This is a genomic window from Geodermatophilus sp. SYSU D00700, from assembly GCF_054050255.1.
On record NZ_JBJGZA010000004.1, the window covers coordinates 1 to 224,245 of the forward strand.

Below are 224,245 nucleotides of genomic sequence, written 5' to 3' on the forward strand. Positions count from 1 at the left end.
GCGCAGCCGCACCCCCCCCCCCCCCCCCCCCCCCCCCCCCCCCCCCCCCCCCCCCCCCCCCCCCCGCCCCCCCCCCCCCCCCTACTCGTTCGTTCAGCGGGTGGGGCGGGCGGACTCGCCGCGCCGGGGCCGCAGCTCGTGCGGCAGCGCGAACACCAGCCGCTCCTCGGCGGCCTTGACCGTCTCGACGTCGGGGTAGCCGCGCTGGGCCAGCCAGTCGAGGACCTCGCCGACCAGCACCTCGGGCACCGACGCGCCGCTGGTGACGCCGACCGTGGACACGCCCTCGAGCCACGCCGGGTCGATCTCGCTGGCGTAGTCGACCAGGTGCGCGGCGCGGGCGCCGGCCTCCAGCGCCACCTCGACCAGGCGCACCGAGTTCGACGAGTTGGTGGAGCCGACGACGACCACCAGGTCGCAGGCAGGCGCCATCTGCTTGACCGCCTGCTGCCGGTTCTGCGTGGCGTAGCAGATGTCGTCGCTGGGCGGGGACTGCAGTCCCGGGAAGCGGGTCCGGAGCTGGTCGACCGTGGCGAGCGTCTCGTCGACCGAGAGGGTCGTCTGCGACAGCCACACGACCCTCTCCGGGTCGCGCACCTGCACGTCGGCCACGTCGTCGGGACCGTCGACGAGCTGGATGTGCGACGGGGCCTCGCCCGAGGTGCCCTCGACCTCCTCGTGGCCGCGGTGGCCGATCAGCAGGATGTCGTAGTCGTCGCGGGCGAAGCGCTTGGCCTCCTGGTGCACCTTGGTCACCAGCGGGCAGGTGGCGTCGATGGTGCGCAGCTGCCGGGCGGCGGCCTCCTCGTGGACGGCCGGGGAGACGCCGTGGGCGCTGAAGACGACGACCGAGCCCTCGGGCACCTCGTCGGTCTCGTCGACGAAGACCGCGCCGCGCCGCTCGAGCGTGGCCACCACGTGCTTGTTGTGGACGATCTGCTTGCGGACGTACACCGGGGCGCCGTGGATCTCCAGCGCCCGCTCGACGGCCACCACCGCCCGGTCGACACCGGCGCAGTAGCCCCGGGGATCGGCCAGCAGGACCCGTCCGCGCTGATCAGCCATGCCCCGATGGTATGCGGCTCCCGGCCGCCGCCCCGGCTCCCGCGGGGACCGCGGACGAGACCCCGGACACGCCCACCCGCCCGACCGGGTGGCAGCGGCCGGGGCCGTGGTGCCGACGCCGACCGGCTGGGGCAGGCTGGGGCGCATGTCCCGTGAGATCCCCGAGCCCGTCCGCGCCACCGTGGGGCTGGCCGCCACCGTCATCGACGACGTCCGCAGCCTCCCCCGGACGCTGCCGGGCCTGCCGGTGCGCCTCGTCGGCATCGCGCTGCAGGCGGCGATGAAGCTGCAGCAGCAGTGGTCGGGACTGGTGGCCCGCGGGGACGAGGTGCTCACCGGGCTGCGCGGCGAGCGGGAGCCGGGCCTGGCCACCTTCGACGACGACGAGGACGAGCAGCCGGCCGGCACCGGGCTGGTCGCGCAGCCGATCGACGTGCTGCGCGACTCCGCCTTCGACCGCGCCCCCGACGTCGACACCGTCGGGGACGGCATCTCCGACGACGAGGTCGCGACCCTCCCCGGCGACCCGGCCGCCGACGCCGTCGTGGCCGCCGTCGAGGACACCGCCGCCGCCCTGGCCGAGCCCGACTCGGTCACCGAGCTCACCGAGGTCGACGTGATGGAGGTCGACGTCGACACCGACGCGGCCGGCCTGGTCGACGACGAGCTCGCCGGCCTGCCGCAGGACCCGTCCCCGGCCGCCGTGGTCGCCGCGGTCGAGGACGTCACCGACCAGGTCCTGGGTGCCGAGGAGGCCGAGGCGGCGCTCGGCGCCGCCGACTCCGCGCTCACCGCCGAGGACGCGCTGGAGAGCGCGCTGCTCGAGGCCGAGGGCACCGGCGCGGCGCCGGCCACCGACGACGCACCGGCGGCCAGCGACCCGGGCGGCTCCCCGGTGGGCGAGCTGGCCGGCGCGCCCGACGTGGGCAGCGACGACACGGCGACGCCCGACGCGGCCGACTCCGGCACCGCGGACACCGACATCGGGCTGGCCGACTCCGCCCCCGACGCCGGCCGGGACACCGACGGGGCCGCCGAGGTCGACGTCGTCACCCCCGACGGCCAGGTCACCACGGTCGAGGGCACGGTGACCGACGAGGGCGTCGTCGCGCCCGAGGCCGGTCCCGGCGAGGACTCCGGTGCCGCCACCGAGGACACCGCCGTCGACGAGGGCGGCACCCCGGTCGCGGCCGCCACCGGCGTGCGCACCGACGTCGGCGAGACCGGCACCGCCGAGGAGGACGCGGCCCGCGCCGAGGGTGCCGCGGTCGACGCCGTGGGCGGCGAGTCCGACGCCCCCACCGACGACGCCCAGGGCGGCAGCGACGTCTCGGGGTCGCAGGCGGCCGGGACCGCGCCGGTCGAGGGATACGACTCCTTCACCATCGCCCAGCTGCGCGGGCGGCTGCGCGGCTACCAGCTCGCCACCGTGCAGGACCTGCTCGCCTACGAGGAGGCCACCCGCAACCGGTCGCAGTTCGTCACGATGCTGCGCAACCGGCTGGAGAAGCTGGAGCAGCAGGCGGTCGACGCCAGCCCGCTCCAGCCCCGCGGCTGACGAAGGACCCCCTGCCCCCACGCCTCGCCGGCTCGGCGCGGGACCCTGCAGGGTGGCCGTCCCAGCGCGTCACCAGCGCCTGGCACAGTCGCGGGCATGACCGCCCCCTCCACGCCCGAGGCGCCCTGGCCGGTCCGCACGGTGGCCCGCAAGGTCGCCGAGTGGATCGGCCGGCTCGGTGAGGTGTGGGTCGAGGGGCAGGTCGCCCAGCTGTCCCGGCGCGGTGCGGCCACGGTCTTCCTGACCCTGCGCGACCCCGCCGCCGACCTGTCGGTGCCGGTCACCTGCGCCCGCGACGTCGCCGACCGGCCCGGACTCGAACTCACCGAGGGCGCCCGCGTCGTCGTGCGGGCCCGGCCCGACTACTACATCGCCCGCGGCTCGTTCTCCCTCCGCGCCACCGAGATCCGCGCCGTCGGCCTGGGCGAGCTGCTGGCCCGCATCGAGCGGATCCGCCGGCTGCTGGCCGCCGAGGGCCTGTTCGACGCCGCCCGCAAGCGCCCGCTGCCCTTCGCGCCCGCCGTCGTCGGCCTGGTCACCGGCAAGGACTCCGCGGCCGAGCGCGACGTGCTGGTCACCGCCCGGCGGCGCTGGCCGGCGGTGCGCTTCGCCGTGCACCACAGCCTGGTGCAGGGGGTGAACGCCGCGGCGTCGGTGATCGACGGGCTGCAGCGGCTCGACCGCGACCCGGAGGTGGAGGTCATCGTCCTCGCCCGCGGCGGCGGGTCGGTCGAGGACCTGCTGCCCTTCTCCGACGAGGGCCTCGTCCGCGCCATCGCCGCCTGCCGCACCCCGGTGGTCACCGCCGTCGGCCACGAGACCGACACCACGCTGGTCGACCACGTCGCCGACGTCCGCGCGGCCACCCCCACCGACGCCGCCCACCGGGTGGTCCCCGAGATCGGCGAGCAGCGGCGGCTGGTCGACGGCCTGCGCGCCCGCGCCCGGCACCTGCTCACCGTCCGGATCGAGCAGTCCGAGCGGTGGCTCGACAGCGTCCGCAGCCGGCCGGTGCTGACCGATCCCGAGCGGCTGCTGCACGGCCGGGCCGACGACGTCGCCGCGCTGCGCGACCGGGCCCGCCGCACGCTCACCCACCGGGTCGAGACCGCCGAGCGCGACCTCGAGCACGCCCGGGCCCGGGTCGCCGCCCTCTCGCCGCAGGCGACGCTGCAGCGCGGCTACGCGCTGGTGCAGCGGGCCGACGGTGCGCTGGTCCGCGACCCCGGCGAGGTGGCCGACGGCGAGCGGCTGGCGGTGCGGGTCGCGGGTGGGCGGCTGGCCGTCCGGGTCGACGGGCAGGATGGGGAGCCGTGAGCGAGCCGACGACCGAGCAGCCGACGCAGACCTACGAGCAGGCCCGCGAGGAGCTTGCCGACGTGGTGCGCCGGCTGGAGGCCGGTGGGCTCACCCTCGAGGAGTCGCTGGCGCTGTGGGAGCGCGGGGAGCAGCTGGCCGAGCTGTGCCGGCACTGGCTCGACCGCGCCCGCGAGCGGCTGGCCGCCGCGAGCCCCGGCGACCGGGAGGAGTAGGGCTCAGCGCACCACGACGGGGGCGAGCGAGGCGGCCACGGTCTCCAGCTCCTCGTCGTCGGCCGAGCCGGTGACCAGCGTGGTCACCCCGTCCTCCTCCCGGGACAGCACCGTCTCGCCGCGCGTGCTGGTCGACCGGGTCCAGGTGCGGCCCGCGAGGTCGACGCTGCCGTCCTCCTCGGCGCCGTCGAGCACCGCGGTCAGCCGCTCGGCGCGGGGGTCGTCGGTGGTGAGGAACCCCGCGTACTCGTCCGACGGCGTCACGTAGCCCACCTCGAGGGTCACCGGTGCGCCCTGGCCGGCCTCCCCGGCGTCGGTGCGGGCGCTGGTGGGCCGGTAGCCGTCGGGCAGCCCGGTCGGCGCCTCCACGGTGTAGCCCGCGCGGGACGCGGCCAGCTGCACCGAGCTGCTGGGGTCGATCGGTCGGACCGGGTCCACCTCGCCCTGCCGGAAGGCGACCCAGCCCACGACGAGCAGGCAGATGACCACCAGCGGCAGCAGCGACCGGACCATGTTCGCCGCGCTCATCCGGTTGGCCCGCTCGACGGCGGACGGCGCCGGCGGCGGCTGCTCCGGCGCGGACTGCTCCTCGGGGGCCTGTCGGCCCGACGGCCCGGTGGTGGTCATGCCCCTAGGATCGCAGCACCGATCCACACCCCCGCTGCCCTGCACCCCGGCGCACCCGCCCGCCCGACCGGCACCGGGGCCGGGTCGCCGGGACGGTGGGGCACCCGGCAACGACGCCGACGTTGGAGGTCCCGTGATCCTTCCCGTACCCGACGGCCCCGTGCCCCCGGCCCCCCGCCCGAGCACCTTCCGCACCGACCGCCCGGCGCCCGACCGGAACCTGGCCCTCGAGCTGGTCCGGGTCACCGAGGCCGCCGCGATGGCCGCCGGCCGCTGGGTGGGGCGCGGGGACAAGAACGGCGGCGACGGCGCGGCGGTCGACGCGATGCGCGCGCTCATCGGCACCGTGACCATGCGCGGCGTCGTCGTGATCGGCGAGGGCGAGAAGGACGAGGCGCCCATGCTCTACAACGGCGAGCAGGTCGGCGACGGCTACGGGCCCGAGTGCGACGTCGCCGTCGACCCCATCGACGGCACCACGCTGATGGCCAAGGGCATGCCCAACGCCATCGCGGTCATGGCGGTGGCCGACCGGGGCGCCATGTACGACCCGTCGGCCGTCTTCTACATGGAGAAGATCGCCACCGGTCCGGCCGCTGCCGACGCCGTCGACATCACCGCCCCGGTCGCGGAGAACGTCCGCCGGGTCGCGAGGGCCAAGCACAGCTCGGTCGCCGACGTCACCGTGTGCATCCTCGACCGGCCGCGCCACGAGCAGCTCGTGCACGAGGTCCGTGAGGCCGGCGCCCGGATCAAGTTCATCTCCGACGGCGACGTCGCCGGCGCCATCGCCGCGGCCCGGGAGGGCACCGGCGTCGACATGCTCATGGGCATCGGCGGCACGCCCGAGGGGATCATCGCCGCCTGCGCGCTCAAGTGCATGGGCGGCACGCTGCAGGGCCGGCTGTGGCCCAAGGACGACGAGGAGCGGCAGAAGGCGGTCGACGCCGGTCACGACCTCGACCGGGTGCTGCAGATCGACGACCTGGTGCGCGGCGACGTCTTCTTCGTGGCCACCGGCATCACCGACGGCGAGCTGCTCCGCGGCGTGCAGTACCGGGCGGGGGGCTGCACCACGCAGTCGCTGGTGATGCGCTCCCGCTCGGGCACCATCCGCTCCATCGACAGCCTGCACTCGCTGGAGAAGCTGCGCGCCTACTCGGCGGTGCCCTTCGACCGCTCCTCCGAGGAGGAGTGAGCACGGGCCCGGCACCCCGAGGGGTGCCGGGCCCGTGCCCGCCGGACGGTGGTTCAGCCCAGCCGGTCCTCGCAGGTGCCGAGGTCCTCGTAGGGAAGGCGGCCTGCGCAGGTGCCGGCGTACTGCTCGTAGGGCGAGCCCGACGGCGTGTCGCGCCACAGCTGGTCGCACGCCGTCCAGTCACCGGCGAAGCAGCCCTCGGCCAGCGGCTGGAACGTCGGGTCGTCGCCCAGGCCGGTCGGCGCGGTGGGGTCGGCCGGCGTCGTGCCGCCGGTCCCCCCGCCGTCGCCGAGGCGGGCCTGGCAGGTGCCGCCGCCCTCGTACTCGACCCGGCCGGCGCAGGTGCCGGCGTAGTCCTCGTAGGGCGAGTCGACGGGGGTCACGCGCCACAGTTCGTCGCAGGTGGCGAGGTCCCCGTCGAAGCACGACTGGGCCAGCGGCTGGAAGGTCGGGTCGTCGCCCAGGCCGGTGGGCGGCGCCGGCGCCGCGGGCGACCCGCCGCCGCCCGGGGACGACGGGGCCGACGGGCTGGAGGACGACGGGCTCGAGGAGCGGGACGACGAGGTCGCCGACGAGCTCGCCGAGGACGACGGGGACGACGACCTCGTGGCGCTGGTCGTGGTGGCCGGGTCGGCGACGGTCGAGCCCCCGTCGTCGCGGAGGAGGAAGAACAGCAGGGCGCCGACGCCGACGAGCACGAGCACCCCGACGACGCCCAGCACGACCGCGAGGTTCTTGCTCTTCTGCTGCGGGGGCGGGCCGCCGTAGCCGGGCTGCTGGCCGTACGGCTGCCCGTACTGCTGGGCGTACTGCTGGCCGTAGGGCTGGTTCGGGTCGTACCCCGGCTGCTGCCCGTACTGCTGGCCGTACTGCTGCCCGTAGGGCTGGTTCGGGTCGTACCCCGGCTGCTGCCCGTACTGCTGCCCGTACTGCTGGTTCGGGTCGGGCTGGGCGAAGGGTGCGGTCGGGTCGCGCTGCTCCCCGCCGGGCTGGCCGTACTGACCGGGCTGGAACTGGGTGGTGGGCGGGGCGGGCTGACCGAGCTGCTGCGTCGGGTCGTCGGACTGCCCCCACCCCTGCTGCCCGGGCTGCTGGCCCGAGGGGTCGTTGCCGCCCTGGGGCGGGTACGGCGGCTGGGACATGGCGGGAGCTCCTCGGGTCAGGTCACTGGCGCAGGTCAGGCTAGGTCCGGCGGGGAGGGGGGAGAAGCACGTTCGGGTCACGGGACGGCGGCGCGACGGCTCCTCCGTCCCAGGGCCCACGGCAGCCGCGGGCGGCGCCTCAGTCGAGGTCGGTGCAGTACGGAACCGCCCAGGCCTTGACCCGCCCGCCGCAGGAGAGGCCGTACTCCTCGTACTCCGACAGCGGCGGGGACTCGACGTACAGGTCGTCGCAGGACTGCAGGTCGCCCTCGAAGCACTGCTGGGCGTAGCCGTCGAGCACCGGGTCGGGCCCGAGCTCCCCGGGCGGCACGGGGGCGGACTGCTCGACCTCGCCGAGGCCGCCGCCGGCGGCGAGGGGGTCGGCGAAGCCGCCGGAGAGCCCCTCCGACACCGATTCGCCCACGGCCTCCCCGGCCTCCCGGCCGGCGTCCAGCACCGCACCGCGGACCAGCACCCCGCCGACGACGGCGGCCAGGACCAGGCCGAGCACCAGCCCGGCGGCGACGAGCGCGGCGCCGCCCAGACCGGACCGGGCCGGCGGCGGTGGCACGGGAGGCGCCGGAGCCGGGGACGGCGGCTGCCCGGCGGCCGGGTCCCACGTCCCCCAGGGCGTCCAGCCCCCCACGGGGACCGAGCCGGGTGCGGGGTCGTGCGGGTGGGTCACGGGGCCTCCTGGGACCGGGGTGTCCGGCGCACGCTAGGTCCGCGCCCGGCCCCGTCCCGGTTCCCACCCCGGGCCTGCTCCAACTGCTTCACCGGCGGCCCCCTCGCAGGGGCCCGCCGCGAGCATGCGAGCGGCGGGGGGCGAGGGGGTCCTCTTAGGGTCACGCGTGCAGCACCGATCCCACCGACACCACACGGGAGCCAGCGTGGCCACCGAGCAGGACCACCGCATCGAGCGCGACTCCATGGGGGAGGTCCGCGTCCCCGCCTGGGCCAAGTGGCGGGCCCAGACCCAGCGCGCCGTCGAGAACTTCCCCGTCTCCGGCACGCCCATCGAGCGCGAGCTGATCGCCGCCCTGGCCGCCATCAAGGGCGCCGCGGCGCGGGTCAACGCCGATCTCGGCGTCCTCGACGGCGGCGTCGCCTCCGCCATCGCCGACGCCGCCGCCGAGGTGGCCGCCGGGAGGTGGGACGAGCACTTCCCCATCGACGTCTTCCAGACCGGCTCCGGGACGTCGAGCAACATGAACACCAACGAGGTCATCGCGACGCTGGCCACCGAGGCCACGGGCACGTCGGTGCACCCCAACGACCACGTCAACGCGTCGCAGTCGTCCAACGACGTCTTCCCCTCGGCCATCCACGTGGCCGCCACCCGCGCGATCGTGCGCGACCTGGTCCCGGCGCTGCGGCACCTGGAGGCCTCGCTGTCGCGCAAGGCCACCGAGTTCGCCGAGGTGGTCAAGAGCGGCCGCACCCACCTCATGGACGCCACCCCGGTCACCCTGGGCCAGGAGTTCGGCGGGTACGCCGCGGCGATCCGGTACGGCGTCGAGCGGCTGGAGGCCTCGCTGCCGCGCATCGGCGAGCTGCCGCTGGGCGGCACCGCCGTCGGCACCGGGATCAACACCCCGCCCGGCTTCGCCGCCGCGATCATCGACACGCTCGCCGCGGAGCTGGACCTGCCGCTCCGCGAGGCGCGCGACCACTTCGAGGCGCAGAGCTCGCGCGACGGCCTGGTCGAGGCCTCCGGCCAGCTGAAGACGATCGCCGTCGGCCTGGTCAAGATCGCCAACGACCTGCGCTGGATGGGCTCGGGCCCGCGCACCGGCCTCGGCGAGATCCAGCTGCCGGACCTGCAGCCGGGCAGCTCGATCATGCCCGGCAAGGTCAACCCGGTGATCCCGGAGGCGGTCATCCAGGTGGCCGCCCAGGTGATCGGCAACGACGCCGCGGTCACCTACGCCGGCACCACCGGCGTCTTCGAGCTGAACGTGACGCTGCCGCTCATGGCGCGCAACGTGCTGGAGTCGATCCGGCTGCTGGCCAACGTCAGCCGGATCCTCGCCGACCGCTGCGTCGACGGGATCGTCGCGAACGTCGAGCAGTGCCGGACCTACGCCGAGTCCTCGCCGTCGATCGTGACCCCGCTGAACCGGTACATCGGCTACGAGGAGGCGGCCAAGGTCGCCAAGCAGTCGCTGGCCGAGCGCAAGACCATCCGCCAGGTGGTGCTCGAGCGCGGCTACGTCGACCAGGGCAAGCTCACCGAGGCCCAGCTCGACGAGGCCCTCGACGTCCTCTCGATGACCCACCCCTGAGGTCCCGCGGGGTGGGCCGGGACCGCCGGTCCACCCCGCGGCAGGACCGTCCGTGTCGTCTGACGGGCCCGACGCCAGTAGCGTCGGACCACCATGACCGAGACAGCCACCGCCGCCGCTGACAGCACGCCCGAGGTATCTCTCCGGCACCCGGGAGGTGAGCTGCCCATGCGCGTGGTGCCCGCGACGGAGGGGTCCGACGGGCTCGACGTCTCCAAGCTGCTGGCGACCACCGGGCAGGTCGCCCTCGACATCGGCTTCGTCAACACCGCCGCGTGCACCTCGGCGATCACCTACATCGACGGCGACGCCGGGATCCTGCGCTACCGCGGGTACCCGATCGACCAGCTCGCCGGGAAGGCGAGCTTCCTCGAGGTCACCTACCTGCTGATCTTCGGCGAGCTGCCCACGGCCGACCAGCTGGCCGAGTTCGACGCCCGGCTGCGCCGGCACACGCTGCTGCACGAGGACCTCAAGCAGTTCTTCCAGGGCTTCCCGCGCGACGCGCACCCCATGCCGGTGCTGTCCTCGGCGGTCAGCGCGCTGTCGACCTTCTACCAGGACTCGCTGGACCCCTTCGACCCGCGCCACGTGGAGATCTCCACGATCCGGCTGCTGGCCAAGCTCCCGACGATCGCCGCCTACGCGTACAAGAAGTCGGTCGGCCAGCCGTTCCTCTACCCGGACAACTCCCTCGGCCTGGTCGAGAACTTCCTGCGCATGACCTTCGGCTTCCCCGCCGAGCCCTACGAGGTCGACCCCGACCTGGCCGCGGCGCTGGACATGCTGTTCGTGCTGCACGCCGACCACGAGCAGAACTGCTCGACGTCGACGGTGCGGCTGGTCGGCTCCTCGCACGCCAACCTCTTCGCCTCGGTGTCGGCCGGCATCAACGCGCTGTTCGGCCCGCTGCACGGCGGGGCCAACCAGTCTGTGCTGGAGATGCTGGAGTCCATCCAGCGCGAGGGCGGCGACATCCCGGCGTTCGTCGAGCGGGTGAAGAAGAAGGAGCCCGGGGTCAAGCTCATGGGGTTCGGCCACCGGGTCTACAAGAACTACGACCCGCGCGCGGCGATCGTGAAGCGCACCGCCGACACCGTGCTCGACAAGCTCGGCGGGGACAACCAGCTGCTCGACCTGGCCCGCCAGCTCGAGGAGATCGCGCTGTCCGACGACTACTTCATCGAGCGCAAGCTCTATCCCAACGTCGACTTCTACACCGGGCTGATCTACCGGGCGATGGGCTTCCCGACGCGGATGTTCACCGTGCTGTTCGCCCTCGGCCGGCTGCCCGGCTGGATCGCGCAGTGGCGGGAGATGATCGAGGACCCGTCCACGAAGATCGGCCGGCCGCGGCAGGTGTACACCGGCGAGACCGAGCGGCCCTTCGTCCCGCTCGCCGAGCGCTGACGACGGCGTCGATGGGCAGCGAGCCGGCCGAGGACGTCCTGGTCCTCCCCCCGATCCCCCTGGCGACCGGCCGGCTCCTGCGCGACGACGACCGGGCGCTGGTGATCACCGCTGTCGAGCTGGTCGTCTCCACCGCGGACGGGGGCGAGCACCGCATCGCCCTCGTCCCGCGTCACGGCGCCTGGTGGCCCCCCGACCGCTGACCCCCGGGCACCTCCGCGGAAGTGCCCGGCGCCCCTCCCCCGGAGGGGTGAGACCGGCTCCCGCGTCCCTCCTCCGGGTCCCCCGGACGGTCGATCTGACGGCGAGCGCTCCGCACCGGAGCGCGGCCAGCCGACCGCGACCGTCCGGGGGACCCCGCCGTGCCTGCACCACGCACGCCCGCTCCCCGCCGTCCGCTCACCGCCCGCGAGGCCGAGGCGCTGCGCGCCCTGCTCGCCGCCCGCGCCGCCGCCGGCGGTGCCGGGTCCCCGCGCCCGGCTCACCGCCCGCCCGCGCGGTCGCGCAAGCCCGCCCGCCGCACAAGGCAGGCACCCGCCCGGCGCCGGGCCGCCGCTCGCCCACACCCGCGGAGCCCCTGGCGCACCCGGCTGCTCGTCGTCGGCCTGGCCACCCTGCTGGTGCCGGTGCTGACCGTGCTGCTGGCTCCCACCACGTCCGCCCCCGGCGCGGCGACCGTCGCCGGCGACCCGGCCGGCCTGGCGCTGGCCGCGCGGAGCACGCTGCTGCAGGACGCCGACGCCTACCGCCGCGTGCAGGCCGAGGTCAGCACGCGGCAGGCCGAGCTCGCCGCCGCCGTCGCCGACGAGCAGGCCGCCCGCACCGCCCTCGCCGCGGAGCAGGCCACCGTCGGCGCCGCCGCGGCCGACCTCTACCGGACGCCGGCCACCGGGCGGATGCCGGTGCTCGCGCTGGACGCCGGCACGCCCGGCACCACCTCCGACGTCCTGTACCGGCAGGCGCTGGCCGACCGCGCCGCCGGGGAACGCGAGACCGCCGTCGTCCGGGCCCAGCGCGCCGCGGCCGCCGCCGAGGCCGCAGCGGACCGGGTGGCCGCGGCACGGGCCGCCGTCGACACCGCGACCGCGCAGGCCCGCACGCTGCTGGCCGGGGTCCGGGAGAGCGCCGGCGGCCTCGGGCTCGACGTCGCCGCGCAGCTGGCCGCGCTCGGCACCGTGCCCGCCGCCGGCGCGGAGCAGCAGCGCAACGCCGCGGCGCTGCAGCGCTGGCAGGGGTACCTCGCCGAGCTCGCCTCGGCCGGGATCGAGCCGCCACCGGCGGCCGACCTGGCCGATCCGGGCCGGCTGCCCGAGGGTCTCTCCCCCGCGCTGGACGCCGCGGGCCAGGCCGTGCCCGGCGTGGCGTGGGCGGTCGCCGGCAACCGGCCGGTGACGGTGCTGCCCGCCGAGACGGTGACCGCGGTCAGCAGCGCGCTCGCGCAGGCCGGCCGCCCCTACGCCGCCGGCGCCACCGGACCCGACAGCTTCGACTGCGGCGGGCTCACCGCCGCGTCGTGGCTGCTGGCCGGGTACGACCTGCCGGTCACCGCGGCCGGGCAGTGGTCGGCCGCCGCGGTCGTGCCCGCCACCCAGCTGCAGGTCGGCGACCTGGTCGTCTCCGACGGCGGCTCGGACGTCGGGGTCTACGTGGGCGACGGCGAGGTGCTCGGCGCCTCCGCCGCCACCTACCGGGTCGGCGTCCGGTCGATGCCCGGGGACGCCCGCGCGGTGCGGGTCACCCTGCCGGCCCCGGCGCAGCCGAATGCCCCGCTGCCGGTGACCGCGTCGGGCCGGGGTGCTTGCGGCGCGCCCCCGCCGCCGGCCGGGCCGGTGAGCCCCGCGTGGGGCGGCTGGGGCAACGGCCGGATCCCCGCCGACGCGCTGTGCCCGGTCGCCCGCGGCCACGCGCTGCGCTGCGACGCCGCGGCCGGCTACACCGCTCTGGCGGTGGCGTACGAGGCGGCGTTCGGCAGCCCGCTGTGCATCACCGACTCCTACCGGTCGATCGCCGCGCAGGTCGACGCGTTCCGCCGCAAGCCCACCCTGGCCGCGGTGCCGGGCACGTCGAACCACGGCTGGGCGCTGGCGGTGGACCTGTGCGGCGGCGTCCACGTCGCCGGCACGCCGCAGTGGAGGTGGATGACCGAGCACGCGGGCCGGTTCGGCTTCGTCAACCCCGCCTGGGCCCGACCCGGCGGCGAGAAGCCCGAGCCGTGGCACTGGGAGTTCGGCGACCTGCTCTGAGGTGTCCCCACGGGCCGAGATCCCGTGATCTCGACGTGCGGAGGGCGCTGGAGCGTCGAGATCACGGGATCTCGACGGGGCGGGCGGGTCCTCCTACAGCCAGCGCAGGGTGGGGAGGCCGGCCCAGGGCAGGCGCACGCAGGCCTCCCCCGTCAGGCCGGCCAGGCGGTCGGCCACCCCGGGCACGGCACAGGCCAGCGGCCGCATCGGCGTGACCACGACGTGCGGGTCGCGCAGGGTCAGCCCCGCGTCGGCGATCCGCCCCAGCAGCCGGTCGGGGACGGCCAGCGCCGCGGTGGCCAGCATCGGCGCGCCGGGGTGCGACCACAGCGCCACCGGGCCCTCGACCCGCAGCACGCCGCCGGCGTCCGCGGCCCGGGCGGTGGCGCCGCTGCGGGTGCGGTCGACCACCGCGGCGTCGGCCCGGTCCGACGGCGTCCAGGCGACCGTGCGCTCCCCGCGGCGGACGACGACCCGCCAGCCGACGGCGGACCGCCCCGCGTCGGTCCAGTCGAGGACGGCGACCCCGGCGCGGGCCGCGGCGGCGTCGCTGACCGGGCGCCCGGCCACGACGGCGGTCAGCGCGGCGGCGACGGCGTCGGCGGTCGGCGGCACGCCGGCGTCGGTCATGTCCTCGGCGAGGTCGCGCAGCGGCAGCCGGGTACGGCGCTCGTCCTCGGCGAGGACCAGCACCGGACCGCGGGCGGGATCGGTGAGGACGGCGGCGCGCAGGCCCCCGGTGGCCACCGCCGGGAGCACCGCGGCCGCGGCGGCGCGGACGTCGTCGACGCCGACCGCCGCCGGCCGCAGCCGCGACAGCAGGCCGGCCGCCGCGCGCGGCGAGCGCTGGGGCATCACGGGCGGCGCCCGGACAGGGCGGTGCGCAACGGGGCCGGCAGCGCGGGCAGCCCGAGCACGCTGTCGAGCTCGGCGGCCGAGAGGCGGACCGGCAGGACGTCGTCGGACCAGCCGGTCACGCGGCGGACGCGGGCGGCGGGGGCGGGCCAGACGGCGTCGCGGGCGGCCGCCACGTGCAGCTCGGTGAGCACGTCGGCGAGGTGGACGGCGGTGACCGGGTGCACGCCCGGGGCGGCGAGGCCGGCCCGGACCGCGGTGGCCAGGGCCTCGCGGTCGGCCTCCGACAGCCAGTGCGGCAGCAGGACGACGGCGGGATCGCCCGCGGGCAGCACGCTCACCGCACACCTCCCCCCGTCGGTGCCTCCAGTCCCGGTCCCCCGGCGGCGGCGCTGCGGCGGGGACTCGCGGTCACGTCCTCGGTATCGGCAGGCCGGAGCCGCGATGGACCCGTCGGTAACGGACTCGTTCCGGCCGTTTACTCCCCCGTCACTCGGACAGCTCGGTCAACCGGTCCTTGAGCGCCCGCTCGACGCGGTCGGCGTGCACGTTCATGTTGCGGACCGAGGTGCCCAGGTCGGCCGACACCTGCGTCTTGGTCTGCCCGCCCCAGGTGGTCAGGTACCAGGTGGCCCAGCCCAGCACGTTGGGCTGGGCGGCCCGCTGGCCGCGGGCGGCGGTCGGGTCGGGCGCGCAGGCGGCGGTCAGCGCGTGCGACAGCAGCGTCTGCTCGGCCTCGTCCATGATCTGGTCGGGCGCCTCGGTGGAGTCGGGCACCAGCACCTCGGCCGCGTCCGGGCCGCCGTCGAGGGACTGCAGGTTGCGCAGCCCGTTGAGGGTGGCGACGGTCTGCGAGTTGCGGCGCAGCGTCGCGACGCTCTGGCCCATGTAGTCGGCGAGCTCGCGCTCGGTGGGCCGCCTCTGGTGCTCGGCCTGGAAGGCGGCCAGCGCCTTCTGCTGGCGGTTCTCCGTGTCGGCCGCCGTCCGGCCGTGGGCGCTGCGGCCCAGGTCGTGCACCCACTTGGACAGCTGGGTGGCGAGGAAGGCCCCGAACGGGACGCCCTTGGTCTCGTCGTACTGGCCGACGGCCTTGAGGATCCACTCGGCCACCTGCTGGTGCAGGTCGTCGGGGTCGGGCACGTGCAGGCGCAGCGTGCTCGAGTTGCGCTGCAGCCGCTTGAAGCTGACCGGGTGGTAGTGCCGGCACAGGTCCTCGAGGAAGGCCTTCGGCAGGTCCCGCGGCGCGCGGCGGCGGACGCCGGCCTCCGCGCGCAGGCCCACCGTGGCGCAGCCGCGGCCGGCGCACCAGGCGCGGATCCAGTCGGCGAGGACCTGCCCCTGGCCACACGGGCCGTCGACCCGGTAGAGCCCCTCGCCCTCGTCGTGGCTGACCGTGACGCCCGTGGGCAGGTCGGCGCGGAACTCGGCGAGCGGCAGGTCCCGGTCGACGCGGAAGTGCACCCGGTCCCGGGCGGTGATCGGGACCGCGGCGAAGCCCTCGGCCTCGGGGATGCCGCCGAAGACGAGCGGCGCGCGGCTGCCGGCGTCGACGGCCGGGTCGGCGGTCGGGGGGCTGGAGGTCACCGGTGCTCCTGGTCGATCACGGGGGAGGCGACGGCGCCTCAGGCGGGGACGGGCACGACCGGGGACTCCACGGCGCCGACGGCGACGTCGACACCGGAGCCCAGCAGCGCCTCGGCCGCGGCGCGCTCACCGGCGGCCGGCTCGGTGGCGTAGACCGGCATGTGGTCGTAGAGGACCGTGAACAGGTCGCTGACGAAGGCGTAGGCGGCCTGCGCCTGCGGCGAGAAGCGGGCGATGCCGGCGCGCGGGCCGAGCTCGACGCCGACGGTCACGCGGACGACGCGCTCGTCCTTGCCCAGCCCGGTGACCGAGAAGGCGACCGAGGGGTGCACGGCGGCCAGCGCGGCCAGCTCGGCCAGGCAGCGCCGGGTGGACCCGCGCCGCGGCCGCAGCTGGACGTGGACGACGACGGTCTCGTCGGCCTGCTGGGTCGCTGCCATCACGCTGTGCTGCATCTCCATCGCCCCCTGTGTCGTGCTCGGGGGCAACTCTGTCGCATGAGCGGACAGTGATGGGCACACAACTCGCCGTGCCCTCTGCAATCTGCGAGCCGACCTTCGTCAGGTCTTGCCCGTGCGGAGGAGCCGGCCGATCCGGCGGGCCCGCGCTCCGGCAGGAGTTGCCGAGGTGCGGGCCCGCCGTCCGTGCGAGTCGCTCAGCGGCTGCGGACCTCCGGTGGGGCGGGGCGCACGGGCCGGCCCGCGGCGGGGCCGGTCGGCGGCGCGGCGGGCGGCGTGGCGGGGCCGCCGGCGGGCGCGAAGGCGGCGAGGGCGCCGAGCGTGTCGGCGGTGACCTGGGCGGCGAGCAGGTTGGCCTCGGCGATCTGCCGGTAGACCTCCTCGCGGTGGATGGTCACCTCGCGGGGGGCCGTGAAGCCGAGCCGGACGGTGCCGCCGCGCACCTCGACGACGTGCACTTCGATGTCGTCGCCGATGCGGATGGTCTCGCCGACGCTGCGGGTCAGTGTGAGCACGGGTACCCCTCCATGGGTGTGTGGTGGCCGTCCTGGCACGGGCCCCGTCCCGACGATCGGGGCCCTCCTCTCCTATCGGCGCAGGGGACGCCGGATCGGATGACGGCCGTCGGGCAGCACCACCTGGGTGGCCCGCCAGTTCGCCGGGTTGAGCACGACCGGGGCCCGCAGGTTCGCCGTCGCAGCCGCGACCCCCTCGGCCGGCACGGTGACCAGGCAGAGCAGCTGGGCGTCGGCGGCGTCGGCGAGGTCGAGGTCGACGAGCACCTGGCGCGGCAGGGACGGGGCGTAGTCCGGGAAGTACCGGGCCGGGGGGATGGCCAGGAACCGCGGACCGTCGGCGTCCATCGACTGCAACCAGAAGAGCAGGCCGTCCCCGTCGGCCGTGACGAGCACGTAGTCACGGAAGTCGGGGAACCCGGGCAGCGGCGACACCATGCCGAGCAGCGGCAGGGTGACCACGGGGGCGAGGGTCACCGCAGGAAGTCCACGAGCGAGGGCTGGACCACCTGGGCGGTGGCCCGCAGGGCGGCCTGGTACCCGGTCTGCTGGAACTGCAGCTGCATGATCGTCTTCGGCAGGTCGACGTCCTCGACGTTGGCCAGGGCCTTCGACAGGGCCAGCGACCGGTCGGCGTTGACCTGTGCCGCGTTGTCCACGCGCGCGGCGCGGGCGCCCACGGTCGACGCCGCGGTGAGCAGCCGGTCGGTGGCGGCGTCGAGGGCGGCGAGGTCGTCCTGCACCGAGAGCCCGGCCGCCACGTCGGCGGCGATCCGGCCGACGACGGTGAACAGGTCGTCCCCCGGGGGGCCGAAGGCCTCCGGGCCGGTCACGTCGATGCGGACCTGCTCGTCGTTGGAGATCCGCCGCCGGATGGGGACGACGCCGGTGCCGTCGGCACTGCCGACGCCGACCCAGGTGCCGTCGGCCCGGTAGGCCTTCGTCCCGCTGGTGATGCCGCCGAAGACCGGCCGGCCGTCGACGTTCTCGTTGGCCAGGCCGAGCAGGCCGTCGCGCAGCGCCGAGACCTCGGCGGCGATCGCGGCCCGGCCGGCCGGGGTCAGGCTGCCGTCGTTGGCGGCCTGCACGGTGAGGTCCCGCACGCGGCGCACCTGCGCGACCATCGAGGTCAGCGCGGTGTCGGTGGTCTCCATCCAGCTCTGGGCGTCGGAGATGTTGCGCGCCTGCTGGGTGGTGGCGGCCTGGTCCTTGCGGATCTGCATGGACCGGTTGACGGCGGTCGGCGAGTCCGACGGCTTGCTGACGACCTTGCCCGAGGTGAGCTGCTCCTGGAGCTTGCCCAGCTCGGCCAGGTTGCGGTTGAGGCCCTGCAGGGCGGTCGTCGCGACGGCCCGCTGCGTGATGCGCACCCCCGTCACCGGCCCACGGTGCCGGTGCGGTTGATGAGGGTGTCCAGCGCCTGGTCGATGGCGCTCACCATGCGGGCGGCGGCGCTGTAGGCGTGCTGGAACGACAGCATGTTCGTCATCTCCTCGTCCAGGTTGACCCCGGACACCGACTCGCGGGCGGCGTCGACCTGGGCGGCGACGACCGACTGGACCTCGACCTTGCGGGTGGCGACCGAGGCCTGGACGCCGAGCTCGACGACGAGCCTGCGGTAGGTGGCGTCCACCCCGTCGGTGGCCAGGCTGAGCTGGAAGAAGGCGTCGGCGTTGTCGCCGTCGGCCGAGGGGGCGTTGCCGGCGTCGGCGGGCCTGGTGCGCGCGGCGGCGACCTGCTGCGGGGTCAGCGACCGCAGGGTGAGGTTGGCGGCGGTGACCGTGGTGCCGCCCGCGCCGTCGTCGAACAGCGGCTGACCGGGGTTGCCGTCGTTGTCGTAGCCGGCGGTGTGCGCGGTGTTGAAGGTCGTGGCGACCGACCGGGCGAACGCGTCGAGCTCCGCGCGGTAGGCCGGCACCGTCGCCGTCAGGGCGGTGAGCTGGCCGGCGGCCGTGCCGCCGGGCCGCAGCGTCGTCCCGCCGGGAGCGGTGACCAGGCGCGGCGCGTCGGTGCCGACGCCGTCCGGGTTGTCGGCACCGGCCAGCCGGACGGCGGTGCTGGTGCTGCCCGCGACCAGGCTGGTGCCGCCGACGGTCACGTCGACGACGCCGTCGGCCCGGGGCACGCCGGTGGCGCCGATGCTCGTCGCCAGCTGCAGGACCAGCGCGTCGCGCCGGTCGGAGAGCTCGTTGACCGGCAGGCCCGACAGGGTCGCCTGCCGGATGGCGCCGTTGAGCTCGGCGACCGAGGCCGCCGCGGTGTTGACGTCGGCCACCAGGGCCTGCACGCCGTCGCGGGTCTGGTCCCACTGCTGGTCCACCGCCGCCCGGGTGGTGCGGATGCCGTCGGCGAGCACGTCGAGGCGCTCGAGCACCGCACTGCGCGCGGCCTCGGTGCGCGGGCTGTCGGACAGCTCGGAGAACGCGCTCCAGACGTCGGACAGCATGGCCTGGATGCCGTTGTCGCCCGGCTCGCGGAAGGCGTCCTCCACCTGCGAGAGGGCCTCGCTCTCCGCGGCCAGCCGCGAGCCGGCCGAGGTCTCCAGCTGCGCGCGGGCCTCGAGCAGGGCGTCGCGGACGCGCCGGACCTTCTCGGCGTCGACGCCGCCGTCGACGGCGGTGCTGACCGAGTGGATCGCCGGGACGGCGGTGCCGCCCATGGCGGCGAGGTCCACGCGCTGGCGCGAGTAGCCGGCGGTGTTGACGTTGGCGATGTTCTGACCGGTGACGTCGAGGCCGCGCTGGGCGGCCCACAACGCCGTCGAGGCCGTGTTCAGGCCGGAGAAGGAGCTCACAGGGCACCGTCCAGGGTCACCGCGCGGGAGGAGCCGGCCTCGGAGCGGCCGGTGGCGCCGTAGGTGCCGGCGGAGGGCTGGCGGACCGACAGCAGCGCGTCGCCGATCGCGGACAGGCCACCCTCGATGAGCTCGCGGTTGGCGTCGGAGAGGCTGCGCAGGTCGGTGACCAGGACCAGCAGCGCCTCGTGGTGCCGGGCCAGCAGGTCGTTCCACGGCGCCGGCGCGGCCTCGGCGAGCTGGCGCAGCGACGGGTTGACCCCGGTGCCCAGCCGGACGGCGATCGCCTCGGTGGCCGCGGCGCGCTCCACCTCGAGGGTCCGCAGCTGGTCGAGCACGACCTCGATCTCGTGGGCGATGCGCGCCAGCCAGCGCGTCTTGCCCGACAGGATCAGGTACTGCTTCTCCTCCGCCTTGAACAGCAGCAGGTCGAGCAGCTCCTGCTCGCGCCACAGCAGCGTCGACAGGTGCTGGTAGTCCACGTCCGCCACCGCCTCCCTCGTCTCCCGGCGGGGGTCCCCGCCGTCCGCGCCATGCGCTCAGACGGTCGGCAGCGGGCAACGGCCCCTCAAGCCGAGATCGCAGGATTGGCAGGAGTTGTGCGTCCGGGCCGACCGGGTCCCTGCCGAGTAGGGGACCGTGCCCGCTGCCCGTCCCCCGGTGACCGAGCGACCCGTCGCCGCGCGCTCCGCTCCCCCGCTGCCCACCGCCGCACCGCGGCCCGAGGCCCTGCGACCGGAGACCGAGGTCGAGGCGCTCGTGACCGAGCACCTGCCGCTGTGCTCGTTCGCGGTCAACGCGGTGGCCTCGCGCATCTCGCTGCCCGGCCACGTCAGCCGCGAGGACCTGCTCTCCTGCGCGAAGGTGGCCCTGGTCGAGGTGGCCCGCCGGTTCGACCCGTCGGCCGGCGCCACCTTCGCCACCTACGCCCTCCCCCGGCTGCAGGGCGCCGTCCTGGACGAGCTGCGCTCCGGCGACTGGGCCAGCCGCTCGGTGCGGGCGGCCGCCCGGCGCACCGACGCCGCGGCCGACGCGCTCACCATCCGCCTGGGCCGCCCGCCCACGCGGGAGGAGCTCGCCGAGGAGATGGGCGTGCGCCGCGAGGAGCTCGAGGCGCTGCAGGTCGACGTGCACCGCGCCGTGATGGTGAGCATCGACGCCGAGACCGGCAGCGAGGGCGGCACGCTCGACCTGCCCGACCCCGGCGAGTCGCCCGAGCGGGCGGTCCTGCGCGGCGAGCGGGCCCGGTACCTGCAGGACGCCATCCGCGCGCTGCCCGACCGGCTCGACGAGGTCGTGGAGCGGAACTTCTTCGGCGGGGAGTCGCTCACCGACATCGCCGCCGACCTCGGGGTCACCCTCTCCCGGGTCTCGCAGATGCGCGCCCGCGCGCTGACCCTGCTGCACGCGGCGATGAGCGAGGTGTGGGAGGGCCGGTCGGTGCCGGCCGACGGCGGGGTCCGCGCGCGCAACCAGCAGCGGCTCTACGTCGACCGGGTGGCCGGTCGCGCCGTGCCGTCGCCGATCCCCGCGCCCCGTCCGGCGCCGGTGCACGCCGCGCTCCGCTACGGGATCGCCCGCCCCGCCTGAGCCGTCGCCACCCCGTCGGTCACGCGAGCGCCCGGGTCCCCAGGAGGACCCGGGCGCTGAGGCGTGCAGGCCGGACGACCGGCAGCCGGACGGCCGGGACGGGGCCGGCCAGCTCGGTCGTCCCCGCGCCCCCCCGGGGCGTCGGCGAGACCGCTCGGACAGCGGCCGGCAGCAGCCCTCAGGCTGACGGAGGGTGAGCCCTCACGAGCAGACCCCGGCGCGCGCGGACGCACGCAGCGCGAAGGAGCCGGGAGGAGGTGTGCGGCCCTTCAGGCACCGATGCGATCGGCGCGGCTGCGCTCCTCGCGCGCCCGCCGCCAGGCCGCGGCCCACTGCTCGGCGGTGTGCTCGGTGAGGTGCCGGGCGAGGACCCGGTCGCGCGCGGCGGCGGCGTGCTCGCGGCGCCAGTCGGCGTCCTCGACGGCCCGCGCGATCGCAGTGGCCCAGTCACGGGGCCGCTTGGCGCGGTAGCCCAGGCCCAGCCGCTCGTACTCCGTGCTGGGCGAGCGGACGGAGAAGACGCCGCGGGCGGAGTACTCGAGCACCTTCAGCCAGCTCTTGCAGCTGTTGAAGGTGTCCAGCCGCAGCGGCGCGATGCCGATGTCGAAGCGCTCGCCGAGCGCGGTCGCGTAGCCGTCGACGTCCATGACCCAGGGGTATTCGAGGGGCTCCTCGGCCAGGCGGAGCCGCTCGCCGGCGTTGCCGGCCTGACCCATGATCGCGAACCGGGCGCGACCCGGGTGCCGGTCGAGTGCCTGCTGCAGACCCGAGCCCATCTCCTGCAGGTCGTAGGGGTGACTGCCGACCGTGCCGGCCCAGCCGATGGTCAGCACCTCGGGCTCCCGCTCGTAGGCCGGCGGGAGCTCCGCGATCCGGCGCGGGATCGCGTTGGGCACGACCACGCCCCGCCCGCGGGGTGCGAACTGCAGCAGGTTCGGCGTCGAGACGGTGACCAGGTCGGCCTCGCGGGCGATCCCCTCGGCGAGGCGGCCGACGCCGCGGCGCACCAGCACCTCGTGTCCCTGGTGCCCGGGCGGGAGGGCGGTGAGGTGGGGGGGGGGGGGGGCCCCCCCCCCCCCCCCCCCCCGCCGCCCCCCGCCCCCGCCGCCCCCGCTCCCCCGGCGGACTGGGGCGGCGTGAGCGCCCCCCCCCCCCCCCCCCCCCCCCCCCCCCCCCCCCCCCCCCCCCCCCCCCCCCCCCCCCCCCCCCCCCCCCCCCCCCCCCCCCCCCCCCCCCCCCACGGCGACACCCTGGGCCTGCAGCAGGCGCAGGCAGGCGAGCATCTCGCGGGTCTTGGGCAGCTGGAGGACGACGACGTCGGCGCCCTGGGAGTCGACCTCGCGGACCACCAGCGGGCCGCCGGGATTGCCGGGATCCGGGGCCATGACGGTCTTCAGCCCGTGCTGGACGGTCACCGAGACGCCGAGCCCGGCCTCCTCGACGGCCCGGGCCGGCTCGGCCATGCGGTGGTACATGGAGCCGGTGAACACGGTCGTGGTCAGCAGCACGTTCATGGGGCACGTCCTCACCGCGCTCGGCAGGAGCGCTGGGTCGCGACGCCCGGCGGGAGGAGCGGCCGGGCAGGGGGATCCGACGGCGCGAGGGCGTCCGGGAACGGACGGGCACCTCGGCGGTGAGCCCACCATCCCGGCCGGGCCGCACCACGCCGTCCGCGGCCCTCGGGACACGCCGCCGTGCGTCTCGTCCGCCACACCCGCCCGTCGCGCCCCGGCGGCGCCCCGCCCCGGCGGGCGACCCGGTCGAGAAATGTGCCCGGTTCGCCTCAAGGTCGGCAGACGCCCGGCCGTAGACCCCTGTGCACGACCCGCAGCACGGATGCAGCGGGATCCCGAACAGCCCCGATTCCAAGGAGGAACACCATGGGTCTGCGCGTCAACAACAACATCGCCGCGTTCAACGCCTACCGGAACCTGAACGTGACCGATGGTGCGATGAGCAAGTCGCTGGAGAAGCTCTCCAGCGGTCTGCGCATCAACCGGGCCGCCGACGACGCGGCCGGCCTGGCGATCTCCGAGGGCCTGCGGTCGCAGATCGGCGGCCTCAAGGTCGCCGTCCGCAACGCGCAGGACGGCATCTCCGTCGTCCAGACCGCTGAGGGTGCGCTCACCGAGACGCACTCCATCCTGCAGCGCATGCGCGACCTCGCGGTGCAGGCCGCCAACGACGGCGCCCTCAGCGACAGCGACAAGGCGAAGGCGCACGCGGAGTTCGACGCACTGCGCTCTGAGCTGGATGACATCGCCACGAAGACCACCTTCAACGGCACGAAGCTGCTCGACGGCAGCTACTCGTCCAAGGTCTTCCAGGTCGGGTCGAACGCCGGCGAGACGCTGTCGGTGAGCGTGAGCAGCATGGCTCCGTCGGCTCTCGGCCTGTCGGCCGCCTCGATCGCCACCGCGAGCGGGGCCTCCGCGGCCATCTCGTCGGTCGGCGACGCTATCGCGGAGGTCTCCGACCAGCGCGCCGCCCTCGGTGCGGTGCAGAACCGGCTCGAGCACAAGATCAACAACCTGAACGCCACCGTCGAGAACCTGACCGCGTCGGAGAGCCGCATCCGCGACACCGACATGGCCCAGGAGATGGTGTCCTTCACCCGCTCGCAGATCCTGTCGCAGGCGGGCACGGCGATGCTGGCGCAGGCCAACCAGAGCTCGCAGGGCGTCCTGCAGCTCCTCCGCTGACCCCGGGCCCCCGGGGCCGACCAGCGAGCACAGCACCACCCGGTGAGGGGGGAGGCCCTGGCCTCCCCCCTCACTGCACACCCGGGCGAGGTCACACCCGCCCCACCCGACCCCGCACCCTGGAGGCGCAGCGATGGTGAGCCTGAGCGTCGACGGCCTGGTCTCCGGCCTGGACACCACGAGCCTGATCAACCAGCTCGTCGCCGCCGAGGGGGTCGCGCAGAAGCAGCTCGAGACCCGGCTGACCCAGACGCAGAAGGCCGCCGAGGCCTACCGCTCGGTCAACACCAAGGTCGACGCGCTGCGCTCGGCCGCCGAGGAGCTCACCCGAGGCGCCGTCTGGACCGCCGCCAAGGCGACCAGCTCGAGCCCCGCCGTCGCCGTGGCCGTCACCGGGACCCCGCAGCCGGGCTCGATCACCTTCACCGTGACCAGCGTGGCCGCCGTCCACGCCGTCGTCGGCACCACCCGGACAGCTCCCCCCACCACGGCCGGGGTCTACTCCGACCTCACCGTCCGTGACGCCAACGGGGTCGTGAAGGGCACCGTCTCCGTCGGCACCGGGTCGCTGGACGACACCGCGGCCGCCATCAACAAGCGGAGCGACCTCGGGCTCACCGCCACGGTCCTGCAGGTCAAGCCGGGCGAGTACCGGCTGCAGGTCAGCGCGAGGGCCACCGGCACGGCCGGGGAGTTCTCGGTCGACGGGTTCACTCTCCTGCGCGAGGGCACCGACGCGACGATCAAGCTGGGCGACGCCGGGTCGACGATCGACGTCACCTCGGCCACCAACACGTTCACCGGCGTGATCCCCGGCGGGACCCTGACCGTCAGTGCGAGGAGCGACACGCCGGTCACGGTCGACGTCACCTCCGACCCCGACGCCGTCGCCGCCAAGGTCCAGGCCTTCGTCGACGCCGCCAACGCCGCGTTGAGCGAGATCGCCAAGCACTCGGCCAACGGCAAGGACTCCACCGCGGTGCTGCGCGGCGACAGCAACCTGCGCCGGCTCACCGACCAGGTCCTCACCGCGGTGTCCGAGGTCGTCGCCGGCCGTGGCGCCCCCGGCTCGGCCGGGGTGCAGCTCACCCGCGACGGGCAGGTCTCGTTCACCAAGGCCACCTTCCTCACCCGGCTGCAGGCCGACCCCGCGAAGGTGCAGCAGATCTTCGCCGGCACGGCCGAGGCCGCCACCACCACCTCACCGGCGCTCGGCGACGGCCTGGCCACCCGCGTGCAGGCACTCGCCACGACGCTGACGAAGGCCGCCACCGGCACGCTCACCCTGCTGGCCAAGGGCCGCGACGAGCTCGCCGCCGACATCCAGGTCCGCATCGACGACTGGGACCTGCGCCTGGCCGCCCGCCGGGAGACGCTCACCCGGCAGTTCACCGCGATGGAGACCGCGCTGGGCTCGCTCAAGCAGCAGTCGTCCTGGCTGGCCGGCCAGCTCGCCTCGCTGCCCTGACCCCCTCCTCCTGGTCCCGCTTCCCCCCGTCTGATGCAGGAGATCGACCGATGACCGCCGCTTCCCTCCGCTCCCGCTACCTCGGCGACGCCGTCAGCACCGCCTCGCCGCAGCAGGTGCTGGTGATGCTCTACGACCGCCTCGCCCTCGACCTCGAGCGCGCCCAGGCCGCGCTCGCCCAGGGCCGGCGCGCCGACGCGCGGGAGCAGGTCCGCCACGCCCAGGAGATCGTCTTCGAGCTGCTCGGCAGCCTGCGGGTCGACGCCTGGGAGGGCGGTCCCCGCCTCGCCGCGCTCTACAACTGGCTGATCGCCGAGCTCAACCAGGCGATGGTCAAGCAGGACGCCGGCCGGGTCCGCTCGTGCCTGGAGGTCGTCGAGCCGCTGCGCGACGCCTGGCGGCAGGCCGCCGCGAGCCTGGCGGGCACCGCATGACCGGCGGCTCCTCCTCGGACCACCAGCGGCGCGCCGAGTGGACCGCCGTCCTCGAGGAGATGGAGGTGGAGGTCCTCGACGCCGAGCGCTCGATCCGCGGCGAACGCGCCGAGGAGATCGCCGCCTGGGGCCGGCGGATGGAGGACTGGACGCCGCCGACGATGCTCGGGCCGCTCCCGCCCGACCTCCGCGAGCGGGCCGCCCGGCTGCTGCAGCACCAGCTCGCCGTCGCCGAGGAGCTCGTCGAGCGGATCACCCAGTCGCAGCGGCAGCGCGACGTCGCCGCGCGCATGGCCTACCGCCCCCGCCCCGTCGCCGCCTTCGTCGACAGGGCGCTCTGACCGTCTTCGGCACACCTGCACAACACCGGACACGGCCGGGTCCGCCTCACGGCGGGCCCGGCCGTCGTCGTCGGACCCCTGGGAGCGTCGTTTGCGCGACGACGGCACCTCCTGGAGCGCGGAAGGCTCCCTCTGGAGTGCCGATATCGCGACAAGGGCACCTCCTCGGACACGGAGGGCCGCCCCCGGCTCGTCCTCCCCGATCGCGCCGCCCGTCACACCCGTCTCCTCCGCCCCGGACGGTGGTCAAGGTCTGACGAGGCGCTGCCGATGACGGCCCTGCACGGACAGCACCACTCTCGCCACGGATCGGCGGCCCTTCCCACGCGCTCGCGCGCGCGGGTCCCCGACGTACCCGGAGGCACCCCGTGTCCTGCCGTCCTGTCCACCGGCGGTCAGCCCCGTGATCGGCGACGTCACCACGGCGACGCTGCACGCGGCGCTGACCGGACTGGCCCAGCGCAGCCGCGTGACGGCGGACAACATCGCCAACGTCCAGACGCCGGGCTTCCTCGCCGGCCGGACCGACTTCGAGTCCTCCCTGCGCACGGAGCTGCGCCAGGGCCGGACGCCCACCGCCTCCGGCGGCGCGATCGCCCGCTCCCTGGAGCCCACCCGCACGGACGGGAACAACGTGAACCTCGACAGCGAGACCGTCATCGCCACCGAGACCGGCCTGCGCTACCAGCTCGCGCTCACCGCCCTGGACGGCAAGTACAGCGGTCTGCGCACGGCCCTGAGGACGGCGTGACCGTGTTCGACGGCATCGACATCTCCGGGTCCGGCCTGTCGGTCCACCGCCGGTGGATGGACGCGGTCTCGGACAACATCGCCAACATCAACACGGTCAGCGCGACCGACGGCGAGGCGTTCCGCGAGCGCATGGTCGTCGCGCAGGCCGTGGACTACGGCTCCGGCGAGGGCGGCGTGCGCATCGCCCGGGCCGAGTTCGGCAGCGGCGAGGGCCGGCTGGTGCACGAGCCCGACCACCCGCTGGCCGACGCCGAGGGCTACGTCCGCTACCCCGACATCGACCTCGGTGACCAGATGACCCAGCTGATCATGGCCCAGCGCGGCTACCAGGCGAACCTGGCGGCCCTGGAGCGGGCGACCAGCGCCTACCAGGCCGCCCTCCAGCTCGGGAAGGGCTGACCGTGACGTCCCCGATCGGCGGCATCTCGCTGCCTCCCGTCCCCACCGTCGGCGCCCTCGGCGGCCCGGCCGAGGCCGGCGGGGTGGTCCCGGCCCCCGCCCCCGACTCGGGTGCCGGCTTCGCCGCGGCGCTCACCGGCGCGCTCGAGCAGCTCGGCGGCCTGCAGGCGACCCGTGACCGGCTGGCCGTGCAGGCCGCCACCGGCGACCTGCGCGACGTGCACGACTACATGATCGCCGCCCAGGAGTCCTCGGTCGCCACCGAGATGGTCGTGACCATCAAGAACAAGGCCGTCGAGGCCTTCACCGAGATCATGAGGATGCCGGTCTGATGCCTGCCGCACTGGCGGGGCCGCTGGCGAAGGTGCGCGGCACCCTCGCCGCGATCAGCCTGGGCCAGAAGGTCGTCATCGGCCTGCTGGTCGCCGGGCTGGCGCTCGGCGGCTTCGTCTTCTACCGCTGGATCACGACGCCGACCATGGCGCCGCTGTTCTCCAACCTGGCCTCGACCGACGCCTCGGCGATCGTCGACGAGCTCAACGCCGGCGGCGTCGCCTACGAGCTCGCCGACGGCGGCCAGACGATCCTGGTGGCCAACGAGTCGGTGTACGACCTGCGGCTGCAGATGAGCGGCAAGGGCCTGCCGGCCGGGTCGGACACCGGCTACGCGCTGCTCGACGAGCAGGACATCACCACCAGCGAGTTCCAGCAGCAGGTGCAGTACCAGCGCGCCATCGAGGGGGAGCTGGCCAACACCCTCGAGGCGCTCGACGGCGTCTCGCAGGCGGTGGTGCACCTGGCGCTGCCCGAGGAGGAGGTGTTCGCCTCCGACGAGGGCGAGCCGACCGCCTCGGTGCTGCTCGACCTCGAGCCCGGGACCCAGCTCTCCGGCGAGCAGGTCCAGTCCATCACCAACCTGGTCTCCTCCAGCGTCGAGGGGATGGACTCCGAGCAGGTCACCGTCACCGACTCGACCGGCCAGCTGCTCTCGGCCGCCGGGTCGGGGCTCACCGCGGCCGCCGGCGACGCCCGCTCGCAGATGGAGTCCGACTACGAGCAGCGCCTGGCGGCCAACGCGCAGGCGATCCTCGACCGCGTCCTCGGCCCCGGCCACGCGCAGGTCTCGGTCCGCGCGGACCTGGACATGAGCCAGAGCGACAGCACCGCCACCACCTACGGCTACAACCAGGGCACCCCGCCGGTGTCCGAGCAGCGCTCGACCGAGAGCTACACCGGCGACGGGGCCGCGGTCGGCGGCGTCCTGGGCCCGGAGAACACCGCCGACGCCGCCGACGGCACCGGCGGCGGCCAGGCCACCTACGAGACCGAGTCGACGACGGCGAACAACGCCGTCGACGAGACGGTCACCACCACCGTCACCGCGCCCGGCGAGGTCAACCGGCTCACCGTCGCCGTCGTCATGGACGACACCGTGGCCGGCGACCTGAACCAGGCGCAGGTGCAGGAGCTGGTCAGCAACGCGGTGGGCCTCGACGAGGCCCGCGGCGACGACATCAGCGTCGCCTCACTGGCCTTCGACACCCGGGCCGCCGACGAGGCCGCCGCCGCGATGGCCGCCGCCCGCGAGGCCGAGCAGCAGGCGCAGATGTGGTCACTGGTCCGCACCGGCGGCATCGCCCTCGGCATCGCCCTCCTGGTGCTCGTCGTCTGGCTGCGCTCGCGCCGCCGCGGCGACGACGAGGAGGACGCCGACGACGAGCTGCTGGAGATCGACGACGGCCTCATGGCCGAGCTCGAGCGGCTGCGGGTGGCCAGCTCCCGGGACGACACCGCCGTCCTGGACAACCGGGCCCTGGAGCTGGAGGCCGCCGAGCGCCAGCGCGTGCGAGGGGAGATCGCCTCGATGGTCAGCGAACGTCCCGACGAGGTGGCGCAGATGCTGCGCGGTTGGCTGAGTGACGTGCGATGACCCTGGCATCGGTCGAGCAGCTGGTCGGCACGGGCGGGACGAACCTGCCCGCCCTGCCGCCGGCTCCCCCGCGCCCGGAGATGCCGGGCCTGCGCAAGGCCGCCGTCTTCCTCGCCCAGATGAGCAAGGAGGAGGCCGGGCTGCTGCTGTCCAAGCTCAGCGCCCGCGAGGTGGAGGCCCTCACTCGCGAGATCATGAAGCTGGGCACGGTGGAGCCCGAGGACGTCGACGGCGTCCTGTCGGAGTTCCACACGATGATGGCCGCGCAGCGCTACGTCGGCCGCGGCGGCGTCGACTTCGCCCGCGAGATCCTGGCCGCGGGCCTGGGCGAGGACAAGGCCGAGGGCATCCTCGCCCGGCTCAACGTCGTCTACACCGAGGTGCCCTTCGCCTCGCTGCGCAACGCCGACGTCCGCCAGCTGGTCACCTTCCTCAAGGACGAGCACCCGCAGGTCATCGCGCTGGTGCTCGCCCACCTGTCGGCGGGCCAGTCGGCCGAGGTGCTCTCCGGTTTCGGCCCCGAGCAGCAGGCCGAGGTCGCGCACCGGATCGCCACGATGGACCGCACCTCGCCGGAGATGGTCCGCCTGGTCGAGGAGGAGCTCAGCCGGCGCATGGGGTCGCTGCTGGCCCACCAGGACATGTCGACCGTCGGTGGCGTCGAGACCCTCGTCGAGATCATCAACCGCTCGCCGCGGCCCACCGAGCGCTCCATCCTCGAGTGGCTGGACTCCTCCGACCCGGAGCTGGCCGAGCAGGTGCGCGCGCAGATGTTCGTGTTCGAGGACATCGTGACCATCGACGACCGCTCCATGCAGCTGGTGCTGCGCGAGGTCCAGTCCAACGACCTGGCCACCGCGCTCAAGGGCGTGCGCCCCGACGTCCGCGACAAGGTCGTCCGGAACCTCTCCGAGCGCGCCGCCGAGAACCTCGCGGAGGAGATCGAGCTGCTCGGCCCGGTCCGCGCCCGCACCGTCGAGGAGTCGCAGGGCAAGATCGTCGCGGTCATCCGCACCCTCGAGGAGCAGGGCGTGCTGACCATCTCGCGCGGCGGGGACGATGAGTTCGTCTCCTGACGGACGGCGGGAGTCGGTGCTGCTGCGCGGGCCCTCGGCCAGCGCGGCGGCCCCCTACCGGCAGGTCGCGGGCACGACGGTGCCGCCGCGGCCGCGCCCCGAGCCGCGGCCGGCCGGCCCCTCCCCCGTGGTCGCCACCGCGCCCGAGGTCACCGTCGAGCGCCGCACGGCGACCCGCCGCGCCGCCGACGTCCCGGTGCCCAACGGCCGCGGCGTGCTGCGGCTCGGCGACGTCTACGCCGAGGAGCTGACCCGGCTGCGCGAGTTCGCCCGCCGGGAGGGCTTCGCCGCCGGGCACGCCGAGGGTGTGGCGTCCGCCGCGCAGGTCGTCGCCGAGGCCGAGGCCGCCGCGGCCGCCCGGCTGGCCGACGTCCAGGCCCGCTGGGAGCGCCGCATGGCCTCGGCCACCGCGGCGCTGGGTGCCGCCGTCGCCGCGCTGGAGGCCGCTGCCGTGCCCACGGCCGACGACGTCCGCGACACCCTCCTCGACGGCGCGCTGACCCTGGTGGAGGACCTGCTCGGCCGCGAGCTGTCGGCCTCGACCACCGCCGGCCTCGACGCGGTCCGCCGCGCGCTGACCCTCGTCCCCGCCGACGCCCCCGCCGTGGTGCGGCTGCACCCCGACGACCTCGCCGAGGTCCCCCCGCACGCTCTCGCCGCGTTGCCCTCGTCGGTCACCGTCGTCGCCGACGACACGGTCGAGCGGGCCGGCGCGGTCGCCGAGTGCGGCCCGCGCCGGGTCGACGCGCAGCTGTCGACGGCGCTGGCGCGGGTGCGGGCGGTCCTGGCCGGCGGGGGCCCGGCCTGATGTCCGCGGCCGCCGTCCTCTCCCGCGCCCGCCTGGCCGCCCGCCCGCAGCTCACCGGCTCCGTCGTCGGCGCCATGGGGCTCACGCTCACCGTCGAGGGCGTCGTCGCCGCCGTCGGCGACCTGGTCGAGGTCGGCTCCGGCCTGCTCGCCGAGGTCGTCGCCGTCTCCCGCGACCGGCTGACCTGCATGCCGCTGGGCGAGATCTCCGGCGTGCACGCCGGCGCGCCGGTGCGCGCCACCGGCATGCCGCTGCAGGTGCCCGTCGGGCCGGCGCTGCTCGGCCGGGTGCTCGACGGGCTGGGCCGGCCGGTCGACGGGCACGGCCCGCTCGGGCCCGGGGTCGACTGGGTCGACCTCGCCAGCGAGACGCCGCACGCGCTGTCCCGCCGCCGGGTGGAGGAGCCGCTGCCGGTCGGCGTCCGCGCGCTGGACACCCTCGTGCCGGTCGGCAAGGGCCAGCGGCTGGGCATCTTCGCCGGTTCCGGTGTCGGCAAGTCCACGCTGCTGGCGCAGATCACCCGCGGCACCGAGGCCGACGTCCGGGTCATCGGGCTGATCGGCGAGCGCGGCCGCGAGGTCAAGGAGTTCCTCGAGGAGAACCTCGGGGCCGACGGCATGGCCCGCACGGTCGTCGTCGTCGCCACCTCCGACGAGCCGCCGCTGGTGCGGCTCAAGGCCGCGTTCGTGGCCACCCGCATCGCGGAGGGCTTCCGCGACCAGGGCCGCGACGTGCTGCTGCTCATGGACTCCATCACCCGCACCGCGATGGCCCAGCGCGAGGTGGGGCTGTCGGCCGGGGAGCCGCCGGCCACCCGCGGGTACCCGCCGAGCGTCTTCGCGATGATGCCGCGGCTGCTTGAGAAGGCCGGCCCCGGCGCCACCGGGTCGATCACCGGCCTCTACACCGTGCTCGTCGAGGGCGACGACCACAACGAGCCGATCGCCGACACCGCCCGCTCCATCCTCGACGGGCACGTCGTGCTCACCCGGCGGCTGGCCACCGCCGGCCACTTCCCCGCCGTCGACGTCCTCGAGTCGATCTCCCGCGTCGCCGGCGCGGTCACCGCCCCCGCGCGGATGGCCGACGCCCGCGAGATGCGGCGGCTGATGGGCGCGCTGCGCGACGTCAGGGAGCTCGTGGAGATCGGCGCCTACCAGGCCGGCAGCGACCCGCTGGTCGACCGTGCCCGCATGCTGTCGCCCGCCATCGACGCCTTCCTCCGCCAGGCGCTGGAGGACACCACCTCGCCCGACGACGCCTGGGCGATGCTGCACCGGCTCGTGACCGCGGGCTGACGTGGGCACGCGCGCCGGCTTCCGGCTCGAGCCGGTGCTGCGGGTCCGCGCCGCCGCCGAGGAGGCCGCCTCCCGGGCGGCGGCCGAGGCCGACGCCGCCGCCCGCGCCGCCGCCCGCCGCGCGGAGGAGCTGGCCGGCGCCCTCGCCGACCGGGTGCCGCCCGCCTCCGCACCCGCTCCGGTCTTCCTCGCCGCGATGGTCGCGTCGGCCGCCGCGGCTGCCGATGTAGCAGCCGCACGGTCGACGGCGCAGGCCTCGGCCGAGCAGGCGGACCTCCTGCGGCAGCGGTGGACCGCCGCCGCCCAGGAGACCCGGGCGCTGGAGAAGCTGCGCGAGCGGCACCTCCTCGCGCTGCGGGCCGCCGAGCTGACCGCCGAGGAGCACGCGGTCGACGACCTGGTCACCCGCCGGCACGCCGTGCGGGCCGCCGCCGAGGACGGGGAGGAGGAGCCGTGGAGGGCCTGACCGCGGTGCACGGCCGCATCGCCGAGATCCAGAACCGGATCCTCACCCTGGCCTCGGCGACGTCGTCGTCGACGTCCGCGGCGTGGTCGAGCGCCGCCGCGGCCGCCGGGCTCACCGGCACGGCCCCGGCTCCGGCGACCGGCACGACCCCCGCCGCCGGCAGCGGTCCCGAGGCGCAGGTGGTGGCCGCCGCGCAGCGCTACCTCGGCGTCCCCTACGCCTGGGGCGGCACCGACCCGTCGGTGGGCCTGGACTGCTCGGGCCTGGTGCAGCGGGTCTACCGCGACCTCGGCATCGACCTGCCGCGCACCAGCTCCCAGCAGGCCACCGCCGGTACCGCGGTCGCTAGCCTCGCCGAGGCCCGCCCCGGCGACCTGGTGTTCTTCGACCACACCCCGTCGCGGCCGGGCATCGACCACGTCGGCATCTACGTCGGCGACGGGAAGATGATCGCCGCGCCGCAGGCGGGCGACGTCGTCCGCGTCCAGGACGTCGGCGACCCCGCGCTCATCCGCCGCGTGCTCCCCACCTCCGCCACGCCCGCGCCTGCCGCGACCGGCACCGGCCTGGCCGGTGTCCCCTACGCCGACCTGTTCGCCACCGCCGGCGCCCGTCACGGTGTCGACCCCGCGCTGTTGGCCGCGGTGGCGCAGGTCGAGTCAGGCTTCGACTCCGCCGCCGTCTCCCCCGCCGGCGCCACCGGGCTGATGCAGTTCATGCCGGCCACCGCGGCCGGCCTCGGCGTCGACGCGTCGGATCCCGCCTCCGCCGTCGACGGCGCGGCCCGCTACCTGCGCCGGCTCACCGACCGGTTCGGCTCCACCGAGCTCGCGCTCGCCGCGTACAACGCCGGGCCCGGCGCGGTGGCCCGCGCGGGCGGCGTCCCGCCGTACGCGGAGACCCAGTCCTACGTCCGCAAGGTCACCAGCGCCGCGGAGGCGTACTCATGACAGCTCCCGCCCTCCCCGCCGTCCTCCCGGGCGGCGCGCCGTCGGCCGCGCCGTCGGCGCCGTCGTCCGGCCGCCCGTCCGCGGAGTTCGCGTCCGCGCTCGACAGCGCGGTGGCCGGCCGTCCCGCCGACCGGGCGCCCGGCCGCGACGGCGGCCGTCCCGGCCGGGCCCTCGGCCGCGACGGCGAGCCCGGCCGTCCCGGGCAGACCGACGACGACGCCCCCGCGTCCGGCGAGGAGGCCCCGGCCGTCCCCGCCGCGGCCGGGGACCTGCCCGCGGGCTGGGCGCTGGCGCTCGCCCTGGGCACCGCGGTCCCCGCCGGCACGCCCGGCACCCCGGCCGCGCCCGGTGCCGCCGCCGCGCACGGCGCCGTCGCCGACGGCACCGTCGCGGTCCCCGGCCTCGCGACCGGGCTGCCCACCAGGGCGGCACCCGCCCTGCCCGAGGGCGCCGCGGTCCCGCCCGGCACCGCCCCCGCCCCGACGGCCCCGGTCGCCACGACCCCGGACGCCGCCGTCCCGGGCCCGGCTGCCGCTCCGCCGACGACGACGCCGACGGCGGCCCCGGCTCCGGCCGGACTGCCCGCCGGACTGGTGGTCCTGCCCGCCGCCGACCCCGCCGCGCCCGTTCCGGCGCCGCCCGTGGTGACGACCGTGCTCCCCGAGGCCGCACCGGCCCCCGCGCCGGCCGCGGCCGCACTGCCGGACCTCCCGTCCCCCGACCCCGCCGAGGCGACCGGCCCGGCTCCCGCCGCTACCGCGACCGTCGCGGCGCCGGCGCCCGCTGCGGCCCCGGCCCCCGCGGCCGGAGCCGCCGCGCCGCGGGCCGACGTGCCGCCGCCCCCGGTCGCCGGTCAGCTCGCCCCCGCCGTCGCCACGCTGGCCTCGGGCGCCGACGGCACGCACACGATGACGCTGGTGCTTACGCCCGAGACGCTCGGCGAGGTCGAGGTCCGGGTCACCGTCGCCGACGGCGCGCTGGACCTGCGGCTGCGCGGCGCCTCCGAGGCCGGCCGCGCCGCGCTGCTCGACGCGCTGCCCGACCTGCGCCGCGACCTGGAGTCCTCCGGCCTGACCTGCTCGCGGCTGCAGGTCGACCGCGAGCAGGCGGGCTCGGGACAGTCGCAGGCCCAGGCCGGCTGGGAGCAGGCCCGCGGGCAGGCCGACCAGCGCGGCCGCGGCTCCGGCCGGGGCGCCGACGAGGCGGGCGGCCCGTGGCCGCGCACCACCGACCCCGACGGGAGCCGACCGGCTGCCGCGACCCACCCCGCGTCGAGCGTCCTCGACGTGCGGGCCTGAGAGGAGCCGACGATGACCGCACCCGTGGGCGGCGTGGGCAGCACCACCCCCCCGACCGCCGCTACCAGCTCCGTGGACCGGTCCGACCAGATGGGCAAGGACACGTTCCTGCAGCTGCTGGTCGCACAGATGAGGTACCAGGACCCGAGCAGCCCGACGAGCACGACCGAGTTCATGTCGCAGACCGCGACCTTCACCCAGGTCGAGAAGCTCGAGGAGATCGCCTCGCAGAACGCCGCGCTGCTGTCGCTGCAGCGCTCGCTGTCGGCCGGCGCGCTGGTCGGCCACGCGGTCAGCTGGACCGCCGAGGACGGCACGACGCAGACCGGGACGGTGTCCTCGGTCCGCTTCGGCGACGACGAGCCCACCGCCGTCGTCGGGGGCCAGGAGGTCCCCCTCGGCCGCCTCACCGAGATCTCCCTGCCGGCCTGACCCGGCCCCGCCCCCGCTCCCCTCCCGAGAGGACCCTCCCCGTGCTGCGCTCGATGTTCTCGGCCATCTCCGGCCTGCGTGCCCACCAGACCAAGCTCGACGTGACCGGCAACAACATCGCCAACGTCAACACCGTCGGCTACAAGAGCTCCCAGACCGTGTTCGAGGACACCCTGTCCCAGGTCATCCGCAACGGCTCCGCCCCGACCGACCAGACCGGTGGCACCAACCCGGCGCAGGTCGGCCTCGGCGTCAAGGTCGCCGGCATCACCACCAACTTCGGCCAGGGCTCGACCCAGAACACCGGCCGCTCGACCGACTTCATGATCAGCGGCGACGGGTTCTTCGTGACCCGGGCCGGCAACGAGAACCTCTACACCCGCGCCGGGTCCTTCGACTACGACGGCGCCGGCAACCTGGTGACCCCCGACGGCGCCCAGCTGCAGGGCTGGATGGCCGACGGCGGGCGGGTCGACACCAACGGCGCCCTCGGCCCGCTGACCATCCCGTTCGGCCAGGTCATGCCCCCCACCCCGACCCGCACCGGCACGATCAGCGGCAACCTGTCGACGTCGTCGGTCGCCTACTCGGCCGGGCCGCCGGTGGTCGAGGCGACGGCGGTGCAGACCCAGGTCACCGCCTACGACTCGCTGGGCACCGCCCACCAGATCGCGCTGACCTTCACCAAGACCGGCGCCAACCAGTGGGACGTGGCCGCCAGCGAGGGCGGGACGCCCATCGGGGCGCCGCAGCGCATGACCTTCAGCCCGTCCACCGGGCAGCCCCTGACCGGCAGCACCTTCACGGTCCCGGTCGCCGGCGCCAACTGGCCCGGCGGCATCGCCGTCGACCTGTCCGGCATGACCGAGTTCGGCGGCAAGACCGCGCTCACCCCGAGCGGCGTCGACGGCAATGCCATGGGCACGCTGCAGTCGATCTCGCTGAGCGGCGACGGCACGATCATGGGCGTCTACTCCAACAGCCTGCGCGAGCCGATCGGCAAGCTCGCCCTGGCCACCTTCGCCAACCCCGGTGGCCTGTCGAAGGCCGGCAACACCAGCTACCGGGTGGGCGACAACTCCGGCCAGGCGGTCATCGGCGAGGCCGGCACCGGCGGCCGGGGCTCGCTGACGGCGGGCGCGCTGGAGATGAGCAACGTCGACCTGGCCGAGGAGTTCACCGGCCTGATCGTCGCCCAGCGCGGGTTCCAGGCCAACAGCCGCGTCATCACCAGCTCCGACGAGGTGCTGCAGGACCTGGTCAACCTCAAGCGCTGATCGGAGGACCCCCTCGCCCCCCACGCCGCGCTCCGCTCGGCGCGGCCCCTGCGAGAGGGCCGTTCCAGCCGGTCACCAGCCCGCGGCCCGGCACCCGTTCCCCGGGGTGCCGGGCCGCGCCCCATGTGCCTTTGTCGCGCTATTGGCACCTCTCCCGGGCCGCCCAGTGGTGCCTTTGTCGCGCTATTGGCACCTCTCCCGTTGCGCGTGGGACGCACGGGGAGGCGGTGCCGGGTCACCCGCCGGGGTGGCGCGGCGGCCCTGGTTCGGCTCAAGCACCTCCCGCGCAGGACCGATGGTCCCTACAGCCCCTCCCCGCACGAGCAGAAGGACCGACCCGTGATCCGTGTGACGCGCCTGAACGGGGAGCACTTCGCGCTCAACCCCGACCTCATCGAGCGGGTCGAAGGTCACCCCGACACCGTGGTGTTCCTCGTCGACGGCACGAAGTACGTCGTCAGCGAGGGCGTCGACGAGGTGCTCGACGAGATCCGCGAGTACCGGGCGAGCATCCTCGCCACCGCCTACGCGATGGACCGCGGCACCTACCGCACCACCAGCGGCCCCACCGCCGCCGACGACACCACGACGGCCTCCGTCGTCCCCTTCCCGGCCCGCGAGGAGCGCTGACCCGTGGACCCCGCCACCCTCATCGGGTTCGTCATCTCGATGGTCGCCCTGCTGGTCTTCATGGTCATGGAGGGCGCCGACCCGTCGTCGCTGCTCTTCCTGCCGGCGATCATCCTGGTCATCGTCGCCACCTTCGGCGCCGCCATGTCCGGCCAGACGATGGACGACCTCAAGAAGATGGGTGGCTGGTTCAAGCTGGCCCTCGTGCCGGCGAAGGTCCCGCCGGCGACAGAGCAGATCAAGATCCTGGTGAGCCTCGCGGAGAAGGCCCGCAAGGAGGGCCTGCTCGCGCTCGAGGCCCAGGTCAAGGCCATCGAGGACCCGTTCCTCAAGCGCGGCCTGCAGATGGGCATCGACGGCACCGACCCGGAGGAGCTGCGCGCGGTCCTGGAGAGCGAGATCGCCGCCAAGAAGGCGGAGGACAAGACCGCCGCCAAGTTCATGACCACGATGGGCGGCTACGCCCCGACCATCGGCATCGTCGGCTGCATCGTCGGCCTGATGAACGTCATGGGGAACCTCAGCAACCCCGAGTCGCTCGGGCCGATGATCGCCGCGGCGTTCGTCGCCACGCTCTGGGGCGTCATGGCCGCCAACTTCTGGTTCCTGCCGATGGGCGCCAAGATCATCCGGGTCAGCGAGCTGCAGGCCGCCCAGATGGAGCTGCTCGTCGAGGGCATCGCCGAGATCCAGGCCGGCACCAGCCCGCGTGCGGTCCGCCTGAAGCTCAACTCCCTCATCCCGCCCAGTGAGGTCGCCAAGGAGGCGGCGTGAGCGCCAGCGGCCACGGCGGCCGCCGGCGCGGCAAGAAGCACGAGGAGGAGGAGCACGAGAACCACGAGCGGTGGCTGGTGTCCTACGCGGACATGATGACGCTGCTCCTGGTGCTCTTCGTCGTGCTCTTCGCCATGAGCCAGGTCGACAAGGAGAAGTTCGCCGCCCTGGCCAGCGGGCTGTCGGAGGCCTTCGGCGCCCCGGTCACCGCGATGCAGGGGTCGGCGAGCAACCCCGAGCCCTCGGTGCTCGACTCCCTCGACGCCGCCGTCGACGTGCAGATCCCGCCGGCCCCTGCCGCGCAGGAGTCGGTGGACGCCGCGGCCGCCGAGGCCGCCCGGCAGGAGGCCCAGCGGATCGCCGCGGAGGCGCGCGCGGAGTACGACGAGCTCGCCGCCGTGCGCGCCGCGATCGATGCCGCGCTCGCCGCCGCCGGCCACGCCGGCACGGCGCGCTACGAGATCGACGAGCGCGGCCTGGTCGTGCACATCGTGTCCGACCCGGTGCTGTTCGGTCCCGAGGAGGCCGACCTGCGGCAGACCGGCCGCGGTGTCCTCGGCGCCGTCGCCCCCACGCTCGCCGGCCTGCCCAACCAGCTCGCCGTCGAGGGGCACGCCAACTCCCTCCCGGTCACCCCGGGCGGGCCGTGGCCGTCGAACTGGGAGCTCTCGGCCTACCGCGCCACCACGGTCGTCCGCTTTCTCGCCGCCGAGGGCGTCCCCCAGGAGCGCCTGCAGGGCACCGGCTACTCCGACACGCGGCCGATGGTGCCCGCGTCCGACCCCGCCGCCCTCTCCCTCAACCGCCGCGTCGACGTCGTCGTGCTGTCCGACGCCTCCGCCGAGGCCCGGGAACTGCTGCCCGGCCTCGACGCCCCCGCACAGGAAGGCACCCCCGAGTGAGCACCAAGTCCAAGGCCAAGGAGAAGGACGCCGCGACCGAGGGCGAGGAGGCGACCGGCGGCGGCAGGAAGAAGCTGCTGCTCGTGCTCGCCGTCCTGCTGGTCGCCGCCGGTGCCGCCGCCTACTTCTTCCTGTTCACCGGGGAGGCCGAGGCCGAGGAGCCGGTGGCCGGCGAGGTCGTCGCCCTCGAGCCGGTCACGGTCAACCTGGCCGGTGGCGGCTACCTGAAGATCGGGATCAGCCTGCAGACCACCGAGGACGCCGCTGCCGGTGGCCACGGCGGCGGCGCGGTCGACGGCTCCAAGGCCCTCGACCTGGTGATCTCCACCTACTCGCAGGCCCAGCCCGCCGACGTCAGCGGAGCCCGCGAGGCGCTCAAGGAGGCGCTCGAGCAGAAGATCGTCGAGGCCTACACCGAGCACGAGGTGCCGATGGTCATGGGCATCTACTTCACCGAGTACGTCACCCAGTAGCCCCGGCGGAGGGTGTGCGCGCGGGCCGCGTTCCCGGCACCGGGACCCGGCGCCGGCGCACACCCTCCGGGTCTCCCAGTGACCTCCCGGCACACCAGGAGTCACACCCTCCCCGGCTGACCGGCGGCGCCCCGCGCCGCCGGTCAGCTCGCGTTCCGGGCCCGCCGATGAGGAGGGCGTGACCCGCCCCGAGAACGCGACCGTGCCCGCCGGGCACGGGCCGCAGTCGCCGGCCGTGGGCGGCCGCAGCCGGCGCGGTGCACCCCGCACCTACGACTTCCGCCGCCCGACCAAGCTCTCCCGCGAGCACGTCCGGGTGCTGCAGATCGCGCAGGAGGCCTTCGCCCGCCAGGCGACGACGGTGCTCACCACGATGCTGCGCACCGGCGCGCGCATGGAGCTGCTGGGCATCGAGCAGCACTCCTACGACGACTTCGTCGCGACGCTGCCCGACCCGTACTTCCTGACGACGTTCAGCATCGACCCGCTGGCCGGCAAGGGCCTGCTCGCCTACCCGCTGGACATCGCCATGGCCGCCGTCGACCACATGCTCGGCGGCTCCGGCGCCGCCCAGCAGCCCGAGCGGCCGATGACGGCGATGGAGACCACCATCACCCACTCGCTGCTCACCCGGCTGCTGCAGGAGTTCACCGCCGCCTTCGCGCACGTGAGCGACCTGCAGCCGGAGATCGACGGCATCGAGTACAACCCCGCGCTGGCCCAGGCCGCGGCCGGCTCGGACACCGTGATGGTGGCCCGCTACACGCTCTCGATCGGCAGCCGCGAGGGCGCCGCCTCGCTGGTGCTGCCGTTCGCCTCCTTCGCGCCGGCGCTCAACAACGCCGCCTCGCCGCAGCTGTCGGAGTCCGCGCAGCGCAAGCGGCAGCGCGCGGCCGAGCTGCTCGCCGAGCGCCTCGAGCTGGTCCCGGTCGACGTCAGCGTGCGGTTCGCCCCGCTCGAGGTCTCCTCGGAGGACCTGCTCTCCCTCGCCGTCGGCGACGTCCTGCTGCTGCGCCACCCCCGGGACGCGCCGCTGGAGGTCACCACCAACGACGCCGTGTTCGCCCACGCCATCGCCAGCAACCACCGTCGCCGGCTGGCCGCTGCCATCGTCCCCGCCCCGTCCGCCGAGAAGGACCCCGCATGACCGCCACGCTCGACCACACCCAGGCCTCTGAGGCCATCACCAGCGTGGGGGTGGCCGCCGCGCGCGCGGCGGCCGCCCTCGTCCCGGCCGGCGCCGAGCTCGTCGCCGGTGCGGCGGTCACCGACCCCGACGCCGTGCCCGTCCCGCCGGCCGCCGCGGCCGCGGTCAGCGCCCGGCTGTCCGGGGAGGTCACCGGCGACGTCGTCCTGGTGCTGTCCGCCGAGGTCGTCGAGGCCCTGGACAACTCCCCCGTCGGCCCGATGGACGTCGCCACCGCGCTGCGCCCGGCGCTGGAGGCGGCCGCGGCCACCCTCGGCCGGGTCCGCGTGGACAGCGAGCGGACCGAGGACCCGGTGACCGCCCTCGACGGGCTGCGCGACAAGGGCATGCTCGTCGCCGTGCCGCTCGCCGCCGGCGCCGACCACGTCGCCACGCTGGCGCTGCAGGTCACCCTGCCGACGGCGCCCCGCGCCCGGCGCGGCAGCCTCGACCTGCTGCGGCACGTGGCCATGGAGGTCACCGTGGAGATCGGCCGCACCCGGATGACCGTCGGCGAGCTGCTCTCGCTGCACCCGGGCGAGGTGGTCGAGCTCGACCGCGCCGCCAGCGCCCCCGCCGACCTGCTGGTCAACGGCACGCTCATCGCCCGCGGCGAGGTCGTCGTCGTCGACGAGGACTTCGGCCTGCGGATCAGCGAGATCGTCACCGACGCCGCCGCCGAGCTCGGGCAGGACCGGCCGTGACCTGGATGGTCGTGCGACTGCTGCTGTCGCTGGCCTTCGTCGGCGGCGTGCTGTGGTTCGCCGCGCGGCTGGCGAAGAAGCGCGGCCTGGGCTCCTCCGGGGGCCTGGTCGAGGTCGTCGCCCACCAGCGGATGGGCCGCGCGAGCACGGTGAACGTGCTGCGCATCGGCGACCGGGTGCTGGTCGTCGGTGCCACCGAGCAGCAGGTCACCCTGCTCGCCGAGCTCGACGGCGAGGAGGTCGAGGCGACCCTGGCCGAGCGCGCGGTCGCCGGGAGCCCGGGCCGCGTGCCGGCGCTGACCGCCGCCGCACCCGGCCGGGTCGGCGGCGCCCTCGCCGGCTCGGTGCTCGACCGTGCCGCCTGGTCCGAGCTCGTCGGCCGGCTGCGCGAGCGGACGGTCCGCCGCTGATGGGCCGCACCCGCCGCGCCGCCGTCGTCGCCGCGGCGCTGCTGGGCTGCGCCGTGGCCGGCGTGCCGCTGGCCGGGCCCGCCGCGGCGGCCCCGACCGCGCCCACGCCCCCGACCGCGCCCGCCGTCCCCGCCGTCGACGGCGGCGTGGACATCTCGGTGGGCAACGGCAGCCCCAGCACGTCGATCACGCTGATCCTGGCGGTCACGATCCTGTCGGTCGCCCCGTCGGTGCTGCTGCTCGCGACGTCGTTCACCAAGATCGCGATCGTCCTGTCGCTGACCCGCAACGCGCTGGGCCTGCAGCAGTCCCCGCCCAACTCGGTGCTCACCGGGATCGCGCTGTTCCTGACCCTGTTCGTGATGGGGCCGGTCTTCTCCGACGTCAACGAGGTCGCCGTCCAGCCCTACATGGACGGGGCGATCACGGTCTCGCAGGCCTACGACGCCGGCGTCGTGCCGCTGCGGGAGTTCCTGCTCGGCAACACCCGCGACGACGAGCTGCAGCTCATGGTGGGCCTGTCCGGTGAGGAGCAGCCCGAGGACCCGGCCGCGGTCAGCATGACCACCCTGGTGCCGGCGTTCGTCCTCTCCGAGCTCAAGAGCGCCTTCATCATCGGGATCGTCGTGTTCATCCCGTTCCTGGTGCTGGACATGCTGGTCAGTGCCGCGCTCATGGCGATGGGCATGATGATGGTCCCGCCGTCGGTCGTGTCGCTGCCGTTCAAGCTGCTGCTGTTCGTCGTGGTCGACGGGTGGGCGCTGATCACCACCGCGCTCGTGGGCAGCTACACGTGAGCGACGCCGACGTCACCGACATCGCGGTGCAGACGATGACCGTGGGCGCCAAGGTGGCCGCCCCGGTCCTGCTCACCGCGCTGCTGGTCGGGTTCCTCATCTCGCTGTTCCAGGCCGCGACCCAGATCCAGGAACCGACCCTGTCGTTCGTGCCGAAGATCATCGCGGTGTCCGTCGCGCTGCTGGTCACGGGCAACTGGGTGCTCGCCGAGATGGTGAGCTTCACCGAGCACCTGTTCGACCAGCTGCCGCGACTGCTCGGGCGGACCTGACCGGATGGACCTCGAGGTCCCGGCGGTCACGCTCGCGGCCCTGCTGCTCGCCACCGCCCGGGCGGCCGGGTTCGTCCTGCTCGCCCCGCCGTTCAACACCCGCACCATCCCGGCGCCGGTCAAGGGGGCACTGGCCCTGGCGCTGTCGGTCGCGCTGGTCGACCGCGTGGCGCCCGGCCTGCCCGAGCCCAGCGCCGGCTTCCTCGTCGTCACCGCCGTCAGCGAGGTCGCCATCGGCGCGGCGCTGGGCTTCGTCGTCCAGCTGTTCTTCACCGCGGTGCAGTTCGCCGGGGAGCTCATCGACGTCACCGGCGGCTTCACCCTGCAGCCGGCCTACGACCCGCTGGCCATGACGATGAACTCGGTCATGGGCAAGCTGCACTCGCTGCTGGCCACGACGCTGCTGTTCACCAGCGGCGGGCACCTGCTGCTGGTGCGCGGCTTCGCCACCTCCTACGAGGGGCTGCCGGTGACCGGCGGGTACCCCGCCGACTCGATCGGCGAGGTGGTGCTGACCGCCTTCTCGATGATGTTCCTGGCCGCGCTGCAGATCGCCGGGCCGATGGTGGCGGTGCTGCTGCTCGCCGACGTCGCGCTCGCCCTGCTCTCCCGGGCCGCGCCGGCGCTCAACATCTTCGCGATCGGCTTCCCCGTGAAGATCATGCTGACCCTGGCGCTGCTCGGCCTCACCTTCCCGCTGCTGCCCTCGGCCCTCGACGCGCTGCTCGAGCAGGCCGCCCGCGCCGTCGTCGGCCTGCGGAGCGGATGAGCCGCGGTGGCCAAGGACGGACCGGGCGGTGAGAAGACCGAGAAGCCCACTCCCAAGCGCCTCAAGGAGGCGCGCAAGGAGGGGCAGATCCCGCGCACCCAGGAGCTGGGCACCTGGGCGGGGGTCGCGGTGGCCAGCGCCCTGTTGCCGATGCTGGTGGGCAACACCTTCGACGAGGTGGGCCGGCTGTTCGTGCAGGTCGGGACGGTCATCGAGCACCCGGAGGTGTCGCGGGTCGACCCCCTGCTGGGGCAGGCGCTGTCGGCCTTCCTCGCGACCGTGCTGCCGGTCGCGCTGGCGCTGCTGCTGACCGGGGTGCTGGCCTCCGCGGCGCAGGGCGGGGTGGCGCTGGCGACCAAGGGCATGAAGCCGACGCTGAAGAAGCTCAACCCCTTCCCGGGGATCAAGCGGATGTTCGGCACCCACGGTCTCTGGGAGGCGACCAAGGCGGTCATCAAGACCATCGCGCTGGGGGTGGTCGTGGTCACCACCAGCGACCGGGCCCAGGAGCTGGTCTCGGCGTCGGGCGCGCTGCCGCTGTCGGCGGTCACCTCGGCCGTGGCCGACTCCGCCGTGCTGATGTTCCGGGTCGTGGCGGTCACCGGCCTGGGCATCGCGATCGCCGACTACGTCGTCGTCCGGGTGCAGACGATGAAGAAGCTGCGGATGACGAAGTACGAGATCGAGCAGGAGCACAAGAACTCCGAGGGCGACCCGCACGTCAAGGGCCACCGGCGGTCGATGCAGCTGGCGATGTCGCGCAACCGGATGATGGCCGAGGTCGCCGAGGCCGACGTCCTGCTGGTCAACCCCACGCACGTGGCCGTGGCGCTGCGGTACGAGCCCGAGCGCGGCGCCCCCCGCGTGGTGGCCAAGGGCGCCGACGAGGTGGCCGCCCGGCTGCGCGAGCGGGCCGCCGAGGCGCGGGTGCCGATGGTGCAGGACGTGCCGCTGGCCCGGGCGCTGCACGCCTCCTGCGAGCTCGGCCAGGAGGTGCCGCCGCAGCTGTTCACCGCCGTCGCCCGGGTGCTCGCCTTCGTCATGCAGCTGGGCGCGCGCGGCGTGCACGGCGGGTTCCACCGTCCCGGGTTCGAGGCCCCCGACGTCACCGGGCTGCCACGGGCCGGCCGCCGGAGGGCCCCGATCGCCTCCTGACCCGACCTCCCAGGCATGGGAAGCTCTCCGCACGTCTTGACGGTCCAGACGTGCGGAGAGCTTCCGATGCCCGGCGGCGGTGGGACGGCTGTGACGCGTGGGTCGAACGCGGTGGGCCGGAACCCGCGGGCTGCCGATGGGTGGTCCGTGCGAGGGATGACCAGGGCCGCGGTGCCGATCGGCGTCGTCGCCATCGTCCTGATGCTGGTGGTGCCGTTGCCGGCGGCGCTGCTGGACCTGCTGCTGGGGTTCAACATCACTGCCGCGCTGCTGATCCTGCTGGTGTCGATGCAGATCAAGCGGCCGCTGGACTTCGCCGTCTTCCCGTCGCTGATCCTCATCGCGACGCTGTTCCGGCTGGCGCTCAACGTCTCCTCCACCCGGCTGGTGCTCAGCGACGGCTACGCGGGCAAGGTCATCGAGGCCTTCGGGCACTTCGTCATCGGCGGTTCGCTGGTGGTCGGCCTGGTGATCTTCGTGATCCTCACGATCATCCAGTTCGTCGTGATCACCAACGGCGCGGGCCGCGTGGCCGAGGTCGGCGCGCGCTTCACCCTCGACGCGATGCCCGGCAAGCAGATGGCCATCGACGCCGACCTCAACGCCGGGCTGATCAACGAGGAGCAGGCCCGCAAGCGGCGCTCGGAGGTCACCAGCGAGGCCGACTTCTACGGCTCGATGGACGGCGCCTCGAAGTTCGTCAAGGGCGACGCGATCGCGGCCATCATCATCACGCTGATCAACCTGGTCGGCGGCTTCGCGGTCGGCGTCGTCCAGAAGGGCATGGCGCCGGGCGAGGCGGTCTCGACCTACTCGCTGCTGACCGTCGGTGACGGCCTGGTCTCGCAGATCCCGGCGCTGCTGCTGTCCACCGCGACCGGCATCATCGTCACCCGCTCGGCCTCCGACGGGGACATGGGCAGCGACCTGCTCGGCCAGCTCGGCCGGTTCCGGCAGCCGGTCCGCATCAGCGGCGGCGCCGCGCTGGCCCTGTGCCTGATCCCGGGCCTGCCGAAGCTGCCGTTCCTGCTCATCGGAGGGGCCTTCCTGCTCATGGCCGCCCGGATGCAGGAGGAGCCGGACGAGGACGAGACGGCGCCGGCCACCGCCGAGGACGACGAGCCCCGGCCGGACTCCCCCGAGGCGATCGCCGAGCGGATGCGGGTCGACCCGCTCGAGCTCGAGGTGGCCTTCGACCTCGTCGACCTCGTCGACACCGCCCGCGGCGGCGACCTGCTCGACCGCGTGAAGGCGCTGCGGCGGAAGGTCGCGATGGAGACCGGGCTGGTCATCCCGCTGGTCCGCACCCGCGACAACCTCGACCTGCCGGCGTCGCAGTACGTCATCTGGCTCAACGGCGTCCCCGCGGCCAAGGGCACCTCCCCCGCCGGCACCGTGCTCGCCATCGGCGACGCCCTCGACGGGCTGCCCGGCCGGCCGACCCGCGAGCCGGTGTTCGGCCTGCCCGCCAAGTGGGTGCCCGCCGAGCTGCAGCGGCAGGCGGAGATGGCCGGCGCCACCGTCGTCGACCGCTCCTCGGTCATCACCACGCACCTCGCCGAGGTCGTCCGCCAGCACTCCGCCGACCTGCTCGGCCGCGAGGACGTCCGGCTGCTGGTCGAGATGGTCCGCCGCACCCACCCGGTCGTCGTCGAGGAGCTCACCCCGGCGCTGCTCACCCTCGGCGAGATCCAGCGGGTGCTGCACGCGCTGCTCACCGAGAACGTCTCCATCCGCGACCTGGTGCGCATCTTCGAGGCGCTGTCGCTGCGGGCGAAGACCTCGACCGACCTCGACGGCCTGGTCGAGGCGGTGCGCTCGTCGCTGGGCGCGGCGATCAGCCACCCCTACGTCACCCCCGACGAGCGGCTGCACGTGATCACCCTCGAGCCGTCCTTCGAGCAGCGGCTGCTCGAGGCCGTCCGGCACAGCGACGGCGGCCAGGTCCTGGCGCTGGACGCCGGCTCGGTCGACGCGCTGGTCACCGGCTGCACCGGGCTGCTCGAGGGCGCCGAGAACCACGGCCTGTCGCCGGTCCTGGTCTGCTCGCCCCAGGTCCGCGCGGCGCTGTCCCGCCTGGTCCGCCAGGTCCTGCCCCGGCTGCCGGTGATCTCCTACACGGAGGTCTCCCGGACGGCCCAGATCGAGTCCCTGGGAGTGGTGAGCGGTGCCGTTGCCATCCGTTGAGGCGCCCACGCCCGAGGCCGCGGTCGCCGCGGCGCGGGAGCGCTACGGCAACGCGGTCCGGATCGTCGGCGTGCGCCGCATCCGCTCCGGCGGGGTGCTCGGCTTCTTCGCCACCGAGCGGTTCGTCGCCGAGGTGGAGGAGCCCGAGCCCGCCCGCCGCGCCCCCGCCTCGAAGTCGGAGTCGGCCCGCCGCATCGAGGCTGCGCTCAGCCGCGACCCCGGCCCGCTGGCCGACACCGGCGCCTTCCTGCGCGCCACCGAGCTGCACCGGTCCCGGCCCGCGGCCGCCCGGCCGACCACCCGGCCGGCGACCCGGCCCGCCGCGCTGCCCGACCCGGTGGACGAGCTGGCCGGCCTGCTCGGGTCCGGCGCCGCCGGCCCGGACGTCGACCTCTACTCCCGGACCTCGGTCGCCGCGGCCCGGACGCCGGCCTCCGGCGCGACCGCGTTCCGCCCGGCGGCCGCGGCTCCGCGCCGTCCGGCGGCCGCGACCGCTGCAGCTCCGCGCCGGGCGCCCCGGGCCGCGGTGCGCCCGCCGGCGACGCCGGCCGAGCCCGCCGGCCCCTCGCTGTTCACCGCCGCGCTCGCGCAGGTCGCGGCCGGCGACCGCGAGGTCCGCGAGGCCGTCGACGACGCGGTGCGCGCCGCGGCCGCCTCCTCCGCGGCCGAGGCGCTGCGGGCGCTGACCGAGGCCGCGACGGCGTCCGCGCCGGTCGAGCCGGCTCCCGCTGCGCCGGCGCCCCCGGTCGCCGAGGAGCCCGCCGCCCGGTCGGTGCTGCGCACGCCCACGCCGGCACCGGCCGCCCCGGCGATGCCGCTCGCCGCCGCGCTGGCCGCGGCGATGGCCGCGCCCGCGCCCGCCCCGGCCCCGGTCGCCGCCGAGCCCCCGGCCCCGGTCGCCGCGGAGCCGGAGGTCGTCGTCGACGAGTCCCCCGCCGAGGAGCCGGTCGCCGAGGAGCCGGTCGCCGAGGACGCCCCCGAGCGGCCGGTCCCGGACGTGGACATGTGGGCGGAGCCCGCCCCCGTGGCACGCCCGGCGGCCGCGCCCGCAGCAGAGCCGGTCGCCGCTGCCGACGAGCCCACCGTCGAGAAGCCCGCCGTCGAGGAGCCCGCCGTCGGGGTCGCGGAGGACGTCGAGGAGGACCCTGCCGACGAGTACGCCACCGACGTGCTGCCGGCCGTCGTCGTCGAGCCCATCGAGGTGCCGGCCCCGCAGCCGGTCGCCTCCGCCTGGAGCGACCCGGACCCCACCGGGCCGGCCACCGGCCGCGAGGAGGCCATCGCCGAGGTGCTGCGCGCCGCCCTCGCGCACGACACCCCGGACGACGCGCTCACCGACATCCTCCGCGGCGTCCTCGCCAGCGCGTCGACGCAGGGCGGAGTGCACCGCGGCCGCCCGCCCGTGCCGGCCACCGCCCGGCGGATGGACCAGGAGCCGGAGTGGGTCGAGGCATCGGCGGAGAGCGACGAGTGGGAGGTCGAGGAGGCCGCGGAGGCCGGCTCCGAGCTGGTCGCGCTGGCCCCCACCGCCAGCGACCCGGCGCCGGTGCTGCACGACGCCACCGCCGTCCTGCCGCCGCTCTCCCTCCTCCCGCCCGGCCCCGGGACCGCGCTCGCCGTGCCGCCGCTGCTGTCGCGCCCGCCGGTGCCGCCGCGGCGGCTGCCGCCGGTGCCCGGACGGGCCGTCGCGCAGGTGACCGCTCCCCCGCGGCCCACCGGGCTGGCCACGGTCACCCGCCTGCCCGTCGACACGCGCGCCGGCCGCGTCGTCGTCCCCTCGGTGCGCGAGCGCGCCGTGGCCGGCTCCGGCCGCGGACTGGTCGACCCGCGGATGGTCGAGGCGGCCGGCGTCGTGGCCCGGCTGCGGGAGCTCGGCGTCCCCGCGGACCTGCTCGGCGGCACGTTCGCGGCCGACGTCGCCGCGAGCGGCACCTACGCCGCGCTGACCCGCGCGCTGCGTTCCCTCCCGGTCGCCCCGGCGGCCCCGGCCGGGGCCGGTGAGGTGCTGCTCGTGGTCGGCCCGGGCGTGGAGACCCTGGCGGCCGCGCGGTCGCTGTCGGTCTCGATGCGGCTCGACCCCGACCGGCTGCAGTGGGCCACCCGCGGCGACCTGGCCGCGCTCGCGCCCGAGAGCAGCCGGATCACCTCGGTCGACACCGCACTGGAGCGCAAGCAGGAGGCCGCGCGGGCCGGCACGCCGACCGTCGTCGCGGTCGACGCGCCCGTGCGCGCCGGGGGCCGCACCTGGCTCGAGCAGGTCATGGCGATCTTCTCGCCGGTGGCCGTGTGGGCCGTGGTGGAGGCGACCCGCAAGGCCGAGGACGTCGGTCCGTGGCTGGACGGGCTGCCCCGCGTCGACGCGCTCGTCGTCCAGGACACCGACCTCACCGCCGACCCCGCCGCCGTGCTGGGGCGCACCACGGCGCCGGTGGCCCTGGTCGACGGCGTCCGCGCGACCGCGCACCGCTGGGCGTCGCTGTTGTGCGAGCGGCTGGAGACCGCTGAGGCATGAGCCCGCTGCGCTGGGACGTCCTCGCGGTGGGGCTCGTGCTGGCCCTGCCGGTGCTCGCGCTCGGCGTGCGCGGCGACTTCTCGGCCGACGAGGTCGCCGCCCGGCTGCCCTGGTGCCTGCTGGCCGGCTGGGGCGCGGTGGCGCTGCTGCGCTACGCGGCGACGCCGCCCCGCTCCCGCCCGGCGCGGCGCAGCACCGCGCCCGCGCCCGAGGCGGAGGAGCCGCCCCCGACGGCCTGACCCCCGCTCCTGCGGCTGCACTGCCGGTGTCCACAGGTCCGCGGGCCGTCCACGACGTATAGACCGGAGGCCGGCCGCGTGCCCCGGGGGCGACGGTGGCTCGGATGCAGTCCGAGGAGCAGCTCCCACCCACCCTGCGTCGGGTCCTGGTCGCCGGCGGGTGGAGCGACGACGAGCTCGCCCGTGCCCGCCGGTCCGGCGCCCTGTCACGGGTGCGGCGGGGCGCCTACGTCCAGGGCGCGCTGCCGACGGCCGCGGCGGTCCGCCACCACCTGCTCGTCCGGGCCACCGTCGCCGGGCTGCGCCGGGACGCCGTGGTCAGCCACGAGTCCGCGGCCGTCCTGCACGGGCTGCCGACCTGGGGGCTCCGGCTGGCCCGCGTGCACGTGACCCGGCAGCCGCCCGCCTCCAGCGACGTCAGCCGCACGCTGCGCTGCCACGTCGCGCGGCTCGAGGACGACGAGGTCACCGCGGTCGACGGCATCCCCGTCACCGACCCCGTGCGGACGGCCCTCGACCTGGCCCGCTCGCTGCCGTTCGAGCCGTCGGTGGTCGTGCTCGACGCGCTCCTCGCCACCCGCACGGACCACGCGGCCGCTCTCGGCGCCCGGCTCGCCCGGATGGCCGGGACCCGCGGCAGCCGCGCCGCGGCGCGGGCCGTGGCCTTCGCCGACGGCCGCAGCGAGAGCGTCGGGGAGAGCCGGAGCCGTGTCCTGCTCCACCGGCTCGGACTGGCGCCCAGCGGACTGCAGCACCCCGTGCACACCGCCGACGGCGTGCTGCTGGGCCGCGCCGACTTCGTGTGGGAGACCGAACGCCTGCTCGGGGAGTTCGACGGGCGGGTCAAGTACGGCCGGTTGCTGCGCCCGGGACAGGAGCCGGGCGACGCGGTCTTCGAGGAGAAGCGCCGCGAGGACGCCATGCGCGCGGAGGGCTGGGGCATGGTCCGCTGGACCTGGGACGAGATCAGCGGCTCAGGCCCGCTGGCCGGCCGCGTCGGACGTGCTCTGCGCCTGCGCCGACGCGCCGGCGCGTGACCGCACTGCCGGGGTTCCTCGTGCACTGCCGGTCCTGCAGCACCGGCAGTGCACGAGGAACGCCCGCAACGCGCCCTCCAGCGGTCAGAGCGGGAGGTCCTCCAGCATCTCGGTGACCAGCGCGGCGATCGGCGAGCGCTCGGAGCGGGTCAGCGTGACGTGGGCGAACAGCGGGTGCCCCTTGAGCTGCTCGACCACCGCGGCCACGCCGTCGTGCCGGCCCACCCGCAGGTTGTCCCGCTGGGCGACGTCGTGGGTGAGCACCACCCGAGAGCCGCTGCCCAGCCGGGACAGCACCGTCAGCAGCACGCCGCGCTCGAGCGACTGCGCCTCGTCGACGATCACGAACGAGTCGTGCAGCGACCGGCCCCGGATGTGGGTCAGCGGCAGCACCTCGATCAGCTCCCGCGAGGCGATCTCGTCGAGCACGTCCCGGGAGACCAGCGCGCCGAGGGTGTCGTAGACCGCCTGCGCCCAGGGCGACATCTTCTCGCCCTCGCTGCCGGGCAGGTACCCGAGCTCCTGCCCGCCGACGGCGTACAGCGGCCGGAACACGACGACCTTCCTGTGCGCCCGCCGCTCCATCACCGACTCCAGGCCCGCGCACAGCGCCAGCGCCGACTTGCCGGTGCCCGCGCGCCCGCCGAGGGAGACGATGCCGATCTCCGGGTCGAGCAGCAGGTCCAGCGCGACCCGCTGCTCGGCCGAGCGCCCGTGCAGGCCGAACGCCTCGCGGTCGCCGCGGACCAGCCGCACCTGCTTGTCCGGCGTCACCCGGCCCAGCGCCGAGCCGCGCGAGGACAGCAGCACCAGCCCGGTGTGCGCCGGGAGCTCCGCGGCCGCGGGCACGTACACCTCGCCGCTGTCGTAGAGCGCCGACATCTCGGCGTCGTCGAGCGGCACCTCGGCCATGCCGGTCCAGCCGGCGTCGACGGCGTCGAGCGCCCGGTACTCGTCGGTGTCCAGCCCCACGGCGGCGGCCTTGACCCGCAGCGGCACGTCCTTGGTGATCAGGCAGACGTCGCGGCCCTCGGCGCGCAGGTTCAGCGCGACGACCATGATCCGGCTGTCGTTGCTGTCGTTGCGGAAGCCGGCCGGGAGCACCGCCGCGTCGCTGTGGTTGAGCTCGACGTGCAGCGTGCCGCCGTCCTCCCCCACCGGGACCGGCGCGTCGAGCCGGCCGTGCGCGACGCGCAGGTCGTCGAGGAGGCGCAGCGCCTGGCGCGCGAACCAGCCGAGCTCGGGGTGGTGCCGCTTGTCCTCGAGCTCCCCGATGACGACCAGCGGGAGCACCACGTCGGCATCGCCGAAGCGCAGCAGCGCACGGGGGTCGGACAACAGGACGGAGGTGTCGAGGACGTACGTGCGGCGAGTGGTCACGAGTCGTCTCCCCTGGGGCGCGGGCTGCACCCCTTCTCGAAGGTGGCCGGGTCCCGGCGCAGGGGCCGGGAACCGGCCCCCCCTGGTCGACGAGGACGTCTGCACCAACCGGGCCTCCCGTGGACTCCGGGGCGGGCCCGTCGTCCACCCCGGACGCTAGAGCGGGGAGGTGACAGTCACATGACGAGCAGGCGGCGTGTCCTCCGTCGGGGGGACCCAACCGCCCCAACCACCCCACCAGCGGGTCAGCTCCAGTGCGACTCCGGCGGCCTGGGCAGCGGCCGCGAGGCCGGCAGCTCCCAGGTCTCCGGCGCAGGGGGTGGCACGCCCCTCCCCCGCCGCGGCCGGGCCGCCACGACCGCCCACAGCACCGGCACCAGCAGCACCGGCCACTGCACGCGCAGGTCGCCGATCCAGAGCAGGCCGGCCAGCAGCAGCGCGAACAGCCAGCCCGCCGTCCACAGTCCCAGCGCGCGGGCCTCCCGGGGGTCGCGACGCGGCACGGCTCAGGCGGCCGACAGCTCGGCGGTGACGGCGGCGGGGGTCAGCGGCTCGTCGAGCAGGCGCACGAAGCGGCCGGCGACGTCCTGGTCGGCGGGGCGGGCGCCCAGCCAGCGGCGCAGCAGGTCGTAGCCCTCCACGTAGGTGGTGATGTAGGCCCGCCAGAGGGGGTGGGTGAGGAAGCGCAGCTGCTGGCGCGCGCGCTCGGCGCTGACCAGCGACCAGCGCTGGATGTAGCCGGCCACCTCGTCGGCGTCGGCGCCCCGGTCGTGCAGCAGCACGGCGGCGTCCTGGCGCACCCGGTTCAGCGGCGCGGTGGCCGCGGCGATCCGCTCGGCGAGGTGCCCGTCGAAGCGCAGGCCCAGGTCGCCGAGGACCTCCGCCGACCACGGTCCCCAGCCCGCGCCGACGGCGGCGTCGACGCCGAGGTCGGCCAGCCCCTCGGCCATGAGGCACTCGGGGGTGTTGACCAGGAAGACGGTGTGCTCGAGGTGGCCGGCGCGCTCGACCAGCCCGCGCTCCTTGCGGCAGTGCTCGGTGTGGTGGCCGGGGTAGGACTCGTGGGCCACCAGGTGGACCAGCTGGCTGAGCCGGTGCGGCAGGTCGGCGTTGATCGCCACGCGGGAGCGGTAGTCGCCCTCGTAGTAGTTGAAGCCCGACCACGGCTTGTCGGTGACCACCTCGTAGCGCACCGTCTCGACCTCGGGCAGCCCGTACCGGCCGCGCACCCGGTCGCGCAGCGCGCTCGACAGCGCGTGCACCGCCGCCTCCAGCCGCTGCGGCGGGCACTCCTCGCGCCGCCGGTGGGCGGCGTAGCGCTCGGCCAGGGTGCCGTCGCCGGGCAGCAGCGCGTCGAGCTCGGCGTGCGCGGCGGCGTAGTCGACGGGGTCGCCGAGGGTGAGGTCGACCTGGAAGTAGCTGCGGACCTCGTCGAGGAAGGCCACCGGCTCGCCGCTCATCTTCCGGGCGGTGCACTCCAGCCCGGTGAGCTGGCCGCGGAGGAAGCCGGCGCGGTCGGCGGGGAGCCCCGCGGCGTCGAGTTCGCGCAGCAGCGCCCGGGCCTGGTCGCGCAGCGCCTGGGGCGTGGGCGCGGGCTCGTCCTCGACCTGCGCGCGGATCCGCTTCTCACCGGTGTAGGCGTCGACGAACCCGGACTCCAGGCGGTCGAACCGCAGTCCCAGCTTCACGTACTCGAGGGGGACGTCGACCGCGCCGGGTGCCATGGGCGCCAGTCTCTCAGCCCCCGAACCGGCGGTGCCGCGCAGCGTAGGCGCGCAGCGCCCGCAGCAGGTCGACGCGGCGGAAGTCGGGCCAGTAGACGTCGGTGAAGTAGAACTCCGAGTGCGCCGTCTGCCAGAGCAGGAACCCCGAGAGCCGCTGCTCGCCGCTGGTGCGGATGACCAGGTCGGGGTCGGGCTGGCCGCGGGTGTAGAGGTGCTCGGCGATGTGCTCGACGTCGAGCACCTCGACCAGCTCGTCGAGCGAGGTCCCCCGGCTGGCGTGCTCGGCCAGCAGCGAGCGGACGGCGTCGGCGATCTCGCGCCGTCCCCCGTACCCGACGGCGAGGTTGACGTGGGCGCCCGGGCGGCCGCGGGTGACCTCCTCGGCCTGCTTCAGCACGGCCACGGTCTCGGCCGGGAGCAGCTCGAGCGCGCCGACCGGCCGCAGCTGCCAGCGCCGGTCGGGCGCGGAGAGGTCCTCGGCGACGCCCTCGATGATCCGCAGCAGCGGGGTGAGCTCCGGCTCGGGCCGGGAGAGGTTGTCGGTGGAGAGCAGGAAGAGGGTGACCACCTCGACGCCGGCCTCGTCGCACCAGCCCAGGAACGAGGCGATCCGGTCGGCGCCGCGGCGGTGCCCGGCGTTGGGGTCGAGCAGCCCGGTGGCCCGGGCCCAGCGGCGGTTGCCGTCGATGATCGCGCCGACGTGGCGGGGGACGTCGACCCCGACCAGCTGGCGCGCCAGCCGGCGTTCGTACAACTGCGTCAGGACATCGCGGACCCACTGACGCGCCCCCACGGGTCCACCCTAGAAGGGCCCCGGTGCGCCGGCACCTACGCCTCCGTAACCTCGGGGCATGACCGGCGCCCCCGACGATCTCGACCCCGTCCGGGTACAGGCCGACGCCGCCGAGATCGAGGCCCCGCGCGGCGTCGCGGTCGGCACCGTCGTCGCGGAGGGCGAGCGGGTCGAGCGGACCTGGACCGCCGAGGACTTCGCCGACTCCGACTGGGAGCACCCCGACACCCGCCCGCGGATGCGCGGCTGGCTGCACCTGTTCGCCTTCTTCGGCGCGATCGTCGCCGGCGCCGTCCTCATCCCGCTGGGCTCGGTCCTGGGGGCGCGGTCGGGCTTCTCCGTCGCCGTCTACTGCGCCACCATCTGCGGCCTGTTCGGCATCAGCGCGCTCTACCACCGCCGCCGCTGGTCACCGCGCGGCTGGAAGGTCATGAAGCGGCTCGACCACTCGATGATCTTCCTGTTCATCGCCGGCACGTACACGCCGTTCTCCCTGCTCGCCGTCGACCAGCCGCTGGGGTACTGGGTCCTCGCCGGCGTCTGGGCCGGGGCGCTGGCCGGGGTCTGCCTCAAGCTGACCTGGCCGACGGCGCCGCGCTGGGTCGGGGTGCCGCTCTACGTCGGCCTGGGCTGGGTGGCCGTGTTCGTCCTGACCGACATCCTGCACATCGCCGGCGTGACCTCGCTGGTGCTGCTCGCGGTCGGCGGGGTGCTCTACACGCTCGGCGGGGTGGCCTACGCGGTGAAGTGGCCCAACCCGGTGCCCGGCGTCTTCGGCTACCACGAGGTCTTCCACGCCGCGACCATCGTGGCCGCGGTCTGCCACTACATCGCCGTCTACTTCGCGATGTACAACTCGCCCTTCGTGTGAGCGGATCCGTGGGCGTCCGCGGCAGTGCACGGCCGATCAGAGGAACAGCGGGCGCTCGTCGAAGCGGCGGGACACCCGGCCGGCCAGGCGCCAGGCCCGGGCGACGGCGTCGCGGTCGGCGTCGGTGACCAGGTTGCCCATCACCCGCAGGGCCACCGTCATCAGCGCCCGCGACCGCATGCCCACCGGGCCGGCCGCGGGCAGCAGGCGCGGCAGGGTGAGCAGCCCGGCCAGCCGGCGGGCGATCGAGAACGCCTCGCCGTAGTGCCGGCGCAGCGTGGCCGGCCACGCCGCCGACCAGTCCCGCTCGCCGAGCATCCCGGCCAGCGTCCGGCCGGTCTCCAGGCCGTAGTCGATGCCCTCACCGTTGAGCGGGTTGACGCAGCCGGCCGCGTCCCCGACCAGCGCCCAGTTGCGCCCGGCGACGCCGGACACCGCCCCGCCCATCGGCAGCAGCGCCGAGGCCGGCGCGCGCACCGGGCCCTCGAGCCGCCAGTCCTCGCGGCGGGCGGCCGCGTAGACCTCCAGCAGGGCCCTGAGCTGCACCCCGGCCGGACGGCGGGCGGTGGCCAGCGTCCCGACGCCGATGTTCACCTGCCCGGCGGCCTCGCCCAGCGGGAAGACCCAGCCGTAGCCCGACAGCAGCGCCCCGTCGGCGTCGCGCAGCTCCAGGTGCGAGGAGATCCACTCGTCGTCGCTGCGCCCGGAGGTCGCGTACCCGCGGGCGGCCACGCCGTAGGCGGTGTCGCGGTGCCACTGCCGGCCGAGCCGGCGGCCCAGCGGCGACCGGGCGCCGTCGGCCACGACCAGCCGCTCGCAGCGCACGGTCGAGCGCTCCCCGCCGACGTCGAACACCACGCCGGTGACCCGGTCCCCGTCGCGCTCGACGTCGACGGCGCGCGCGCCCTCCAGCGGCGTGGCACCGGCCTGCGTCGCGCAGGCCCGGATGCGGTCGTCGAGCTCGGTGCGCGGCACCGCGCTGCCGTGGTCGGGGAAGGCCCCACCCGGCCAGGGCAGCTCCCAGACCTGCCCGAAGCCGGCGGCGCGCAGCCCGCGGTTGCGCGCCCGCCCGCGCGCCCAGTCGCCGAGGCCGAGCAGGTCCAGCTCGGCGACCGCGCGCGGGGTCAGTCCGTCGCCGCAGGCCTTGTCGCGGGGGAAGACCGCGGCGTCGGCGAGCAGCACGTCCTGCCCCTCGCGCGCCGCCCAGGCGGCCGCGGCCGAGCCGGCCGGCCCGGCCCCCACCACGAGGACGTCGGTCGCGGCGGGGACGGCGGCAGCTGCTGGCACGCCCCCCAGTGTCCCTGCTCGCGAGCGGCGCCCACCCGGACAGGGCGGTGAGCGTGCGCAGCGGTCTACAGCTGCGGCCCGCGGGCGCGGACCTCCTCCACCGAGGCCATGGCGTCGCGCAGCTCGGTCAGCCAGGCGTCGGCGTGCTGGCCGACCAGCCGCACCGCCCAGACCAGCGCCTCCGAGCGGGAGCGGGCGACGCCGGCGTCGACGAGCGTGTCGAGCACCAGGCGCTCGGGCTGGCGCAGCCGGGTCATCACCGGCACGGAGGCGTTGGTGAACACCTCGCGGACGTCGCCGCACGCGGCGCCCCAGGCCACCGAGCGGCCGTAGCGCGCCTGGGCGGCGTCGGCGATCGCCATGCGCTGCTCGCGGGTGTCCTCGCGGAAGCGGGCGATCCGCCCGGCGCGGGCGGCGGCGGGGTCGCCCTCACCGGCGTCGGGCTCGGCCAGCGACCCGACGACGGTGATCTCGTCGCGGTCGACGGTGATCTCGACCGGCCCGGTGAACCAGCCGTCGGGCAGCCGGCCGGCGAACCAGCCGGCCACCTCGGCCCGGTCGACCGGGGGCGCGCCCTCGGCCCCGCGGCCACGGCCGCCGGGCCCGCGGCCACGGAAACCGGGAGCGCCCATGCGGGCGAAGGGGGAATCGGCGAATCGGTGGTGTCCGTGCACGACGGCCTCCTGACGAGGTGTTGATTACGCGCTTACACCGTAACGCCCGAGGGGCTGCGGCGGCAGTCGTCGCGCTACGCCGAGAGCGGACCGCGACGGCGCGTCATGCCGCGGTGACGCTGGCGTCAAGTGCCGTGCCGTGTCGCACTGGGGCCTCGATTCTTGGTCAGATCATGCCAATGAACAGCCGTTCATATCGACATCCACGGGCACGTCCGGCCATGGCGTCGATGGTCGTGTCGGCGGACTCTCACCTCGTCCGCACCACCCATCCCCCTGACCCCGGGAGACCGTCATGAGCACCACCCGCACCCGCGCCGCCGTCGTCCTGGTCGCTGCAGCGGCCGCGGTGACCGGCAGCGTCCTGCCCGCCTCCGCCGCGCCGGGCTGCAGCACGACCTGGGGCTCGCTGCCCGAGGCCGTCTCCGACGACGGCGGCGGCACCCTCGACGACGTCCGCGCCGGCCGGCACGCCTGCTACGACCGGCTGGTGCTCGACCTCGACGGGATCGACGCGTCCGCGGTGTCCTACGACGTGCGCTACGTGAGCCAGGTCGTGCAGGACGGCTCGGGCACCCCCGTCCCGCTGCGCGGCAACGCCGACCTGCAGGTGGTCGTGCACACGCCCGCGTACACCCCGCGCGGCACCGCCACCTACGCGCTGGCGAACCCCGCCGAGGCCGTGGGCGTGACCGGCTACAGCACCTTCCGCCAGGTGGCCTGGGCGCGGTCGTTCGAGGGGTCGAGCACCGTCGGCCTGGGTGTCCGCGCGCGGCTGCCGTTCCGGACGTTCGTCCTCGACGGCCCCGGGGACGGCTCCCGCCTGGTCGTCGACGTGGCCCACACCTGGTGAGCCCCGGGGCGGGCCCGCCGGCGTCAGCGTGCCGGCGGGTCCGTCCGCCCGTCGCCGTCCCGGGGTCCCTCGATGGCCCGCGGGGCCCGGCGGAGCGTGTCGAGCAGGTCCTGACCGGGCTGCCGGGGCTCGACCAGGTCGGCCGGGGTGTCGGGGACGACGACCCGCGGGGCGTCGGGCTCGTCGAAGCTGCGCGGCAGCCGCTTGAGGTGCCGGCTCATCGACTTGACGAGCAGCACGGTCGCCAGCAGCAGCACGAGGACGAGGAAGGCCCCCAGCGGGCCGGACTTGCCGACGTCCTCGGGCAGCTGCTGCTCGGCGGCGGTCACGGCTACGGAGACCGTGGCGAGCGCGCTCACGGGACCCCCACCTCGCTGCGGATGCCGGCGAACAGGTCGTCCTCGGGGAGGGTCGAGTCCACCAGGGAACGGGCGAGCTCGTAGTCCTCGGTGGGCCAGACCCGCTGCTGGACGTCCATCGGGCAGGCGAACCAGCGACCGGTGGGGTCGATCTGGGTGGCGTGCGCGATGAGCGCGGCGTCGCGGACCGGGAAGTACTCGGCGCAGGGCACCCGGGTGGTGACCCGGTGGGACATGTCCCGCTCGGGGTCCCAGCCGGCCAGCCACTCGGCGTAGGGCGACTCGGCGCCGGTCTCGAGCATCGCCTCGTGCAGCGCCCGCATCCGGGTCAGCGTGAAGCCCATGTGGTAGTAGAGCTTGCTCGGCTGCCAGGGCTCGCCGAGATCGGGGTAGCGGTCCGGGTCGCCGGCCGCCTCGAACGCGAGCACCGAGACGTCGTGGGTCTTGATGTGGTCGGGGTGCGGGTAGCCGCCCCGCTCGTCGTAGGTGAGCACGACCTGCGGGCGGAACCGTCGGATCAGCTCGACCAGCGGCGCCGCGGCCTCCTCGGTGGGCACCAGCGCGAAGCAGCCCTCGGGCAGCGGCGGCAGCGGGTCGCCCTCGGGGAGGCCGGAGTCGACGAAGCCGAGGAACTCCTGCCGGACGCCGAGGATCTCCCGGGCGCGGGCCATCTCCTCGACGCGCAGCTGCGGCAGGCGCTCCCAGATCTCCGGACGGTCCAGCGCCGGGTTGAGCACGGAGCCGCGCTCGCCACCGGTGCACGTCGCCACCAGCACCTCGACGCCCTCGGCGACGTACTTCGCCATGGTCGCCGCGCCCTTGCTCGACTCGTCGTCGGGGTGGGCGTGCACGGCGAGCAGGCGCAACGGGTCTGCTTCGGTCACCCGACCAGTGTCCCCCGGCGTGGGGAGAGCCCGCCGCGTCCCGGCGGCCCGGACGGGTGGATGTGCTGCTCCTCACGTCCGGCGTGGGTAACCTGCTCCCTCCCCGCCGGGGCGCCCGCGTCCCTGCAGGGGCCCTCCGGCCGGTGTTAGCTTGGCCGGATCGACGTCGACCCGTCTCCCGGCCGGGAGGCGGCTCCCGAGCTGCAGGAGTACCCCGCGTGACCACCCCCACCGAGAACGAGCAGGGCATCTGGCTGACCCAGGAGGCCCACGACCGGCTGAAGGCCGAGCTCGACCAGTTGGTGGCCGGCCGTCCCGCCATGGCAGCCGAGATCAACGCCCGCCGCGAGGAGGGCGATCTCAAGGAGAACGGCGGCTACCACGCCGCCAAGGAGGAGCAGGGCAAGCAGGAGGGCCGGATCCGCCAGCTGACCGACCTGCTGCGCAAGGCCCGCGTCGGCGAGCCCCCCACGACCGCGACCTCCGCCGAGCTCGGCACCGTGATCACCATCCGGTTCCAGGGCGACGACGAGACGGAGAAGTTCCTCCTCGGCTCCCGCGAGATCGCCGGCACCACCGACCTCGCCGTCTACTCGCCGGAGTCGGCCATGGGCTCGGCGATCCTCGGCGCGAAGCCGGGCACGTCGGTCACCTACCAGGCGCCCAACGGCCGCGACATCACCGTCGAGGTCGTCGCCGTCGAGCCGTTCGTCCCCTGACCCGGCACCGCGTCGTGGCCCGCTCCCGGCGGGCGGAGAACACCGGCTTCGTCTGCGTGCACTGCGCCGCCGACGTCCCCGCGAACACCGACGGGCACTACCGCAACCACTGCCCGGTGTGCCTGTGGTCGCTGCACGTCGACGAACTGCCCGGCGACCGGGCCAGCGACTGCCGGCAGCCGATGGAGCCGATCGGCCTCGTGGAGAAGTCCGGCAAAGGCTGGCAGGTGGTGCACCGCTGCACGGCGTGCGGCCACCGCCAGCCCAACCGGCTCGTGCGCGACGGCGACGCCCCCGACGACCTGGACCTGGTGCTGTCCCTGCCCTGGCTGTAGGCGCCTCTGCGGGCGTTGCTCGCGGGTTGCCGGTCCTGCAGCACGGGCAGTGCGCGAGGAACGCCCGCAGTGCAGCGTCACTCAGGCCGGCGCGAGGCCGCGGCGGCGCAGCAGCGGGCCGGGGTCGGCGTCGCGACCGCGGACCGCCCGGAAGGCCTCCAGCGGGTCCACCGACCCGCCGCGGGACAGCAGGCGCTCCCGGAAGACGTCGCCGTTCTCCCGTCGCAGCCCGCCGTTCTCCCGGAACCACTCCACCGTGTCGGCGTCGAGGACCTCCGACCAGATGTAGGAGTAGTAGCCGGCCGCGTAGCCCCCGGCGAAGACGTGCTGGAAGTACGTCGTCCGGTACCGCGGCGGCACCAGCTCGAAGGCGACGCCGGCCTCCTCCAGGGCGCGCCGCTCGAACTCCGCGGGATCGCCGACCTCGGTCTCCGGCGTGATCCGGTGCCAGGCCTGGTCGAGCAGCGTGGCCGCCAGGTACTCCAGCGTCGCGAACCCCTCGCCCCACAGCCGGGCGGCGTCGATCGCCTCCACGACGGCGGCCGGCAGCGGCTCCCCGGTGTCGACGTGCCGCGCGTAGTGCGCCAGCACCTCCGGCCACAGCGCCCACATCTCGTTGACCTGGCTGGGGAACTCGACGAAGTCCCGGGGCACCGCGGTGCCGGCGAACCGCGGGTAGGTCACCGCCGAGTTCAGCCCGTGCAGCGCGTGGCCGAACTCGTGGAACAGCGTGTCGACCTCGTCCAGGGTCAGCAGCGTCGGCCGCCCCTCGGGCGCGGGCGCCACGTTGAGGTTGTTGACCACGACCGGCCGGGTGCCCAGCAGGCGGGACTGGGTGACGAAGGAGCTCATCCACGCCCCGCCGCGCTTGCCCTCGCGGGCGAGGAAGTCGCCGAGGTAGAGGCCGACCGGCTCGCCGTCGGCGCCGGTGACCTCCCAGACCCGCACGTCGGGGTGGTAGCCGGCGAGGTCGGGACGCGCGGTGAAGCGCAGGCCGTAGAGCAGCTCCGCGGCCCGGAAGACGCCGTCGACGAGCACCCGGTCCAGCTCGAACCAGGGCCGCAGCGCCGCCCGGTCGACCGAGTACCGCTCGGCCCGCACGCGCTCGCTGTAGAACGTCCAGTCCCAGGGCGCGAGCTCCTCGACGCCGTCCCGGGCGGCGACCTCGGCCAGCGTCCGCGCCTCGGTCCGCGCGTTGGCCACCGAGGGGCCGACCATCGAGCCGAGCATCGCGTCGACGGCGGCGGTGCTGCCCGCCGTCTGGTCGGCCAGCACCAGGTCGGCGTGGGTGGCGAAGCCGAGCAGGCGAGCGCGCTCGGCCCGCAGCCGGGCGATCCGGGCGGCCACCGGCCCGTTGTCGTGCTCCCCGGACGACGCCCGGCCCACCGACGCCTCGAACACCCGGCGGCGCAGCGCGCGGTCGCGCAGCTTGGCCAGCACCGGCTGGCCGGTGGGCAGGAGCAGCGGCAGCACGTACCCGTCGAGGTCGCGGTCGGCCGCGGCCCGGGCCGCCGCGGCGACCTCCTCCTCCGACAGCCCGTCGAGCTCGGCGGCGTCGGCCACCCGGACGGCGGCGGCCTCGGTGGCCAGCTGCAGGTTCTGCCCGAACTGCGTGGACAGCTCCGACAGCTCGCGGTTGAGCTCGGAGAGCCGGGCGCGGCCGGCGTCGTCGAGGCGGGCCCCGGCCAGCACCCGGTCGAGGTGGTGCCGCTCGACCAGCCGCACCGCCTCGGCGTCCAGACCGGAGCCGGAGCGCGCCTCGTGGACGGCGTCGACCCGGGCGAACAGCGCCGGGTCCAGGCGCAGCGCGTCGGCGTGCGCAGCCTGCAGCGGGGCGAGCTCCCGTTCGATCTCCCGCAGTCGCGGGGTCGACACCGACGACGCCAGGTTGGCGAACACCGCGCCGGCCCGCCGCAGCAGGGCGCCGGAGCGCTCGAGCGCCACGATGGTGTTCTCGAAGTCGGGCGGCTCGGCCGACCCGGTGATCACCGTGATCTCCGCCCGCTGCTCGGCCATCCCGGCCAGCACCGCCTCGCGGCAGTGCTCGACCGTGACGTCGGCGAACGGCGGCAGCCGGTAGGGCAGCGGCGACTCGGTCAGCAGCGGGTTGCCGGAGGCGACGGCGGAGGTGGGCACGGCGGGGGCGGGCTCGGCGCTCATCGCCGCCAGTGTCACTGCGGTCCTACCGGACCGCACCGCGGCCAGGTGTCCAGAAGGACCCCCTTCTCCCCACCCCTCGCAGGCTCGGGGCGGGGCCCGGAAGGGGGCCTCCTGCCGCGGAGCCCCACCCGCCGCTCCTCGCGGAGGCCTCCGGCCCCCACTCCTCCCGGCGACGGGCCGAGCCCGTGGCCCTCACTCAGCGGCCGGCGGCCCGCTTGTAGAGGCGGGCCGACAGCGGCACGAACACCGCGAGGATCAGCGCCGTCCACAGCAGCGTGTAGAGCACCGGGTTCTGCAGCGACCACGCCTCGGGCTCCGGGTAGCCGGGCGGCACGTTGCCGAACAGCTCCCGCGCGGCGAGGGTGACCGTCGAGACGGGGTTCCACTCGGCTAAGGTGCGCAGCACCGCCGGGAAGGTCTCCAGCGGCACGAAGGTGTTCGCGATGAACGTCAGCGGGAAGATCACGATGAAGCTGGCGTTGTTGACCACCTCCGGCGTGCGGACCAGGAGCCCGACCACCGCCATCAGCCAGGAGACCGCGTAGGCGAAGACCAGCAGCACGAGGAACCCGCCCACCGCCTCGCCGAAGGACGAGTTGATCCGCCAGCCGACCAGCAGGCCGGTCACCGCCATCACCGCGATGGAGATGACGTTGAGCCCGGCGTCGGCGACGGTGCGCCCGACCAGCACCGCCGCGCGGGACATCGGCAGCGACCGGAACCGGTCGATCAGCCCCTTCTGCAGGTCCTCGGCGATGCTCACGCCGGTGACGGTGGAGCCGAACACGACCGTCTGCGCGAAGATGCCCGGCAGCAGGAACTCGGCGTAGCTGATGCCCGGCGGCAGGCCGCCGATCGCGCCGCCGAACACGTACCGGAACAGCACCACGAACATGATCGGCGACAGCGTCGCGAACACGATCAGGTCGGGCACCCGCTTGACCTTGATCAGGTTCCGCTTGGTGATGACGACGCTGTCGGACAGCGTCGCGGACAGCGAGCTCATCGCACACCTCCGGCGGGGACCGGCTGGGCCGCCGCGTCGTCCTCTCCGTCCTCGGCCGCGTGGCCGGTGAGGCTGAGGAACACGTCGTCGAGGTCGGGCCGGCGCAGCCCGACGTCGAGGACCTCCACGGAGCTGCCGGCCAGCAGCCGCAACGCCTCGGCGAGGTCGTCGGTGCCGCCGCGCACCGGCACGCTCAGCCGGCGGGTCTGCTCGTCGCGCTGCGGCTCCCCGGAGGCCAGCGGTGCCAGCAGCCGGGCGGCCTCCTCCAGGTGCTCGGTGCGACCCGCGGTCAGCTCCAGCCGCTGCCCGCCGACCTGCGCCTTGAGCTCGTCGGCCGTGCCGCGCGCGATGACCCGGCCCCGGTCGATGACCACCATCCGCTCGGCCAGCCGGTCGGCCTCCTCGAGGTACTGGGTGGTGAGCAGGACCGTCGTGCCGCCGCCGGCCAGGTCGGCGATGAACTCCCACATCGCCAGCCGGCTGCGCGGGTCGAGCCCGGTGGTGGGCTCGTCGAGGAACAGCACCCGCGGCCGGGCGATGAGCGAGGCGGCGATGTCCAGCCGCCGGCGCATGCCGCCGGAGTAGGTCTTCGCCGGCCGGTTGGCCGCTTCGGTGAGGTCGAAGCGCTCGAGCAGCTCCCCGGCCCGGGTGCGCGACTCGCGCTTGCCGAGCCGGTAGAGCCGGCCGACCATCTCCAGGTTCTCGAACCCGGTCAGGTACTCGTCGACCGCGGCGTACTGCCCGGTCAGCCCGATGACCGAACGCACGCTGTCCGGGTCGCGCACGACGTCGACGCCGGCCACCTCGGCGCGCCCGCCGTCGGGCTGCAGCAGCGTGGAGAGGATGCGGACGACTGTGGTCTTGCCCGCGCCGTTGGGGCCCAGCAGGCCGAGGACGCTGCCCTCGGGGACGGTGAGGTCCACCCCGGCCAGGGCCGTGGTGGACCCGAACCTCTTCTGCAGTCCCTCGACGAGGATCGCGTCGCTCATGCCGGCGGAACCACGTGTGAGCGCCGACACTTCCCGAGCCCCGTCCGCCCCGCGCGAACGCCTGGTCGCCTGTTGTCCGTCTCCACAGCGCCTCTCCGTCCCCGGTGGGCCCGGCGGCCCTCGTGGGACAGACGCCGCGGCGGCGCGGAACTGATCGCTCAGGCCTCCGCGACGGCGAAGCCGGCCTCCTCGAGGGCGGCGGTGACCGACCGGGCGTGGTCGGGACCGCGGGTCTCGAGGACGACGAAGACCTCCACCTGGCCGAGGTCGAGGCGGGTCGCCGTCCGCTCGTGCTCGACCTCCAGCACGTTGGCGCCGGCAGCGGCCAGCACCGACAGCACCGCGGCCAGCGAGCCGGGCCGGTCGGGCACGCGCAGCCGCAGCCGCAGGTAGCGGCCGGCCGCGGCCATGCCGTGCTGCACGACCTTGAGCAGCAGCACCGGGTCGATGTTGCCGCCGGAGACGACCGCGACCACCGGCGGCTCGAAGGCGCCCGGGGCGGCCAGCACCGCGGCCACCGCGGCGACCCCCGCCGGCTCGACGACGAGCTTGGCCCGCTCCAGGCAGAACAGCAGCGCCTGGGACATGTCCTCCTCGGTCACGGTGCGGACCTCGTCGACCAGGTCGCGGACGTGCGCGAAGGTGAGGTCACCGGGAGACCCGACGGCGATGCCGTCGGCCATCGTGGCCATCCCGGACAGCGCCACCGGCCGGCCGGCCGCGAGCGAGCCGGGGAACGCGGCGGCCGCCGCGGCCTGCACGCCGACCACCCGCACGCCCGGCTTGCGCTCCTTGACGGCCGCGGCCACGCCGGAGACCAGCCCGCCGCCGCCGGTGCAGACGACGACGGTGGCGACGTCGGGGCACTGCTCGAGGACCTCGAGGCCGACGGTGCCCTGCCCGGCGATGACGTCGGGGTGCTCGAAGGGGTGGATGAAGACCGCGCCCGTCTCCTGCGCGTGCGCGACCGCCGCGGCCAGCGCGTCGGTCAGGTCGGCCCCGGTCAGGCGGGCATCGGCCCCGTAGCCCCGCGTCGCCGCCACCTTGGGCAGCGGCGCGGTCTCGGGCATGAACACCGTGGCCCGGATGCCGAGCATCCGGGCCGCCAGGGCCACGCCCTGCGCGTGGTTGCCGGCGCTGGCCGCGACCACGCCGCGCGCCCGCTCCTCCGCGGAGAGCCGGGACAGCCGGGTGTAGGCACCGCGGAACTTGAACGAGCCGGTGTGCTGCAGGTTCTCGCACTTGAGGAACACCGGCCCGCCCACCCGCTCGGCCAGCGCCCGCGAGTGCTCGAGCGGGGTGTGCCGGACGACGCCGTCGAGCAGGGCGGCGGCCGCCGCGACGTCGTCCCCACAGACCAGCTCCGTCCCCACGCCGCCGATCCTCGCAGGCCCGTGACCCGCAGGCGTTCCCGGATCGTCGCAGGTGGTCGTACCGTGGCTGGAGTGACGGACGTCGCACCTGCGCAGACCCCACCCGCACCCACGACCCTCGGCGAGCTCCGCGCCTCCGGAGCCGTCGCCCGGCCGGTCAAGGCCGAGATCCGCGCCAACCTGCTCGCCCGCCTCGGCGCCGGCGAGCCCACCCTGCCCGGCATCGTCGGCTTCGAGGACACCGTCGTCCCCGAGGTCGAGCGGGCCCTCATCGCCGGCCACGACCTCGTCCTGCTCGGCGAGCGCGGCCAGGGCAAGACCCGGCTGATCCGCACCCTGGTCGGCCTGCTCGACGAGTGGACCCCGGTCCTGGCCGGCAGCGAGCTCAACGAGCACCCGCTGGCCCCGATCAGCGCCTGGGCGCGCCGCCGGATCGCCGAGCTCGGCGACGACACCCCGGTCACCTGGCTGCACCGCAGCGAGCGCTTCGGGGAGAAGCTGGCCACCCCGGACACCAGCGTCGGCGACCTCATCGGCGACGTCGACCCGATCAAGGTCGCCGAGGGCCGCACGCTGGGCGACCCCGAGACGGTGCACTACGGCCTGGTGCCCCGCACCAACCGCGGCGTCTTCAGCGTCAACGAGCTGCCCGACCTCGCCGAGCGCATCCAGGTCGCGCTGCTCAACGTGCTCGAGGAGCGCGACATCCAGATCCGCGGCTACCGCGTGCGGCTGCCGCTGGACCTGCTGCTGGTGGCCAGCGCCAACCCCGAGGACTACACCAACCGCGGGCGGATCATCACCCCGCTGAAGGACCGCTTCGGCGCCGAGGTGCGCACCCACTACCCGATCGAGCTCGCCGACGAGATCCGGCTGCTGCGCCAGGAGGCGAGGACCAGCGGGCTGGGCGCACCGAGCGGGCACGACGCGTTCGACGCGCCCGTCGTCCCCGAGCACCTGCTGGAGATCGTCGCCCGGTTCACCCGGCTGGTCCGCGAGTCCAGCCACGTCGACCAGCGCTCCGGCGTGAGCGCCCGATTCGCCATCGCCGGGCTGGAGACCGTCGCCGCCTCCGCCGTCCGCCGGGCCGCCGTCGCCGGGGAGACCCGGCCGGTCGCCCGTGTGGTCGACCTGCCGAGCGTCGTGCCGGCCAGCCGCGGCAAGGTCGAGTTCGCCGACGCCGGCAGCGACCCCGACGACGACCGCGAGCTGGAGGTCCTCGAGCACCTGCTGCGGCAGGCGACCGCGCAGACCTTCCGCGCCCGCTGCGGCGGGCTGGACCTCACCGGCCTGCAGGAGCACTTCACCGGCGGGGAGACCGTCGAGTCCGGCGAGCTCGTGCCCGGCGCGGCGCTGCTCGGCCAGCTCGGCACCATCCCGCGACTGGCCGAGCTGCTCGGGCGGCTCGGCGTCCCGGAGGGCGAGCAGTCGGCCGAGCAGGCCGCCGCCGCGGTGGAGTTCGCCCTCGAGGGGCTGTACCTCACCCGCCGGCTGGCCAAGGACACCGACGGCACCCGCACGGTGTACGGGGCCTGACGGTGGCCCGCCCACGCCCCGGCAGGGGGTACCGGTACGGCCGCTGGCGGGGCGGCCCCGATCCGCTCGCCCCGCCCTACGACCTCGGCAGCGCCGTCGACGAGATCGGCGACTCGGTGCTCGGCGGCAGCGGCGTGCGCGAGGCGCTGCGCGAGCTGCTGCGCCGCGGCATGGACGGCCGGCGCGGCCTGGACGAGCTGCGCCGGTCGGTCCGCGAGCGGCTGCGGCAGGCACGCACCGCCGGCCGGATGGACGGCACGCTCCAGGAGGTGCGCGAGCTGCTCGACCGGGCGCTGGAGGCCGAGCGCCGCGAGCTGTTCCCCGACCCCGACGACGCCGCCCGGCTGGCCGAGGCCGAGCTCGACGCGCTGCCGCAGGACACCGCGGGCGCGGTCCGGGCGCTGAAGGACTACCCGTTCCGCTCCGCCGAGGCCCGGGAGGCCTACGAACAGATCCAGGACCTGCTGCGCCGCGAGGTGCTCGACAGCTCCTTCGCGAACATGAAGCAGGCGCTGCAGAACGCCACCGAGCAGGACGTGCAGGCGGTGCGGGACATGGTCGCCGACCTCTCCTCGCTGATCGACGCGCACAACCGCGGCGAGGACACCGACGAGCGGTTCCGCGAGTTCATGGAGAAGCACGGGCAGTTCTTCCCCGACGACCCGCAGTCGGTGGACGAGCTGATCGACTCCCTCGCCCGCCGGGCCGCCGCGCAGGAGCGGATGATGGCCGGCCTCTCCCCCGAGCAGCGGGCGGAGCTGGCCGACCTCATGGCCCAGACGATGTCCGACCTGGGCCTGGCCAGCGAGATGGCCCACCTGCAGGACGCGCTGCGGCAGGCCCGCCCCGACCTGCCGTGGGGTCAGCGCGGGCAGGTCCCCGACGGCGAACAGGCGCTCGGCCTGGGCGACGCGACCAGCGCCGTCGCCGAGCTCGCCGACCTCGAGGCGCTGTCCAACCAGCTCTCCCAGGGCTACGCCGGCGCCTCGCTGGCCGACGTCGACGAGGAGCTGCTCGAGCAGGCGCTGGGCCGCGACGCCGTCGACGACCTCGCCGCGCTGCGCCAGCTCGAGCGGGAGCTGGAGCGGCAGGGTCACCTCGTCCGGCGGGACGGCAAGCTGGAGCTCTCCCCCAAGGCGGTGCGCCGGCTGGGCGCGACGGCGCTGCGGCGGGTCTTCGCCAAGCTCGACGCCACCGGCCGGGGCGAGCACGACGTCGCCGACGCCGGGGCCGCCGGGGAGCTGACCGGCGCCTCGCGCGAGTGGCACTTCGGCGACGAGCAGCCCCTCGACGTCGTCCGCACGGTCCGCAACGCCGTGCTGCGCACCGCCGGGGAGCCCCGCGAGGACCGGCGGGTGCGGATCGCCGTCGAGGACTTCGAGGTCGTGGAGACCGAGCGGCGCACCGGCGCGGCCGTGGCGCTGCTGGTCGACCTCTCCTACTCGATGGCGCTGCGCGGCACCTGGGGCGCGGCGAAGTCGACGGCGATGGCGCTGCACTCCCTGGTCACCACCCGGTTCCCCCAGGACGCCATCCAGATCATCGGCTTCTCCTCCACCGCGCAGGTGCTGCGGCCCGAGACGCTGGCCGAGCTGAGCGTCGACACGCTGCAGGGCACCAACCTGCAGCACGGCCTGATGCTGGCCCGGCGCTTCCTCGCCCGGCACCGCGACGCCGAGCCGGTGGTCCTGGTCGTCACCGACGGCGAGCCGACCGCCCACCTGGAGGACGACGGCACCCCGTACTTCTGCTGGCCGCCGATGCCGGAGACGATCGCCCGGACCGTCGCCGAGGTCGAGCGGGTGGCCCGGTCGGGGGCGACGCTCAACGTCTTCGCCCTCGACCCGGAGCCGAGCCTGGTGCACTTCGTCCACGACATCACCGCCCGGGCCGGCGGTCGGGTGTTCACCCCCGACAGCGACCGGCTCGGCGAGTACGTGGTGGCGGATTATCTGCGCTCCCGGAAGGGGCGGCGGGCCCGGTGAGGCATGGGAGCTCTCCGCACGTCCCGGCGGCGGGGACGTGCGGAGAGCTCCCTATGCCCGGCGCGGGCGGACCGGGTGCGAGCCGGTCGAGCTGACCCCCGGGATCGCGCCGGCGCGGAACGCGTCGACGAAGAGCCGGTGGTCCTCCTGCGTCTGCCGGGCGTAGGCGTGGGCGAAGGCCACCAGGTCGTCGAGGAACTCCGCGCGGCGGTCGCCCACCATCGCCCCGATCGCCTCCTCGACCTGGAAGTCGACGAGCGTGTGGTCGCTGTCGGCGTCCCCGACGCAGTGCATCTTCGCCGTCGCCCGGCCCAGCTGCGCCAGCACCGGGGCGATCTCCTCGGGCTCGGTGAGGTCCTCCCAGTCCAGGTCGTTCTCGTAGGGCGAGAGCTCCTGGACGACGAAGCCGACGCCGTCGATCTCGGTGTGCCCGAGGAACTGCGAGGCGTTGGACTGCAGCGCCCGCTGGCTGACCGCCGTCCGGTGCCCGTGGTGCTCGAAGTAGCCCGCGATCGCCGGGTCCCGGACGACGCGGCTGGGCGCGGCCACGTTGCCCTGCTTGACGGACAGGACGACGTCGTTCTCCAGCGCCTGGTCGTAGCCCTCCAGCAGCACGTTGTAGGCGGGTAGGCCCGCGCTGCCGATACCGAAGCCGCCGGTACCGATCAGGTCCTTGACGTCGTAGGCCACGTCGCGACGGCGCACCGGCGGCACCACCGTCGTCCGCCAGCGGTCCAGGGCCGCCAGCACGCGGTCGCGCTCGTCGTCGTCGAGCCTGCGGGTGCGGCCGCCGTCGGCGAAGCGCCGCTGGTACCGCTCGACGACGGTCATCCGGTCCAGCAGCGCGGCGCGGGTGCGCGTCGTCGTCTCCAGGATCGCCTCGCGGACCGCGCCCTCGGTGTCGGCGGCGGTGAGGGCGAAGGAGCGGTCGTCGTCGGAGCGGGCGAAGGCCGCGACCTGGTCGAGGTAGGCGGTCAGGTAGGTGCGCAGCAGGTCGGAGATGACGTCGTCACCGAGCGCCTTGCGCCAGGCGAGCAGCGCGAAGCTGGCGACGAACCGGCGCAGGTCCCAGCTGACGTGGCCGACGTAGGCCTCGTCGAAGTCGTTGACGTCGAACACGATCCGCCCGGCGCCGTCCATGTAGGTGCCGAAGTTCTCCGCGTGCAGGTCGCCCTGGATCCACACCCGGCTGGTGCGCTCGTCGGCCCACCGGTCCTCGAGGACGTCCATGTCGGCGTAGAACAGGCACGCGCTGCCCCGGTAGAAGGCGAACGGGTCGGCGGCCATCTTGCGGAACTTGGTACGGAAGGCGTCGGCGTCGGCGGCCATCAGCTCGGAGAACGCCTCGACCAGGACGTCGACGATCAGCCGCGACCGGTCACCCGACGTTCCCCTGGAGGCCACCCGCACGGGGGATTCGGACACGGAGCGCACCGTAGAGGCTCGCTAGCCTGCAGGACAGGTGGTCGCAGCGTGTGACGATCGGGGTGGCGGTGACTCGAGCGAGCAGGGCACGGCGGCTGGTGACCGCCGCTGCCTACGGCGGTGGCGGGGTCGGCCTCGCCGGTGCCGGCCTGCTCGCCCTGCTGCGCTGGGAGGCCCTGTCGGCCCGCCGCCGGGTGGAGGCGCGGACCGCCAAGCAGCCACCGCCCCCCGGCGACGGCGTCTACGGCCGGACCCGCGGCCGCGCCAAGCCACTCGTGTTCGCCGTGCTCGGCGACTCCAGCGCCGTCGGGCTGGGCGTGGAGCGGGCCGCCGAGACGCCGGGCGTGCTGCTCGCCGCGGCCCTGGCCGAGCTGGCCGAGCGCCCCGTGCGGCTGGTCCGCCTCGCGGTGTCCGGCGCGGAGTCCTGCGAGCTGGACCCGCAGGTCGAGCAGGCCGTGGCCCAGCGCCCCGACCTCGTGCTGATCATGATCGGCGCCAACGACGTCACCACCCGCACCCGGCCGGCGGTCTCGGTGCGCCACCTGGCCGACTGCGTGCGGCGGCTGCGGGAGGCCGGCGCGGAGGTCGTCGTCGGCACCTGCCCCGACCTCGGCACCATCCGGCCCATCGGCCAGCCGCTGCGGCTGCTGGCGCGGCGGTGGAGCCGGCAGCTGGCCGCGGCGCAGACGATCGCCGTCGTCGAGGCCGGCGGCCGCACCGTCTCCCTGGGGTCGGTGCTCGGTCCCTCCTTCGCCCAGGACCGGACCCTGTTCAGCATCGACGAGTTCCACCCGAGCGCCGCCGGCTACGCGGCGGCCGCCGCGGTCCTGCTGCCCGCCCTCGCCGACGCCGTCGGCGTCTGGCCGGCCCGGGACGAGCGACGCCGCGAGCGTCGCGGCAGCGTCCGCCCGGTCGCCCGGGCCGCCGCCCGCGCCGCGGGGCGCCCCGGCACCGAGGTCCGCGCCACCGAGGTGCGGGGCTCGAGCACCGGTCCGCTGGGCACCTGGGCGCGGCTGCTGCGCCGCCGACCCACCGAGCTGCCCACGCCCGAGGAGGTCCGCGAGGCCGTGGCGGAGGTGCCGGTCTCCAGCGCGCCGTGACGCGCACCACAGCGCTGCGGCGTCCCGGGCGCACCGGCGGTCCCCGGTCTCCCCAGGGGTAGTTTCCGGGGTGACCCGACACCCGGTGCTCCCCGGCCGGGAGCCCGCCTCAATGCGGAGGACCCCATGCCCGAAGCCGTCATCGTCGCGACCGCGCGCTCCCCCATCGGTCGCGCGTTCAAGGGGTCGCTCAAGGACCTCCGCCCCGACGACCTGGCCGCCACCATCGTCCGCGCGGCGCTGGACAAGGTGCCGGCGCTGGACCCCGCCGACATCGACGACCTGATGCTCGGCTGCGGCCTGCCCGGCGGCGAGCAGGGCTACAACATGGGCCGCGTGGTCAGCGTGCTGCTGGGCATGGACCACCTGCCCGGCACCACCATCACCCGCTACTGCTCCTCGTCGCTGCAGACGACGCGCATGGCGATGCACGCGATCAAGGCCGGCGAGGGCGACGTGTTCGTCTCCGCGGGTGTCGAGATGGTGTCGCGCTTCGTCAAGGGCAACAGCGACTCGCTGCCCGACACCAAGAACCCGGTGTTCGGCGACGCCGAGGCGCGGGTGGCCAAGGTCGCCGAGAGCGGCGCGGACTCCTGGACCGACCCGCGGGAGGCCGGCGACGTCCCGGACGTCTACATCGCGATGGGCCAGACCGCCGAGAACCTGGCCCTGCTCAAGGGCGTGACCCGGCAGGACATGGACGAGTTCGCCGTCCGCAGCCAGAACCTGGCCGAGAAGGCCATCGCCGAGGGCTTCTGGGAGCGGGAGATCACCCCGGTCACCAGCCCCGACGGCACCGTCGTCAGCAAGGACGACGGCCCGCGCGCCGGGACCACGCTGGAGGGCCTCTCCGGGCTCAAGCCGGTCTTCCGCCCCGACGGCCGGGTCACCGCGGGCAACGCCTGCCCGCTCAACGACGGCGCGGCCGCCGTGGTGGTCATGAGCGACACCAAGGCCCGCGACCTCGGCCTGACCCCGCTGGCCCGCATCGTCTCGACCGCGGTGACCGGCCTCTCGCCGGAGATCATGGGCTACGGCCCGGTCGACGCCTCGCGGCTCGCGCTGCAGCGGGCCGGCCTGACCATCGACGACATCGACCTCGTCGAGATCAACGAGGCGTTCGCCGCGCAGGTCATCCCCAGCTACCGCGACCTGGGCATCGACATCGACAAGCTCAACGTGCACGGCGGCGCGATCGCCGTCGGGCACCCGTTCGGCATGACCGGTGCCCGGATCACCGGCACGCTGATCAACGGCCTGCAGACCGAGGACAAGACCCTGGGCCTGGAGACCATGTGCGTCGGTGGCGGCATGGGCATGGCCATGGTGCTCGAGCGCCTCTCCTGAACCCGTCCGAGGCCGGCTCACCGGCCCCGGACACGACAGTGGCCCGGCCCCCGTGAGGGGACCGGGCCACTGTCGTCAGTGCGCTAGTTGTCCTGGAAGTAGGACAGCAGCCGCAGGATCTCCAGGTACAGCCAGACGACCGTGACGAGCAGGCCGAAGGCGATGTACCAGGCGAACTTCGCCGGGGCGCCGCGGCGGATGGCCTGGTCGGCCATGTCGAAGTCGAGCAGCAGCGAGAAGGCCGCCACACCGATCACGACGAGGCTGAACACGATGGCCAGCGGGCCGCCGTCGCGCAGGCCCAGACCGCCCGGGGTGAAGAAGCTGGCGATCAGGTTGACGAGCACCAGCGCCAGGACGCCGAACAGGGCGCCGACGATCCAGCGGGTCAGCTTGGGGGTGACCCGGATGGCGCCGGTCTTGTAGACGACCAGCATGCCGGCGAAGACGCCGAACGTGCCGATGATCGCCTGCACGACGATGCCGGGGTAGATGCTGTTGAAGGCCTCGCTGATGGCGCCGAGCGCGACACCGTAGAGCGCGCCGTAGGCCAACGTGGCCACCGGGTTGGCGATCTGCTTGAAGGCGATCACCAGGCCCAGGACGAAGGCCACGAGCACGGCCGGGAGGGCCAGGCCCCAGGCGGCCTGCCCGGGCATCGCCCAGACGGCGGCGGCGGCCAGGACGGTGACGAGGAACGACAGTCCGGTCTTCTGGACGACGTCGTCCATCGTCATGTAGCGCGTGGCCGGCGGGCTGAACGGAGCCGGGGCCGGGGCGCCGTACTGCTGGTCGCCGTAGGGCTGGCCGTAGCCCTGCGGCGCGCCGTAGGGCTGGGCGTACTGCGCGCCGTAGCCGGGAGCGGCGTTGCCCTGCTGGCCGTACGGCTGCCCGTACTGCTGGCCGTAGCCGGGAGCGCCGTAGCCCTGCTGACCGCCGCCGGAGGCGGCGTTGGCGAAGCCCCGGCCGAAGACGGGGTTGTGGCTGGGCATCGTCATCTCCTCGAGGTGACTGGTCGGTCGGTGGGCTGCGTCCTCACACCCCACTCGATCCCTGTAACGCTGCAGGGGGCCTGCGCGTTCCGCATCCCCGGGGGGTCACCCGACGGTGGTGGAGACGGCCGTGGCGCCGCCCCCGGGTGGGGACGGCGCCACGGCTGCCGGCACCGAGGAGGTCAGACCTCGACCCCACCGTGGTCGTGGTCGTGGTCGTGGCCGTGGTCCGGGGAGAGGCCGCCGCCACCGACCTCCTTGCCCGAGGGCTGGCGGAACTCACGGGCGTCGGGGTCACCCTCGAACGTGCCACCCGGGACCGGCCGGCCGGCCACCCCGTTCACCCGCGCCGTGTCGTAGGCGAGGATGAGCACCGCGTAGGCGATGGCGTCGGAGTTCTGGTCGAGGACCTTCGGGTCGACGTTCTCGATCGTGTCCCCGGCCCGGTGGTAGTTCGGGTCGTAGGACTGGCCGGCGGTGCCGCCGTAGGCCAGGGCCTGCTGCGGCGTCTTGACGCCCTCCGCACCGGTGAACAGGCCACCGGAGGGGATGCCGTTGTTGATGAACGCCTGGTAGTCGCTGCGGCCGCTGAACTCGGTGGCCTCGTACGTCAGCTCGCGGGCCTCGTAGAAGTCCTCGAAGACGTACTCGATCTGGTCCGAGCCCGGGGGCACGGTGACGCCGGTCGGCGCGGTGAAGGCCGACTGGTCGCCGTCGTAGATGAACCGGGCGAAGTTCGGCGACCCGACCATGTCGAAGTTTAGGTAGAGCCCGATCTGCTCCCGCTGCTCCGGGGTCAGGGCACCGACGTAGTGGTTCGAGCCGAGCAGGCCCAGCTCCTCGGCGCCCCACCAGGCGAAGCGGACGGTGTTCGTCAGCTTGGCCTTGGTGATGTTCTCGGCGACCTCGAGGATCGCTGCGCTGCCGGAGCCGTTGTCGTTGATGCCCGGACCCGCGAGCACGGAGTCGAGGTGGGCACCGGCCATGACCACGTTGTCCGAGGTGCGGCCGGGCAGCTCGGCGATGACGTTCTCGGTGGTGCGCGTCTCGCTGGTCGAGTCGATCGCGAGGTCGACGGTCGTGCCGGCGAGCGTGCCTCCCAGCTCGGGGGTGACGCCCACGACCGGGATGCGGATGCCGGGAGCGCCCAGGGTGCCGTTGAGCAGGCCGGGCACGTTGTTGACGACGATCACCGCGGTGGCCCCGGCGGTCGCGGCGTTGGCCGCCTTCACGGCGAACGCGCAGCTGCCCCGATCGACGAGCGCCACCGTCCCGGCGGCGAAGCCGGTGAAGTCCGCGGCCTCGCACCCGCTGGTGCCCGAGCCCCGGTCGACCGGGGTGACGACGTCGTCATCGACCGTCCCGGGACCTGTGTAGGTCATCGGCGCGTAGTCGGTGCCCGCGGTGTACGTCGCCTGCGCCGGGGCGACCTGGCTGAACGAGCTGCTCCGCAGCTGGAAGAACGGGAAGTCGAACGGCTGGACGGTGACGTCGTAGCCGACCGCCTCCAGCCGGTCCTTCACGTAGTCGACCGAGGCGTCGTAGCCCGCGGTGCCCGAGGCGCGGTTGCCCCCGTTGGCGTCGGCGATCTCCTGGAACGCCTCGAGGTGCTCGGTGACGCCCTCGAGGGTGACGCACTCGGTCAGCTTGGCGACGGTGTTGTTGTTGCGGGTCTCGCAGCCGCCGGCGGCACCGGCGGGCAGCGCAGCGACCACGCTCCCGGCCAGCGCGAGCACGCCGGCGCTACCGATCACGGCGAGCCGTGACCGGCGGGACGGGTGGACCTGGGTCATGGACGACTCTCCTCGCGTACGGAGTGAGCTCCGGTGCTCACGAGGGGTCACCCTGTCATTTGGGTCACCGCGCGCGTCAAGACCTGTCTTTTCTTCGGTCCATGGTGTAGTGGGCCGTCGATCGTGTGCCCCCGGTGGGACTCGAACCCACACTGCGACCCTTTTAAGGGGCCTGCCTCTGCCGATTGGGCCACGGGGGCGGGAACGGGCCGCCGGCCCGCGAGGGCAATCAGCTGACCTGCGCGCGGTCGGCGGCGGAGGGAGCGGGCAGCTGCCCGGTGCCGCCGAGCCCTGCTGCGGTGACGAACTCGCGGCGCGGGTCCTGCAGCTGGCCCAGCGCGATGACCTCGCGGCGGAACACCGAGGCCAGGGTCCAGTCGGCGACCACCCGCGCCTTGCGGTTGAACGTCGGCACCCGGCTGACGTGGTAGGTGCGGTGCATGAACCAGGCCGGCCAGCCCTTGAGCTTGACGCCGTAGACCTGGGCCACGCCCTTGTGCAGGCCGAGGCTGGCCACCGACCCGGCGTAGGCGTGCCGGTAGGGCCGCGGCTGACCGCCCCGCAGCACCGCGACGACGTTGTCGGCCAGGCGCTTGGCCTGCCGGACGGCGTGCTGGGCGTTGGGCGCGGTGGTGGCGCCGGGGTCGTCCTTGGTGAGGTCCGGGACGGCGGCGAGGTCACCGGCGGCCCAGGCGTCCTCCAGCCCGCTGACCTGCAGCGTGGCCTCGCACCGCACCCGCCCGCGCTCGTCGAGGGGCAGGTCGGTCTGCGCCAGCACCGGGTTGGGCTTGGTGCCGGCGGTCCACACCAGCGTGTCGCTGGCGAAGGAGTCGCCGTCGCTGAGCCGGACGACACCGTCGTCGGACACCGACTCCAGCCGGGTGTTGAGCCGCACGTCCATGCCGCGGGCGGTCAACTGCTTGACCGTCCAGGCGGCCATGTCCAGGTCCACCTCGGGCAGGATCCGCCCCGTCGCCTCGACCAGCACCCACCGCATGTCGCCGGGGGACAGCCGCGGGTAGTACTTCACGACGGCGTAGCGCGCCATGTCCTCGAGCTCGGCGAAGGCCTCGATGCCGGCGTAGCCGCCGCCGACGAAGGTGAAGGTGAGCGCGCGCGTGCGGACGGCGGGGTCGTCGGTGGAGGCGGCCGCGTCGAGCCGGGCCAGCACGTGGTTGCGCAGGTAGATGGCCTCGCCGACGGTCTTGAAGCCGACGCCGTGCTCGGCCAGCCCGGGGATGGGCAGCGTGCGGGCCACCGACCCCGCGGCCATCACCAGCACGTCGTAGGTGAGGTCGTAGGGGGCACCCTCGGCGGGTGCGACGCGGGCCCGCCGCTGCGCGTGCGAGAGCCCCACGACGGCGCCGGTGACCACCCGGCAGCGCGGCAGCGTGCGCCGCAGCGGGACGACCACGTGACGCGGCTCCACCGAGCCGGCCGCCGCCTCGGGCAGGAACGGCTGGTAGGTCATGTGCGGCTGGGGGTCGACCACGACCACCTCGGCCCCGCCCCGTGACAACCGCTTCTGCAGCCGCAGGGCCGTGTAGAGGCCGACGTAGCCGCCGCCGACGACCAGCACCACCGGACGGGACGTGGGACCCGGGCGAGACGCCATGGGGCCAGCCTAGGGGCGGACGGACCCGTCCTCCCCCCTCGCGGCGCCGCTGCCGGCGAGCTCCGTGGCCCGGGCCAGGACGGCGTCGAGCATCGGCTCGGTGAGCCGGCCGGTGAAGGTGTTCTGCTGGCTGACGTGGTAGCTGCCGAGCAGGGTCAGCTCCCCCCGCGGTCCGGACACGGTGACCTCGACGCCGTGGCCGAACGCCGGCCGCGGCCGGGGCAGCGCGTACCCGGCCGCGGCCAGCACCGGCCACAACGCCGTCCAGCCGAAGCCCCCGAGGACGACGGCGACCCGCAGCCGCGGCAGCAGGGCGAGCTCGCGGGCCAGCCACGGGGAGCAGGTGTCGCGCTCGGCCGGCGTCGGGGCGTTGTCCGGCGGCGCGCAGCGGACCGCGGCGGCGATGCGCACGCCGGTGACCTCCAGGCCGTCCCCGACGTGCGTCGACGTCGGCTGGTTGACCAGCCCCGCCCGCCACAGCGCGGCGAAGATCCAGTCGCCGCTGCGGTCGCCGGTGAAGACGCGGCCGGTGCGGTTGCCGCCGTGCGCGGCCGGCGCCAGCCCCACGACGGCGATTCGGGCGTCGGCCGGGCCGAGCCCGGGCACCGGGCGGCCCCAGTACTCCTCGTCGCGGAAGGACGCCCGCTTGACCCGGGCGACCTCCTCGCGCCAGGTGACCAGCCGCGGGCAGGCGCGGCAGCCGGAGACCCGGGTGTCGAGGGCGGCGAGGTCGCGTGCCGCGCGGGCGGAGCGGGCGACGCCCGCGGGGCTGCGGGTGACGGGGAACCCCTGGGCGTCGACTGCCACCGCCCCAGTGGACCACCCGCCGGCGACCCGCTCGTCGGGCGGGGTGGCCGGCGGATCTCCCCCTTCGGAGGGTCGGCGGCGGCGCCGGCGGTCCCTAGGCTCGGACCGGTCAGCGACCCGGCCGGACGGCGGGAGGCGCCGGGCGGACGAGGAGCGTGGACGGGTGACGGCAGGGCTGGGTGCGTCCGGGAGCGGGCTCGACGCGGCGGTCGGGTCGCCGCCGCCACCCGCGCCGGTGGCGTCCACCCCGGGCCGGGCGCGCACGGCGGTCGCCTCCGCGCAGGCCGACCTCGATGCCCTGGCCGGCGCCTGGGACGACCTGTGGCGCCGGACGCCGGCCGCCACGGCCTTCCAGTCCCACGCCTGGGTCAGCGCGTGGGCCCGCGCCTACGTGCCGGCCGGACGGCTCGCCGTCGTGACGGTGTGGAACGGCGACACGCTCGTCGCCGCCGCGCCGCTGTACCGGGTGCGCCGCGGTCCCGTTCCGGCGCTCGCACCCCTCGGCGGCCCGCTGAGCGACTCCACCGACGTCCTGGTCGACCCGCACGTGCCCGACGCGGGAGCGCGGCTGGCCGGCGCGCTGCTGCAGGTCCCCGGGTGGCGGGTGCTGGACCTGCCCGAGGTGCTGCCCGGCTCCGCCGCGCAGGCGTGGGCCCCGGGCTGGCCGGGCCGGGTCCGCCGCGCGCCCTCCTCGCTGAACCTGCAGCTGCCGGTCCTGCCGCAGGCCGGGGTCCTCGCGCGGGTCCCGACCCGGACGGCGGGGACGCTGCGCCGCAAGCTGAAGAAGATCGACCGGGCCGGCATCGAGCGGGCCGAGCTCGATCCCGGCGCCGTGCCGGCCGCCGTCCCCGAGCTGATCCGGCTGCACGAGGCCCAGTGGGCGGGCCGGCGGGGCAACCCCGAGCACTCCACCGCGCGGTTCCGCGCCTTCCTCACCGAGGCCCTCGGGCCGATGGTCGAGCGCGGCCAGGCGCTGGTGGTCCAGTACCGGATGGACGGCCGGCTGGTGGCCGCCGAGGTCGACCTCCTCGGCCACCGGCAGCTGGCCTACTACCTCGCCGGGATCGACCCCGGGCTGCGGCAGCACATCGACACCTCCGTGCTGCTGGTCAGCGCCGCCCTGGAGCGGGCCGGCCGGCTGGGGCTGGCCGAGTACTCCTTCCTGCGCGGCGACGAGGACTACAAGCTGCGCTGGCGCCCGGACCCCGTGACCGCCGAGCGGGTCCTGCTCGCACGACCCGGGCTGCTGGGGTCGGGCGGCTACCTGCCCGCGACCACCGCCGCCTCCGCGGTCCTCGCCCTCGCCCGCCGGGTGCTGGCCGGCCGCGCGCGGGAGCTGGCCCGGGCCGCCATGCACCGCATCCGGCAGGCCCGCGCGAGGGACTGACCGCTGCGCGCGGCGCGCGGGCGCGGCAGGCATGATCAGCCCATGGCCCGCAAGCAGAAGGCGCCGCTGACCTGGAAGCTCCTCGGCACGGGGACGGCCACCGTGTCGGGGATCGCCGTCCGCAAGCTCACCGACGCCGCCTGGTACGCGGCCCGCGGCAGCAACCCGCCGAAGAACCCGGCCGCCCCCGGGGTCAGCTGGCCCGAGGCGCTGGCCTGGGCCGCGTTCTCCGGGGTCGCCGTCGCCGGTGGCCGGTTGCTGGCCGCGCGCGGCGCGGCAGCGGCCTACCAGTCGCTGACCGGCAAGCTGCCCCCGGGGCTGAACGAGGCCGGCTGAGCGCCCTCAGCCCCGGGCCAGCCGCAGCGCGATGCCGTCGAGGATGTCGTGCTCGCTGACGACGACCTCGTCGAGCGCGAACGCGTCCATGACCACCCGCAGCACCAGCGCACCGGCGCCGATGACGTCGACGCGCCCGGGGTGCATGACGGCCTCGGCCGCGCGGCGCTCCCGGGTGGCGGTCAGCAGCCCCGCGGTGACCGACCGGACGGCGCCCACCGGGATGCGGGAGCCGTGGATGGCGTCGGCGTCGTAGAGCGGCAGCCGCAGCGCGAGCGCGGCCACGGTGGTCACCGAGCCGGCCAGGCCGACCAGGGTCGCGGTCTCCCCCACCGGGACCGCCGCGGCCACCTCGGCCAGCGCGGCGCGGATGTCGGCCTCGGCGGCGCCGATCTCGTCGGGCGTCGGCGGGTCGCCGTGCAGGTGCCGCTCGGTCAGGCGCACGCAGCCGACGTCGACCGACCGCGCGGCGCGGACCCCGCCGGCGTCGCCGAGCACGAACTCCGTGGACCCGCCGCCGATGTCGACGACCAGGTACGGCGGGCGCGGCGGCGGGTCGCCGTGCGCGGCCGCGGCGGCGTCCAGGGACGCGGTGGCGCCGAGGAAGGACAGCCGGGCCTCCTCGTCGCCGGGGACGACGTCGGGGAGCCGGCCGAGCGTGGCGAGGACCATGGCCTCGAAGTCGGCGCGGTTGGCCGCGTCGCGGGTGGCGCTGGTGGCCACCATCCGCACCGCCGTCGCGCCGAGGTCGCGGGCCTGGGCGGCGTACTCCGCGAGCACCACCCGGGTGCGCTCGACAGCCTCGGGCGCGAGGCGGCCGGTGGCGTCGACGCCCTGGCCGAGGCGGACGACCTCCATCCGGCGCAGCAGGTCGGTGTGCGGCCCCTCGGGCGGGACGTCGGCGACCAGCAGGCGGATGGAGTTGGTGCCGCAGTCGACGGCGGCGACCCGCGTCACGGGGACTCCTCCTCCTGGGCGCAGGGGCCGGGTGCCCACCACTCCCCCATCTCGGCCACGGCGCGGTCGCCGACGGGGTTGACCCCCGGGCCGGCGGCCAGGGCGTGGCCGGCGAGGGCGTGCAGGCACTTGACCCGGTCGGGCATGCCGCCGGCAGTGTTGCGGGTGGGCAGCTCACCGAGGGCGTCGCGCTCGGCCAGGTAGGCCTCGTGCGCGGCGCGGTAGGCCGCGGCCAGGCCGGCGTCGGTGCCGAGGTCGGCCTGCCACTCCCGCATCCGGCCGGCCGACTCCAGCCGGCTGGCGGCCGCGGACGCGCGCGGGCAGGTCAGGTAGTACAGCGTCGGGAACGGCGTGCCGTCCTCCAGCCGCGGCGAGGTCTGCACGACGTCGGGCTGGCCGCAGGGGCACCGGTGGGCCACCGCGCGCACCGCCCGGGGCGGGCGGCCGAGCTGGCGGCCGACGAGCTCGCGCTCCTCCGGGGTGATCGGCTCGCGCACCCGCTCCCCAGGCGCGGTCACCCGGCCTCCTCGTCGGCGTCGGCCACCGAGCCGAGCAGCTCCTCGTACCAGGGCCGCGGGGTGGTGTCGCCGGTGTCGGGCAGGGTGCCGGCGTCGCCCTCGGCCGCCTCGCCGTCGACCACGACGACCAGCCGGTCGCCGGGCAGCACGTAGGCCAGCCGCTCGCGGGCCTCCCGGGCGGTCCAGTCGGGGTCGGACTGGCGCGCCAGCTCCGCCTCGAGGTCGGCGATGCGCTGGTCGTACGCGGTGCTCTCGGCGGCCAGCCGGGCGAGCTCGGCGCGGCCCTCGAGCCACTGCCGCACCGGCCCGGCCAGGGTGAGCGCCAGCAGCAGGAGCAGCCCGACGAACAGCACCACGCGCCCGGTGACGAGCGGACGGCGGGCGACCGCGGCCCGCGGGGCCTGCCGCGGCGTCCGCCGTCCGGGACGGCGCGCGTCGGGGCGGCTGCCGGCGCCCGAGCGCGTCCCGGCCGGGATCGGCCGGGACGCGGCGTTCGACAGCGGCCGGCCGGTGGAACGCCGCCGGCCGGTGCCCGCGCTCACCTGCGTCAGCGGGCCCGCAGGCGCGGGAAGGCGGCCGCGCCGGCGTAGCGCGCGGCGTCGTCGAGCTCCTCCTCGATGCGCAGGAGCTGGTTGTACTTGGCCACCCGCTCGCTGCGCGCGGGGGCGCCGGTCTTGATCTGCCCGCAGTCGGTGGCGACGGCGAGGTCGGCGATCGTGGTGTCCTCGGTCTCGCCCGAGCGGTGGCTCATCATGCAGCGGTAGCCGCTGCGGTGGGCCAGGTTGACCGCGTCGAGGGTCTCGGTGAGCGTGCCGATCTGGTTGACCTTGACCAGCAGCGCGTTCGCCGCACCCCGCTCGATGCCGTCGGCCAGGCGGGTGGGGTTGGTGACGAACAGGTCGTCGCCGACGATCTGGACGCGGTCGCCGAGCGCCGAGGTCATCGCGACCCAGCCGTCCCAGTCCTCCTCGGAGAGCGGGTCCTCGATGGACACGACCGGGTAGGCGTCGACGAGCTCGCGGTAGTAGTCGACCAGGAACTCCGCCGAGCGGGTCTGGCCCTCGAAGTCGTAGCCGCCGTCGCCGTGGAACTCGGTGGCGGCGACGTCGAGGGCGAAGGCGATGTCGGTGCCGAGGGAGTAGCCGGCCTTCTCGACGGCCTCGGCGATCAGGTCCAGCGCGGCCCGGTTGTTGGGCAGGTCGGGGGCGAAGCCGCCCTCGTCGCCCAGGCCGGTGGACAGCCCGCGGCCCTTGAGCACCGACTTGAGCGCGTGGTAGGTCTCGGCGCCGACCGCCAGCGCCTCGGCGAAGGTCGCCGCCCCGATCGGGGCGATCATGAACTCCTGGACGTCGACGTTGCTGTCGGCGTGGGCACCGCCGTTGAGGATGTTCATCATCGGCACCGGCAGCAGGTGCGACGACGGGCCGCCGACGTAGCGGAACAGCGGCAGGCCGGTGGAGTCGGCGGCCGCGCGGGCCACCGCGAGGCTGACGCCGAGGATCGCGTTCGCGCCCAGGCGGGACTTGTCCGGCGTGCCGTCGAGGTCGAGCAGCCGCTGGTCGACCAGGCGCTGCTCGGTGGCCTCGTAGCCGACGAGCTCGGGGCCGATGACGTCGAGGACGCCGTCGACGGCCTTGGTGACGCCCTTGCCGGCGTAGCGCTCGCCCCCGTCGCGGAGCTCCACCGCCTCGAAGGCGCCGGTGGAGGCGCCGCTCGGGACCGCCGCGCGGGCGATCGTCCCGTCGTCGAGGGCGACCTCGACCTCCACGGTGGGGTTCCCGCGCGAGTCCAGGATCTCCCGCGCGCCTACGGCATCGATGCTCGGCACGGGGAGCAGCCTAGCGAGGGGGAGGACCCGCCCGTCCGACCCCGACGCGGTCGCGGCACGCCTGTAACGGAGCGGTCACGGTGCGGTCTCGGCGGAACCGATCAAGCGATAACCTCCTCGTGGCGGGCGTCTCCCCCACGTCTGCGCCGTCGGAGGACCCGATGACCGAGCGCCAGCAGCAGCGACCCCCCGGGTACGGCGCCGGAGCCGCGCCTCCACCACCCGTGGACGCGGACGACGGGACGGGGCCGTCCATCCTCGGGTTCCCGCCGGATCCCGCCGAGGACGACGACGTCGCGGACGTGGAGCCCGCGCCGGAGGGCACGGAGGTGGCCGGGGTGGCGGTCCGCCCCGGACGGCTGGTCTACGTCCGCCGCCCCGACGTCGTCGGCGGGGTGCTCCTGCTGCTCGCCGGCGTGGCCGACGCGGCGAGCCTGTGGCTGCCGTGGGAACGGGACCGGGCGACCACCGGGCTGGACCTGGCGGCGCGTGCCGTCGACGTGGCCCGGGAGGGCGTGGCCGGGCTCGGGAGCACCGGCCTGTGGCAGCCGGCGACGGTGGCGGCCGGCGGGGTCGTGCTCGTCGTCCTCGGGCTCCTGCTGCTGCGTCCCGCGCGCGGCCACCGGGTGTCCGGGGTGCTGGCGCTGGGGGTCGCGCTGGCCGTGGCCGCCGCGGTCGTCGCCCGGCTGGTGGACGCCGGCTGGGACGCCCGCCTGCTGGGGTGGGGCGTGTGGTGCGCCGCCGCGGTCGCCGGGCTGGGCGTGCTCGGTGCGCTGAAGGCGATGCTCACCGCGCCACGGGTCACCACCGCGCCGACCGAGCGGCTCCTCGTCAGCCGGTAGGACCGGCCGGCCCTACCGACGACGTCGCGCGGCGACGGGCCTCGGCGTCGAGCTCGCCGGCGTAGCGGCGCACGGCCTCGCGGAGGGCGTCCTCGACGTCCCAGCCGCGCTGCGCGGCCGCGGCCACGACGGCGAGCAGCCGCTCCCCCAGCTCCTCCGGCGCCGCCGAGCCCAGGTCGGCCGGCTCCGGCGTGGGGTAGCCGGCGCGGGCGGCGCGGCGGACCAGCGCTGTCCCCCACGCGGTGGCCGGCTGGGACCGCGACACGCCCTCGGTGGGCGAGCGCCGCTGCTTCTCCGCCTTCTTGATCTCCTCCCAGCCCGCCTCGACCCCGGCCACGTCGCGCGGGCCGGCGTCGCCGAACACGTGCGGGTGCCGGCGGACCAGTTTGTCCACCAGGTCGGCGGCGACGTCGTCGACGTCGAAGCGCCGCTCCGGGCCGGCCTCGGCGGCCACCCGCGCGTGGAACACCACCTGGAGGAGCACGTCGCCGAGCTCCTCGCGCATGGCCGCGGCGTCGTCGTCGACGATCGCGTCGTAGGCCTCGTGCGCCTCCTCCAGCAGGTAGCCGCGCAGCGAGGAGTGGGTCTGCTCGGCGTCCCACGGGCACCCGCCGGGCGAGCGCAGCCGGTCCATCACCGCGACGACGTCGAGCAGCCGGGCGCCGGGCGGCTCCGCGGCGCCGTCGACCACCGGCACTCCGGGCGGCGACTCGCCGGGTGCGGCGAGGACGGCGACGTCGTCGTCGAGCGCTCCCGCGTCGGCGACGTCGGTGACCTCCCGGCCGGCCGCGCGCAGCACCTCCGCGGTGGCACCGGCACCCGGCAGCGCGGCGACCCGCCGGCCGTCCAGCGCGGCCCAGCCGGCGGGCCCGAGCAGCCCGGGCAGCCGCGGGCTGACGGTGACGACGACGGCGGGCGGCACGCCTCAGCCCCCGGCCGGGGCGGCGGCGTCGTCGAGCAGCTCGACGACGCCGCCCTCGGCCTCCTGCACGACGTCGTCGTCGGTGAGCTCGCCGTAGCGGGGGTTGACCGTGACCCCGACGTCGTCGCGGACCTCGTCCACCACGCCGGCGCCGGCCTCCTCGACCCCGACCGCGGCCTCGCTCTCCAGCTGCGGCCGGGCCTCCTCGAACGAGGGGGTCGTGCGGCTCGCGACGAAGACCACCACCACGCCCTGCACCCCCGGCAGGGTCAGCGTGAAGCCGGTGCCGGGAGCCGCCGCGGCGATGCCCTCGGCCAGTGGCCCGCTCACCTCGCTCGCGGCGGTGGTCTGCAGCTGCGGCAGCGAGTTCTCGCCGGGGAACCGCGCGGCCACGGCCGGGTAGGACGCGGGGGCGGCGGTCATCTCGGCGAGGGTGCTGTCGGCGGTGGCCTGGTCGGGGACGACGAAGTAGCCGAGGGAGAGCTGCTCGAGGTCGGCGCGCACCTGCTCGTAGCGGGCGCGCAGCGCCGCCTCGTCGAGGCCGGCGGCGTCGCCGGTGGCGGCGCCGAGCTCGCGGCGCAGCAGCTGCTGGCGGGCGCTCTCCCGGACGTCCTCCCGCGAGTAGCCCTGGCCGGCGGCCTGCGCGTACAGCGCCTCGGCGTCCTGGCCGGCCAGCGCCTCCTCGATGAACGCGTCGAGCTCGGCGTCGGTGACCTCGACGTCGTACCGCTGCGCCGCCTGGGCGTAGAGCTCCTCGCGGACCAGCAGCGTGAGCACCTGCCGGGTGAAGTCGCTCCCCGGCCCGCCGACGGCCTCGTCGATCGCGGGGTCGGCGAGCCGGTCGTCGACGGCCGACTGCAGCTCGGCGACGGTCACCTGCTCCTCGCCGACGTAGGCGGCCACGGACGGCGAGGTCCGGCAGCCGGCCACGGCGGCCACGGCGGCCAGGCCGACGGCCATCGACACGGTCAGCCGACGGGTACGCACCAGCGGAGCCTGCCACACCGGTCCCCGCGCCCGGCGCAGGCGGCGGGCCACCCGGCCGGGTGGTGTCCCCACGACGGGGGATGGAAGCGACGGCGCCCGCTGCCAGCATCGCCGGCATGCCGCCGCCCTCCCCCGCGCCCGCGCGCGAGGTGACCGCGGGCGTGACGGTCACCGTCGTCCCCCTGGTGGCCGACGACGACGGCCTGGCCCGCGCGGAGGCGCTGCTCTCCCCCGGCGAGGTCGCCCGCGCCCGGCGCGGCACACCCGCCGTCCACCGGCGCCGCGTGCTGCTGCGCGCCGCCCTCCGGACCGCGCTCGCGACCGAGCTGGGCACCGACCCCCGCCGGGTGCCGCTCAGCACGGGCGCCACGGGCCGCCCCGAGCTGCCCGCGGCCACGCGGCTGGACGCCGGGTGCTCGGCCGGCGGCGGCCTGGGCGTCGTCGCCGTGTCCCGCGGCCGCCGGATCGGCGTCGACCTGGAGCCAGTGGCGCCCTGGACGCCCGACGTGGCCGCCGAGGGGTGGCTGCACGCCACCGAGCTGCGCGCCATCGCGCTGCTGCCGCCGGGCGCCCGCCCGCTCGCGGCCACCCGCGCCTGGACCCGCAAGGAGGCCGTCCTCAAGGCCCGCGGGACCGGCCTGCGCGACGACCCGGCCGCCGTGGTCACCGCCATCGGGCCGGCCCGCGGACCGGTGGCCGGCTGGACGCTGCACGACGTGCCCGTGCCCGACGGGTGGGTGGCCAGCCTCGCGGTCGCCCCGGACGAGGAGTTCCCCCGATGACCCTGGCCCCCGCCGTCCCCCAGCTCGCGCGCTTCCGCGCCCGCTGCGAGGAGCTCACCGGCACCGCCCTGGACGCGCCCGGCGCGCTGCACGCCTTCTCGGTCGAGCGGCCGGAGCAGTTCTGGCGCGCCCTGCTCGACTGGTCGCAGCTGCCGTGGTCGGGGTCCGCGGACGTCGTGCTGACCGGCACCGACGTCGAGACCGCCCGGTTCTTCCCGGACCTGAGGCTGAACTACGCCGAGGCGCTGCTGCGCCCGCTCGAGGGCGCCGGTGACGACGCCCCTGCACTCACCGCCGTGCACGCCGACCGCCCGGCCGACCGGTGGACCCGCGGCGAGCTGCGCGACGCCGTCGCCCGGACGGTGACCGCGCTGCGCCGGCTCGGGCTCGCCGAGGGCGACCGGGTCGTGCTGATCGCGGGCAACACCGGCGAGACCGCCGTCGTCGCCCTCGCCGTGGCCGCGATCGGGGCCGCGGTCTCGACGGCCGCGCCGGACATGGGCGCGGCGTCCCTGCTCGGCCGCTTCGGCCAGGTCGACCCCGCGGTGCTCGTCCTCGACCGGCGGGCGGTCGCCGACGACGTCGTCGCCGAGGTCGTGGCCGGCCTGCCCACGCTGTGCCGGGTGCTGCTGCTCGACGACCGGCCGCTGCCCGACCTCGGCCTGCCGGTGGACCGGCTGGCCGACGCCACCGCGGACGCCGAGCCCGCCCGCGACTGGCCGCACCACGCCTTCGACACGCCGCTGTTCGTGATGTTCTCGTCGGGCACCACCGGCCCGCCCAAGGCCATGGTGCACGGGGCCGGCGGCACGCTGCTGGAGCACGTCAAGGAGCACCGGCTGCACGTCGACCTCGGCCCCGGCGACACGCTGTACTTCCACACCACCACCGCCTGGATGATGTGGAACTGGCAGCTGTCGGCGCTGGTCACCGGCGCCCACGTGGTCGTCTACGACGGCCCCGTCGCCGGCCCGGAGACGCTGTGGCAGCTCGCGGCCGACCGCCGCGTCACCGTCTTCGGCACCAGCCCGGCGTACCTGCAGCTCGGCCAGGACGCCGGCCTCCGGCCCGCCGACTCCGCCGACCTGTCGGCGCTGCGGGCCGTGCTCTCCACCGGCGCGGTCCTGCACGACTGGCAGTTCGACTGGGTCGCCGAGGCGGTCGGGCCGGTGCCGCTGCAGTCGATCTCCGGTGGCACCGACATCATCGGCTGCTTCGTGCTCGGCGCCCCCGACGTGCCGGTCCGGCGGGGCCGCTGCCAGACGCGCAGCCTCGGGCTCGACGTCGCGGCGGTCGACGAGGACGGCCGCGAGGTCGTCGGGGAGGTCGGCGAGCTGGTCTGCCGGCGCCCCTTCCCGAGTCGCCCCGTCGGGTTCCTCCGCGACCCCGACGGCCGCCGGTTCCACGACGCCTACTTCGCCGACCACCCGGGGATGTGGACCCACGGCGACCTGATCGAGTTCGACGCCGACGGGTCCTCGCGGCTGCACGGGCGCTCCGACGGCGTCCTCAACATCGATGGGCTGCGCATCGGGCCCAGCGAGATCTACACCGTGCTCCGGCAGCTCCCTGACGTCGCCGACGCGATGGCCGTCGAGCAGGGCGACGACAGCCGGCCCGGGGGCTCGCGCATGGTGCTGCTGGTCGTCCTGCGGCCGGGCGCCCGGCTCGACGGCGACCTCGACCGCACCATCCGGCGCACGCTGCGCCGGGAGGCCTCCGCCGCGCACGTGCCGTCGCTGGTCGTCGCGGTCGGCGAGCTGCCCCTGACCCACAACGGCAAGCGCTCCGAGCGCGCCGCGCGCGACGCCGTCAACGGCGACCCGATCGCCAACGCCGTCGCGCTGCGCAACCCCGGCTGCCTGGACGAGATCCGCCGGGCGGTCGTGGCGGCCACCGCCGCCCCGGCCGCGCCGGAGGAGGACGGCGGCCTGCTCGGGCAGGTCTCCCGCATCTGGTGCGAGGTGCTCGGGGTGCGCTCCGCCGACCCCGGCGACGACTGGTCCGACCTCGGCGGGACCTCCCGCCAGGTGCTCAGCCTGCTGCGGCGGGTCCGGCTGGAGCTCGACGCCGACGTCCCGGTGCAGCGGTTCGCCGAGGACCCGACGCCGGCCGGCCTGGCCCGGGCCGCCGCCGCGGCGCTCTCCGCCGCCCCCGCCGCCGTCATCGAGCTGCGGGCCGGGGAGGGCTCCCCGGTGTTCCTCGTGCCCGACGCCTGGGGACAGCTGAACCTGTACGCCGGACTGGTCGACCGGCTGGACACCGGCCGGCCGGTGCTCGGCCTGCGCCTGCCGCTGCAGGACGCCGGCGGCCGGCACCGCACGATCGAGGAGGTCGCCTCCGACGCCCTCGCGCAGGTCCGCGCCGCCCAGCCGGAGGGGCCCTACACCCTGCTCGGCTACTCCTTCGGCGGCCTGGTCGCCTTCGAGGTCGTCACCCGGCTGCGCGCCGCGGGTGAGGAGGTCGGCTGCCTCGGCCTGCTCGACACCCGCCCGCCCCAGGCGGCGCTCAACCGGTGGGAGGCGGGCCGGGTGCGCTGGGCCGGCCGCTGGGCCACGGCCCGCGCCGGCCGGCCGCTGCGCCGGCTCGTCCGCGCGGTCCGGGGCGGGGCCGCGCAGCCGGCGCCGGCGCCGGCCGCGGCGCCCGATCCCGAGCTGGCGTTCTTCCTCGGGACCCAGGAGGTGTCGGAGGCCTACCGGCCCGGCCGGTTCGACGGCCCGGTCTCCTACTTCCTCGCCGAGGGGTCACGGGACGCGGCGTCCCGCACGCTCGGCGCCTGGCGGCGCAGGGTCGGCGAGCTCCGGGTGGTCGGGGTCCCCGGCTACCACGGCGACCTCGACGACGAGCGGATCGGCATGCTCAGCGACCGGCACGTCGGCACGCTGGCCGCGGAGGTCTCCGCCGCCCTGCGCTGAAGCGAGGTGTGATCGCGACCCGAGTGAGCAGTCGTGGTCGGCGACACGAGCCGACTCGCCGTGTCCTGACGCGACGACTGCTCACTCGGCAGGTGACCTCAGGCGGCCACCGGCTGCTCGAGCACCGCCCTCAGCAGTGAGTGCAGGTGCTCGAGCAGCGCGACGTCGCGCAGCGGGGTGCGCCGGTCGGGCCCGACCGGGACCTTGAGCGAGACCGTCTGGACGGCGGACTTGTACGTGGCGCCGTCGGCCAGCCGGTTCAGCCGCATTTGCTGCGACTCGCGGAGGGGCACCGGCGAGATCCGGATGGCGCGGCCCTGCAGCGACACCTCGGTGATGCCGAGGCTGCGCATGGCGGCGCGGAAACGGGCCACCGCCAGCAGGTTGAGCACCGGCGCGGGCGCCGTCCCGTAGCGGTCGGTGAGCTCGTCGAGCACGGCCTGGGCCTGGTCGTCGTCCTGCACCGAGGCGACCTTGCGGTAGGCCTCCATCCGCAGCCGCTCGCCAGGCACGTAGTCGTGCGGCAGGTGCGCGTCGACCGGCAGGTCGACCCGGACCTCGACCGGCTCGGGCGGCGCCTGCTGGCCGGTGACCTGGGCGCGGTAGTCGGCCACGGCCTCGCCGACCAGGCGGACGTAGAGGTCGAAGCCGACGCCGGCGATGTGCCCGGACTGCTCGCCGCCGAGCAGGTTGCCCGCGCCGCGGATCTCGAGGTCCTTCATGGCGACCGCCATGCCGGCGCCGAGGTCGGTGTTGTGCGCGATGGTGGTCAGCCGGTCGACCGAGGTCTCGGTCAGCGGCCGCGAGGGGTCGTAGGTGAAGTAGGCGTAGGCGCGCTCGCGACCACGGCCGACCCGGCCGCGGATCTGGTGCAGCTGCGAGAGGCCGAAGGTGTCGGCGCGGTCGACGACCAGCGTGTTGGCGTTGGGGATGTCCAGGCCCGACTCGACGATCGTCGTCGCGACCAGGACGTCGTACTCCTTCTCCCAGAAGCCGACCATGATCCGCTCGAGCTCGTGCTCCTTCATCTGGCCGTGGCCGACGGCCACGCGGGCCTCGGGCACCAGCTGCCGGATCTTCGCGGCGGCCTTGTCGATCGACTGCACCCGGTTGTGGATGACGAACACCTGGCCGTCGCGGAGCAGCTCGCGGCGGATGGCGGCGGCCATCTGCTTGTCGTCCCAGGCGCCCACGTAGGTGAGCACCGGGTGCCGCTCCTCGGGCGGGGTGAGGATCGTCGACATCTCCCGGATGCCGGTCAGGCTCATCTCCAGCGTGCGCGGGATCGGGGTCGCCGACATCGACAGGACGTCGACCGCCGTCCGCATCGTCTTCAGGTACTCCTTGTGCTCGACACCGAAGCGCTGCTCCTCGTCGACGATCACCAGGCCGAGGTCCTTGAACCGGGTGGTCGGCTGCAGCAGCCGGTGGGTGCCCACCAGGACGTCGACCTCGCCGGCGGCGAGCTGCCGCAGCGTCTCTGCGCTCTCGGCGTCGGACTGGAAGCGCGAGAGCACCTTCACGGTGACCGGGAACTGGGCCATCCGCTCCGAGAAGGTCTTGAAGTGCTGGTTGGCCAGCAGCGTCGTGGGCACCAGGACGGCGACCTGCTTGCCGTCCTGCACCGCCTTGAACGCCGCGCGGACGGCGATCTCGGTCTTGCCGTAGCCGACGTCGCCGCAGATGACCCGGTCCATCGGCACCGGGTTCTCCATGTCCCGCTTGACCTCGTCGATGGCGCCGAGCTGGTCGGGCGTCTCCTGGAACGGGAAGGCGTCCTCGAGCTCGCGCTGCCAGACGGTGTCCGGGCCGTACGCGTGGCCCTGGGTGGCCATGCGGGCGGAGTACAGGCGGATGAGCTCGGCAGCGATCTGCTTGACCGCCCTGCGGGCCTGGCCCTTGGTCTTCTGCCAGTCGGCGCCGCCGAGCTTGGACAGCGCCGGCTGCTCCCCGCCGACGTAGCGGGTGAGCTGGTCGAGGGCGTCGGTGGGCACGAAGAGCCGGTCCGGCGGCTGGTTCCGCTTGCTCGGCGCGTACTCGACGATGAGGTAGTCCCGCTGCCCGCCGTTGACGGTGCGGCTGACCATCTCGACGTAGCGGCCGATGCCGTGGTGCTCGTGGACGACGAGGTCGCCGGGCTGCAGCTGCACCAGGTCGACGGCGTTGCGCCGCCGGGCGGGCATCTTGACCGCGTCGCGCATCGTGGTGCCGCGCTGGCCGGTGAGGTCGTGCTCGGTGACCAGCGCCAGCTCGACCCCGGGCAGGGTGAAGCCCGACTCCAGGTTGCCCTGGGTGATCGAGATCAGCCCCGGCTCGGGCGCGGTCTCGAGGCCGGGCACCAGCCGCACGCCGAGGTCGGCGGCACCGAGCTGCTCGGCCGCGCGCTGGGCCGGGCCGGGCCCGGCGAAGGTCAGCACGACCCGCCAGCCGTCACGGGTCCAGGCGCGCAGCGTCGCGACGGCGCGGTCGAGGTCGCCGGCGAACCGCTCGACGGTGGTGGCCTCCAGGGCGCCCTGGTCGTCGCTCTCGAGGTCGCCGAGCGTGAACGCGCCGGTGGTCCACCACGGCAGGCCCCGGCCGCGGGCGGCGGCCTCGACGTCCTCGAGCGCCCGGAACGACGACGCGCCGAGGTCCAGCGGCGCCTCGCCGGCCTCGGCGGCGGTGGCCCAGGAGGCGGCGAGGAACTCCTCGGCGGTGCGCACCAGGTCGGCGGCGCGGCTGCGCACCCGCTCGGGGTCGGCGACCAGGACGTGGGTGCCGGCCGGGACGAGGTCGGTGAGCAGCTGCAGGTCGCCCTCGATCAGGGCGGGGGTCAGCGACTCCATGCCCTCGACGGCGATGCCCTCGGCGAGCCTGCCGAGCACGTCGGCCAGGCCGGGGTGCTCGGCGGCCAGCTCGGCGGCGCGGGCGCGGACCTCGTCGGTGAGCAGCAGCTCGCGGCACGGCGGGGCCCACAGCCGCTCGGGCCGCTCGTCGAGGGAGCGCTGGTCGGCGGCGGAGAAGTAGCGCAGCTCGTCGACCTCGTCGCCCCAGAACTCCACCCGGACCGGGTGCGGCTCGGTGGGCGGGAAGACGTCGAGCAGGCCGCCGCGGAGGGCGAACTCGCCCCGCTTCTCGACCAGCTCCACGCGGGTGTAGGCGGCGTCGACCAGCGCGCGGGCGACGTCGTCGAGCTCGGCGGTGTCGCCCGCGCGCAGCTCGACCGGCACGAGGTCGCCGAGCCCGGGCGCCAGCGGCTGCAGCACGCTGCGCACCGGGGCGACGAGCACGTCGATCGCGCCGTTCTCCCCCGGGTTGGTCAGGTCGCGCAGCACGGCCAGGCGGCGGCCCACGGTGTCCGCGCGCGGGGAGAGCCGCTCGTGCGGCAGCGTCTCCCAGGCCGGGAAGGTCTCCACCCGGCGGTCGGGCAGGAAGCAGCGGAGCAGGTCGGCGGCGAGGTCGGCGTCGCGCTCGCCGGTGGTGACCAGCAGGACCGGCACCCCCGCGCCCGGCTCGACCGCGGCCAGCGCGGCGGCGACCAGCGGCTGCACCGGCGGCGGGGCCGGGACGGCGAGCTCGGTCGACCCCGCGGCGGCCACCACGCGGGCGGTGCCGGGATCGCTGAGGACGACGTCGAGCACGCCGCGCAGGCTCACGGGGACTTCCTCCTGGGGACGACGGCCCGCAGTGGGCGCCGCCGAGTGCGGCGCCGGGCCCCCTCCCAGGCTAGACGGCCGGCGCCGGCCCCGCCGGGGCGCGATCGGCGGCCGGCGACGGCCGCGGCCCGGGATCGTCGAGCCGTCTGCTCGACCGTCGGGGTCGTCGAGGCCGGACCCGTGCCGGCGGGCGGACCCGGCGGTCGGGGCGCCCCCCGCGCCTCAACGCGGGAGCGCAGACGCCGTCCTGGTCGCGGGCTCGGCGGTCTCGAGCGCCTGCAGCGCCCGGCGCAGCGCGGTGCTCGAGGTGTGCATCGTGTACGGGAAGTAGTGGACGGTGACGCCGACCGAGGCCATGTCGCGCTCGAGCCGCTCACCCTTCGGCGTCCCCCGCCAGTCGTCGCCCTTGAACAGGACGGAGAAGCCCACGGCCCGCCAGGCCTCGAGCTTGTCCGGCACGAGCTCGGCGTGCACGTCGTCGACGACGCGCAGGCCGCGGACGATCTCCATCCGCTCGGCCAGCGGCACGACCGGCAGCCGGCCCTTGGTCTGCAGCAGCACCTCGTCGGCGACCACCCCGGCCACCAGCCGGTCGCAGTGCGCGGCGGCGTGCCGCAGCACGTTGAGGTGGCCGATGTGGAACAGGTCGTACGCGCCCGGCGCGTAGCCGATGACGGTCATGTCTCCCCCAGGACCTCGTCCGACGTCCCGGGCAGTCGACCAGCCGCGGTGACTGTGCGTCATCCCCCGACCGGGTCCACCCCGGCGGGAAGCACCCGGTCGGGGGACACGATCACTCCTCGTGAGCGCCCCACGAGGTCGGTCGGCAGACCCGGCGGAGGAGGCGGCGCCGGCCCTGTCGTGGGGCGACGGATCGCCGGATCGCCGTGCACACCGCTGTAGGCACCACCCGGACGGGCCCGCACCGACCTCCACGGCGCCTCACCCTTTCGGGCCGAGTGCTGTTTCGGCCAGCGGGACGTGACAGGAGACTCTGGGCGCGCTCCTCCGGGGCGTCTCCGTTCCTCAGTGAGAGGTCGCCGTGCACACTGACCGAGGCCGCGTGCTCCAGGATCGACGCACCGCACTCGCTGCCCGGGCGTTCCGGGCGAAGGCCGCCACGGTCCGCCGCCGCAACGACTCGTTCTTCCGTGAGCTGATGGGTCAGCAGACCATGGCACCCGAGGCCCTGCGCGACCTCCAGTGGCGCGGCGCCACCCGGATGCTGCAGTGGGCCACCGAGGGCACCGCCTTCTACCCCGACTTCTACGCCCGGCACGCGGTCGAGGTCCCGGCCGTGCGGAGCTGGGACGACTGGGAGGCCCTGCCGATCATCGACCGGTCCGTCGTCAAGGAGCACGCGTCCGGCTTCCTCTCCTCGGAAGCCCGTCCCGGGACCGTGCGGGAGGCCCTGACCGGGGGGAGCACCGGGCAGCCGCTGCAGACCAAGCAGGACGCCCGGGTGCCGTCCCTCGCGCTGGCCTGGCGGATGTACTCCTGGTGGGGGATCCAGCCCTGGGACGACCTCGCCCGGGTGGGACGCTGGGGGTTCGGCCGGATGGAGACCCTCAAGAACGACCTGCAGTGGTGGCCCACCCGGCAGAGTTACCTGGACGCCGCGCTCCTGAGTCCTGCTTCGATGCGGCGCTTCCACCGCCGGATCCGCGCGTCCCGTCCGGCTCTCCTCGAGGGTTACGTCGGGTCGATGCTCGAGTTCGCCGACTTCCTCGAGGAGTCGGGCCTCGACACTCCCTCCCTCAGGGCGGTCGCAACGACCGCGGCGCCGCTCACCACCTCGGCTCGTCACCGGCTGGAGTCCTTCTTCGGCGTACCCGTCTACGACGAGTACCGCGGCTCGGAGTTCGGTTGGCTGGCAGGCGAGTGCCGGGAGCGCAACGGTCTGCACCTGTTCGCCGACGTCCGCCTCGTCGAGGTGGTCGACGAGCGCGGCCGGCCGGTGCCCGCGGGCGAGGTCGGCGACCTCGTCGTCACGGACCTGACGAACCGGGTGTTCCCCCTCATCCGGTACCGGATCGGCGATCGCGGCGCGCTGCTCGGCGAGTCGTGTCCCTGTGGCGTCACCCTGCCGCTGATGAGCCAACCCGAGGGCCGCTCCACCGACATCCTCCGGCTGCCGAGCGGCCGGGCCATCGGACACCGGCTCATGGCGATGTTCAGCAGGCACCCCGACAGCGTGCGGCTGTTCCAGATCCACCAGCGTGCCGACTACTCGATCGTCGTGCGCGTCGTCCTCGGCGCCGGCCACGACAGCACGTCCCACGTCGAGGCGGCGGTGGAGACGCTCCGCCAGCGCATCGGCAACGAGGTCCCGGTCACCACCGAGTACGTCGACCGACTGCCGTTCACCGGTGGGAAGGTCAAGTACGTCATCTCGGACCTCGTTCCGACGCCTCCCGGGACGACGGAGGACCCGGTCGCACCGGCCACGGCCCGGTGAGCCGACGTCCACGGGACCGTCCCCCGGAGGAGAGCAGGCGCACCCTCGGTGCCGACAGCGGCTCGGGGCCGCTGCCTGCCGGCGCGTCTCCTCCCTTGGGGGGACGCCACCCGGCGGAGCGTTGCCGCCACCCGTCCGCGGACGTTCGACTGTTCGGAGGACCACCCCGCTGACGGGGTGGCGCGACGTGAGACGGGGACGGTCATGGACACCAGCAGCGCAACGGGCCTCCTCCGGCACATCGTCGCTCGGCTGTCGGTGGCGGCCCTGGTGGCACTGGTGGCCGTCGACCTCGCGCTGGTCGTGGCCTCGGTCGGCCACCTGCTGACCGCGAACGGTCCCGCCGACCGCGGCGGTCCGTGGGTGCTCGAGACCGACCGCGGCTTCGCCGAGCAGTGGGGGTACATGCAGCAGGCGACCATCGCGTTCCTCCTGGTCGTGCTGGCGCTGTACAGCCGACGGTGGGTGTTCCTGCCCTGGGCCGCCGTCTTCGCCGCCGCGCTCGCCGACGACAGCCTGCGCCTGCACGAGAACAGGGGCGCCTGGCTCGCCGACCGGCTCGGCGAGCGTCTCTGGTTCCCGGACGGCCTGCTGGGCCTGCGCGCCAACGACCTGGGCGAGATCCTCGTGTGGGGGCTGCTGGCCGTGGTGCCCGTCGTCGCCGCCGCGCTGCTGCACCGCCGCAGCGACGCCGCGACCCGGCGCGCCAGCCTCGGCGTGGCCGCGCTGCTCGCCGGCTACGTGCTGTTCGGTGGTCTGGTCGACCAGCTCCACGTGCTCGTCATGCACACCGCCATCGGTGACGCCGTCGGCACCGTCGAGGACGGCGGCGAGCTCGTCGTGCTGAGCCTGACCGTGGCCTACGCCCTCGGTCTGCTCGCGGCGGCCCGACGGCGCCCTGGGACCCCGGACGAGGACGACACTCCGGCCGTCCCCTCACTCGCCACCGGCACCGGGGCGCCGACGGCCTCCTGACCGTTCCCGCCCCCGGCGCAGCCGCGGGGTGCGCGTCCCGGCCGGCGAGTCGCCCTCAGCGCTCGGCGGCCGGGGGGAGACCCTGACGGGCCTGCCACCGGCCCGGGCGAGCGCGGCCGGGACGAGCAGTGGCGATCGCGACCCGGAGGCCGGGTCCGACGGGCCCGTCGGGGGATCCGGCGGTCGTCAGGGCCGAAGAGGCGGGTCGCCGACCGGGTCCACGGGAACGCACCGGCGCCCCAGGGCCGAGCCGCGCGCCGTCCGCCGTACGACCGGTGACCGGTCCGTCGCCCGGAGCTGCTCGGCGTCCGCTCACCGGGGGCCGCGCTCGGGGTGCGATCGCCACCCGGGGCACGGCCGCCCGCTCGCGTACGTCCACGGTGCGCCCGGCCGGCAACCCGGCCACGCGGGCGCTTCGGGACCGTGCTCGACGGCCGCAGCCGCCTGCGCAGGGCGGACCACCGCGCCTCAACGGCCGGTGCGCACCCGGATCCGGTGACGGGCCAGCTTGGCGACCAGGCGGACGGGGCCGTCCTCCGGGGCCACGTAGCACCGCGGGACGGTGAACCGATCGCCGGGCCGGTAGTCGCCGGTGACGCAGGCGTGGTCGTAGCCGGCGGCGCGGACCGTCTCGGCCGCGGCCTCGTCGAAGTCCCCCCACGGATAGCAGAAGCCGGAGACCGCGGACTGCAGGACGTCCTCGAGGACCCGGCGGCTCCCGGTGACCTCCCGGGCCACCACGACCGGGTCGGCGGCCGACAGCCGGACGTGGGTCAGGGTGTGGCTGCCGATCTCGTGCCCTGCCCTCGCGACCGCTCGGACACCGTCCGCGTCGAGCAGGTCCAACCGCGGGCCGGCGTCCCACTCGTTCGCTCCGCCGAGCCGGCCGGCGACGACGTAGAGCGTGCCGGTCATGCCGTGGCGGCCCAGTACCGGGACGGCCTGGTCGAGGAAGTCGGTGTAGCCGTCGTCGAAGGTCAGCCCCACCAGGCCGTCCGCCCGGCCGGCGTCGGCGGCCGCCATGAGCTCCCCCAGTGACACCCCGCGCAGGCCCAGCCGGCGGAGCAGTCGCAGGTGCGCGTCCAGGCGGTCCGGGTGGACCCGCAGCCGGTGCGGATCGGGTCCCGTCGACGCGCTGACCGAGTGGTACATGAGCACCGGCGGCAGGAGCAGTCGCGGGCCGCGCGGGCGGGCGTCGGCGCCGGCGGCCGCCGAGGGGCTGCTCACGGCTGGGGACCATCCGTCCCGGCTGTCCCGGCTCGGCTGAGTGCGGGCTCGCGGAGCTCGCGGAGGAGTCGCTCGACGGCGCCGTCGATCCTGTCGAGGACCCGTGAGAAGACGTCCTCGGAACGGCCGTACGGGTCCTCGATGTCGTCCTCTGCCGTCGTCCCGGTCCGCTGCGCCCGAGCCACCGGGGCAGCGCGCAGTGCCGCGGCGATCCGCTCCGCCGGCCCTCCGGGCAGGCGGGCGACCCCGACCAGGGCGGCGACGTCGGCGAACTCCACGAGGGTGAAGGTGCGACGCACCGCGCTCGGTACGGACGTGACCACGGCCCGGCGCTGAGCGGCGGTCATGGTGAGGACGAGGTCGGCGTCACGGACGGCGCCCGGCTGCACCTGGCGTGCCGTCGAGACACCCGGATCCACGCCCTGGGCGCGCAGCAGCCGGGCCATGGGCTCGGCGACGGGCTCTCCCACGGGAGCCGAGAGGCCCGCGCTGGTCACCTCGACCCCGGCCGCGGGCCCGAGGCCGGCACGCAGGAGCAGCTCCGCAGCAGGCGACCGGCAGATGTTGCCGGTGCAGACCACGAGGACGCGGAGCGGCTCCTCCGGCTGTCCGGTCCCGCTCACGACCCGACGGACGGGCGGCCGGCCGGTGCACGGTGGGCCACGTCGGCCGGCCGCCGGTCTCCCTCGGCCGTGACGCGCTCGGGCACGACCTCGCCCTGGCGGTAGGAGTAGGCCTCCTCGTCGCGGCGGACGTGGTTGAGCACGACGCCCAGGACCCGGGCCGAGACGCGCTCGAGGTTGCCCAGTGCGTGGCTCAGCTGCGTCCGACGGACCCGGCTGGCGTTGGCCACCACGACGGTGCCGTCGACGAGGCCGGCCAGGACGGTCGCGTCCGCCACCGGCAGCAGCGGCGACGTGTCGACCACGACGTAGTCGTAGGCCTGCCGCACGCGGTCGACCAGCCAGCGCATCGCCGGTGACCCGAGGAGCTCGGTCGGGTTGGGCGGGATCGCGCCGGACGGCAGCACGTGCAGCCCGCACGTGCCCCACTCCTGGACGACGTCCTCGAGGTCGGCGTCGCGGGCGAGGACGGTGGTCAGCCCGACGCCACCCTCGATCCGCAGCGCCTCGGCGACGGTGGGCCGGCGCAGGTCGGCGTCGACGAGCAGCACCCGGGCGCCGGTCTGCGCGAGGGCGACGGCGAGGTTGACCGAGATCGTCGACTTGCCCTCCGCGGAGAGCGCCGAGGTGACCGCGACGACGTGCGCACCCGGGCGGGCACTCCCGGCCGGGTCCTCGGCGACCCGGAGGAACTGGAGGTTCGTCCGCAACTGGCGGATGCTCTCCGCCGCGGGGCTGTGCGGGGCCGTCGCCACCTGGACCCGGCCCGGCTGCCGGCCCGACCAGACACCGACCGTGCCGAGCACGGGCAGCGTGGTCAGCTCGGCGAGGACGTCGGCATCGCGGACCCGGGTGTCGACGGCGTCGCGCGCCAGGGCGAGCAGGATGCCCAGGGTCAGACCCAGGACGGCGCCGGCGGCGATGTTGAGCACCGTGTCCGGCGAGGCCGCGGATGCCGGGGCGGTGGCCGGGCGCACGACCTCCACCCGCACGGTCGAGCTGCCGTCGTCGGGGTCCCTGGGCGCCAGTTCCTCCACCGCGTCGGCAGTCCGGTCGGCGACGGCGTTCGCCAGGTCCGCCGCCCGTGCCGGGTCGGGGTCCACGACGGTCAGGGCGATGACCACGGTGTTGTCGGACGCCTCGACGCTCACCCGGTCCTCGAGGCGCTCGGCCCCGCCGGAGACGTCGAACTCCGCCGCGACCCGCTCCAGCACGCGGGGCGTCAGGGCGAGGCTGGCGAAGGACGCCATCTGCTCACGGGTGAACCGCGCGCCGTTGGCCAGGTCGTCGACCCCCTGGGCCGTCGTCACCGAGACGTAGAGCTCGGCCGTCGACTCGTAGGTGCGCGGGAGGAGCGTGCTCAACAGGACCGCGCCGGTGAGGCACACCAACAACACGGACGAGATCCACCGGATCCGGCGCCGCAGAACGGTCAGGAAATGGTTCAGTGCCACAGGATTCCCTCCGGGGCGGGCGACAGCACCCGAGAACTCGTCGATCGAACGGTGAACGTAACTGTCAGAATGGCGCGGATTCCACGGCCCTCCCCATTCCGGGTGACGCGGCGGGCGACTCGTCGGCCGGGTGCCGGGCCGCGGCCTGGCTGAAGACGGCGAGTCCGGCGACGAACCAGAGCAGCGTCGAGTACTGGGTGATGAGGGCAACGGTGACCAGCGCGGGGATCTGGGCGACCACGGCGATCGTGGGCGCGGTCGCCCGCCTCGACACCAGGCACCAGAGGCCCCCGACGAGGAGGGCGACGACGACGACCATCGGCACCCAGCCGTAGTCGAGGCCGACCAGCAGCACGGCGTTGTCGATCGAGTCGAAGCCGGCGAAGGTGCGCTCCCCCGTCGGCGAGACGTACAGGCTCTCGGCCAGGCCGAAGGCGCGCAGCGTGGGGAGCAGGTCGAGCAGGTCGATGCGGTAACCGGCGCTGGCCGAGGCCTCGTCGCCCGCGGCCTCGAAGGTGCCGGCGATGAGGGACGACAGTCCCACAGCCGCCACGGCCAGCCCTCCGATGACGCTCCAGCGCATGCGTGCCGACAGCTCCGAGCGCACGAACAGGACCGACAGCGCGACCCCGCCGATGGCGGTGAGGAGGCCGATGCGGCTGAAGGTGACCGCGGCCGCGGCCACCAGGACCACCACCATGGCCAGCCGCACACCGGACCGGAAGCGCGAGGCCAGAGCCAGGGGCACGGCCAGCGCCAGGCTGGCGCCCAGGGCGATGGAGTGCCCGAACGCGGCCTCGGCGCGAGCCTGCCCGCCCCGTTCCTGGATGGGCGACCAGTCGTCGTGGAGGCTGCCCGAGCCGGGAACGGTCGCGAAGGGATTCCACCCGGTGAGGAACTCGACGATCGCGAACCCGGCGACCACGGTGAGGGCCACGGCGATCGCGCCGTAGACCCAGCCCAGCGGCACCCGGTGACCGATGACGCGGCCGGCCAGGAAGGCCCCGGCCCACTGCACCGCGACGAGGAAGACGTCGGACACGGTGGATCGACCGGCGACCGCGCCGACCAGAGCGGCGGCGAGGAAGAGCACCAGGAGCCCGTCGGCGCGGGTCACCCGGCCCTCGGCGGTGTTCCGTCCGAACAGGACGCCCGGTAGCACGCAGGCCACGAGGCCGATGGTGGCGGCCACGTGGGACTCGAGTTCGACGACGAGGGTCAGCCCGACCCAGACCGGGACACCGCAGACCACGACCAGCCAGCCCACCAGGGCCGCCCGCGGTGCCCGGTGCAGGAGGACCAGGCCCAGGGCGCCGGCGGACAGCGCGGCGCCCGCCAGCAGGAGCGCCGTCATCTCGACCCCCTGGACGACAGCGAGCAGTGCACGACCCGATCCCCCCGACTCCGCCCGCCGACCGCGGGTCACGACTACTCCCTCCGCAACACGCGGAGCGCCCTCACACCGTTCCACGGAAATGCGCCCCGACCATTCGGCACCTCTCACGGGATCACCCGAAAGGAGTGCACTCCTCCGTTCTCGGTCAGAAATGGACGTACCTTCTCCACGGACGGGTGAGTGCGATCCGCCGGGAACGGGCTCCGGTGTCGAGAACCGTTCGTCACGGGATCCCAGTGAGGCGAGGAGTCGGGTGTGTCCGGACCAGAGGGAGCGGCGGACGTCGTCGTCGCCGTGCTCACCTACCGCCGCACCGACCGGCTGCCCGCCCTGCTCGGCGCACTCGAGCAGCAGGCGGGCTCGGTCGAGCCGCGAGCCGCCGTCCTCGTCGTCGACAACGACCCCGAGGGCAGCGCGGCCGACGTGGTCGGCGCCTGGGGTGGACGCGGCATCCGCTACGTCCACGAGCCGAGGCCCGGGATCTCCGCCGCCCGGAACCGGGCCCTTGCCGAGGCCGGTGACGCCGACGTGCTCGTCTTCATCGACGACGACGAGCTGCCCTCCCCCGGGTGGCTCGCGCACCTCGTGGCCGGGTGGTCGAGGTGGCGGTGCGCCGCCGTGGCCGGCCCGGTGCCTGCCCACCTCACGGGTCCGGCGGACGCCTGGGTCTCGGGCTCCGGCGCCTTCGATCGACGTCGCCTGCCCACCGGCACGTCCGTGGGGGGCGCGGGAGCCGGCAACCTGCTGCTCGACCTGCACCAGGTGCGCGCCCTCGGACTGGGCTTCGACGAGCGCTTCGGGCTCACCGGCGGGGAGGACACCCTCTTCACCCACGCGCTCGTGCGCCGGGGTGGGGAGATCCGGTGGTGTGACGAGGCCGAGGCGGTCGAGTTCGTGCCACCCGACCGGCTGACCCGCGGCTGGGTACTGCGGCGCAGCTTCCGGGCCGCCGGCTCCTGGAGCCGGGCGGAGGTGCACCTGGCCGGCACGGCGGTCGCCCGGTGGCGCACGCGGCTCGTCGTCGTGGCCAAGGCAGCCGTGCGGATCACGGGGTCGCTGCTGGCGGCCGGCGGGGGGATCGCCCGCCGCGACGTCGCGGCGCGGGCCCGCGCCGTCACGAAGCTGGCGAGCTACGCCGGCCTCGTCACGGGCGCCTTCGGATACGTGCCCGGTGAGTACGCACGGCCGCCGGCCGGTCCTGCCGCCGGCGCCGCAGGACGCACGGGACCGGCGGTTCCGGAGGTGCAGCATGCCGTCCGCCGCTGAACCGCCGCCCCACGGCACCACCACCGACACCCTCCCCTCCGCGGCCTCGCAGCCGGCCGGCAGCGGGCCCGGCCTGGGTCGCGTGGCCGCCCGGGGCGCCGGGGTCACCCTGGCCGGGCAGGGCGCGCGGATCCTGCTGCAGTTCGCCTCCGTCGTCGTCCTGGCCCGGCTGCTCAGCCCCCACGACTACGGCCTCATGGCCGTCGGCCTGGTGGTCGTCGGCATGGGCGAGGTGGTCCGCGACCTCGGGTTGTCCACCGCCGCGATCCGGGCACCGGAGCTCACCCCGCGTCAGCGGGACGGGCTGTTCTGGGTCAACGCCGGGGCGGGTCTGGTGCTGGCGGCCGTCGTGACCGCCGGGGCGGGTGTCGTCGCCGACGTCTTCTCGCAGGCCGAGCTGCTACCGGTGACGCAGGCGCTGGCGCTGACCTTCGTGCTCAACGGCCTCGCGGCCCAGTACCGCGCCGGCCTCACCCGCGACCTGCGCTTCGGAGCGGTCGCGGGCGCCGACCTGCTCGCCCAGCTGGCGGCGCTGGCCGTCGCGGTGGTCGCGGCGGCCGCGGGTGCGGGCTACTGGGCGCTGGTCGCTCAGCAGCTCACCGTGGGCACGGTCGCCCTCGTCGCCGTCGTGGCGCTGGCCCGCTGGGTGCCGGGACGGCCGCGCCGAGGGTCCGGGCTGCGGCCGTTCCTCCGCTTCGGCGGCGGTCTCACCGGGACGCACATCGCCTACTACCTCGGCAACAACCTGGACACCATGGCCCTCGGCCTGTGGTCCGGGCCGGCGGCGCTGGGCATCTACAGCCGTGGCTTCCAGCTCCTGATGACGCCGTTGGCCCAGCTCCGGACGCCGGCCACCACGGTCGCCGTCCCGGTGCTGTCCCGGTTGCAGGCGGATCCGGTGCGCTTCGGCGAGTACCTGCGCCGCGGCCAGCTGGCCCTGGGCATCCCGATCGTCACCGCGCTGGCCCTGGTCGCCGGCGCGGCCGTTCCGATCGTCGACATCGTGCTCGGCGCACGCTGGCACCCCGTGGCGCCCGTGTTGGCGCTGCTCGCTGTGGCAGGCAGCGCCCAGACCCTGTCCTTCGTCGGGTTCTGGGTGTACCTGTCCCGGGGACTGTCGGACGCGCTCCTGCGCTACACGGCCGTCACCCTCGTCCTCAAGGCGGCGTGCATCGCCGTCGGCGCCCTCTTCGGCGTGACCGGTGTGGCGGCCGGATACGCCGCGGCGGCCCTCGTCGAGTGGCCGCTGTCGCTGTGGTGGCTCTCCCGGCTCGCCGTGATCCCGGTGCGCGCCCTCCTGCTCGGCGCGCTGCGGATCACCGGTGGCGCGGCCGTCGCGGGCGCTGCGTGCCTCCTGGCCACCCGACTGGCGACCGGCTGGCCGGCGCCTGGAGAGCTGACCGCGGGCCTCGGGGCGGGTCTGGCCGCGTACGCCCTCACCCTGCTCGTCCCCGCCGTCCGCGCCGACCTGGCCGGGGTGCTGGCCTGGGGTCGTCAGATGCTCGGCCGGAGCCGCTGAGCCGGCAGCGCGCGGCGGCGCCGGACCGGCTCAGCGGCGCCTCCCCGTGACTCTCCCCCGGTCGCGACGCGGTGCCGGCTGGGCGCTGGTGGGAGGGCCGTCACCGGTCCGTGTCCCGCATGCGGGTGACCGGCCGCTCGGGGCCGGCCAGCACGGTGGCGTCGCTCGACGTCCGACCGGCGCGGTCGTGCGACCTGCGGCCGACGCCGGCGCGGGCCGGCGGTGCAGCTGGGATCGCCGGGGGGCGAGGGGCTGAGGAGGCCGGGCAGTCGCCCGGCCTCCTCAGGCGTGGAACCAGGTCTCGCGGACCAGTGAGCCGGCGTCGAGCGCCGCCTGCAGGGACCGGGCACCGAGCCCACGCTCGGCGTAGCCCTCGAGCACGGCCCGCACGAGTTCTCCCCGGTCCACCTGGGGCGGCGGACCGTCGCAGGCGGCGTCCTCCGGCCCGGCGAAGCCGTCGTGGGCCAGGACGATCGACCCACGCGTCACGCCGGCCATGGCCTTGGCCAGCCGCTCCTCGGGCGAGACGTCCCTCCAGTCCCACGTCGTCGGCCCCCAGAGCACGGGCAGCAGGCCGGCGTCGAGGGCGGCGCGCCAGTTACGCATGGTCTGCCGGCCGTAGGGAGGCCGGAACCAGCGGACCGGAGCGCCGAGGACGTCCTCCAGCTCGGCCTTGCCGTCGCGGACCCGTCGGGCGACCTCGTCGGGGTGCAGCGTGGGCAGGGCGCGGTGGTCCACCCCGTGCAGCGCCACCTCGTGCCCGGCGGCCACCACCTCCTCCAGCAGCGCGGGGTACCTGCGCACGCGAGTGAGCAGCACGAAGAAGGTCGCGCTCGCGCTCGCGTCCGCCAGGGCGGTCAGCACCCGGTCGGTCCCGCCCGGCTCCGGTCCGTCGTCGAAGGTCAGGACGACGTGCGGCGCGGCGGTCCGCACCTCGACCGCCGAGCCGAGCAGGGTGCCGGCACCGCGGCGGGCGGTGCGCCGGGTGGTGCGGACGACGGTCCGCAGCAGCGCGGGGGCGCTCACCGGGCGCTCCTCAGCGCCGGCCGCCAGCGGCGTCCCGACCGGGCGTACTCCTCGTACACCATCCCGCACGCGCCGCCGATCATCCCGACGCCGCGGAACACGTACCTCAGGCCCCGCGCCTGGTGGCGGCGGGAACGGGTCGCCAGTCCCCAGCACCAGCGTGCAGCGCCCCCGCCGACACACAGCACACCCCGGGCCGCCCCGCGGGCCCGCCGCGCCAGCCGAGCGCGGGACCCGGAGGTCAGCCGCAGGTCGATCAGCACGGTCGAGTTGCCGTGGCTGCACGCGCGGGTCAGGACCCAGGCGCGGGTCATCCGTGCGGCCGGCACGTGGTCGACGGCGGCGGACTCGTCACACCAGACCATCCGGCCGCCGGCCCGGGCCAGCTGCCGGCTGAAGAGGTTGTCCTCCCCACCGCCCAGACCGAGGGCGGACTCGAACCGGATGCCGGACCCGCGCACCTGCTCCAGGTCGAGGAGCAGGTTGCCGCTCGCCGCGACGTCGATCGCGGTCCCTGTCGGCATCCTGCGGCGGGCGAAGAAGTCCCCGGCGCGGATCCACGCGTCGAGCTCTCCGGCGAACTCCGTCCGGACGACCCCGGCGACCGCGGCCGCGCCGGTGGCCGCCCAGGTCTCGAGCAGGTACGCCAGCCAGCCGTCGGCCGGCCGCTCGTCGTCGTCGATGAAGGCCAGCACCCGGGCCTCGGCCGCCTCGTCCAGAGCGCGGTTGCGGACCGCCGCGATGCCGGGTGTGGGCTCGGCCGCGTAACGGACCCCCACCATCCCGCTCACGACGGCGACGGCACTCCGGTCGGGGTCGTTGTCCACGACCAGCACGTCGGCGAGGTACCGGCTGTCGGGTGCGGAGGACACCTCGGAGGCCTGCGCGAGCAGCAGCGGCAACAGCGCGCGCAGTTCGTCCGGGCGGCGGAAGGTGGGCACCGCGACCGTGACCCGCACGGTGTCCGTCGGCGTGGCGGGGACCGCCGGGGTCGTCGCCGTCATCGCGAGATCACCGCTGCTCGCTCCTCGGTGGTCGGGGTCGGGGCCGGGGTGTGCGCGACCTGCCGTCCGAGGTGGTCGCGGGCCGGCGACGGCGTCAGCTGCACGCGCGACCCGAGCAGGAGACGTGCGAGGCGCCGCCGGTACCAGGTCGGCGCGTGTCGGTCCCGCACCGTCCCCGCATCCCGGACGGCGGCAGCACGGAACCGCGGCCAGTCGCTGACGACGCGCTCGACCGCGTCGGCCCACAGGTCCGGACGAGCCGCCTCGGCGACCTGGGCACCGGCACAGCCGTCCACCGCCTCGCGGAGCCCCGGCAGGTCGCTGACCACCGTGGGCCGCGCGGCGAGCAACGACTCGACCGCCACGTTCCCGAACGACTCGTCGAGCACGGAGGGGACGAGGACGACGTCGGCCGCCGCCAGGGCTGGTGCCACGTCGGGGCGGAACCCGTCGAAGGCGACCCGCCCGGTGAGGTCGGCGGCCGACGAGCGCAGCCGCCTCTCGAACCACTCGTAGCCGGGGTACACCGAACCGAGCAGCGTCAGCCGCGCGTCGACCCCGCGGGCGAGCAGCTCCCGCAGGGTCGCGACGGCGACGTCGGGACCCTTCCGCGGGGACAGCCGGCCCACGTACAGCAGGTGGACCGGGGCGTCGAGCCGGGCTCTCGGTGGGGCGGCCGGGTCGGATCCCTGCACCGGGTTCGCCACCACCGTCACGCGGTCGGTGAGCGCGGGCACGAGACGGAGCAGGACGTCGCGGGTGAACCGGCTGTTGGCCACGACCGTGTGCGCGCACCGGAGCGGGAGGAGCAGGACCCGGCGGAGGACCACGGGACCCGGCCACTCCGCTTCGTGGACGTGGCAGGCCACCGACCGGCGGGCCAGCCGGGCCAGCAGCAGCCAGGACGGCAGGATCGTCGTGTTGACGACCACCCCGTCGCCACCGTGACGGCGGAGCAGGACCAGCGCCGGGACCAGGCCCGCGACAGCGTCACGGAGGAGGCACAGCAGACCTGCCGGGCGGAGCACCGACTTGCGCAGCACCGGCATCCGGTGGATGACGACGCGCGCCCCGCGCCGTTCGAGTTCGGCGACCAACGGTCCACTCCCGGACAGCGCCACGACGACGTCGGCTGCGGGCAGCAGTGCGGTGACCGACTCCAGGAACACCCGATCGGAGCCGTACAGCTCCGCGCCGGGGTGGACCATGACGACCGACGGCCGTCGCCTCAGGGGGCGGGGACCGGTGAGCAACGCGCCCAGGGCCAGGGCGACACCGGCGAGGGAGCCCGCGACCGCGGCCCACAGGAGACCCGGGGAGCGCAGCAGCTGCCGCCTCCCGCCGCGGAGTAGGATCTCCCAGCTCACGCGCGGTGTGGCGAACACCCAGCGCAGCAGCCGGGCCCGGCCGAGGTGCCGGGCGGCGAAGGCCAGCCGGTTGCGACAGTTGTACCGGTAGTACAGGGCGGACTTCGCGCCCTCCGGGCGCCCGTCGGCGTGGGTGCCGCCCTCGTCGTGGACGGCGACCAGGTCCTCGCGGAGGACGACGGTGCCGCCGGCCGCGACGGCCCGGTACCCCAGGTCGACGTCCTCCCAGTACAGGAAGTAGCCCTCGTCGAATCCGCCGATCCGGGTGAGCAGGTCGTCGTGGACCACCAAGCAGGCCCCGCAGAGCCAGTCGCCGGGGTCGGTGGTGCTCCGATCGGCGTCGACCGGCCGGCTGCGGACCCGGCCGTCACGGAGGTCGGTCCGGGCGACCCGGAAGACGACGCGCCCCTGGGAGTCGACCAGCAGCGGGCTGATCAGTGCCATGGGCTCGCGCAGGCTGTGGGCGCGGAGCTCGGCGACGACGCCGGGATCGATGACGGCGTCGGGGTTCAGGAACAGGAAGGTCCGGCAGCCCAGCTCCCGGCCGGCGGCCACACCGGCGTTGCAGGCGGCGCCGAAGCCCCGGTTGTCCGGCATGCCGACGACGTGCCAGCCCCGGGCGGCGCCGAGTTCCTCGACGGCCCGCCGGTTGGCCGGTGTGGAGAAGTTGTCGACGACGACGACGCGCACGTCCGGCCCCGACGAGTCCGCGGTGGCGAGGTTCCGGCGGAGCAGGTCGGCCGAGCCGAACGAGACCACGACGACGGCGAGTGGCGCCGTGTCAGCCATGAGGGTTCCCTTCCGCTGTCGTGTTCCTGCGGCCGCGGGACCGGCACCGACTGCAGATGACGGCCGATGGTGCGGGCTGCCGGGCGGACCCGTCATCACCCGCGAGGGTCACCGCGGGACGACCTCACCCCCGGCGGTGACCCGCCGGGGGTGAGGTCGTCATCGCCATGGGGTCACGGCGTGGGCGGTGCCTGCCCCGTCTGGCCGACCCACAGGTCGTCCAGGCGGAGGTCCTGGCGACGGGTGGCGCTGCTGGAGGTGTACACCTCCAGGGACAGCGCACCCGGCCGCTGCAGCGCGGCGGTGGTGTCGGTGGCGGTCACCGTCCACGCCGCCGGCTCGGCCGTGCCCGCCGGCCAGACCTTGGCCCGCAGCGCCGTGCCCTCCAGCTCCAGCCGCACGGTCAGCGCCGTGCCCGGCGTGTACGTGCCGGTCAGCCGCTGGGAGGCCAGCACCGTCTCCGCACCGTCCATCGTCCGGTCCAGGCGGACGTCGACCACGCCGGTGCTCTGGAAGCGCACCGTGACCCGCTGGTCGGTGGTGCCCACCTTGCGCCCGCTCAGGGACACCCAGGACCCCGTCCCCGTCGCCGCCTGCGGCAGCGTGACCTCCGCCTGCACCGACACGTCCTGACCGGACACCGTGCCCAGCGTCGCGGCCACCGTGCGGCCGATGCCGCCGCTGAGCTGACCGGCCCCGCCGGTCACCGACGAGATCGCCGAGCTGCCGGTCACCGTCCACGCCCCGCCGCGGTCGGCGGTGCCCCACCCGGAGGTGACGCTCCGCTCGAAGGCGTCCGCGGCCACCGGCTGCACGCCCGGCTCGGGCGCCGGCGCGGTCACCGTGACCTGCCGGGTGACCGTGCCGGTGGCACCGTCGTCGTCGGTGACGGTCAGCCGCACCGTGTAGGTGCCGGCCGCCGCGTAGGTGTGCGAGGCCGTGGCGCCGGTGCCGGTGGCCCCGTCGCCGAAGTCCCACGCGAACCCGGCCACGGTGCCGTCGGTGTCGGCCGACGTCGAGCCGTCCACCGACACCCGCAGGTCCGCCACCGAGGTGGTGAACGCCGCCGTCGGGGCCGCGTTCGGTGCCGGGTCGACGACCGTGCCGGGCCGCTCGGCGCGCAGGTTGTCCAACCGGACGACCTGACCGCGCGTGGCGGTGCCCGACGTGTACACGTCCAGGAACAGCGCACCCGGCCGCTGCAGCGCGGCGGTGGTGTCGGTGGCGGTCACCGTCCACGCCGCCGGCTCGGCCGTGCCCGCCGGCCAGGCCTTGGCCCGCAGCGCCGTGCCTACGATCTCCAGCCGCACGGTCAGCGCGGTACCGGGGGTGTAGGTACCGGCCAGACGCTGGGTGGCCAGGATCGTCTCCGATCCGCCGATCACCCGGTACAGGTAGAGGTCCGTCTCACCGGTGCTGCGGAACCGCAGCGTCGCCCGGTAGTCGTCGCCGGCCACCTGCCGACCGCCGAGGTAGACGTAGGTGCCGCCTCCGGTGGCCGCCTGCACCAGGGTCAGGTCGGCCTGGATCGCGACGTCCTGCGCGGACACCTCACGGAGCGTGGCGCTCACACCGCGGCCGATGCCGCCGCCCAGCTGGCCGGCGCCGCCGGTCACCGAGGAGACGTTCGAGCCGCCGCCCATCGTCCACGCCCCGCCGCGGTCGGCCGACCCCCAACCGGAGGCCACCTCCCGGCCGAAGGCGTCGGCGGCGATGGACCCCGCACCGGCCGGCGCCGGAGCCACGGTCACCTCCCGTGAGGCGTTCGCCGTCGCGCCGTCGTCGTCGGTGACGGTCAGCCGCACCGTGTAGGTGCCCGCCGCGGCGTAGACGTGCGAGGCCGTGGCACCGGTGCCGGTCGCCCCGTCGCCGAAGTCCCACGCGTACGTGCTGACGGTGCCGTCGGCGTCCCGGGACGACGTTGCGTCGACCGCCACGGTCAGGTCGCGCGCAGCCGCGGTGAACGCTGCTGTCGGCGCGACGTTCGGGGCCTGGCCGGTCCGGCCGGCGCTGTCGTGCGCCGCCACCCGCTCCGCCGAGAGGGCCGTCGGGTAGACGGCGACCTCGTCGATCTGGCCGGCGAACCAGTCCAGGCCGCTGGCCCAGCTGCGGTCGCCCCCGACCCGCCAGTAACCGGTGATCGGGTCGGCTCGGACGACATCGGCACGCCTGCCGACGAGCTGCCCGTCCACGTAGAGCGACAGGCCTGCAGGGCCGAGGCTGCCGGCCACGTGGTGCCATCGTCCGTCGTTGTACGCGCCGCTCGTGGTGATCGTCTGCCCGGCGCCGTTGTAGACGCCGAAGGACACCCGGCCCTGCGCGTCCATGTAGACGTGCCGGTCGTACAAGGTGCTCAGGCCGGTTCGGGCGTTGCCGAAGCCGACGATCTTCCCGCCGGCGCTCGAGGTGGTCTGGAACCAGGCCTCGACGGTGAACACCTGCGGGCTGACCACGGCCGTCTGCGTCGCGAGTGACCCGGCGGAGGTCCCGTTGAAGCGGTAGGCCCGGTCGGTGTCACCGGCGATCGCGCCGGTCTGGTTGCGCGTGACGCCCGTGCTGACCGTCATGTCCTGCGCCTGACTGCCCAGCCGGTCGTATGCCAGCGACCCGGACGTCTCTCCCAGTGGCCAGTGGCTCTGGGCGCCGTCCGAGGCGACCACCTGCGCGTACGGGCGGTCGGCGCTGCTGTTCGAGGCGCCCACGGTGGCCGTCGCCCAGGTGGAGGTCAGCCGGTTGCCGGCCGGATCGCTCGCGACCACGACGTAGCGGTGGGATCCGGCGGCGGCGCCCGTGTCGGAACAGCCGTAGGTGGGCAGCTGCCACCACTGGGAGGGGCGGGTGACCTGGCAGACCGGGGTGCCGGACTCGGCGTCCCGGTACACCCGGTAGGTCAGGTGCTCGTTGTCCCGGTCGTGCACGGCCCGCCACGTGATGCGGACGGCTCCGGGGAGCATGGTGACGGTCGGCGCGAAGGTGCCGGTCGCCCGGGGGGCGACCCGGTTGGGCGCCGAGGACGGGACGGCGAAGCGCACGAGTCCCTGCTGCTCGGAGCCGTTGACGCCCGGGAACTCGCCGCCGTAGACGACGTAGTCCCGGTTGCCGGTCACGGACCACCCAGCCTGGTACTGCTGGGTGTAGGTCCCGGAGTAGAAGGTGGGGTACCAGGGCAGCACCGACGGCGCCGGCTTGCCCGCGAAGTTCTGGTTCCTGATGGTGGCGGTGCCCACGGTACCGGCCGGGGCGAGCGAGAGACTCGTCCCGAACATGTTGACCCGCGGGTCCTGCTCGGGGAAGCCGCCGATGTTGCTGCAGGCGTGGGCGTGCGTGGCGTGGTAGACGACGCCGTTGACCGCGAACGCGCTGTAGGTGTCGCCTCGGCAGTCGTTGATCCAGCGGACCGCGCCGCCGTCCGCGGCTGCGGCGAAGGAGCCCTCGAGGTTGCCCGGGCCGTAGAAGTCGTATCCCGTGCCGTAGACGTTCGTACCGTCGGTGCTCAGGCTCCAGATCGCGGAGTTGACGCCCTGGTTGGTGATCAGTGAGTTGACGGCGAAGGGCCGGGTGGCGCCGGTGGCGCCGTCGAGAGCGCCCACGCCGGTCGCCTTCACGCCGTTGAGCGAGTCGAAGCGGCCGGCGACGACGACCTGGCCGTTGCTGCCCGCGACCACCATCGCCAGCACGTAGTTGCTCGTCTGCGCGTTCTTCACCGGCTCGTTCGGCAGCCAGTTGCCCGCCGTGGACCCGACGCCAGGGCGCGGAGCCCAGGGCAGCAGAGCCCCGTTGCTCGCCGACACGGCGGCCAGGCGCTCACGGGCGGTCGACCCGACGGCACTGAACTCACCGCCGAGGTAGACGGTCGAGTTCGTCGCCGCGACCGCGCGCACGGTGCTGTTGGCCGCCGGACGGAACGTGCTCACGAGCTGGCCGGTCGCGGTGTCGTAGGCGGCGATGCGCGAGCGTGCCTGACCGTTGGCCTGGGTGAAGGAGCCCCCCACGTAGACGCGGGAACCGTCGGGCGACGCGGCGAGCGCCAGCGCCTGCCCGTTGAGGTCCGGCGCGAAGGAGGTGATCAGCGCGCCCGTGCGGATGTCGTAGGCGAGCATGTTGTTGCGCACCGTCTCCTGCGTGCCGGGCGCGGCACCAGCCGGGCGGGCCCGCGTGAAGCTGCCGGCCACGTACACGGTGTCGCCGACCACGAGCTGCGCCCAGGCGACCCCGTTGATCTGCACGGTCGGCAGTGGATCGGCCGTGACCGTGGTCGGTGTGACGGGGTTGGACGGGTCCAGGGGAGCCGAGTCGGCCCGGGCGATCCCGGGGACCAGCACCGCCCCGACCACTCCGGTGACCATCAAGAAGGCGACCACGGCCGCCAGCAGCGACCTGGGCCCAGCCGCGAAACGTTCAGACATCGAAGTACTTCCCCCGCTCATCCCGTGGTGCCGGCCTGCCGTGCTGACCGGCAGGCGGACACTAAGCGTGACGACCAGGTCGGTGGCATCCCCTGATGCGGTGACACAGCGTGACACGAATGCAGTGAGGCGGGCCCTTGTCTCACTCAACGTGAGGCCACGACGAACGACCGCAGGGTCCCGGCCGAACGGCCGGGACCCTGCGTGACGACGTGCTCGGTCGCGATCAGGCGGCCGAGCCGGTGAAGACGGCGTAGGGAGCCCCGGGCTGGTAGCCCACGGAGACGGTCACCGTGTCGCGCGTCTCCGTGGGTACACCGAACACGTAGACGCCCTCGGCGGTCTCCCCCGGTTCCAGCATCCCGGCGACCGAGGCGGCCGACGGGTCATCGAGGGGCGACCCCGGCACCCGCTCGGTGCCGTAGCTGAGGTCGACGGCCACACCGGACAGGTCGACCGCGTCTGCCGTCCGGTTGTCGAACCGGACGGTGATCCGCAGTGCGGGCCCTCCCACGTTGCCCGGACCGAGACCGCTGCCCTCGATCGCCTCGATGCCCTCGAGGGTGACCGCGACGTCGTCGTCCACCGTCACGGAGCTGTCCAGCGGCACCGGCGGCAGGCCGGGCGGCAGCTCGTCCGCGTCGGTCGTCGGCCCCGTCGGCTGGGGGGTGGCCGGCGGCGGCTCCGCAGGACCCGGCGTCGTCGGATCCGACGCGGTGGTGGGGACGGCGGCCGATGACGTCGCCGCCGCGTCGGTCCCGCCGGGTCCGCCGTCGTCGCCTCGGCCGCCGGTCAGGAACAACGCGGCCACCGCCAGACCGATGGTGAGCGCGGCGGCGGACCAGGCGAGGAGCCGCCCCCGGCGGACCCGCCCCGTCGTCTGGTGCGTGGAGGTGCTCATCGTGGCAACCTGCCCATCTCTCGGAACCACTTGACCGACCCCAGGGCCAGGTGCCCCGCCGTCGCCAGGAAGAGCGTGGCGTAGACGGACAGGAAGACCGCCGGGTTGCCCCACAACAGGAACGACAGGGCGAGGACGCCGTAGTCGGTGGGGAGCGACAGCAACGACCGGCGCAGGGACGGCGTCGCCGTCGACGGCTGCGCGCGCGTCGCGACCCCGTGCTGGGCGCGCAGGGCCTCGTTGAGCAGCATCGCGAAGAACAGCACACCGTCGGCGATGCAGTAACCGATCGGGACCAGCAGCAGCGGTCCGGCCTCGGCGGCCACGAACCGGTACAGGGCGACCAGCACGGCCAGGTGGAGGGCCAGCAGCTTGGCCGCGTCGACCATGTGGTCGAGCCACTCCCCCGCCGGCGACCCGCCACCGCGCAGCCGGGCGAGCTGCCCGTCGGCGGCGTCCAGGGCGTAGCCGAGCACCAGGCACGCAGCCACGGCCAGGCCCACGGGCACCGAGGGCGGCACCAGCACGACCAGCGCGATGCCCGTGGCGGTGAACGCGGCGCTGACCGCGGTGACCGCGTTGGGCGTGAGCCCGGCGTGGAACGCCATCCCGGCGAAGAGCCGGCCCAGCGGCCGGTTGACGAACCGCGAGTAGGCCGGTGCGCCGGCGACGCCCTTCTGCGCAGCGGCCAGTCGGCGCAGCGTCGTCCGCAGGTCCGCGGTGGGGTGCTGGACGGTGGCGGTCACTGCTGGGCCGCCGGGAGGTCCTCGAGTCCCCACTGCACCGGCGGTGCCGGCGGGCGCAGCGGCACCACGTCGGCGACCCGTGCCGAGACGTCCCGCCGGCCGGGCGGCAGGTCCGCGTCGGTCGGCCTGCGCCGGCCGCTGGGGCGCCGGCGGGGCACGTCCCGCGCGGCCAGGCGCCGGGCGAGCTGCTCGTAGCCGTCGGCGACCTCGTCCCAGTCGTAGCGCGCGGCCAGGGCGCGGGCCCGGCGGCCGGCCCGGCGGGTGCCCTCCGGGTCGGCCTCGACGGAGGCGATCTGCCGGGCGACGTCCTGCGGCGTGCGGAAGAAGCGGCCCGAGTCGCGGACGACCTCGCGGTTGAAGTCGACGTCGTAGGCGGTGACCGCCGCGCCGGCGCCGATGGCCCGCAGCAGCGAGGGGTTGGTGCCGCCGACCGAGTGCCCGTGCAGGTAGGTGGCACAGTGGGCGTAGAGCTGGTCGAGCAGCTCCTGGTCCCAGACGCCGCCGAGGAAGCGCACCCGCTCGTCGGCCAGCGCGTGCACCCGCCGGGTGTAGGCGTCGGCGTAGGGCGCCGACCCGACGACGACCAGCGGCTTGGCGGCGTCGCTGGCGACGTAGCCCTCGACGACGACGTCGACGTGGTTCTCCGGCTCGAAGCGGGCCACCACCAGGTGGTAGCCGCCGGGCTCGAGGCCGACCTCGGCCAGCTCGTCGGAACCGGGGCTGATGAGCGGGGCGCCGTAGGTCAGCAGCGTCGTGGGGGCGCCGAAGGCGGTCCGGTAGTACTCGGCGATGCCCTCGGCGTCGGCGATGAGCACGTCCGACCAGCGCACCGCCAGCGACTCGGCGACGCGGTAGTACCGCCGGCCCACCGGCCCCCACTTGGCCCGCTTCCACTCCAGCCCGTCGACGTGGGTGGCGACGGGGATGCGGGCGGCGCGCACGGCCGGCAGCAGCGGGGCGTTGGCCGCGTTGAACACGATCGCGGCGTCGGTGCGGTGGGTGAGCAGGTGCCGGACCGACAGCGCGGTGTGGCTGAGCGTCTCCAGCGACCGGCGGTGGGCGGCCGGCAGGTGCACGAGCTCCATGCCCAGGTGCTCGGCGGGCGGCGCCTCGGCGACACCCGGGGACGTGCGGCAGTAGACGACGACCCGGTGCCCGCGGTCGGCGAGCCTGCGGCCGACCTCCTCGACCGCGGTCTCGAAGCCGCCGTAGCGCGCCGGCACGCCACGGGTGCCCACCAGGGCGAGGCTCAAGCGGTCCATCGGTCGCGTCCTTCCGTCGGTGCGGAGCAGGAGACGGTCGGCCCGCTCCGCGCACAACGGCGCGGACCGACGGTAGGGAGCGGAGCGGTCCCCCCTCCTCCCCCGTCCGGGTGGGACCGGGGTGAGAGCAGGGGGACGACGGCGGCCGCTAGTAGGCGCCCGAGCGGCTGAGCACCGCGCGGAAGGTCTTGACGAGGATCAGCGCGTCCAGCGCCAGCGACCAGTTCTCGACGTAGCGCAGGTCGAGGCGGACCGACTCCTCCCACGACAGGTCGCTGCGCCCGGAGATCTGCCACAGCCCGGTGAGTCCGGGCCGGACCAGCAGCCGCCGGCTGACCGAGGAGTCGTAGCGCGCGACCTCGCGGGGCAGCGGCGGCCGCGGGCCGACCAGCGACATCGAGCCGCCGAGCACGTTGAGCAGCTGCGGGAGCTCGTCGAGGGACAGGCGGCGCAGCCAGCGGCCGACGCGGGTGACCCGGGGGTCGGTGCGCATCTTGAACAGCAGGCCGTCGGAGATGTTCTGCTCCTGCAGCGCGTCGACCTGGCGGTCGGCGTCGACCACCATGCTGCGGAACTTGAGCATGGTGAACCGCCGGCCGTTCACGCCCACCCGCTCCTGGCGGTAGAGGACCGGGCCGGGGCTGTCGAGCCGCACGGCCAGCGCCAGGGCCAGCAGTAGCGGCGCCAGCACCACCAGCGCCAGGGCCGCGGCGACCCGGTCGACCCCTCCCTTGACCAGCCGGCCCCAGCCGCCGAAGCGCGGCTGCTCGACCGAGAGCAGGGGCAGCCCCTCGAACGGGCGGATGTGCAGCCGCGGGCCGGCGACCTCGATCAGGCCGGGCGCGACGAGCATCTCGACGCCGGTGCCCTCCAGCTGCCACGACAGCCGGCGGAGGTACTCGGCGGCGGTCTCACTCGCCGAGGTGACCGCGACGGCGTCGGCCCCCAGCCGCTCGGCGGTCTCGGCGACGTCGTCGAGGCCGCCGACCGGGACGCCGAGCCGGTCGGCGACGCGGGCCCGGCTCTCCGGGGTGACGCAGGCACCGACGACCTGCAGCCCGGCGTACTTCGCCCGGGTCACCGCGGTGGCCAGCTCGACGACGGCGCCGCCTCGCCCGACGAGGACGACCCGCTTGGTGCAGGCGCCGCGGGACTGCCGCCGGCGCAGCGCGCACCGGGCGGCGTAGCGACCGACGAGGGTGAGGAGGGTGAGCACGGGCACGGCCGGCAGCACCAGTGCGCGGCTGAGCTCGAGGTCGCCGGCGAAGGAGACGACACCGGCCAGTGCGAGCAGCAGGAAGCCGGCCCGGCCGACGCGGCGGTACTCGTCGCTGCCGGTGCCGAACACCCGCTCCTCGTGGGCGCCGGTGCCCAGCAGCAGCAGCGGCCAGGCGAGCACCAGCCCGGCGGCGGTCAGCAGCGGCGCGGAGCCGGGGGACGGCTGCGCCGCGAGCACCCCGGCACAGGCGGTCAGGGCGGCGGCCACGTCGAGGCCGTGCAGGGCCGCGGAGTAGCGGCCGGCCCACCGGCGGGCGGGCGCCCGCCGGACGGCGGGCAGGCCAGCAGCGGAGGCGGGGGCCCGACGCGGAGTCGGGAGCGTCGGCGTCGAGCTCCCCGGTCCGGTCGCGTGGTGGTGGTCCAGTAGCACGTCTCCCCCTCGTCACTCCCCGTGCGCACGGGGAACAGAGGTCACGCTCGGTGCGCAATGCCTTCGCCGCGCCCTGCGTGCTGCTCCCCCGACGCTCGGAGAACACTCACAGAGCGTGACAGGAGGGTCAATGCGGAGAGTGACTGTTCACCCGAAGGAGGAGACGCGGCGGGGGACTCAGCTGCGCGGGTGGACGACGTTCTGGGCCGCCTCGAGCCCGCGCGCCACCAGCTCCTCGGCGGCGTCGGCGGCCTCGGCGACCAGCAGGTCGAGCTCCTTGCGCTCGGTCGCGGAGAAGTCCCTGAGGACGAAGTCGGCGGGGTCCTGGCGGCCGAGTGGGCGGCCGATGCCGACCCGCACGCGCAGGTAGTCGCGGGTGCCCGTGGAACGGCTGATCGAGCGCAGGCCGTTGTGCCCGCCCTCGCCGCCGCCGCGCTTGAGCCGGACCGCGGCGAAGGGGAGGTCGAGCTCGTCGTGCACGACGACGAGGTCGGTGGCCGGCAGCTTGTGGTAGTCGAGCAGCCCGCGCACGGGGCCGCCGGACTCGTTCATGTACGTCGTCGGCCGGGCCAGGACGACGCGGCGCCCGGCCAGCCGGCCCTCGCCGGCCAGCGCGCGGGCGCGGGCGCCCTTCCCGGCGGCCAGCCGCACGCCGGCGCGGGCGGCGAGCTCGTCGAGCACCATGGCGCCGACGTTGTGCCGGTTGCCGGCGTAGCCCGGACCGGGGTTGCCCAGCCCGACGACGAGGAAGGGTCCCTCGGAGGGGAGGGACGCCGCAGGGGCGCCGGCGGGTGCGCCGGCGCCCCTGCGGGACGTGCTCTCGGTCAGCGGGGACCTCAGCTGTTCTCGGTCGACTCGATCGACTCGCCGCCGCCCTGCGCCATGGGCTCGGGGACGACGTCGCCCTCGCCGACGCCCTCCTCGGCGGGCGCGGACTCCTCGCGCTCGATGCCGGCCTCGGCCTCGGCCTCGGCGAGCTCGGCGTCGAGCTGCTCGGCGGTCGGGGCGGCCATGACGTTGACGACCAGGGCCTCGGGGTCGGTGAGCACGGTGGCCCCGCCGGAGAGGGTCAGCTCGCCGGCGGTGACGCCGTGGCCGGCCTCGCGGCCGGTGACGTCGACCTCGACGGTCTCGGGGATGGCGGTGGCGGGGGCCTCGACCGAGACGGTGTTCAGCTCGACGCTGACCAGGGTCTCGGAGGCGGCCTCGCCCACGACGGTCACCGGGACGTCGACGGTGACGCGCTCGCCGCGGCGGACGACGAGCAGGTCGACGTGCTCGTGCACGCGGGTGAGCGGGTCGCGCTGGACGGACTTGGTGAGCGCGAGCTGCTCGGTGCCGTCGAGGACGACGGTGATCAGGGCGTTCGTGCCGCCGTTGCGCAGCGCCGCGGCGAACTCGCGGGCCGGCAGCGACAGGTGGACGACGTCCTGGCCGTGCCCGTACAGGACGGCGGGGATGCGGCCCGCGCGGCGGGTCCGGCGGGCGCTGCCCTTGCCGAACTCGGTGCGGGCCTCGGCGACGAGGCGGAAGTCAGCCACGGTGGTGTGCTCCTCTGGTGGATCGGCCGGTGTGCCGGCGGCCGCGCGCGGCACACCCACTCGGAGCACACGCACGTCGATCACGGAGTCGGACGGACCGCTCCCTCGCCGGGCGCTGCCATGCTACCCGGCCGCCGGCCGGGTGACCGCGGCCAGGTGCCGTCCCCTGCTGCGCTGGGCCCTCCCCGTCCGGCCTCGGGACGCCCTCCGGGCCCCCGCTCGGCACGGACCGTCAGCTGGCGCCGCCGAAGAGGCTGGTGACCGAGCCGTCCTCGAAGACCTCCTTGATCGCCCGCGCGAGCAGCGGGGCGATCGACAGGACGGTGAGCTTGTCGAACTGGCGGGCCGGCTCGATGGGCAGCGTGTTGGTCACGATGACCTCGCTGATCTTGCTGTTCTTCAGCCGGTCGACGGCGGCGCCGGACAGCACCCCGTGGGTGGCGCAGACGATGACGTCGGCGGCGCCGGCCTCGAACAGCGTCTCGGCGGCCTTCACGATCGTGCCGCCGGTGTCGATCATGTCGTCGAGGAGGATGCAGACGCGGCCCTCGACCTCGCCGACGACGCGGTTGGCGACCACCTCGTTGGGCCGCATGGGGTCGCGGGTCTTGTGGATGAAGGCCAGCGGGACACCGCCCAGCTTGTCGCTCCACCGCTCGGAGACCCGGACCCGCCCGGAGTCCGGGGACACGACCGTGATGTCGCGGTCGCCCCACCGGTCCTGCACGTGGCCGCTGAGCAGCTCCAGGGCGAACAGGTGGTCGACCGGGCCGTCGAAGAAGCCCTGGATCTGGGCGGTGTGCAGGTCGACGGTCATGAGCCGGTCGGCACCGGCGGTCTTGTACATGTCGGCGACCAGGCGGGCCGAGATCGGCTCGCGGCCGCGGTGCTTCTTGTCCTGCCGGGCGTAGGGGAAGAACGGGGCCACCACGGTGATCCGCTTGGCCGAGGCGCGCTTGAGCGCGTCGACCATGATCAGCTGCTCCATGAGCCAGGTGTTGATCGGCGCGGTGTGGCTCTGCACGACGAAGGCGTCGCAGCCGCGCACCGACTCCTCGAACCGCACGAACAGCTCGCCGTTGGCGAACTCGTAGGCCGCCGTCGGCGTCGGCGTCACGCCCAGGTGGCCGGCGATCTCCGCCGCCAGCTCCGGGTAGGCCCTGCCGGAGAAGAGCATCAGGCTCTTGCTGGTGGTCTGCCGGATCGCGCTCATCGGCTGTGTGCCCCTACCGCTCGTGGTCCGCTTCGGGCTCCGCCGGTCGGTCCGGGATGTCACCCACGGCCCGGCTCCCGGCCGTGCCTCCAGCCGTCGCTGCTGCTGCAGCCCTCGCGGCGGCCGTCCCCGGACGGCGCCGCCGCACCCAGCCTGCCACATTGCGCTGCGCGGCCCGCGCCACACCCATGGCCCCCGGCGGCACGTCCTCGGTGATCACCGAGCCGGCGGCGGTGTAGGCGCCGTCGCCGACCGTGACCGGGGCCACGAGCATCGTGTCCGACCCGATGCGCACCTGGTCGCCGATCGTCGTGTGGTGCTTGGCCACGCCGTCGTAGTTGACGAAGACCGTGGCCGCGCCGATGTTGGCGCCGCGCCCGATCGTCGCGTCGCCGACGTAGGACAGGTGCGGCACCTTCGAGTCCTCGCCCACCTGCGCGTTCTTCGTCTCGACGAACGCGCCCACCTTGGCGCCCCCGGCCAGCCGGGTCCCCGGCCGCAGGTAGCTGAAGGGGCCGACCGAGGCCCGCGGGCCCACGACCGCGCCGAGGACGTGCGAGCGGACGACGGCGGCGCCCTCCTCGACGGTGGTGTCGACCAGCGTGGTGTCGGGCCCGACGACGGCGCCGGTGGCCACCGACGTCGTCCCGCGCAGGTGCACCCCCGGCTCGAGCAGGGCGTCGGGCGCGACGGTGGCGGTGACGTCGACCCAGGTCGTGGCCGGGTCGACGACGGTGACCCCGGAGCGCATCAGCGCGTCGAGCACGCGGTCGTTGAGGGTGCGGCGGCGGGCGGCGAGTTCGACCCGGTCGTTGCAGCCGAGCACGTCGGCCGGGTCCTCGGCGCGGACGGCGGCGACCGGCGCCCCGCCCTCGACCAGCGGGGCCAGCGCGTCGGTGAGGTACTGCTCGCCCTGCGCGTTGTCGGTGGCCAGGCCGGCGAGCACCCGCCGCAGGGTCGCGGCGTTCGCGACGTAGACCCCCGCGTTGACCTCGCGGATCGCCCGCTGCTCGGCGGTGGCGTCGCGCTCCTCGACGATCGCCCGGGGCGCACCGCGCCCGTCCCGGACGATCCGGCCCAGCCCGGCCGGGTCCCCCACCTCGGCCGTGAGCACGGTGAAGACGCTGCCGGCCGCGGTGTGCGCCGCCACCAGCGACGCCAGCGTGCCGGCCGTGAGCAGCGGCGCGTCGCCGTTGACCACGAGAACCGGTCCCTCGAGGTCGGGGGCGGCGTCCAGGGCGACCCGCGCGGCGTGCCCGGACCCGAGCTGCTCCTCCTGCAGCACCGCCCGGGCGCCGGGCGCGACCGCGGCCAGGTGCTCCTCGACGGCCGCGCGGCCCGACCCGACGACCACCAGGGTGGTGCCGGCGCCCAGCGGCGCGGCGGCGGCCAGCACGTGGCCGAGCATCGAGCGCCCGCCGAGCTCGTGGAGCACCTTCGGCGTGGCCGACCGCATCCGGGTGCCCTGCCCCGCGGCGAGGACGACGACGGCGGCGACTGCCTGCTGGGGGCTCACGGATCTCCTCCGACGGTGGGACCGCCGGCGGTCGCACCGGCGCTGCTGGGACGCTGCTGGGGGACTCGGACTCGAACCGAGACCTCCCGGCTCCAAAGGCCGGCGGGCTGCCGATTACCCCATCCCCCACCGCGGCGCCGCCCCCGCGCGGCACCGACCGCCCGAGCCTAGGGGCCGCGCCGGGCGGAGGCACGGCCTGCCCGGGCCCCGGGGCTCGGACGGCGGGTGTGCCTACGGTCACGTAGGTTACGGCCAGCCAGCCGCCGGTCGTCGAGAGACGCGCGACCCGCGACGGACCACGACTGGAGGCTCCCGCCCGTGTCCGCTCCCTCTCTGACCCGGCCGACGGCGTTCCGTCCCGCCGACCCCGACGCCGGGCTGCCGGCCGGCGCCTACGGCAAGGAGAAGGGCCACCTCGAGCAGCTGGTCCTCTACGTCTTCGTCGTGGTGCCCTTCGTCGCCCTCGCCGCCGTCGTGCCGGTCGTGTGGGGCTGGGGCCTGTCCTGGCTCGACGTCGCGCTGTTCGCGGCCTTCTACTTCGTCCCGCTGCTCGGGGTGACCGTGGGCTACCACCGCCACTTCACCCACGGGTCGTTCAAGGCGAGCCGGCCGCTGCGGATCGCGCTGGCGATCACCGGCTGCATGGCGATCCAGGGTCCGGTCGTGCAGTGGGTGGCCGACCACCGCCGCCACCACGCCTTCTCCGACCGCGAGGGCGACCCGCACTCGCCGTGGCGCTACGGCACCGACGCCCGGGCGCTGCTCAAGGGGATGTTCCACGCGCACCTGGGCTGGCTGTTCGACCGGCGGCAGACCAACGCCGCCCGCTACGCCCCCGACCTGCTCAAGGACCGCGGCCTGGTGGTGACCAGCCGGCTGTTCAGCCTGTGGGCGTTCCTCAGCCTGGCCCTGCCCGCCGCGATCGGCGGCCTGGTGACCCAGAGCTGGATCGGTGCCTGGAGCGCCTTCTTCTGGGCCGGGCTGGTGCGCACGGGGCTGCTGCACCACGTCACCTGGTCGATCAACTCGGTCTGCCACGTGGTGGGCGCCCGGCCCTTCGCCTCGCGCGACCGCGCCACCAACTTCTGGCCGCTGGCGATCCTCAGCGCCGGGGAGTCCTGGCACAACCTGCACCACGCCGACCCCACCTGCGCCCGCCACGGCGTGCTGCGGGGGCAGATCGACATCAGCGCCCGGGTCATCTGGCTGTTCGAGAAGCTGGGCTGGGCGCACTCGGTGAAGTGGCCCGACCCGGTGCGCCTGGCCGCGAAGCGGCGGGCGCCCGAGCCCGCCGGGGCCTGAGCGGGCAGGCGGGGCGACCGGTGCCCCCCGGGGACCCCGTGCCCCGGCCACGGGTGCGGATGAGCGGCGCCCAGCGGCGCGAGCAGCTGGTCGCGGTGGGCCGTGCGGTGTTCGCCGAGCGCGGCTACGACGCGACCTCGATCGAGGAGCTCGCCGTCCGCGCGGAAGTGAGCAAACCGGTCGTCTACGAGCACTTCGGCGGCAAGGAGGGCCTCTACACCGCCGTCGTCGACCGGGAGATGCAGCAGCTGCTCGACCGGTTCACGTCGGCCCTGGCCGGGGGCGGCGGGCCCCGGGCGCTGCTGGAGCGGGCGGCCCTGGTGCTGCTGGACTACGTCGAGGACGACACCGACGGCTTCCGGGTGCTCTCCCGCGACTCCCCGGGCTCGGGCGCCTACTCCTCCCTGCTCGGCGAGCTCGCCCGCCGGGTCGAGCACATCCTGGCGGGGCAGTTCGCCGGCCGCGGCCACGACCCGCAGCTCGCCGGCCTCTACAGCTCCGCGCTGGTCGGCATGGTCGCGCTGGTGGGCCAGTGGTGGCTCGAGCACCGCTCCCCCGGCAAGGAGGAGGTCGCCGCCCGGCTGGTGGACCTCGCCTACTCCGGCCTGGCCCACCTCGATCCCCACCCGACGCTGCGCACGACCGGCTCCGGCCGGGCCTGAACGGGCTCAGCCCACCAGCCGCGCGCCCGGCACCGGGCCGTGCACCACCCGGACGGTGCGGAACACGCCCTCCCCCGCGAGCACGGCGGCCAGCCGCAGCGCGGCCTCCTCGTCGTCGGCGAGGGCGGCCACGGTGGGCCCGGAGCCACTGACCAGCGCGCCCGCCGCTCCCGCGTCGGTGGCCGCCCGCAGGGCCCGTCGCAGCGCCGGGCGCAGCGAGAGGGCCGCGGGCTGCAGGTCGTTGGCGAGCGCGGCGGCCAGCGCCGGCGTCGGGCCGCTGCGCAGGGCGGCGAGCACCGGCTCGGAGGCGGGCACCCCGGAGCCGTCGGGGACCCGGCCCGCGGCGCGCAGCCGGTCGAGCTCGGCGTAGACGGCGGGGGTGGACAGGCCACCCGCGGCGATGCCGAGCACCCAGTGCCACTGCCGGCGGGCCAGCACCGGCGTGAGCTGCTCGCCGCGGCCGCTGCCTAGCGCCACCCCGCCGGCCAGGCTGAAGGGCACGTCGCTGCCGAGCCGGGCGGCCAGCCCGGCGAGGTCGCCGCGGGTGGCGTGGGTGCCCCACAGCGCGTCCAGGGCGACCAGGGCGGCCGCGGCGTCGGCGCTGCCCCCGGCCAGCCCGGCGGCGGCCGGGATCGCCTTGTGCACCTCGATGGCGGCGTCGGCGGCCACGCCGGTGTGCTCGGCGAGCAGTTCGGCGGCCTGCCAGACGAGGTTGCGCCGGTCGGTGGGCACGGGGTCGGGCCCCCCGGCCCCCTCTCCGGTCACCGTCACCGACAGCCCGCCCGCGCGCCGCACGGTGACCGTGTCGAGCAGCGAGACGGCCAGGTAGACCGTCTGCAGGGCGTGGAAGCCGTCCTCGCGCAGCGGGCCGACGGCGAGGGAGACGTTGACCTTGGCCGGCGCGTGCGCGGTGACCGCGCCGTCGCCCCGGCTGTGCCCGGCCCCGCCGGGCGACGACCAGCTCATGACGACCGGCTCACGACGACCGGGTCACGGCGCGGTCGCCGCCAGCCGCGCGAAGTCGGCCACCGACAGCCGTTCCCCGCGGGTGGCCGGGTCGATGCCGGCGGCCCGCAGCCGCGCCTCGGCGGCGGCCGGGCTCCCGGCCCAGCCGGCGAGGGCGGCCCGCAGGCCCTTGCGGCGCATGGCGAACGCGGCGTCGACGACGGCGAAGGTCGCGGCGCGGTCGCCCGGCGGCGGCTCGTGCCGGTCGAGGGCGACCAGACCGGAGTCGACGTTGGGCTCGGGCCAGAACACCCGGCGGCCGATGGTGCCGGCGCGGCGGGCGGTGCCGTACCAGGCGGCCTTGACCGAGGGCACGCCGTAGGCGGGACTGCCGGGCGGGGCTGCCAGCCGCTCGGCGACCTCGGCCTGCACGAGGACCAGCGCTCGCCGCAGGGAGGGCAGCAGTTCCAGCAGGTGCAGCAACACGGGCACGGCCACGTTGTACGGCAGGTTCGCCACCAGCGCCGTCGGCGGGGGTCCGGGCAGCTCGCGCACCCGCAGCGCGTCGGCCTCGACGACGGTCAGCCGGCCGGCCAGGTCCGGCTGCCGCTCGGCCACGGTGACCGGCAGCCGGGCGGCCAGCCGGGGGTCGATCTCCACGGCGGTGACGGCCGCGGCGGCCGGCAGCAGGCCCAGGGTCAGCGACCCGAGACCGGGACCGACCTCGAGGACGACGTCGTCGGGGCGCAGCTCCGCCGTGCGCACGATCCGCCGGATGGTGTTGGCGTCGTGCAGGAAGTTCTGCCCGAGGGTCTTCGTCGGGCGCAGGTCGAGCTGCTGGGCCAGGTCGCGGATGACGGCCGGGCCCAGCAGCCCGGGGGCCTGCTCGGGAGAGCTCAGCTGAACAGCCGGGAGCCGCAGTGCGGCCACTGGCCGGCACCGGAGCGCGCGTAGAGCATCTGGGCCCGCAGTGTCTGCTCCTCCGCCGAGGCGGCCGCGGGGTCGCCGGTGCCGCCGACCGACGCCCAGGTGGCCGTCGAGAACTGGTAGAGGCCACGGTACTTGCCCGTGGAGCTGACGGCGTTCACCCGGCCGCCGGACTCGCACTGCGCCAGCGCCGCCCAGTTGAGCCCGTCGGCGGTGGCCGGGACCGATCCCGAGGGCGCCGGCCGCTCCTTGGTCCCGACGGTGACCAGCTCGTCGACCGGCGGGACGGTCACGCTGGTGGCCAGCTGCTCGCGGGAGGTCTCCACGCCGTCGACGACGGTGACGCGGAAGGTGGTCGCCTGCTCGCCGTCCACGCCCTCCTGGATGACGGTCTCCTCGCCCTCGAGGGCCTCCGGGTCCTCGGTCTCGACCGTCCCGTGCCGCACGGGGCTGGTGACGACCTGCTCGGTGACCTGCACGCGGAAGACCTGCAGCCGCATGGCGCCCAGCAGCGGCTGGGTCGGGTACAGGCTGGTGCGGTCGTGCTCGCCGAGCACGACGCCCTGCTCGGCCAGCAGGTCGCCGGCGGTGGCGGCCGTGGTGGTGACCACGCGGGAGGCGCCGTCGACGACCAGCGTGACGTCCTTCGGCGTGGTGATCGACAGCGCCATGCCGTCGAGCGGGAGCCGCTCGCTGCGGCTGGCCGACAGGACCATCCCCTCGGCCCGGTAGCCGAGCTGCTCGAGCGCCTCGTCGACCGACAGCGCGGTCACGTAGACCTCGCTGCTGACCCCGTCGACGGTGAGCTGCAGCGGGCGGGCGCGGTTGACCACGACGGTGTCGCCGTCGACGACCTCGGCCTCGGCCGCGGGGAGGACGACGTCGTGCGCCTGCGTCTCCAGGCCCTCCTCCGCCAGCACCTCGCCCACGGTGTCGGCGTACGTGCGGACCTCGCGGGCCTGCCCGTCGACGGTGAGGGTCAGCGACTTCTGCGCGGCGAACCAGGCGATCGAGCCGCCCACCAGTCCGGTCAGGACCAGGGCGAAGAGGGCGAGCTTCAGCGTTCGGGGCACGACACTTCCACGGGGTCGGGGGACCGGGCAGGGGGTCGCACACCCGAGCGGCAGCCGACAGCGCGGGGCTCCCGGGACCGTGCGGACGCCGTCCGGCGATCCCACCCCGGCTGTCAGTCACGCCACGTTAACGAGTGCGCCACGTCTAGCAACGGTGCGCACGGAGTGAACCAGGGGGACGACACGTCGACACGGAGCCGCGCCGACACGGACCGTCACGGACGCGCCGCGTGGGACGACTGTGACGAGTGGTTCCGACGGGGTCAGCCGGTGATCGACGTCACGGCGTGATCGGTGCCGTGACGGGGCACGAGAATGGGGTTCAGCCGGCCAGGGCGCGCTCGTCGACCCGGACGGGCCGCAGCCAGGTGAGCAGGAACCCGGCGACGGCGAGCCCGGCGGCGATCCCGGCGAACCCGCCGGCCACCAGGGCCACGGGCACCAGGTCGACCCGCTCGGTCACCCGGTCGCCCAGGTCGATGCCGCCGGCCAGCAGGAGGGTGCCCAGCGGCAGCAGGGCCAGCACGCTGGTCGCCGCGGTCACCAGGTGCGCGGTCCAGGTGCGCAGCGCCTCGTCGACCGGCACGTCGGCGCCGTCGGCCGGCAGCGGCCGGAGCAGGACCCGCAGCAGCGCGGTCTCGGCCAGCAACCAGGCCACGAGCGGGACGACGACGGCGGTCCAGCCGACCGGGTCGGACAGCTCGCCGCGCTGCCACATGTACGCGGCGACCGCGATCTCGGCGACGACGACGGCGCGCATGGTCCACAGCAGCCACAGCGAGACCTGCTCGCTGCGCCGCGGCCGACGGGCGGGCTCGGACAGCCGCCAGCGCGGGCGCGGGCGGGTGGCCTCGGCGAGCACCACGCCCGCGAGCAGGCCGACGACCAGGGCGGGCAGCCAGAGGAAGACCGACGCCTCCGCGAACACCACGATGCTGGCGACGACGGCGACCAGCCCCAGCAGCAGGCCGACCCGCCGCACCCGGCGCCCGTGCTGCGCCTGCCGCTGCAGGGTGGCCAGGCCCTCGGGCGTGGGCGTGGAGAAGCCGATCGCGGCCGCGGCGACCGCGCGGCGGCCGGCGGCCAGTGCCCACGCCCGCGCCAGCAGCACGCCGGGCACGAGGACGGCGATGAAGAGGACGACGGCGATGAGGCGGCCCACGCAGACAGTGTGCCTCGCCTCGGGGCCCAGCCGGTCCCGCCGGTGCTACCAGCTCCCGAAGACCCGCTCGGCGGTGCGGGTGAGGCTGTCGCCCAACTGCGCGAGCTCGACCCCGGTGACCTCGGCCAGCGCCCGCACGGTGTGCGGCACCAGCCGCGAGCCGTTGGGCCGGCCGCGGTGCGGCACCGGGGTGAGGAACGGCGAGTCGGTCTCCACGAGCAGCTGGTCGAGCGGGGTGAGCGCCGCGGCCTCGCGCAGGTAACCGGCGTTGCCGAAGGTCAGCGTGCCGGCGAAGGACAGCACGTGGCCGCGCTCGACGCAGGCCCGCGCGAAGGCGGCGTCGCCGGAGAAGCAGTGGAACACCGTGTGCTCGGGAGCGCCCTCGTCGTCCAGGACGCGCAGGATCTCCTCGTGGGCGTCGCGGTCGTGGACGACCAGGGCCACGCCGCGCGCCTTCGCGATCCGGATGTGCGCGCGGAACGACGCCTCCTGCGCCGCCCAGCCCTCGGGCCCGGTGCGGTACCGGTCGAGGCCGGTCTCCCCCACCGCGCGCACCCGCGGCAGCGCGGCGAGCCGGTCGATCTCGGCCAGGGCGTCGTCGTCGGCGGCGCCGGCACCGGCCTCGTTGGGGTGGACGGCGACGGCGGCGAGCACGTTGCCGTGCCGGGCGGCCAGCTCAGCCGACCACCGCGAGGAGGGCACGTCGACGCCGACCTGCACCAGCCGCGGGACCCCGACCGCGGCCGCGGCGTCGATCTCGGCGTCGACGGCGGCGTCGTCGGCGGGCTCGTCGGTGCGGAAGCCGCCCAGGACGATGTCGAGGTGGGTGTGGGAGTCGACCGCCGGCGCCGGCAGCGGCTCCGGGGACGGCGGCGGCTCGCCCCGCCGGTTCGCCCGGGACGCGGCCGACCGGCTCACGCGTGCACGTCCGCGGACGTGCTCGGTGCACGTCTGCGGACGTGCACCGGGACCGCGCTCACTCGCCGTCCTCGAGCCGGCGCAGCTCCTCCTCGACGATCGACTCGTCGAGCTTGCGGAACACCGGCGTGGGCGGCGCCAGCGGCGTCCCCGCGGCCAGCGGGCGCGAGGCCCACACCGCCTGCGCGTCGGCGTAGTCGCCGGTGATGACGGGGTAGGGCGAGCCGTCGTCGAGGTCGGTGACCTCCTCGATGCGCGGCGCCGGCGACCACACGCCGGTGCCGCCGAGCAGCTCGTGCACCTTCTGCGCCGAGTGCGGGAGGAACGGGGTGAGCAGCGCGTTGCAGTCGCTGACCGCCTGCAGCGCGGTGTGCAGCACGGTGTCGCGGCGGGCCGGGTCCTCCTTGAGCTTCCACGGCGCCTGGTCGGACAGGTACTTGTTGGCCTCGCCGACCACCCGCATGGCCTCGGTGGCCGCCGCCTTCTGCCGGTTGCGGGCGAGCAGCTCCCCGATCGGGCCGAACGCGTCGCGGGTGGCGCCCAGCAGGGCGCGGTCGGCGTCGGTCAGGTCGCCCGGCGTGGGGACGGCGCCGACGTTCTTCGCCGCCAGCGACACCGTGCGGTTGACCAGGTTGCCCCAGCCGGCGACCAGCTCGTCGTTGTTGCGGCGCTTGAACTCCGCCCAGGTGAAGTCGGTGTCCTGCGTCTCGGGCCCGGCGACGGCGATGAAGTACCGCAGCGCGTCGGCGTCGTAGCGGGCCAGGAAGTCGCGGACGTAGATGACCACCTGTCGCGAGGAGGAGAACTTGCGGCCCTCCATGGTGAGGAACTCGCTGGAGACCACCTCGGTGGGCAGGTTGAGCCGGCCCAGCGAGCCCGGCGTGCCGCCGCGGTCGCCCTCGCCGTCGTACCCGAGCAGCTGCGCGGGCCAGATCTCGGCGTGGAAGACGATGTTGTCCTTGCCCATGAAGTAGTAGGCGTCGGAGTCCGGCGTCTGCCACCACTGCCGCCACGCCTCGGGGTCGCCGGAGCGGCGGGCCCACTCGATGGAGGCCGACAGGTAGCCGACGACGGCGTCGAACCACACGTAGATGCGCTTGTCGGGCCGGTCGCGCCAGCCGTCGAGCGGGATCGGCACGCCCCAGTCGATGTCGCGGGTGTAGCTGCGCGGCTTGAGGTCCTCCAGCAGGTTGCGGCTGAAGTTGAGGACGTTGGGCCGCCAGCTCGTCCGGGTGCCCAGCCAGTCGCCCAGGGCCCGGGTGAAGGCCGGCAGGTCGAGGAAGTAGTGCTCGCTCTCGACGAACCGCGGCGTCTCGCCGTTGATCCGGCTCACCGGGTTGATCAGGTCGGTGGGGTCGAGCTGGTTGCCGCAGTTGTCGCACTGGTCGCCGCGGGCGCCGTCGTAGCCGCAGATGGGGCAGGTGCCCTCGATGTAGCGGTCGGGCAGCGTGCGGCCGGTGCTCGGGCTGATGGCGCCCAGCGTCGTCTGCGGGAAGACGTACCCGTTCTTGAGCAGGCCGAGGAAGATCTCCTGGCTGACCTGCGCGTGGTTGACCGTGGTGGTGCGGGTGAACAGGTCGTAGGACAGGCCCAGCGCCTGCAGGTCGCCGACGATGATGCGGTTGTTGCGATCGGCGATCTCCCGCGGCGACACCCCCTCGGCGTCGGCGGCGACGGTGATCGGCGTCCCGTGCTCGTCGGTGCCGCTGACCATGAGCACCCGGTCACCGGCCATCCGGTGGTAGCGGCTGAAGACGTCGGAGGGGACGCCGAAGCCGGAGACGTGGCCGATGTGCCGAGGTCCGTTGGCGTACGGCCACGCCACGGCGGTCAGGATGTGCCGGTCACTCACACCGCCGAGCGTAGTGAGCGCCGCCGGGCGGTCCGGTCAGCGACCGGAGACCGCGGCCGTCGACGGCCGCTCGCCGCCCGCCGGGGCGCCCAGCGCGAGGGCGCCCAGGGCGACGCCTATGAGCGCGACGGTGACCAGCCGCACCCGCGGGTGGGCCACCGGCGCCGGCCGGCCGCGCGGCGGGGCCGCCGCCGCCCAGGCCCGTGTCGTGGGCGCGGTCAGCAGCAGCAGCTTGCCCACCGGGACGGCGAGCGCGAGCAGCGCCAGTGCCGGCAGCGGCAGCGTCGTCGGCAGGTCGCCGGCCGGCAGCGTCCGCGGGCCGGCGACGGCGAGCACGAGGACGAGCACCACCTCGGCGAAGGCGACGCCGGTCGCCAGGCGGCGCCCGGAGCCGTCGACGACGGCCAGCCCGCCCCCGGCGCACAGCACGACCCAGCCGGCCAGCCCGCCCAGGACGGCGGCGACGAGCGCGCCCGAGGGCCGCGGGGCCGTCACCAGGCCGTCGAGACCGGTGAGGCCCCCGGCGAGCAGCGCGACGGCCTCCAGGCCGGACACCGCCGCCAGCAGCAGGACGGCCGCCGGCCACCGCGCGGCGCGCGGCACCGCACGGGTCGGGAGGGGGGCGTCGAGGATGCTGGTCGCCACGGGTTGCGCTCCTGGCCGGGGGACGTCGGTCACCGGTCAGGTCGTCCCGCGGGGGCGGGTGCTGCAGGACGGGCGGAGGGGCCCTCACCCCTCCGGGGGGTCACAGGTTGGCCATGAGCCACAGGCAGCCGAGCGCCGACGCGATCGGCAGCAGCGGCACCAGCGGCACCCGGAAGGACCGGGGCAGGTCGGGCCGGGTCTGGCCGTCGTCCTGCTGGTTGCGCGCCACGACGCCGGTGAGCACGAAGATGCCGGTGCCGATGATGACGCCGACCTCGAAGACGGCGAGGTCGAGTCCCGAGAGGTTCTTCCGGAGCCGGTGCTCGGGCTCGTCGGTGTCGCGGATGGATCCCTCGACGGACTTGATCCGTCGCGAGGTCTCGGCCACGGCGTCCCCCTGCGGTTCGGTGCGTCACCGGTCCTCCGGCGAGCGTGGCGCGGGGTGCGCGAGCCCGCACGCCTACGCTTCTCCTGCCCGTCGTGGCGGGCGGGATGGGAGGGAGGTGCGCCCGTGGCCGACCCACGTCCGGCGACGCCGCCGGCGCCGCCGCTGCCCACCACCCGGCCGCGGCCCGCCGGGACGCCGCGTGCCGCCGCCACCCGCCCCGACGGGGTCCCGGCCGTCGTCGACTGTGCCGTCTACGTCGACGGGCACCGGCAGCCGCCGGTCGACCCGGACGAGGCGCTGGCCGCCGCCACCGAGCGAGGTGGCTTCGTGTGGCTGGGCCTGTTCGAGCCGACCGCGGCCGAGCTCGGGCGGATCGCCGAGCGCTACGGGCTGCACCCGCTGGCGGTCGAGGACGCCGTCGAGGCCCACCAGCGGCCCAAGCTGGAGCGCTACGACGACGACCTGTTCATGGTGCTCAAGACGGCGACCTACGTGGAGCACGAGCAGCTGACCGCGAGCAGCGAGGTGGTCGACACCGGTGAGGTGATGGTCTTCCTCGGCCGCCACTACGTGATCACCGTGCGGCACGGCGAGCACGGCGGCCTGGGCGACCTGCGGCACCGGCTGGAGGAGCAGCGCGAGCTCCTCTGCCTGGGCTCGTCCGCGGTCCTGTACGCCGTCGCCGACCTCGTCGTCGACGCCTTCGTCGACGTCGTGGGGGCGGCGCAGGACGACGTCGACGAGCTCGAGGCGTCGGTGTTCAGCCCGGAGCGCACCGACGACATCGGCCGGCTCTACCAGCTCAAGCGGGAGCTGATGTCGCTGCGGCGGGCGGTGTCGCCGCTGGAGGTGCCGCTGGCGAAGCTCGCCGAGCGCCCGGTCGACGTCGTCCCGGACTCGATGCGCTCCTACTTCCGCGACGTGCAGGACCACGCCATCCGGGTGCGCGACCAGCTCGGCGGCCTCGACGAGCTGCTGTCGTCGATCCTGCAGGCCTCGCTCGCCCGGACCTCGATGGCCGACAACGAGGACATGCGCAAGATCAGCGCGTGGGCCGGGATCATCGCGGTGCCGACCGCGATCGCCGGCATCTACGGGATGAACTTCGAGTTCATGCCCGAGCTGCAGTGGCGGTGGGGCTACCCGGTGGTGCTGCTGGTGATCGTGACGACGTGCGTCCTGCTCTACCGCGGCTTCAAGCGCAACGGCTGGCTGTAGAGGCGAGTGTCGAGGCATTGGAAGCTCTCCGCACGTTTTCGACGCCCCGACGTGCGCATAGCCTCCAATGCCTCGCGGCAGGTAAACCGCGTGTGGACGAGCGCCTCCTGTCCACAGATACAACGAGACAGCCTCATGGCCTGCGCTGCCCCGGCACCGTCCCCGCATGCAGTGGCGGGAGCGCATCAACGAGGTCCTCACCGAGCACGGCGGCGTGGCCAGCCGTCAGGAACTGCTCGCGTACGTGCCGGCAACGGTGCTGGACGGCTTCATCGGACGACGGACGCTGAGCCGGGTCTTCCCTCACGTCTATGCCGCGCGCGGTCACCAGATGGACGACCACCTGCTCCTCCGTGCCGCGGTACGCCATGCGGGTCCCGGTGCCGCCGTGAGCCACACGTCTGCGCTGGCGGTGTGGGGCCTCTCGGAGCTCCGCCGTCCCGTGCACCTGACCGTGGACCAGGCCGTCCGCCGAGCCGGGAGTCAGGACCTCGTCGTCCACCGGCGCCTGCGCTTCCGGGCCGAGCCCCCGCAGTGCGTCGTCCGGCGCGGGATCCCCGTCACCGAACTGGCGCGCTCACTGGTCGACTCGTGGCCGCTGTTGCCTGCCGACGAACGTCGCCCACTCGTGCTGGACGCGGCTCGGCGGCGGCTCGTGACCGCGGCGGGGTTGATCGAGGCACTGGCGGAACGCCCGAACGTCGGTGGCCGCAGGACGCTGGCGCAGGCCATCGACCTCGTGCACGACGGATGCGAGAGCGAACTGGAGGCGCTGGGCGTCCTCGGCGTCTTCCGTCACCGGTCCCTGCCGCGGAGCACCGGGCAGTACCGCCTGGCACTGCCGGACGGCAGCATCCGGCTCGACCGCGCGTGGCCGGAGGTCAAGCTGGCCGTGGAACTCGACGGAGCTCGCCACCACACCTCACCCGAGGACCGACGCAGGGACCTGGCGCGGGACACGGCACTGGCCGCGCACGGATGGGTCGTCCTCCGGTTCACCTACGCCGACGTCCGTCGTGACCCTGACCGGGTCCGGCGGAGGGTCCTCGAGGTCTACCGGATGCGGCTCGCACAGCTTCGCGTCAGCTGACGGACCCCACTTCGATCGGTGAGGCATAGGAAGCAATCCGCACGTCCACGGCGCAGGAATGTGCGGATAGCTTCCTATGCCGCCGTCCACCGCGGGTCAGGAGGGCTTGGCGGCGACGACGGCGTCGTAGACGGTGCGGCGGGGCAGGCCGGTGCGGGCGACGACGGCACGGATCGCGTCCTTGCGGCCGGCACCCGCGGCCTCCTCCTCGGCCACCAGCGCGGCGAGCTCGGCGGGCGTCAGCGACACCGGCCGCGGCGTCGCCCCGGCCACCACGACGGTGATCTCCCCGCGCACGCCGTCGGCCGCCCACCCGGCGAGCTCGGCGAGGGTCCCGCGGCGGACCTCCTCGTGCGTCTTGGTCAGCTCCCGGCACACCGCGGCCGCCCGGTCCCCGCCGAGGGCGCCCGCCGCGTCGGCCAGGGCGTCGGCCAGCCGGTGCGGCGACTCGAAGAAGACCATCGTGCGGCGCTCGTCGGCCAGTCCGGCCAGCCGCGCCCGCCGCTCCCCCGCCTTCCGCGGCAGGAACCCCTCGAAGCAGAACCGGTCCACCGGCAGCCCCGACACCGCGAGCGCCGTCGTCACCGCCGTGGGCCCGGGCACCGAGGTGACCTCGACGCCGGCGTCGATCGCCGCCCGCACCAGCGTGTAGCCCGGGTCGGACACCGAGGGCATCCCGGCGTCGGTGAGCAGCAGCACGGTGGCGCCGTCGACCAGCGCCGCGAGCAACCCGGGCAGCCGGGCCCGCTCCACCGACTCGTGGAACGTGACCACGCGGCCGGTCACCGTGACCTCGAGGTCGGCCGCCAGCCGGTGCAGCCGCCGGGTGTCCTCCACCGCCAGGACGTCGGCCGAGGCCATCACCTGCCGCAGCCGCGGGCCGACGTCGCCGGGCTGGCCGAGGGGTGCGCCACCGAGCACGAGCCGTCCGGTCACGGCGACGAGCCTGTCACGCCGGGCGGGCCCGGCCCGCCACATACCCTGAGGCCATGGCGGTCCTGGCACCCGAGCGCGCCGACGCCGGGCTCCCGCAGGACCCGCCGCGCGCCGCCCGGCGCTGGCCGGCCCCGCGCCCGCGGGTCGACCGCATCCCGCCTCTGCCCGGCGACCGCGCGCTGTCGTGGGTGCTCGCGCTCGGGCTGGGCCTGCTCACCCTGGTCGGCAGGCTGGTGGGCATCAGCTATCCCCGCACGCTGCTGTTCGACGAGGCCTACTACCCGCCGCAGGCCTGGGACCTGCTGACCTGGGGCCACGAGTACAACCGCGGCTACACGTTCATCGTGCACCCGCCCCTGGGCAAGTGGATGATCGCCGCCGGCCAGGAGGTGTTCGGCTACACCAGCCTGGGCTGGCGGTTCCCCTCCGCGGTGGCCGGCGCGGTCGCCGTCGTGGTCCTGGTCCGGCTGGCCCGGCGGCTCACCGGCTCCACGCTGCTCGGCCTGGTCGCGGGGCTGCTGCTCGCGCTGGACGGCCTGGCCTTCACCCTGTCGCGGATCGGCCTGCTCGACGTCTTCCTGCAGGTCTTCGTGCTCGCCGCCGTCGCGTGCCTGGTCGTCGACCGCGACCGGGTGCGGGCGCGGATCCGGCAGCACCGGCCGGTCCCGGCCACCGGCTTCCGGCTCGGCCCCCGCGGCTGGCGGATCGCCGCCGGGCTGCTGTTCGGCTGCGCCTGCGCGGTCAAGTGGAGCGGCGTGTACTTCCTCGCCTTCGCCGCCCTGCTGTCGCTGTTCTGGGACCGTGCGGCCTGGCGGGAGGCCGGCGTCCCCCGTCCGACGGCGACGGCGCTGCGCCGCGGCCTGCCCGGCGCCACCTGGGCGCTGGCCGCGGTGCCGGTGCTCACCTACGTCGCCGGCTTCGCCGGGTGGTTCCTCGGCGAGACGGCCCAGGGGCGCTGGTGGGCGCAGCGCAACCCGGAGACGGCGTTCCCGTGGATCCCCGACGCGCTGCGTTCCTGGTGGCACATGCACGCCGAGTGGTGGACGTTCCACAACGGGCTGTCGACGCCGCACCCGTGGGAGTCCGGGCCCTGGACCTGGCTGGTCAACGGCCGGCCGATCCTGCTGTGGAACCCGCAGGGCCTCACCGACGCCTCCGGCGAGCAGGTGGTGCGCTACGTCCTCATGCTCGGGACGCCGACGCTGTGGCTGGCCTTCGCGCCGGCGCTGGCGTGGGTGGCCTGGCGCATCGTCGCCCGCCGCGACCCCGCCGCCGTCCTGGTCGCGGTCATGGTCGCCGCCGGCTGGGGCACGTGGTTCCTCAACCCCGAGCGCACGATGTTCGTCTTCTACAGCGCGCCGGTGCTGCCGTTCTTCGTACTGGCCGTCGTCCTCGTGCTCCAGGACGTCCTGGGCCGGCCCGGGGCGCCGCCGTGGCGACGCACCGCGGGGCTCGCGGCGGTCAGCGGCTACGTGGCGGTCGTCGCGGGCACCTTCGCGTTCTTCTACCCGGTCCTCGCCGGCCGTCCGCTCTCGCACGCCGAGTGGCTCAGCCGCATGTGGTTCCCGTCCTGGTTCTGAGGACGTCGTCGGCCGGCCGGCGGACCAGCAGCGGGTCGGGCCGGCCGACCACGTCGTCCCGGCGGCCGGCGTGGCCGAGGCCCGCCAGCACGAGCCGCATGGCCTCGAGCCGGGCGCGCCGCTCGTCGTTCGCCCCGACCACCGTCCACGGCGCGCGCGGCGTCGACGTCGCGGCGAGCACCGCCTGCTCGGCCCGGGCGTGGTCGTCCCAGCGGTCGAGGACGGCGAGGTCTGCCACCGTGAGCGCCGGCGGGTCGCGACGGAGCGCGAGGCGGGTGCGCTGCTCCCCGCGGGACACCGAGAACCACAGCTTGACCAGGTGCAGGCCGCCGTCGACCAGCGGCTGCCCGGACGCGGCCAGGCTCGGCAGGCGGCCCTCGTCCCCGGTCGCGGCCTCGACCGCGGGCCGGCCGTACCAGGACCGGTCGAAGAGCACGACCTCCCCGGCGGCCGGGACGTGGGCCAGGGCGAGCCGCAGCGGGGTCGACGGCCGGCCGGCAGCCGGCACCACCCGGACGGTGCGGGGGTCGAGGTGCTCGGTGACGTGCCGGACGAACGCCCCGGTGCCCGCGGCCGCGCGGCCCTCGACGACGACCGCCACGCGCCGCCGGCGCTCCTCCACCCAGCGCTGCAGCTTCAGCAGCTCGATCTGCAGCCGGCGCTTCTCCGGCTCGTAGTCGCGCCAGGACAGCAGCGCCGGGTGGGGGTGGTCCTCGCGCCAGGTCTCCGGGCGGCGCGACGGGCGGGTCTCCCCCGGCGCCCCCTGGCCGAGGTCCACCGGCCTGGGTCGGGCAGCCGCAGCAGCTCCAGCGGCGCCCACACCATGCGCGGCGTGCCGGCCCAGTCGAACCGCACCCGCGCCCGGCACCCGCCATCGGCGTCGAAGCGCCAGCCGCGCAGCTGGGCGGCCCGCCAGCGGCCCTCGAGGTGCAGCTCGGCCGGCTGCGCCTCCGCCAGGGAGGCGACCCGGGTGCCGTGCGCCGCCATGCCGGCCACGCTGGGGCGGACGGCGTTCCGCTCCACTGCGCACGTGTGACGAAGTCGTGGCCCCGACGATGTCGATCACGGCCGGGAACGAGCGACGCCGCCGGGGCGGGTGCCCCGACGGCGTCGGTCTCAGGGTGGAGCTGAGGGGATTCGAACCCCTGACCCCCTCGATGCGAACGAGGTGCGCTACCGGACTGCGCTACAGCCCCTGACGGGAGACGAGAGTACCGCGCGCGACCCCGGGTGCCGCCGACGGGGGTGGCACCCGGGGTGTCGGCGCAGGTCTAACCGTTGACCACGCGCGGCTGGTAGTAGTCGATGTCGGCGAAGCCGATGTCGTCGTCGTCCAGGCCCACGACGGCGCTGTCCTGCCAGCCGGCCGGCGCCGGGGTGCGCGCCGCGACCACGCGGGCGGGGCGCAGCGGGTGCACCGGGGCGAGCGGCAGGCTGGGGTGCGGCAGGCCGACGGTGTGGTGCACCGGCTCCTCGGCGACCGGCGCGGGCCGCGGGGCCGGCGCCGGACGCGCGGCGGGCGCCGGGCGGGCGGCCGGGCGCGCCGACGACCGGGCGGCGGCACGGGCCACGCGGCGGGCGGCGGCCTGCTCGCGGCGCACCGCTGCGCGCAGCACCACGAGGTAGCCGACCAGCGCGACGTCGAGCAGCCCCTGTGCCACCCACAGCCACGGGGTGAGGGTCAGCGCGCCGATGAGCGCGAGCAGCGTCAGCGCGACCAGGCCGGCCAGCGTGCGCCGCCGGACGGCGTGCACGTCGACCCGCAGCTCGCCGGTGCTGCGCAGCAGGTCGCGGTCCACCGACACCCGCTCCGTCTCCGCCGAGCGCACCGGGTCGCTCCCCCGTCGCCGCTGCAGCGTGCGCCCGGGCGTCACCTCGGCGCGCGCCGTCGAGGAGTCACCGCGGGTCACCACCATCGGCACCAGCACGACGAACCACAGCACGACCAGCGCGGCGAGAAGCACGCCTGACCCCATCGAGAACACCACCCGTCACACGAGTCACTTGCCGCGGCAGGTTATTCACGCGAATCCCCAGCTAGAGGGATGTCCGTGGGCGTGTCGCGCGAGTGGTCGTGAGACGGAGGGGATCTGCCAAGCGGCGTGTCGACACGTAGTGGACTGCTCACGAAGCGTGAACGGGATAGCGACCCGTCACCGGGGTGCGCGGGCGGCCCAGAGCCCGAGCACGCCCTGCGGCACGTCCTCGGCCAGCAGCGCGTAGGACAGGTGGTCGCGCCAGTCGCCGTCGATGTCGAGGTAGCGGCGGAGCAGGCCCTCCCGGGTGAACCCGAGCCGCTCGACCAGCCGGCGGCTGGGGTGGTTCTCCGGCCGGATGTCGGCCTGCAGGCGGTGCAGGCCGCCGGGGCCGAACGCGTGGTCGCACACCAGCGCCACGGCCAGCGAGGCCATCCCCCGCCCGGCGACGGCGCGGTCGATCCAGTAGCCCAGCGAGCCCGACCGCAGCGCGCCCCGCACGATGTTGTCCACCGTCACCTGCCCGGCCAGCCGGCCCTCGACGCGGACGGCGAAGGGCATCGACGTCCCCGCCCGGGCGCGGCGGGTGAGCGACCGGCGCATCGCCCGGTAGGCCGCCGGCGTGTGCCGGACCGACCAGGCCACCGGCGCGGTGGGCTCCCAGGGCCGCAGCCAGGCCTCGTTGACCAGCCGCAGCCGGCTCCACTCCGCGGCGTCGGTGCGCCGCAGCGGGTCCAGCTCGACCGGGCCGTACGCCAGCCGGGCCGGCCAGCCGGGGTGCTGCGTCGGGTCCAGCTCAGCCGCCCAGGAGCAGCGGCATGACCGTCACCAGCCCGCCCTCCGCGACCTCGGTGACGTCCTCGTCGACGACGATGAGGCAGTTCGCCCGCGCCATCCGGGCCAGCATCGCCTCGTCGCCGTCACCGAGCGGCTCGACCACGTAGCCGCCGTCGGGGTGGCGCATGACCTGGCCGTGCAGGTACTGCCGGTAGCCCAGCGGGGAGACCAGCCGCTCGGCGGAGATCGCCTGGACGGTGCGCCGGAACAGCTGCCGCTTGCCGAGCATCGAGCGGATCGCCGGGCGGACGAAGACCTCGAAGGACACCAGCGCCGCCACCGGCTCGCCGGGCACGCAGATCACCGGGACGCCGTCGCGGCCGAGCCGGCCGAAGCCCTGCACCGGTCCGGGGTGCATCGTCACCTGACGGAAGCGCATCGGGCCGAGCTCGGCGAGCACCTCCTGCACCAGGTCGCCGTCGGTGGCGAAGGTGCCCGCGATGAGCACCAGGTCGCTGCGCAGCAGCTGGCTCTCCAGCACCTCGGTCAGCCGGCGCCGCTCCGTGGGCAGGATCCCCCAGCGGTAGGCGGCCGCCCCCGCGTCGCGGGCCGCGGCGGCCAGCGCGTAGGTGTTGACGTCGACGACCTGGCCGGGCGCGGGCTGCGCGGTGATGTCGACCAACTCGGTGCCGGCGGACAGGACGGCGACCCGCGGCCGGGGCCGCACCTGCACCCGGTCGCGGCCGACGGCGGCCAGCAGGCTGATCTGCGCCGGCCCGATGGGGGTGCCGACGTGGACGGCGGCGGTGCCGGGCGAGACGTCGTCCCCGGCACGGCGGAGGTAGCTGCCCGCCTCCGGGCCGGCGTGCACCTGCACCCGCACGACGCCGCCGTCGGTCCACACGCCGGGCACGACGACGTCGGCGCCGGCGGGCAGCATCGCGCCCGCGGTGACCTTCTGCGCCAGCCCGGGGGCCAGCGCGTCGGGCGCCGCGGCCCCGGTGACGGTCTCCCCGACGACGGCGAGCTCGACCGGCGCGTCGGGAGTGGCGGCGACGACGTCCTCGGCGCGCACCGCGTAGCCGTCGAGGGCGGCCTGGTCGAAGGCGGGCAGCGCGCGGGCGCTGACCACCTCCTCGGCGCACAGCAGGCCCTGCGCGTCGAGGACGGCGAGCTCGATCGGCTCGGGCTGCGGCACCGCGGCGAGGATCTCGTCGAGGTGGGTCTCGACCGTCCGCAGCACCGGCGTCTCGGGCTCGGCGGCCGGTGGCGGCGGCACGGCGCCGCGGTCGATCTGCGCGGTGGCGTGCACCGCCGGGCCCGGGGACGCCGGAGGGTCGACGGTGGCCCCGCTGCGGAGGTCCAGCGCCGTGGTGTCCCGCGCCCCGGGCGCGCCGTTCTCGGTCATCACCTGCGATGGTCCCCCTCCGGGGACCGGCTCAGGCCTGCGACGCGCCCTCGGCCGGCAGGTCGGCCACGAACTCGGTGAGCCAGGAACGCAGCGCCGGGCCGAGGTCCTCCCGCTCGGAGGCCAGCCGGATGACCGCCTTGAGGTAGTCGAGCTTGTCGCCGGTGTCGTAGCGCCGGCCGTCGAAGACGACGCCGTGCAGCGGGTGCCCGCGCTCGACGAGCGTGGCCAGCGCGTCGGTCAGCTGGATCTCCCCGCCGCGGCCGGGCGCGGTCTCGCGGAGCACGCCGAAGACCTCCGGCGCGAGCACGTAGCGGCCGATGATCGCCAGGCTCGAGGGCGCCTCGTCGACCGGCGGCTTCTCCACCAGGCCGGTGATCGCGACGACGCCGTCGGCGGAGCCGGGCTCGACGGCGACCGCGCCGTACTTGTCGATGTTCTCCCGGCCGACGTCGAGCAGCGCGACCACCGAGCCGCCGTGCTCGGCCTGCACGGCGAGCATCTGCTCGAGCAGGTGGTCGCGGGCGTCGATGAGGTCGTCGCCGAGCAGGACGGCGAAGGGCTCCTCGCCGACGAAGGCGGCTGCCTGCAGCACCGCGTGGCCCAGCCCGCGCGCCTCGCCCTGCCGGACGAAGTGCACCTGCGCGACGTCGGTGGACTCCTGGACGGCGGCCAGCCGGCCGGCGTCGCCCTTCTTCTCCAGGGCCGTCTCGAGCTCGGGGGTGCGGTCGAAGAAGTCCTCGATCGCGGCCTTGTTGCGGCCGGTGACCATGAGCACCTCGGCGAGGCCGGCCCGGGCGGCCTCCTCGACGATGTACTGCAGCGCCGGCCGGTCGACGACCGGCAGCAGCTCCTTCGGCACCGCCTTGGTGGCGGGGAGGAACCGGGTGCCCATCCCGGCGACGGGGATGACGGCCTTGCGCGCCGGGCGCTGCGGGGTCGACATGCGCGGCAGCCTAGCCAGGCGCCCCGCGCGGGACGATCTCGTCCTGACCCCTCGGGGGCAGTCACCGCCGTGGCCTCACGGGCGCTCCCGCGGCCCTAGCCTCGTCCCGTGAGCGCACCGTCCGACGCGGAGGCGGCCAAGTCCGCCCTGCGGGAGCGGGTCCTGGCCGGCCGCCGGCACCGCACCCCCGCCGCGCGCGCCGCCGCCGCGGCCGCGGTGACCACCACCCTGCTCGCCCGCCTGGCGCGGGTCCGCGTCCTGGCCGCGTTCGTGCCGGAGGACACCGAGCCCGGGTCGGGGCGGCTGCCGGCCGCGTTCACCCAGCTCGGCGCGCGGGTGCTGCTGCCCGTGGTGCCCGACGCCGGCACCGAGCTGCGCTGGGCGGTCGACACCGGCCGGCTGGCACCGGGCCGCTTCGGGATCCTCGAGCCGGTCGGCCCGCGGCTCGGGCCGACCGCGGTGGGGACGGCGGAGGTCGTCGTCGTGCCGGCACTGGCGGTCGACCGCGGTGGCGTGCGGCTGGGCCGCGGCGGCGGCTGGTACGACCGCGCCCTGGTGCACGTGCGCCCGAGCGCCGTCGTCGTGGCGCTGGTGTTCGACGACGAGCTGGTCGACCGGCTGCCGGCCCTCGGCCACGACCGGCCGGTGAGCGCCGTCGTCACCCCCTCCGGCGGCTGGCAGGACCTGGGGAGCCGTACCCACCGGTAGGTGACACGGTGGGCCGGTCGGCGCCGACGAGGGGAGCCCGCCGTGTCTCCGGAGATCGTCTCGATCCTGGCGCTGGTCGCCATCTTCGCGATCGCCACGTTCCTGCCGATCAACATGGGAGCGCTGGCCTTCGTGGCGGCCTTCCTGGTCGGGACGCTCTCGGTGGGGCTCAGCACCGACGACATCCTCGCCGGCTTCCCCGCCGAGCTGGTCGTGACCCTGATCGGCGTCACCTACCTGTTCGCGATCGCGCAGAACAACGGCACCGTCGACCTGCTGGTGCGCGGGGCGGTGCGGCTGGTCGGCGGCTACGTGGCCGCCATCCCCTGGATCATGTTCGCCGTCACCGCGCTGCTCACCGCGATCGGCGCGCTCTCCCCCGCCGCGGTGGCGATCATCGCGCCGATCGCGCTGGGCTTCGCCGCGCGCTACGACATCAACCCCCTGCTCATGGGCATGATGGTCGTCCACGGCGCGCAGGGCGGCGGGTTCTCGCCGATCAGCGTCTACGGCGTCACCGTGAACGAGATCGTCGAGGACGAGGGCCTGACCTCCAGCCCGCTGGCGGTGTTCCTGGGCAGCCTGTTCTTCAACGTCGCCATCGGCGTCGTCCTCTTCCTCGTGTTCGGCGGACGCCGGCTGCTGGGCCGCCGGGTGCCGCTCACGGTCCCCGCGCACGCCGAGCACGCCGAGGAGCCCGTGGTGAGCGGGCACGGCGCTCCTCCCGGCCCCGCCGTCGGTCCCGACGACACCGGCGGGAGGGGAGGGAGCGGCGGGAGCGGCGCGGACGACGCCGTGGCGCCGCAGCGGGTGACCGTCGACCAGATCGCCACCCTGATCGGCCTGGCGGCCGTCGCCGTGCTCGCGCTGGTGTTCGACCTCGACATCGGCTTCGTCTCCATCACCGTCGCGACCGTGCTGGCGCTGTTCGCGGCGGCGCGGCAGAAGGGCGCGGTCAGCCAGATCAGCTGGTCGACGGTGCTGCTGATCGCCGGCGTGCTGAGCTTCGTGTTCGTGTTGCAGGAGGCCGGCACGATCGACTACGTCGGCGAGGCGGTGATCGGCCTCGGGGTGCCGCTGCTCATCGCGCTGCTGCTCTGCTACATCGGCGGGGTGGTGTCGGCGTTCGCGTCGTCGACGGCGATCATCGGCGTCGCCATCGCGCTGGCGGTGCCGTTCCTGCAGGAGAGCGACATCGGCACCGTCGGGGTGGTGGTGGCGCTGTCGGTGTCGTCGACGATCGTCGACGTCAGCCCGTTCTCGACCAACGGCGCCCTGGTGCTGGCCAACGCGCAGGGCGTGGACCGGGACCGGTTCTACAAGCAGATGCTCGCCTACGCGGGGATCGTCGTCGCCGTCGGGCCGTTCCTGGCCTGGCTGGTCTTCGTCGTCCCCGGCTGGCTGTGAGACAGGGAGAGGGACGCATGACCGGACCACTCGACGGGATCCTCGTCGTCGACCTGACCCGCGCACTGGCCGGGCCGCACGCGGGGATGATGCTCGGCGACCTCGGCGCCCGGGTGATCAAGGTGGAGAGCCCCGGCAGCGGCGACGACACCCGCGGCTGGGGACCGCCGTTCGTGCAGCCCGACTCCGGCGAGCGGGAGTCCACCTACTTCCTGTCGGCCAACCGCAACAAGGAGTCGGTCACCCTCGACCTCAAGGACGACGCCGACAAGGAGCTGCTCCGCGAGCTGGTCCGCCGCGCCGACGTGCTCCTGGAGAACTTCCGCCCCGGCACGCTGGCCCGCCTCGGCTTCGGCACCGAGGTCCTCGCCGGGCTCAACCCGCGGCTGGTGACCCTCTCGATCAGCGGGTTCGGCCACGACGGCCCCGAGGGCAGCCGCGCCGGCTACGACCAGATCGCCCAGGGCGAGGGCGGGCTGATGTCGCTGACCGGCTCCGGGCCCGACGACCCGCAGCGGGTCGGCGTCCCGATCGGCGACCTGCTGGCCGGCATGTACGGCGCCTACGGCGTGCTGGCGGCACTGCTGGAGCGGGAGCGGACCGGCCGCGGCCAGGTGGTGCGCACCTCGCTGCTGGCCGCGATCGTCGGCGTGCACGCCTTCCAGGGGACCGCGTGGACCGTCGGCGGCCAGGTGGGCCGCGCGCAGGGCAACCACCACCCCTCGATCGCGCCCTACGGCCTGTTCCACTGCAAGGGCGGCAGCGTGCAGCTCTCCTGCGGGTCGGAGGGGCTGTGGCGGCGGCTGTGCGCCGAGTTCGGCCTCGACCCGGAGGCGCCGGGGATGGCGACCAACCACGAGCGGGTGGGCAACCGGCAGCAGGTGATCGCGCTGCTCGAGGAGACCTTCGCCGACACCGGCCCGGAGGAGCTGCTCGCCCGGCTGGCCGCGGCCGGCGTGCCGGCGGGCAAGGTGCGCACCCTCGACGAGGTCTACGGCTGGGAGCAGACCCTGTCGCAGGGGCTGCTCGTCGACGTCGAGCACGCCACCCTGGGCCGGCTGCGGCTGCCCGGCCCGCCGCTGCGCTTCTTCGCCGCCACCCCCGACGGCGAGACCGAGACCACGCGCCGGGAGCACGCCGCTCCCCCGGTGCTCGGCGGATCGGACGAGGCGGTCCGCGCCTGGCTGTCCGAGTGACCCGGCTGGACGCCCGCGCGCTGCGCGACCTCGTCCTCGATCCCGGGTCCTGGAAGAGCTGGGACACGCCGGCCGGCCCGCGCGACGTCGACCCGGCCTACGCGGCCGAGCTGCGCGCCGCGGCCGAGCGCTCCCGGCAGGACGAGGCCGTCGTCACCGGCGAGGGCACGTTGCGCGGTCGGCGGGTGGCCGTCGTCGCCGGTGAGTTCGGCTTCCTCGCCGGCTCGATCGGCGTGGCCACGGCCGAGCGGCTGGTCGCCGCCGTCGAGCGGGCCACCGACGAGGGCCTGCCCCTGCTCGCCGCGCCGGTGTCCGGCGGCACCCGGATGCAGGAGGGCACGGTCGCCTTCCTGCAGATGATCGGCATCACCGCGGCCATCGCGCGGCACAAGGCCGCGGGCCTGCCCTACCTGGTCTACCTGCGCGACCCCACCTTCGGCGGGGTGCTCGCCTCGTGGGGGTCGCTCGGTCACGTGACCATCGCCGAGCCGGGCGCCGCGGTCGGCTTCCTCGGGCCGCGGGTCTACCAGGCCCTGCACGGCGAGCCGTTCCCGGCGGGGGTGCAGACCGCCGAGCACCTGGCCGAGCGGGGGCTCATCGACGCCGTCGTCGCGCACGAGGACGTCGCCGACCTCGCCGACCGGGCGCTGTCGGTGCTCTCGGCGCGGCGGACCTGGCACCTCGACGTCCGCGACGCCGAGCGGCCCACCGCCGAGGACGGCACCGACGCCGACGACCCCGAGGACGGCCGCAGCGCGTGGGACGTCGTCACCGCGTCCCGGCGGCCCGACCGGCCGGGCGTGCGGCGACTGCTGCGGACGGCGGCCACCGACGTCGTCGGGCTCTCGGGCACCGGGGCCGGCGAGAAGGACCCCGGCCTGCTGCTGGCCCTGGCCCGCTTCGGCGGCGCACCGTGCGTCGTCCTCGGCCAGGACCGGCGCGGGCAGTCGCTGTCGGCGCCGCTGGGCCCGGCCGCGCTGCGCGAGGCCCGGCGCGGCATGCGGCTGGCCGCCGAGCTGCACCTGCCGCTGGTGACGCTCATCGACACCCCGGGGGCGGCGCTGTCGGTGGAGGCCGAGGAGGGCGGGCTGGCCGCCGAGATCGCCCGCTGCCTCGAGGACCTGGTGACGCTCCGGGCGCCGACGCTCGCGGTGCTGCTCGGCCAGGGCACCGGCGGCGGCGCGCTGGCCCTGGTGCCCGCCGACCGGGTGCTCGCCGCGGCCAACGGCTGGCTGGGCCCGCTGCCGCCGGAGGGCGCCTCGGCGATCGTGCACCGCTCCGTCGACCGCGCGCCGGAGATGGCCGCCGCGCAGGGCGTGCGGGCTCCCGACCTGTGGCGGGCCGGGATCGTCGACCGCGTGGTGCCCGAGCGGCCCGACGCCGCCGACGAGCCGGTGGAGTTCTGTCGCCGGCTGGGCCGGGTGCTCGGCGACGAGCTGGCCGGGCTGCTCGGCCGCGAGGACGCCGAGCGCACCCGCAGCCGGCTGCACCGCTACCGCCACCTCGGCCGCTAGACAGCCTGCGCGGGGTCAGCGGCCGAGGTCACCGCCGTGGGGCACGCGGCGGCTGGCATCGGGGTCCAGGCCCTGCACCACCGTCTCGAGGACCTCGCACAACGCGGCGGTCTGCTCGGGGGTCAGCGGGTCGAACAGCGCGGTGCGGACGGCGTCGACGTGGCCGGGAGCGACCGTCCGGACGACGTCCCAGCCGGCGTCGGTGAGGACGGCGAGGTTGCCCCGGCCGTCGTCGGCGGAGCGCTCGCGGCGCACCCAGCCACGCTCCTCCAGCCGCGCCACGGTGTGCGACAGGCGGCTCTGCGACTGGTTGGCCCGGCGGGCGAGGTCGCTCATCCGGCGGCTGCGGCCGGGCGCCTCGGACAGCATCGCCAGGACGACGTAGGCCGCGTGGGTGAGGCCGGCGTCGCGCTGCAGCTGCGCGTCGAGCTCGCGCGGGAGCAGCTCGGAGACGGTCAGCCACGCCCGCCAGGCCCGCTGCTGCGTGTCGTCGAGCCAGCGTGCGGTCACCCGGGGGACGGTACCGGCGGGTCCTCCCCGTCCGGGTGGCCGACCACCCGAGCCGGTGGTACGCAGGGTCGCGAGGCGATGACCAGCTGTCACCCGACCGGGGCACGAGGGACACCCGCAGGAACTGTGAGCTGACCCACCGTTGACGCAGCGTGACCGTGGCGGTGAGGGTGGCTCGCCGCCGGACCTCCCGGCGCTCGAACCGAACGGAGCCCCCGTGCACGACGCCCCGACCTCCGGCCCGCTCGCCGGCCGGACTCCCGGGAGCGGCCGGCGCGACGCCTTCGCCCCGCTGCTGCACGACCCGCTCGCCGCGATGTTCCGCGAGCACGACCGCGCCGGTACCGGCACCCACGGCGTCCCGACCGCGGGCGCGCCCGAGCCGGTCACCGTCTACGACGACGGCGTCCCGCGGGTGAACCTGGGCAGCAACAACTACCTCGGCATGGCCGGCGACCCGCGGGTCGTCGAGGCCGCCGTCGCCGCGGTGCGCCGGTACGGCACCAGCACGTCGGGCAGCCGGGTGCTCAACGGCACCACCCGGCTGCACCTGCAGCTGGAGGAGGAGCTCGCCGACCACTACGGCGTCGAGGCCGCGGTGCTGACCTCCTCGGGCGTCAACGCCAACACCGCGCTGCTGTCGACCGCGGGCGGTCCCGGCGACGTCCTGCTGGTCGACGCCCACGCGCACGCCAGCGTGCACGCCGGCGCGGCCGCCAGCCGCGGCACCGTCGTCCGGTTCCGGCACAACAGCGTCGACTCCCTCGCCCGGCGCCTGCAGCGGCTCGACCCGCAGGCCGGCGCCGTGGTGGTCGTCGACGGCGTCTACTCGATGACCGGCGAGACCGCGCCGCTGGCCGCGATCGCCGACCTGTGCGCCGCGCACGGCGCCCGGCTGGTCGTCGACGAGGCGCACGGCCTCGGGGTCCTCGGCGAGCACGGGCGGGGCGCGGCCGAGCACACCGGCGCGCTGGACCGGGTGGACGCGGTCACCGTCGCGTTCAGCAAGTCGCTGGCCAGCGTCGGCGGCGCGGTGCTGACCAGCCGGGCGGTGGCCGACGGCATCCGCGCCAGCGCCGTCCCCTACGTGTTCAGCGCGGCCAACGAGCCGGCCGGCGTCGGCGCGGCCCTCGCCGCGCTGCGGATCCTGCGCGCCGAACCCGACCTGCGGACGCGGCTGCAGGAGAACGGCCGGCGGCTGCGGGTCGAGCTCAGCGCCGCCGGGACGCCGCCGCTGCCGGGCAGCGGCGCGGTGATCGCCGTGCCGACCGGCAGCCCGGAGGCGACCGTCGCCGCGTGGCGGGCGGCCTACGAGGCCGGCGTCTACTGCAACGCCGTCGGCTACCCCGCCGTCCCGCGCGGCAAGGGAGTGCTGCGGCTGTCGGTCATGGCCACGCACACGGCCGAGCAGCTGCAGGCCGCCGCCGGCTCGGTGGCCGCCGGGGTGCTCGCCGCCCGGGCGGCCGAGGACGCCGGTCAGGATCCTGGCGAGGAGCTCGCGGTCGCCTGACCCCGGGCGGCCGGGAGGGAGGCGCCGTGCCGGGGTGGGCGTGGACGCTGGTGGGCGTCGCGGGCGGCCTCCTGCTGTGCTGGCTGGCGCTGCTGGCGACGCTGTGGGGCGCCCGGCCCGACGCGCTGCGGGCGGCCGAGCTGCTCCGGCTGCTGCCCGACGTGGTGCGGCTGGTCCGCCGCCTGGCCGGTGACCGCAGCCTGCCGCGCGGCGTGCGCGTGCGGCTCTGGCTGCTGCTGGCCTACCTGGCGCTGCCGGTGGACCTCGTGCCCGACGTCGTCCCCGTCATCGGGTTCGCCGACGACGCCCTGGCCGTCGCCCTGGTGCTGCGCTCGGTGGTCCGCCGGGCCGGTGCCGACGCGGTCACCCGCCACTGGCCGGGCACCGCAGCGGGTCTGGCCGCGCTGCGCCGGGCCACCCGCCTGCCGGGCTGACCTCAGCGCGGCGTCGTCGCGTCCGGCCGGAACGGGGCGCCGTGCGCGCAGACGACGAGCGTGGCCAGGGACAGCACCCGCTCGCGCTGCTCGCGCAGCTGGTCGCGGTCGAGGGCGTAGGGGTCGTCGGCCGGGCCGTCCCCGGTCCACCACAGGTGGGTCAGCGCGACGACGTCGTCGGGTGTGCCGACCAGCGTGGTGACGTCCTGCGGCGTGTGCCCGGGGGTGGCCAGCAGCCGGACGGCGGGCGTGAGCTGCACCCCGTCGGCCGGGCGGCGGGTGAACACGTCCCCCTCGATCACCGACTGGAAGTCGTGGACCGGGACCACGGGGAACAGCGCCACGTTGAGGGTGTGGTCGAGGTGGTGGTGGCTGAGGACGACGTCGGTGACGTCCTCGGGTCGGACGCCGAGCCCGCGCAGCGGCCGCAGGATGTCGTCGCGGTCGGCCACCATCCCCGGGTCGACGACGATCGTCCGGCCGGCGTCGCGCACCAGGGTGACCGTGCCGGCCACGTGCGGCGAGCGGGCGTAGCCCTCGACCAGGACGTCGACACGGGCGGTGCGGGCGAGGTCGGCCATGGGCGCACGGTAGGGCGGGGCACCGCTCCCCGCAGCGGGCCGGCCGTCAGGCGGGCTGCAGGTCGCCCCCGGTCACCGCGGTGGCGGCCTCGTCGACCGACCAGTCGCGCACGGTGAGCCCCTCGATGTGCGGGTGCTGTGCCAGCCCCGCGCCCAGGTCGCTGGCGAGGAAGGCCCGGTAGGCCTCCTCGTCCTCCCACAGGTAGACCCCGCCGGCGCCGCCGTCGGCCGAGCGCAGCCAGATCTTGCTGCGCAGGCCGGGGACCTCGGCGAACACCGGGGCCAGCTCCTCGGCGCAGACCCGCGCCCACTGGGACGGGTCCATCCCGCGGACCCGGTACTCGAAGACCGACACGTGCACGGGACCTCCCCGGGTCAGCGGCCGCGGTCGCCCGGACCGGTGCGGTGATGGTCCTCGTGCCGCCCCCGGGCCGGGAGGTCCGGACCGACGCCCGGTCGGCCGGGCCGCGCGCCGTGACCGAGGGCCGTTCGCCGGGTGCGAGGCGACACCGTGCGGCCTCGTGGCCGCCGGATCCCGTGCCGGGTGCCGCGGGCGCCGTCAGGCCGCGGTGAGCACCCGCGGTCCGCCGGCGGTCACCGCGACGGTGTGCTCGGCGTGCGCGGCCCGGCTGCCGTCGGCGGAGCGCAGCGTCCAGCCGTCCTCGTCGACCCGGTAGCCGTCGCCGCCGCCGGCGAGGAACCACGGCTCGATCGCGATCACCAACCCGGTCCGCAGCCGGGGTCCACGGCCCGGCCGCCCGTCGTTGGGCACCGGCGGGTCCTCGTGCATGGCCCGGCCGATGCCGTGGCCGCCGTAGTCGGTGTTCACCCCGAACCCGGCCCGCCGGGCCGCGGCGCCGATCGCCGCCGACACGTCGCCGATGCGGTTGCCCGGCACCGCGGCGGCGATGCCCGCGGCCAGCGCCGCCTCGGTGGTCTCGACCAGCCGGGCGTCCTCGGGCCGGGCGGCGCCGACCACCACGGTCCTCGCGGCGTCGGCGGCCCAGCCGTCGAGCGACGCGCCACAGTCGACGCTGAGCACGTCGCCGTCCCGCAGCCGGTAGCCGGTCGGGATCCCGTGCAGCGCGGCGTCGTTGACGCTGGTGCAGAGCACCGCCGGGAACGGTGTCGGGGCGAACGACGGCCGGTAGCCGAGGAAGGTCGACCGGGCGCCGGCCGACGCCAGCTCCGCCCGCGCCACGTCGTCCAGCTCGCGCAGCGACACCCCCACCGCCGCCTGCCGGTGCACCGCCTCGAGCACCGAGGCGACCACCCGTCCGGCGGCGCGCATCGCGTCGATCTCGCCGGCCGACTTCAGCTCCACCACGGACGCCTCCCGGGATAGTTGTCACGGTATTACTATCACGGCATGGTGCGACCGCCGCTCAGTGCCCAGGACCGTGAGCGCGGCCGGGCGCTCGGCACCCTGCTCCGGTCGGCCCGCGCCGGCCGCAGCATGGGACAGGTCGCCACCGCGGCCGGCGTCCCGGTCGAGACGCTGCGCAAGATCGAGTCGGGCCGGGTGCCCACGCCGGCCTTCTTCACCGTCGCCGCGCTCGCCGGCGCGGTCGGGCTCTCCCTCGACGACGTGGTCCGCGCCTGCGCCGCCGAGCCGGCCGAGCCGCTCGCCGGCTGAGCCCGACCGGGCGCTCTCCCGCCGCTCCACCCGGGTCGTCCGTGCCAGTCTGGCGGGATGGCGGACCCGGCGCCCTCGTTGGCGGCCCTGCACGAGCGGCTGCGCGAGGAGTACAAGGCGCTGGTCCGGATCGTCTCCGAGTTCGACGGGCGACTGGTGACGGTCAAGGGCTGGTCGGTGACCCTGAGCCTGGCCGCCCTGGGGCTGGGCTTCCAGCAGGAGCACTACGCGCTGTTCGGGCTGGCCGCCGCGAGCGCGCTGGGCTTCTGGTTCATCGACGCCACGATGAAGCGGCACCAGGTGCGGTACTACTCCCGCATGCGCGACATCGAGGTGCTCGCGCACCGGCTCGCCGAGGACGAGGCGGCCGATCCCTCGTCGCCGCTCGGCCCCGGCGCCGCGTCGTTCTCGTCCCCGCGCATCGACTGGTACTGGGGCTTCACCGGCGACGGGGACGACGAGCGCCTGGAACCGCCCCGCCGGCGGAGCGCCGGGGACGTGGCGCGGCTGCTCCACCGGGTGCCGTGGACGGGACACGTCCTGCTGCCGCACGCCGTCGCGGTGGTGCTCGGGCTCGTGCTCTTCGTGCTGGCCGTCGTCGGCGTGCCGGGCCTGGCACACCTCGAGCCCTGAGAGCTCAGCCGGGGCCACCTGCCGAGACCCCGACGGCTCCCGTCACCGCTCCGCCGCAGCGGCGATGTCGCCCAGGTCCTTCTCCAGCGCCCGGGTCACCGCGCGCCGGCCCAGCGGGCCGGTGACCGCCGCGAGGAGCCGTGTCAGCGTGGACGTCGGCCGGGCGCCGAACGTCATCGCCAGGTCGCTCCCGCCGTCGCCGGCCGGCGTCACCGCGACCGTCGACAGGTACCGGACGCCCGGCCGCACCGCCTCGGTCGTGTAGGACCGCTGCGGCTCCACGGCGGTGACGGTCATCTCCTCGGTGGCCGCGCGACCCATCATCGTGCGGGTCTCCCGCCACCGGGTCCCCACGCCGAACTCCCCCGGCGTGAGGACCTCCACCGCGTCGATGCCGCGGACCACCTGCGGCGCTCCCGCGAGGTCGGTGGCCACCGCCCACACCCGTTCCGCCGGCGCCGCCACGTGCCGGCGCACCTCCACGTCCTGCATGGCGCCTCCTCCCCTCGGCGTGCTGCCGCCGCCCCGGCGGCACCGGCACCGTGCCACCGGGGGACGACGGATCCGTCCCGGCGTGCGGCCGGCCAGTTCCTCCCCGACCCGCTCGTGCCAGCGCACCCCCGGCCGGGGCGGACACGCGCGAACCCCGTGGTGGCACCCCCAGGGCGTCAGCGCGGGTCCCGCCACATGGGAGTCATCGGTGGGGCGCCGGCGGGCACGTCGAGGACCCCCTGCTCGACGAAGCCGTGGCGCCGGTACAGCGGGACGTTCCGCTCGCAGGTGGCCTCCAGGTAGGCGGGGACCCGTTCGGTGTCGCAGCGGTCGAGGACCGCCCGGAGCAGCGCCGCCCCGAGACCCTGCCCCTGCCGCTCGGGGCGCGTACCGATGTAGAGCAGGTACCAGTGCGGGGGCAGCTCACCGTGGTGGGCGTACAAGGCCGACCGCACCCGCTGGAAGTGCCCCATCCGCCGCCCCCCGATCCGCAGCCAGGCCGGCAGTTCGCGCAGGTCCTCCCGGGATGTCCCCCGCCAGTGACCCGGCGGGAACCACACCGCGGCGGCGTCCCCGTCGGCGGTGGTCCACAGGCCGCCGTACGCCAGGCTGCGAGCACCGTCCACGACGAAGACGCGGCGCACGCGCTCGTCCCGTGCCCGGACCCCTGGTGGCAGGAGGTGGCAGAACAACGGGTCGTCGGCGAAGGCCGCGGCGAGCGTCCGGCTCACACGGTCGGCGTCCCCGGCGGTGGCCGGACGGACGGAGTGCTGCACGTCCTCGGTCATGCCGAGGACCGTCCTCCTCGACGGGCCGGCGGCCCAGGGACCTGCGTCCCTCGGCCGCCGTGCGTCGGGCCTGATGTCCAGGAAGGCAGGCGGCACCGTGGCCGGACGACCTCCCGTGATCGGGGTCGCACCCGGTCCTCATGGCGGACGACACCGTGCGGATCACGTGGACGCCGGGCCCGGACGTGGCGCATCATTGGCAGTCGAGGGTGCCGAGTGCCAGCCGGCGCCGGGCCCACCCGACCGCTCGACCAGGAGTGCCGCGCCGTGCCCACGTACCAGTACGCCTGCACCAACCCCGAGGGCAAGCACGAGTTCGAGGTCGTGCAGTCCTTCTCCGACGCCCCCGTGGCCGAGTGCCCGACCTGCGGCGTGCCCGTGCGCAAGGTCTACGGCTCGGTCGGCGTGGTCTTCAAGGGCTCGGGCTTCTACCGCACCGACAGCCGCTCGGGCTCCGCCACCAAGGAGCCCGCGACGGCGTCCGCCTCCTCCGACTCGTCGGGCTCCTCGTCGAAGTCCGCGTCGAAGGAGTCGTCCTCCTCGTCCTCCTCGTCGACCTCGTCGTCGTCCTCGACCGGCGGCAGCGGCAGCGGCGGCGGCAGCGGCAGCAAGGCCGCCGCCGGCTGACGCCGGCCGTCCACACCCACCCGCTCGCTCCACAGGTCCGCCGCCCGGCACCCGCGGCCGGTGCCGGGCGGCCAGCCTGGGCCGGTGCTGCGCCTGCGCCGTCCTCGCTCCCCCGTCGTCCTGCTGCGCCGCTGCCTGGCCGCGCTCCTCGCCGCCGGCGCCCTGGTGCTCGCACTGCGTGCACCGGAGGTCCCGCCGGCCGCGCCGCCGCCGGGCACCCCGGTGGTCACCGCCGCCGCCGACCTGCCCGCAGGGACGGTGCTGACCGCCGACGCGCTCACGGTGACCGAGCTCCCCGCGGTCCCCGCCGGCTCGGCCGCCGACCCCACCGCGCTCACCGGGCAGGTGCTGGCCGCGCCGCTGCGGGCCGGTGAGCCGGTCACCGACGTCCGCCTCGTCGGCCCGGGCCTGACCGCGCTGCTGCCGGCCGGTCAGGTGGCCGTCCCGGTCCGCCCGGCCGACCTGGCCGTCGCCGCGCTGGCCACACCCGGTGACCGGGTCGACGTGCTGGCCACCGCCTCCGGTGCCGTGCGGGCCGAGGTGGTGGCCCGGGCCGCGCTGGTGCTCGCCGCGCCGGACGACGGCGGCCTGCTCGTGCTCGCCGTCGACGAGCCGACGGCGACCGCACTGGCCGCGGCCGCCACCACGGCCACCCTGACGCTCGGTCTCACCTCGCCTGCCGACCGTGACTGAGTCCTGGACCGGCGGGGCGTCGCCGTGAGGATATGGAGGCCGTGCTCGAGGGCTTCGAGGACTTCCTGCTGCGCGGCAACGTCGTCGAGCTCGCGGTCGCGGTCGTCATCGGCGCCGCCTCCACCGCTGTCGTGACGGCCTTCACCGACTCGTTCCTGACCCCGCTGGTCAACCCGGTGGCCGGCGGCGGCGAGGTCGGCGGCTCGTCCACCGTCGACGGCCAGGTCTTCGACCACGGGGCGTTCACCAGCCAGGTCATCACGTTCCTGCTGACCGCCGCCGTCGTCTACGTCGTGGTCGTGCTGCCCCTGGAGAAGGTCGCCGAGCGGCGCACGCGCGGGGAGGAGGCCGGCCCGGTGGCGCCCACGCAGGTCGAGCTGCTCGCCGGGATCCGCGACCTGCTGCGCGCAGCAGGGTCCCGCGCCCGGCGGCACGCCGGGCGGGCCGGGGACGACGGCTCTTTAGTCAGTGCCCCAGTGCGGCGGCCGGTCCTCGAGCCAGCGCCGGTCGGGGTCCCGCTCGTCGGGCCGCTCGCCCCAGCCGAGGTCGCGGTCGTCGGGCGCCCGCTCGACCGGCGCGGGCGGGGCCGGCCGCGGCGGCTCCTCGACCGGCAGGCCCAGGCCCTCGAGGACCTCGGCGGCCGGCAGCGCGGCGAGCACCGCACCGGGCAGCGCCAGCTTCGCCCCGCGGGTGCCCGAGCCGACGACGACGAGGTCCGCGGCGGCCACGGCCGCGTCGACCAGCACCGGCCACGCGGGCGGCAGCCCGAGCGGGGTGATGCCGCCGTAGGCCATGCCGGACTCGGCGACGGCGACGTCCTGCGGCGCGAAGGACGCCTTCCGGGCACCGAGGTGCCGGCGCACCAGGCCGTTGACGTCGGCGCGGGTGGTGGCCAGCACCACGCAGGCGGCGAGTGCGGTCTGCCCGGCCCGGCGGGTGGCCACGACGACGCAGTTGGCCGACGCCTCGAGCGGGACGCCGTAGGCCTCGGTGAACGCGGCGGTGTCGGCGAGGTCGTCGTCGACCGGGGCCACCCAGGCCGGCCCGGACAGCGACGGCAGGGCGGCCGCGACCGGGTCGCCGAGCAGGTCGGGCCGCTCGGCGGCGGGCACCCAGGTCAGCGAGCCGAGCACGGGCGGGGGCGGGGTGGTCACGCCCCGATCCTGCCCGGCGGCCGGCTCGCGGCGGCGGACGGCCGGATCCCGGGGGGTGCGCGGGCCCGGCGGCGGCCAGGATGGGCCGCATGATCGGCCAGCTGCACTCCGTCGTCATCGACGCGCCCGACGCGCACGCCCTCGCCACCTTCTACGCCGACCTGCTCGGGATGGAGGTGAGCAAGGGCGGCCCGGGCGACGACTGGGTCGTGGTGACCGGCCAGGGGTACCGGCTGGCCTTCCAGCAGGCCCCCGACCTGGTCCCGCCCGACTGGCCCGACCCGGCGCGGCCGCAGCAGTTCCACCTCGACGTGCGGGTCGCCGACGTCGACGAGGCCGAGCCGCGGGTGCTCGCCCTCGGGGCGCGGCGGCTGCCGGGCGAGGGCGGGGACTTCCGCGTCTACGCCGACCCGGTCGGCCACCCCTTCTGCCTGGTGTGGGACGCGTGAGCGCCGACCTGCCCGCCGTCGACCGGGCCGCCGCCAGCGCCTTCGTCGCCGCCACCGGGTTCGACGTCGCCGAGGCGAGCGGCACCCGGGTCACCGGCACCGTCGAACTCGGGCCCGACCACCACACGCCGTGGGGCGTGGTGCACGGCGGGGTCTACTGCGCGGTGATCGAGTCGGCGGCGTCGATCGGGGCCAGCGTCGCCGTCGCCGAGCGCGGCCAGTTCGCCGTCGGGGTGAACAACAGCACCGACTTCCTGCGGCCGGTGACCGCCGGCCGGGTCGACGTCGTCGCCGAGCCGGTCCAGCAGGGCCGCACCCTGCAGCTGTGGCAGGTGCTGCTCACCCGCGCCGAGGACGGCAAACTCGTCGCGCGGGGCCAGGTCCGCCTGCAGAACGTCCCGCTGCCGGGGGCGTGAGCGGGCGCTCCCGGCGCGCGGTGGCGGCGGCCACCGCGGTGGCCGCCGCGCACGGGCTCCGGGTGCGCGAGCCGCGGGTGCTGCACGACGGCGTCAACGCCGTCGTGCACCTGGCACCGGCGCCGGTGGTCGCGCGCGTCGCCACGCTGACCCCGCGGCTGCGCCCCGACCCGCGGCGCCCGTTCGGCCGCGAGGTCGCCGTCGCGACGGCGCTGGCGGCGGCCGGCGCCGCCGTCGTCCCGCCCAGCGACCTGCTGCCGCCGGGCCCGCACGAGCACGGCGGCCTGACGCTGTCGTTCTGGACGCTCGTCGAGGTCCTCCCTGCGACGCCCTCGCCGGCGGAGGTGGCCGCCGCGCTCACCGGCCTGCACGAGGTGCTGGCCGGCCTGCCGGTGACCGGGACGCCGCTGGACACCCCGCTCGACGACCTGGCCGCCTTCACCGCGCGCGCCGGCGACTGGGGCGTCCCGGCCGCCGTGCGCGCACAAATGGCCGAGGAGGTCGAGCGGGTGCTGCCGCACCTGGGCGGGCCGGTGCGGGTCGTGCACGGCGACGCGCACCCGGGCAACCTGCTCGCCACGCCCGCCGGGTGGCGGTGGGCCGACCTGGAGGACACCTGCGCCGGCCCGGTCGCCTGGGACCTCGCCTGCCTGCGCCTCACCTCCCGGCTCGACGGCCGCGCGGCGCTCGACGCGATGGGCGGGCCGTCCGACGCCGAGCTCGCGCCGTGGCTGGAGCTGCGCCGGCTGCACGCGCAGGCGTGGACCAGCGTCGTGGGGAGCAGCCACTCGTGACGTCTCAGGTGGCCCTCCTGCAGGGGCCCGGCGCGAGCCTGCGAGCGGTGGGGGGCAGGAGGGTCCTTCGTCACACGAGCGGCAGCGCGGGCTCCCGGTAGGTGACACCGGCCGAGGACGGTGGCAGCACGTCGGGGTCGACGACGACGGAGAACAGCGCACGCGGGTCCTGCAGCGTCGCGGGCGGGCGGGCGGCGGCCCGGGGGACGACGCGGTCCCACCGGGCCGGGCGGCGGTGCGGCAGCAGCTCGCGGCCGTCGAACAGGTAGTCGCCGAGCACCTCGCCGACCAGCAGCCCGGCGCCCTGCTCGACCGGCAGCGCCACGGGGTCGCCCGGCCGGATCTCGTCGAGGAAGGCCGACAGCTGCCGCAGGTCCTTCGACGGCCGCCGCCCGGAGAGCTCCTTGGCCAGCGCGCGCAGCTCGACCGGGGAGAGCCCGGTCGCGTCGACGTCGACCCCCGACTGGGTGCCCAGCCCCACGACGCCGGCCGCCAGGCACGCGCCGAGCTCGTTGTGCGCCCGCGGCCGCACCACCCACACCCGGGTGCCCTCGGGCCCGGGCGCGGGCGGGAGGTCATCGGGGCCGGGCCACACGTAGGGCAGGTCGTCGGGCTCGGCGCCGAAGAGCGGCTGGAACAGCGGCCGGTAGAAGTCCGGGTCCTTGGCCAGCAGGTTCGACCGGTGGGACAGGTGCAGCGCCTCGTCGCCCACCCAGGAGGGCAGCAGGCCGGCGCGGGCCAGCTCCTCCTGCGGGGCGTCGGCGACCTCCGGGGCGAACTCGGCGATCAGCGTCTGCGTGCTGTCGGCGAACCCGCGCTCCCGCCACACCCGGACCATCGCCAGGCCGTAGACCACCAGCGCCGCCGTGCGCCCGCGCCACATGTGCACGACCGGGTGCGAGGCCCAGCCGTAGTCGGGCAGCTCGAGGGCGCGAAGGACCTGCAGCGTCTCCACGCGCTGCTTGCCCAGCCGCGGTGAGTCCAGCAGCCGCGCGCTCTCCGCGAAGTCGGCCACCGGCAGGAAGGTCTGCATCGGCGCTGCTCCTTCCCGGGCGGGTGTGGGGTCAACCGCCGAGGGCCTGCAGGGCGGCCTCCCAGCGGGCGCGGCGGGCGTCGTCGTCCTGGTCCCACCAGGCCGGGCCGCGCTCCCCCAGGCCGGTCTTGGCCAGCTGCACGCGGTCGCGGGCGGCGCGCCGCGCTGCCTCGTCGGGCGCCGTCCGGACCGCCGCGCGGGCCGCGCCCAGGTGCGAGAGGAGGCGGGCGCGGACGTCGTCGGGGAGCGCCGGGTCCGCCGTCCGCCACCGCCGCCCGTCGACGACGACCCACCGGCCGTCGGCGGTGCGGGAGACTTCTCGGCTCATGCCCCGCAGCGGCGGGCCAGCTCGGGCAGCACCGCGCCGAGCGGGGCGTCGACCTTGACGTCGACCTTGGCGTCGCCGCGGGTGGGCCCGAGGTTGACCACGCCCACCGGGATGCCGAGCTCGGCGGCGCGCAGCACGAACCGGTAGCCGCTCATGACCGTCAGCGAGGAGCCGAGGACGAGCAGGCCGGCGGACTCCTCGAGCATCCGGAAGCAGGTGTCCACCCGGTCGCGGGGCACGGTCTCGCCGAAGAAGACGACGTCGGGCTTGAGCGGGCCGGTCCCGCAGGCGCGGCAGTCGACCATCACGAAGCCGTCGAGCACCTCGTCGGGCAGCTCGGCGTCGCCGTCGGGGTTCACCTCGCCGGGGCGCGGGCCGAAGGCCGGGTTGGCCGCCCGCAGCCGCCGGTGCAGCTCCGCCCGCGGGGCGACGTCGCCGCAGGCCAGGCAGACGGTGCGGTCGAGGCCGCCGTGCAGCTCGACGACGTCGCGGGCGCCGGCGGCCTGGTGCAGCCCGTCGACGTTCTGGGTGACCACGCCGCCGACGAGGCCCGCGCGCTGCAGCCGGGCGACGGCGGAGTGCCCGGCGTTGGGCCGCGCGCCGGCGACCTGCGGCCAGCCGACGAAGCTGCGCGCCCAGTAGCGGTGCCGGCCGCGCGGGTCGCGGCGGAAGGTCTGCCAGGTCATCGGCGTGTGCCGGCGCAGCGAGCCGGTGGCGCCACGGTAGTCGGGGATGCCGGAGTCGGTGGAGAGGCCGGCACCGGAGAGGACGAGGACGTCGCCGTCGGCGACCAGGCCGGTCAGCTCGTCGAGGGCCGCCGGGTTCTCGACGGCGGGGAGGGCGGCGGTCACCGGACCATCGTCCACCGCGACGGCACGCCGCGCCGCGGTCGTCAGACCGTGGTGCCGCCCAGCTCGCGCTCGAGCCGTCCCAGCAGGTCGGTGTAGACGCGGCGCAGGCCCCGGGGCGCGAAGGTCCGCTCGAAGAACCCGCCGACGCCGCTCGCGCCGTCCCAGGTGGTGCGCACCCGCACGGTGCTGCGTCCCGGGTCGGCCGGGGTGACGGTCCAGGTGGTCACCATCGACGAGCGGGTGTCGCGCTCGACGAGGGTGCCGTCGGGCTCGCTGACCTCGACGTCCTGCTCGCGCACCCGCTTCGACGTCGCGGCGAACCGCCAGTGCACGCGGGTGCCCGAGCCCTGCCCGCCGGCCTCGACGCGGTAGTCGCTGAACTGCTCGGGCAGCACCCGCGGCCGGGTGCCGGCGTAGTCGGCCAGGGCCACGCGGACCCGGTCGGCGGGGGCGGCGAGGACGCGTTCGGCAGTGGCCACGACCTGTCCCATGCCACCCATCCTGCCTGCGCCCCCGGTGCCCCGCCGCCGGGCCGCGGACGTGACCAGCGTCATCGGCCGGTGCGCGGCCCGCCGGGTACCCAGGAGGGGATGGACGCACCGCTCTCGTACACCCGCACCGGCTCGGGCGAGCCCCTGCTGCTCCTGCACGGCATGGGCAGCTCACGGCGGGACTTCGCCGCCGTCCTCCCGCTGCTCACCGACCGCTTCGAGGTGGTCGACGCCGACCTGCCCGGGGTGGGCCGGTCACCGGCTCTGGAGAGGCGCCCGACCGTCGCCGCGATCGCCGACGCCGTCGAGCGGACCCTGGACGTCGAGGGCCTCGCCCGGGTGCACGTCCTGGGCAACTCGCTGGGCGCCCGGGTCGCGCTGGAACTGGCCCGCCGGGGCCGCGCGCGGTCGGTGGTCGCGATCGCGCCGTCGGGCCTGAACCTGCCGCCGGAGCGGGTCTTCCAGGGCAGCGGGATGGCGCTGGCGCGGGTCGTCATGCGCGTCGGCGCGCCGCTGGTGAGCCCCCTGTCCCGCTCGGCCCTGGGCCGGGCCGCGCTGCTCGCGCCGCTCAAGGCGCGCCCGTGGTCGACCTCTCCCGACGAGGCCGTCGGCGCGCGGGAGGGTTTCGCCGACTCCCGTGACTACTGGCGGACGCTGCTGTGGGCCCTGCTGGTGGACGTCCCGCGGGGCATGGACCGCATCGACTGCCCGGTCACCCTCGTCCAGGGCGTGGCCGACTGGATCGCCTCGGGGCAGACGGTGCGCTACCTGCCGCTGGTGCCGGGCTCCCGGTTCGTCCCGCTGCTGTGGGCCGGCCACGCGCCCCAGTCCGACCGGCCGCGGACGATCGTGCGCCTGGTCGAGGAGGCGGCCCGGCAGGCGGACGCCGACCTGCTGGCGGAGGTCAGCGCTGCTCCTCGGCGTTCAGGTACCCGCACCGGAACCGGGCGTCGGCCATCGCCTCGGTGAAGCGGGTCTCCCAGGCGGGGTCGTCGGCCGGGAAGGTGGTGAACACCCGGTCCTCGAGCACGACCGGCAGCCCGTCGGGGCCGGTACGGGCACGCCGCAGCAGCACCCGGGTCCGGCCGTCGACCTCGTCGTGCGCCGGCGCCCAGGCCGCCCGGACCGGCGCCGGCGCCGGCCGCCGGTCCCGCGGCTCCGCGGACAGCACGCCGAGCCGGGACAGCAGCAGGCCGAGCACCACCAGCAGCACCACGATCTCGACCACCGCGAGCAGCACGCTCCGACGGTAGCCACCGGGGACGCCGCGTGGAGCCCCTCCGGTCGCCCGGTAGCCTCGATCGGCACCCCCGCCCGGCCGCCCGGCCGGCGAGCCCCCGTAGCTCAGGGGATAGAGCATCGGTTTCCTAAACCGTGTGTCGCAGGTTCGAATCCTGCCGGGGGCACCATCGGACCATTCCGCCGAGCGGTGCGGGAACCGGGCGGAATGGCGCCGCCCCCGGTCCCGTGGGGGCCGGGGACGGCGGGTCAGGATCCGCCGGGGATCAGCGCGCTCCCCATCCGCGTCCGTGGCCCCCGTGGTGGTGCCACGCATTCCCGCGGTCGAACCAGCGGCACAGGTCGACGATCCGCGCGTCCAGTCGCACCCATTCCTCGGACACCGGGACACCCTCGGCGTCCACGGTCACCCGCACCTCGGCCTCACCCTTCCTGAAGTAGGCCAGGTCCCCCTCCGGCAGGCCCGCGGCGTCCCACGCGGCCTGCTGGACCTCGTCGATCGGGAACAGCACCGACGGTCCCCCGAGGGTGACGGTCACCCCGGTCGGGCCGGCGACCTCGACCCCCGGCCCCGAGATGTCCAGCTCGTCGATCACCGCACCGTCGGCACGGGTGAGGTCGACGGTCCAGGCGCCGCGGAACTCCGTCGTCGTCGTGCCGTCCGGGTTCTCCGTCACCCGCACCTCCACCTCCCGCACGTCCCCGCTCTCCAGCGTGACGGTGCTTTCGCACGCTTGGAACGAGACGGGGGCGTAGTAGTCGGGGATGACCTCCTCGACCGGTACGAATCCGGCGTCATCGACTTCGTCGGCACCGCCGTGCGCCAGTGCGGGAGCCGCACCCGATCCGACGAATGCAGCCGCCAGGACACCGATCGTGAATGCGCGTCGCATCCCCATCCCCGTTCTCCCCGTTTCCCCCGTGACACCGACTTCGCTTTTGTCCCATGCGTGTCAACAGGGTCCTTGGTCCCCGATCGACCATTCCCGTCACGACGGGTCACTCGTCGATCTCGCCGCGCAATTGCGATCTCGTCGCGCCATTGTCCGGTCGGCACGCAGTTCGGAGGACCGGGTCACCGTCCGTCGCCCGACCGTCGTCCGGCACGGGCGGCGCGGCCGGCTGACGACCGGAGCCCGGCACGGGTATGGACCGTCCATGGCGACGCGCAACGCGGCGGTCGCGGCCGCCGGTCAGTGGACCGACCCCGACGACGGCATCCGCTACCCCTCGGGCGAGGTCCACGCGTGGGAGCGGGGACGCAACGAGACCGTCTGCGGGCTGTCCCTGTCGCGGTCGCGGCTCACCCGCTTCCCGCACGTGAGCTGGGCCGACGTGCAGCCGGAGTCGGGCCGGCACGCGGAGGAGGTGCAGGCGGTCTGCCGGCGCTGCCGCGCCGGGCTGGGCGGCCGCCGGGACGAGCGCAGGTGGACGCGCACCGACCCCCGGCCCTGACCGCCAGAGGCGACCCGCCGGCGGGACACCCCGACGAGGGAAACCCTGGCGGCTCCGAGGCGTTACCGTTCCAGATGCACGACGTGACTCCGGCAACGGCGCCGGGGCGATGCGGAGGTGGCACAGCACGATGGAGACCACGGTGGTCGACGTCCCGGAACGGGGACGCTTCGAGGTGCGGGTCGGCGAGCGCGTCGTCGGGCTGGCCAGCTACCACGTCGAGAACGGCACGATGGCCCTGCCGCACACCGAGGTGGACCCGGCGATGGGTGGCCAGGGGCTCGGCAAGGCCCTGGTGCGGGGGGTCCTCGACGCCGCCCGCGAGCGGGGACTGACCGTCCTCCCCTACTGCTCCTTCGTGCGCCACTACATCCAGCAGCACCCGGACACGCTGGACCTGGTCGCCGACGAGGACAAGCCCCAGTTCGGGCTGGCCACCGCCGACCGCTGACCGGGCGCTGACCTGCGGTCCCGTGCCGGGAGACATAACCTGGCGCGGGTGCCGACAGCACTCCTCTGGTTCCGCCGCGACCTCCGGCTCACCGACCACCCGGCGCTGCTGGCCGCGATCGACGCCGCTGGCGCCGGCGGGACCGTGGTGCCCGTGTTCGTCGTCGACCCGCGGCTGTGGGAGACCTCGGGCCGGCCGCGGCGGGAGTTCCTGCGCGGCTGTCTGGCCGACCTGCGCGAGCAGACCGGCGGGGCGCTGGTCGTCCGCCCGGGCGACCCGGCGCGGGTGCTGCCCGACCTGGTCCGCGAGACCGCCGCGGCGAGCGTGCACGTGTCCGCGGACGCCGGCGTCTACGGCCGCGCCCGCGACGCCGCCGTCGAGCAGGCGCTCGGCGCGGTCCCGTTCGTGCGCACCGGCTCGCCCTACGGCGTCACCCCCGGCCGGCTGACCAAGGACGACGGCACGCCGTTCAGGGTCTACTCGCCCTTCGCCCGCGCCTGGCGCGCCCGCGGGCTGCACTCCCCCGCCCCCCGGCCGGACGACGTCGCCTGGGCCGACGGCGTCCCCCCCGGCGACCTGCCGCCCGCGCAGGACCTCGAGGGCACCGTGCTGCCCCCGGCCGGGGAGCGGGCCGGCCGGGACGCGTGGGCGCTGTTCCGCGACCAGCGGCTGCTCGGCTACGCCGCCGGCCGCAACACCCCCGGCTCCGACGGCACCAGCCGGCTCTCGGCGCACCTGAAGTACGGCACCGTGCACCCGCGCACGCTGGTCGCCGAGGCGCAGCAGCTCGGGCAGGAGCACGCCGAGGCCGTGGACAAGTTCGTCGGCGAGCTGGTCTGGCGGGACTTCTACGCCGACGTCCTCTGGCACCGCCCCGAGACCGCCCGCGAGCCGTTCAACCCCCAGATGGCACGCATGCAGTACGACACCGGCCCGGTGGCCGACGAGCACTTCGCCGCCTGGGCGCAGGGCCGCACCGGCTACCCGATCGTCGACGCCGGGATGCGGCAGCTGCACGGCGAGGCCTACGTGCACAACCGGGTGCGGATGGTCGTGGCGTCGTTCCTGGTCAAGGACCTGCACATCGACTGGCGGCGCGGCGCCCGCTACTTCCTCGACCACCTCGTCGACGGCGACCTCGCGAGCAACCACCACGGCTGGCAGTGGGTGGCCGGCACCGGCACCGACCCCTCGCCGTACTACCGGGTGTTCAACCCGACCCGGCAGGGCCAGCAGTTCGACCCCGACGGCGTCTACGTGCGGCGCTGGGTGCCCGAGCTGCGCGAGGTCCCCGACCGGTACGTGCACGAGCCGTGGACCATGCCCGGCGGGCCCCCCGAGGGCTATCCCGCGCCGGTCGTCGACCACGCCGAGGAGCGCCAGGTGGCGCTGGCCCGGTACCAGGCGGTGCGCGGTGCCTGAGGGCCACACCCTGTTCCGGCTGGCGCGGGAGCAGTCGGAGCTGTTCGCCGGCCGCCCGGTGCACGTGACCAGCCCGCAGGGCCGCTTCGCCGCCGGGGCCGCGCTGCTCGACGGCCGCGTGCTCGAGGAGGTCACCAGCTACGGCAAGCACCTGTTCGCCGACTTCGGCGGGCACGTCCTGCACGTGCACCTGGGCCTGTACGGCACCTACACCACCGGGCCCGGCGACCCGCCGCCCCCGCGCGGGGCGCTGCGCATGCGCTGGACGGCCGACGGGCCGAAGGGCGAGGGCGTGTGGACCGACCTGCGCGGCGCCACGACCTGCGACGTCCTCACCCAGCCCGAGGTCGACGCGATCCTCGACCGGCTCGGCCCCGACCCGCTGCGCACCCGCCGCGGCGGGCCGCTGTCCCACGCGCGGGTGGGCCGCAGCCGGACGGCGGTCGGCGCGCTGCTGATGGACCAGTCGGTGCTGGCCGGGGTCGGCAACGTCTACCGCGCCGAGATCCTCTTCCGGCACCGCATCTCACCGTTCCGGCCCGGCCGCGACGTCGGCGAGCAGGAGTGGCAGGCGCTCTGGGACGACCTGGTCGTGCTCATGCGCGCCGGCGTCCGGATGGGCCGGATCGTCACGACGCACCCGGCCGACCGCTCCCGCCGGTCGGGCGCGGTGCGCCGCGAGGACGCGCACTACGTGTACCGGCGCACCGGCCTGCCCTGCCGGATCTGCGCCACCGAGGTGCGGACCGAGGAGATGGTCGGCCGCAACCTCTACTGGTGCCCCGTCTGCCAGGCCGTGTGAGCGCCTGCCGAGATCACGTGATCTCGGCGCCCAGGACGGCTCACGGCGTCGAGATCACGTGATCTCGACGGAGGAGGCAGGCGTCAGAGGGCGCCCTTGGCGGGGTCGCCGGCGGGCACCGCGTCGAGGACGGTGACCGACGGCCGCTCGGTCAGCTTGCCCTCGAGCCGCCCCGACAGCGCGCTGAGCGGCTCGGCCTTCCCGTGCGCGGCCAGCGCCTCCGGGCTCTCCCACTTCTCCACCATCACGAGCGCGCCGTCGCGGCCCTCGTGCAGCGAGTAGCGCTCGCAGCCGGGCTCCTCGTGCACCCGCGGCACGGTGTCGAGGACGGCCTGGCGGACCTCGTCGGCGTGCTCGGGCTTGGGGCTGATGGTGGCGACGACGACGACGGACACGGGCGGTCCCCTCCGGTGGTGCGGTGTGTTGTGGACGGTGATCTGGCGCACCACTACCCCGCCGGGCCAGGATCCCAGTCGTGGCGGACGAGAGTGCTCCGGAAGTCGACCGGCCGCTGCGGGTGGCCGTGGTGGGCGCCGGCCCGGCCGGCATCTACACCGCGGAGGCCCTGACCCGCCGTGCGCCGGTCCCGGTGACCGTCGACCTGCTCGACCGGCTGCCCACCCCCTTCGGCCTGGTCCGGCACGGCATCGCGCCCGACCACCCGAAGATGCGCGCCATCCGCGACACCCTGCACCGGGCGCTCGACGACCCCGGCGTGCGCTTCGTCGGCAACGTCGAGGTGGGCACCGACATCACCCTCGACGACCTGCGCGCGCACGTCGACGCCGTCGTCTACACCTACGGCGCGGCGCTGGACCGCCCGCTGTCCATCGACGGCGAGGACCTGCCCGGCAGCCTCGCCGCCACCGACCTGGTCGCCTGGTACTGCGGCCACCCCGACGCCGACCGCGGGAAGGTCGAGGCGGCGCTCGCCGGGGTGCGCCGCGCCGTCGTCGTCGGCGTCGGCAACGTCGCCCTCGACGTCGCCCGGGTGCTCGCCCGCGCCCCGCAGGAGCTCGAGCCCACCGACATGCCCCAGCACGTGCTCGACACCCTCGCCGCGGCCCCGGTCGAGGAGGTCACCGTGCTCGGCCGCCGCGGCCCCGCGCACGCCAGCTTCACCACCATGGAGCTGCGCGAGCTCGACGGGCTGGACCGGGCCACGGTGCTGGTCGACCCCGCCGACCTCGAGCTCACCCCGGCGGCCGAGGAGCGGATCGCCGGCGACCGCAACGCCAGCCGCAACCTCGCCGTCCTGCGCGAGTGGGCCGCCCACCGCCCCGAGCCCGGCCGGGTCCGGCTGCGGTTGCGCTTCTACCGCCGCCCGGTGCGCCTGCTCGGCGCCGACCGGGTCACCGGCGTGGAGGTCGAGCGGACGACGGTCGACGACGACGGCCGCGCGGCCGGCACCGGCGAGTACGAGGTGCTGCCCGCCGACCTGGTGGTGCGCTCGGTCGGCTACCGCGGGGAGGGCCTGCCCGGGCTGCCGGTCGACCAGCGCACCGGCACCGTGCCCAACGAGGACGGCCGGGTGGTCCGCGGCGGCGCCCCCTCGACCGGCGAGTACGTGGCCGGCTGGATCAAGCGCGGCCCCACCGGCGTCGTCGGCACCAACAAGCACGACGCCCGCGAGACCGTCGCGTCCCTGCTGGCCGACGCCGAGGCCGGCGTCATCCGCCCCTCGGGCGACCGCGACGACCTGGTGCAGACGCTGCGGGCCCGCGGCGCCGAGCCGGTGCTGCTGGAGGACTGGCGGGCCATCGACGCCGCCGAGGTGGCGCTGGGCGCCACGCGGGGCCGGGCGCGCACCACCCTGCACGAGCGTGAGTCGCTGCTGTCGGCGGTGCGGGCCGCAGCCGGACGCTAGGCCCGCACCGCGGCGATCAGGGCCCGCGCGGCCGGGTCGGACGCCGCGGCGACGAAGCGGATCAGCGTCCCGGTGTCCGGCCGCAGCCGTAGCGGCGCGCCGTCGGCGGTCAGCGCCACCCCGCCGGCCCCGGCCAGCACGGCCAGGGCGCCGGCGACGTCGTGCACGTGCGTGCCGCTGCGGTCGAGGTCGTGCCACGCGCCGGCCGACCCGTCGGCGACCAGGCACAGGTCGACGGCGGTGCAGCCGGTGATCCGCACCCGCGCGGCGGTCGCCGGCACCCGCACCACCCGGCCCGACGGGGCGACGACGGTGCTGCCCTCCCGGACCCGCGCCGGGACCCCGTCCCGCCAGGCCCCCGCGCCCGCGGTCGCCCACCAGCGCCGTCCCGACGACAGGTCGACCACCAGCCCGGCCACCGCCTCCCCGCGGTGGACCAGCGCGGCGGAGAAGGCCCACGGCGGCAGGCCGGCGCGGAAGTTGCCGGTGCCGTCGAGCGGGTCGAGCACGATCCAGGGCTGGTCCTCGCGCACCGACGGGTCGACCCGCTCCTCCGACAGCACCGGCACGCCGAGCGGGGCCAGCACCCCGGCCGCGGCGGCGTGCGCGGCCTCGTCGGCGGCGATCGACCAGCTGCCGTCGTCCTTGCGCTGGTCGCGCCCGGTGTCGCGGGCGAGCGCCACCGCCATCTCCACCCGGGTGGCGGCGAGCGCGGCCGCGTGCGCGAAGCGCTCGGTCAACGGCGCGTCCTCCGGCGGGGCCGCGACCTCGAGCACCCGGCCGGTGCCGGCGTCGCGGACCGACGAGCACCCCCAGGCGGAGGCGACGGCGAGCAGCGCGGCCCGGCCGGTCACCGCGGTGGAGCGGTGCAGGACGACGGCCTCGGTGGTGCCCTCGTCGGTCCAGCGCCGGCGCAGGTGCGCCGCGGAGGAGTCGGCGACCAGCAGGCGGGCCCCCGGGTCGAGCAGCTCGGCGGCCAGCGCCGCGGGGCTCACGCCGAGCAGCGCCGCGGCGGCCCGCAGGTCGGCCCCCGAGGCCGCCGTCCGCATCGTGTCCGTCACGGTCCCCCCGCCGTCCGACCCCTGACCGGCACGGTAGGCCACCGGGGCCCGCCGGGTAGGGCGCCCCGGTGACCGTCTCCCCGCCCCGGCCGGCGCGCACCGGCATCGACGACGTCGACGTCGTCCTCCTCGTGCACCGCGAGCCGCCCGAGCTGCTCGCCCGCCACCACGCGGCGCTGGTGGCGGCCACCGGCCCGGGCTGGTGCGGCCGCGCGGTGCTCGTGGAGAACGACCCCGCGCCGGAGACCTCCGCCGCGGCGCGGCGGCACCTGCGCGCAGACCACCCCGGCGCCGACCGGCGGGTGCTCCGCTCGCCGCGCAACCTCGGCTTCGCCCGCGCCATGGACCTCGCGCTCGACGCCTGCCGCGGCCGCTACGTCGCCCTGCTGAACTCCGACGGCGAGCCGGAGCCGGGCATGCTGCACCGGCTCGCCGAGGTCCTCGACGCCGAGCCCCGCGCGGTCTGGGCGGCCCCCGCCGTCGAGGGCCCCGGCGAGGACGACGACCCGCCCGGCCCGCCGTTCGCCGCCGACGACCTCCCGGGCACCGCCCTGCTGGTCCGCCGGGCGGAGTTCCTCGCCGCCGGCGGGTTCGACCCGCTGTACTTCTTCTACAACGAGGACCGCGACGCCTCGCTGCGGCTGCGCGCCGCCGGGCACCTGCTGCTGCGCGTCCCCGGCACCCGCTTCCGGCACGGCAAGGACGGGCCGCGGGCCGGGCTGCTGCGCGAGTGGCACTACGCCCGCACGGCGCAGGTGCTGGTGCCCCTGCACGCCCGCCGCCCGGTCCGCGGGACGGCGGCCTTCCTCGCCCGGCGGCCCCGGGCGGTCGCCGAACACCTGCGCGAGGGCGACCCGGCCGGCGCCGCCGGCATCGCGCTGGCCCTCCTCGAGCTCCCCCGCGCACTGGTCCTCGCCGCCGCCCGGCGCCGCCGGCCGTGGGACGGCGACCGGCTGGCCGCCTGGCTCGACCGCCACCGCCTGCCGCTGACCGGGCTCTAGCCCGAGTTCCGCAGCGCCGTCGCGATCCCGTTGATCGTCAGCTGGATGTTGCGGCGCACCAGCTCGTCGTCGTCGCCGGTGCGGCGACGGCGCAGCATCTCCACCTGCAGGTGGTGCAGCGGCTCCAGGTAGGGGAAGCGGTTGCGGATCGAGCGCACCAGCGACGGGTTGTCGGCCAGCAGGTGGTCGTCGCCGGTGACGGCCAGCAGCACCCGGCAGGTGCGCTCGTGCTCGGCGGTGATCTGGTCGAACACCCGCGCCCGCAGCTCCTCGTCGGGCACCAGCCCGGCGTAGCGGGCGGCGAGGTCGAGGTCGGTCTTGGCCAGCACCATGCCCATGTTCGACAGGACCGTGCGCAGGAACGGCCAGCGCCGGTGCAGCTCCTGCAGCCGGGCCAGGCGCGCCGGGTCGCCGTCGATCCACGACTCCAGCGCGGTCCCGGTGCCGTACCAGCCGGGCAGCATGATCCGCGCCTGCGACCAGCTGAACACCCACGGGATGGCCCGCAGGTCGGCGATGCGGTCACCGGCCTTGCGCGAGGGCGGGCGGCTGCCGATGTTGAGCTCGGCCAGCTCGCGGATCGGCGTCGCGGCGCGGAACCAGTCCACGAAGCCGGGGGTCTCGTGCACCAGCGCCCGGTAGGCGGCCTGCGCGCGGGCGGCGAGGTCGTCGAGCAGCGCGTAGGCCTCCTCGGCGTCGTCGCCGAGGCCCTCGACGTCGAGCAGCGTGGCCTCCAGGGTGGCCGCGACCAGCGCCTCGAGGTTGCGCCGCGCGAGGTCGGGCTCCCCGTACTTGGCCGCGATGACCTCGCCCTGCTCGGTGATCCGCAGCGCGCCGGCCACCGCGCCGGGCGGCTGGGCGCGGATGGCCTCGTAGCTGGGCCCGCCGCCGCGGCCGACCGTGCCGCCGCGGCCGTGGAACAGCCGGATCCGCACGCCCTCCCGCCGCGCCACGTCCACCAGCGCGAGCTCGGCCCGGTACAGCGCCCAGTTCGCCGCGAGGTAGCCGCCGTCCTTGTTGCTGTCGGAGTAGCCGAGCATGACCTCCTGCGCGTCGCCGCGGGCGGCCACCAGCGCCCGGTACAGCGGCTGGGCGAGCACGGCGGTCATCGTCTCGCCGGCGCCCTGCAGGTCGGCGATCGTCTCGAACAGCGGCGAGATCCCGACCGGGCAGCTGGGCCCGTCCTCGCCGTCGGGGTCGAGCAGGCCGACCTCCTTGAGCAGGACGGCGACCTCGAGCACGTCGCTGACCGACTCGCACATGCTGATCACGTAGTTCGGGATCGCCCGCGGACCCAGCAGCGCCACCTGCTCGGCCGCGGCGACCAGCAGGTCGAGCTCTCCGCGGGCGAGCTCGGAGAGCTGGGCGTCCGGGCGCACCAGCGGCCGCCGCATCCGCAGCTCACCGGCGAGCAGCTCCACCCGCGCCGCCTCGTCGAGCGCGGCGTAGTCGGCGCACACCCCGGCCCAGGCCAGCAGCTCCGCGACGACCTCCTCGTGGACCGTGGAGTTCTGCCGCATGTCGAGCCCGGCGAGGTGGAACCCGAAGACCTCGACGGCGTCGCGCAGCCGCGCCAGCCGGTCGTCGGCCAGCGCCCCGGCGCCGTGGCTGCGCAGCGAGGCGTCGACGACGGCGAGGTCGGCGAGCAGCTCGTCCGGGTCGTCGTAGGGCGGCAGGTCGGCGACCGGCGGGACGCCCGGCACCCGCCCGAGGACCCGCCGCGCGGTGGCCGCCAGCCGGGCGTGGATGCCGTTGACCGCACGCCGGTAGGGCTCGTCGGCGCGGAACGGAGAGTCGTCGCGGGAGGCCTCGGCCAGGTGCGCCAGCTGCGGCGTTGGCGTCACCAGCCGGTCGGACATCGACAGCTCGCGGTAGAGCTCGACCAGCTCGGCGAGGTGGTGGGACAGCGCCGTCTCCGCGTGCCGGGTGCTGGCCCGGCGGACGGCGTCGGCGGTGACGAACGGGTTGCCGTCGCGGTCGCCGCCGATCCACGAGCCCGGCTGCAGCACCGGCCGGGTGGGGAGGCCGCTGCCGGGCCAGCGCGCGCCCAGCTCCCGGCGCAGGTCGGCGTTGATCTCGGGCACCACCCGGAACAGCGACAGGTCGTAGTAGCGCAGCGCCTCGTCGATCTCGTCGGTCAGCCGCAGCCGCGACAGCCGTAGCAGCGCCGTCTGCCAGAGCGTGAGCACCGAGCGCTCCAGCGCCCCGGACCAGGCGGCCTCGTCGACCTCGCCCGGCGCCATCCGGTCGCGCTGCCGGATCAGCTCGGTGACCTGGTGCTGCACCTGGGAGATCGTCTTGCGCCGCACCTCGGTGGGGTGGGCGGTGACCACCGGGACCACCAGCGCGCCGGCCAGCTCGCGCGCGACGACGTCGGGGTCGAGGCCGGCGCGGTCGAGCAGCGCGAAGGTGGCCGCCAGGCTGCCGGGCTGGGGCGGTGACCCGGCGCGGCGGTGGTGCCGGCGGCGGCGCTCGTGGTGCAGGTCCTCGGCGAGGTTGGCCAGCAGCGAGAAGTGGCTGAACGCGCGGATGACGTGGTTGGCGGCCCGCACGTCGAGGTCGCCCAGGCGGTGCGCGAGGCCGGCGCGGTCGGCCTCCGAGCGGCGCACCGCGAACGCCTGCAGCCGGGTGGACTCGACCAGGTCGAGCACGTCGTCGCCGGACTGCTCGCGGATGACCTCGCCGAGCACCCGGCCCAGCAACCGGATGTCCTCGCGCAGCGGGGCGTCGTCGGCCCGGCCGTTCCCCTCGGGGACGCGCCCGGGCAGGCGGAGGTCGGCGACGTCGACGGTGGCTTCCGACATGGCCGCAGTATCGACCGTCCGTGTGACGGGCAGGTGTCGCGGGCACCCCGGCGACCGTGCTGACGCTGCGCGCCACCCCCGCCTCCCCCGCGCCCGCCGACCATGGCGAGGGCCCCACCTGGGACGACGCCCGTGGCGAGCTGCTGTGGGTCGACATCTCGGCCGGCACGGTGCACCGCGGCGTCGTCGACGGCGACGACGTGCGCGCCACCGGCTCGCTGCACGCCGGAGACACCGTGGGCGTCGCCGTCCCCGCCGCGTCCGGGGGCTGGCTGGCCGGCGCCGGTGGCGGGTTCACCCACCTGACCGAGGACGGCACCGCGCGGGTGCTGGTGGACCTGGCCGGCGAGGGCGGCGGCGAGGCCGACGGCGGGACGCGCATGAACGACGGCAAGTGCGACCGTGCCGGGCGCTTCTACGCCGGCACGATGGCCTTCGACCACCGGCCCGGCGCCGGCACGCTCTACCGGCTCGACACCGACGGCACCGTCACCACCGTGCGCGACGGGCTGACCGTCTCCAACGGCCTGGGCTGGTCGCCCGACGGCCGCACGGTCTACCTCGCCGACTCCGGCCCCGGCCTGGTGCACGCCTTCGCCTACGACCCCGGCACCGGCGCGTTCGGCGAGGGCCGGGTGCTGCTGGAGACCGGCGGTCCCGACGGCGTCGCCGACGGGCTGACCGTCGACGACGAGGGCTGCCTGTGGACGGCGATGTGGGGCGGCGGGCAGGTGCGCCGCTGGTCCCCCGAAGGCGACCTGCTCGCCGTCGTGGAGGTGGGGGTGGCCCACACGTCGAGCTGCGCGTTCGCCGGGGACCTGCTGGTGGTGAGCACCGCGCGGGGCGAGGAGGACGAGCCCGACGCCGGCCGGCTGTTCACCGTCCGGCCGGGGGTCTCCGGCCCGCCCGCGCAGCCCTACCGCGGCCCGCTGGCGGGCCTCCGCCAGGTGGCGTAGACCCGGGGTCAGCTGTCCTGGAGCAGCGCCAGCGCGGCGGCGGCCAGCTGGTCGCCGGCGTCGGCGCCGCGCCGGAACTCCTCGGCGGCGCCGGCGAGGTCGCCGCGGTCGGCCAGCAGCACGCCCAGGTTGTGGTGACAGTAGGCGTCACCGGCCTGGATGCCGGCGCGGTAGGCCTCCTCGGCCGCCTCGTCGTCGGCGAGCTCCTCGCGGTAGAGGTTGCCCAGAGGCAGCCAGGCCACCTGCTCGCCGAGCTTGGCCCCGCGCTCGAGCACCGAGCGGGCCTCGGCGGCGCGGCCGGTCTGCAGCAGCAGCGCGGCGAGGTCGGCCCGGGCCGCGGCGAAGTGGGCGGCACCGGCGCGCAGCCGGTCCTCCAGCGCCGGGTCGAGGGTGGCGCACCACTGCCAGCAGGCCGCGACGGCGTCGGCCTCCTCGTCGCCGGCCTCGGCCAGCTCCCGGGCCACCGCCAGAGCCTCCTCCCGCTCGCCCTGCTCGCGCAGGAGGAACGCCAGCTGCAGGCCGCCCTCGGTGTCGCCGGCCTCGGCGGCGCCCCGGTAGGCGGCCATGGCGCCGGCGAGGTCGCCGAGCTGCTCGAGCACCAGGCCGAGGTTGCGCCAGGCGTCGTCCTCGCCGCCGGACAGCGCCACCTGGTAGGCCTCCGCGGCCTCGGTCCAGCGCTCCTGCGCGGCGAGGCTGTTGCCCAGGTCGTAGTAGCCGGTGACGTCGCCGAGGGCCGCCGCGCGGCGGAAGCACCACTCGGCGTCGGTCTGCCGGCCGGCCTCGGCGAGGTCGCAGCCCAGCTCGATGAGCTCGTCGGCGTCCTCGGAGGCCTGCAGCCGCCAGAGGCGCGCGTCCAGGTCCTCCGTCATGACGCCGATGATGTCGGCCCTGACCTGGGCGCACGCCCTCCCTGGGGGTGAGGTCACCCCAACGTGTCCGGCGCTCGTCCCCGCGGGTGTCCCCCGCCCGCGACGGGCCCGCGGCTCACGCCCCGCCGGCCCGCAGGGCCTCCTTCAGCTTGGTCTTCCCGCTGGTCCGCAGCAGGGCGCCGGAGTAGACCCGCCCACCCAGCCGGACCACCAGCGCGATGGCCACGAGCATGAGCGCGACGGCGAGACCGACCTCCCACAGCGCCACGTCCCCGGCGGCCTGCCGCACCGGCATGACCATCGGCGAGAGGCCCGGCACGTAGGAGGTCACCACGGCCAGCGTGCCGGCCGGGTCGCCGGCGGCCTGGACGGCGATGAAGAAGCCGACGATGAGCACCAGCGACGCCGGGGTGAGCACGCTGCCGAGGTCCTCCTGCCGGCTGACCAGCGAGGCGGCGACGGCGAACAGCGAGGCGTAGAGCGCGTAGCCGAGAACGAACCAGAACAGCAGCCACAGCACCGTGCCGACCAGCTCCCCGGGCAGGTCCACGACGTCGAAGGCCAGCGCGCCGGTGACGCCGACGACCGCGATGACCGCGATCTGCCCGAGGCCCAGCACGCCGAGGCCGAGGATCTTCCCGGCCAGCAGCTGCCACGGCCGCATCGTGGACAGCAGCAGCTCGACCACCCGGCTGGCCTTCTCCTCCACCACGCCCTGCGCGACGAACTGGCCGAAGAGGATCAGCAGGCTGTAGAGCACCACCACGCCGATGATCGCGACGACGGTGCGCTGGCCGTCCCCCTCGGCGTCGTCGAGGGCGGTCACCGTGACCTGCGGCAGGTCGGCGGGGTCGACCCCGGCCTCGGCCAGCACGGCGCCCAGCGCCACGCTCGACACCGCACCGGACACCACCGCCTCGAGCGTCGGGTCGGGCTCGCGCACCACCAGCTCGGTGCCGGCGCCGGCGCCGCCGAGCACGGCCGCGTCGACGGTCTCGTCCTCGACGGCGGCGCGGGCGGCGGCGTCGTCGCCGAAGGGCTCGACGGCGACGTCGACGTCGAGCGCGGTCGCCTGCGCCTCGATGGCGGCAGCGACCTGCCCGTCGTCGCCGGCGACGCCGATCCGGGCCGTGTCCTCCCCGGAGTTGACGACCACCTGGAACACCAGGATGCCGACGATGAGCAGGACCATCACCGCCGAGCTGACGATGAAGGTCTTGTCTCGCAGCCGGGTGGAGACCTCGCGGGCCGCGACCAGCCGGACCAGCCGGCCGCTGGACAGCGGCGCGCTCACGCGGCCACCTCCTCGCGGGCCCGCTGCTGCGCCGGGTCGGCGACGGCCTCGCGGAACAGCTCGACCAGGGTGGCCTGGCGCCAGGCGAAGTGGCCGACCCGGCCGGTGCGCAGCGCGGCGGCGAGCACGGCCTGGTCGTCGGCGCCGTCGGCGAGCTCGAGGAGCGTGTCTCCGGCCTGCTCGGAGACGACGCGGACGCCGGGGAGCGCGGCGGCCCAGCCCGGCGCGGCGTCGGGGACGACGACCCGCAGCACCCGGCCGGCCTCCCGCCGGCGCAGCTCCTCGACGGTGCCGGTGGCGACCATGCGGCCGCGGGCGAGGATGCCGACCGAGTCGCACAGCCGCTCGACCAGGTCGAGCTGGTGGCTGGAGAAGACGACCGGCACGCCGGCGCGGCACTGCTCGAGCAGCGCGTCGGCCAGCGCGTCGACGCCGACCGGGTCCAGCCCGCTGAACGGCTCGTCGAGGATGAGCACCTCGGGCCGGCTGACCAGCGCGGCGGCCAGCTGCACGCGCTGCTGGTTGCCCAGCGACAGCTCCTCGACCCGGGACCGGCGACGCTCGCCCAGCCCCAGCCGGCCGGCCCACTCCTCGGCGGCGCGGGCGGCCGCGGCGGCGTCGAGCCCGTGCAGCCGGGCGAAGTAGGTCAGCTGCTCGCCGACGCGCATCTTCGGGTAGAGGCCGCGCTCCTCGGGCATGTACCCGACGCGGCGACGCGTCTCCTCGTCCAGTGGCCGCCCGCGCCAGCGGACCTCTCCGGCGTCGGCCCGGGCCAGACCCATCGCGATCCGCATGGTCGTCGTCTTCCCGGCCCCGTTGGACCCGCAGAAGCCGAACATCGAGCCGGGGGCGACGGTGAAGCCGACGCCCTCCAGCACGTGGTTGTCCCCGTAGCTCTTGTGGAGCCCGTCGAACTCGAGCACCGCTCCTCATCCCGTCGTCAGCCCCGTGCGCCGCCGACGCTATCGGGGCCCGCGCCGCCGCCGACAGGTTCCGGCCCGGGACGGGATCGGAACGTGATCCACCTCGCGCGCCCGCCGGACCTGCGGTGTCATCGGTCCATGAGCCAGGAGAACCACCCCGCACACCCACCGTCGGGTGTCGGGCTCGAGGGGTTGCGCGCCGCGGCGGCCGGCTGCCGCGCCTGCGAGCTGTGGGAGCCGGCCACCCAGACGGTGTTCGGCGAGGGCCCGGAGACGGCGCGGATCGTGTTCGTCGGCGAGCAGCCCGGTGACCAGGAGGACCGCAAGGGCGAGCCGTTCGTCGGCCCGGCCGGCCGGCTGCTCGACCGGGCGCTGACCGAGGCCGGCATCGAGCGCCGGGACGCCTACGTCACCAACGCGGTCAAGCACTTCCGGTTCACCCCGACGGCCAAGCGGCGGATCCACCAGTCGCCCGGCGCCGAGCACATCCGCGCCTGCCGCCCGTGGCTGGAGGCCGAGTTCGAGGTGCTCAAGCCCGAGGTCGTCGTCTGCCTGGGCGCGACCGCGGCCAAGGCGCTGATCTCGCCGTCGTTCCGGATCACCAAGGAGCGCGGCAAGCTCATGCCCTGGACGCCGCCGGGCGTCGCGCGGGCCGAGGACGGCGTCGACGAGCCCGACGAGGACGCGCCGCACCAGACCTGGATGCTGGCCACCGCGCACCCCTCGGCGGTGCTGCGGGTGCCCGAGGAGGACCGGCCGAAGGCCTACGACGCGCTCGTGGCCGACCTGCGCGTGGTGGCCGGGGCGCTCGCGTAGCCGTGCCCCACCGCCGGGCCTGCCGCCGGTCGAGTGGGCAGTCGTGGTCGGAGACGCGCGACGACTCACCGGGTGTGGCGACCGCCAGTGCTCACTCGCCCCGGGCAAGCCGACGGCTACGGGACCGCGCGCGAGGCGCGGAAGTGCAGGAACGAGGGCACCAGCAGCGCCACGACCGCCATCGCCACCACCACGACGACGCCGCCGGACACCATCGCCGCGCTGACACCCGCCGCGCTGGCCACCGCCCCGGCGCGCAGGTCGCCCAGCCGCGGGCCGCCCGCGACCACCACGAGGAAGACGCCCTGCATGCGCCCGCGCATCTCGTCGGGCGCGGCCGTCTGCAGCATCGACGAGCGCAGCACGGCGCTGACCATGTCGCCGGCGCCGGCGACCGCGAGGAACAGCACGGCCAGCCACAGCGTGGGCGCGAGCCCGAACCCGATGATCGCGATGCCCCACACGACGATGGCGGCCAGCACGACGGCGCCCTGCCGGTCGACCCGCGAGACCCAGCCCGAGGTCAGCCCCATGAGCAGCGCGCCGATGGAGACGCCGGCGAACAGCCAGCCCAGGCTGTTGGGCGACCCCTCGAACCGCGTCTGCGACAGCTCCGGGAACACCGCCTGCGGCCAGGCGAAGAGCATCGCGACGACGTCGACGACGAAGGTCATCAGCAGCACCGGCTGGGTGCGCAGGAAGGTGAACCCCTCCCCCACCCCGCGGACGGCGGCGCCCAGCCGCAGCGGCCCGGTCCGCCCGCCCGGCGGCAGCGCCGGCAGGCCGCGCAGCAGCAGGACGGCGACCAGGAACCCGAGCGCGTCGACGGCGTAGGCGAGGAACAGGTCCCCGACGCCGATGAGCACGCCGGCCAGCAGCGGCCCGGCGATGACCCCGACCTGCCGCACGGTCATCGCCAGCGCGTTGGCCGCCGGCACCTGCCCGGGGCCGACCAGCGCGGGGATGACCGCGCTGCGGGTGGGCTGGTTGACGGCGCTGAAGCCCGAGACCGCGGCCACCAGCACCCACAGCAGGACGAGGTTCCCGCCGCCGGGCAGCAGCGCCTGCACCGCCAGCAGTGCGCTGGTCACCGCCGACCCGGCACCGGTGACCAGGAGGAGCCGGCGGCGGTCCATCGCGTCGGCGATCGCGCCCCCGAGCAGCCCGAACACGACCAGCGGCACGAGCGCGACGACCGAGGTGACGCCCACCAGCAGCGAGGAGCCGGTGAGGTCGTAGACCTGGAAGGGGACGGCGACCAGCGTCATCTGCTGGCCGAGCATGGTGGCCGCGACGCCCCAGAACAGCCGCCGGTAGCCGGGGTCGCGCAGCGGCGAGGTGTCGATCGCCCAGGAGCGCCGGGGTGGTGCCGTCACGGGGCCAGCCGCTGGAGCACCCAGCCGCCGCCCTCCTCGTCGTCGCGGACGAAGCGCAGCCGGTCGTGCAGCCGGCCTGCGCCGCCCTGCCAGAACTCCACCCGCTCGGGCACCACCCGGTAGCCGCCCCACACCGGCGGCCGCGGCACCTTCTCCGTCGTCGTCCCCTCGTCGAGCAGCCGCACCCGCGCCTCGAGCTCCTCCCGGGAGTCGACGACGGTGGACTGCACCGAGGCGACGGCGGACAGCTGGGCCTCGCGCGGGCGGGGGTCCCACAGGTCGTCGGAGGCGGTGTCGCCGATCCGCTCGACCCGGCCGGTCACCCGGACCTGCCGCTGCAGCGCGTGCCACGGGAAGACCAGCGCCGCGCGCGGGTTGGCCGCCAGCTGCGCGCCCTTGGCCGAGGCGTAGCTGGTGCCGAAGACGAACCCGGCCTCGTCGTAGCCCTTGAGCAGCACGATGCGGGCGTCCGGGGCGCCGTCGGCGTCGGCGGTGGCCACCACGACCGCGTTGGGCTCGGGGACCCCGGCGGCGACGACGTCGCGGAACCAGCGGTCGAACTGCTCGACCCAGGTGGGTGCGAGGTCCTCCTCGCGCAGTCCGGGGCGGTCGTAGTCCCTGCGCATGCGGGAGAGGTCGGCCACCCCGCCATGCTGACACCGCGCCCGGGAGCCGGTGCCCGGCGCCTCCGCTGGGCGGCAGCCCCCCGTGGAGCGCAGCCGCAGGCGGGGCCTAGGGTCGCGGTGCAGTCGTGCGGCATGGCCTGTGCGCGCACGCGGTCCGCACCAGGGAGGCACGCGAGATGGCCGACGACTTCGTACCCGGCCTGGAGGGCGTCATCGCCTTCGAGACCACGATCGCCGAGCCCGACAAGGACGGCGGGTCCCTGCGCTACCGCGGGGTCGACATCGAGGACCTGGTCGGCAAGATCACCTTCGGCAACGTGTGGGCGCTGCTGGTCGACGGCAAGTTCGGCCCGGGGCTGCCCCCGGCCGAGCCGTTCCCGATCCCGGTGCACAGCGGCGACGTGCGCGTCGACGTGCAGGCCGCGCTGGCGATGCTGGCACCGTTCTGGGGCTACCGCCCGCTGCTGGACATCAGCGACGAGGAGGCCCGCGACCAGCTCGCCCGGGCCGCGGTCATGGCACTGTCCTACGTCGCCCAGTCCGCGCGCGGCATCGGCGTCCCGGCCGTGCCGCAGAGCCGGATCGACGAGGCCTCGACCATCGTCGAGCGGTTCATGGTCCGCTGGCGCGGCGAGCCCGACCCCCGCCACGTCGCCGCCGTCGACGCCTACTGGACCTCGGCCGCCGAGCACGGCATGAACGCCTCCACGTTCACCGCCCGTGTCATCGCCTCCACCGGCGCCGACGTCGCCGCGGCGATGTCCGGCGCGATCGGCGCCATGTCCGGCCCGCTGCACGGCGGTGCCCCCTCCCGGGTGCTGCACATGCTCGACGGCGTCGAGCAGGCCGGCGACGCGGAGAAGTACGTGAAGGACCTGCTCGACCGCAAGGAGCGGCTGATGGGCTTCGGGCACCGGGTGTACCGGGCCGAGGACCCCCGCGCCCGCACGCTGCGCAAGGCCGCCAGGGAGCTCGCCGCCCCGCGCTTCGAGGCCGCGCTGGCGCTGGAGAACGCCGCGCTCAAGGAGCTGCGCGAGCGCCGTCCCGACCGGCCGATCGAGACCAACGTCGAGTTCTGGGCGGCGATCGTCCTCGACTTCGCCGAGGTCCCGAGCCACATGTTCACGTCGATGTTCACCTGTGCCCGCACCGCCGGCTGGTGCGCGCACATCCTCGAGCAGAAGCAGACCGGCCGCCTCGTGCGCCCGTCGGCCCGCTACGTCGGCCCCCCGGCGCGCCGGCCCGAGGAGGTCGACGGCTTCGACACCATCCAGGTCAAGTCCGTCAGCCAGGCCACCCCGGCCTAGTCGGAGGGCGCCCGTGAGCATCCAGGTCCCCGCCGACCTCCTCCCCGCCGACGGCCGGTTCGGCTGCGGCCCGTCGAAGGTCCGCCCGGAGGCGCTGCGGGCGCTCGCCTCCGACGGCGCCGGGATCATGGGCACCTCGCACCGCCAGGCGCCGGTCCGGGGTCTGGTCCGGCAGGTGCGCGAGGGGCTGGCCGAGCTGTTCGGCCTGCCCGACGGCTACGAGGTGGTGCTCGGCAACGGCGGCAGCACCGCGTTCTGGGACGTCGCGACGTTCGGCCTCATCCGGGAGCGCAGCGCGCACGGCAGCTACGGCGAGTTCTCCGCCAAGTTCGCCGCCGGGGTGGCCGGGGCGCCGTTCCTCGCCGAGCCGGTCGTCGTGACGGCCGCGCCGGGCTCGCTCGCCCTGCCCGAGGCGCAGCCCGGCGTCGACGCCTACGCCTGGGCGCACAACGAGACCTCGACCGGGGTGATGGCGCCGGTGGTGCGCCCGGCCGGGGCCGACGACGACGCGCTGGTGCTCGTCGACGCGACCAGCGGCGCCGGCGGCCTGCCGGTCGACGTCTCGCAGGCCGACGTCTACTACTTCGCCCCGCAGAAGTCCTTCGCCTCCGACGGCGGGCTCTGGATCGCGCTGATGAGCCCGGCCGCCCTGCAGCGGGTCGGCGAGGTCGAGGCGTCGGGCCGGTGGATCCCCGGGTTCCTCGACCTGTCGACGGCCGTCGAGAACTCCGTCAAGGACCAGACCTACAACACCCCCGCCGTCGCCACGCTGTTCCTGCTGGCCGACCAGGTGCGCTGGATGCTCGGCCTCGGCGGGCTCCGCGGCGCCGTCGCGCGCAGCCAGGAGTCCTCGGGCCGGCTCTACGGCTGGGCGGAGAAGTCGCCGTACGCGACGCCGTTCGTGACCGAGCCCGACCAGCGCAGCCTGGTCGTGGGCACGATCGACTTCGACGAGTCGGTCGACGCCGCGGCCCTGGCCTCGACGCTGCGGGCCAACGGCGTCGTCGACGTCGAGCCCTACCGCAAGCTCGGCCGCAACCAGCTGCGGGTGGGCATGTTCCCCGCCGTCGACCCCGACGACGTCAGCGCGCTGACCGCCTGCATCGACTACGTGGTCGAGCGGCTCTAGGCCTCAGCGGGCCTGCTCGCCGTCGGCGGGCTGGACGGCGGTGCTCGGGAAGTCGCGCAGGTCGCCGGTGGGCGTGCGGTCCCAGCTGCGGAACGTGAGGTCGGTCTGCAGGTACAGCGCGACCAGCTCGGCGGTGGCGCGGATGCCGTCGAGGTGGGTGCGCTCGTTGCCGTGGCTGCCGTCGATGCCGAAGCCGATCAGCGCCGCGCGGGTGTTGGCCCCGGCCTCCAGCGCGGAGGCGGCGTCTGAGCGGTAGTACTTGTAGACGTCGCGGCGGTGCGGCACGTCGTGCACCCGGCACAGGTCGATCAGGTGGCGGGTCAGGTGGTAGTCGAACGGCCCGGTCGAGTCCTGCATCGCGACGTTGACGCAGTGCTCGGACGAGGACTGCCCCGGCGCGACCACCGAGGTGTCGATGGACACCAGCTCGGCCACGTCGGCGTCCAGGCCGTGGCTGGCGCCCAGGCCCACCTCCTCGGCGATGGTGACCAGCAGGTGCGCGGTGACCGGGACCTCGATGCCGTGGTCGAGGATCGCCTTGAACGCACCGAGCGCGGCCGCGATGCCGGCCTTGTCGTCGAGGTGACGGGAGTTGACGAACCCGCTGGAGGTGATCACCGGCTGGGCGTCGATGGCGACGAAGTCACCGACCTGGATGCCCCGGCGCTCGAGGTCGGCCCGGCTGTGCACCACCTCGTCGACGCGGACCTCCACGTGGTCCCAGCCCACGCCCTGCTCGTCGACCTCGTCGCCGAAGCGGTGCCCGCTGGCCTTGATCGGCAGGATCGTGCCGGTGTGCCAGTAGTCGCCGGAGACGTCGTCGCTGAAGATCGTCACCCGCGCGCCCTCGGCGAAGCGGGCGCTGTGCGTGCCCACCGGCACGATCGCCAGCCGGCCGTTGTCCTTGAGCCCGCTGACCATGCAGCCGATCGTGTCGGCGTGCACGACCACGGTCCGGTCGGCGCCGGGCGAGCGGCTGGGCAGCTCGGCGATCAGCGCGCCGCGGCGGGTGACCTCGAAGTCCAGGCCGAGGTCGCGCAACTCACCGCCGATCAGCTGCATCGCGTGGTCGGTGCGCCCCGACGGGCTGGGGATGGTGAGCAGCTCCACCATCACGCGCTGGACGTAGTCCATGTCGATGGGCAGGCGCTTCTGGCCGGCGTCGACGGGCGAGGGCAGGAAGCGCTCGTTGGGCTCGGCGTCGTCACGTGTCTCGTCACGGACGAGGCCGGCGTCGTCCCGGGGACCGGTCAGCATGGAGCCCGAGTCTAGGGGCGGGCCGGATCCGGGCACGGCGGAGCGGGCCGCTCCGGGGCGGTGCCGCCCGCGCCCGCGGAGGTGATCTCGGTCCGCCACGCCGGGCGTCCTTCCGGCGCGCGGGCGCGTCCGCGGATAGCCTCGCCCGTGGCTCCGGTGCACCCCGGGCCCCCGCCACCGCCGCCCGAGGGAGGTCTCCCGTGCGCACGCTGCGCCTCGTGGGGCTGTCCGAGGACGGCCGGAGCCTGGTGCTCACCGTCGACGGCGGCGACGGCAGCGACGACGGCGAGCGCTTCGAGCTGCCGATCGACGACCGGCTGCGCGCCGCGGCCCGCGGGGACACCCGGCGGCTGGGCCAGATCGAGTCCGACGGCGGGCTCTCCCCCCGGGTGATCCAGGCCCGCATCCGCGCCGGGGAGACCCCCGAGCAGGTCGCGGCCGCCTCGGGCACCCGGGTCGAGCGGATCATGCGCTTCGCCCACACGGTGCTGCAGGAGCGCTCCCGCCTGGCCGAGCAGGCCCGCGAGGCCCGCGTGCGGCTGTCGGAGGGCGTGCCGGGCGCGCCGCTGCAGCAGTTCATGGCCGAGCGGCTGCGGCTGCTGGGCGCCGACCTCGACGCCGTCCGCTGGGACGCCGCCCGCTCCGAGGACGGCACGTGGGTGGTCACCGCCGCCTGGCGCGCCGGCACCAAGGAGGGCACCACGAACTGGGTCTACGACGTCCCGGCCCGCACGGTCGCCCCGCTCGACGCGGCCACCCGCGACTTCGCCGAGGGGACCCGCCTGGTCCGCGTCGTGCCCGGGGTGCCCGCCGAGCGCCCGGTCCTGCCGGTGCACCGCGCCGCCGCCGTGCCCGAGCGGCCGGTCCCCGAGCGGCCCGTGCCGCCGGCCGACGAGCCGCGTCCCGCCCCGGCCGAGCGCCGCACCGACCCCGCGGCCACCGACGCCGCCGACGACGAGGACGTCTCGGAGCACGACACGGTCGTGCTGCGCACCGGCGAGACCGACGGCGAGGACGAGGACCCGCGGGCCCGCGTGCCGGCCTGGGAGGACATCGTGTTCGGGGTCCGCCGCAACCGCTGAGCAGTACGCTCGCCGCACCGGACCGACGTGTCCGTCCGGGGGCTCGCGGGTACGTCGTCCACAACCGAACGAGTGCGGGAGTGGAGCCACACATGTCGATGTCCGTGTCGATGCCCCTGGGCGGTGTCCAGGTCGGGTCCTACGACACCTACCAGCAGGCCCAGGCCGCGGTCGACCACCTGTCCGACGAGAAGTTCCCGGTGCAGAACGTCACGATCATCGGCTCGGACCTGCGGATGGTGGAGCGGGTCACCGGCCGGCTGACCTGGGGCCGCGCGATCGGCGCGGGTGCCGCCGGCGGCGCCTGGTGGGGCCTGTTCGTGGGCCTGCTGCTCGGCATCTTCGCGCCCACCGGCACGAGCTGGATCACCTCCGTGCTCACCGGCCTCCTGATCGGCATCCTGTTCGGCGCGCTGTTCGGGGCGGTGGGCTACGCGGCCACCGGCGGCCGTCGGGACTTCACCAGCACCTCGCAGATCACCGCCAGCCGCTACGACGTGATGTGCGACCCCTCGCGGGCCGAGGAGGCGCGGGTGATCCTGGCCCGCTGGTCGCTGCGGCAGTAGTCGAAGGACCCCCTCGCCCCCACCGCTCGCACGCTCGCCGCGGGCCCCTGCGAGGGGGCCGGACCACCAGCGGACCCGGAGGGGCCCAGCTCACCTCAGCGTCGCGAAGGCCACGGCGGCCGCTGCCGCGACACCGAGGGAGTCGACGCCGGCCCGCATCGGGATGCGGGCCCGCACCCGCGCCGCGGCCTGCGCCTCCGGCGTGAGGCCCGGGCCCTCGGCGCCCAGCAGCACGGCGGTGCGCGGGTGCGCCCGCGGGTCGACGTCGGCGAGGTCGACCGCGTCGGGGGCCGGGGTGAGCGCCACGGTGAGGTAGCCGGCCTCGTGCAGCCGGGCCAGCCCGGCCGGCCAGTCGGGCAGCACGGCGAACGGCAGCGCCAGCACGTGGCCCATCGAGACCCGCACCGCCCGGCGGTAGAGCGGGTCGGCGCAGCGCGGGTCCAGCAGCAGCCCGTCGACGCCGAGGGCCACCGCCGAGCGGGCGATCGAGCCGAGGTTCTCCGCGTCGTTGAGCGCCTCGAGCACCGCCAGCCGGCGCGGCGCGGCCGGGTCCGGGCCGGCCAGCAGCTCCCCGACGTCGGCCGGCGGGCGGCGGTCGGCGGAGGCGAGCACGCCGCGGGTGAGGCGGAACCCGATCAGGTCCGACAGCAGCCACTTGTCCATCTCGTAGGCCGGCACGCCCTCGGGCAGGTCCAGCGCGGCCAGCCGCCCGGGGACGCCGAGCACCGCCCGCACCCGGTACGGGGAGGCCAGCAGCCGCTGCACGGCGGGGACGCCCTCGACGACCACCGGCCCGGTCCCCCGCTCGCGACCGGCCGGCCGGTCGCCGGCGTGCAGGTCGCGGAAGTCGGCGACCCGCGGGTCGGCGGGGTCGGTGATCGGCTCGGGCACGACCCGATCCTCCCCGAGCGGCGGAGCCGCGCTGCCCGCAGGATCCAGTGGTGTCCAACGGGATCGTCGTCGTCGGGGCCGGCATCGCCGGCGTGGCCTGCGCCCGCGCGCTCGGGGAGGCGGGCGTGCCGGTGCGCGTCCTCGACCGCGGGCGCCGCCCCGGCGGGCGGATGGCCTCCCGCACGCTGTCCGGACGGGTCGCCGACACCGGCGCCAGCTACCTGACCGCCGCGGAGGGCTCGCCGTTCGCCGCCGTCGTCGCCGGCTGGGTCGAGCGCGGCCTGGCCCGGCCGTGGACCGACACGTTCGCCGTCGCCGGGCCCGACGGGATCCGCGACAGCCGCAGCGGGCCGGTGCGGTACGCCGCGCCGGGCGGCCTGCGCTCGCTGGTCGCCGACCTCGCCGCGGGGCTCGACGTCACGCAGGAGCACACGGTGCAGCGGGTGGAGTCGGGCCCGCGCGTCGACGGCGCGGACGCGTCCGCCGTCGTCCTGGCCCTGCCCGACCCGCAGGCCCGCCGGCTGCTCCCGGAGGACCTCGCCGGCCGGCTGCTGGGCGGGGAGGACGCGCACGCCTGGCAGCCTGCCCTCGCCGTCGTCCTGGGCTTCGACCGGCGGCGCTGGCCGGCCGACCTGCACGGCGCGTTCGTGCACGACGACCCGGTGGTCGAGTGGATCGCCGACGACGGCGACCGGCGCGGCGACGGCGCGCCGGTCCTCGTCGCCCACACCACGCCCGGCACCGCCGCCGCGCACCTCGACGACCCCGACCGGTCGGTCCCCGAGGTGACCACCGCGGTGCGCCGCGCGCTGGGCGTCGACGCCGCACCCGCGTGGAGCCACGTGCACCGGTGGACCTCCGCCCGGCCGGCGGCGCCGCGCGGGGAGCCCTTCGGCCTGGTCGACGGCGTCGGCGCGTGCGGGGACGGGTGGCGGGCGCCGTCGAAGGTGGAGAGCGCCTGGACCTCCGGGCACCTGCTGGGGAGCGCCCTGGCCGCCGCCCCCTGACGGATCCACGCCGTCCCGGGCGTTTGCGGGCGCCCGATCGGGTGAACACATCTCGGACGGGTCAGTTCCGCCCTACGCGACGTCCGGAGGGACGGCGATGTCCACCTCACCCCAGGAAGCACCCGCCCTCGACCGACGGTCCCTGCGCAAGCTGATGGCAGCGGGACTGATCGGCAGTTCGATCGAGTGGTACGACTTCTTCATCTACGCCACCGCGGCGGCGCTGGTGTTCGGCGACCTGTTCTTCCCGAACGCCTCCCCGCTCATCGGCACGCTGCTGGCCTTCAGCACCTTCTGGGCGGGGTTCATCGCCCGCCCCATCGGTGGCCTGGTCTTCGGTCACTTCGGGGACAAGGTCGGCCGCAAGCCCGCCCTCGTCACCTGCCTCGTGCTGATGGGGTCGGCGACCTTCCTCATCGGCCTGCTGCCCACGGCCGACTCGATCGGCGTACTCGCCCCCATCGCGCTCGTCGCCCTCCGCTTCCTGCAGGGGATCGCGGTCGGCGGGCAGTGGGGCGGGGTCATCCTCCTGCTCACCGAGAACGCCGGGCGCGACCACCAGGGGCGCGCGGGGACCTTCGGGCAGATGGGCGTCCCCATCGGGGTCATCCTGGGCAACGTCGCCTTCCTGGCCGTGAGCGCGAGCGTCAGCCCCGAGGCCTTCGTCTCGTGGGGCTGGCGCATCCCGTTCCTCGCCAGCGCCGTGCTGCTCCCCGTCGTGATGTTCATCCAGCTGCGCGTGGAGGACACCCCGGTCTTCCGCCGGCTCCAGGACCAGCACGAGCACGCCCCCGAGGCCCAGGTCGCGCAGGCTCCGCTCAAGGAGGTGGTGCGCAAGCACCGCCGGCCGGTGCTGCTCGGTGCGGGCCTGCTGTTCGGCACCAACGCGATCTTCTACATCAGCATCGCCGGGGTGCTCGACTACGCCACCCGCGACCTCGGCGTGGACCGCGACGCGCTGCTCACCGTCACGCTCATCACCTCGGCGCTCTCGGTCTTCGTCATCTACTTCAGCGGGTCGCTGTCGGACCGGATCGGTCGCCGGCCACCGATCCTGCTCGGCGCGGCGATCATCGCCCTGTGGGCCTTCCCCTTCTTCTGGCTCATCGACACGGGGTCGCTGCCGCTGATCTTCGTGGCCCTCACCGGAGGCCTGATCGGGTCGTCGCTCACCTACGGACCCCTGGCGGCCTACCTCGCCGAGCTGTTCGAGCCGCGGATCCGGTACTCGGGGGCCTCCTTGGCCTACCAGCTGGCCGCCATCCTGGTCAGCGGGGCCACGCCGTTCATCATGACCGCGCTGCTGGCGGCGACGGGCACCTCGGCGTGGGTCTCGGTGTACATCTGCCTCATGGGCGTCGTCACGTTCCTCGCCGCCCTCGCCCTGCGCGAGACCCGTCCGCGGTACGAGGTCCGCGGCAACGTCACCCGCGACACCACGGGGGACCCGACGGCCGGGGTGTCCCCGGGCGACGCACGACGCGGCACCCGCCGCTGACCTGCACCTCCCCTCGTCCGCTTCCCAGCGTGCGAGAACCCGTTGACGGTCCCCGATGAACTCACCTAGCGTTGAGTTCATCAGGCGTTGAGTTCTCGCCACCGGGAGGCCGACATGACCGACGCCGTCACCGTCACCGACCTCGTCGTCGACCGCGGGCGCCGCCGGGTGCTGCACGGCCTGTCCTGCGCGGTCCCGGCCGGCCGGGTCACCGGCCTGCTGGGGCCAAGCGGCAGCGGGAAGACGACGCTGATGCGCGCGCTGGTCGGAGTGCAGCGGGTCCGCTCGGGCACGGTGACCGTGCTCGGCGAGCCCGCCGGCTCCCCCAGCCTGCGCCGGCGGGTCGGGTACGTCACCCAGGCGCCCAGCGTCTACCCCGACCTCACCGTGCGCGAGAACGCACGCCACTTCGCCGCGCTCCACGGTCGCGACGCCCGGGCCGCCGACGACGCGCTGGCCGCCGTCGGGCTGGCCGACGCCGCCGGGCAGCTGGTCCGCGACCTCTCCGGCGGCCAGCAGGGCCGGGCCTCGCTGGCCTGCGCGCTGGTCGGCGAACCCGAGCTGCTGGTCCTCGACGAGCCCACGGTGGGCCTGGACCCGGTGCTGCGGGTGGAGCTGTGGGAGCGCTTCCACGCCCTCGCCGCGGCCGGCACCACGCTGGTGGTCTCCAGCCACGTCATGGACGAGGCCGGCCGTTGCGACCGGCTGCTGCTGCTCCGGGAGGGCCGGCTGCTGGCCGACTCCACGCCCGCGCAGCTGCGCGCCGCGTCGGGCACCGACGACCTCGAGGAGTCCTTCCTCCGCCTCGTGCGGGCACAGCAGGAGGTGGCGGCGTGAGCGTCCCGACGGCCGTCCTCAGCCCGCGGCTCACGGGCGTGACCACCGCCCGGGTGCTGCGCCAGCTGCGCCACGACCACCGCACCATCGCGATGATGCTGCTGCTGCCCAGCCTGCTGCTGGGCCTGCTGTACCTGTTGTGGCGCGACGTGCCGACCCTGCCCGGGCAGCAGGGCGTCTTCGACCGCGTCGGGCTGACGATGCTCGGCGTCTTCCCGTTCGTCGTCATGTTCCTGGTCACCAGCATCGCGATGCTGCGGGAGCGCACCTCGGGCACGCTCGAGCGGCTGCTGACCACCCCGCTGTCCCGGCTGGACCTGCTGCTGGGCTACGGCGCCGCGTTCGGCCTGGCCGCGGCGGCGCAGGCGGTCGTCACGGTCACGGTGGCCACGACCCTCTACGACCTCGACATCGCCGGGGCGCCGTGGCTGGTGGTGCTCATCGCCGTCGCCAACGCCGTCCTCGGCGTCGCCCTGGGCCTGCTGGCCAGCGCGTTCGCCCGCAGCGAGTTCCAGGCGGTGCAGTTCATGCCGGTCGTCGTGCTGCCGCAGTTCTTCCTCTGCGGGCTGCTGGTGCCCCGCGAGCAGATGGCCGGCTGGCTGCAGGCGATCAGCGACGTCCTGCCGCTGACCTACGCCGTGGAGGCCCTGCAGGAGGTCGGGCGGTCGGCCGCGGAGACGGGCACGATGTGGCGGGACGTCGGCATCGTCGCCGGCGCCGCCGTCCTCGCCCTCGCGCTGGCGGCGGCCACCCTGCGGAGGAGGAGCAGCTGAGCACAGCACGGCGGCCGACCGGCCGGCGGCCGGGCAACCCCGACACCCGCGAGGCGGTGCTGGCCGCGGCCCGCACCGCCTTCGCCGAGCGCGGGTTCGACGGCGCCTCCATCCGGGGCATCGCCGCCGCCGCCGGGGTCGACCCGGCGCTCGTGCACCACTACTTCGGCACCAAGGACGCGCTGTTCCTGGCGGCGGTGCAGGCACCGGCGGACCCGGACGAGTTCCTGCCCGAGGTGCTGGAGACCCCGCTGGACGAGCGGGGCGCCGCGGTCGTGCGCATGGTGCTGCGCGTCTGGGACGGGCCCGGCCGCCCGGCCGTGCTGGCGCTGGTCCGCTCCGCGGTGAACCACGAGTGGTCGGCCCGGCTGCTGCGCGAGTTCGTGCTGGCGAAGATCGTCCGCCGGGTGGTCGGCTCGGCGGACACGCCGGTCGAGGAGCGGGAGGCCCGGGGCGCGCTGGTCGCCTCCCAGGTGGCCGGGCTGGTCTTGATGCGCTACGTGCTGCGGCTGGAACCGCTGGCGTCGGCCTCCCACGAGGAGGTGGTGGCGGCGGTCGGCCCGACCCTGCAGCGCTACCTCACCGGCGACGTCCCCCTGCTCGGCCGGCGGGACTAGCGCGCCACCCGGGCGAGCTGCCGGGCCTGGGCGACCAGCCGGCCGGTGGCGTCCCAGATCCGGCACTCCTCGTCCGACCACCCGCCGGTCACCTCGGTGGAGCGGGACTCGACCAGGCACCAGCCCGGCGCCGGCAGCGCGCGCACCAGGACCTGCAGCTGCACGGTGGGCGCCCACCCGGGCCGGCCGACGGCGAACGCGGTCGGCGGCAGCGAGTCGGCGAACAGCAGCAGGGCCAGCGGGTCGGGAACGCGGCCGTCGGCCAGCCGGATCCAGGCCCGCAGCAGCCGCGTGTCCGAGGGCCGGCCGGCCACCCAGCCCGCCGTCGCGGGGTCCAGCCGGGTGTCGAGGTGCCGGGCCAGCCCCACCGCCGGGCCGCCCTCGGTGGTGCGGGTGGCCACGCAGTCGTCGGGGGCGGGCAGCTCCGGCGCGGGGTTGACCGTGTAGTCGGCCCCGTCCCGGCCGAGGGTCGCCGTCGTGACCTGGACGGCGAGCGTGGGACCGGCCGCGCCGGTGAGCTGCACCGAGGAGTGCGCCAGCGTGCGCCCGGCCGGCCCCGCGGTGACGGCCAGGTCGGCCGGACCACCGGAGGTGGCGCGCAGGTAGCTCGCCGACAGCGCCACCGGGTGCGGGTGCGGACTGTCCAGCAGCGCCGCCCGGGCGACGACGGCCAGCAGGTAGCCGCCGTTGAGGACGCCGTTGCCGACGTCCCAGCCCCGGTCCAGCTCGGCGCGGACGCCGCCGCCCTCCGTGCGGTACACGGCGGTGGCCCGGTCGAAGGCGGACTGTCCGGTGTCGGTCTGCGGCACGGCCGCCAGGGTGCCAGGGTGGGCGGACGTGGAGTACACGCACCTCGGACGCAGCGGCCTGTCGGTCTCCCGGCTCTGTCTGGGCACCATGAACTTCGGCTGGCGGACGGAGGAGGCCGACGCGCACGCGGTGATGGACCGCGCGCTCGACGCCGGGATCAACTTCGTCGACACCGCCAACGTCTACGGCTTCGAGGCCGGCAAGGGCCGCACCGAGGAGGTGCTGGGGACCTGGTTCGCGCAGGGCGGCGAGCGCCGGGAGCGCACGGTGCTGGCCACCAAGGTCTACGGGTCGATGACCGACTGGCCCAACGACACCTTCCTGTCCGCCCGCAACATCGTGCGCGCGTGCGACGCGTCGCTGCGCCGCATGCAGACCGACTGGATCGACCTCTACCAGTTCCACCACGTCGACCTGGCCACGCCGTGGGAGGAGATCTGGCAGGCCTGCGAGACGCTCGTCGCCCAGGGCAAGGTCCTCTACGTCGGCTCGTCCAACCACGCCGCCTGGCAGCTCGTCGCGGCCAACGAGGCCGCCGCGCGCCGGCACTTCCTCGGCCTGGTCAGCGAGCAGTCCCACTACAACCTGCTGACCCGGCACGTGGAGCTCGAGGTGCTGCCGGCCGCCCGGCACCTCGGCGTCGGCGTCATCCCGTGGAGCCCGCTGGCCCAGGGGCTGCTGGCCGGTGTGCTGGGCGAGCAGAAGGGCGACCGACGGCACCAGGAGCGCAACCGCAGGCGCATCGAGGAGCACCGCCCGGCGCTGCAGGCCTACGAGGACGCCTGCCGCGAGTGGGGACTGGCGCCTGCCGACGTCGCGCTGGCCTGGCTGCTGCACCAGGACGGCGTGACGGCGCCGATCGTCGGCCCGCGCACGGCCGACCAGCTCGAGGGCTCCCTGACGGCACTCGACATCCGCCTGGAGCAGGCCCAGCTCGACCGGCTGGACGAGGTCTTCCCCGGCTTCAGGGCCGCTCCGATGGAGTACGCCTGGTGAGGTGGGAGGAGAGCACCTCGTGCCGGCCGCCGGTGCTGCGCACGAGCGTCACCTCGCGCACCGGCCACTCCGGCCCGCGGTAGTCGGCCAGCCGGTCGGGCAGGTCCCCGTCGGCGGCCCGGCGCGGGTGCCACCGGCCGAGGGTGAGGTGCGGGCGGAAGGGCCGGTCCTCGACCGGGAGCCCCAGCCCCCGCGCCGCGGCGGCCAGCCGGCCGGCGAGCCCGGAGAGGACGGCGACGTCGCCGTCGACCCCGGCCCAGCACACCTGGGGTCGGCGCCGCGAGCCGAAGCGACCGGCACCGGCCAGCCGCAGCACCGCGGGCGGGGTCGCCGTGACCGCCTCGCCCACCCCGGCGGTGAGGGCGGGAAGCAGCGACGGCGGCACCGCGCCGAGGAACAGCAGGGTCAGGTGCCAGCGGGCCGGGTTCCCCCAGCGCGGCGCGCCGGGGGCGTCCCGCAGCGGCGCGAGCGCGGCGGCGAGGTGGTCGCGGGCGTCCGCGGGCGGGGTCACGGCCATGAACAGCCGCAGCGGCGGCCCGCTCAGCGCACGACCATGCCGGCGTCGGTCAGGGCCGTCTGCACCCGCAGCCGCTCGACGTCGCGCGGGAAGCCCGGGGGCAGGCCGGCCAGCGTCGTCGGGACGGCGAACTGCCGGGCCGCCTCGCACAGGACGTCGTCGTAGGCGGCCTGGAACCCGCGCCGCCGCGCCTGCGGGGACCCGGCGGGGACGACCTCGAGCTGGCGGGCCAGCCGGCGCAGGTCGGCCGCGACCGCCTCGACCGGCCGGTGCACCGGCGCCAGGGGGACCTCCGGCTCCCGCGCCCGGCGGCGGGCCCGCAGGTCGAGCAGGAACTGCCCGGAGAACAGGCGGAAGGCCAGGCCCATCAGGGCGAAGGCGCCGACGAGCATCGCGGTGATGCCGGCGAGCTGCAGCAGGGAGGAGGTCATCGTCACTCCGGGGAGCCGGTGGGCGCGACGGTACGTGGGCGCGACGGCGTCCGCCAGGTCACGGCTCAGGTGGCGGTCGACACCCGCCGGGCGGGGGCCGCCGCCGCCCGCACCCGCCGTCCGCGGACCAGCGCCAACGCGGCCACCGACGCGGCCAGGACCACCACCGCGCCACCGAGGACCAGGCCCCACCGCGCGCCGAGGTGCTCGGACACCCAGCCGATGAGCGGGGCGCCCAGCGGCGTGCCGCCGAGGAAGCAGGTGAAGTACAGCGCCATCACCCGGCCCCGCATCTGCGGGTCGGCGCCGAGCTGCACGAAGCTGTTGTTGGCGACGCTGAACACCAGGGCGGCCGCGCCGGTGGGCACCAGCAGGACGGCGAACGGCCAGGAGCCGGGCACCAGCCCGCAGGCCACGGTGAGCAGGCCGAACACCCCCGCGGAGACGAGCAGGAAGCGCTGTCGCGGCCGGGCGCTGCGGCGGGTCGACAGCAGCGCCCCGGTCAGCGAGCCCACCGCGAACAGCGTCGAGAGCAAGCCGAAGCCCTCCGCTCCCAGACCGAGGACCTCTCGGGCCATGAGCGCGATGGTCACCTGGAAGTTGAAGCCGAACGTGCCGATGACGAAGGCCAGGACCATCGCCAGGCGCAGGTCGGGCCGGTGCCACGCGTAGGCCAGCCCCTCGCGGAGCTGGCCGCGGCCGCGCGCGACCGGGTCGCTGCGCCGCAGCTCGTCCGGCCGCATGGCCAGCAGCGCCCCGATCGTGAACGCGAAGGACGCCGCGTTGACGGCGAAGGCCGGCGCGGTGTCCCCGCCGGAGGCGCCGATGAGCAGGCCGGCGAGCGCGGGCCCGACCAGCCGGGCGCCGTTGAAGATCGTGGAGTTGAGCCCGACGGCGTTGGGCAGCAGCTCGCGGCCGACCATCTCCGATACGAACGCCTGGCGGACCGGGGCGTCGACGGCCGAGACCGACCCGAGGCCGGCCGCGAGCACGAACACGTGCCACAGCGCGACCGCGTCGGCGGCCACGAGGCCGGCCAGGACGAGCGCGAGCAGGCCCATCAGCACCTGGGTGAGGACCAGGACGCGGCGCTTGTCGTAGCGGTCGGCCAGGACCCCGCCGTAGAGGCCCAGCAGCAGCGTGGGCCCGAACTGCAGTGCCGTCACCAGGCCGAGGGCCACGCCGCTGTCGCCGGAGAGCTGCAGCACCAACCAGTCCTGGCCGATCCGCTGCATCCACGTCCCGGTCAGGCTGACCAGGTTCGCCGACGCGTAGAGCCGGAAGTTGTGCACCCGCAGGGACCGGAAGGCGCCGCGCCCGGCCGCGGTCGGGTCAGCGGCCGTGGACCTCACCCACCGGCGAGTTCCTCCATGATCTCGGCGGCCTCGCGCAGCGTGGCCCGCTTCTCCGGCGTCAGCAGGTGCAGGCGGTTCGACAGCCACGCCTCCCGGGCCCGGGCCTCCTCGGTCAGCAGCTCCTCGGCGGCGTCGGTGAGGCCGATGACCACCTGCCGCCCGTCGGTCGGGTGCGGGGTACGGGTGACCAGGCCCCGGGCCTCGAGGGCGACGACGACGCGGGTCATCGACGGCGGCTGCACCCGCTCGTGCGCGGCGAGCTCACCGGGGCTCATCGGCCCGTGCCGCTTGAGCGTGGACAGCGCCGCCAGGTGGGTGAGCGTGACGGAGGTGTCGACCCGCTGGTTGCGCAGCCGCCGGGAGAACCGCATGACGGCCAGCCGGAGGTCGTGGGCGAGCGCCGCGGTGTCCAGCGTCGACCTCGTCACGCTCACCAGCGTACCCGGGTCGTTAGCAGTGCTCAGAACAGTTGCTGGAGCGGCTCCAGGGCGAAGTAGACGAGGAACAGCGCCGCGATGACCCACATGAGCGGGTGGATGCCGCGGGCCCGGCCGGTCACCGCCCGCAGCAGCACGTAGGTGACGACGCCGGCGCCGATGCCGTTGGTGATCGAGTAGGTGAACGGCATGAGCGCGATGGTGAGGAACGCCGGGATGACCAGGGTCATGTCGTCCCACTCGAGGGTGCGGATCTGGCTGATCATCAGCGCGCCGACGATCACCAGCGCCGGGGCCGCCGCCTCCGAGGGGACCACCTGCACCAGCGGCGTGAAGAACATGGCCACGAGGAACAGCGCGCCGGTGACGATGCTGGCCAGGCCCGTGCGGGCGCCGTCGGCCACCCCGGAGGCGGACTCGATGTAGGTCGTGTTCGACGAGACGCTGGCCGCGCCGCCGGCCGCGGCGGCCAGGGAGTCGACCAGCAGCACCGGCTGGGAGCCGGGCAGGTTGCGGTCCTCGTCGAGCAGCCCGCCCTCGGCGCCGACGGCGGTGACGGTGCCGACGGTGTCGAAGAAGTCCGCGATCATGATCGAGAACACGATGAGCAGCGCGGCGACGACGCCGATCCGCTCGAAGCCGCCGAACAGCGAGAACTGCCCGACGATCGACAGGTCGGGTGTGGCGACGACCGTGTCGGGCAGCGTGGGCACCTGCAGCGCCCAGCCCCGCGCGTCGGCCTCGGTGCCGTCGGGGCCGATCCGCGGGCCGATGTCGGCCACCGCCTCCACGACGATCGCCAGCACGGTGGAGACGACGATGCCGATGAGCAGCGCCCCCCGGACCCGGCGGACGACCAGGACGGCGGTCAACAGCAGCCCGACGACGAAGACCAGCAGCGGCCACCCGGCGAGCTGCCCGCCCACGCCGAAGCTGATCAGCGGCGCGCCCGGCCGGATCACGCCGGCGTCGGCCAGGCCGATGATGGTGAGGAAGAAGCCGATGCCGACCGCGATCGCGGTCTTCAGCTGCGGCGGGATCGCCTCGAACACCGCCCGGCGGAATCCGGTGAGCACCAGCACGGTGATGAGCAGGCCCTCGAGCACGACCAGGCCCATGATCTCCGGCCAGGACAGCTGGGTGGCGGCGAAGACGGCGACGATCGCGTTGATGCCCAGGCCGGTGGCCACCGCGAACGGGTAGCGGCCGACGACGCCCATGGCCACGGTGAGCGCGCCGGCGACCAGCGCGGTGACCGCGGCGACGGCACCGAAGGGCAGCGTGGCGCCGGTGACGTCGGCCCCCGACAGGATGATCGGGTTGAGCACCACGATGTAGGCCATCGTGAAGAAGGTGGTCAGGCCGCCGCGCACCTCGCGGCCGACCGTGCTGCGCCGGGCGCTGATGCCGAAGTAGCGGTCCAGCCCGTTGCGCGGCCGCAGCTGCGGGCCCTCGCTGCGCCGGAGCCGGGTGGGGGACGCCGCGACGTCGGCGGGCGTGTCGCCGGCGGTGCCGGACCTGGCGCCCGCCGCCGTGGTCGCGCCGGTGCTCCGGGACGGGCGGGACTTCTCGGGCATGCGGGCTCCTGCGGACTGCGGCTGCCGGGCGGTGAGCGGCGACAGCGTGCCACACGGCGGCGCGCGCTCCCCGCCGGTCGGCGCCGCACGGCGCCTAGGGTCGGCGACGTGCCCCGCCCGCTGAAGCCGGCCCCTCCCCCGCTGCGCGTCGACACCGCCCGCGTCGTCCTCGCCGGCACGGCGCTGTGGGCGGTCGCGCTCGTGGTCGTGCTGCTGCTCGGCGACCGGGTGGCGCGGGTGTGGACCTGGACCTGCGTGGCGGGGATCGTGCTGCCCTTCGTCGGGCTGGCGATCATGCGCTGGCAGGGCCAGCTCGGCCGGCGGGACCGCGACGACCGGTAGCGCTCAGCCGGCCTGCAGCAGGCGCACCGTCGCCACGGCCAGCACCCGGGTGACCGCCGTCAGCTCGGTGAGGTCGACGTACTCCTCGTAGGAGTGCGCGTGCACGACGTCGCCGGGGCCGTAGTGCAGCGTCGGGACCCCCTCGGCGGTGTAGAGCCGCAGGTCGCTGCCGTAGGGCACGCCCCGCTCGCGGGGCGCGGTGCCGGTCAGGTCCTGCTGCGCCGAGGTCACGACGCGCCGCAAGGGCGCCCCGGCCGGGGTCCGCCCCGGCGCGAACTGCCCGCCGGGCCAGGTGACCTCCACCGGGTGGTCCCGCAGGAACGGGTGCCCGGCGCAGGCGGCGGCCAGGCGCTCCTCGACGGCGGCGCGCGCCTGCGCCGGGTCCTCGTCGAGGCGGACGCCCAGGCGTCCGGTGGCGGTGAGCGTGTCGGGCACGGTGCTCGCCCAGTCGCCGGCGACGACGGTGCCCACCGAGATGGTGTGCGCGATCGGGTACTCGGCCATCAGCGGGTCGACGGCGGCGTTGCGCTCGGCCTCCAGCTCGCGGAGCACGGCGTCGAGATGGGTGAAGTGCTCCACGGCGCTGCGGCCGGCCCAGCGAGCGCTGCCGTGCGCCGGCTCACCGGGGACGACGAGCTGGAAGGTCAGCGCCCCGCCGGCCGCGGTGGTGAGCGTGCCGCTCGTCGGCTCGGTGATGACGCAGGCGTCACCCCGGTGCCCGCGGGCCAGCGTCGCGAAGGCGCCCAGGCCGCCGTCCTCCTCACCCCCGACCAGGTGCAGGGCCAGCCGGCCGGGGAACCGCAGACCACTGGCCAGCACCGCCTCGGCGACGGCGAGGTTCGCGGCCACCCCGGCCTTCATGTCGCACGCGCCGCGCCCGTACAGCCGCGGGCCGGCCGCCCGCGGCGTCCACGGGTCACCGGTCCACCGCCGCAGGTCGCCCGGGGGGACGACGTCGACGTGGCCCTGCAGCACCACCGTCGGCCCCGCGTCGTCCCCGGTGGCGGCCACCAGCCCCCAGGACTCACGCCGGGGCACCTCCGTGCCCGGGAACCCGGGCCGGGCGGCCAGTTCCGCGACGTCGATCCGCCAGTGGTCGACGGCCATCCCGGCGCGCGCGGTGCGGTCGGCGAGCAGGCCGAGCAGGTCGGACTCGGCGTCGCTGCCGGTGACGCTGGGCACGCGCATCAGGTCGGCCAGCGTGCGGTGCAGCGCCGGGACGTCGAGCGCGTCGAGGACGGCCTGCTCGGCAGCGCCGAGCCCACCCGGCCGCCCGGGCTCCGCGGCTGCCTGCACCCAGGAACTCGTCAGCGTCACGACCCCTCCTCTTCTCGAAGGTGTGGGAAGCAGACGCTAGGGAGCCGCAACCGCCGGCGGAAGGCCCCAGGGCTGCGTCCTGCCTATGATCCGTTGCGTCACAGCCCGCCTGGACGCAACGGAGGACCGCGGTGGACGACCTGGACCGGGCGATCGTGCAACAGCTCCTCCGGGACGCACGCACCACCTACGGCCGCATCGGGGCGGAGGTGTCGCTGAGCGCGCCCGCCGTCAAGCGCCGGGTCGACCGGCTGGTGCGCAGCGGCGCGATCCGGGGGTTCACCGCCGTGCTCGACCCCGCCGTCCTCGAGTGGGACGTCGAGGCCTACGTCTGGGTGTACTGCGAGGGCGCTCCCGACCCCGAGGAGGTGCGCCGTCAGCTCGAGGACGTCCCCGAGGTGGTCCGGGCGACGACGATCTCCGGCACCGCCGACGTCGTGGTGCGCCTGCAGGCACGCGACACCGGCGAGCTCGAGCGCGCCGTCCGCCGACTGCGGGCGCTGCCCACCGTCGCGCGGACCGAGAGCGCGGTGGTCCTCTCGCGGCTCATCGACCGGCCGCGGACCTAGGGAGGCCGGGCGCCCCTAGTCGGTGAGGACGTCGAAGTCGGCGGTGTCGTAGCGGGCCGACGTCACGACCTCCGCGGGCTCGCCGGCGGCGAGGGTGGCCTGGCTGTGCGCGCCACAGCCGTAGTCGACGGCGACCACGCGCCCGTCGGCCGGGGAGTACTCGTTGCCGCAGGCGCCCAGCAGCGTGCGCAGCGAGCCGGCCAGCGGGAGGAAGAAGCCGCAGGTGCTGCAGGGTCCGGGCGCCTGCCGGGCCATGGGGGCGCGGGGGCCGAAGTCGCCGGCCAGCCAGCGGGCGGCGGCCGTGCCGCGCCCCTCGGCCGACATCACCCGCTCGCGGCCCAGGCCGATCTCGGCGGCCAGCGCCTGCCCCTCCGGGTCGTCCGCCGCGTCGTCCTGCGCGGTGTAGGAGGGCACCAGGCGGGGGTCGTCCTCGGTGGCCGGCAGCACGTCGCCGACCGACAGGTCGCCGGGGCGCAGCCGCTCGTGCCACGGCACCCACGCCGGGGCCAGCAGCGCGGCGTCGCCGGGCAGCAGCACGACCTCGTCGACGGTGACCCGGTCGCTGCCCGGGACGGCGGCCAGCGTGACCGCCCAGTGCCAGCCGACGTAGCCGGGCAGGCGGCTGGCGAAGGAGTGGGTGACCACGGCGCCGAGCGTGCCGGCGTCGACGCCCGCGGCCGGTGTGCCCAGCGGCTCCGCGGTGGCGCCGAGGTGCTCGCCGACCAGGCCGGGGTCGCCGGCGGTCTCCTCGGCCGCGGCGCGGGCCGGGTCGACGGCGGCGGTCAGCACGTCGCTGCCCGCGGGGGCGGTCTCGGGGTCCGGGTGCACCGGGCCATCGTCCCAGACGGCGGGGCGCCGGCCGACCCGGCCGCCGGGGTGATCACGTGTGCCCCGGACTGCCAGGGAGGTACGGCACCATGGGGGCGTGCCGTCCTCGCGCCCGCCCGGGTCCCGCCGGGGTCGGCTGCGCCGGGCGCGGTCCGGTGCGGTCCCGCCCGACCGCACCGACCCCGACCGGATGGACACCGCGCCGCTCGACCTGCCCGGGCGGGTGACGCAGCCGCCGCCGGGGTACGGCCCGCCGCCGCCCGCGTACGGGCAGCCGGCCCTGCCCCCCGCGCCGCCGCCTGCGGCCGAGCCCGCCGCCGAGCCGCGGGTCACGGTCACCCGGGTCGCCGTGGCCCGCAGCCGCGAACTGACCCGTGCCGGGGTCGCCCGCGTGCGGGCCGCCAGCCGCGCCGACGGTGCCGGGGACAGCGGGCTGAGCCAGCTGCTCTGGGTCAACGCCCTGCACATGGCCGGCGACGCCCTGGTCGCGGTCTCGCTGGCCGGCACGCTGTTCTTCGCCGCCGCCTCCGACGCCCAGCGCGGCAACGTGGCCCTCTACCTGCTGGTGACGATGGCGCCGTTCGCCGTGGTCGCGCCGGTCATCGGCCCGCTGCTCGACCGGCTGCAGCGGGGCCGCCGCTGGGCGCTCGGCGCGGCCTCCTTCGGCCGGGCGGCCCTGGCGCTGGTCATGGCCGCGCACCACGACGACCTGTGGCTCTACCCCGCGGCGCTCGGTGTCCTCGTGCTGTCGAAGGCGCACAACGTGCTGCGCGCCGCCGTCGTCCCCCGGGTGCTGCCCGGCGCGATGTCGCTGACCTCCGCCAACGCCCGGCTGTCGGTGTTCGGGCTGGTCACCGCGGGGGTCTTCGGTGCTCTCGGCGCGGGCATCGCGTGGGCGTTCGGCTTCCCGCCGCTGCTGTGGGTCATCGCCCTCGTGTTCACCGTCACCGGGGTGCTGGCGGTACGGCTGCCCCGGCACGTCGACGTCCCCACCGGCGAGCAGCCCGCCGACGTGCTGAGCACCGGCGAGGTGCCGGTCACCGGCCGGCGGCGCCGCCCGGTCAACCCGCACGTGGTGCTGGCGCTGCGGGCCAACGCGGCGCTGCGCGGGCTGGGCGGCTTCCTGACCATCTTCTCGGCGTTCCTCGTGCAGGCCACCGTCGAAGGCGGCTGGGAGTCCACCCTGGCGCTCGGCGCCATCGCCGGGGCCGCCGGCGCCGGCAGCGTGCTGGGCACCGGCATCGGGTCCCGGCTGCACGCCGCCGACCCCGACCGGGTGGTGGTCTGGTCGGCCGGCGCGGCCGCGGCGGTCACCGTGCTCGCCGCGGTCTTCTTCGGCCTGGCGACGGCGGCCGCGGTCGCCGGTGTCGCGGCGGTCGCCAACGCGCTGGGCAAGTCGGCGCTCGACGCGATCATCCAGCGCGAGGTGCCCGAGAGCCTGCGCGCGTCGGCGTTCGCCCGCTCGGAGACGGTGCTGCAGCTGGCCTGGGTGGTCGGCGGCGCCATCGGCATCGCGCTGCCGCCCATCGGCTGGCTCGGCTTCACCGTCGCCGCGGCGCTGCTCGTGCTCGCCGTCGGCCTGGTGCTCTGGACCCCGCGCCGCCGCTGGGCCGCGGTCGACCCCGGGGCGCCCACCGTCCCCGGCGTGCCCACCGCCCCCGGCGCGCCCGCGCCCGACGCCCCGACCGTGCCGGAGGCACCCCGCCCGTGAGGACGTCCCCCCGCGCCGCCGCTGTCCTGCTCGCCGGCGCGCTCCCCGCCGTGCTGGCCGGGTGCGGCTCGTCGGCGGCCGGCGACCCGCCCGACGTCACGGTCAGCGCCGGGCCGCAGGAGGTCGCCGTCCGGCCCACGCAGTACTGCGCCGAGGGCCAGGGCCAGGCCTACCGGGCGACGCCACCCATCATCGAGGTCTCCCCCGACACCACGATCACCCTCACCGTGCCCGACGACGTCGCGGCCAACGGCTGGTCGGTGCAGGTCTTCGACCAGACGCTGGAGGAGAAGCTCGGCGAGGTCGACGTCGAGACCGGGACGACCGAGTTCGACGGCATCAACAGCTCCGACGTCGTCCCGCCGGCGTTCTACCTCGTCGTCGTCGAGGACCGGCACGGCGAGTGCCTGCTCACCGGGTCCTGGCCGATCGGCTTCCTGCGCGCCGGTGGGGACCTCGGGGAGCCGACCCCGACGACGCCGTCGGCGACGCCTGCGGGCTGACCCGCCGCTCAGGCCTCCAGGTCGCCGGCGACCGCCCGCAGCACCGCCGCGACCTTGCGCGACTCGGCGCGGTCGGGGTGGCGGCCGCGGCGCAGCGAGTTCGAGACGTCGTCGAGCAGCTTGATGAGGTCCTCGATGATCGGGACCAGCTCGTCGGGCTTCTTCCGCCGCGACTCGGCCACCTTCGCCGCCACCGACGGCAGCGGGTCGAGGACGCGGACCTGCAGCGCCTGGTCGCCCCGGCGACCGGCGACGATGCCGAACTCCACCCGCTGGCCGGGCTTGAGCTCGGCCGTGCCGGCGGGCAGGGCGTCCTTGTGCACGAAGACGTCGGGCCCGTCCTCGCGCGAGAGGAAGCCGAACCCCTTCTCGGGGTTGAACCACTTGACTCTGCCGGTGGGCACGCTGGATCCCTCGGTCGCTCGGGGGTGGTCCGGCCGGGCGGCCGGCGGACGGTGTTGCTGCCTGTCCCCAGGTTAGCCGCCCCGCGCCCCTAGCCTGGCCGGGTGCCACCCGCCGACGGTCCGCCCGGCCACCCGGACTACCGGTTCACCCTCGCCAACGAGCGCACGCTGCTGGCCTGGCTGCGCACCGGCCTGGCGCTGGTCGCCGGGGGCGTGGCGGTGGCCTCCTACGTGCCCTCCCTCGGAACGGCGTGGGGCGGAGGCGCGGTCGGCCTCGCGCTGGTCGCCACCGGGCTGGGCACCGCGCTGGCCGGCTACGCGCGCTGGCGCGACAACGAGCGGGCCATCGCCGCGGACCGTCCGCTGCCGACGGGACCGGCCACCACGGCCCTGACCGTCGGGGTGGTGCTGGTGGTGCTGTTCGTCGGCGTGCTGCTCGCCGTCGAGGTCACCGGCGGGTGAGCGGGCCGGAGACCCAGCCGCAGCGGACCGGGCTGGCGTGGCAGCGCACCGGGCTGGGCCTGCTGGCGGTCGCGGGACTGCTCGGCCACCACGGGCTGCGGTCGGGCGCGGTGGTCCCCTTCGTGACGGCCGCGGTGGCCGGGCTCTGCGGGCTCGCCGTGCTGCTCGGACTGGCGCCGTGGCGGGCCCGGGCGCTGGACCGGGCACCGGCGTCGGCACCGGTGCCCGTGGCCCTGGCCTGTGCGGCGGTGGTGGTCGCGGCCCTGGCCGCCGCCGCGGGCGTGCTCAGCCGCTGACGACCTCCGGGTCGAGCACGCCGAGTCGGCCGAGCAGGTCGAGGAAGACGACGGCGAAGTCGTTGTCGGCGACCTCCCGCCGGACGGTGCTCCAGTCGACCTGCTCGCGCAGCGCCCGCGCCACCGGGAACAGCCGGGAGAAGTCGCAGTAGTGCTCGTCGAGCGTCATGAGCTTGGTGACCAGGATGTCGGTGGCCGCGAGCACCGGCATGTGCACGGACAGCACCGCCCGGTCCTCGGCGCGCTCGATGAGGTCGGTCTCCACCGGCCGGCCGCAGGTGCGCCACAGGACGTCGACGAACGACTGGCCCTGCACGACCTTGGTGAGCCAGTCCTCGGCCGGGTCCTGCACCTGCAGGCCGGCGTCGTGCAGCACCTTGACCGTGCGCTCGGCCTCGGCGGCGGGGACGAGGAAGTCGGCGTCGTGGTCGGGCTCGGGGGCGCCGCGCACCCAGGCCGCATAGCCGCCGCACAGGGCGAAGGGCACGCCGCCCTCCTTGAGGGCCACGGCGACGCGCTTGAGGAGGTCCCGGATCTCGTCGCGGTCGGATGGCTGCACGCGCGTGCAGCTACCCGGGCGCGGGCATGGCACTCCTCGTGCGCATCGCGACCTTCAACATCCTGCACGGCCGCACCCCGGAGGACGACCGGGTCGACGTCGACCGGCTGGCCTCGGCCGTCAAGACGCTCGACGCCGACGTGCTCGGGCTGCAGGAGGTCGACCGCGACCAGCCCCGCTCGATGAACGCCGACCTCACGGCCGTGGCCGCCGAGGCGATGGGCGCGGTCGACTCGCAGTTCGTCGCCGCGCTGTCGGGGACGCCCGGCGGCACCTGGATGGCGGCGACCGGCGACGAGCAGCCCGGCGCGGCGAGCTACGGCATCGCGCTGCTCTCCCGCCACCCGGTGGTGTCGTGGCGGGTGGTGCGGCTGCCGGCGCTGCCCGGGCGGGTGCCGGTGTGGTTCCGCGGTGCCCGGCGGCCGATGCTGGTCAGCGAGGAGCCGCGGGTGGCCGTCGCGGCCGTCCTCGACGGCCCGCACGGTCAGTTCACCGTCGCCTGCACGCACCTGTCGTTCGTGCCGTACTGGAACTCCGTGCAGCTGCGGCGGCTGGTGCGGGCGCTGCGGGGGACGCGCGAGCCGCTGGTCGTGATGGGCGACCTCAACATGGAGCCGCGGAAGGCCACGCTGGTGAGCGGGATGCGCCCCCTCGCCCGGGGGCTGACCTTCCCGGCGGAGCGGCCGACCCGCCAGCTCGACCACGTGCTGGTCCGCGGACGGCTGGCCACCACCGGCCCGGCAGAGTCGGTGCGGTTGCCCCTGTCGGACCACCGGGGACTCGTCGTCGACGTCGAGCCCACCTGACCCGGCGGGCACCCGTGCCACCGGCCCGGGCGGCCGGCGGCACGGGCGGCGGTCAGCGGCGCCGGTTCTCGGGGAGCTGCACCCCGGCGCGGTTGGGCTTGTCGGTGGGGTGCGCGTAGCGGATGCGCTCGGGCGGCAGCGGGAAGCTGTGGTCCTCGCCGAACGGGGACAGCGGACCGGCCATCTCGCCGAGGAACTCGGTCACCGGCGGGCCGGCGTTCTCCGACTGCCCCCAGGTCGGCTCGACCAGGTGGGCGTGCTTCTCCTTGCGCTTGGCCATCTCGCCTCCGTGCTCGGGCGCACCCCGGGGTGCGCGTTCGGCGCCATCCTCTCGCGCGCCTGCTCCTACCCGCACGAGGCCCGCCTGCGACACGGGTTCAGCGGGGACGGCGGGCGGCCCGGGCGCCGTAGAGCGTCGGCAGCCCCTCCGCGGTGAGCACCCACTGCCCGCTGCCCACCGGCGCCGCGCGCACCTCCCCGCCGTCGAGGTTCTGCACCTGGCGGGTCCGCCACACCGAGGTGCTCACCAGGGTCAGCCGCACCGGCTCGTCGTCGGGGTCCCACTCGTCGTAGCCCTCGGGCTCGAAGGCGACGATCGCCGGGCCGGCGATGCGCAGCAGCCCCCGCTGCCAGGGGACGGCGGCCAGCGCCCGCCGCCAGCGCAGCGCCCGGGTCAGCGCGCCCAGGCCCGCGGCGGCGGCGACGAGCCCACCGAGGACCAGCCCGACCACCACGAGCCCGGCCAGCGGCAGCGGCCGGCCCCGGTCCTCGGCCAGGCTGACCGCCACCGCGCCGAGCAGGACGGCCAGGACGACGGCGATCACCCCGCCGGCCAGCCACCGCAGGGCACCGGCGCGGTAGCCCTCGAGCGCGACGCGGGTGTGGGGGTCGTCGGCGGCCGGTTGCACGCATCCATGCTGGCACCCGCGGCCTCGGGGGCGGCACCTGCGCGGCAGACGTAACGTGGTCCGGATGCCTGCCGACCGTCCCGCCACGCTGTCCGCGTGGCTGCGCACCCGCAGCGACGCCCAGCTGGCGGAGCTGCTGGCCGCCCGTCCCGACGTGGCCCGGCCCGCGCCGTCGGACGTCGTCGCCCTGGCCGGCCGGCTGGCGGTGCCGGTGTCGGTGGACCGGGCGCTCGACGACCTCGACGCCGCCACGCTGCAGGTGCTCGACGTCGTACTGCTCGCGCCCACCGACGGGCTGGAGGCCGCCGAGGTCGCCGCGTCCCTGCCCGGGCTGCCCGAGGACGTCGTCGCCGCGGCGGTCGAGCGGCTGACCACACGGGCACTGCTGTGGGGCGACGACGTCCTGCACGCCCCCGACCAGGTGCGCCGCGCCGTCCGGTACCCCGCGGGGCTCGGCCGCCGCGCCGCCGAGCTGCGGGTGTCGCTGCCGGCCGACCTGCCCGCCGCGGTGGGCGCGCTCGACCCCGCCGAGCGCCAGGTGCTCGAGCGGCTGGCCGGCGACCGGCCGGTGGGCCACCTGCCCGACACCGGCGGCGCCGCGGGCTCCCCGGCGCGGCGGCTGCTGCAGGCGGGGCTGCTGGCGCGCATCGACGCGCTCAACGTGGAGCTGCCGCGCGAGATCGGCCTGCTGCTGCGCGGCGACCTGCCCTACGGCCCGCCGCGCCCCGAGCCGCGGCCCGCCGTCGTCGAGCGGGACCGGGCCGCCGTCGACCGGCAGGCCGCCGGTGCCGCGCTGGAGGCGGTCGGACGGGTCGGTGAGCTGCTGGCCGTGCTCGAGGAGGAGCCGGCCGGGCTGCTGCGCAGCGGCGGGGTCGCCGTCCGCGACCGCAAGCGGCTGGCCCGGGCCCTGTCGGTGTCCGAGTCCGACGCCGCCTGGCTGCTGGAGCTGGCCTCCGCCGCCGGCCTGCTCGACGTCGGCGGCCCGCACCGCGACGAGTGGCTGCCCACCCGCGGCTACGACGTCTGGCGCGAGCAGCCGCTCCCCGACCGGTGGGCGTCGCTGGCCGCGGGCTGGCTGGACAGCACCCGGCTGCCCTCGCTGGTCGGCCAGCGCGACGTGGCGGGCAAGGCGGTCAACCCGCTGTCCCCCGACCTGGTGCGGCACACCGCGCCGGCGATCCGCCGCGCGGCGCTGGCCGCGCTGGCCGCCTCCCCGCCGGGCTCGGGGCTGGCGCCCGACGACCTGGTGGCGCTGCTGCGCTGGCGGACGCCGCGGCGCGCCGACCGGCTCGCGCCGGTGCCGGACATGCTCGCCGAGGCGGCGCGGATCGGCGTGCTGGTGGGCGGGGTGCTCTCCTCGGGCGGCCGGGGGCTGCTGGCCGGCGGTGAGGAGGGGGCCGCCGACGGCGTGCAGGGCCTGCTGCCCGAGCCGGTCGACCACGTGCTCGCCCAGCCCGACCTCACGCTGGTCGCGCCCGGGCCGCTGGTGGCCGGGCTCGCCGACACGCTGTCGGTCGTCGCCGACGTCGAGTCCTCGGGCGGGGCGACGGTGTTCCGGGTGTCGGAGTCCTCCGTGCGGAGGGCGCTGGACGCCGGGTGGTCGGCCACCGACCTGCACGAGTTCTTCTCCCGCGCCTCCCGCACCCCGGTGCCGCAGGCGCTGGACTACCTGGTCGACGACGTCGCCCGGCAGCACGGCCGGCTGCGGGTGGGCTCGATCGAGTGCTACGTGCGCTCCGACGACCACGGCCTGCTCTCGCAGGTGCTCGGCGACCGGCGCACCGCGGCCGCGGAGCTGCGCCGGCTGGCGCCGGGCGTGCTGGTCAGCGGGCTCGGCGCCGACGAGGTGCTCACGGTGCTGCGGGCCGCGGGGTACGCCCCGGCCGGGGAGTCGCCGGGCGGCGCGGTGCTCACCCGCCCGCCGGCCCGTCCCCGCGCGGCCGGCCGCCGACCCGGGCCGCCGCCGTCGGCCGCGGCCCGGCCCCTCACCGAGGCGGAGGCCGCGGCGACCGTGCGGGAGATCCGGGCCGGCGACGCCGCGCTGGCCGCCCGCCCGTCCGCGCCCGTGCGGCAGGTCCCGGGGGTCACCACGGCCGGGACGCTGGAGCTGCTGTCCCGGGCGATCCGTGACGGCGTGCCGGTGTGGCTGGGCTACGTCGACGCGCAGGGCAGCGGCAGCCAGCGCGTGGTCCAGCCGGTGTCACTGGCCGGTGGTTTCCTCCAGGGCTGGGACGAGCGCCGCCAGGAGAACCGCACCTTCGCGGTGCACCGGATCACCTCGGTGGCGCTGGCCGACGAGGAAGCAGCGGCCGCCGGCAACGGTTGACCAGACAGACGCCCGCCGAGGAGAGGCCCCCCATCCCGTGAACGACGGACCCCTCATCGTCCAGTCGGACAAGACCCTGCTGCTCGAGGTCGACCACCCGCAGGCCCGCGACTGCCGCGCGGCCATCGCACCGTTCGCCGAGCTCGAGCGCTCCCCCGAGCACGTGCACACCTACCGGGTCACCCCGCTCGCGCTGTGGAACGCGCGCGCCGCCGGGCACGACGCCGAGCAGGTCGTCGACGCGCTGGTGCGCTTCTCGCGCTACCCGGTGCCGCACGCGCTGCTGGTCGACGTCGCCGACACGATGGACCGCTTCGGCCGGCTGACGCTGGTCAACAACCCGGTGCACGGCCTGGTGCTCACCACCACCGACCGCGCGGTGCTCGAGGAGGTCGTCCGCTCCAAGCGGGTGGCGCCGATGCTCGGGGCGCGGATCGACCCCGACACCGTCGTCGTGCACCCCTCCGAGCGCGGCCGGCTCAAGCAGGCGCTGCTCAAGGTGGGCTGGCCGGCCGAGGACCTCGCCGGCTACGTCGACGGGCAGGCGCACCCGATCGAGCTGGCCCAGGAGGGCTGGCACCTGCGCGACTACCAGCGGGAGGCCGTCGAGGGCTTCTGGGCCGGCGGCTCGGGCGTCGTCGTCCTGCCCTGCGGTGCGGGCAAGACGCTGGTCGGGGCCGCGGCGATGGCCGAGGCCAAGGCGACCACGCTGATCCTGGTGACCAACACCGTCTCAGGGCGGCAGTGGAAGCGCGAGCTGATCGCGCGCACGTCGCTCACCGAGGAGGAGATCGGCGAGTACTCCGGGGAGCGCAAGGAGATCCGTCCGGTCACCATCGCGACCTACCAGGTGATGACCACCCGCCGGAAGGGCGAGTACCGCCACCTGGACCTCTTCGACGCCCAGGACTGGGGCCTGATCGTCTACGACGAGGTGCACCTGCTGCCGGCGCCGATCTTCCGGCTGACCGCCGACCTGCAGTCGCGCCGGCGGCTGGGGCTGACGGCGACGCTGGTCCGCGAGGACGGCCGCGAGGACGACGTCTTCTCGCTCATCGGGCCCAAGCGCTACGACGCGCCGTGGAAGGACATCGAGTCGCAGGGCTACATCGCCCCGGCCGAGTGCATCGAGGTGCGGGTTGGCCTCGACGACGAGGAGCGGATGACCTACGCCGTCGCCGAGCCCGAGGAGCGGTACCGGATCGCGGCCACCGCATCGTCGAAGCTGCCGGTGATCCGGCGGGTGCTCGAGCGGCACCCCGAGGAGCCCTCGCTGGTGATCGGGGCCTACCTCGACCAGCTCGAGGAGCTCGGGCGGGCGCTCGACGCGCCGGTGATCCAGGGCTCGACCACCAACCGGGAGCGGGAGAAGCTCTTCGACGCCTTCCGGCGCGGGGAGATCAGGACGCTGGTGGTCTCCAAGGTCGCCAACTTCTCGATCGACCTGCCCGAGGCCGCCGTCGCCGTGCAGGTGTCGGGGACGTTCGGCTCGCGGCAGGAGGAGGCCCAGCGGCTGGGCCGGGTGCTGCGCCCCAAGGCCGACGGCCGGCAGGCGCACTTCTACACGGTGGTCAGCCGCGACACCCTCGACGCCGAGTACGCCGCGCACCGGCAGCGGTTCCTCGCCGAGCAGGGCTACGCGTACACGATCGTCGACGCCGCCGACCTGGCCGGCCCGGGCGAGGTCAACGGCCCCGACTGGGTCGACGAGCCCGCCGACTAGCTGTTCCCCCGCGGCCCCCTGGTCCTCGTGACCCGGGGGCCGCGGCCGTCTCAGCCGGCCGTGAGCCGGTCGACCGTGCCGACCGGGACGATGCCCTCCGCCCGGGCCCGCGCCGCGGCGTCGACGGAGACGAAGGCGTCGGCCTGCAGGCGGGTGAGGGCCAGGTACTCGGCGACGGTGGTCGACTCGAGGCCGTGGTCGACGGCCAGGCCCCAGGCGACCCGGCGGGACACCCGGTCGCCCAGGAGCCGGATGCGGACGGCGGTCATCGCCTCGTGGCGGTCGAGGGCGGTGGTCTCCTCGAGCTCACCGCGCCGCACGGCGGCGAGGAGCAGGTCGAGGGCCTGCGAGCGCAGCACCTGCGGCGCCACCAGCTGGTGTGCGGGTGACACGTCGAGGCGTTCGGTCACCAGGTGCAGCAGGGTGGGCGCGTCGATCACGAAGCGGGTCATGCCGGGCGCGTCAGTCCTCGGTCAGCTCGTGCAGGACGTCGGCGGCGTCGGCGTTGCCTTCCTCGGCCAGCCGCCGCAGCTCGGCGAGGTCGCCCAGCTCGCTGGCCCGCTGCACGAGTTCGTCGACGGCGTCGCGGTTGCCGAGGTCGGCCAGCCGGCGCAGCTCTGCCAGGTCGCCCCGCTCGCCGGCGAGCTCGATGAGTTCGTCGGCCGCGTCGCGGTCCCCCATCGCCACGCGCTCGCGGAGCGCGGCGTACTCGGGCTCGGTCATGGCGGCAGGATCCCACCGCGGCCGGCCGGCGGGGGCCCTGACGTCAGTCCCCGCCCGGGAAGTGGTCGTCCAGGATGTGGAGGGCATCGAGGACCGGGTCGTGTTCACGCCGGCGGTCCCGCTCCGGCCCCACCTCCTGCCAGAGAGCGGGCAGACGCTCCGCGGGAACGGGCGCGCCAGCGACGGGGCCGGCGGCGTCCACCTCCGGTGAGCACCCGGACCGCGGCCGCCGAGAGGAGCTCGTCGACCCGGTCGTGCAGCCACGACCCGGTGCCCGGGCGCGCGGCGACCTCCATGATGCGCCGGTACGTCGCGTCGTCCGTGTCCAGCACGGCGCGGGCCAGGTCCGGCTCGTCCCGGAGCCAGAGCATCTCGGCGATGTCCTCGCGGCTGGCGATGATCACGCTGTGGACCATCGGCTCGACCGCCCGGTCCTGAAGCCGGTCACCCGTCAGTAGGGCGGTGGGGTGGTGGCGGCGGTGAGCCCGGTGGGTGTGGTGACGGTGAGGGTGCCGTCGGGGGCGAGAACGTGGCGCCAGCCGGGGGCCTGGTGCTTGCCGCGGTGGTGGCCGGTGCAGTAGCCGGTGAGGTTGGCCGCGGTGGTGGGGTCGGCCGGCCAGGGGGTGGCGTGGTCGAGCTCGCCGGCGCGGGGCACGGGGCGGCGGCAGCCGGGGAAGCGGCAGCGGCGGTCGCGGGCGCGGACGTGCCGGTCGAGGGCGGCGCTGGGCCGGTAGCCGGCGGCGGGTCCGGGAGCGGCCAGGCCGTGGCCGCGTCGGTGGGCGCGGTGCAGGGCGGGCAGGTCGGTGAGGGCCAGCAGCGCACCGCCGGCCGCGTGCGTGAGCGCGATCCGGGGCCGGTCGGCCAGCCCGCCCCCGGCGGTGGCGGCGAGCAGCGCGGCGAGGTCGGCGCGGGCGGTGTCGGTGGCCGCGGCCAGCTGGGTGAAGACGTCGGGGGCGGTGGTGATCCGGCCGGCCGCGCTGCGTGCCCAGGTGGCCTCGTCCGCGGCGTCGGCGCGCTGCGCGGTGGCCACCGTGCGGCGGGCGTGACCGAGGGCGCGCTCGAGCCCGAGCAGGGCGGTGCTCGCCTGGTCGACGGCGCGGTCGGCGCGCGCCCACCAGCCATCGGGGTCCGGTGCGGCCACCTCATCGGCGTCGGCGTCGGCGTCGGCCGTGTCGTGCGCGTCGGGCGGATCGTCCGGTGGCAGGTCCTCGTCGAGGTAGCAGGGCCCGGGGCGGGCATCGAACTCCCCGGCCAGGATCCGCGCTTCCAGCTCCTCGGCCCACCGGGCGAAGTGCTCGTCCTCGGTGAGGGGCGCCCCGGCTCCGACCGCATCGACCCCCAGGGCCGTGTCGGTGCCGGCTGGCTCGGTGTCGGCCGCGGTGGTGCCGGTCGCCTCGCCATCGGCCGCCTCGCCATCGGCCGCGGTGGTGTCGGCCGCCGTGGTGTCGGTCGCCGTGGTGTCGGTCGCGGCGGTGTCGGCCCGGTGGCCGGTGAGGGCGGCCAGCAGCGCCCGGACCAGCTCGGCCGGGACCACCTGCCCGTCGACCTCACACGGCTGGTCGCCGCCGAGCAGCGCGCCCACCGGAGCGACCACGGTCAGGGTCACCTGCACCGGCGGCAGCCCGGACTCGCCCGGGCGGAGCACCAGGTCCAGCAGGCAGTCGGCCATCTTCTGCCCCCGGCTGCGGCCGTCGGCGGGCAGCGCGTCGGCACAGGCACCGAGAGCGGCGACCAGCGCGGCCGCCTCCGGGGTGGTCAGCAGTGCCGAGACCACGCTCATCCCCTCGACCCGGTCGGGGCGGGCATCCACGCCGCGCCGGCGCACCGCGCGCAGCAGGTCATCGGCGGCGGTGCGGGCGGTGCGCGTGAGCAGCTCCCGGCGGGCCTTGGCGCCCAGCTGCGCCGGCGTGGTGTGCCGCCCGGCGGCCCACGCGAGCAGCTCCCGCTCGATCGCGGCGCGCAGGGCGTCGTCGGTGATCGGGGCGACCTTGTCGATCAGCGGGCCCAGGTGCCCCACGTGCAGCGCCCCGGACTCCAGCGCGGCCAGCGTGCCCGGCAGCCGGTGCACCAGGGTCAGCGACCGCTCCAGCAGCAGCTGCGCCGCCTGGGCCGACAGCGCCAGCGCGACCGCCAGCTCGTCGGTGGCCCACTCGCTCACCGGCCGCAGTACCTCAGCCCGCGCCGCCCACCGGTCGGCCGACATCGCCCCCGGCGAGCCCGGCTGCCGGTCGACGGAGGCGGGACGGGTGGCGGCGAACGCGGCCACCGCCCGGGCCCGCAGCGCGGTCTGCCGGGCGATCTCCCGGTCGGCGGCCTGCACCGCCCCCAGCGGCCCCGACGCCCACCCCACCAGGGGCTCGTCGACCGCCAGGACTCCCGCCACCTATTCGATCATACGTTCGATTGCGAAGTCGCACAAGGCGCCTGTCGAGAAAGTCCAGGTCAGCGCCTCGCGGCCAGGAAGCGATCGGCGCGGACCACAACACGACCGGCGGGGCTGCAGAAACCAGAACGGCCAGCCCGTCGCCGGGACCAGGAACCAGCCCTGATCAGCGCCAGGACGAACGACCAGCCTGCCACCACCGGCCCGGTCGTCCTATCGTCCTCGGGTGACCACGAAGGACCTCCAGGAACTCGTCCGGCGACGGCTGTGGGAGCTGGGCGGGTCGGTGGTCGAGGCCTCCCGCCGGGCCCGCGGCGCCGTCGCGCCGGAGGTGCTCGAACGGATCGCGCACACCCGCGGCTGGGCCCTGATCAGCCCCTGGATGGCCGCTCACCTCGCCCGCGCGCTCGACGTCCCGGAGAACCGGGTGCGGCGCGCGGCCGGCCTGCCCGAGGTCCCCGACCCGCGGGCGGACGTGCCCACCGGACCGCACCTGCGGCTCGTCCACGGCGAGGGGCGCGCCTCCGGCTGACCGTGACCGCCGCGACGGGACGGACCGGTCCGACCGGCGTGTGAGGCGCACCACCCCACCGTCGGCCGCCACAACGAAGGCGCAGGTCAGACGCGTACGGACCGGCCCGTATACGTGGTCGCACGGGAGGCGCGCGGGAGGCGGCCGGTTGGGCGTGTCTCCTCCGCCGCAGGCAGGATGAGCCCCGAGATGGCGAGTGCAGCACGGGCCGGGGCGGTCGCCCCGCAGACGACCAGCCGACCGCTCCGGGCGTGGCAGCAGGCCGCCCTCGAGCGCTACGAGGAGGCCGCCCCCAAGGACTTCCTCGTCACCGCGACGCCGGGCGCGGGGAAGACGACCTTCGCGCTCACGCTGGCCTCGCGGCTGCTGCAGCGGCGCGAGGTCGCCCGCGTGATCGTCGTCTGCCCGACCGACCACCTGCGGCTGCAGTGGGCCGACGCCGCCGACCGGATGGGCATCGTGCTCGACCCCGGCCTGACCAACGCCGTCGGCCCGGTGCGCGCCGGCACCCAGGGCTACGTGACGACGTATGCGCAGGTGGCCGGCAAGCCGATGCTGCACGCCGCCCGCGCCACCGCCGTCAAGACGCTGGTGATCCTCGACGAGGTCCACCACGCCGGCGACGGCCTGTCGTGGGGTGAGGCGATCGAGGAGGCCTACGGCTTCGCCGCCCGCCGGCTGTGCCTGACCGGGACGCCCTTCCGCACCAAGCCCGACGAGCGGATCCCCTTCGTGCGCTACGAGGAGGACGGCTTCGAGGGCGACGCCGGGGAGGCCGGCGCCGGGCTGGTCAGCCGCGCCGACTACACCTACGGCTACAAGGAGGCGCTGGCCGACAGCGTCGTCCGGCCGGTCGTCTTCGCCGCCTACACCGGCACCTCGCGCTGGCGGAACTCGGCCGGCGAGGTGGTCGCCGCCTCCCTGTCGGAGGCCGGCACCCGCTCGGTGGAGATGGCCGCCTGGCGCACCGCGCTCGACCCCAAGGGCCAGTGGGTGCCGCACGTCATCGCCGCGATGGACGAGCGGATCACCCACCTGCGCGAGAACGGCATGCCCGACGCCGCGGGGCTCGTGCTGGCCAGCGACCAGGACGACGCCCGCGCCTACGCCCGGATCGTCAGGCGGATCACCGGCAAGGCGCCCGAGCTCATCCTCTCCGACGACCCCAAGGCGTCGAAGAAGATCGAGCGGTTCGCGGCCGGCTCGGCTCGGATCGCCGTCTGCGTGCGGATGATCTCCGAGGGCGTCGACGTGCCGCGCGCCGCCGTCCTGGCGTGGATGACCTCCTACCGGACGCCGCTGTTCTTCGCCCAGGCCGTCGGCCGCGTCGTCCGCTCCCGGGCCCCGCACGAGACCGCCACGGTGTTCCTGCCCGCCGTCCGGCCGCTGCTGGGGCTGGCGGCGTCGCTGGAGAAGGAGCGCAACCACGTCATGCCGCCGCCCAAGGCGGCCGACCCCGAGGCGCTCGACCTCGACCCCCTGCCGCCCAAGGAGCGCGAGGCGGTGGGCCTCAAGCAGTGGGAGGCGCTGGAGGCCGACGCCCGGTTCGCGCACGTGCTGCACGGGGGGACGGCGCACACCGGCGAGGCCGGCGGGCCGCTGGCGGTGGCGCCGGAGGACGAGGACTTCCTCGGCATCCCCGGCCTGCTCACCGCCGAGCAGACGGCGTCGCTGCTGGCCAAGCGCGACGACGAGCTGCGGCTGCGGATCGCGCAGCGGGTGCACGAGGAGGACACCGGGGAGCTGCCGATCGTCGAGGACCACCCCGACGAGGACGACGCCGGCCGGTCGTGGCGCGACGCCGCCGAGCTGCGGCGGGAGATCAACCGCCTGGTCAGCCGGGTGTCGGCGAAGACGTCGACGCCGCACGCCGTGGTGCACACCCAGCTGCGCCAGCACGTGCCCGGCCCGCCGTCGGCCTCGGCGTCGGTGGACGTGCTGCGCGCCCGCCGCGAGCGCCTCCGCACGATGCTCTGAGGTCGGGCACGTCCGCGGAAGTGCACGACTCGGACCAGCGCGGCCACCCGTTCGGGTCATCCCGGGCCCGCGACCGGTTCACCGCCGGGGCGCCGGGGCACCCGGGCGCCGCGGCGGGCGGACCCCGGGGAGCCCCGAGGGTGTGGCCCCGCCGCAGGGAGGGAACCGCGATGCGTCTCGGAACCGCCATCGTGCTGCTCGCGCTGGGCGCCGTCCTCACCTTCGCGCTGCGCGTCGACGTCAGCGGCATCGACCTGCAGGTGGTCGGCTGGATCCTGATGGCCGCAGGCGCCCTGGGCATCGTGCTCGAGGTGGCGTTGTGGGCTCCGCGCCGTCGCCGGGTCACCCGGACCGAGGCGCACGACCCCTACGGTGGGCCGGCCCGGCGGACGACCACCGACGAGACCTACTGACCGCGCGGGTTCTTCAGCCCGTGGGGAGCAGGCCCCGGGACGCGGCGACGGCGACCGCCTCGGTTCGGCTGCCCGCGCCGAGCTTGGCCAGGATGTTGCTGACGTGCACGCTGGCGGTCTTCTCGCTGATGTAGAGCTCGCTGCCGATCTGCCGGTTGGTGCGGCCGCGGGCGAGCAGCGCCAGCACCTCGGTCTCCCGCGGCGTGAACACCGCGGCGGTCTCCACCACCCGGCCGGCCCCGGGCAGCTCCAGCCGCGCGCGGCGGGCCAGCGCGGTCACCGCGCCCAGCAGCGGCTGCGCGCCCAGCGACCGGGCGGTGCCGGCCGCGGCGGTCAGCGGCCCGAGTGCGGCGTCGCGGTCGCCCGCCGCGACCAGCGCCTCGGCCAGCCGCCACCGGCAGCGCGCCTGCTCGTAGACGTGCCCGTAGCCGAACGCCTCCGCGGCGGCCGACCACAGCCGCGGTGACGCCTCACCGGCCAGCCGGGCGGCCTCGGCGTCGAGCCGGGCCAGCCACGCGGCGGCCTCGACGCCGTGCGGCCCGACCGCGCGGGCGTGGTCGGCGACCGCGTCGTGGCCCAGGGTCACCAGGGACTCCCCCGCCGCCGTCCACTCCGCCAGCGCCGCGGCGTCGCCGGTGAGCCGGGCCGTGGCGGCGGCGTCGGCGACCGGCGCCAGCGCCGTGGCCACCAGCCGCACGACGGCGAGCCGCTCGTCGCCCCACAGGTCGGCCAGCGTCGCGGCGGCACCGCGGGCGCTGCGGACCGCGGTGGCCGGGTCGCCGCTCCAGGCGGCGACGTCGATCTCGGCGCCCGCGGTGGCCAGCAGGAGCAGCACGTGGGTGTCGAGCCGGCCGGCCAGGCCCCGGGCCCAGGCGATCCGCGCGGCCGCCGAGGGGTCGCCGCGGCCGACCTGCACCAGCAGGCCCGCCGCCCGCACGTGCGCCGCCATCTCCGGCACGCGCGCCAGCCGGTCGGCCAGCGCCAGGCTGCCGTCCCAGTCGCCGAGCACGTAGCGCGAGACGACGCCCAGGTGGCGCAGCTCCGCCGCGTAGAACGACCACTCGACGCCGAGCACCCGGGCCCGCGTCAGCCCCTCGTCGCTCCAGCGCAGCGTCTCCTGCACCGCCCCGCCCTCGTACGCGACGATCGCCAGGTTGAACAGCACCCGGATCTCGACGTCGGCGTCGCCGGACCGGCGGGCGCGGACCAGCGCCTCCTCCAGCCGCGTGGCCAGGCCGTCCCCGCCGCGGGAGCGGGCCAGCGACACCGCGACGTCGGCCCAGGCGCTGTCCAGCCCGAGCGCGTCGGCGGCGGCCAGGGCCTCCTCGGCGGCGGCGTCGCCCTCGGCGCGCCGGCCCACCTCGTAGCAGGCGCGCGCGTGCGTGGCCGCGGCCCAGGTGCGCGTCGGCGAGGGCGGCGTGGCCGGGACCAGTGCCATCGCCGCCGTGGTCTCGCGCACCGCGGAGGCCTGGTCCTCGATGCGGGCCAGCGCCTGGGCCAGCGTGTAGTGCACCCGCGCCCGCAGGTCGCGGTCGCCGTCGGGCCCGAGGACCTCCTGCGCCGCCCGCAGCAGGGCCACCGCCCGGTGCAGCTCGCCGCCGCGGCGGGCGGCGGTCGAGGTGTCCAGCAGCAGCTCGGCCTGGCTCCGCCCGGCCCGCTCGGTGGCGTCGGGCACGGCCGGCCACAGGGCGAGCGCGGCCTCCAGGTGCTGCAGCTGCTCGGCCGGGGCGCCGACCCGCCGGGCCTCGTCGGCGGCCTCCAGCGAGGCCGCCAGGGCGCCGGCCAGGTCGTTGCTCCCCCGCAGGTGGTGCGCCCGCTCGGCCGCGGTGCCCGCGGCCGGGACGGCGGCCAGGTGCGCGGCGACCGCGGCGTGCAGCCGGACGCGCTCGCCGGGCAGCAGGTCGGCGAGGACGGCCTCGCGCAGCAGCGCGTGCCGGAACCGGTAGGCGCCGTCGGGGCCGACGACGAGCAGGTGGGAGTGCACCGCCTCGGCCAGCGCGCGTTCCAGGTCGACGTCGGAGAGCCCCCCGACGGCGGCGACGAGCTCGTGGCGCACCCGCCGGCCGGCCACCGCGGCGACCCGCAGCACCTGCTGCGCGGCCGGGCCCAGCTGCTCGACCCGCGCGAGCAGCACGTCGGTGAGGCCCAGCGGCAGGGTCTCCCCGGCCAGGCCCGCGGCCAGCAACTCCTCGGCGTAGAACGCGTTGCCCTCGGCGCGGGCCACGACGTCGTCGACCGTGCGGTCGGGGACCCCGGCGGCCAGGCCGCGGACCAGCTCCTCGACGGCGGCGTCGGGCAGCGGGGCCAGGTCGAGCCGCTCGACGCCGGGCAGCCGCACCAGCTCGGCCAGCAGCGGGCGCAGCGGGTGGCGGCGGTGCAGGTCGTCGGAGCGGTAGGAGGCGACGACGGCCACCGGCTCGTCGTCGAGCCGGGCGAGCAGGTAGCGCAGCAGGTCGCGGCTGGAGCGGTCGGCCCAGTGCAGGTCCTCGAGCACGACGAGGACCGGCGCGTCGGCGGCCAGCCCGGCCAGCGCCCCGGCGACGGACTCGAACAGCTGGAGCCGGCCGTCGTCGACCGGAGGGCGGAGGGTGCGGACGGGGCTGGGCAGGTCGGCGGTGTCGGGCTCGTGGACGCCGCCCGGCCGCGCAGCGAACAGGTCGGCCGCGTCCTCGCCCAGCTCGGCGGCGACCGGCCGGAGCAGGTCGACGAAGGGCAGGTAGGGCAGGCCGACCTCGCCGAGGTCGACGCAGTGCCCGACGAGCACCCGCAGGCCGCGGGCGGCCGCGCGGGCGGCGAGCTCGTCGAGCAGGCGGGACTTGCCGACGCCGGCGTCGCCGGCCACGAGCACGGCCGAGCCGCGACCGGCGACGGCGCGCTCGACGGCGGACTCGAGCTCGGCGAGCTCGCCGGCCCGGCCCACCAGGGGTCGCTCGTCCCACCGCGGCACGGCGCCGATCGTGGCACGCGACCCCGACAGCGCCGTGGTCAGCGAGGCCGACGCAGCCGCAGGGTCCGCCGGGGCCGGCGCCGGGTGCCCTGCCCGAGGGCCTGCAGCACCTCGCGCCGGTAGGCCAGCTCCGCCTCGAGTCCGGGGTCGGGGTAGGTGCTCATCGTCGTCTCCTCGTCGTGGTGGCGTCCGGTGGGGACGGCGACCACGGTCGGCCTGAGGCGGCACCCCGGGCATCGGGCGACCGGGCAGTCCTCGCCCGCCCCTGGGGTCTGAGACCCCCTCAGACGCGCCTGGCGCGCGCCTGAGGAGCCGGGCGGCGAGGCTGGGCACATGGCCGACCTCCCTCCGACCGTCTTCGTCCTCTTCGGCGCCACTGGCGACCTGGCCGCGCGCATGGTGCTGCCGGCCTTCGACCGGCTCCAGCGGCGTGGCCTGCTGCCCGCGGACTGGCGGCTGGTCGGCAGCGGGCGCGGCGAGCGCTCCGACGACGAGTTCCGCGACCACGTCCGCGACACCCTGGCCGAGCACGGCGACGGCGGGCCCGCCGACGGCCTGCTCGACCGGCTGCGCTTCGCCGGCGGCGGGCACACGCCCGAGGACCCCGGGCAGCTGCTCGACGTCGTCGGGCGGGCGCGCGAGGAGATCGGTGCCGACGCCCAGCTGGTGCACTACCTCGCCGTCCCGCCCGGCGCGTTCGAGGGGATCACCCGCGCCCTGGACGCCCACGGCCTGGCCGAGGGCTCCCGCGTCGTCTACGAGAAGCCCTACGGCACCTCACCTGCGGACTTCCGCGAGCTCGACGAGCTGGTGCACTCGGTCCTCGACGAGGAGCAGGTCTTCCGCATCGACCACTTCCTCGGCAAGGAGGGCACCCAGGACCTGCACGTCCTGCGCTTCGGCAACGGGCTGTTCTCCTCGGTGTGGAGCCGCGAGCACGTCGCCCAGGTGCAGGTCGACGTGCCCGAGACCCTCGACGTCGCCGACCGCGCGGAGTTCTACGACGCCACCGGCGCGACGCTGGACATGCTGGTCACCCACCTGTTCCAGGTGGCCGCCGAGGTCGCGATGGAGCCGCCGGCCTCGCTGACGTCGGCGGACCTGCAGGAGGCGCGCGAGGCGGTGATGGCAGCGTTCCGGCCGCTGGCGCGCGAGGACGTCGTGCTCGGCCAGTTCGAGGGCTACCGCGACCTCGACGGCGTCGCCGACGACAGCCGCACCGACACCTTCGTCGCGGCACGGCTCTGGGTGGACACCGATCGCTGGCGCGGGGTGCCGTTCCTGCTGCGCACCGGCAAGCGGATGGCCGAGTCGCACCAGCGGGTGACGCTGGTGATGCGGCGGCCGGACGGGCCGGTCGGCGCCACCCCCGGCGGCGGGAACACCGTCTCGCTGTCGCTGTCGGGCGCGGGCTCCCTCGACCTCGGCCTGGTCGCCAAGCGGCCGGGCCCGGACCTCGACCTCGCGGTCGCCGGGGCGTCGCTGGACCTCGGCGCGGTGCCCGGCGGCGAGCCGCTGCCGGCCTACGCCTCGCTCATCCACGACGTGCTGGTCGGCGACCGCTCGCTGTTCACCACCAGTGCCGGGCTGGCCCAGGCCTGGCGGGCGGTCCAGCCGGTGCTCGACGCCCCGCCGGAGGTGCGGTCCTACGCGCCGGGCTCGTGGGGGCCGGAGGCGGCGCAGGCGCTGGCCGACCCGTGCGGGTGGGTGCTGGGCTGAGGTGGGGTCCGGACCGGGCTCTGGTCGCCTCGCGGCGAGAAGCACGACGCGGCTCCAGCCCCCGACCGGGGTCGGGGCGGTAGTCCGCGAAGGCGGTATCCAATTGGCACCCGGGGACACAGAATCGCCCGGTCCGGACGACACCGAAGGTACCCCTCCCCCGGCCGATGACACACGGGATCGCCGCCACACCGCACCTGCCAGACTCCGCCCCGTGGGCTCCCTGACGCCGACCGAGGCGGCCGTGCTGGACGCCGTCGACGAGGCCGCCGCCGTCGACCTGCTGTGCCGGCTGGTCGCCGTCCCCTCGGTCGGCGGCACCGCGGCCGAGTGCGAGGTGCAGGCGCTGGTCGCCGCGGAGCTCGACGGCCTCGGCTGCGACGTCGACCGCTGGGCCATCGACCTGCGCGCGGCCGCGACCGCTCCGGACGCGCCCGGTCAGGAGGTCGTGCGCGAGGAGGCGTGGGGCGTCGTCGGCACGCTCCCCGGCGCCGACGACGGCGACCCCGCGCTGGTCCTGTGCGGGCACTCCGACGTCGTGCCGACCGGCGACCGCGCGCTGTGGGCCGGCGACCCGTTCACCCCGCGGCTCGACGGCGGCGCGGTGCACGGCCGCGGCGCCTGCGACATGAAGGGCGGCCTGGCCGCCGCGCTCGCCGCGCTGGCCGCCGTGCGGGCCGCGGGCGTGCGGCTGCGCCGGCCCGTGGCGCTGCACAGCGTCGTCGGTGAGGAGGACGGCGGCCTGGGTGCGTGGGCGACGCTGGCCCGCGGCCACCGCGGCGACGCCTGCGTCATCCCCGAGCCCACCGACGGCGCCGTCGTCACCGCCGCGGCCGGGGCGCTGACCTTCCGACTGGAGGTGACCGGTGCCGCGGCCCACGCCGCGATGCGCGACCGGGGGGTCAGCGCCGTGGAGCTGTTCGCGCAGCTGCACGCCGACCTGCGCGACCTCGAGGCGGAGCGGCAGCGCGGCGCCGACCCGCGCTTCGCCGGCGAGCGCTACCCGTTCGGGCTGTCGATCGGCACCGTGCACGCCGGCGACTGGGCCTCGACGGTGCCCGACCGGCTGGTGGCCGAGGGCCGCTACGGCGTGCGGCTGGGCGAGCCCGTGCCGGCCGCCCGCGCGACGTTCGAGGACCGGGTCGCCGCGTTCTGCGCGGGGCACCCGTGGCTGGCCGCGCACCCGGTGCGGGTGACCTGGACCGGCGGCGCCTTCGCCAGCGGGGCGCTGCCGCCCGGGCACGAGCTCCTCGACCAGGTCCGCGGCGCCGTCATCGACGCCGGCGGCCCCCCGCCGCCCGAGCGGGCCGTGTCCGCCGGCACCGACCTGCGGCTCTACGCGGCCGCCGGGATCCCGACGCTGCACCTCGGCCCCGGCGACCTGCACCTCGCCCACGGCCCGGCCGAGCGGGTGCCCGTGGCCGAGGTGACCGCGGTCGCCCGGGCCCTCGCGCTGCTCACCGTCCGGCGCTGCGGGGTCGCGTGATCGGCTACGAGGACTTCGCGGCGCTGACCGGCGACTCACCCACCGCGCGCACCGAGTGGGCCGCCGTCGTCGCCGCGTGGAGCGAGCCGCACCGCCGCTACCACGACCTGCACCACCTGGCCGCCGTCCTCGGGCTGGTGCGCGAGCTGGGCGGCGCCGCGGAGGACCCGGCCGCGGTCGCGCTGGCCGCCTGGTACCACGACGTCGTCTACGACCCCCGCCGCGGCGACAACGAGCAGGTCAGCGCCGAGCGGGCCCGGGCCGGGTTGCGCGGCCTGGTGCCGCAGGCGCGGCTGGACGAGGTCGTGCGGCTGGTGCTGCTCACCGCCGGGCACGACGCCGCGCCCGGTGACGCGAACGGTGCGGTGCTCTGCGACGCCGACCTCGCCGTCCTGGCCGGGCCCCCGGACGCCTACGCGGCCTACGCCTCCGCCGTCCGCGCGGAGTACGCCCACCTGTCCGACGAGGTGTTCACCGCCGGGCGGATCGCCGTCCTCGAGTCGTTGCTGGCGCTGCCGGCGCTCTACCGGCTGCCGGCCACACGGGAGTGGGAACCGCGGGCGCGGGCCAACCTCACCGCGGAGGCCGCCCTGCTGCGCTCGCGCGCTTCCTGACCCGCAGGCCCGCGGCGGTCAGCCGGGTGAGCAGCTCGCGGGCCCCGACCGGCTGCGCCCCGGCCGCGACGGCGACGTCGTAGAGCTCCTCGGGGACGTCGTAGTGGTCGCCCTGGAACGCCCGGCGCGGGATGCCCAGCTCGGCGGCGACGAAGGCGTGCAGCTCGTCGTGGGAGACGTCGCTGACCAGGTGCGACCACCGGCGCCCCCGCCACGGCCAGACGGGGGTGTCGATGAGCAGGGCCACGGGCCCAGTCTGCCTCCCGGCTACGGTCGACGCCGTGGACGAGATCCGCTGGGGCGTCGTCGGGCCGGGCCGCATCGCGCAGAGCGTGATGGGCGACTTCGCGCACGTGCCGGGGGCGCGGCCGGTCGCGGTGGCGTCCCGCTCGGCCGACCGGGCGCAGGCGTTCGCGGAGCGGCACGGGCTCGAGCGCGCCCACGGCTCCTACGCCGCGATCGTCGCCGATCCCGACGTCGACGTCCTCTACGTCGCCACCCCGCACCCGCAGCACCACGCCGTCGCGCTGGCCGCGATCGAGGCCGGCAAGGCGCTGCTGGTGGAGAAGGCGTTCACCGCGACGACGGCCGGCGCGCAGGAGGTGGTCGCGGCCGCGCGGGCGAACGGCGTCTTCGTCATGGAGGCGATGTGGACGCGGTTCCAGCCCGCCGTCGTCCGCCTGCGGGAGCTCGTCGCCGACGGCGCGATCGGCGAGGTGCGGTCGGTGCAGGCCGACCTCGGCGTCGACCGCGCCTACGACCCCGCCGACCGGTTGTTCGCCCTCGAGCTCGGCGGCGGCGCACTGCTCGACCTCGGCGTCTACGTCGTCTCCTTCGCCCAGATGCTGCTCGGCACCCCGGACACGGTGACCGTCACCGGCTCGACCTTCCCCACCGGCGCCGACGCCGAGGCCGCGCTGCTGCTCGGCTGGGACGACGGCCGCTCGGCCACGCTGACCACGTCGCTGCGCTACCCGACGCCCGGTTCCGCGCGGGTGTTCGGCACCGGCGGATGGATCGACGTCCTGCCCCGGTTCCACCACCCGGCCACGATCGTGCTGCACCGCACCGGCGCCGAGCCCGAGGAGATCACCCTCCCGCCGGACGGCACGGGCTACTCCCACGAGCTGGCCGAGGTGACCGAGTGCCTGCGCGCCGGGCGCACCGAGAGCGCGGTCATGCCGCTGGCCGACACCCTCGCCGTCCAGGACGTCCTCGAGCAGGCGGCGCACCAGCTGGGCGTCCACCACCGCGAGGACCCGCACGTCCTGGACTGATCAGGCGGCGCTCCACGCCGCGCCGGTCGCCTCCTCCGGCGTCGGCACGCGGGTGGGCGTGCGGCCGGCCCGCCGCACCGCGCCGGCGAGCGCGACCGCGTCGACGACGGCCGCCCCGCCGGGGTCGTTGTTGAGGTATACGAACACGTCCTCGTCGTCGGTCCAGGTCGCGGCCAGGCGCTGCGCCCACTCGTCGAGCACCGCCGGCGGGTAGCCCCACCCCTCGGCGCCGGTGTGCAGCCGCAGGTAGCCCCAGCCGGTGGTCCGCCACAACGGCGTCACCGGCCGTTCGGCGCGGTCGGCCCAGCACAGCGCCGCGCCGTAGCGCTCGAGCAGGGCGCGCACCTCGTCGGTCTCCCAGGTCGCGTGCCGCGGCTCCACGGCCACCCGCATCCCGGGCGGGAAGCAGGCCAGGCAGTCGCGCAGCAGCCCGGTGTCGGCCTTGAGCGTCGGCGGCAACTGCAGCAGGACGACGTCGAGCCGGTCGCCGAGGCCCGCGGCGTGCTGCACCAGGCGGGCCACCGGCTCCTCCGGCTCGCGCAGCCGCCGGACGTGGGTGAGGAAGCGGCTGGCCTTGACCGCCCAGCGGTAGTCCGGCGGGGTGCGCTCCCGCCAGGCGGCGAAGGTGTCCCGCTCGGGCAGCCGGTAGAAGGCGGCGTTGCTCTCGACGGTGGCGAAGTGGGCGGCGTGGTGCTCCAGCCACAGCCGCTGCGGCATGCGCTGGGGGTAGAAGCGGCCGCGCCAGTCGCGGTACTGCCACCCCGAGGTCCCGATCACCACGGCCACGCGGTCGGCCTACCCTCCCCCGTCGTGACCGACGCACCCGCCCGCTTCAAGGACCTCTGCATCGACGCCCGCGACCACCAGGCGCTGGCCGACTGGTGGTGCGCCGCCATCGGCTACGTCCGCCGCGACACCCTGCCCGACGGGACGCCGCGCGAGCGGGACTGGCCGGTGCTGATCGAGGACCCGGCCGGGCGCGGGCCCGAGCTCTGGTTCAACCCGGTGCCCGAGCCGAAGACGGTCAAGAACCGGGTGCACCTCGACGTCGTCGGCGACTCGGCGGCGCTGCAGGCCGCCGGTGCGACCGTGGTGCGGGCCTCGGACGAGCGCCCTGGGCACGAGGCCGACGAGGACGCCGGCGAGATCGGCTGGGACGTCCTCGCCGACCCCGAGGGCAACGAGTTCTGCTGCTTCCCGCCGCGGGAGGACTGAGGCCGCTCCCCGGGGGGGGGGGGGGGTGGGGGGGGGGGGGGGGGGGCGGGGGGGGGCGGGGGGGGGGGGGGGGGGGGGGGGGGGGGGGGGGGGGGGGGGGGGGCGGGGGGGGGGGGGG

223 protein-coding genes, 4 tRNA genes and 1 pseudogene are annotated in these 224,245 nt (G+C 75.7%); 113 read left to right on the plus strand and 115 right to left on the minus strand.

The window, feature by feature from the left end; all coding sequences use genetic code 11:
* Nucleotides 1-93: 93 nt before the first annotated feature.
* On the minus strand, nucleotides 94-1,065 hold the full coding sequence (locus tag ACI79V_RS04490) for a 4-hydroxy-3-methylbut-2-enyl diphosphate reductase (RefSeq protein ID WP_456887205.1): 972 nt from the start codon (nucleotides 1,063-1,065) through the stop codon (nucleotides 94-96).
* Between the two features lie 145 nt (nucleotides 1,066-1,210).
* Between ACI79V_RS04490 and ACI79V_RS04495 the strand changes: the two genes are divergently transcribed.
* The 3 genes from ACI79V_RS04495 (at nucleotide 1,211) to ACI79V_RS04505 (ending at nucleotide 4,155) form a co-directional block, all read left to right on the plus strand.
* Nucleotides 1,211-2,623 (plus strand): hypothetical protein, encoded by a 1,413-nt coding sequence (locus ACI79V_RS04495; RefSeq protein ID WP_456887207.1) that lies wholly within the window; start codon nucleotides 1,211-1,213, stop codon nucleotides 2,621-2,623.
* 96 nt (nucleotides 2,624-2,719) lie between these two features.
* Nucleotides 2,720-3,940 carry an exodeoxyribonuclease VII large subunit gene (gene xseA, locus ACI79V_RS04500; protein ID WP_456887209.1) on the plus strand — a complete coding sequence of 407 codons (1,221 nt, stop codon included), beginning with the start codon at nucleotides 2,720-2,722 and terminating at the stop codon, nucleotides 3,938-3,940.
* Nucleotides 3,937-4,155: an exodeoxyribonuclease VII small subunit gene (locus tag ACI79V_RS04505; protein WP_456876626.1), complete on the plus strand. Its 219-nt coding sequence runs from the start codon at nucleotides 3,937-3,939 to the stop codon at nucleotides 4,153-4,155. Before xseA ends, ACI79V_RS04505 begins: the two co-directional genes overlap by 4 nt.
* A gap of 3 nt (nucleotides 4,156-4,158) precedes the next feature.
* Here the strand turns inward: ACI79V_RS04505 and ACI79V_RS04510 are convergent, their stop codons facing one another.
* Complete coding sequence (locus ACI79V_RS04510) at nucleotides 4,159-4,782, minus strand: DUF4245 domain-containing protein (protein WP_456887211.1); 624 nt, start codon at nucleotides 4,780-4,782, stop codon at nucleotides 4,159-4,161.
* A gap of 133 nt (nucleotides 4,783-4,915) precedes the next feature.
* Between ACI79V_RS04510 and glpX the strand changes: the two genes are divergently transcribed.
* Nucleotides 4,916-5,980, plus strand: coding sequence for a class II fructose-bisphosphatase (gene glpX, locus ACI79V_RS04515; RefSeq protein ID WP_456887213.1), 1,065 nt, complete (start codon nucleotides 4,916-4,918; stop codon nucleotides 5,978-5,980).
* Between the two features lie 53 nt (nucleotides 5,981-6,033).
* Here the strand turns inward: glpX and ACI79V_RS04520 are convergent, their stop codons facing one another.
* Nucleotides 6,034-7,122 carry a hypothetical protein gene (locus ACI79V_RS04520; RefSeq protein ID WP_456887215.1) on the minus strand — a complete coding sequence of 363 codons (1,089 nt, stop codon included), beginning with the start codon at nucleotides 7,120-7,122 and terminating at the stop codon, nucleotides 6,034-6,036.
* A gap of 139 nt (nucleotides 7,123-7,261) precedes the next feature.
* On the minus strand, nucleotides 7,262-7,807 hold the full coding sequence (locus ACI79V_RS04525; RefSeq protein WP_456887217.1) for a hypothetical protein: 546 nt from the start codon (nucleotides 7,805-7,807) through the stop codon (nucleotides 7,262-7,264).
* A gap of 205 nt (nucleotides 7,808-8,012) precedes the next feature.
* On the opposite strand from ACI79V_RS04525, the gene ACI79V_RS04530 reads away from it, so the two are divergent.
* From ACI79V_RS04530 to ACI79V_RS04545, 4 genes are all read left to right on the plus strand, one after another.
* Nucleotides 8,013-9,407, plus strand: a complete 1,395-nt coding sequence (locus tag ACI79V_RS04530) for a class II fumarate hydratase (RefSeq protein ID WP_456887220.1) — start codon at nucleotides 8,013-8,015, stop codon at nucleotides 9,405-9,407.
* A 93-nt stretch (nucleotides 9,408-9,500) separates the two neighbouring features.
* Complete coding sequence (locus ACI79V_RS04535) at nucleotides 9,501-10,817, plus strand: citrate synthase (protein WP_456887222.1); 1,317 nt, start codon at nucleotides 9,501-9,503, stop codon at nucleotides 10,815-10,817.
* An 11-nt stretch (nucleotides 10,818-10,828) separates the two neighbouring features.
* Entirely contained in the window at nucleotides 10,829-11,020 is a 192-nt protein-coding gene (locus tag ACI79V_RS04540; RefSeq protein WP_456876633.1) for a hypothetical protein, read from the plus strand.
* 159 nt (nucleotides 11,021-11,179) lie between these two features.
* Nucleotides 11,180-13,060 carry an NlpC/P60 family protein gene (locus ACI79V_RS04545; RefSeq protein ID WP_456887223.1) on the plus strand — a complete coding sequence of 627 codons (1,881 nt, stop codon included), beginning with the start codon at nucleotides 11,180-11,182 and terminating at the stop codon, nucleotides 13,058-13,060.
* Nucleotides 13,061-13,153: 93 nt separating this feature from the next.
* Here ACI79V_RS04545 and ACI79V_RS04550 read toward each other — a convergent pair whose 3' ends face one another.
* From ACI79V_RS04550 to ACI79V_RS04590, 9 genes are all read right to left on the minus strand, one after another.
* The gene (locus ACI79V_RS04550; RefSeq protein WP_456887225.1) at nucleotides 13,154-13,918 is read right to left on the minus strand and encodes a hypothetical protein; all 765 of its coding nucleotides are present in this window, start codon (nucleotides 13,916-13,918) and stop codon (nucleotides 13,154-13,156) included.
* Nucleotides 13,915-14,256 (minus strand): hypothetical protein, encoded by a 342-nt coding sequence (locus ACI79V_RS04555; protein ID WP_456887227.1) that lies wholly within the window; start codon nucleotides 14,254-14,256, stop codon nucleotides 13,915-13,917. Before ACI79V_RS04555 ends, ACI79V_RS04550 begins: the two co-directional genes overlap by 4 nt.
* 148 nt (nucleotides 14,257-14,404) lie before the next feature.
* On the minus strand, nucleotides 14,405-15,499 hold the full coding sequence (locus ACI79V_RS04560) for a flagellar biosynthesis protein FliA (protein ID WP_456887229.1): 1,095 nt from the start codon (nucleotides 15,497-15,499) through the stop codon (nucleotides 14,405-14,407).
* Nucleotides 15,500-15,537: 38 nt separating this feature from the next.
* Complete coding sequence (locus tag ACI79V_RS04565; RefSeq protein ID WP_456887231.1) at nucleotides 15,538-15,960, minus strand: hypothetical protein; 423 nt, start codon at nucleotides 15,958-15,960, stop codon at nucleotides 15,538-15,540.
* Between the two features lie 194 nt (nucleotides 15,961-16,154).
* A complete protein-coding gene (gene csrA, locus ACI79V_RS04570; protein WP_456887233.1) occupies nucleotides 16,155-16,472 on the minus strand; it encodes a carbon storage regulator CsrA in 318 nt (105 codons plus the stop codon).
* A 72-nt stretch (nucleotides 16,473-16,544) separates the two neighbouring features.
* Nucleotides 16,545-16,949 carry a flagellar assembly protein FliW gene (gene fliW, locus ACI79V_RS04575; protein ID WP_456887235.1) on the minus strand — a complete coding sequence of 135 codons (405 nt, stop codon included), beginning with the start codon at nucleotides 16,947-16,949 and terminating at the stop codon, nucleotides 16,545-16,547.
* On the minus strand, nucleotides 16,946-17,851 hold the full coding sequence (gene flgL / locus ACI79V_RS04580) for a flagellar hook-associated protein FlgL (RefSeq protein ID WP_456887237.1): 906 nt from the start codon (nucleotides 17,849-17,851) through the stop codon (nucleotides 16,946-16,948). The genes fliW and flgL overlap by 4 nt, the downstream gene beginning before the upstream one ends.
* Nucleotides 17,848-19,266: a flagellar hook-associated protein FlgK gene (gene flgK / locus ACI79V_RS04585; RefSeq protein ID WP_456887239.1), complete on the minus strand. Its 1,419-nt coding sequence runs from the start codon at nucleotides 19,264-19,266 to the stop codon at nucleotides 17,848-17,850. The genes flgL and flgK overlap by 4 nt, the downstream gene beginning before the upstream one ends.
* On the minus strand, nucleotides 19,263-19,757 hold the full coding sequence (locus ACI79V_RS04590; RefSeq protein ID WP_456876643.1) for a flagellar protein FlgN: 495 nt from the start codon (nucleotides 19,755-19,757) through the stop codon (nucleotides 19,263-19,265). Before ACI79V_RS04590 ends, flgK begins: the two co-directional genes overlap by 4 nt.
* Before the next feature lie 169 nt (nucleotides 19,758-19,926).
* Here ACI79V_RS04590 and ACI79V_RS04595 point away from each other — a divergent pair, with 169 nt between their 5' ends.
* On the plus strand, nucleotides 19,927-20,856 hold the full coding sequence (locus tag ACI79V_RS04595) for a sigma-70 family RNA polymerase sigma factor (protein WP_456887241.1): 930 nt from the start codon (nucleotides 19,927-19,929) through the stop codon (nucleotides 20,854-20,856).
* A gap of 269 nt (nucleotides 20,857-21,125) precedes the next feature.
* Here the strand turns inward: ACI79V_RS04595 and ACI79V_RS04600 are convergent, their stop codons facing one another.
* Nucleotides 21,126-21,869 (minus strand): glycosyltransferase family protein, encoded by a 744-nt coding sequence (locus ACI79V_RS04600; protein WP_456887242.1) that lies wholly within the window; start codon nucleotides 21,867-21,869, stop codon nucleotides 21,126-21,128.
* An 867-nt stretch (nucleotides 21,870-22,736) separates the two neighbouring features.
* On the opposite strand from ACI79V_RS04600, the gene ACI79V_RS04605 reads away from it, so the two are divergent.
* The 31 genes from ACI79V_RS04605 to ACI79V_RS04755 all read left to right on the plus strand — a co-directional run bounded on the left by ACI79V_RS04605 (nucleotide 22,737) and on the right by ACI79V_RS04755 (nucleotide 50,535).
* A complete protein-coding gene (locus tag ACI79V_RS04605) occupies nucleotides 22,737-23,558 on the plus strand; it encodes a flagellin N-terminal helical domain-containing protein (protein ID WP_456887244.1) in 822 nt (273 codons plus the stop codon).
* A 133-nt stretch (nucleotides 23,559-23,691) separates the two neighbouring features.
* On the plus strand, nucleotides 23,692-25,026 hold the full coding sequence (fliD, locus tag ACI79V_RS04610; RefSeq protein WP_456887245.1) for a flagellar filament capping protein FliD: 1,335 nt from the start codon (nucleotides 23,692-23,694) through the stop codon (nucleotides 25,024-25,026).
* A 50-nt stretch (nucleotides 25,027-25,076) separates the two neighbouring features.
* Complete coding sequence (fliS, locus tag ACI79V_RS04615; protein ID WP_456887247.1) at nucleotides 25,077-25,460, plus strand: flagellar export chaperone FliS; 384 nt, start codon at nucleotides 25,077-25,079, stop codon at nucleotides 25,458-25,460.
* A complete protein-coding gene (locus ACI79V_RS04620; protein ID WP_456887249.1) occupies nucleotides 25,457-25,801 on the plus strand; it encodes a hypothetical protein in 345 nt (114 codons plus the stop codon). The genes fliS and ACI79V_RS04620 overlap by 4 nt, the downstream gene beginning before the upstream one ends.
* A 403-nt stretch (nucleotides 25,802-26,204) precedes the next feature.
* Nucleotides 26,205-26,552, plus strand: coding sequence for a flagellar basal body rod protein FlgB (locus ACI79V_RS04625; RefSeq protein ID WP_456876648.1), 348 nt, complete (start codon nucleotides 26,205-26,207; stop codon nucleotides 26,550-26,552).
* The gene (flgC, locus tag ACI79V_RS04630; RefSeq protein WP_456887250.1) at nucleotides 26,549-26,953 is read left to right on the plus strand and encodes a flagellar basal body rod protein FlgC; all 405 of its coding nucleotides are present in this window, start codon (nucleotides 26,549-26,551) and stop codon (nucleotides 26,951-26,953) included. Before ACI79V_RS04625 ends, flgC begins: the two co-directional genes overlap by 4 nt.
* A gap of 2 nt (nucleotides 26,954-26,955) precedes the next feature.
* Nucleotides 26,956-27,285, plus strand: coding sequence for a flagellar hook-basal body complex protein FliE (locus tag ACI79V_RS04635; protein ID WP_456887252.1), 330 nt, complete (start codon nucleotides 26,956-26,958; stop codon nucleotides 27,283-27,285).
* Nucleotides 27,285-28,883: a flagellar basal-body MS-ring/collar protein FliF gene (gene fliF, locus ACI79V_RS04640; protein ID WP_456887253.1), complete on the plus strand. Its 1,599-nt coding sequence runs from the start codon at nucleotides 27,285-27,287 to the stop codon at nucleotides 28,881-28,883. The genes ACI79V_RS04635 and fliF overlap by 1 nt, the downstream gene beginning before the upstream one ends.
* Nucleotides 28,880-29,959 carry a flagellar motor switch protein FliG gene (gene fliG / locus ACI79V_RS04645; protein WP_456887255.1) on the plus strand — a complete coding sequence of 360 codons (1,080 nt, stop codon included), beginning with the start codon at nucleotides 28,880-28,882 and terminating at the stop codon, nucleotides 29,957-29,959. The genes fliF and fliG overlap by 4 nt, the downstream gene beginning before the upstream one ends.
* On the plus strand, nucleotides 29,943-30,767 hold the full coding sequence (locus ACI79V_RS04650) for a FliH/SctL family protein (protein WP_456887257.1): 825 nt from the start codon (nucleotides 29,943-29,945) through the stop codon (nucleotides 30,765-30,767). Before fliG ends, ACI79V_RS04650 begins: the two co-directional genes overlap by 17 nt.
* The gene (locus ACI79V_RS04655; RefSeq protein WP_456887259.1) at nucleotides 30,767-32,065 is read left to right on the plus strand and encodes a FliI/YscN family ATPase; all 1,299 of its coding nucleotides are present in this window, start codon (nucleotides 30,767-30,769) and stop codon (nucleotides 32,063-32,065) included. The genes ACI79V_RS04650 and ACI79V_RS04655 overlap by 1 nt, the downstream gene beginning before the upstream one ends.
* Nucleotide 32,066: 1 nt before the next feature.
* Nucleotides 32,067-32,531: a flagellar export protein FliJ gene (locus ACI79V_RS04660; RefSeq protein ID WP_456887261.1), complete on the plus strand. Its 465-nt coding sequence runs from the start codon at nucleotides 32,067-32,069 to the stop codon at nucleotides 32,529-32,531.
* Nucleotides 32,519-33,481 (plus strand): transglycosylase SLT domain-containing protein, encoded by a 963-nt coding sequence (locus tag ACI79V_RS04665; RefSeq protein WP_456887263.1) that lies wholly within the window; start codon nucleotides 32,519-32,521, stop codon nucleotides 33,479-33,481. The genes ACI79V_RS04660 and ACI79V_RS04665 overlap by 13 nt, the downstream gene beginning before the upstream one ends.
* On the plus strand, nucleotides 33,478-34,779 hold the full coding sequence (locus ACI79V_RS04670; protein WP_456887265.1) for a flagellar hook-length control protein FliK: 1,302 nt from the start codon (nucleotides 33,478-33,480) through the stop codon (nucleotides 34,777-34,779). Before ACI79V_RS04665 ends, ACI79V_RS04670 begins: the two co-directional genes overlap by 4 nt.
* Before the next feature lie 12 nt (nucleotides 34,780-34,791).
* Nucleotides 34,792-35,211 carry a flagellar hook assembly protein FlgD gene (locus ACI79V_RS04675; protein WP_456887267.1) on the plus strand — a complete coding sequence of 140 codons (420 nt, stop codon included), beginning with the start codon at nucleotides 34,792-34,794 and terminating at the stop codon, nucleotides 35,209-35,211.
* Between the two features lie 41 nt (nucleotides 35,212-35,252).
* Nucleotides 35,253-36,488: a flagellar hook protein FlgE gene (locus ACI79V_RS04680; RefSeq protein WP_456887269.1), complete on the plus strand. Its 1,236-nt coding sequence runs from the start codon at nucleotides 35,253-35,255 to the stop codon at nucleotides 36,486-36,488.
* A gap of 339 nt (nucleotides 36,489-36,827) precedes the next feature.
* A complete protein-coding gene (locus tag ACI79V_RS04685) occupies nucleotides 36,828-37,118 on the plus strand; it encodes a flagellar FlbD family protein (protein WP_456887271.1) in 291 nt (96 codons plus the stop codon).
* A gap of 3 nt (nucleotides 37,119-37,121) precedes the next feature.
* On the plus strand, nucleotides 37,122-37,892 hold the full coding sequence (locus ACI79V_RS04690; RefSeq protein WP_456887273.1) for a motility protein A: 771 nt from the start codon (nucleotides 37,122-37,124) through the stop codon (nucleotides 37,890-37,892).
* Nucleotides 37,889-38,794: a flagellar motor protein MotB gene (locus tag ACI79V_RS04695; protein ID WP_456887275.1), complete on the plus strand. Its 906-nt coding sequence runs from the start codon at nucleotides 37,889-37,891 to the stop codon at nucleotides 38,792-38,794. The genes ACI79V_RS04690 and ACI79V_RS04695 overlap by 4 nt, the downstream gene beginning before the upstream one ends.
* On the plus strand, nucleotides 38,791-39,267 hold the full coding sequence (locus ACI79V_RS04700) for a flagellar basal body-associated FliL family protein (RefSeq protein ID WP_456887277.1): 477 nt from the start codon (nucleotides 38,791-38,793) through the stop codon (nucleotides 39,265-39,267). The genes ACI79V_RS04695 and ACI79V_RS04700 overlap by 4 nt, the downstream gene beginning before the upstream one ends.
* A gap of 178 nt (nucleotides 39,268-39,445) precedes the next feature.
* Complete coding sequence (locus ACI79V_RS04705; RefSeq protein ID WP_456887278.1) at nucleotides 39,446-40,414, plus strand: flagellar motor switch protein FliM; 969 nt, start codon at nucleotides 39,446-39,448, stop codon at nucleotides 40,412-40,414.
* A complete protein-coding gene (fliN, locus tag ACI79V_RS04710; protein WP_456887280.1) occupies nucleotides 40,411-41,157 on the plus strand; it encodes a flagellar motor switch protein FliN in 747 nt (248 codons plus the stop codon). Before ACI79V_RS04705 ends, fliN begins: the two co-directional genes overlap by 4 nt.
* Nucleotides 41,158-41,162: 5 nt before the next feature.
* On the plus strand, nucleotides 41,163-41,567 hold the full coding sequence (locus ACI79V_RS04715; protein WP_456877108.1) for a FliO/MopB family protein: 405 nt from the start codon (nucleotides 41,163-41,165) through the stop codon (nucleotides 41,565-41,567).
* Nucleotides 41,567-42,364: a flagellar type III secretion system pore protein FliP gene (gene fliP / locus ACI79V_RS04720; protein WP_456887281.1), complete on the plus strand. Its 798-nt coding sequence runs from the start codon at nucleotides 41,567-41,569 to the stop codon at nucleotides 42,362-42,364. The genes ACI79V_RS04715 and fliP overlap by 1 nt, the downstream gene beginning before the upstream one ends.
* Nucleotides 42,361-42,636 (plus strand): flagellar biosynthesis protein FliQ, encoded by a 276-nt coding sequence (gene fliQ / locus ACI79V_RS04725; protein ID WP_456877078.1) that lies wholly within the window; start codon nucleotides 42,361-42,363, stop codon nucleotides 42,634-42,636. The genes fliP and fliQ overlap by 4 nt, the downstream gene beginning before the upstream one ends.
* Nucleotides 42,637-42,640: 4 nt before the next feature.
* Nucleotides 42,641-43,405 carry a flagellar biosynthetic protein FliR gene (fliR, locus tag ACI79V_RS04730; protein WP_456887283.1) on the plus strand — a complete coding sequence of 255 codons (765 nt, stop codon included), beginning with the start codon at nucleotides 42,641-42,643 and terminating at the stop codon, nucleotides 43,403-43,405.
* Nucleotides 43,406-43,411: 6 nt separating this feature from the next.
* A complete protein-coding gene (locus ACI79V_RS04735; protein ID WP_456887285.1) occupies nucleotides 43,412-44,560 on the plus strand; it encodes an EscU/YscU/HrcU family type III secretion system export apparatus switch protein in 1,149 nt (382 codons plus the stop codon).
* Nucleotides 44,561-44,716: 156 nt separating this feature from the next.
* Nucleotides 44,717-46,747: a flagellar biosynthesis protein FlhA gene (gene flhA, locus ACI79V_RS04740; RefSeq protein ID WP_456887287.1), complete on the plus strand. Its 2,031-nt coding sequence runs from the start codon at nucleotides 44,717-44,719 to the stop codon at nucleotides 46,745-46,747.
* Complete coding sequence (locus ACI79V_RS04745) at nucleotides 46,728-49,259, plus strand: hypothetical protein (protein ID WP_456887288.1); 2,532 nt, start codon at nucleotides 46,728-46,730, stop codon at nucleotides 49,257-49,259. The genes flhA and ACI79V_RS04745 overlap by 20 nt, the downstream gene beginning before the upstream one ends.
* On the plus strand, nucleotides 49,256-49,498 hold the full coding sequence (locus ACI79V_RS04750) for a hypothetical protein (RefSeq protein ID WP_456887289.1): 243 nt from the start codon (nucleotides 49,256-49,258) through the stop codon (nucleotides 49,496-49,498). The genes ACI79V_RS04745 and ACI79V_RS04750 overlap by 4 nt, the downstream gene beginning before the upstream one ends.
* 104 nt (nucleotides 49,499-49,602) lie before the next feature.
* Nucleotides 49,603-50,535, plus strand: coding sequence for a type IV toxin-antitoxin system AbiEi family antitoxin domain-containing protein (locus ACI79V_RS04755; RefSeq protein ID WP_456887290.1), 933 nt, complete (start codon nucleotides 49,603-49,605; stop codon nucleotides 50,533-50,535).
* A gap of 84 nt (nucleotides 50,536-50,619) precedes the next feature.
* On the opposite strand, the gene ACI79V_RS04760 is transcribed toward ACI79V_RS04755, so the two are convergent.
* The 4 genes from ACI79V_RS04760 to ACI79V_RS04775 form a co-directional block, all read right to left on the minus strand.
* Nucleotides 50,620-51,915 (minus strand): PhoH family protein, encoded by a 1,296-nt coding sequence (locus ACI79V_RS04760; protein WP_456887291.1) that lies wholly within the window; start codon nucleotides 51,913-51,915, stop codon nucleotides 50,620-50,622.
* 245 nt (nucleotides 51,916-52,160) lie between these two features.
* Entirely contained in the window at nucleotides 52,161-52,418 is a 258-nt protein-coding gene (locus ACI79V_RS04765; RefSeq protein WP_456877086.1) for a hypothetical protein, read from the minus strand.
* Between the two features lie 3 nt (nucleotides 52,419-52,421).
* Nucleotides 52,422-53,639, minus strand: coding sequence for a DUF885 domain-containing protein (locus ACI79V_RS04770; RefSeq protein ID WP_456887292.1), 1,218 nt, complete (start codon nucleotides 53,637-53,639; stop codon nucleotides 52,422-52,424).
* Between the two features lie 13 nt (nucleotides 53,640-53,652).
* On the minus strand, nucleotides 53,653-54,432 hold the full coding sequence (locus ACI79V_RS04775; RefSeq protein ID WP_456887293.1) for an isoprenyl transferase: 780 nt from the start codon (nucleotides 54,430-54,432) through the stop codon (nucleotides 53,653-53,655).
* Between the two features lie 58 nt (nucleotides 54,433-54,490).
* Here ACI79V_RS04775 and trhA point away from each other — a divergent pair, with 58 nt between their 5' ends.
* The gene (trhA, locus tag ACI79V_RS04780) at nucleotides 54,491-55,303 is read left to right on the plus strand and encodes a PAQR family membrane homeostasis protein TrhA (protein WP_456887294.1); all 813 of its coding nucleotides are present in this window, start codon (nucleotides 54,491-54,493) and stop codon (nucleotides 55,301-55,303) included.
* Between the two features lie 36 nt (nucleotides 55,304-55,339).
* Here the strand turns inward: trhA and ACI79V_RS04785 are convergent, their stop codons facing one another.
* The gene (locus ACI79V_RS04785) at nucleotides 55,340-56,590 is read right to left on the minus strand and encodes a geranylgeranyl reductase family protein (RefSeq protein WP_456887295.1); all 1,251 of its coding nucleotides are present in this window, start codon (nucleotides 56,588-56,590) and stop codon (nucleotides 55,340-55,342) included.
* Between the two features lie 65 nt (nucleotides 56,591-56,655).
* The gene (locus ACI79V_RS04790) at nucleotides 56,656-57,222 is read right to left on the minus strand and encodes a hypothetical protein (protein WP_456887296.1); all 567 of its coding nucleotides are present in this window, start codon (nucleotides 57,220-57,222) and stop codon (nucleotides 56,656-56,658) included.
* 337 nt (nucleotides 57,223-57,559) lie between these two features.
* Here ACI79V_RS04790 and ACI79V_RS04795 point away from each other — a divergent pair, with 337 nt between their 5' ends.
* A complete protein-coding gene (locus ACI79V_RS04795; protein ID WP_456887297.1) occupies nucleotides 57,560-58,117 on the plus strand; it encodes an AMIN-like domain-containing (lipo)protein in 558 nt (185 codons plus the stop codon).
* Between the two features lie 23 nt (nucleotides 58,118-58,140).
* Here the strand turns inward: ACI79V_RS04795 and ACI79V_RS04800 are convergent, their stop codons facing one another.
* A complete protein-coding gene (locus ACI79V_RS04800) occupies nucleotides 58,141-58,476 on the minus strand; it encodes a hypothetical protein (protein WP_456887298.1) in 336 nt (111 codons plus the stop codon).
* Nucleotides 58,473-59,360: a mycothiol conjugate amidase Mca gene (mca, locus tag ACI79V_RS04805; protein WP_456887299.1), complete on the minus strand. Its 888-nt coding sequence runs from the start codon at nucleotides 59,358-59,360 to the stop codon at nucleotides 58,473-58,475. The genes ACI79V_RS04800 and mca overlap by 4 nt, the downstream gene beginning before the upstream one ends.
* Nucleotides 59,361-59,578: 218 nt before the next feature.
* Here mca and greA point away from each other — a divergent pair, with 218 nt between their 5' ends.
* Complete coding sequence (gene greA / locus ACI79V_RS04810) at nucleotides 59,579-60,079, plus strand: transcription elongation factor GreA (protein WP_456887300.1); 501 nt, start codon at nucleotides 59,579-59,581, stop codon at nucleotides 60,077-60,079.
* A gap of 14 nt (nucleotides 60,080-60,093) precedes the next feature.
* A complete protein-coding gene (locus ACI79V_RS04815; protein ID WP_456887301.1) occupies nucleotides 60,094-60,414 on the plus strand; it encodes an RNHCP domain-containing protein in 321 nt (106 codons plus the stop codon).
* Nucleotides 60,415-60,495: 81 nt separating this feature from the next.
* Here the strand turns inward: ACI79V_RS04815 and ACI79V_RS04820 are convergent, their stop codons facing one another.
* The 4 genes from ACI79V_RS04820 to ilvA form a co-directional block, all read right to left on the minus strand.
* Nucleotides 60,496-62,574 carry a M3 family metallopeptidase gene (locus ACI79V_RS04820; protein ID WP_456887302.1) on the minus strand — a complete coding sequence of 693 codons (2,079 nt, stop codon included), beginning with the start codon at nucleotides 62,572-62,574 and terminating at the stop codon, nucleotides 60,496-60,498.
* A 196-nt stretch (nucleotides 62,575-62,770) separates the two neighbouring features.
* Nucleotides 62,771-63,580: an ABC transporter permease gene (locus ACI79V_RS04825; protein WP_456887303.1), complete on the minus strand. Its 810-nt coding sequence runs from the start codon at nucleotides 63,578-63,580 to the stop codon at nucleotides 62,771-62,773.
* Nucleotides 63,577-64,569, minus strand: a complete 993-nt coding sequence (locus ACI79V_RS04830; protein WP_456887304.1) for an ATP-binding cassette domain-containing protein — start codon at nucleotides 64,567-64,569, stop codon at nucleotides 63,577-63,579. The genes ACI79V_RS04825 and ACI79V_RS04830 overlap by 4 nt, the downstream gene beginning before the upstream one ends.
* Nucleotides 64,570-64,727: 158 nt before the next feature.
* The gene (ilvA, locus tag ACI79V_RS04835) at nucleotides 64,728-65,942 is read right to left on the minus strand and encodes a threonine ammonia-lyase (RefSeq protein WP_456887305.1); all 1,215 of its coding nucleotides are present in this window, start codon (nucleotides 65,940-65,942) and stop codon (nucleotides 64,728-64,730) included.
* A 72-nt stretch (nucleotides 65,943-66,014) separates the two neighbouring features.
* Between ilvA and ACI79V_RS04840 the strand changes: the two genes are divergently transcribed.
* Complete coding sequence (locus tag ACI79V_RS04840; protein WP_456887306.1) at nucleotides 66,015-67,478, plus strand: magnesium chelatase; 1,464 nt, start codon at nucleotides 66,015-66,017, stop codon at nucleotides 67,476-67,478.
* Between the two features lie 2 nt (nucleotides 67,479-67,480).
* On the plus strand, nucleotides 67,481-69,463 hold the full coding sequence (locus ACI79V_RS04845) for a VWA domain-containing protein (RefSeq protein WP_456887307.1): 1,983 nt from the start codon (nucleotides 67,481-67,483) through the stop codon (nucleotides 69,461-69,463).
* Between the two features lie 51 nt (nucleotides 69,464-69,514).
* Here the strand turns inward: ACI79V_RS04845 and ACI79V_RS04850 are convergent, their stop codons facing one another.
* Entirely contained in the window at nucleotides 69,515-70,888 is a 1,374-nt protein-coding gene (locus ACI79V_RS04850) for a DUF2252 domain-containing protein (protein ID WP_456887308.1), read from the minus strand.
* 98 nt (nucleotides 70,889-70,986) lie between these two features.
* Here ACI79V_RS04850 and ACI79V_RS04855 point away from each other — a divergent pair, with 98 nt between their 5' ends.
* Nucleotides 70,987-71,988, plus strand: coding sequence for an SGNH/GDSL hydrolase family protein (locus ACI79V_RS04855; protein WP_456887309.1), 1,002 nt, complete (start codon nucleotides 70,987-70,989; stop codon nucleotides 71,986-71,988).
* 126 nt (nucleotides 71,989-72,114) lie between these two features.
* Nucleotides 72,115-73,335: an acetyl-CoA C-acetyltransferase gene (locus ACI79V_RS04860; RefSeq protein WP_456887310.1), complete on the plus strand. Its 1,221-nt coding sequence runs from the start codon at nucleotides 72,115-72,117 to the stop codon at nucleotides 73,333-73,335.
* Nucleotides 73,336-73,418: 83 nt separating this feature from the next.
* Here ACI79V_RS04860 and ACI79V_RS04865 read toward each other — a convergent pair whose 3' ends face one another.
* From ACI79V_RS04865 to ACI79V_RS04885, 5 genes are all read right to left on the minus strand, one after another.
* Nucleotides 73,419-74,333: a Bax inhibitor-1/YccA family protein gene (locus ACI79V_RS04865; RefSeq protein WP_456887311.1), complete on the minus strand. Its 915-nt coding sequence runs from the start codon at nucleotides 74,331-74,333 to the stop codon at nucleotides 73,419-73,421.
* Nucleotides 74,334-74,509: 176 nt separating this feature from the next.
* On the minus strand, nucleotides 74,510-76,120 hold the full coding sequence (locus ACI79V_RS04870; RefSeq protein WP_456887312.1) for a M28 family metallopeptidase: 1,611 nt from the start codon (nucleotides 76,118-76,120) through the stop codon (nucleotides 74,510-74,512).
* Nucleotides 76,121-76,246: 126 nt separating this feature from the next.
* Nucleotides 76,247-76,320, minus strand: a tRNA-Leu gene (locus tag ACI79V_RS04875).
* Nucleotides 76,321-76,349: 29 nt separating this feature from the next.
* The gene (locus tag ACI79V_RS04880; protein WP_456887313.1) at nucleotides 76,350-77,735 is read right to left on the minus strand and encodes an NAD(P)/FAD-dependent oxidoreductase; all 1,386 of its coding nucleotides are present in this window, start codon (nucleotides 77,733-77,735) and stop codon (nucleotides 76,350-76,352) included.
* A 9-nt stretch (nucleotides 77,736-77,744) separates the two neighbouring features.
* Nucleotides 77,745-78,542 (minus strand): uracil-DNA glycosylase, encoded by a 798-nt coding sequence (locus ACI79V_RS04885; RefSeq protein ID WP_456887314.1) that lies wholly within the window; start codon nucleotides 78,540-78,542, stop codon nucleotides 77,745-77,747.
* A 163-nt stretch (nucleotides 78,543-78,705) separates the two neighbouring features.
* On the opposite strand from ACI79V_RS04885, the gene ACI79V_RS04890 reads away from it, so the two are divergent.
* Entirely contained in the window at nucleotides 78,706-79,929 is a 1,224-nt protein-coding gene (locus tag ACI79V_RS04890; protein WP_456887315.1) for a GNAT family N-acetyltransferase, read from the plus strand.
* Nucleotides 79,930-79,971: 42 nt separating this feature from the next.
* Nucleotides 79,972-80,265 (plus strand): DUF4235 domain-containing protein, encoded by a 294-nt coding sequence (locus ACI79V_RS04895; protein ID WP_456877787.1) that lies wholly within the window; start codon nucleotides 79,972-79,974, stop codon nucleotides 80,263-80,265.
* Between the two features lie 6 nt (nucleotides 80,266-80,271).
* On the opposite strand, the gene ACI79V_RS04900 is transcribed toward ACI79V_RS04895, so the two are convergent.
* From ACI79V_RS04900 to eno, 4 genes are read right to left on the minus strand one after another with little or no spacing between them, the layout of a single operon-like run.
* On the minus strand, nucleotides 80,272-81,222 hold the full coding sequence (locus ACI79V_RS04900) for a Ppx/GppA phosphatase family protein (protein WP_456887316.1): 951 nt from the start codon (nucleotides 81,220-81,222) through the stop codon (nucleotides 80,272-80,274).
* Nucleotides 81,219-81,740 (minus strand): DUF501 domain-containing protein, encoded by a 522-nt coding sequence (locus ACI79V_RS04905; RefSeq protein WP_456887317.1) that lies wholly within the window; start codon nucleotides 81,738-81,740, stop codon nucleotides 81,219-81,221. Before ACI79V_RS04905 ends, ACI79V_RS04900 begins: the two co-directional genes overlap by 4 nt.
* Nucleotides 81,737-82,282, minus strand: a complete 546-nt coding sequence (locus ACI79V_RS04910) for an FtsB family cell division protein (RefSeq protein ID WP_456887318.1) — start codon at nucleotides 82,280-82,282, stop codon at nucleotides 81,737-81,739. The genes ACI79V_RS04905 and ACI79V_RS04910 overlap by 4 nt, the downstream gene beginning before the upstream one ends.
* A gap of 5 nt (nucleotides 82,283-82,287) precedes the next feature.
* Nucleotides 82,288-83,568 (minus strand): phosphopyruvate hydratase, encoded by a 1,281-nt coding sequence (gene eno, locus ACI79V_RS04915; protein WP_456887319.1) that lies wholly within the window; start codon nucleotides 83,566-83,568, stop codon nucleotides 82,288-82,290.
* A 161-nt stretch (nucleotides 83,569-83,729) separates the two neighbouring features.
* On the opposite strand from eno, the gene ACI79V_RS04920 reads away from it, so the two are divergent.
* Entirely contained in the window at nucleotides 83,730-84,410 is a 681-nt protein-coding gene (locus ACI79V_RS04920) for a hypothetical protein (RefSeq protein ID WP_456887320.1), read from the plus strand.
* Here the strand turns inward: ACI79V_RS04920 and ACI79V_RS04925 are convergent.
* Entirely contained in the window at nucleotides 84,400-85,332 is a 933-nt protein-coding gene (locus ACI79V_RS04925) for a MazG family protein (RefSeq protein ID WP_456887321.1), read from the minus strand. The genes ACI79V_RS04920 and ACI79V_RS04925 overlap by 11 nt on opposite strands.
* Nucleotides 85,333-85,335: 3 nt before the next feature.
* Complete coding sequence (locus tag ACI79V_RS04930; protein ID WP_456887322.1) at nucleotides 85,336-86,319, minus strand: SurA N-terminal domain-containing protein; 984 nt, start codon at nucleotides 86,317-86,319, stop codon at nucleotides 85,336-85,338.
* Between the two features lie 116 nt (nucleotides 86,320-86,435).
* On the opposite strand from ACI79V_RS04930, the gene ACI79V_RS04935 reads away from it, so the two are divergent.
* On the plus strand, nucleotides 86,436-87,101 hold the full coding sequence (locus ACI79V_RS04935; RefSeq protein ID WP_456887323.1) for a 4'-phosphopantetheinyl transferase family protein: 666 nt from the start codon (nucleotides 86,436-86,438) through the stop codon (nucleotides 87,099-87,101).
* Entirely contained in the window at nucleotides 87,098-90,016 is a 2,919-nt protein-coding gene (locus tag ACI79V_RS04940) for an acetoacetate--CoA ligase (protein WP_456887324.1), read from the plus strand. Before ACI79V_RS04935 ends, ACI79V_RS04940 begins: the two co-directional genes overlap by 4 nt.
* Nucleotides 90,017-90,114: 98 nt before the next feature.
* Here ACI79V_RS04940 and mfd read toward each other — a convergent pair whose 3' ends face one another.
* Nucleotides 90,115-93,651 carry a transcription-repair coupling factor gene (gene mfd, locus ACI79V_RS04945; RefSeq protein ID WP_456887325.1) on the minus strand — a complete coding sequence of 1,179 codons (3,537 nt, stop codon included), beginning with the start codon at nucleotides 93,649-93,651 and terminating at the stop codon, nucleotides 90,115-90,117.
* Nucleotides 93,652-93,873: 222 nt separating this feature from the next.
* A complete protein-coding gene (locus tag ACI79V_RS04950; RefSeq protein ID WP_456887326.1) occupies nucleotides 93,874-94,332 on the minus strand; it encodes an adenylyltransferase/cytidyltransferase family protein in 459 nt (152 codons plus the stop codon).
* Between the two features lie 382 nt (nucleotides 94,333-94,714).
* Between ACI79V_RS04950 and ACI79V_RS04955 the strand changes: the two genes are divergently transcribed.
* Both ACI79V_RS04955 and ACI79V_RS04960 read left to right on the plus strand, forming a co-directional pair.
* The gene (locus ACI79V_RS04955) at nucleotides 94,715-96,109 is read left to right on the plus strand and encodes a phenylacetate--CoA ligase family protein (RefSeq protein ID WP_456887327.1); all 1,395 of its coding nucleotides are present in this window, start codon (nucleotides 94,715-94,717) and stop codon (nucleotides 96,107-96,109) included.
* A gap of 204 nt (nucleotides 96,110-96,313) precedes the next feature.
* Nucleotides 96,314-97,084 (plus strand): hypothetical protein, encoded by a 771-nt coding sequence (locus ACI79V_RS04960; protein ID WP_456887328.1) that lies wholly within the window; start codon nucleotides 96,314-96,316, stop codon nucleotides 97,082-97,084.
* A 468-nt stretch (nucleotides 97,085-97,552) separates the two neighbouring features.
* Here the strand turns inward: ACI79V_RS04960 and ACI79V_RS04965 are convergent, their stop codons facing one another.
* The 4 genes from ACI79V_RS04965 to ACI79V_RS04980 all read right to left on the minus strand — a co-directional run bounded on the left by ACI79V_RS04965 (nucleotide 97,553) and on the right by ACI79V_RS04980 (nucleotide 101,742).
* Nucleotides 97,553-98,311: a polysaccharide deacetylase family protein gene (locus ACI79V_RS04965; protein WP_456887329.1), complete on the minus strand. Its 759-nt coding sequence runs from the start codon at nucleotides 98,309-98,311 to the stop codon at nucleotides 97,553-97,555.
* A complete protein-coding gene (locus tag ACI79V_RS04970) occupies nucleotides 98,308-98,934 on the minus strand; it encodes an arsenate reductase/protein-tyrosine-phosphatase family protein (RefSeq protein ID WP_456877846.1) in 627 nt (208 codons plus the stop codon). Before ACI79V_RS04970 ends, ACI79V_RS04965 begins: the two co-directional genes overlap by 4 nt.
* Entirely contained in the window at nucleotides 98,931-100,388 is a 1,458-nt protein-coding gene (locus ACI79V_RS04975) for a polysaccharide biosynthesis tyrosine autokinase (RefSeq protein ID WP_456887330.1), read from the minus strand. Before ACI79V_RS04975 ends, ACI79V_RS04970 begins: the two co-directional genes overlap by 4 nt.
* 64 nt (nucleotides 100,389-100,452) lie before the next feature.
* Nucleotides 100,453-101,742, minus strand: coding sequence for a hypothetical protein (locus ACI79V_RS04980; RefSeq protein WP_456887331.1), 1,290 nt, complete (start codon nucleotides 101,740-101,742; stop codon nucleotides 100,453-100,455).
* Nucleotides 101,743-102,039: 297 nt separating this feature from the next.
* Here ACI79V_RS04980 and ACI79V_RS04985 point away from each other — a divergent pair, with 297 nt between their 5' ends.
* Both ACI79V_RS04985 and ACI79V_RS04990 read left to right on the plus strand, forming a co-directional pair.
* Entirely contained in the window at nucleotides 102,040-103,050 is a 1,011-nt protein-coding gene (locus ACI79V_RS04985; RefSeq protein WP_456887332.1) for a glycosyltransferase family 2 protein, read from the plus strand.
* Nucleotides 103,034-104,569, plus strand: coding sequence for a lipopolysaccharide biosynthesis protein (locus ACI79V_RS04990; protein ID WP_456887333.1), 1,536 nt, complete (start codon nucleotides 103,034-103,036; stop codon nucleotides 104,567-104,569). The genes ACI79V_RS04985 and ACI79V_RS04990 overlap by 17 nt, the downstream gene beginning before the upstream one ends.
* Nucleotides 104,570-104,851: 282 nt before the next feature.
* On the opposite strand, the gene ACI79V_RS04995 is transcribed toward ACI79V_RS04990, so the two are convergent.
* The 13 genes from ACI79V_RS04995 to ACI79V_RS05055 all read right to left on the minus strand — a co-directional run bounded on the left by ACI79V_RS04995 (nucleotide 104,852) and on the right by ACI79V_RS05055 (nucleotide 122,117).
* Nucleotides 104,852-105,595, minus strand: a complete 744-nt coding sequence (locus tag ACI79V_RS04995) for a polysaccharide deacetylase family protein (RefSeq protein ID WP_456887334.1) — start codon at nucleotides 105,593-105,595, stop codon at nucleotides 104,852-104,854.
* Nucleotides 105,592-106,599, minus strand: coding sequence for a glycosyltransferase family 2 protein (locus ACI79V_RS05000; protein WP_456887335.1), 1,008 nt, complete (start codon nucleotides 106,597-106,599; stop codon nucleotides 105,592-105,594). Before ACI79V_RS05000 ends, ACI79V_RS04995 begins: the two co-directional genes overlap by 4 nt.
* Complete coding sequence (locus ACI79V_RS05005; RefSeq protein ID WP_456887336.1) at nucleotides 106,596-108,755, minus strand: glycosyltransferase; 2,160 nt, start codon at nucleotides 108,753-108,755, stop codon at nucleotides 106,596-106,598. The genes ACI79V_RS05000 and ACI79V_RS05005 overlap by 4 nt, the downstream gene beginning before the upstream one ends.
* 173 nt (nucleotides 108,756-108,928) lie before the next feature.
* Nucleotides 108,929-113,116, minus strand: a complete 4,188-nt coding sequence (locus ACI79V_RS05010; RefSeq protein WP_456887337.1) for a PKD domain-containing protein — start codon at nucleotides 113,114-113,116, stop codon at nucleotides 108,929-108,931.
* A 271-nt stretch (nucleotides 113,117-113,387) separates the two neighbouring features.
* Nucleotides 113,388-114,062 (minus strand): hypothetical protein, encoded by a 675-nt coding sequence (locus ACI79V_RS05015; protein ID WP_456887338.1) that lies wholly within the window; start codon nucleotides 114,060-114,062, stop codon nucleotides 113,388-113,390.
* A complete protein-coding gene (locus ACI79V_RS05020) occupies nucleotides 114,059-114,808 on the minus strand; it encodes a CDP-alcohol phosphatidyltransferase family protein (RefSeq protein ID WP_456887339.1) in 750 nt (249 codons plus the stop codon). The genes ACI79V_RS05015 and ACI79V_RS05020 overlap by 4 nt, the downstream gene beginning before the upstream one ends.
* Entirely contained in the window at nucleotides 114,805-116,070 is a 1,266-nt protein-coding gene (locus ACI79V_RS05025; RefSeq protein ID WP_456887340.1) for a DUF1972 domain-containing protein, read from the minus strand. Before ACI79V_RS05025 ends, ACI79V_RS05020 begins: the two co-directional genes overlap by 4 nt.
* Before the next feature lie 148 nt (nucleotides 116,071-116,218).
* Entirely contained in the window at nucleotides 116,219-117,556 is a 1,338-nt protein-coding gene (locus ACI79V_RS05030) for a sugar transferase (protein ID WP_456887341.1), read from the minus strand.
* A gap of 339 nt (nucleotides 117,557-117,895) precedes the next feature.
* A complete protein-coding gene (gene pth, locus ACI79V_RS05035; protein WP_456887444.1) occupies nucleotides 117,896-118,453 on the minus strand; it encodes an aminoacyl-tRNA hydrolase in 558 nt (185 codons plus the stop codon).
* A 101-nt stretch (nucleotides 118,454-118,554) separates the two neighbouring features.
* Nucleotides 118,555-119,259 (minus strand): 50S ribosomal protein L25/general stress protein Ctc, encoded by a 705-nt coding sequence (locus ACI79V_RS05040; protein WP_456875000.1) that lies wholly within the window; start codon nucleotides 119,257-119,259, stop codon nucleotides 118,555-118,557.
* Nucleotides 119,260-119,491: 232 nt separating this feature from the next.
* Nucleotides 119,492-120,472, minus strand: coding sequence for a ribose-phosphate diphosphokinase (locus tag ACI79V_RS05045; protein ID WP_456874999.1), 981 nt, complete (start codon nucleotides 120,470-120,472; stop codon nucleotides 119,492-119,494).
* Nucleotides 120,473-120,485: 13 nt separating this feature from the next.
* The gene (glmU, locus tag ACI79V_RS05050; RefSeq protein WP_456887342.1) at nucleotides 120,486-121,988 is read right to left on the minus strand and encodes a bifunctional UDP-N-acetylglucosamine diphosphorylase/glucosamine-1-phosphate N-acetyltransferase GlmU; all 1,503 of its coding nucleotides are present in this window, start codon (nucleotides 121,986-121,988) and stop codon (nucleotides 120,486-120,488) included.
* Between the two features lie 56 nt (nucleotides 121,989-122,044).
* A tRNA-Gln gene (locus tag ACI79V_RS05055) sits at nucleotides 122,045-122,117 on the minus strand.
* A gap of 189 nt (nucleotides 122,118-122,306) precedes the next feature.
* On the opposite strand from ACI79V_RS05055, the gene ACI79V_RS05060 reads away from it, so the two are divergent.
* Both ACI79V_RS05060 and ACI79V_RS05065 read left to right on the plus strand, forming a co-directional pair.
* Nucleotides 122,307-123,290, plus strand: coding sequence for an acyl-CoA desaturase (locus tag ACI79V_RS05060; RefSeq protein ID WP_456887343.1), 984 nt, complete (start codon nucleotides 122,307-122,309; stop codon nucleotides 123,288-123,290).
* A 59-nt stretch (nucleotides 123,291-123,349) separates the two neighbouring features.
* Nucleotides 123,350-123,952, plus strand: coding sequence for a TetR/AcrR family transcriptional regulator (locus ACI79V_RS05065; RefSeq protein ID WP_456887344.1), 603 nt, complete (start codon nucleotides 123,350-123,352; stop codon nucleotides 123,950-123,952).
* Between the two features lie 6 nt (nucleotides 123,953-123,958).
* Here the strand turns inward: ACI79V_RS05065 and ACI79V_RS05070 are convergent, their stop codons facing one another.
* From ACI79V_RS05070 to ACI79V_RS05105, 8 genes are all read right to left on the minus strand, one after another.
* A complete protein-coding gene (locus ACI79V_RS05070; protein ID WP_456887345.1) occupies nucleotides 123,959-124,918 on the minus strand; it encodes a 4-(cytidine 5'-diphospho)-2-C-methyl-D-erythritol kinase in 960 nt (319 codons plus the stop codon).
* Nucleotides 124,919-124,942: 24 nt separating this feature from the next.
* Nucleotides 124,943-125,827: a 16S rRNA (adenine(1518)-N(6)/adenine(1519)-N(6))-dimethyltransferase RsmA gene (gene rsmA, locus ACI79V_RS05075; RefSeq protein ID WP_456887346.1), complete on the minus strand. Its 885-nt coding sequence runs from the start codon at nucleotides 125,825-125,827 to the stop codon at nucleotides 124,943-124,945.
* Nucleotides 125,794-126,897 (minus strand): ubiquitin-like domain-containing protein, encoded by a 1,104-nt coding sequence (locus tag ACI79V_RS05080; RefSeq protein WP_456887347.1) that lies wholly within the window; start codon nucleotides 126,895-126,897, stop codon nucleotides 125,794-125,796. The genes rsmA and ACI79V_RS05080 overlap by 34 nt, the downstream gene beginning before the upstream one ends.
* 322 nt (nucleotides 126,898-127,219) lie before the next feature.
* Nucleotides 127,220-128,059, minus strand: a complete 840-nt coding sequence (locus ACI79V_RS05085; RefSeq protein ID WP_456887348.1) for a hypothetical protein — start codon at nucleotides 128,057-128,059, stop codon at nucleotides 127,220-127,222.
* 45 nt (nucleotides 128,060-128,104) lie between these two features.
* Nucleotides 128,105-128,977 (minus strand): TatD family hydrolase, encoded by an 873-nt coding sequence (locus ACI79V_RS05090; RefSeq protein ID WP_456887349.1) that lies wholly within the window; start codon nucleotides 128,975-128,977, stop codon nucleotides 128,105-128,107.
* A gap of 58 nt (nucleotides 128,978-129,035) precedes the next feature.
* A complete protein-coding gene (gene metG, locus ACI79V_RS05095; protein ID WP_456887350.1) occupies nucleotides 129,036-130,829 on the minus strand; it encodes a methionine--tRNA ligase in 1,794 nt (597 codons plus the stop codon).
* 36 nt (nucleotides 130,830-130,865) lie between these two features.
* Nucleotides 130,866-131,474, minus strand: coding sequence for a hypothetical protein (locus ACI79V_RS05100; protein WP_456887351.1), 609 nt, complete (start codon nucleotides 131,472-131,474; stop codon nucleotides 130,866-130,868).
* Nucleotides 131,475-131,574: 100 nt separating this feature from the next.
* Complete coding sequence (locus ACI79V_RS05105; RefSeq protein WP_456887352.1) at nucleotides 131,575-131,862, minus strand: hypothetical protein; 288 nt, start codon at nucleotides 131,860-131,862, stop codon at nucleotides 131,575-131,577.
* 123 nt (nucleotides 131,863-131,985) lie between these two features.
* Here ACI79V_RS05105 and corA point away from each other — a divergent pair, with 123 nt between their 5' ends.
* Both corA and ACI79V_RS05115 read left to right on the plus strand, forming a co-directional pair.
* A complete protein-coding gene (gene corA, locus ACI79V_RS05110; RefSeq protein WP_456887353.1) occupies nucleotides 131,986-133,080 on the plus strand; it encodes a magnesium/cobalt transporter CorA in 1,095 nt (364 codons plus the stop codon).
* A gap of 166 nt (nucleotides 133,081-133,246) precedes the next feature.
* A complete protein-coding gene (locus ACI79V_RS05115) occupies nucleotides 133,247-134,170 on the plus strand; it encodes a DUF559 domain-containing protein (protein WP_456887354.1) in 924 nt (307 codons plus the stop codon).
* A gap of 96 nt (nucleotides 134,171-134,266) precedes the next feature.
* Here the strand turns inward: ACI79V_RS05115 and rsmI are convergent, their stop codons facing one another.
* On the minus strand, nucleotides 134,267-135,106 hold the full coding sequence (rsmI, locus tag ACI79V_RS05120) for a 16S rRNA (cytidine(1402)-2'-O)-methyltransferase (RefSeq protein WP_456887355.1): 840 nt from the start codon (nucleotides 135,104-135,106) through the stop codon (nucleotides 134,267-134,269).
* A gap of 53 nt (nucleotides 135,107-135,159) precedes the next feature.
* On the opposite strand from rsmI, the gene ACI79V_RS05125 reads away from it, so the two are divergent.
* Nucleotides 135,160-136,686: a dolichyl-phosphate-mannose--protein mannosyltransferase gene (locus tag ACI79V_RS05125; RefSeq protein ID WP_456887356.1), complete on the plus strand. Its 1,527-nt coding sequence runs from the start codon at nucleotides 135,160-135,162 to the stop codon at nucleotides 136,684-136,686.
* Here the strand turns inward: ACI79V_RS05125 and ACI79V_RS05130 are convergent.
* The 6 genes from ACI79V_RS05130 to ACI79V_RS05155 form a co-directional block, all read right to left on the minus strand.
* Nucleotides 136,655-137,464, minus strand: coding sequence for a polyphosphate kinase 2 family protein (locus ACI79V_RS05130; protein ID WP_456887357.1), 810 nt, complete (start codon nucleotides 137,462-137,464; stop codon nucleotides 136,655-136,657). The genes ACI79V_RS05125 and ACI79V_RS05130 overlap by 32 nt on opposite strands.
* Nucleotides 137,465-137,808: 344 nt before the next feature.
* Nucleotides 137,809-137,882, minus strand: a tRNA-Ala gene (locus ACI79V_RS05135).
* Between the two features lie 75 nt (nucleotides 137,883-137,957).
* A complete protein-coding gene (sepX, locus tag ACI79V_RS05140; RefSeq protein WP_456887358.1) occupies nucleotides 137,958-138,662 on the minus strand; it encodes a divisome protein SepX/GlpR in 705 nt (234 codons plus the stop codon).
* Nucleotides 138,663-138,839: 177 nt separating this feature from the next.
* Entirely contained in the window at nucleotides 138,840-139,457 is a 618-nt protein-coding gene (locus ACI79V_RS05145) for a GNAT family N-acetyltransferase (protein ID WP_456887445.1), read from the minus strand.
* A 1-nt stretch (nucleotide 139,458) separates the two neighbouring features.
* On the minus strand, nucleotides 139,459-140,847 hold the full coding sequence (gene glp / locus ACI79V_RS05150; protein WP_456887359.1) for a molybdotransferase-like divisome protein Glp: 1,389 nt from the start codon (nucleotides 140,845-140,847) through the stop codon (nucleotides 139,459-139,461).
* Between the two features lie 31 nt (nucleotides 140,848-140,878).
* On the minus strand, nucleotides 140,879-141,793 hold the full coding sequence (locus ACI79V_RS05155) for a UTP--glucose-1-phosphate uridylyltransferase (RefSeq protein ID WP_456887360.1): 915 nt from the start codon (nucleotides 141,791-141,793) through the stop codon (nucleotides 140,879-140,881).
* A 108-nt stretch (nucleotides 141,794-141,901) separates the two neighbouring features.
* Between ACI79V_RS05155 and ACI79V_RS05160 the strand changes: the two genes are divergently transcribed.
* Genes ACI79V_RS05160 through ACI79V_RS05175 form a run of 4 tightly spaced genes read left to right on the plus strand, consistent with a single transcriptional unit; the run spans nucleotide 141,902 to nucleotide 146,618 of the window.
* Nucleotides 141,902-142,501 carry a 5-formyltetrahydrofolate cyclo-ligase gene (locus tag ACI79V_RS05160; RefSeq protein WP_456887361.1) on the plus strand — a complete coding sequence of 200 codons (600 nt, stop codon included), beginning with the start codon at nucleotides 141,902-141,904 and terminating at the stop codon, nucleotides 142,499-142,501.
* 42 nt (nucleotides 142,502-142,543) lie between these two features.
* Complete coding sequence (locus tag ACI79V_RS05165; protein WP_456887362.1) at nucleotides 142,544-143,908, plus strand: SLC13 family permease; 1,365 nt, start codon at nucleotides 142,544-142,546, stop codon at nucleotides 143,906-143,908.
* A 17-nt stretch (nucleotides 143,909-143,925) separates the two neighbouring features.
* The gene (locus ACI79V_RS05170; protein WP_456887363.1) at nucleotides 143,926-145,104 is read left to right on the plus strand and encodes a CaiB/BaiF CoA transferase family protein; all 1,179 of its coding nucleotides are present in this window, start codon (nucleotides 143,926-143,928) and stop codon (nucleotides 145,102-145,104) included.
* Nucleotides 145,101-146,618: a carboxyl transferase domain-containing protein gene (locus tag ACI79V_RS05175; protein WP_456887364.1), complete on the plus strand. Its 1,518-nt coding sequence runs from the start codon at nucleotides 145,101-145,103 to the stop codon at nucleotides 146,616-146,618. The genes ACI79V_RS05170 and ACI79V_RS05175 overlap by 4 nt, the downstream gene beginning before the upstream one ends.
* A gap of 15 nt (nucleotides 146,619-146,633) precedes the next feature.
* Here the strand turns inward: ACI79V_RS05175 and ACI79V_RS05180 are convergent, their stop codons facing one another.
* Nucleotides 146,634-147,128, minus strand: a complete 495-nt coding sequence (locus ACI79V_RS05180; RefSeq protein WP_456874974.1) for a MarR family winged helix-turn-helix transcriptional regulator — start codon at nucleotides 147,126-147,128, stop codon at nucleotides 146,634-146,636.
* A gap of 217 nt (nucleotides 147,129-147,345) precedes the next feature.
* On the opposite strand from ACI79V_RS05180, the gene ACI79V_RS05185 reads away from it, so the two are divergent.
* On the plus strand, nucleotides 147,346-148,638 hold the full coding sequence (locus ACI79V_RS05185) for an aminotransferase class I/II-fold pyridoxal phosphate-dependent enzyme (RefSeq protein WP_456887365.1): 1,293 nt from the start codon (nucleotides 147,346-147,348) through the stop codon (nucleotides 148,636-148,638).
* Between the two features lie 26 nt (nucleotides 148,639-148,664).
* The gene (locus tag ACI79V_RS05190) at nucleotides 148,665-149,072 is read left to right on the plus strand and encodes a DUF1232 domain-containing protein (protein ID WP_456887366.1); all 408 of its coding nucleotides are present in this window, start codon (nucleotides 148,665-148,667) and stop codon (nucleotides 149,070-149,072) included.
* Between the two features lie 2 nt (nucleotides 149,073-149,074).
* Here ACI79V_RS05190 and ACI79V_RS05195 read toward each other — a convergent pair whose 3' ends face one another.
* From ACI79V_RS05195 to map, 3 genes are all read right to left on the minus strand, one after another.
* A complete protein-coding gene (locus ACI79V_RS05195) occupies nucleotides 149,075-149,653 on the minus strand; it encodes an MBL fold metallo-hydrolase (protein WP_456887367.1) in 579 nt (192 codons plus the stop codon).
* Between the two features lie 46 nt (nucleotides 149,654-149,699).
* Nucleotides 149,700-150,014 (minus strand): YdhR family protein, encoded by a 315-nt coding sequence (locus ACI79V_RS05200; RefSeq protein WP_456887368.1) that lies wholly within the window; start codon nucleotides 150,012-150,014, stop codon nucleotides 149,700-149,702.
* A gap of 198 nt (nucleotides 150,015-150,212) precedes the next feature.
* Nucleotides 150,213-150,980 (minus strand): type I methionyl aminopeptidase, encoded by a 768-nt coding sequence (map, locus tag ACI79V_RS05205; RefSeq protein ID WP_456887369.1) that lies wholly within the window; start codon nucleotides 150,978-150,980, stop codon nucleotides 150,213-150,215.
* A gap of 42 nt (nucleotides 150,981-151,022) precedes the next feature.
* Between map and ACI79V_RS05210 the strand changes: the two genes are divergently transcribed.
* Both ACI79V_RS05210 and ACI79V_RS05215 read left to right on the plus strand, forming a co-directional pair.
* Nucleotides 151,023-151,289, plus strand: coding sequence for a helix-turn-helix domain-containing protein (locus ACI79V_RS05210; protein ID WP_456887370.1), 267 nt, complete (start codon nucleotides 151,023-151,025; stop codon nucleotides 151,287-151,289).
* Between the two features lie 57 nt (nucleotides 151,290-151,346).
* Entirely contained in the window at nucleotides 151,347-151,922 is a 576-nt protein-coding gene (locus ACI79V_RS05215; RefSeq protein WP_456887371.1) for a hypothetical protein, read from the plus strand.
* Nucleotides 151,923-151,964: 42 nt separating this feature from the next.
* On the opposite strand, the gene ACI79V_RS05220 is transcribed toward ACI79V_RS05215, so the two are convergent.
* Together ACI79V_RS05220 and ACI79V_RS05225 are read right to left on the minus strand one after the other, a co-directional pair.
* Nucleotides 151,965-152,414, minus strand: a complete 450-nt coding sequence (locus ACI79V_RS05220; protein ID WP_456887372.1) for an SRPBCC family protein — start codon at nucleotides 152,412-152,414, stop codon at nucleotides 151,965-151,967.
* 176 nt (nucleotides 152,415-152,590) lie between these two features.
* Nucleotides 152,591-153,202 carry a GNAT family N-acetyltransferase gene (locus ACI79V_RS05225; RefSeq protein ID WP_456887373.1) on the minus strand — a complete coding sequence of 204 codons (612 nt, stop codon included), beginning with the start codon at nucleotides 153,200-153,202 and terminating at the stop codon, nucleotides 152,591-152,593.
* Nucleotides 153,203-153,469: 267 nt separating this feature from the next.
* Here ACI79V_RS05225 and ACI79V_RS05230 point away from each other — a divergent pair, with 267 nt between their 5' ends.
* The 3 genes and pseudogenes from ACI79V_RS05230 to mscL form a co-directional block, all read left to right on the plus strand.
* Nucleotides 153,470-153,829, plus strand: a complete 360-nt coding sequence (locus ACI79V_RS05230) for an FmdB family zinc ribbon protein (RefSeq protein WP_456887374.1) — start codon at nucleotides 153,470-153,472, stop codon at nucleotides 153,827-153,829.
* Between the two features lie 84 nt (nucleotides 153,830-153,913).
* Entirely contained in the window at nucleotides 153,914-154,522 is a 609-nt protein-coding gene (cpaB, locus tag ACI79V_RS05235) for a Flp pilus assembly protein CpaB (protein WP_456887375.1), read from the plus strand.
* A 32-nt stretch (nucleotides 154,523-154,554) separates the two neighbouring features.
* Nucleotides 154,555-154,917 (plus strand): annotated as a pseudogene (gene mscL, locus ACI79V_RS05240) (large conductance mechanosensitive channel protein MscL); the annotation flags it as partial.
* A 66-nt stretch (nucleotides 154,918-154,983) separates the two neighbouring features.
* On the opposite strand, the gene ACI79V_RS05245 reads toward mscL, so the two are convergent.
* Nucleotides 154,984-155,676 carry a YbaK/EbsC family protein gene (locus ACI79V_RS05245; protein WP_456887376.1) on the minus strand — a complete coding sequence of 231 codons (693 nt, stop codon included), beginning with the start codon at nucleotides 155,674-155,676 and terminating at the stop codon, nucleotides 154,984-154,986.
* A gap of 89 nt (nucleotides 155,677-155,765) precedes the next feature.
* Here ACI79V_RS05245 and ACI79V_RS05250 point away from each other — a divergent pair, with 89 nt between their 5' ends.
* Genes ACI79V_RS05250 through ACI79V_RS05260 form a run of 3 tightly spaced genes read left to right on the plus strand, consistent with a single transcriptional unit; the run spans nucleotide 155,766 to nucleotide 157,335 of the window.
* Entirely contained in the window at nucleotides 155,766-156,125 is a 360-nt protein-coding gene (locus ACI79V_RS05250; protein ID WP_456887377.1) for a VOC family protein, read from the plus strand.
* Nucleotides 156,122-156,541 carry a PaaI family thioesterase gene (locus ACI79V_RS05255; protein ID WP_456887378.1) on the plus strand — a complete coding sequence of 140 codons (420 nt, stop codon included), beginning with the start codon at nucleotides 156,122-156,124 and terminating at the stop codon, nucleotides 156,539-156,541. The genes ACI79V_RS05250 and ACI79V_RS05255 overlap by 4 nt, the downstream gene beginning before the upstream one ends.
* Nucleotides 156,538-157,335 (plus strand): phosphotransferase family protein, encoded by a 798-nt coding sequence (locus ACI79V_RS05260; protein ID WP_456887379.1) that lies wholly within the window; start codon nucleotides 156,538-156,540, stop codon nucleotides 157,333-157,335. Before ACI79V_RS05255 ends, ACI79V_RS05260 begins: the two co-directional genes overlap by 4 nt.
* 70 nt (nucleotides 157,336-157,405) lie before the next feature.
* On the opposite strand, the gene ACI79V_RS05265 is transcribed toward ACI79V_RS05260, so the two are convergent.
* From ACI79V_RS05265 to ACI79V_RS05280, 4 genes are read right to left on the minus strand one after another with little or no spacing between them, the layout of a single operon-like run.
* Nucleotides 157,406-158,368 carry an MSMEG_6728 family protein gene (locus ACI79V_RS05265; RefSeq protein WP_456887380.1) on the minus strand — a complete coding sequence of 321 codons (963 nt, stop codon included), beginning with the start codon at nucleotides 158,366-158,368 and terminating at the stop codon, nucleotides 157,406-157,408.
* A 31-nt stretch (nucleotides 158,369-158,399) separates the two neighbouring features.
* Nucleotides 158,400-158,696, minus strand: coding sequence for a biopolymer transporter Tol (locus ACI79V_RS05270; RefSeq protein ID WP_456887381.1), 297 nt, complete (start codon nucleotides 158,694-158,696; stop codon nucleotides 158,400-158,402).
* Entirely contained in the window at nucleotides 158,693-159,547 is an 855-nt protein-coding gene (locus ACI79V_RS05275) for an NAD-dependent protein deacetylase (protein ID WP_456887382.1), read from the minus strand. Before ACI79V_RS05275 ends, ACI79V_RS05270 begins: the two co-directional genes overlap by 4 nt.
* 41 nt (nucleotides 159,548-159,588) lie before the next feature.
* Entirely contained in the window at nucleotides 159,589-160,038 is a 450-nt protein-coding gene (locus ACI79V_RS05280) for an SRPBCC family protein (RefSeq protein ID WP_456887383.1), read from the minus strand.
* Between the two features lie 99 nt (nucleotides 160,039-160,137).
* On the opposite strand from ACI79V_RS05280, the gene ACI79V_RS05285 reads away from it, so the two are divergent.
* Nucleotides 160,138-161,007: an alpha/beta fold hydrolase gene (locus ACI79V_RS05285; RefSeq protein ID WP_456887384.1), complete on the plus strand. Its 870-nt coding sequence runs from the start codon at nucleotides 160,138-160,140 to the stop codon at nucleotides 161,005-161,007.
* Here ACI79V_RS05285 and ACI79V_RS05290 read toward each other — a convergent pair.
* Nucleotides 160,943-161,278: a hypothetical protein gene (locus ACI79V_RS05290; protein WP_456887385.1), complete on the minus strand. Its 336-nt coding sequence runs from the start codon at nucleotides 161,276-161,278 to the stop codon at nucleotides 160,943-160,945. The genes ACI79V_RS05285 and ACI79V_RS05290 overlap by 65 nt on opposite strands.
* 93 nt (nucleotides 161,279-161,371) lie before the next feature.
* On the opposite strand from ACI79V_RS05290, the gene ACI79V_RS05295 reads away from it, so the two are divergent.
* Nucleotides 161,372-161,447, plus strand: a tRNA-Arg gene (locus ACI79V_RS05295).
* Between the two features lie 96 nt (nucleotides 161,448-161,543).
* Here the strand turns inward: ACI79V_RS05295 and ACI79V_RS05300 are convergent.
* The gene (locus ACI79V_RS05300) at nucleotides 161,544-162,170 is read right to left on the minus strand and encodes a hypothetical protein (protein WP_456887386.1); all 627 of its coding nucleotides are present in this window, start codon (nucleotides 162,168-162,170) and stop codon (nucleotides 161,544-161,546) included.
* A 265-nt stretch (nucleotides 162,171-162,435) separates the two neighbouring features.
* Between ACI79V_RS05300 and ACI79V_RS05305 the strand changes: the two genes are divergently transcribed.
* From ACI79V_RS05305 to ACI79V_RS05320, 4 genes are all read left to right on the plus strand, one after another.
* On the plus strand, nucleotides 162,436-162,732 hold the full coding sequence (locus ACI79V_RS05305) for a hypothetical protein (RefSeq protein ID WP_456874947.1): 297 nt from the start codon (nucleotides 162,436-162,438) through the stop codon (nucleotides 162,730-162,732).
* Between the two features lie 130 nt (nucleotides 162,733-162,862).
* On the plus strand, nucleotides 162,863-163,183 hold the full coding sequence (locus ACI79V_RS05310; RefSeq protein WP_456887387.1) for a GNAT family N-acetyltransferase: 321 nt from the start codon (nucleotides 162,863-162,865) through the stop codon (nucleotides 163,181-163,183).
* Between the two features lie 48 nt (nucleotides 163,184-163,231).
* Complete coding sequence (locus tag ACI79V_RS05315; RefSeq protein WP_456887388.1) at nucleotides 163,232-164,605, plus strand: cryptochrome/photolyase family protein; 1,374 nt, start codon at nucleotides 163,232-163,234, stop codon at nucleotides 164,603-164,605.
* The gene (locus ACI79V_RS05320; RefSeq protein WP_456887389.1) at nucleotides 164,598-165,407 is read left to right on the plus strand and encodes an Fpg/Nei family DNA glycosylase; all 810 of its coding nucleotides are present in this window, start codon (nucleotides 164,598-164,600) and stop codon (nucleotides 165,405-165,407) included. Before ACI79V_RS05315 ends, ACI79V_RS05320 begins: the two co-directional genes overlap by 8 nt.
* An 83-nt stretch (nucleotides 165,408-165,490) precedes the next feature.
* Here the strand turns inward: ACI79V_RS05320 and ACI79V_RS05325 are convergent, their stop codons facing one another.
* A complete protein-coding gene (locus ACI79V_RS05325) occupies nucleotides 165,491-165,802 on the minus strand; it encodes a putative quinol monooxygenase (protein ID WP_456887390.1) in 312 nt (103 codons plus the stop codon).
* 80 nt (nucleotides 165,803-165,882) lie between these two features.
* Here ACI79V_RS05325 and ACI79V_RS05330 point away from each other — a divergent pair, with 80 nt between their 5' ends.
* The gene (locus ACI79V_RS05330) at nucleotides 165,883-167,274 is read left to right on the plus strand and encodes an FAD-dependent oxidoreductase (RefSeq protein ID WP_456887391.1); all 1,392 of its coding nucleotides are present in this window, start codon (nucleotides 165,883-165,885) and stop codon (nucleotides 167,272-167,274) included.
* Here the strand turns inward: ACI79V_RS05330 and ACI79V_RS05335 are convergent.
* Nucleotides 167,271-168,335 (minus strand): inositol monophosphatase family protein, encoded by a 1,065-nt coding sequence (locus ACI79V_RS05335; RefSeq protein ID WP_456887392.1) that lies wholly within the window; start codon nucleotides 168,333-168,335, stop codon nucleotides 167,271-167,273. The two genes, ACI79V_RS05330 and ACI79V_RS05335, sit on opposite strands and share 4 nt — an antisense overlap.
* 68 nt (nucleotides 168,336-168,403) lie before the next feature.
* On the opposite strand from ACI79V_RS05335, the gene ACI79V_RS05340 reads away from it, so the two are divergent.
* A complete protein-coding gene (locus ACI79V_RS05340) occupies nucleotides 168,404-169,336 on the plus strand; it encodes a glycosyltransferase (protein WP_456887393.1) in 933 nt (310 codons plus the stop codon).
* Here ACI79V_RS05340 and ppc read toward each other — a convergent pair.
* Nucleotides 169,333-172,140 (minus strand): phosphoenolpyruvate carboxylase, encoded by a 2,808-nt coding sequence (gene ppc, locus ACI79V_RS05345; RefSeq protein WP_456887394.1) that lies wholly within the window; start codon nucleotides 172,138-172,140, stop codon nucleotides 169,333-169,335. The two genes, ACI79V_RS05340 and ppc, sit on opposite strands and share 4 nt — an antisense overlap.
* A 56-nt stretch (nucleotides 172,141-172,196) precedes the next feature.
* Here ppc and ACI79V_RS05350 point away from each other — a divergent pair, with 56 nt between their 5' ends.
* A complete protein-coding gene (locus ACI79V_RS05350; protein ID WP_456887395.1) occupies nucleotides 172,197-173,096 on the plus strand; it encodes an SMP-30/gluconolactonase/LRE family protein in 900 nt (299 codons plus the stop codon).
* Nucleotides 173,097-173,104: 8 nt separating this feature from the next.
* Here the strand turns inward: ACI79V_RS05350 and ACI79V_RS05355 are convergent, their stop codons facing one another.
* The 3 genes from ACI79V_RS05355 to ACI79V_RS05365 all read right to left on the minus strand — a co-directional run bounded on the left by ACI79V_RS05355 (nucleotide 173,105) and on the right by ACI79V_RS05365 (nucleotide 176,182).
* Nucleotides 173,105-173,965 carry a tetratricopeptide repeat protein gene (locus ACI79V_RS05355; protein ID WP_456887396.1) on the minus strand — a complete coding sequence of 287 codons (861 nt, stop codon included), beginning with the start codon at nucleotides 173,963-173,965 and terminating at the stop codon, nucleotides 173,105-173,107.
* A 115-nt stretch (nucleotides 173,966-174,080) separates the two neighbouring features.
* Nucleotides 174,081-175,259 carry an ABC transporter permease gene (locus ACI79V_RS05360; protein WP_456887397.1) on the minus strand — a complete coding sequence of 393 codons (1,179 nt, stop codon included), beginning with the start codon at nucleotides 175,257-175,259 and terminating at the stop codon, nucleotides 174,081-174,083.
* Nucleotides 175,256-176,182, minus strand: coding sequence for an ABC transporter ATP-binding protein (locus ACI79V_RS05365; protein ID WP_456887398.1), 927 nt, complete (start codon nucleotides 176,180-176,182; stop codon nucleotides 175,256-175,258). The genes ACI79V_RS05360 and ACI79V_RS05365 overlap by 4 nt, the downstream gene beginning before the upstream one ends.
* A gap of 138 nt (nucleotides 176,183-176,320) precedes the next feature.
* Here ACI79V_RS05365 and ACI79V_RS05370 point away from each other — a divergent pair, with 138 nt between their 5' ends.
* Nucleotides 176,321-176,998 (plus strand): UdgX family uracil-DNA binding protein, encoded by a 678-nt coding sequence (locus tag ACI79V_RS05370; protein ID WP_456887399.1) that lies wholly within the window; start codon nucleotides 176,321-176,323, stop codon nucleotides 176,996-176,998.
* Between the two features lie 116 nt (nucleotides 176,999-177,114).
* On the opposite strand, the gene ACI79V_RS05375 is transcribed toward ACI79V_RS05370, so the two are convergent.
* Together ACI79V_RS05375 and pdxH are read right to left on the minus strand one after the other, a co-directional pair.
* Entirely contained in the window at nucleotides 177,115-178,374 is a 1,260-nt protein-coding gene (locus ACI79V_RS05375; protein WP_456887400.1) for an MFS transporter, read from the minus strand.
* Complete coding sequence (gene pdxH, locus ACI79V_RS05380; protein WP_456874932.1) at nucleotides 178,371-179,018, minus strand: pyridoxamine 5'-phosphate oxidase; 648 nt, start codon at nucleotides 179,016-179,018, stop codon at nucleotides 178,371-178,373. Before pdxH ends, ACI79V_RS05375 begins: the two co-directional genes overlap by 4 nt.
* Before the next feature lie 158 nt (nucleotides 179,019-179,176).
* On the opposite strand from pdxH, the gene ACI79V_RS05385 reads away from it, so the two are divergent.
* Both ACI79V_RS05385 and serC read left to right on the plus strand, forming a co-directional pair.
* The gene (locus ACI79V_RS05385) at nucleotides 179,177-180,307 is read left to right on the plus strand and encodes a citrate synthase 2 (RefSeq protein ID WP_456887401.1); all 1,131 of its coding nucleotides are present in this window, start codon (nucleotides 179,177-179,179) and stop codon (nucleotides 180,305-180,307) included.
* A gap of 13 nt (nucleotides 180,308-180,320) precedes the next feature.
* Nucleotides 180,321-181,436 (plus strand): phosphoserine transaminase, encoded by a 1,116-nt coding sequence (gene serC, locus ACI79V_RS05390; protein ID WP_456887402.1) that lies wholly within the window; start codon nucleotides 180,321-180,323, stop codon nucleotides 181,434-181,436.
* Nucleotides 181,437-181,439: 3 nt separating this feature from the next.
* On the opposite strand, the gene ACI79V_RS05395 is transcribed toward serC, so the two are convergent.
* Nucleotides 181,440-182,693 (minus strand): osmoprotectant NAGGN system M42 family peptidase, encoded by a 1,254-nt coding sequence (locus ACI79V_RS05395; protein ID WP_456887403.1) that lies wholly within the window; start codon nucleotides 182,691-182,693, stop codon nucleotides 181,440-181,442.
* A 200-nt stretch (nucleotides 182,694-182,893) separates the two neighbouring features.
* Here ACI79V_RS05395 and sepH point away from each other — a divergent pair, with 200 nt between their 5' ends.
* Nucleotides 182,894-183,775, plus strand: a complete 882-nt coding sequence (gene sepH / locus ACI79V_RS05400) for a septation protein SepH (RefSeq protein ID WP_456874928.1) — start codon at nucleotides 182,894-182,896, stop codon at nucleotides 183,773-183,775.
* A gap of 92 nt (nucleotides 183,776-183,867) precedes the next feature.
* On the plus strand, nucleotides 183,868-184,341 hold the full coding sequence (locus ACI79V_RS05405; protein WP_456887404.1) for a general stress protein: 474 nt from the start codon (nucleotides 183,868-183,870) through the stop codon (nucleotides 184,339-184,341).
* A gap of 90 nt (nucleotides 184,342-184,431) precedes the next feature.
* Here the strand turns inward: ACI79V_RS05405 and ACI79V_RS05410 are convergent, their stop codons facing one another.
* Nucleotides 184,432-185,232: a TrmH family RNA methyltransferase gene (locus ACI79V_RS05410; RefSeq protein ID WP_456887405.1), complete on the minus strand. Its 801-nt coding sequence runs from the start codon at nucleotides 185,230-185,232 to the stop codon at nucleotides 184,432-184,434.
* Nucleotides 185,233-185,282: 50 nt separating this feature from the next.
* Between ACI79V_RS05410 and ACI79V_RS05415 the strand changes: the two genes are divergently transcribed.
* The 5 genes from ACI79V_RS05415 to ACI79V_RS05435 all read left to right on the plus strand — a co-directional run bounded on the left by ACI79V_RS05415 (nucleotide 185,283) and on the right by ACI79V_RS05435 (nucleotide 189,964).
* Nucleotides 185,283-186,239, plus strand: a complete 957-nt coding sequence (locus ACI79V_RS05415; protein WP_456887406.1) for an NAD(P)/FAD-dependent oxidoreductase — start codon at nucleotides 185,283-185,285, stop codon at nucleotides 186,237-186,239.
* Between the two features lie 97 nt (nucleotides 186,240-186,336).
* Nucleotides 186,337-187,737 carry an MFS transporter gene (locus ACI79V_RS05420; RefSeq protein ID WP_456887407.1) on the plus strand — a complete coding sequence of 467 codons (1,401 nt, stop codon included), beginning with the start codon at nucleotides 186,337-186,339 and terminating at the stop codon, nucleotides 187,735-187,737.
* A gap of 114 nt (nucleotides 187,738-187,851) precedes the next feature.
* Nucleotides 187,852-188,574 carry an ABC transporter ATP-binding protein gene (locus tag ACI79V_RS05425; protein ID WP_456887408.1) on the plus strand — a complete coding sequence of 241 codons (723 nt, stop codon included), beginning with the start codon at nucleotides 187,852-187,854 and terminating at the stop codon, nucleotides 188,572-188,574.
* A complete protein-coding gene (locus ACI79V_RS05430; protein ID WP_456887409.1) occupies nucleotides 188,571-189,347 on the plus strand; it encodes an ABC transporter permease in 777 nt (258 codons plus the stop codon). Before ACI79V_RS05425 ends, ACI79V_RS05430 begins: the two co-directional genes overlap by 4 nt.
* A 56-nt stretch (nucleotides 189,348-189,403) precedes the next feature.
* The gene (locus ACI79V_RS05435) at nucleotides 189,404-189,964 is read left to right on the plus strand and encodes a TetR/AcrR family transcriptional regulator (protein ID WP_456874921.1); all 561 of its coding nucleotides are present in this window, start codon (nucleotides 189,404-189,406) and stop codon (nucleotides 189,962-189,964) included.
* Here ACI79V_RS05435 and ACI79V_RS05440 read toward each other — a convergent pair.
* Nucleotides 189,961-190,773 (minus strand): thioesterase family protein, encoded by an 813-nt coding sequence (locus ACI79V_RS05440; protein WP_456887410.1) that lies wholly within the window; start codon nucleotides 190,771-190,773, stop codon nucleotides 189,961-189,963. The two genes, ACI79V_RS05435 and ACI79V_RS05440, sit on opposite strands and share 4 nt — an antisense overlap.
* 28 nt (nucleotides 190,774-190,801) lie before the next feature.
* Here ACI79V_RS05440 and ACI79V_RS05445 point away from each other — a divergent pair, with 28 nt between their 5' ends.
* Complete coding sequence (locus ACI79V_RS05445; protein ID WP_456887411.1) at nucleotides 190,802-191,770, plus strand: aldo/keto reductase; 969 nt, start codon at nucleotides 190,802-190,804, stop codon at nucleotides 191,768-191,770.
* Here the strand turns inward: ACI79V_RS05445 and thpR are convergent.
* From thpR to ACI79V_RS05470, 5 genes are all read right to left on the minus strand, one after another.
* Nucleotides 191,739-192,287 carry an RNA 2',3'-cyclic phosphodiesterase gene (gene thpR / locus ACI79V_RS05450; RefSeq protein WP_456887412.1) on the minus strand — a complete coding sequence of 183 codons (549 nt, stop codon included), beginning with the start codon at nucleotides 192,285-192,287 and terminating at the stop codon, nucleotides 191,739-191,741. The genes ACI79V_RS05445 and thpR overlap by 32 nt on opposite strands.
* Nucleotides 192,288-192,310: 23 nt before the next feature.
* Complete coding sequence (locus tag ACI79V_RS05455; RefSeq protein WP_456887413.1) at nucleotides 192,311-192,718, minus strand: hypothetical protein; 408 nt, start codon at nucleotides 192,716-192,718, stop codon at nucleotides 192,311-192,313.
* A 65-nt stretch (nucleotides 192,719-192,783) separates the two neighbouring features.
* Nucleotides 192,784-194,070, minus strand: a complete 1,287-nt coding sequence (locus ACI79V_RS05460; RefSeq protein ID WP_456887414.1) for an MFS transporter — start codon at nucleotides 194,068-194,070, stop codon at nucleotides 192,784-192,786.
* Nucleotides 194,067-194,501: a MarR family winged helix-turn-helix transcriptional regulator gene (locus ACI79V_RS05465; protein ID WP_456874915.1), complete on the minus strand. Its 435-nt coding sequence runs from the start codon at nucleotides 194,499-194,501 to the stop codon at nucleotides 194,067-194,069. Before ACI79V_RS05465 ends, ACI79V_RS05460 begins: the two co-directional genes overlap by 4 nt.
* A 32-nt stretch (nucleotides 194,502-194,533) precedes the next feature.
* Nucleotides 194,534-196,087, minus strand: a complete 1,554-nt coding sequence (locus ACI79V_RS05470) for an NCS2 family permease (RefSeq protein ID WP_456887415.1) — start codon at nucleotides 196,085-196,087, stop codon at nucleotides 194,534-194,536.
* A 108-nt stretch (nucleotides 196,088-196,195) separates the two neighbouring features.
* Between ACI79V_RS05470 and ACI79V_RS05475 the strand changes: the two genes are divergently transcribed.
* A complete protein-coding gene (locus ACI79V_RS05475; protein ID WP_456887416.1) occupies nucleotides 196,196-196,429 on the plus strand; it encodes a DUF2530 domain-containing protein in 234 nt (77 codons plus the stop codon).
* A gap of 3 nt (nucleotides 196,430-196,432) precedes the next feature.
* Here the strand turns inward: ACI79V_RS05475 and ACI79V_RS05480 are convergent, their stop codons facing one another.
* Complete coding sequence (locus ACI79V_RS05480) at nucleotides 196,433-197,746, minus strand: ArgE/DapE family deacylase (protein WP_456887417.1); 1,314 nt, start codon at nucleotides 197,744-197,746, stop codon at nucleotides 196,433-196,435.
* Nucleotides 197,747-197,877: 131 nt separating this feature from the next.
* On the opposite strand from ACI79V_RS05480, the gene ACI79V_RS05485 reads away from it, so the two are divergent.
* Nucleotides 197,878-198,315, plus strand: a complete 438-nt coding sequence (locus ACI79V_RS05485) for an Lrp/AsnC family transcriptional regulator (RefSeq protein WP_456887418.1) — start codon at nucleotides 197,878-197,880, stop codon at nucleotides 198,313-198,315.
* 15 nt (nucleotides 198,316-198,330) lie between these two features.
* Here ACI79V_RS05485 and ACI79V_RS05490 read toward each other — a convergent pair whose 3' ends face one another.
* On the minus strand, nucleotides 198,331-199,143 hold the full coding sequence (locus ACI79V_RS05490; RefSeq protein ID WP_456887419.1) for a DUF3027 domain-containing protein: 813 nt from the start codon (nucleotides 199,141-199,143) through the stop codon (nucleotides 198,331-198,333).
* A gap of 97 nt (nucleotides 199,144-199,240) precedes the next feature.
* Here ACI79V_RS05490 and ACI79V_RS05495 point away from each other — a divergent pair, with 97 nt between their 5' ends.
* Together ACI79V_RS05495 and ACI79V_RS05500 are read left to right on the plus strand one after the other, a co-directional pair.
* Nucleotides 199,241-200,854 carry an MFS transporter gene (locus tag ACI79V_RS05495; RefSeq protein WP_456887420.1) on the plus strand — a complete coding sequence of 538 codons (1,614 nt, stop codon included), beginning with the start codon at nucleotides 199,241-199,243 and terminating at the stop codon, nucleotides 200,852-200,854.
* Nucleotides 200,851-201,357, plus strand: a complete 507-nt coding sequence (locus ACI79V_RS05500) for a DUF2771 family protein (protein ID WP_456887421.1) — start codon at nucleotides 200,851-200,853, stop codon at nucleotides 201,355-201,357. The genes ACI79V_RS05495 and ACI79V_RS05500 overlap by 4 nt, the downstream gene beginning before the upstream one ends.
* Nucleotides 201,358-201,365: 8 nt before the next feature.
* Here ACI79V_RS05500 and ACI79V_RS05505 read toward each other — a convergent pair whose 3' ends face one another.
* Nucleotides 201,366-201,761 (minus strand): cold-shock protein, encoded by a 396-nt coding sequence (locus tag ACI79V_RS05505; RefSeq protein WP_456872889.1) that lies wholly within the window; start codon nucleotides 201,759-201,761, stop codon nucleotides 201,366-201,368.
* Between the two features lie 102 nt (nucleotides 201,762-201,863).
* On the opposite strand from ACI79V_RS05505, the gene ACI79V_RS05510 reads away from it, so the two are divergent.
* Together ACI79V_RS05510 and ACI79V_RS05515 are read left to right on the plus strand one after the other, a co-directional pair.
* Nucleotides 201,864-202,223: a YidH family protein gene (locus ACI79V_RS05510; protein ID WP_456887422.1), complete on the plus strand. Its 360-nt coding sequence runs from the start codon at nucleotides 201,864-201,866 to the stop codon at nucleotides 202,221-202,223.
* Nucleotides 202,220-202,519, plus strand: a complete 300-nt coding sequence (locus ACI79V_RS05515; RefSeq protein WP_456887423.1) for a DUF202 domain-containing protein — start codon at nucleotides 202,220-202,222, stop codon at nucleotides 202,517-202,519. The genes ACI79V_RS05510 and ACI79V_RS05515 overlap by 4 nt, the downstream gene beginning before the upstream one ends.
* Here ACI79V_RS05515 and ACI79V_RS05520 read toward each other — a convergent pair.
* Nucleotides 202,509-203,078 carry a nucleotidyltransferase family protein gene (locus tag ACI79V_RS05520; RefSeq protein WP_456887424.1) on the minus strand — a complete coding sequence of 190 codons (570 nt, stop codon included), beginning with the start codon at nucleotides 203,076-203,078 and terminating at the stop codon, nucleotides 202,509-202,511. The two genes, ACI79V_RS05515 and ACI79V_RS05520, sit on opposite strands and share 11 nt — an antisense overlap.
* A 26-nt stretch (nucleotides 203,079-203,104) precedes the next feature.
* On the opposite strand from ACI79V_RS05520, the gene ACI79V_RS05525 reads away from it, so the two are divergent.
* Complete coding sequence (locus ACI79V_RS05525; RefSeq protein WP_456887425.1) at nucleotides 203,105-203,884, plus strand: endonuclease/exonuclease/phosphatase family protein; 780 nt, start codon at nucleotides 203,105-203,107, stop codon at nucleotides 203,882-203,884.
* A 52-nt stretch (nucleotides 203,885-203,936) separates the two neighbouring features.
* On the opposite strand, the gene ACI79V_RS05530 is transcribed toward ACI79V_RS05525, so the two are convergent.
* Nucleotides 203,937-204,164 carry a hypothetical protein gene (locus ACI79V_RS05530; protein WP_456874903.1) on the minus strand — a complete coding sequence of 76 codons (228 nt, stop codon included), beginning with the start codon at nucleotides 204,162-204,164 and terminating at the stop codon, nucleotides 203,937-203,939.
* A gap of 97 nt (nucleotides 204,165-204,261) precedes the next feature.
* On the minus strand, nucleotides 204,262-204,792 hold the full coding sequence (locus ACI79V_RS05535) for a hypothetical protein (RefSeq protein ID WP_456887426.1): 531 nt from the start codon (nucleotides 204,790-204,792) through the stop codon (nucleotides 204,262-204,264).
* A 64-nt stretch (nucleotides 204,793-204,856) separates the two neighbouring features.
* Here ACI79V_RS05535 and ACI79V_RS05540 point away from each other — a divergent pair, with 64 nt between their 5' ends.
* Both ACI79V_RS05540 and ACI79V_RS05545 read left to right on the plus strand, forming a co-directional pair.
* Complete coding sequence (locus tag ACI79V_RS05540) at nucleotides 204,857-207,118, plus strand: helicase-associated domain-containing protein (protein WP_456887427.1); 2,262 nt, start codon at nucleotides 204,857-204,859, stop codon at nucleotides 207,116-207,118.
* Nucleotides 207,119-207,155: 37 nt separating this feature from the next.
* Nucleotides 207,156-208,841 (plus strand): DNA repair helicase XPB, encoded by a 1,686-nt coding sequence (locus ACI79V_RS05545; protein ID WP_456887428.1) that lies wholly within the window; start codon nucleotides 207,156-207,158, stop codon nucleotides 208,839-208,841.
* A gap of 50 nt (nucleotides 208,842-208,891) precedes the next feature.
* Here the strand turns inward: ACI79V_RS05545 and ACI79V_RS05550 are convergent, their stop codons facing one another.
* The 4 genes from ACI79V_RS05550 to ACI79V_RS05565 form a co-directional block, all read right to left on the minus strand.
* Nucleotides 208,892-209,293, minus strand: a complete 402-nt coding sequence (locus ACI79V_RS05550) for a hypothetical protein (protein WP_456887429.1) — start codon at nucleotides 209,291-209,293, stop codon at nucleotides 208,892-208,894.
* A 10-nt stretch (nucleotides 209,294-209,303) separates the two neighbouring features.
* Entirely contained in the window at nucleotides 209,304-209,564 is a 261-nt protein-coding gene (locus ACI79V_RS05555; protein WP_456887430.1) for a hypothetical protein, read from the minus strand.
* A gap of 104 nt (nucleotides 209,565-209,668) precedes the next feature.
* Nucleotides 209,669-209,968: a hypothetical protein gene (locus ACI79V_RS05560; protein WP_456887431.1), complete on the minus strand. Its 300-nt coding sequence runs from the start codon at nucleotides 209,966-209,968 to the stop codon at nucleotides 209,669-209,671.
* A 47-nt stretch (nucleotides 209,969-210,015) separates the two neighbouring features.
* On the minus strand, nucleotides 210,016-211,947 hold the full coding sequence (locus ACI79V_RS05565) for a DUF222 domain-containing protein (RefSeq protein ID WP_456887432.1): 1,932 nt from the start codon (nucleotides 211,945-211,947) through the stop codon (nucleotides 210,016-210,018).
* 226 nt (nucleotides 211,948-212,173) lie between these two features.
* Between ACI79V_RS05565 and ACI79V_RS05570 the strand changes: the two genes are divergently transcribed.
* From ACI79V_RS05570 to ACI79V_RS05580, 3 genes are all read left to right on the plus strand, one after another.
* Nucleotides 212,174-212,479, plus strand: coding sequence for a hypothetical protein (locus ACI79V_RS05570; protein ID WP_456874896.1), 306 nt, complete (start codon nucleotides 212,174-212,176; stop codon nucleotides 212,477-212,479).
* A 189-nt stretch (nucleotides 212,480-212,668) separates the two neighbouring features.
* Nucleotides 212,669-214,456 (plus strand): DEAD/DEAH box helicase, encoded by a 1,788-nt coding sequence (locus tag ACI79V_RS05575; protein WP_456887433.1) that lies wholly within the window; start codon nucleotides 212,669-212,671, stop codon nucleotides 214,454-214,456.
* Between the two features lie 170 nt (nucleotides 214,457-214,626).
* Entirely contained in the window at nucleotides 214,627-214,869 is a 243-nt protein-coding gene (locus tag ACI79V_RS05580) for a DUF6458 family protein (protein ID WP_456887434.1), read from the plus strand.
* A 13-nt stretch (nucleotides 214,870-214,882) separates the two neighbouring features.
* On the opposite strand, the gene ACI79V_RS05585 is transcribed toward ACI79V_RS05580, so the two are convergent.
* Both ACI79V_RS05585 and ACI79V_RS05590 read right to left on the minus strand, forming a co-directional pair.
* Entirely contained in the window at nucleotides 214,883-217,816 is a 2,934-nt protein-coding gene (locus ACI79V_RS05585; protein WP_456887435.1) for a helix-turn-helix transcriptional regulator, read from the minus strand.
* 38 nt (nucleotides 217,817-217,854) lie between these two features.
* Complete coding sequence (locus ACI79V_RS05590; protein ID WP_456887436.1) at nucleotides 217,855-217,980, minus strand: hypothetical protein; 126 nt, start codon at nucleotides 217,978-217,980, stop codon at nucleotides 217,855-217,857.
* Between the two features lie 169 nt (nucleotides 217,981-218,149).
* On the opposite strand from ACI79V_RS05590, the gene ACI79V_RS05595 reads away from it, so the two are divergent.
* The 3 genes from ACI79V_RS05595 to ACI79V_RS05605 all read left to right on the plus strand — a co-directional run bounded on the left by ACI79V_RS05595 (nucleotide 218,150) and on the right by ACI79V_RS05605 (nucleotide 221,635).
* The gene (locus tag ACI79V_RS05595) at nucleotides 218,150-219,535 is read left to right on the plus strand and encodes a glucose-6-phosphate dehydrogenase (RefSeq protein WP_456887437.1); all 1,386 of its coding nucleotides are present in this window, start codon (nucleotides 218,150-218,152) and stop codon (nucleotides 219,533-219,535) included.
* A 214-nt stretch (nucleotides 219,536-219,749) separates the two neighbouring features.
* Nucleotides 219,750-221,021 (plus strand): ArgE/DapE family deacylase, encoded by a 1,272-nt coding sequence (locus ACI79V_RS05600; RefSeq protein WP_456887438.1) that lies wholly within the window; start codon nucleotides 219,750-219,752, stop codon nucleotides 221,019-221,021.
* The gene (locus tag ACI79V_RS05605) at nucleotides 221,018-221,635 is read left to right on the plus strand and encodes an HD domain-containing protein (RefSeq protein ID WP_456887439.1); all 618 of its coding nucleotides are present in this window, start codon (nucleotides 221,018-221,020) and stop codon (nucleotides 221,633-221,635) included. Before ACI79V_RS05600 ends, ACI79V_RS05605 begins: the two co-directional genes overlap by 4 nt.
* Here the strand turns inward: ACI79V_RS05605 and ACI79V_RS05610 are convergent.
* Nucleotides 221,595-221,882, minus strand: coding sequence for a DUF4031 domain-containing protein (locus ACI79V_RS05610; protein WP_456887440.1), 288 nt, complete (start codon nucleotides 221,880-221,882; stop codon nucleotides 221,595-221,597). The two genes, ACI79V_RS05605 and ACI79V_RS05610, sit on opposite strands and share 41 nt — an antisense overlap.
* A 34-nt stretch (nucleotides 221,883-221,916) precedes the next feature.
* Between ACI79V_RS05610 and ACI79V_RS05615 the strand changes: the two genes are divergently transcribed.
* Nucleotides 221,917-222,912 (plus strand): Gfo/Idh/MocA family protein, encoded by a 996-nt coding sequence (locus tag ACI79V_RS05615; protein WP_456887441.1) that lies wholly within the window; start codon nucleotides 221,917-221,919, stop codon nucleotides 222,910-222,912.
* Here the strand turns inward: ACI79V_RS05615 and ACI79V_RS05620 are convergent, their stop codons facing one another.
* Nucleotides 222,913-223,698 (minus strand): DUF72 domain-containing protein, encoded by a 786-nt coding sequence (locus ACI79V_RS05620; RefSeq protein WP_456887442.1) that lies wholly within the window; start codon nucleotides 223,696-223,698, stop codon nucleotides 222,913-222,915.
* A 24-nt stretch (nucleotides 223,699-223,722) separates the two neighbouring features.
* On the opposite strand from ACI79V_RS05620, the gene ACI79V_RS05625 reads away from it, so the two are divergent.
* Entirely contained in the window at nucleotides 223,723-224,127 is a 405-nt protein-coding gene (locus tag ACI79V_RS05625; RefSeq protein WP_456887443.1) for a VOC family protein, read from the plus strand.
* Nucleotides 224,128-224,245 lie beyond the last annotated feature (118 nt).

Coding starts and splice junctions, on each gene's coding strand:
- ACI79V_RS04605 (WP_456887244.1), top strand. CDS start 22,737: ATGGGTCTGCGCGTCAACAACAACATCGCCGCGTTCAACGCCTACCGG.
- ACI79V_RS04650 (WP_456887257.1), top strand. CDS start 29,943: ATGAGTTCGTCTCCTGACGGACGGCGGGAGTCGGTGCTGCTGCGCGGG.
- ACI79V_RS05210 (WP_456887370.1), top strand. CDS start 151,023: ATGGTGCGACCGCCGCTCAGTGCCCAGGACCGTGAGCGCGGCCGGGCG.
- ACI79V_RS04790 (WP_456887296.1), bottom strand. CDS start 57,222: ATGGGCGCTCCCGGTTTCCGTGGCCGCGGGCCCGGCGGCCGTGGCCGC.
- ACI79V_RS04990 (WP_456887333.1), top strand. CDS start 103,034: ATGCCGTCCGCCGCTGAACCGCCGCCCCACGGCACCACCACCGACACC.
- ACI79V_RS04870 (WP_456887312.1), bottom strand. CDS start 76,120: ATGACCCAGGTCCACCCGTCCCGCCGGTCACGGCTCGCCGTGATCGGT.
- ACI79V_RS04895 (WP_456877787.1), top strand. CDS start 79,972: ATGGCCCGCAAGCAGAAGGCGCCGCTGACCTGGAAGCTCCTCGGCACG.
- ACI79V_RS04655 (WP_456887259.1), top strand. CDS start 30,767: ATGTCCGCGGCCGCCGTCCTCTCCCGCGCCCGCCTGGCCGCCCGCCCG.
- fliF (WP_456887253.1), top strand. CDS start 27,285: ATGCCTGCCGCACTGGCGGGGCCGCTGGCGAAGGTGCGCGGCACCCTC.
- ACI79V_RS05280 (WP_456887383.1), bottom strand. CDS start 160,038: ATGGGACAGGTCGTGGCCACTGCCGAACGCGTCCTCGCCGCCCCCGCC.
- ACI79V_RS04490 (WP_456887205.1), bottom strand. CDS start 1,065: ATGGCTGATCAGCGCGGACGGGTCCTGCTGGCCGATCCCCGGGGCTAC.
- ACI79V_RS04495 (WP_456887207.1), top strand. CDS start 1,211: ATGTCCCGTGAGATCCCCGAGCCCGTCCGCGCCACCGTGGGGCTGGCC.
- ACI79V_RS04755 (WP_456887290.1), top strand. CDS start 49,603: ATGCAGTCCGAGGAGCAGCTCCCACCCACCCTGCGTCGGGTCCTGGTC.
- ACI79V_RS04825 (WP_456887303.1), bottom strand. CDS start 63,580: ATGAGCTCGCTGTCCGCGACGCTGTCCGACAGCGTCGTCATCACCAAG.
- ACI79V_RS05420 (WP_456887407.1), top strand. CDS start 186,337: ATGTCCACCTCACCCCAGGAAGCACCCGCCCTCGACCGACGGTCCCTG.
- ACI79V_RS04980 (WP_456887331.1), bottom strand. CDS start 101,742: ATGACGGCGCTCCTGCTGGCGGGCGCCGCGCTGTCCGCCGGCGCCCTG.
- ACI79V_RS05355 (WP_456887396.1), bottom strand. CDS start 173,965: ATGACGGAGGACCTGGACGCGCGCCTCTGGCGGCTGCAGGCCTCCGAG.
- ACI79V_RS05395 (WP_456887403.1), bottom strand. CDS start 182,693: ATGCTGACCGGTCCCCGGGACGACGCCGGCCTCGTCCGTGACGAGACA.
- fliR (WP_456887283.1), top strand. CDS start 42,641: ATGGACCTCGAGGTCCCGGCGGTCACGCTCGCGGCCCTGCTGCTCGCC.
- ACI79V_RS05025 (WP_456887340.1), bottom strand. CDS start 116,070: ATGGACCGCTTGAGCCTCGCCCTGGTGGGCACCCGTGGCGTGCCGGCG.
- ACI79V_RS05575 (WP_456887433.1), top strand. CDS start 212,669: ATGGCGAGTGCAGCACGGGCCGGGGCGGTCGCCCCGCAGACGACCAGC.
- ACI79V_RS05220 (WP_456887372.1), bottom strand. CDS start 152,414: ATGCAGGACGTGGAGGTGCGCCGGCACGTGGCGGCGCCGGCGGAACGG.
- ACI79V_RS05170 (WP_456887363.1), top strand. CDS start 143,926: ATGACCGGACCACTCGACGGGATCCTCGTCGTCGACCTGACCCGCGCA.
- ACI79V_RS05195 (WP_456887367.1), bottom strand. CDS start 149,653: ATGGCCGACCTCGCCCGCACCGCCCGTGTCGACGTCCTGGTCGAGGGC.
- ACI79V_RS05115 (WP_456887354.1), top strand. CDS start 133,247: ATGCAGTGGCGGGAGCGCATCAACGAGGTCCTCACCGAGCACGGCGGC.
- trhA (WP_456887294.1), top strand. CDS start 54,491: ATGACCGGCGCCCCCGACGATCTCGACCCCGTCCGGGTACAGGCCGAC.
- ACI79V_RS05590 (WP_456887436.1), bottom strand. CDS start 217,980: ATGAGCACCTACCCCGACCCCGGACTCGAGGCGGAGCTGGCCTACCGG.
- ACI79V_RS05550 (WP_456887429.1), bottom strand. CDS start 209,293: ATGACCCGCTTCGTGATCGACGCGCCCACCCTGCTGCACCTGGTGACC.
- ACI79V_RS05285 (WP_456887384.1), top strand. CDS start 160,138: ATGGACGCACCGCTCTCGTACACCCGCACCGGCTCGGGCGAGCCCCTG.
- ACI79V_RS05580 (WP_456887434.1), top strand. CDS start 214,627: ATGCGTCTCGGAACCGCCATCGTGCTGCTCGCGCTGGGCGCCGTCCTC.
- ACI79V_RS04535 (WP_456887222.1), top strand. CDS start 9,501: ATGACCGAGACAGCCACCGCCGCCGCTGACAGCACGCCCGAGGTATCT.
- ACI79V_RS05470 (WP_456887415.1), bottom strand. CDS start 196,087: ATGCCCGAGAAGTCCCGCCCGTCCCGGAGCACCGGCGCGACCACGGCG.
- ACI79V_RS04960 (WP_456887328.1), top strand. CDS start 96,314: ATGGACACCAGCAGCGCAACGGGCCTCCTCCGGCACATCGTCGCTCGG.
- ACI79V_RS05525 (WP_456887425.1), top strand. CDS start 203,105: ATGGCACTCCTCGTGCGCATCGCGACCTTCAACATCCTGCACGGCCGC.
- ACI79V_RS05310 (WP_456887387.1), top strand. CDS start 162,863: ATGGAGACCACGGTGGTCGACGTCCCGGAACGGGGACGCTTCGAGGTG.
- fliS (WP_456887247.1), top strand. CDS start 25,077: ATGACCGCCGCTTCCCTCCGCTCCCGCTACCTCGGCGACGCCGTCAGC.
- ACI79V_RS04620 (WP_456887249.1), top strand. CDS start 25,457: ATGACCGGCGGCTCCTCCTCGGACCACCAGCGGCGCGCCGAGTGGACC.
- ACI79V_RS05300 (WP_456887386.1), bottom strand. CDS start 162,170: ATGCGACGCGCATTCACGATCGGTGTCCTGGCGGCTGCATTCGTCGGA.
- ACI79V_RS04670 (WP_456887265.1), top strand. CDS start 33,478: ATGACAGCTCCCGCCCTCCCCGCCGTCCTCCCGGGCGGCGCGCCGTCG.
- ACI79V_RS05250 (WP_456887377.1), top strand. CDS start 155,766: ATGATCGGCCAGCTGCACTCCGTCGTCATCGACGCGCCCGACGCGCAC.
- ACI79V_RS04940 (WP_456887324.1), top strand. CDS start 87,098: ATGACCCTGGCCCCCGCCGTCCCCCAGCTCGCGCGCTTCCGCGCCCGC.
- ACI79V_RS04950 (WP_456887326.1), bottom strand. CDS start 94,332: ATGACCGTCATCGGCTACGCGCCGGGCGCGTACGACCTGTTCCACATC.
- ACI79V_RS05530 (WP_456874903.1), bottom strand. CDS start 204,164: ATGGCCAAGCGCAAGGAGAAGCACGCCCACCTGGTCGAGCCGACCTGG.
- ACI79V_RS04860 (WP_456887310.1), top strand. CDS start 72,115: ATGCCCGAAGCCGTCATCGTCGCGACCGCGCGCTCCCCCATCGGTCGC.
- ACI79V_RS05425 (WP_456887408.1), top strand. CDS start 187,852: ATGACCGACGCCGTCACCGTCACCGACCTCGTCGTCGACCGCGGGCGC.
- ACI79V_RS05045 (WP_456874999.1), bottom strand. CDS start 120,472: ATGAGCGCGATCCGGCAGACCACCAGCAAGAGCCTGATGCTCTTCTCC.
- fliP (WP_456887281.1), top strand. CDS start 41,567: ATGGGCCGCACCCGCCGCGCCGCCGTCGTCGCCGCGGCGCTGCTGGGC.
- ACI79V_RS04565 (WP_456887231.1), bottom strand. CDS start 15,960: ATGGAGATGCAGCACAGCGTGATGGCAGCGACCCAGCAGGCCGACGAG.
- ACI79V_RS05070 (WP_456887345.1), bottom strand. CDS start 124,918: ATGAGCTGGTCGTCGCCCGGCGGGGCCGGGCACAGCCGGGGCGACGGC.
- ACI79V_RS05225 (WP_456887373.1), bottom strand. CDS start 153,202: ATGACCGAGGACGTGCAGCACTCCGTCCGTCCGGCCACCGCCGGGGAC.
- ACI79V_RS04935 (WP_456887323.1), top strand. CDS start 86,436: ATGCCGCCGCCCTCCCCCGCGCCCGCGCGCGAGGTGACCGCGGGCGTG.
- ACI79V_RS05155 (WP_456887360.1), bottom strand. CDS start 141,793: ATGTCGACCCCGCAGCGCCCGGCGCGCAAGGCCGTCATCCCCGTCGCC.
- ACI79V_RS04920 (WP_456887320.1), top strand. CDS start 83,730: ATGACCGAGCGCCAGCAGCAGCGACCCCCCGGGTACGGCGCCGGAGCC.
- ACI79V_RS04510 (WP_456887211.1), bottom strand. CDS start 4,782: ATGACCACCACCGGGCCGTCGGGCCGACAGGCCCCCGAGGAGCAGTCC.
- ACI79V_RS05215 (WP_456887371.1), top strand. CDS start 151,347: ATGGCGGACCCGGCGCCCTCGTTGGCGGCCCTGCACGAGCGGCTGCGC.
- ACI79V_RS05385 (WP_456887401.1), top strand. CDS start 179,177: ATGGCCGACGACTTCGTACCCGGCCTGGAGGGCGTCATCGCCTTCGAG.
- ACI79V_RS04830 (WP_456887304.1), bottom strand. CDS start 64,569: ATGAGCGACGCGATCCTCGTCGAGGGACTGCAGAAGAGGTTCGGGTCC.
- ACI79V_RS05015 (WP_456887338.1), bottom strand. CDS start 114,062: ATGAGCACCTCCACGCACCAGACGACGGGGCGGGTCCGCCGGGGGCGG.
- fliD (WP_456887245.1), top strand. CDS start 23,692: ATGGTGAGCCTGAGCGTCGACGGCCTGGTCTCCGGCCTGGACACCACG.
- ACI79V_RS05370 (WP_456887399.1), top strand. CDS start 176,321: ATGAGCCAGGAGAACCACCCCGCACACCCACCGTCGGGTGTCGGGCTC.
- ACI79V_RS05555 (WP_456887430.1), bottom strand. CDS start 209,564: ATGACCGAGCCCGAGTACGCCGCGCTCCGCGAGCGCGTGGCGATGGGG.
- ACI79V_RS04880 (WP_456887313.1), bottom strand. CDS start 77,735: ATGGCGTCTCGCCCGGGTCCCACGTCCCGTCCGGTGGTGCTGGTCGTC.
- ACI79V_RS05455 (WP_456887413.1), bottom strand. CDS start 192,718: ATGACCTCCTCCCTGCTGCAGCTCGCCGGCATCACCGCGATGCTCGTC.
- ACI79V_RS04520 (WP_456887215.1), bottom strand. CDS start 7,122: ATGTCCCAGCCGCCGTACCCGCCCCAGGGCGGCAACGACCCCTCGGGC.
- ACI79V_RS04820 (WP_456887302.1), bottom strand. CDS start 62,574: ATGAGCGCCGAGCCCGCCCCCGCCGTGCCCACCTCCGCCGTCGCCTCC.
- glp (WP_456887359.1), bottom strand. CDS start 140,847: ATGACCGAGAACGGCGCGCCCGGGGCGCGGGACACCACGGCGCTGGAC.
- ACI79V_RS04715 (WP_456877108.1), top strand. CDS start 41,163: ATGGTCGTGCGACTGCTGCTGTCGCTGGCCTTCGTCGGCGGCGTGCTG.
- ACI79V_RS05265 (WP_456887380.1), bottom strand. CDS start 158,368: ATGCAGACCTTCCTGCCGGTGGCCGACTTCGCGGAGAGCGCGCGGCTG.
- ACI79V_RS04770 (WP_456887292.1), bottom strand. CDS start 53,639: ATGGCACCCGGCGCGGTCGACGTCCCCCTCGAGTACGTGAAGCTGGGA.
- ACI79V_RS05000 (WP_456887335.1), bottom strand. CDS start 106,599: ATGACGGCGACGACCCCGGCGGTCCCCGCCACGCCGACGGACACCGTG.
- ACI79V_RS04675 (WP_456887267.1), top strand. CDS start 34,792: ATGACCGCACCCGTGGGCGGCGTGGGCAGCACCACCCCCCCGACCGCC.
- ACI79V_RS05270 (WP_456887381.1), bottom strand. CDS start 158,696: ATGAGCCGAGAAGTCTCCCGCACCGCCGACGGCCGGTGGGTCGTCGTC.
- ACI79V_RS04795 (WP_456887297.1), top strand. CDS start 57,560: ATGAGCACCACCCGCACCCGCGCCGCCGTCGTCCTGGTCGCTGCAGCG.
- ACI79V_RS04750 (WP_456887289.1), top strand. CDS start 49,256: ATGAGCCCGCTGCGCTGGGACGTCCTCGCGGTGGGGCTCGTGCTGGCC.
- fliG (WP_456887255.1), top strand. CDS start 28,880: ATGACCCTGGCATCGGTCGAGCAGCTGGTCGGCACGGGCGGGACGAAC.
- sepX (WP_456887358.1), bottom strand. CDS start 138,662: ATGGGGTCAGGCGTGCTTCTCGCCGCGCTGGTCGTGCTGTGGTTCGTC.
- ACI79V_RS04865 (WP_456887311.1), bottom strand. CDS start 74,333: ATGACGATGCCCAGCCACAACCCCGTCTTCGGCCGGGGCTTCGCCAAC.
- xseA (WP_456887209.1), top strand. CDS start 2,720: ATGACCGCCCCCTCCACGCCCGAGGCGCCCTGGCCGGTCCGCACGGTG.
- ACI79V_RS05005 (WP_456887336.1), bottom strand. CDS start 108,755: ATGGCTGACACGGCGCCACTCGCCGTCGTCGTGGTCTCGTTCGGCTCG.
- ACI79V_RS04540 (WP_456876633.1), top strand. CDS start 10,829: ATGGGCAGCGAGCCGGCCGAGGACGTCCTGGTCCTCCCCCCGATCCCC.
- fliN (WP_456887280.1), top strand. CDS start 40,411: ATGACCGCCACGCTCGACCACACCCAGGCCTCTGAGGCCATCACCAGC.
- ACI79V_RS05305 (WP_456874947.1), top strand. CDS start 162,436: ATGGCGACGCGCAACGCGGCGGTCGCGGCCGCCGGTCAGTGGACCGAC.
- ACI79V_RS05540 (WP_456887427.1), top strand. CDS start 204,857: ATGCCTGCCGACCGTCCCGCCACGCTGTCCGCGTGGCTGCGCACCCGC.
- ACI79V_RS05125 (WP_456887356.1), top strand. CDS start 135,160: ATGGCGGTCCTGGCACCCGAGCGCGCCGACGCCGGGCTCCCGCAGGAC.
- ACI79V_RS05405 (WP_456887404.1), top strand. CDS start 183,868: ATGTCGATGTCCGTGTCGATGCCCCTGGGCGGTGTCCAGGTCGGGTCC.
- flhA (WP_456887287.1), top strand. CDS start 44,717: ATGACCAGGGCCGCGGTGCCGATCGGCGTCGTCGCCATCGTCCTGATG.
- thpR (WP_456887412.1), bottom strand. CDS start 192,287: ATGGCCGTGACCCCGCCCGCGGACGCCCGCGACCACCTCGCCGCCGCG.
- ppc (WP_456887394.1), bottom strand. CDS start 172,140: ATGTCGGAAGCCACCGTCGACGTCGCCGACCTCCGCCTGCCCGGGCGC.
- ACI79V_RS05065 (WP_456887344.1), top strand. CDS start 123,350: ATGAGCGGCGCCCAGCGGCGCGAGCAGCTGGTCGCGGTGGGCCGTGCG.
- ACI79V_RS05595 (WP_456887437.1), top strand. CDS start 218,150: ATGGCCGACCTCCCTCCGACCGTCTTCGTCCTCTTCGGCGCCACTGGC.